We start from the raw sequence: 170,961 nt of genomic DNA, 5'->3' as shown, positions 1-170,961 counted from the left end.
ATTGGTTTACGGTGGATTATGTAGAACCATCGACAAACACTCCTAAGCAATTTAAAGCGCACTTTGCTTTGAAACGATAAGTTAAACTTTAAAAAAAAATATAAAAGTCTCGAGTAAAATCGGGACTTTTTTTATGATAGAAAAGGCAAACGTGAATTTAGCCCCGATGGGAACAACTACCCTGCCAAAGGCAGGTAGTTTGGACAGCGGGAGCAGTAGTGAGAATTGGCAGGGTCGTCCGCTCCTGAAATTAAAAATCCCGCCTTGTTTTAAAACGAGACAGGATATTGTGGAGTCGCCGAGAATCGAACTCGGGTCCAAACAAGCAACTAAAAAGGGTTCTACACGCTTATTTTCTGATTGGATTTTCGATAGTATGATAGGCCAGAAACAGCCACACACTACTTATCTTCTTAAATTTTCGTAACAGCCCCGAAGCTTTACTGTTCTTAGGTTTATTTTTACGATTCACCTAAACCGACCGCCACAAACCAAAGCTATCGAGGTGAATCCTGCTTTCCTACCTTGTAGGACGAGGCTAATCTTACTTTAATTCAGATTATGCAGCAAGAGCGTAGTTTCCTTCGCCGTTTATGTTTTTGTGAATTTGGATTTACGAGCAAAAAACACAATGCTCGACGTGCTTACAATTCAATTCGACTTGCTGTCAAAACCAGTCGACCCCAAGTGAGTTTTTGATTTAACAAAAATTATTCCGCAAAAGTAGACTATTAGATTAAAATTTACCAAGTAACCAATAAATAATTATAAAAATTATAATCATTGATAAGCAACCGCCACCCAGTTTTTTGGCAGTAAAACCGGCGATTAGTGTTTTAAAGATTCCGTTCATGATGCTAATTTTTAGAGATTAATGTAGTAACAAAATACTAAAAAGAAACAAAATTAAAGTTGTTTAATTCTAGAAATAAGCTTATATAATTAACATTTTATGTTTGACTTTCAATGAAACAAATCGTCAATTTTTTGTGCCAATTGATAATCTAGCTTCGTTATTTTATTTTTATCATGACTGTATAATGTAATATCTAATTGAAATGCTTTGTGAATTTTACAATCGGGATGATGATTAATTTCATCCGCATAATTAGCTACTTTTAAAAGAAATTGCACCAATTCAGTTTGTGATTTAAAGTTAAAATTTGCCACTAATTTTTCGTCAATTACGTTCCATTCCATACCATTAATATTTTCCGTTTAATAATTCCCCACCAATAGCGGATTTGGCTTCAATACCCAATTTTTTCATCATTTCATAGGTAGTACAAACGGCAGCTGAAGTTACTGGAATACCGCATTCCGCTTGGATTAAATCGATAGCTTCCAATGAAGGCATTTGCACACAAGCCGAAACTACTAAGACATCAACATCATTTAAATCCAATTGTTTGTATATTTCTACTAAGTTCATTGGGTTTTGAGCCGCTACTTCTAAGTTATCTGGAATTTCAAGTGCAATACTTTGTTTCACCTTTATTCCTTGATGTTCTATATAGTCAACTACCATATCGGTTAACGCACGCATGTAGGGTGTGATAATCGAAATTTGTTTGGCTCCTAGAACTTTCAATCCATTAATCAAAGCACCAGCCGAAGTAACAATAGGCGTAGGGAAATCATTGGCAACAGTTTCCTGATGCAAATTCACTTCGGATACGCAATGATAGCCGCGACCCATACTCATAATCGCTACCAAACAAGCGTAACCCATTACATCAACATGAGCATCGGATAACTCTTGTGCACACTTCAAACTCATCGCATCCATGGCTTCGAGCTCTTCTTTGGTTACTTTTTTCATGCGCATGCGACTGCTGTGAAACGTAAAGCGTTCAGGTAATATGCTCTCTCTGGCTCTAAAAATGGCTGGAATTTCCGTTTCCATTGTCACATTAGAGGAAGGGACGATTTGACCTATTCTGTATTTTTTCATATCATCAAATTTCAAAAACTTTAGCAATCGAAAGTAGAGAAAATAATTGACGAATTTAAATTATTAATTGAACTTTTAGAATTAGACTAAAGTAACGTGAGTTCGATTTAAAATAAATTACTTTTTTTATTGAAAACCTTACGATAGTTAAGGGAATTAAGTAGCATAAATCTTAACAAATCTTAATTTCTTAATGGCTTACAATTTTTTCGCATTTACTTTTTTTGTTACAACAGTAAAAAAGTAAACTATTTGATTTTAAATCGTTAACAGCAATTTTTTAAAAAGCTACTATCGAACGCACCTTAAATTAATTTGTTGGAATCGCTGAAAGTTGATTTTCTGACCAAAAATTGCTTCCTACACCCGACAAACTATATGATGTTGCGACAGAACCATATTTTTGGAGATTTGCCCACATGTAATAGCGTTTAGTAGATCCGCTAGTGTTATTGACTACAGTTTGTCCATTGGCTAAACCAAAATCAGTCGGCCCAGCTAATATGCCTGAAACTAATCCACCAGAAACAATATCAGGATTTGAAACAAATGAATTGCTTACTGATAGTGTTGTTCGTACAAAGATACTTTGACCGCTCGAAAGGGTAGTTGCTCCAGCAAGAAGATAGGTGCCAAATACAATCCACTTACCGGGGGGTAAATCGATATAAACATTACAATAATTCATGGCACTTTGTGTGCCTACTGGAGTTCCGTTGCCAAAGCTAGCACCACCACCAGCAAAGACTCCAATAACAGCAGGTTTTATTGCACTATTGTTGACCCAAGTACCCACTCCATTCGCATCTGAAGCTAAAATTCTTCCTGCTGCTTGAGTTCCATCGGTAATTTTTACTTTTCCTATAACGTCTAGTTTTTGAGCAGGATCTGTAGTTCCAATTCCCATATTACCATCATTAGTAATAACTGCCTTATCGATGTTTCCAACTCTAATGCCAATATACCCTAAACCAGTATTTTCTTTGTTTATTAGAGCAAAGTTCCCATCATTAGAATGTAAAAAACCATATCCAGTTGCGTTTGCTTGGTTTTGATGAGCAAAACCTGCCCAAATACTACCAAAACCCATTTCTCCAATTATCGTATTATTTAAAGTTGCATTTCCTCCTTGAACATCCAGTTTTGTTGAAGGATTTGTTATGCCTATTCCAACATTTCCATTATTCAAAACAGTTAGTTTTGGGGTGTTATTTGTAGTTAAGTGAATCGAGCCAAAATTTCCACTATAAGTACCAAATTCGATGTCATTTGCGTTACCAGCATAACTTCCAAAATAACCCCTATAGATTCCGTTTTCAGCAAAGGAAATAAACAAATCATCGCCACCATCAAAAATTACAGGATTGGATGAACTGGATACAATATGCAAATTTGTAAACGGATTATTGGTGCCAATGCCAACAATATCATTTACGTTAGTTGGATAAAGTTGTCCAAAGGCATTTCTGTTCCACTTTTCATCATTGGTAGAAACTAATTTTGCCCAAAAGGAACCATTCCAATAATAATAACCAACGCCATTTCCGCCAACTAAAAAGGGATTTGTATTGTATACCAAAAGACTTACTGCTGGAGATACTATGGGAGATGTTGAATTTGTGACATCACTTAAACTAACTCTTGGTATAAGAAGTCCAGAAGAATTTGAATTAATATCCAAAATTGAAGACGAATTAGGAGAAGTAGTGCCGATACCAACTTGAGAGTAGCAGTTGATGGTAAAAAAAGCTATAATTAATGAAGTGTAAATCTTTTTCAAAGCTATATTTTTTTAGGTAAACCTATAATAATTAATTAGCTATGTCAATCAACCTTTTGTATCATTTTTTAGCTTTTACCGTATAATTTATTTACAGCTTCGGTTTTGTTTTGAACTTGCAATTTTGAATAAATATGGTTTAAGTGACGTTTGACTGTACTCAGCGAAATAAAGAGTTTGTCAGCAATTTCCTTATAAAGAAATCCTTTACTTAAAAACTCTAATACTTCTAATTCTCTTTTAGAAAGTAAGCTAAGGATTGAATTGTTTGAAATGGTATTAAAAGTTGATAATACTTTTCGAGCAATTTTAGGAGACATTGGGCTACCCCCTTCATGAAGTTCAATTATTGCTTCAATAATTTTTTGTGGGTTTGTATTCTTAAGAATATAACCGCTTGCTCCAGCTTTGAGCGCATCAAATACCTGATCATTATCTTCATAAATCGTAAACATAATAAATTGAATGTTTGGACAACTAATTTTCACTTCTGCTACACAATCTATTCCTGTTTTTTTGGGTAAATTAATATCGGTAATCACCACATCTGGATTTAGGTTGGGCAAAGCGAGTATGGCTTCCTCTGCATTAAAAAAGCATGCCTGTAAATGAAATTTAGGGTCGCTTTCTATAATAGATTGTAAGCCTTTTTGAATTTCAACAATATCTTCAATTATACAAATGTTTATCATTAGCTTTAATTTATAAACAAAATAACTTTTTTTTAAAATTTATGACAATAGTCCTTTTGGTTGATTTTGGTTAAAGCAACTCCTTCAATGGTAAGCTAACTTGAATTGTTGTGCCATTTTGAGATAGAATAGACAACGTACCGTTCATCTTTTTTACTCTTTGTTCCATATTTTTCAAGCCATTATTGACAATTGTGATATTGTTTTGATGAAAACCAACACCATTATCTATGATGTGTATTTCAATCATTTCATCTCTTAGAGTAAAATGAATGTATACTTGATTTGCTTGTGCGTGTTTTACAATATTGTGAAGTGCTTCTTTAATTACCATATAAATACTTCTTCGGTTATTGCCATTGATGTTTACATTTTCGCTATTATCAGGAATACTGATTATTACAGCAATATTATTACTTTCCAGGTACTCCACCGCTTCAATTTTAACAAAAGAAATTAAATCGGCTAGGGTGTTATTATCTTCTTTCATCGCCCATATAATTTCACTCATATTAGTTACTAATTCGGATGAAGTCTGATTGATTTTTCTCAAATTTTCATCTAGATCAACTTTAGAAATCGCCATTTGACTTAAATAATTAATTTTAGTTAATCCACTACCCATATCATCATGCATGTCTAGGGCAATTCTATTGCGTTCATTTTCGAGAGCGGTTTGTTTTTCTAAAACAATTTTTTGCATGGCAATGATTTCATTTGCATCTTTTAATAAAGCTAAACTCATACTTTCGAATTGTTTTTTATTCCGATAACTCATTGCTATTGAAAAGAAAATGATATCGATAAAGCTGCCTATCATTAGCCATTCGGGTGGATAAATACTCATGTCGTTAGATAGATTTAGGTTTGATATAAAACTTATAATCCCAAACACAAAATATAGGGCACTACCGATTAATATGAAAAGTTGAAAAGTGATGTGGCGTAATCTGAAACATTGCCACAGCATTATAAACGTGAGGAAAAATATAAAAACACGAATAGCAATAAAGCAAATACCATAATTTTCGAATTTGAAAAAGAGTTTCGCGATAACAAAAATAATTGAGTATCCTATTAAAATCGTGAGAATGGCTATCCAAGAATGATATAAAAACGTATTTTTTGATTTTTTAACTTCAATTGATTGCAGAATAAAGTTAAAATAACTTGCTAAATAAATGATTTGAAATGGTTCGTTTAAATAGTCATAAATAGTTTTTTCAATTTCAGGGTTAGTCCAATAATATATAAACCTTGTCCTTTGTAAAACAAAGACACCTGTAAAAAAAAGATAAAGTAAATAATGAATTAATAGTTCATCACGATTATAAAAATACATGACAATATGATAAATAATAGCCAGAATTACTGCGCCCAGCAATACCACAGCAATTGGAGATTCTATAATTATTTCATGCACCTTTTGTATTTTTTTGAGTAAAATTTATTGCAGCGCTACTATACTTCTTTAACCGTATTTACAATCGTTCCAATACCTTCTACAGTGGCTTCAACCACATCACCATCGTGCAACCATTCTTGAGGATTTCGACCTGCACCAACACCAGCAGGCGTTCCAGTGGCAATAATGTCGCCAGGTTCTATTGTAAAAACAATACTCAAGTCTTCAATGAGTTCGTTAATATTAAATAACATGAATTTGGAATTGGCATGTTGCTTTTCAATACCATTTACTTTTAATGATAAATTCAAGTTATGAGGATTTTCGATTTCGTCTTTGGTCACCAAAATGGGTCCCATTGGCGCAAACGTGTCCTGACCTTTAGATACTATCCACTGGCCTTCACGACGACAATCACGTGCTGAAACATCATTGATGACTGTATAGCCAAAAACATAATCCATAGCATCTTCCTTAGCAACATATTTCCCTTTTTTTCCAATAACAACTGCCAATTCTACTTCCCAATCCAATTGAGAGGTTAATTTAGTGTTTTTGATTATTTCAGTGTTCGTTGCTGTAACGGTTGTGGGTGGTTTTGAAAAGATGATTGGCTTTTGTGGAAGTTTACCTGATGTGTCTAAACCTCGAGCACTTTCAGCAACATGTTCGGTGTAATTCAACCCAATGCCGATGATGTTTTTTCGTGGTTTTGGAATAGGAGCGAGGAAGGTAACTTCGTCCATTTCATAGGCAATTTCTTCAAAGAAACTTGGGTCGGTTTCGGCAATCATATCGTTTAATTCTTCGACCAATTCAAATCCCAAATCGATTAATTCCAACATGGTTTTAGGTAATGGAAAATTGGATATTTCGCCAAAATCTTCCATATCAATTACTTGATTGTTATGGATAAATCCTAAGCGTGGTTCGGTGTCGTTTGTTTTGTAAGTAAGTAGTTTCATTGTTTTTTTATAGGTTTAAACCATTAAGGCATTAAGCTTCATTAAGTTTTTTTTGAAATTGATTTTTGCAAATGTTATTGCATTTGAAACCCGTTATTTTCTTCCAATTCTCTTTCCTGATACAATCCTAGTTTTTCCATGACCGGTAAATCATTAAACGAAAACAAACAAGCGTTTTCAGTTTCAGAAACATTATGATGTTCATGCCAAGCCCAACTAGGAACACAAAAAATATCGCGTTCCTTCCAGTCAAATCGTTGGCCATTAATGATGGTATAGCCGCTTCCTTTCGCACATTGATAGATAAAAGAACCCGTATGTTTGTGTGCTTTTCCTTTAAATCCTGCTGGTAATAATTGCATAGATGCACCCATAGTTTGCATGACGTGTCCACCCGTTAACGGATTGGAATATTGCATTAGAATTCCATCAAATAAATTAATTTCATTCACTTTAAGAGCTTCTAATAAAGCAGGATAAACGGTTGCCCAAGAGTATTTAAATAAAGGTGAATACGGTTTGTCCCAAGTTTTATCTGCCGGAATTAATCCAGCACAGCCATACGTTATCGGAGAAAAATTGACTTCATTTATCAAAGGTTGCTTTCCATCAAAAACGGCATAATCATTCGCTTCTAAAGCATTGATTAACGGAATATCCAAACCATCCTGCCAAATGCAAGTTTTCCCATTGGCATCAACACCGTGTTCGTGCCAAGTAGAATTAGGTGTAATGACAAAATCATTTATTTCAAACGTAATTTTATTCCCATCTACGACAGTGTAACCGCCATCGCCTTCCATGATGAAACGTAATGCTGAAGCTTTGTGACGGTGTGCCGAAGTACTTTCGCCTGGACGCGTAACCTGAATTCCGGTGTATAACCAACCCACAGCGGCAGAAACGTCTTTACGTTTGTCGTTTACCAAATACACCACTCTTCGTCCAGCTTGTTCTGGAGTTACGAGTTCGGATGATTTTAAAACCAAGCTACGTAAATCTTCATATTTCCATAACATAGGAACTGATGAGCTTCTTGGTTCCCAAGGTTCGATGTCGTTGGCAACCGTCCATAAGGCACCAGCACCAAGTGTTTCTAGTTCTTTGTAATAGGCTTGTAATTCGGGTGAATCCTGAACTCGTGCTCTTCCTATTTGGTCGTCTGAATGATTTTCGTTCATAATTATTTTTATTATCAACTCCGACAGAGTTCATCCCGAAACTTCGGGACTGTCGGAGTTGTATTAGTTATGCTTTATTCAATTATAAAATTAATAATTTCATTAGAATTTTGTTTTTGAGAATGGTAAGTAATAAACTCATCATTGTTTCCATAAATATCGATTATCTCTTTTCTTTTTAACTTTGTTGGTTTATCTGATAAAATACTGTCATACGATGACCAAGGATATAAACTCATTTGTTTAACAAATCCATGTTGAACTGGATTATTGTGAATGTAATAGATAACATTTTGTAAATATTTATCCGAAGTTATTAATTTTCTTTCAAATGGCTTCTCAAATAATCCACCAGTTCTATTAAATTTCTTATTTATTGCTTGTGTATAAGCGTTGAACAAATATCCAAACTGTTTAGAAGGTTCAATTGATTTCGATTTTTCAATCGTTGAATATTCTAATTTTTCAAAATCAATTTCATTGTCCAACCTTGTGTAAACTAAGATATGAAAATGATTTTTTAATAAGCACCAAGCATATATATCAGCGATTGGTGAAATATATTTGTCAAAAAGTTTTAAAAAATGATAATAACTCTCGTTATCAAAAAAAATATCAATACCATTATTTCCACGATTATAAATGTGGTAATAATTTCCTTTTTCAAGAGGTATTGGTTTGTAGTTTTTCATTTCTTTTTTTACTAATTTATAACTCCGACAGAGTTCAAAACTCTGTCGGAGTTAAACTCTATCGGAGTTGTAAGACAAACTATCTCTTATTAAACTCCTCATGGTTATCAATAAAAGTGATTTTTCGAGTTGGAGCGATGTTTACTCGCAAATCGAAAATATCAAATCTATTGTAATGCCCCAAAATATCATGCATTTGTTTGGGTTGAATGCATCTCTCCAAATCGATATCAGCGTACACAATTCCTTCATCATCAATTAGCGGTGTTCCGATTACAGCACCATTTGGACCAATAAATCCAGAAAAAGCTGAATTTTTTCGGGTAAGTAATTCATCCACATTTGGAACATCGGCTCGCAAAGCGTCTTTTATTTCTTGTGAAATGGTAGAACACGAAACGATAGTAAACAATTTACCTTCGAAGGAATGCGCGGCTGCACGAATCTTTATTGCATCTGCCATATCATAATCGGGAGGAGCGACAGGTAATGAAATATAATTGGCAATGTGAATTAACTCGCCTTGTGTCAAAAGTGTAAATCGCGCTAAGGTATTGGTATTTTCGCCACAAGCTAGCGTTCCTATTGGGCCAATTTCGGTATTGTAAACCTTCAATGAAGAACCATCACCACTTGTCCAAGTGAGTTTTTCTGCCCAGGTTGGCACTAATTTTCTGTGTTTTCCAATTAAGTTTCCTTGGTTGTCGATGATGAGATTGGTATTGTAAATTTCTCCATAAGAATCACCACGTTCGTTAATTCCGATAACGATGTGAATGTTATTGTCTTTCGCAGCTTGAAATAATGGTTTCATAGCTTCATCAGTAACAGCCACTGCATTTTTATACAATTGTTCGTACCATTTGCTGCCTTGTACGGGTGTCATGATCCAATTCCAATAGGGGTAACCTGCTACGAAAACTTCTGGGAAAGCAACGAGTTGTGCGCCATTACTGCTAGCTTCTTTTACAAACGAAATGGCTTTGGCTATTGTTTTTTCTACATTGAGAAAAACAGGTGAAGTTTGTACGGTGGCGGCTTTGAATTTTTTGAAGTCCATTAGGGAGTATTAAGATTGGAGTATTAAGTATTAAGACTGAATATAATTTAAAATATTATTTTTCATTTTCTCATTGAACGCTTCGGTTTTGATGCTTTGGCGGTCTTCTTGAATGGCTACGTTTACTAGCGTTACTTCGCCTTCGAGTACGATTTTTGCTTGTTGGTTTATAAATTGAAATCCGCAGATGATGGAGGAGTTTTTAAGTTCTTTTACCCAAAGTGATTTGGTTAGAATTTCGCCTATTCTAGCTGCGTTTTTGAATTGCACTTTTAGATCAACGGTTGGAATACCATTCGTTTCGTGCATTTTGGAGAAAGGTCTTTCTAATGCTTCTTCAAACCAGTCTTCGACTAAATCGTTGAGCATTTCCAGAAAACGCGGATAAAAAACGATGCCAGCGTAATCGACGTGTTTGAAACGTATTTTTTCGTGTTTTGTAAAATAGTTGTTCATATATCTTTTTTTAGCCCCGACCTACCTGTCGGCAGGCAGGTTGCAGCGGGAAATAGCTCCTAATATTTTTATTTTTTTAACTTAAATCTTTGAATTTTTCCGGTCTCTGTTTTGGGCAAAGCTTCAGTAAAATAAATTACTCTCGGATATTTATAGGGTGCAGCTACTTGTTTGAACCATTGCTGAATATGGTTCTTCATATTGTCTGTAGCGTTACTTTTTTCTTTCAATACAATATGCGCACAAACTAGCATCCCTCTCTCTTCATCTGGCAATCCAACTACAGCACATTCTAGAATTTCTTCATGGCTTAATAAAACACTTTCCACTTCAATCGCCGCAATATTATAACCTGATGAAATAATCATATCATCACCACGAGCTACAAACCAAAAGTAACCTACTTCATCCTTGCGGAAAATATCTCCAGTAATGTTCCAGCCATGTTCTACATAATCCTTTTGCTTGTCAATTCTATTCAAATATTTACATCCTGTAATGCCTCGAACGGCTAATCTTCCTGGCTCATTAGTGGCTACTTCATTTCCATTCTGATCTATAATCTTGGCTTCGTATCCTGTAATGGCTTTACCCGTTGCGCCAGGTTTCATATTGGCTTCACTGGAAGATATAAAGATATGCAACATTTCGGTAGCGCCAATACCATCAATTATTTTTAATCCGGTTGCGGCATACCAGTCTTCCCAAACTTTCAAAGGCAAGGTTTCTCCAGCTGAGACACATTTGCGCAAGCTAGAAATATCAAAGTCATTCACCTTGGTAGTAATAATGCGCCAAGCAGTTGGTGCTGTAAAACATATAGTGATTTTAAACTCCTGAATAGCTTGCAACAAGATATCTGGCGATGGTTTTTCTAATAAAAATGAGGAAGCGCCAAAATACATTGGGAACAAAACCAATCCACCCAAACCAAAAGTAAACCCAATTGGTGGGCTTCCTATGAAAATATCATCTGTTGTGGGTTGTAAAGAATATTTTGGAAAAGCTTCACAAATATTTAAAATGTCTTTATGAAAATGCGATGTCATTTTTGGCAAACCTGTAGTGCCTGAAGTGAAACCAATTAAGGCAATACTATTAGCTTTGCTATGATAATTAGAAAATGTTTTAGGCTTGTTTTCCATTAACTTTTCTAGCTGCGAATTGCCATAATAACAAATGGATTTTAGGTGTTTTGAGGTAGCCAAATGCATTTCATCTGCTAAATCACTATCGCAAAAAGCATGACTAATCTCAGCACAATCAATTATTGTGGTTAATTCTTTGGAACGCAATAAGGGCATTGTGGCAACAACAATTCCGCCAGCTTTAAGTATTGCGAACCAACAAGCGACCATCATTGGGTTATTAGCGGAGCGAATTAAAACTCTGTTGCCAGATTGTAAACCTAAATCCTCAACTAAAACATGTGCAATTTGATTGGCTTTTTCAAATAAGTCTTGGTAAGTCCAAGTTTTTTCAAAGGTTCTGAGACAAATATTGTTTCCTTTGCCTTCTTCAATATGACTATCTAAAAGTTTTTCGACACAATTAAGCATTTCAGGTCTTTGAAACTGAGGTAAATCGATGAAGATATAGTCGGGTTGTAAATCCTGACTAGGAAGATTATTGTGAGCAAAATTGTCTTCGTAGTGCTTCATTTTGAAATTCTAATAGTTGAATTCCAAATTCCAATTTTATTTTTTTTTGGAATTTGGGATTTTATTTTTGTAATTTATAATTTATTGCTCTTCGGTTTCAACGCTTTTTTCATTCCTTCCAGTTGTTTTCTTTCAGACGCTTTCAGCGGATATAAATGAGAACTTCCGGTTTTGTATTGATTTGGAATATCATTTGTTTCAAATTGTTCGTAAGCTTGTGCAGTTCTAACAAAGTTGGCATCCGCTAATAATGGTCGACCTAGTGCCACCAAATCAGCTCTTCCGTTTAGAATAATGGTGTTGATTTGATCAATGTCTTGGATGTAACCTGCTGTAATTGTTGGAATATGAACCGTATTTCGAACCAAATCTGAGAATGGTGTTTGCCACATTCTACCTGTTTGTGGCTTTTGATTTACAACGGTGCTTCCTGTAGATATATTAATAATATCAGCACCGGCATTTTTAAAAGCAGTGGCAATAGCTAAAACGTCTTCTTCTGAAATGCCATTTTCAGCCCAATCTGATGCAGATATTCTAACTGACATTGGTTTTTCTTTTGGAAATGCACTTCGCATTTCGTTGAAAACCTGCAATGGAAATTTTAATCGGTTTTCGATACTTCCACCAAATGCATCCAATCTGATGTTGGTTAATGGTGAAAGAAATGAGGCTAATAGGAATCCGTGATGCGCTTGCAATTCTATCATATCAAAACCTGCTTTATCCGCATTTTTAGCTGCCTGAACAAATTGAGATGTTACTAAATCAATATCTGCTAAAGTCATTTCTTTTGGAACAGTAGACATTTCATTAAATGGAATTGGTGATGCCGAAAGTAATTCCCAGGAGTTTCCAGAAAAAGTATCTTCCCAAGGTTTTTTGGCACCGCCTTTTCGTCCTGAATGACCGAGTTGAATTCCTATTTTAGTGGAAGAATTTTTATGAATAAAGTCAATGATTTTTTTCCAGTTAACTACTTGTTCTTGAGTATAAATACCAGCACAACCTAAAGTAATACGGCCTGTTTTAGAAACCGCAGTCATTTCGGTAAGGATTAATCCAACGCCACCTGTGGCTCTACTTCCGTAGTGAACTAAATGCCAATCAGAAACTTTTCCATCTGTAGCTGAATATTGTCCCATGGGTGCCATGACTATTCGGTTTTGGAGTTCTAAATCTCGTAATCTAAAACTTGAAAAAGCAGCTGGCCTCTCGACTGCGCTCGATGTGAACCATTGATTTTTGTCATTGCAATTGCTATTGCTATTGAATTCTTCTATAACTTTATCAGTAAACGATTGATCACGTAGTCTTAAATTTTCATAAGTTACTTTTTTGGACCGTGTCATACAACCAAAAGCAAATTGGTAGAATGGATGTTGATTATTTCTATCCATATTTTCAAACCAATCTAGTGAAACCAAGGCAGCATGTTGAATCATTTCGACTGTGTTTCTGCGGGTTTTGTCGTATTGCTCGAATGCGGCTTGCACATTATTTGGATTTGCAATTACGGCATCGGATAAACCTATAGCAGAATCCATAGCTAACTTGGTTCCGGAACCAATAGAATAATGAGCTGTAGCTTTGGCATCACCAAGAAGAACAATATTATTGTGATACCATTTTTCATTAGTTACATGCGGAAATTGGCGCCAATGCGATTTGTTTGTTATTAGTGGATGACCGTCTAATTCTTCCTTAAAAATTTCGGATATTTTAGTAATGGTATCCGTTTCATTAGTGATTTCAAAACCTAGTTTTTGCCAAGTTTCATCAGTGCATTCAAATATCCAAGTGCTCATTCCGGGTTCGTATTGATACGTATGTGCCACAATTAATCCGTGAGCTGTATTTCTGAAAGAATACGTAAATGCATCCAAAGGTTTGGTAGAGCCGAGCCAGACAAATCGGTTATTCTTTAGAGAAATTTTGGTGCCGAAGTCTTTTGCATATAGCGTTCTAATGGCACTTCCAATTCCGTCGCAAGCCACGATGATATCGGAATCTTTGAATTGGTTTATATCGTCTACTGCATGTTCAAAATGAAGATTCACACCTTCTTCAGTACAACGTTGTTGAAGTAATTGTAGTAGCGTTTTTCGGGAACAGCCACAGAAACCATTACCGGCTATGTTTACAGTTTGTCCGTCACGAGCAATGATGATATCATCCCAATAAGCAAAATTGCTTCTAATTAGCTCATAGGATTTTAAATCTTTGGAAAGAAATTCGCCCAACGTTTCATCCGAAAACACAACACCAAAACCAAAACTATCATCCGCTTTGTTGCGCTCGTAAACGTCGATTTGGCAATTGGGCATTGCTTTTTTGGTTAGTATCGAAAAGTATAATCCACCTGGACCGCCACCAATTATTGTTATTTTCATTCCTAAACTGTTAATTCTTTAATTCCTTTTGACAGAAAATAATTCTCCAATTTTTGCATAATTGGAGCCTGCTAATCGCGAAATGGGTTTGTAATTTTCTAGGTTGATTTTATGATTGTCTGAAATCATAGCATCATCAAAATGCATCATGACGATTCGACCAATAATCACACAAGCACCGCCGTCTTTATGTCCTTCCAGAAAATAATGATGTGTCAACTCACATTCAAAAGAAATGGGACTTTCTTTCACACGCATTGGCTTTATTTTTTTGGATAGAATTGGAGTTACACCCGCTAATTCAAATTCGTCAACATCAGAATGTACTGCTTGTGCCGTAGTATTCATCTGCTCCACTAAATCTTCCGTTACCATATTTACTACAAATTGTTTGGTAGCTAAAACATTATTGAGCGTGTCTTTATTGGTATGATTGCCTATTCCTGTTGAAAACACAAGATGTGGAGGATCATCACCAACGGCATTGAAATAGGAAAAAGGCGCCAAATTATTAATTCCGTCCTCGCTGATACTTGAAACCCAACCGATTGGCCTTGGGATCACGGAACCTGTTAAAAGCTTGTAAACGGCAATAAGTTCAAGTTCGTTTGGATCAAATTGCATGATGTTGTTTGTTTATTACAAATTAAATAAAAAATACATTAGCACTATATCGTTTTAGCAAATAAAAGTTTGCTTATTTTCAAAGTATAATTCTATATAAATAGTTATAAAGTACTATTTTTATAAAAATATTCGATTTACATCATGAGTTATTATAAAATATTGAACTTGGAGCACTACTTCAAAATGTATAAAAAATCGGTTAGAGAACCTAGAAAGTTCTGGGATAAGATTGCCGAAGAGAACTTTACTTGGTATCAAAAATGGGAAAAGGTTTTCGAATTTAATTTTCAGGAAGCTAAATTCAAATGGTTTGTGGATGCTAAAGTAAACATTACCAAAAATTGCATCGATAGACATTTAGCGCGAAGAGGCGATAAAACTGCCATCATTTTTGAACCTAATAATCCTGAAGAAGAAGCACTTTATATTAGCTATAATGAACTCTATGATAAAGTAGCAAGATTAGCCAATGTACTCCGGGAACAAGGTATTCAAAAAGGAGATAGGGTTTGTATCTATTTACCGATGATACCTGAATTGGCCTATTCAGTTTTGGCATGTGCTCGAATTGGTGCAGTGCACTCGGTTGTGTTTGCCGGATTTTCGGCTTCGGCTCTTGCTGCTCGAATTAGTGATTGCGAATGTAAAATGGTCATTACTTCTGACGGAAGTTACCGAGGTGACAAAACGATTGATTTGAAAGGTATTGTTGATGAAGCTTTACAAAAAACTCCTTGTGTAGAAAAAGTTTTGGTAGTAAAAAGAACTAATACTCCGGTAACTATGAAAGAAGGGCGTGATCAATGGTTGCAGACTTTAGTGGATGCTGCAATTCCAAATAATGTTGCTGAAATCATGGATGCGGAAGATCCGTTATTTATACTATATACTTCAGGTTCTACCGGAAAACCAAAAGGAATGGTACACACTACAGCAGGCTATATGGTATACACTGCTTATACTTTTAAAAATGTTTTTGCTTATGAAGAGACTGATGTTTTTTGGTGTACTGCTGATATTGGATGGATTACGGGTCATTCATATATTCTTTATGGTCCACTATTAAACGGTGCTACAACAGTAATTTTCGAAGGTGTTCCTTCATATCCAGACTATAGTCGTTTTTGGGAAGTGATTGAAAAACATAAAATCACACAATTTTATACCGCTCCAACTGCTATTCGTGCTTTAGCCAAAGAAAGCTTGGATTATGTACAACGTTTTCCATTAAAATTACTAAAAGTCATTGGGTCTGTAGGTGAACCAATAAATGAAGAAGCTTGGCACTGGTATAACGACCACGTAGGAGGAAAGCGATGTCCGCTTGTTGATACTTGGTGGCAAACCGAAACAGGGGGAATCATGATTTCACCGGTTCCATTTGTTACTCCAACTAAACCAACCTATGCATCCTTGCCTTTGCCTGGAATTCAACCCGTATTGATGGATGAATTACGAAATGAAATAGAAGGCAATCAAGTAACCGGAAGTTTATGTATTAAATTTCCTTGGCCTTCAATAGCCCGAACTATTTGGGGTGATCATCAGCGTTATAAAGAAACTTATTTCACGGCTTTTCCAGGAAAATATTTCACTGGTGACGGAGCTTTGCGCGATGAGGTAGGCTATTATAGAATTACTGGTAGAGTAGATGATGTAATTATTGTTTCAGGTCACAATCTTGGAACAGCACCTATTGAAGATGCCATCAACGAACATCCTGCGGTTGCAGAAAGCGCTATTGTTGGTTTCCCTCATGATATCAAAGGAAATGCTTTGTATGGTTTTGTAATTTTGAAAGAAATAGGAGAAACTAGAAATCAAGACAATCTTGCTAAAGAGATTAATCAATTAATTTCGGATCAAATAGGTCCAATTGCCAAGCTGGATAAAATTCAATTTGTTTCAGGTCTGCCTAAAACACGCTCTGGAAAAATCATGCGTAGAATATTAAGAAAAATTGCTGAAGGCGACTATAGTAACTTTGGAGATACGTCAACCTTATTAAATCCAGAAATACTAGATGAAATTAAGAACGGGTAAATATAATATGAAATAGTGTTTGTCATTAACGTGAATGCGGGAATAAAAAACCCGTCACGATTATCGGACGGGTTTTTCGCAGCACTAAAAAACTAAGTTTATAGGTTTATCGCAAACGATCCACAGATTTTACGAGATCTTCGTCCTTTTTTATGGCTTTGTTGGCCAAAACCAAAAATACGATAGAAAAAATAGGTAAGAACATCCCAATACCCTTCTCAGAAACGGTAGCCGTTTCTCCAGATAAATTTAGCGTTCGATACACAAATAATCCTAATAAAATTAAATTCAATATCATGTTCAATCTGCCCATGACAAATTGTTGTTGTCTTTTTTTATGCGATAAAATGCTCAACAAAGATAGTGTTGTACTCAAACCAAACAGAGATACGTATACGATATCCATCATAAAAAAGAACGTTTTACCAGTAGTGTCTATCCACAATGGAAATATAAAAGGTAAAACACCAGTTATTACAAGGCAAAGAATCAAATAATACGTTTGTGGTCTAAACATTTCTTTTTTTGAGTATTTCGTTGCAAAAATAAAGTTTCTTTTTAAAAAAATACTATTGCATGATAAAATATTATTTGTATTATTGCAGGATAAATCCGCTCGAACTTCAGAAAACGGATTTCTCAAAGAATTGAATCTACCTTTATTTCCATTATTTCCATCAAAACAATTTACGATATAAATACTATTTATGTTTGATATTTCTGCCCTCAAAGAAATGAAGCTTGTTGAGCTTCAAGAAATTGCCAAATTAGCGAAAACCATAAAAGTTGCTGGAGCTAAAAAAGATTCGCTCATAGCTCAAATATTGGAGCATCAAAACAAAGCTTCAGAAGTTGATAAAGAGGCTTCCCCAGATAATTTATCAGATTCAAAAGTTAAGCGTGCACGTATTTCTCCAGAAACGAAAAATACAACTGAAACTTCTCAAAGCGATTTGTTTACAGAAGACGTAATAATGGAATCTAAAGGAGAAGAACCAGTTTTTCAAAATAAAAATCAAAAGTTTAAAAAGCCTTTCGAAAAAAAGAATTATAACGAGAATAAAGCCGTTCCATTAGAATCTCCCGAAGGAAATACAGTTGAAATTCCAATTATAGAAGAAAACGAAGTAAATCAGAATGGAAATCAGGAACAAAAACCTAAGCACCAAAATCATCTTGGACCAAAAGCAAATAGAACTGAGCCAAATGCCAATGCAAATAATAATAATCCCAATTTTAAAGGTAAAAAACCAAATAATTTTAGGGATTCCGATTTTGAGTTTGACGGAATTATAGAAAGTGAAGGCGTTCTAGAAATGATGCCTGATGGATATGGTTTCTTGCGTTCTTCAGATTATAATTATTTAGCATCGCCAGATGATATTTATCTATCAACATCTCAAATCAGATTGTTTGGTCTAAAAACGGGCGATACTGTTAAAGGTGTGGTTCGTCCTCCAAAAGAAGGTGAAAAATTCTTTCCATTAGTAAAAGTCTTGAAGATTAATGGTCATGATCCGCAAGTAGTGCGTGACCGAGTTTCATTTGAACATTTAACTCCAATATTTCCTCAAGTTAAATTTAATATTGCCGACAAACAGGCTAGTGTTTCTACAAGAATAATCGATTTGTTTTCTCCGATAGGAAAGGGACAACGTGGAATGATAGTAGCGCAACCCAAAACGGGTAAAACGATGTTGTTAAAAGACATTGCCAATGCTATTGCTGCTAATCATCCTGAGGTTTATTTGATTGTTTTATTGATAGACGAACGTCCCGAAGAAGTTACCGATATGCAACGAAGCGTTCGTGGTGAAGTTATTGCTTCTACGTTTGACAGAGAACCAATGGAGCATGTAAAAATTGCTAATATTGTACTTGAAAAAGCAAAACGTTTGGTAGAATGTGGACATGATGTCGTAATCCTGTTGGATTCGATAACACGTTTGGCTAGAGCTTATAATACGGTACAACCAGCATCCGGAAAAGTGCTTTCGGGTGGTGTTGATGCTAATGCGTTGCAAAAACCAAAACGTTTCTTTGGTGCCGCACGTAACGTAGAGAATGGCGGTTCGTTGAGTATCATTGCCACAGCATTAACCGAAACAGGTTCCAAGATGGATGAAGTTATTTTTGAAGAATTTAAAGGTACTGGTAATATGGAGTTACAATTAGATAGAAAAATCGCCAACCGCAGAATTTTCCCTGCCATCGATTTAACCTCTTCAAGTACTCGTCGCGACGATTTATTATTAGATCCAAATACATTGAAACGTATGTGGATACTGCGTAAATTCCTTGCTGATATGAATCCAGTAGAATCTATGGATACGATTAATGATAAGATTAAGAAAACCCGAAACAACGAGGAGTTCCTCATTTCGATGAATGATTAAAACAAATTAAAATCCCAACGTAACGGTTGGGATTTTTTTTGGCACATGCTTTGGTATGCTTTCTTAAGATTGGCTTAATTCTCTAACCATTTAATTTCTCCCTTATGAAAATTACCCGTTTGCTCCGTATTTTATCTCTATTTGGTTTTTTGTTATTGATGGCTCCGTTTTATGATTCATGTAACGGGGAAAGAATGCATCGAATTGCAGATGCCAACGCCGAAGCTACAGTTGATTCAACAGCGGTTAAAATAGATAGTACTTTAATTGATTCAACTGAGATTTGTAATACTGAAGTTGATATAATCAATAATTCAGTCGAGAATTTTGAACCATCTTTTGCAGAAAAAATGTATGATGTTATAGATGATGACAATTCTGAAAATGCTTTTGAGTTTGCTAAAATAAGTATCGATAATATTTTGGAATTTGATTACAAAGCCTTCAAAAAAGATACAAAAAAAGAAAAAGATTTGTACAAAGTGTTTTTCTTTCATCTAAAAAATTTCTGTTTTGTACTAATTTGTATAATAACGTTTTTAATATTTATTTTCTCCTTTAAAGATAGTAAGTGGCGTAATAAATTATCCAGACTAAACTTAATTTTGATTTTGATTACAGTTATCTGTTTATTCTTTGAAGGACTATTTGAAACAATTACTCAAATCAAATGGGGCTACTATGCTTTCATCATTACCAATCTGCTCATTTTCTATTACTCAAGGAAGGCACTCAACAGACAAAATTCGTAATTCGTAATTGACAATTCGTAATTATAAATGTCATCTTGTCATATTTTAAGAACCAAAACTGACAATTTCCCGCTTGGCATAGTAGTTGACTTTTGACAAGCAAGTTTTAAAAAGTAAACACACAATTAAAAATATAAATTAAACAAAATGGGAAAAATAATTGGAATTGATTTAGGGACAACCAACTCTTGCGTTTCTGTAATGGAAGGACAAGAAGCAGTAGTAATTCCTAACTCAGAAGGAAAAAGAACAACGCCATCTATCATCGCTTTTGTTGAAGGTGGGGAAATAAAAGTAGGTGATCCTGCCAAAAGACAAGCAGTTACCAACCCTACAAAAACAGTTGGTTCTATCAAACGTTTTATGGGACACACGTATGCTGAATCTACAGATGAAGCTAAAAAAGTACCTTACAGCGTTGTAAAAGGCGATAACAATACACCACGTGTAGATATTGATGGTCGTTTATACACACCACAAGAATTGTCAGCGATGACACTTCAAAAAATGAAAAAAACAGCGGAAGACTATTTGGGTCAAACCGTTACAGAAGCAGTTATCACAGTTCCTGCTTACTTTAATGATGCACAACGTCAGGCTACCAAAGAAGCTGGCGAAATTGCTGGACTTAAAGTAATGAGAATAATCAATGAGCCAACTGCCGCCGCACTAGCCTACGGATTAGACAAAAAAGGTAAAGACCAAAAAATTGCAGTGTACGATTTAGGTGGTGGTACTTTTGATATTTCTATCCTTGAACTTGGAGATGGAGTTTTTGAAGTATTATCGACAAATGGAGATACTCACTTAGGTGGAGATGACTTTGACCAAACCATCATCGATTGGTTGGCAGACGAATTCAAATCGGAAGAAGGTATTGACTTGAGATTAGACCCAATGTCATTGCAACGTATTAAAGAAGCTGCTGAAAAAGCAAAAATTGAATTGTCATCTTCTGCTGAAACAGAAATCAATTTACCTTATGTTACCGCCACTGCTTCCGGACCAAAACACTTAGTTAAAAAATTAACAAGATCTAAATTTGAACAATTGTCTGATAAATTAGTGAAGCGTTCTATGGAACCAGTTGCTAAAGCTTTGAAAGATGCAGGTTTGTCAACTTCAGATATTGACGAAGTTATCTTAGTGGGTGGTTCTACAAGAATGCCTAGAATTGCTGACGAAGTTGAAAAATTCTTTGGAAAAAAAGCATCAAAAGGGGTAAACCCTGATGAGGTTGTAGCAATTGGAGCTGCTATCCAAGGTGGCGTTTTATCTGGAGATGTAAAAGATGTGTTGTTGTTAGACGTTACACCTTTGTCTTTAGGTATTGAAACTATGGGGAATGTGATGACTAAATTAATCGAATCAAACACCACTATCCCAACTAAAAAGTCACAAGTGTTCTCTACTGCTGCGGATAACCAACCAAGTGTTGAAATCCATGTATTGCAAGGAGAAAGAACCATGTCTGCAGATAACAAAACTATTGGTCGTTTTCACTTAGACGGAATTCCACCAGCACCAAGAGGTGTTCCACAAATTGAAGTTACGTTTGATATTGATGCTAATGGTATCATCAAAGTTTCGGCTACTGATAAAGGAACAGGAAAATCGCATGACATTCGTATTGAAGCTTCATCTGGTTTAACTGCTGAAGAAATCGAAAGAATGAAAAAAGATGCTGAAGCAAATGCTGGTGCAGATAAAATTGCAAGAGAAAGAGCAGAAAAATTGAACGAAGCGGACAGTATGATTTTCCAAACCGAAAGTCAATTGAAAGAATTAGGAGAAAAATTAGCTGATGATCATAAAGTAGCTATCGAATTGGCTTTAACTGAATTGAGAATGGCACATCAAAACCAAGACTTAGAAGCAATTCAAAAAGGTCTTGACAATGTGAACGCTGCTTGGAAAACTGCTACAGAAGCTATGTATGCTCAAGGAGAAGCTGGACAAGCTCAAGAGGCACAGCCACAAGCTGAAGCTCAAGGTGACAACACTCAGGATGTAGAATTCGAAGAGGTGAAGTAAGTTATCCAACCAATTTGTATAACAAATTTTGTGAATCACTTATTCCGTCCCGAGGCTTCGGGAGACTCGGAATCCATAACCAAAACCGGGTAAGCAATTATCCGGTTTTTTTATTTTATTTCTTTCCAAACATTTTTACTATTACCACTACATGTGGAAAAGTAATTGAAGCAAGAAAAGAAAAGAATAATGCATTGAATATTTTTTGGTCTTTAAATACATAGTAAAGTAAAGCAATACCTAATAATGATATAATCCAATAAGCGAAAGCTGAACGGAAATATAATTTAAAATTATTGAAACTTACGTTTCCAAAAAGAAACCTAATCTGATCTATCATTGAAGGGATACTATGCCAAAATATAAAATATAATGCAAAGCCCCAAATGAGACTAGATACTTTAAAAATAATTGAAAATACTAATAGATAGAATAGTTCTTTAAAAAAGTAGTTTTTGAATCTTTCGATTCTGAAATAGAAAAGGATACTTAAAAGAGTAAAAAAACTCAAAAGGATTTTTAGAATAAGTAAAAATGTAAAAATTGGAACCTCTATAGTAGTGATAGCAAGAATTATTTTCTGAACTTCAACATCGTGAAATGTAAAAATCAAAAATAGAATTATTAGTCCATACAACATCTCATAAATAAACTTTAACCATTTTGCTTCTATTTTTAGTTGTTCATTCCATTGTTGTTCACCAAAATGATATCCACTAAAAATAATGAATAGAGTCAAGGCTAACCAAGGAATTAAATAAAATAGTGTGGCGCCTATGAGTACTATTATAATATAGTAGAGTAATATTTTATACAAATTTTCAACTCTATCATTAGAATTTACATTTTTTATCAGCGCTAAATCGTTTGCGCCATGTAATATTCCGAACGAAAGTATTAAGATAAAACCTACAATTAATTGAAGCTCCTGTGAAAAAAAAGAATTTAGCCATAAACCCATAAAGCTTGCTACAATTGCGAAGTTTGAATATTTTGGCATCTAATTTTAAATTTTGTTTAAAAATAACAAATAAAACTAAGCAATTTATTTTTTATTTTGTTTGATATTTTATAGTTTTACTTAAACAATTATTAATCTAAATTATTTTTTATGACAAATTTATTATTTTCTACATCGCTAATAGCGAAAATGTTGCCAACTGATTATGTTGGATTTACTTTTTTTGTTGGCTGTATGGCTATGATGGCTGCTTCAGCCTTTTTCTTTTTATCTCTAAGTCAGTTTGAGAAAAAGTGGCGTACTTCTGTATTGGTTTCAGGTTTAATCACCTTTATTGCAGCAGTTCATTATTTTTACATGAGAGATTATTGGGCTAGTTTTGGAGAGTCTCCAACATTTTTCCGATATGTAGATTGGATTTTAACTGTGCCATTAATGTGTCTTGAGTTTTATTTGATACTTAAAATTGCTGGTGCTAAACAAGGATTGTTATGGAAAATGATTTTCTATTCTGTAATTATGTTAGTTACAGGTTATTTCGGTGAAGCTGTATTTCCAGAAAGTGCTGCTCTTTGGGGATTCATCTCAGGGGTAGCTTATTTTGCAATAGTATATGAAATCTGGTTGGGTGAAGCTTCAAAATTAGCAAAAGCTGCAGGTGGAAATGTATTAGAAGCTCACAAAATTTTATGCTGGTTTGTTTTAGTTGGTTGGGCTATTTATCCATTAGGATATATGTTAGGAACTGAGGGTTGGTATACTAGTATGTTAGGAAAAGGAAATGTAGATGTAGCTTACAACATAGCAGATGCAATTAACAAAATTGGTTTTGGTTTAGTTATTTATTCTTTAGCAGTAAAATCTCAAAAAGACTAAATTTTAATATTTTTATTATCAAGACCGTCAAGTTTAATTACTTGGCGGTTTTTTTATTTAACATAAATCGAATCAATTATTTTGTACATTGCCTTTCTATTATTAACCAATCAATTTTATTGCTATGAAGAAATTATTATTGTTTTTGTTTGTTGGTTTACTAACTGTTAATGGTTATAGTCAAAAAAAGAAGTCTTCGAACAAAAAAGGCACCGAAACTTCTTCATTTCCTAAATTGGACAATCTACAAGCTGAAATTAAAGACGGAAATTTTCAGGTTGCAATTACGGAGAAAGGAAAAACCAATGACGCTATGATTGTGAAAGCAGTTGATGCTTCATTCACACCTACTAATTGCAAATTAAGTTCATTTATGGCTAGTGGAGTGAAACTGTATTTGCTTACTTGGACAGAACTTAGTGCAATTAAAAGCGATTTAAAATCAGAAATTAAAACAACAGCTTATTCGGTGATTTATGAAATAGTTTCAAAAAAACAAGTGTATTCTAATTACCAATTGACAAATCATATTACCGAGAAAGTGTCTTTGGGTGGAACCGGCGCTTCCGAAACTCAGGAAAAAATTAGGCGTGAAGGGTTTGAATTTGTATTAAATCCAGATGGTTCTATAACTCAAAAAGGAAAAAATCAGCAAATGACTTTTGTATATGATAGGGTCACAATGGAGTTTAAAAAGAAATAAAAAAACGAGCATTTACCTCGCTTTTTTTATTTATTGAGTTATTAGTTTACTCTGTTACTTTAATCTCAAAAGTTTTATCCCAGTTTTTACCTGTCACAAAAATAGTATTTGTCTTTTTGTTGTAAGCAATTCCATTTAAGACATCTGCATTTTTATTGGTTATTTTGGCCTTTAAGGCAGTTAAATCTATAACCGAGTCAACAGCTCCGGTTTTAGGATTTATAATGGCTATGGCGTCTTTTTGCCAAATGTTCCCGTAGATTTTTCCCTTAACCCATTCCAATTCATTAATGCTTTTGATTTTGCTGTCATTAGTGTATACATTTATAAAATCAACTAGCTTTTGCGTTTCAGGGTCCATAGTCCAAATCTTTTCGGTTCCGTCTGAATGATAAATATTTTTCCCGTCATTAGTCATTCCCCAACCTTCAATAGGTTTATCAAACTTAAACGATTTTATTTTCTTCATAGTATTGACATCATATATAAAACCTATTGTACTTTGCCAAGTTAATTGATAAATCTTGTTATTGATAACTGTAATACCTTCGCCAAAATATTGTTGCTCTAAATCCACTTTTTTAATTGTTTTTCCACTTATTAAATCAACTTTAGCGATATAAGATTTACCATTTTGACCCGTACTTTCTATCAAAGTATCACGAAAAAACTCAAAACCTTCCGTAAACGCATTGATGTCGTGTGGATAGGTATTAACAATGGTATATTTTAACAATTTGGGAACAATTCCCGAAGCCACTTCAATTCGGGTTTTTGTTGATACTGTATCACCTTCAAAATAAACCAGAGCTTTTAAATTTTGATAGCCAAATTTTTTTCCACTTAAATCCAAAGTGAATTTGCCATTACCTTTTACAGAAGAAAATTTTTTTTCATCAACAAAATACGCAACGCTGTCAATGGTTTTATTTTTAGTATTCAATAAGGTTAAATCAACTTTATCGGTTGCCTGATAAATAGGTTTCATGGCATTGTCATCGAAGCTAAAATAGTTTTCTTTATCGTGTTGACTATCGCCACAACTAGCAATGTTTAACGCTAATAAAATGGTAATTAATGGGTTATAAAGTTTCATTTTGTATAATTAATTTTTCACTGACAAATATATTTATATTGCTCTTAAATTCTTGCAAAAAAATAAAAAGATTGTATATTTGCAACGGCAAGTCCTACACGACCAGCTCCTGCAAAATCCTCCAGGATGGGAACATAGCAAAGGTATGTGGTTGAGCGGTGCGATGTAGGTCGCTTGCCATTTTTTTAAAATGCGTCCCGTCCCGAAGTTTCGGGAATCGGGATTTTTTATTTTTACACCATATGGTTTTATCATGGCAAATAGTACAATTTCAACTCAAGGAAACCTTTGCCATTGCCTATGGAAATTACACACATAGAGAAGCATTAATTATTACTCTTGAAAAAAACGGTTATAAAGGTTTTGGCGAATGCACTTCTATTGATTATTATCACATCAGCCTCTCGGACTTCGAAATAATTTTAAACAAGATTAAATCTGAAATTGAAGGTTATAGCATAGCGCAACCGACTGATTTTTATGATTTCCTTTTACAATTTGAATTGCCAAGTTTTCTGCGTTCGGCTCTGGATTGCGCTTATTGGGATTTGTTTGGTAAGCTTGAAAAGAAAAGTTTTTTGGAGTTGAATAAAATCGATTTGACTACTCTTCCTGATTCTTCGATAACGATTAGTATTGATACTATTAATAATCAAATTAAAAAAATTGAAGAATCAACTTGGTCTAAATTTAAAGTAAAGTGCAATCATTTTGATGAAAACGACATTACAAAATTATTGCAATTAGATAAAAGTGTGGCTCTTGATTCAAATGGAAGTTTTACAGTAGCCGATTGTCTTTGGTTAGAAAATCACGAAGCCGTTTCGAAGTTTTCTTATTTAGAACAACCTATGAATCCGGGCTCGGATAATTATCAGGTTTTGCATGCTGATAAATTTGCCAATTGGATGGCAGATGAAGATTGTCAGGATAGTTTGGCGTTAAAAGATTTGCAACAACATTATAGAAGCATCAATATCAAATTGGTAAAATGTGGTGGATTAACGCCAGCTTTGGAAATGATTGCAGTTGCCAAAAAATTAAATTATAAAATAATGATTGGTTGCATGACCGAATCGTCTATTGGAATTTCTGCTGGAGCTGTTTTAGCGGCTTTTTGTGATTTCGCAGACTTGGATGGAGCCAATTTAATTGCCAACGACATTGCCAAAGGAAGCGAAATTGTAAATGGTAAAATTCATTTGAGCGAAAATCACGGTTTGGGTATCAAAATAAACTGATTATCTTTAACCGGAAATAGAGTATAGAATATAGAGTGTAGAATATAGTGATTCAGTTTAAGAGAGAATAATCTATTCTCTATTCTCTTTTATCTTTTTAAAAAATGAGCAAAATAGTTTTAATCACCGGCGGTTCCTCAGGAATTGGGAAAGCAATAGGAGAGTTTTTATTTCACAAAGGATTTACGGTTTACGGCACTAGTCGTAATCCGGAGAAGATTACCAATTCTGTATTTCCTTTGATTACTCTTGATGTACGAAGTAGCGAAAGCATTCAGCAGGCAGTGGCTGCAGTGATTTCTATTTCTAAAAGAATAGATGTAGTCATTAATAATGCAGGAGTTGGAATTACAGGACCAATAGAAGAAACACCAACCGATGAAATGCGAAATAATTTCGAAACCAATTTCTTTGGTCCGATTGAAGTTATTAAGGCAGTTTTACCTCAGATGCGTGAGCAAAAATCGGGTTTTATTATCAATATTACCTCAATTGCAGGGTATATGGGATTGCCTTACCGAGGGATTTATTCTGCGTCAAAAGGCGCATTAGAATTAGTTTCGGAAGCAGTAAGCATTGAAGTAAAACCTTTCGGGATAAACATGGTCACTATTGCTCCGGGAGAATTTGCAACCGACATTGCGTCGCATCGTTATCACGCACCAATAGTGGAAGGTTCGGTTTATAAAACGGCTTATGAAAACACATTAGGGATGATGAACTCGCATATGCGCAGCGGTGAAGATCCGAATGATTTTGCAAAAGAAGTATATCATATCATTCAGAATAAAAATCCAAAATTGCATTATAAAATTGGGGCGTTCATGCAAAAGTTCTCTATTGTTTTAAAGCGAATTTTACCCGACAGAATTTATGAAAGCATGTTAATGAATCATTATAAACTATAACTATGGAACTAGATTGGACAGGAATATTGATGAGCTGTTTTCCTTTTTTTGTTGTGATTACAATTTGGATAATTGTTGTGAGAGGAATAAAAAAAAATAATAAAACAGTAAAAACAAATTACGAAAACAAGTATAACGAGATGTCAGGTTTACTCAAGGAAATTCGTGATGAGCTTAAAGAATTGAATAAAAACAATTCCCAAAAGCAATAATAAATTGTAATTTTACACCTTAATTTTTAAACACAACAATTATATATAAAACTATGAAATTTTTTATTGACACTGCTAACCTAAAAGAAATCAAAGAAGCTCAAGAATTAGGTGTTCTTGACGGCGTTACAACAAATCCATCATTGATGGCAAAAGAAGGAATCACAGGAAAAAATAACATTCTAAAACACTATGTAGACATTTGCAATATTGTTGATGGAGATGTAAGTGCTGAAGTTATTGCCATTGATTACGATGGAATGATTAAAGAAGGTGAAGAATTGGCGGATTTACACCCACAAATTGTGGTAAAATTACCAATAACTAAAGAAGGTGTGAAAGCATGTAAATATTTTTCTGATAAAGGTGTAAAAACAAATGTTACGCTTGTTTTTTCAGCTGGACAAGCATTGTTGGCTGCAAAAGCTGGTGCAACTTATGTTTCACCTTTCTTGGGAAGATTAGATGATATTTCTACAGACGGTTTGGCTTTAATACAAGAAATTCGTGACATCTATGATAATTATGCTTTTGAAACACAAATTCTTGCAGCCTCTATTCGACATACGATGCATGTTGTTAATTGTGCCAAAATTGGAGCTGATGTAATGACTGGACCACTATCCTCAATCACAGGATTATTAAAACATCCATTAACTGATCTTGGTTTAGCGCAGTTTTTAGCCGATTATGCAAAAGGAAATCAGTAATTAAATTAGAAAGTTAAAGTTAGAAAACAATGAATCTCGATTATAAAAAAAAGCGATTTTTTAAAAATCGCTTTTTTTATTGACTATTTCTGAAATTACTTCAAATTATCCTCAAATTGAGAATCAAATATGTTAACAAAGGCATTTTCAATTCGACCTTTCTCTCCTAGTATAATAGTACGGTGTATTTTATTAATTGCCCATTTGTTTTTTATATCTTCAAAATTAGAACAATGAAGTTCAGTAATACCATTAAATTTATAATTCGTAAGTGTATTTAACCATTCTTCTTCACTATCGTTAATATTTATAGATACAAAGTTATATTGTGGAAACTTGGATTTTAGTGCCAATACCTTTTTATGGACGGCTTCAAAATGGGACGTGGCTTTTGCAGTCCAAAAGAAAAAAATGGTATTTGGTTTAGAAACACTAGAGGATGAAATTTCCTCACCATTACTATTCAATAAGCTAACTTCTGGCAATGAATCTCCCACCTTTAGCATTTGAATAGCATTACAAATAGAAGTAATTTCATTCTTTTGACTTCTGTCTGTAGAAATTTTATTATAGCACTCTAAAAACCTATTGTTATTAGACATGTTTTGATCTTCAAGTAAATAGGTAAAAGCAATATTGTTCAAAATAGTATTTTTTACTTTTTTGTTTTTAATTAGTGTATCCGCAATAGTCATTTTATTGATATTGGTTTTGAGCGCCAAATCGGTTTGCGTAAAATGATTGTGATAGTTAATTGTACCCATATTATTTAACATATAAGACAAATACATAACATAAGGAGCATAACTTGAAAGTTCTACATTATTGAAATCGATGTTCTTTCTGTAATCATAATAATTACCAGGTAATTTTTCTATCAAGTCCTCACCAGTTCTGATTTTATGAACTATTGGATACAATTCTTTTTTAGAAAAATAATTAAAATCTAAAGATGCTTTCGCAAAAACATCAAAGTCATCATTCCACTTAATTTGTTCCTTACGGGTTGTATAAAATTTTGTTTGATTTGCATACGTAACATCTATTTGCTTCGAAAAGTCTTCAAAATTGAGATCAAAACATTCAAACATTTTGATTTTATCTTTTTCATTTTTAAGATACATTTCCATCAGAAAATTGTTTTTTTCTTCACCACGACCACAAAAAACAGTCGATTCGTCAAAATCTTTCGAATTGACTCGAACCATAATACTATCATTTTTATCAAAATAAACATATTGATATTCTGGTTCATGTTTAAAGCTATAAAGGCCTGGAGCAAGCGAATCAAATTGGATAAAAAAGCGATTGTTTTTATCTAATTTGATTGTATCAATCACTTCATTATCTTTGCAGAAAAGTACGTATGGATTGTTTGGATTTACAATCTCACCCCCAAAATAAGCGACATATTCGCACCCTTTAAATTCGTTTTTACACGAACAAAAAAGAACGATTATGGGAAGGAGAAAAACTAAAATTTTTATATTCTTAAACTTGTGCATTAATTGAAAGTAATTAACAAAATTAACTTGATACTTTTTATTTTTTGTTAATCTATCGTTAAAGTTAATTGCGTAAACAGGCTGTTTTTTCAGCGATTAGGCAATTTTTTTTTTCTGAATAATCCTTTATTTAACTACTTTTGCACCACCCAAAGCCATATAGCTGATCGGAACATTTTCAAAATTTAATAAATACAATTCATGTTAACTGTAAATAATTTATCAGTCCAGTTTGGTAAAAGAATATTATTCGACGAAGTGAACACCACTTTTACACAAGGAAACTGCTATGGTGTAATTGGTGCTAATGGTGCGGGAAAATCAACTTTTTTAAAAATTCTGGCAGGTGATATTGATCCAACATCAGGAAGAGTTTTCCTAGAACCTGGAAAAAGAATGTCGGTTTTGAACCAAAATCACAATATGTTTGATGAACATACGGTTTTAGAAACGGTAATGATGGGAAACAAAGTGTTGTTCGCCGTTAAATCAGAAATGGATGCTTTGTATGCCGATTATGATGATGCTAATGCTGATAGAATTGGGGAATTACAAGTTCAGTTTGAAGAAATGAATGGCTGGAATGCGGAGTCTGATGCTGGTGCTATGTTATCTAATCTTGGAATTCCTGCGGATATGCACTATACTTTAATGAGTGAAGTTGAAGGAAAACTGAAAGTTCGTGTCCTTTTAGCACAAGCACTTTTCGGAAATCCAGATGTATTAGTAATGGATGAGCCTACAAACGACCTTGATTTTGAAACGATTTCGTGGTTAGAAAATTTCTTAGCAAATTATGAAAATACGGTCATTGTGGTTTCGCACGACCGTCACTTTTTGGATGCGGTTTGTACCCATATTTCGGATATCGATTTTTCTAAAATCAACCATTATTCAGGTAATTATACGTTTTGGTATGAGTCAAGTCAGTTAGCGGCACGTCAAAAAGCGCAGCAAAACAAAAAAGCGGAGGAAAAGAAAGCCGAATTAGAAGAGTTTATTCGAAGATTTAGTGCCAATGTTGCTAAATCAAAGCAAGCCACTTCACGTAAAAAGATGATTGAGAAATTAAACCTAGATGAAATAAAGCCATCAAGTCGAAGGTATCCAGCGATTATTTTTGATGTTGAAAGAGAAGCTGGTGATCAAATTTTACATGTGCAAAACTTAGCTGCCTCTGCAGATGGCGAAATTTTATTTAAGAATGTCGATTTGAATATGGCAAAAGGCGATAAGGTTGTTGTCTTTTCAAAAGACTCTCGAGCTACTAGTGCTTTCTATGAAATACTTAACGGAAATCAAAAAGCCGATGACGGAACTTTTGATTGGGGAATTACTACGACACAATCCTATTTGCCTAATGATAATAGTTCCTTTTTTACGGATGGTAATTTGAACTTAGTAGATTGGTTGCGTCAGTTTGTTAAGACAGAAGAAGAACGAGACGAAGTGTATGTTCGTGGATTCTTAGGAAAAATGATTTTCTCTGGAGAAGAAGCGTTGAAAAAATGTACGGTTTTATCCGGAGGAGAAAAAGTACGTTGTATGTTATCACGCATGATGATGATTCGCGCGAATGTTTTGATGCTCGATGAACCAACGAATCACTTAGATTTGGAATCGATCACGGCTTTCAATAATTCATTGAAGAATTTTAAAGGTTCCGTATTGTTCACCACACATGACCACGAGTTTGCGCAAACGGTTGCTAACAGAGTTTTAGAAATCACGCCAAACGGCGTTATCGACCGTTATATGACGTTTGACGAATACCTTGAAGACGAAAAGATTCAGGAAATGAGAAAGAAAATTTACAATTAGAATAATACCGCTTCATACGAAGCGGTTTTTTTATATAACAAAAAATTATATCTTTACAACCCAAACAACACTATCATGAGTCAAAAAGTATTGCTCACTTCCAAAGAAGTCAATATCATTCTCCATCGTTTGGCCTGTGAGTTAATCGAAAATCACCTCGATTTTTCAAATTCTGTACTTATCGGTATACAGCCCAGAGGCGTTTTGTTAGCACAGCGATTAAAAAATATTTTAGAAACAGATTATAACAATAAAAATATACCACTCGGATTTTTAGACATTACTTTTTTCAGAGATGATTTCCGTCGGGGCGAGAAACAATTGGAAGCCAATAAAACTGAAATCGATTTTTTGGTAGAAGATAAAAAAGTGGTTTTTATTGATGATGTACTCTTTACAGGAAGAAGCATTCGAGCGGCATTAACTGCCATCCAATCTTTTGGAAGACCAGCAGAAATAGAATTATTGGTTTTGATTGACAGAAGATTCAGTCGCCATTTGCCCATACAACCTGATTATCGTGGTCGTCAAGTAGATGCAATTGCAGATGAAACTGTCAAAGTTTGCTGGAAAGAGAAGGATGGAGAAGATGCAGTTTACTTGATTTGAGTATTAAGTATTAAGTATTAAGTATTAAGTATTAAGTATTAAGTATTAAGTATTAAGTATTAAGTATTAAAAACAACAAACCATAAACAACAAACCATAAATCATAAACACCTTGGAACTGTCAGTCAACCATTTATTAGGCATAAAATATCTAAAAAAACAGGATATCGATTTGATTTTTGAAACGGCAGATTATTTCAAGGAAGTTATTAATCGTCCGATAAAGAAAGTACCTTCGCTCCGAGACATTACTATTGCAAATATCTTTTTTGAAAACAGTACACGAACCAAATTATCTTTTGAATTAGCTCAAAAAAGACTGTCGGCCGACGTAATAAGTTTTTCCACAGCACAATCATCCGTAAAAAAAGGAGAAACATTAATTGATACCGTTAATAACATCCTTTCTATGAAAGTTGATATGGTCGTGATGCGTCATGCCAATCCTGGGGCAGCTTACTTTTTGTCACAAAACGTAAACGCAAGTATTATTAATGCTGGAGATGGAGCTCATGAGCATCCAACACAAGCGCTTTTAGACAGTTACTCAATCAAGGAACGACTTGGAGTTGTAGAAGGAAAGAAAGTAGTAATCGTGGGCGATATTTTGCACTCTAGGGTAGCTTTGTCAAATATCTATGCCTTGCAAATGCAAGGTGCTGAAGTTAAAGTCTGTGGGCCAAAAACCTTAATTCCAAAACACATTGAAAGTCTTGGAGTAACAGTTGAGTCAAATCTTAGAAAAGCATTAGAATGGTGTGATGTAGCGAATATGCTTCGCGTTCAAAACGAACGAATGGATGTCAATTATTTCCCATCAACTAGAGAATATGCCCAACAATATGGTGTTGATAAACAACTCTTAGATTCACTGAATAAGGAAATAGTAATTATGCATCCCGGCCCAATTAACCGCGGAGTTGAAATTACGTCAGATGTTGCTGATTCTAAGCAATCGGTCATCTTAGATCAAGTAGAAAATGGAGTGGCTATCAGAATGGCAGTAATTTACCTTTTAGCTTCTAAAATTCAGTAATAAAAACCCCGATATTTTCGGGGTTTTCTTTTATTCGTCGGTTTTAATATTTCTAAGTTGTTTTAACTTTTCTTTCCAAGTAGCTAATTCTTCTTTTTGTTTCTCAATGGTATCCTTCACTTCTTTTACCATTGGATTATCTGATTTTGCTTTTGCAAAAAATTGAATGTTGTTCTCTAATTGGAACAAATTATTCTGAACTTCATCAATTTTACGCATGATGAATACTTTTTCATTGTCTAATTTTCGAGAATTTTCAGCACCTGAAAGATTGTCTAATCTGTTAGCATAACGCACCATTTCATTATCTTTTTTACTAGAGCTTAATTTTTCAAAAAAAACATCTAATATTTTATTGAATTTACCTTCGATGTGTCTTCGATTAAAAGGCACTTTACCAAAATTTTTCCAAGTTTCGATATGTGCTTTGATGGCATCTAAATCAGTTTTGTGTTCTCCAATAAGTTCAAAACCTTTAATGGTTTCTAGGTACGCTTTTTTATTTTCAAATGCTTCAATTTCTTCTGCATCTGCCTCTGATTTTTGCTCTTTAAGTTTTTCAAAATATTCGTTACAAGCGCTTCTAAAATCAGACCAAAGTTTATCAGAAAACTTTCTTGGTACATGCCCAATCGTTTTCCATTCTTCTTGAATTTGTTTAAATAAAGGAGTTGTAGCTGCAAAATCAGTACTTTCTTTTAACTCATTTGCTTTGGCAATTAAAGCAAGTTTTTTAGAAAGATTATCGTTTTGGTCTTTCTTAATATCTTTATAAAAAGAATTTTTTAATACATTAAAATTTCTTACGGCAGTTTTAAATTCACTCCAAGTTTGGTCCGTCACTTCAGATGGAACTTTACCAGCAGCAAAGAACAAGTTGCGTAAGGCTTCCACTTTATCAATTTGTCCTAACCAAGCGGCATGAGAGTTTACTTTTTCTTGTGCAAGAACTTCAATTTGAGCAATAATTTCTTTTTTATTTGCCAAATTTACCGTTTCTACTTCGCGAAGTTTTTCAAACAGTCCTTCACGTTTGTCGTGCATTTGTTTGGTCAGTTCACTGAATTTGTTCCAGATTTCTTCACGGTTATCTCTCGAAACCGGACCTATATCTTCCTTCCAGATGCGGTGTAAATCCTGCAATTCGCGGAACGCTTTATTGATGTCTTCTTCATTAACTAACTCTTCAACGCGCTCGATTATTTTAAGTTTTTGAACTAAATTGTGTTTGAAATCTAAATCACGAATTTCTCTATCCAAATGCAATATATCATAGAAATTCTCTAAATGGAAGTGATAGTTATTCCAAACGTGGTTGTATTTGTCTTTAGGTATTGGCCCAGCCACTTTCCATCGATCTCTGATGTCATTAAATTTCTTTAAAGTTACGGGTATGTTTTCTTGACTGTGAATTAGGTTTTTAAGTTCTTCCACAATGGCTAGTCTATTCTCTAAGTTAGTTTTTAGACTGTTTTGTAAGCTTTGAAAATGAATATTTTTCTTGTCTCTAAATTGAGAGTATAATTGATCAAATTTTACTTTTAAAGGAAAATGATAATGAAAATCTTCCGTTGTTTCAGTCCCGATGTTTCGGGATTCAGCATAGAATTCCTCTTTCTTTTCATCTATAAAATGATGGTATTTTGATAAGAATGATTTCTTTAGTTCTTCAACATGATCTTTAACCGACATCAGTTTTTCAACGACAACTAAATCCCCTAATTCGTCAATTAATTGTTCTAATGAAAGCGTATCGTAATCCAACATTGGAATATCATGACGCTCTTTTAAAGTTTCGTCTTCTCCTTCTTCGGCGTTAACTTCTTCGATGGCTTTGATAGCAGATTGGCTGTCAGACTCATTTACTTTAGCATGCTCCTCTAGTTCGCTAGTGTTTGATTCATTAGCAACTTCCTCGTCAGTCAATTCGACAGTGTTTTCAGCAACTGTAGTTTCTTCTGCGTCCAAAATAACTTTTGGTTCTTGCGAAGCTTCTACTGTCTCTTCGACAAGTGCTTCTTTTTCGGCTGCAACTTCAAGTTCATCTTCTGTTAAAGTTTCCGTTAAAACCGCAACTTCTACTTCCTCAACTTCATCAAGAGTAACTGCAGTCTCTAGTAATAGTGCAGGTTCATCAACTTTTTCAATAGGAGGTTGTTCTATTTCATTTACAACTTCACTTAGCGCTGCAAGCTCGTTATCGTTCGAGTGTGAAACATGTTCTGTTTCTTCTTGATTTTCAACAATGGTCACTTCTTGTGATTCATCGGATCCGTTTCCATCTGCATCATGCAGGTTATCATTCTTTTCTTCTAACATTTTATAAAATGTTTTAAAGGTTATACATTTTGAGGGCGAAAGATACTAAAGAAGCAGTAAAGTTCAAAGGAAATCAACGTTTTCTCGTTTAAAGTAAAGCTTAATACGTATTAAAAACAAAAAAACGCTGATGAATTTCAACAGCGTTTACAATGTATTAGATTTCTAAATCTAGTGTATCAATACTTTTTTAGTAACTGAATTAGTTGCAGATGATAATTTTATGAAATAAAGTCCTTTTGGTAAATTATTAATAGAGTAGGTATTGTTTTGAAAAACTGGCTTTCTTATTTGTTGTAAAACTTGACCGTTGATGGTAATAATATCAATTTCATCTAAAGTTATATCAGTAGAAATGGTGACAATATCTGAAGAAGGATTCGGATAGATTGCAGCCGTGTTTAATAAGTCAAATGAAGAGGTTGCTAGTGGAATTCCCCATACTCGAGCAACATAAGTGTTATTATCTATATAAGGATTTCTATTATTTTGACGTGCATAAATAGCATTATTTCTATCAATTTCTCTTTGACTTACAGGGTCTTGAATATTCCAAGTTAAAAGTATATTAAGAAAGGTTGTTGAAAAAGATTTATCACTAGTTCCGTCAAACATTACTTTTGATAATGAAGTAGAGGTTGCATAAAAATTAACAAGTTCTATTTCATAACGTGTGGCAAAATACAGTAGCATTCGTGCAATATCTCCTTTAAATTCATCTATAGGCTCGAATACTGTTCCTGTGAAACCAAAAGAATACCCGGAGTTTAAATTAGCCCCTCTTTTAGAACCATTTGAATAAGAAGTACCAAGACCATTAACTTTTCCATAAGGAAAATCACCTCGTTGAGCATTTAAATATTTATCTGACGGAATAACAAAATGCGCGTCAGAAAACATTGGTTGAATACTCGTTCCAAAATAAGATTGTGGAATGGTATGTTCTCTATTGTATCTTTCGCATTCTGCATTTCCTCCAGTTCCATCGTCTTGGCCAACGCCATAGGTAAATTCACATTCTGTACCAGTTGGGTTTTCGGTATATAAGTCTAATAGAGTTCCATTATTTTCATAATAAAAATCTTTATCCGATGTTAGATAAGTTGTATATAAACCTGCGTAACCTCTATCAATGTAATTGTTAGTAATTATATTTGATAATTGTGTTTTTAATAAATACCCATTACCCGTTGCCGTATTATAATATCCTGCTGGAATTGACATAACGGCGTTAGAATTGGCAACTTTATCTTGCGCTACTAGTAAAATTGTACTACTTAAAAATAATACCGTAAAGATTTTTTTCATTTTTATTGTTCTTTTTTTCTTTCTAACAACGCCATATAAAATCCATCAAACCCAGTTTCTTGGGCAAGGATTTTGGTTTCTTTAACAAAAGTAAAGGATTTTCCTGTTTCTGTGGTTAAAAAATGTTTTATTTGTTCTTGATTTTCTGAGGGTAATATAGAACAAGTAGCATATACTAACTTTCCACCAGGTTTAACAATTTTGGAATAGTTTTCTAAAACTTCGGCTTGTACTTTTTTAATATTTTCGATGAATTCTGGTTGAAGTTTCCACTTTGCATCAGGATTTCTTTTTAAAACCCCCAAACCACTGCATGGAGCGTCAATCAAAACCCTGTCTGCTTTTTCGTGTAGTTTTTTGATGACTTTGGTAGAATCTATAATTCGGTATTCTATGTTAAAGACGCCATTTCTTTTGGCTCTAAGTTTTAGTTGTTTTAGCTTGCTTTCGTATAAATCCATCGCAATTAATTGCCCTTTGTTTTGCATTAAAGAAGCCATGTGAAGTGTTTTTCCTCCAGCACCAGCACAGGTATCAACGACTCTCATTCCCGGTTGAACATCTAGGAAAGCCGCTACCAATTGTGATGAAGCATCTTGCACTTCAAATAAACCCTGTTTAAAAGCATCTGTTAGGAAAACATTTGCTCTTTCGGTTAAAACTAATGCATCAGGTTGGCCTTTCAAATATTCGGTTTCAATATTTAAATCCATTAAAATGGCACGAAGTTTTTCTTTGGTAGTATTTAAAGTATTGACTCTAAGAATAACTTTGGCAGGTTGATTTTGGGCTGCGATTTCTTTTGTCCAAAGGGCTTCTCCTAATTCTTTTACACCCAATTCATCCATCCAATCAGGAATTGATTCACGCATTTTTCTTATTTTGGATAACTCATCAAAACGACCCTTAATTTTGCGCTCTGGTGTTCCTTCTAATTGTCTCCAATCGGGAATGGGGTAACCACGTAATACTGCCCAAACAGCAAATATTCTCCATAAATGGTCCCGATTTAAAGGTTCTTTTACATCGGCAATTTCCAAGTAAAGCCGTTTCCATCGGACAATTTCATATATGGTTTCGGCTACAAACTTTCGATCGGAACTTCCCCAACGTTTGTCTTTTTTCAAGGCACGAGCTACAACTTTATCAGCATATTCCCCTTCATTGAAGATAGCATTTAAAGAATCGATGGTGGTGTAAACAAGGTTTCGATGTAATCGCATGGTGTAAAAAAATAACTCCGTTCAGTTCGGCCTATGGCCTCGAGTCAGCCCGCAAAGATATTGCTTTTTTATTATTCAGACTTAAATTTAACACGCTAAAAACAGAATAGATTTTTAATTATTTATATTTGGAATAATAAAAATCTTAAAAATGAAAATCATATCTTCAAAATTGACAATACTCTTTTTTTTATTTGTCATAAACATCTGTTTTTCGCAACCTTTTCAAATAGGTCACATTACAATTAATTTTATTGATCCCTCCAGAAGTAATAGAGTAGTTGCCACAGAAATTTATTATCCTTCGGATGTTACTGGAGACAATGTTGCTCTAACCACCTCAACTACTGTTACTTTTCCGGTTTTGAGTTTTGGTCATGGTTTTTTAATGACTTGGGACGCTTATCAAAACTATTGGAGTTTTTTGGTGCCCAAAGGGTATATCATGGTTTTTCCAAAAACAGAAGGTTCACTTTCGCCTTCTCATCTCGATTTTGGAAAAGATTTGTCTTTTGTATTAGAACAAATGACTGCACTGGGAAATAATTTGACTTCTATATTCTTTAATAGAATAAGTAATATGAATGCAGTCATGGGACATAGTATGGGTGGTGGAGCTTCTTTTTTGGCAGCTCAATTGAATTCAAATATTAAAACACTAGTCAATTTTGCACCAGCTGAAACGAATCCATCAGCCATTCAAGCAAGTACAAGTATTTCTATTCCTTCGTTAGTCTTTGCAGGAGTTAACGATTGTGTCACACCTCCTAGCACAAACCAAATTCCGATGTATAACGGATTGGCCAGTTCATGTAAAACTTTGATTAGTATTATTGGTGGTAGTCATTGTCAAATGGCAAATACTAATTTTTTCTGTGGAGTTGGGGAATCATCGTGTTCACCTCAACCTACAATAACGAGAACGGTTCAGCAAAATAGTATTAATTCGTATCTTTTGCCTTGGTTGGATTACCAATTAAAAGGAAATTGTAGTCAAGGGAATGTATTTGATACATCAATCATAACTGATACTGCTATTACTTTTCAAAAAAATTGTATCCAATGTGCTAATTTGAGTGTTGGTAATTCAATTATTAATAATGAAATAAAAGTTTATCCAAGTCCTGTAAAAGATTTTATAACAGTTTCAGGTGTAATGGATGTAAAATATCAAATTAAAATTTATGATATTGAAGCTAAAATTATTATAAATCAAGAGTTTACAAGCGAAACCTCTATTGAAACATCACAATTAACCAATGGAATTTATACATATAGCATTCAAAGCAATAATGAAATTATCAGTAAAGGAAAATTTATTAAATAGATCTATCACCTTTAATTCTATGCATCTCAATATTTTCTGGAGCATGCAGTACTAATGGAAACTGTTCTATTTTTACGGAGCTACTATCTAAACCAAATCCTTTTTCTTCAGACAAACTGAATTTTTTAAACAAGAAATAGGTATTCATTATTACTTTTTCAAAGAAAGTTAAATCGCTATCATTGGACAAGAATTTTTCAGAAAGAACAAATTTAAAGTCACCAATAATATGGTTTTTATTTAATGATTCATAACGACTTGTAATGTCTACTTCGCCATTTTTTACCATATCAATCAATACTTCTTTGAACATTAAGTTAATTTTTGGAGGTTCTCTAAAACCTAGATAAAAATCAACTCTATAAATATCATCTTCAATTATTTTAGTTACTTTGTACTCTTTTTTATAAGGCTCATTTAGTACGTTAACATGAATAAACCAATAAATATCGGCACGTTTTGGTCTTTTTTGTAATATAGAGTACATGACTTTTTCTTCAATTTCATCAGATCGAGTTGAATTTGTCATATAGACTAAATGTGTAGCATATTTTGGTATAGATAAATCCAGACTCAACTCAGCAAGAACTTTTTTATAATCATTAATTTTAACGATTTTTGTGTAGCTTTTACTAATTTTTTTAGCTAAAAACCACGTAGACATTATGCCTATTAATAGAATTGCTATTATTAATGTTACATAGCCACCATCCATAAACTTAGTGATATTTGCAATTAAAAAGCTTACTTCAATTGTGAAATATAAAGTTATAATGGGTGCAATGAAATACCATTTCACTCTTTTCATTACTAAATAAAAATTTAATAAAGTTGTAGTCATCATCATACCAAGAATTATTGATAATCCATAAGCATGTTCCATGTATTTAGATTCTTTAAAATATAGAATTATACCAACACATCCTATGAAGAGTAACCAGTTGATGGATGGAATATATAATTGTCCTTTTACATTAGTAGGGTAATCAATTTTAACTTTTGGCCAAAAATTCAATCTCATTGCTTCATTTATTAAAGTAAATGAACCACTAATTAATGCTTGCGAAGCGATAATAGCAGCTAAAGTAGCCACAATAATTCCAATTGGTTGAAACCAATCAGCCATTATTAAATAAAATGGATTTGGATTATAGTCATTTAATTTAGCTAAAGTGCTTCCGTTGTGTTGAAGTAAATAGGCACCTTGACCAAAATAATTTAACACTAACATTGATTTAACGAAAATCCAACTTATTCTGATATTTTTTCTTCCGCAGTGTCCCATATCTGAATATAAAGATTCAGCTCCAGTTGTACATAAGAAAACTGCTCCTAATATAAAAAATCCATGTCCAGAAGCATCAGAAGTTAATAATTTATATGCGTAATAAGGATTGATAGCTTTTAAAACTTCTAAGTTTTTAGTAATTTGTAAAATACCAAGAATACCTAGCATTGAAAACCATATCAGCATTACTGGAGAAAAGAATTTTGTTACAATTTTTGCTCCAAATTGTTGAATTGTGAATAGAAAAAATAAAATTGCAATAACAATAGGAATCGTGGGAATATCTGGTTTAAATATTAAAAGACCTTCTACTGCAGAAGAAACAGAAATAGGTGGCGTTATAATTCCTTCGGCAAGTAATAAACTACCCCCAATAATAGCTGGTACAATAAGCCATTTTATTTTTGTTTTTTTTACAAGTGAATAAAGCGAAAAAATTCCTCCTTCGCCATGATTGTCAGCATTTAATGTAATTATGACGTACTTTAATGTAGTTTGTAGAGTTAGGGTCCATAAAATACAGGATAAACCACCTAAAATTAGTTCAGAATTAATAATGTTAGCACCAATAATGGATTTCATAACATACAGAGGAGAAGTACCAATATCTCCGTAAATAATTCCTAATGTAACAAGTAATCCGCCTGTGGTAAGTTTGCTGTGGAGCTGATGATTATGAGCGTTCATAAATTGAAGTTAAAAAAGGATACAAAGGTACTGTTTTTTTAAAATGATTATTTTTTTAGGTGATTATTTTTTTGGTTTTACGCTATTTTTTAAATGTTGTATATTGGCCTAGATTTCAATAATTAATAATGAAAAATAGGATTCTACTTTTTACTTTTTTTATACTTTGTAACGGTTATAAATCGGTGGCGCAAACAAACATGGCTTCCTTTACATCAGTTCGTGTTGATACTATTTTAAATAAAAAAATAAGTATCAGAGCTATTCAAATTGATAAGGATAAATTGTGGTATGCTGGTGATAAAAGCCGTTTTGGTTATTATGATTTTAAAACAGATAGGAAAGGAGAAGTGCAAATCCAAAATGATAGTTTGAAATATGAATTTAGAAGTATTGCTCAAAATTCTAAATCTGTTTTTATTGCTAGTATTGGAAATCCTGCTGCCATTTATAAAATAAATAAATCAGATTTAAGTTTTGAAAAAGTCTATTCAGAAAATCATGAAAAAGTATTTTATGATAGTATGAATTTTTGGAACAACCAAGAAGGAATAGCGATCGGTGATCCAATAGAAAATTGTCTTTGTATACTTATTACGCGTGATGGCGGAAATACTTGGAATAAATTATCATGCGAAAGTGTCCCAAAAGCAATGGAAGGCGAAGCTGCTTTTGCAGCAAGTAATACTAATATCGTTGTGAAAGGAAATAAAACCTGGATAGTTTCTGGAGGTAAAAAAGCCAGAGTATTTTATTCTCCAGATAAAGGAAACACTTGGAACGTTTATGATACTCCAATAGTTCAAGGAAAAACAATGACTGGAATTTTTACAGCTGATTTTTATAATGATAAAGTTGGAGTTATCGCAGGAGGTAATTATGAAGTTCCTAATCAGAATTCAAAAAACAAAGCCATTACTCTTGATGGTGGAAAAACATGGAAGTTAATTTCAGATCATATAGGTTTTGGATATGCATCTTGTATACAGTTTGTACCAAAATCAAAAGGAAAGCAATTAGTTTCAGTTGGACTTTCTGGATTGTATTATTCTTCTAATAGTGGTCATTCTTGGGAAAAACTATTATCAGATGGTAGTCTTTATACGATTCGATTTCTTGATGAGAATACTGCTTTTGCTGCTGGAAAAGATAAAATCATCCGAATTGACTTCAAACAATAAAGCGAGCTTATTTGCTCTCTTTAATTATTTTCCTAATTTTCTGTCTCGATATTGTTGGAGTAGTTTTCGGTTAAATTTTTCCTCTGCTCGTTTTAGTTTCAGAATTTTTAATGGCGAAATAACTCCATTTAAACTAGCTACAAATTTCTTTTTAGCTTGATACAATTCGTCTTCACTACTTTCCATTTGAGACAACATAGTGGCGGCCTCTTTATCAGATAATTTATCCAAGGAATCGTCGTCCAATCTGTCTAAATACCCTTTTAATTTTTGCTTTTTAATATCTTGTTGTTTGTCTTCAAAAGCATTATATAAAGGCCAAAACTTGGCAGCTTCTTCAGAAGTTAAAGATAATTCACTTGTTATAAAAGCCACTTTTAATGATTTAATTTGCTCTTTCTTTTTACGTATAAATGGACCATCTTGAGCTATTGCATTCATTGAAATAAATACGATAAGTAGCGAAACTATGTTTTTCGTTTTCATGTAATTAGTTTATTAAGTATTCCTCTAAATTTGTGTTTGATTTTAAAATGTCTTCGATGTAAGCGTCATCAATATTAAGCTCAATTTTCATTTGATCTAAGTCTTCTTGTTCTAACAAATCAACTATTTCATCTTCAGTTATTGTTGAATGATAAGCAATGTAATTCTCTAAAGTAACAGAATCTATTTCGTCTTGTTTAGTTAATAAATTATTATAAATTGGAATTGACAGCATTAAACCAAGAATTCCTGCTGCAGCGAAATACCATTTCTTTTTGGTATTAAAAATCGAAATAACTTTCGATTCTTCTTTGGGTAATTGTGCTAAAACTTTCTCTGAGAAAGAGTCAAAATAACGATCAGGTATTGTAAATCCTGAGCAAATTTTCGGTTCATTATCTAATTTAAAATCTTTCATGGGCGTTTGACAAAAGTAATGTTAAATGGTTTAATTGTTTTTGACAAAATCTTCAATTTTCTTAACGGCATGATGGTACGATGCTTTCAATGCACCAACCGATGTTCCTAAAACTTCAGACATCTCTTCGTATTTTAGTTCTTCATAATATTTCATTTTGAATACCAATTGTTGTTTTTGGGGTAATAAAGCAACTGCTTTTTGTAACTTGATTTGAATTTCATTACCATCAAAATATACATCAGCTTTCAAATTATCAACCAATCTAGTTTGTAATGCCTCACTTGTGGTTCCATTTCTTTTTGCTTTTTGATTAATAAACGTAATTGCTTCATTAGTGGCAATGCGATACATCCATGAAAATAATTTACTATCACCTTTAAAATCTTTTAAATACCTAAAAACCTTAATAAAGGTATTTTGTAACACATCATCTGTATCATCGTGATTTAAAACTATATTTCGAATATGGTTGTACAAAGGACGCTGGTATTCGCGCAGGAGTTTTTGAAACGCACTATTCTGCGTCTTCGGATTTAATAATTCCTGGATGAATTCCTTTTCGTCTTGCAATTTGAAAATTTAGCGTTTGGAATAAAGATAACTGAAAAGGTTTAATCTTAAATAAATTATGGAGTTTCAGTTGGGGTAACAATGGTAGGAGGAAGCTCAACAGGTTGAGTTTTTGGTGGCGCATTTACAAGTAATGGTTTTGGAGCTTCCACTTTTGGGAAAACTGGAATATAAATCTCTGTAATCCATTTAGACGGCTGCTTGACGTCGTCTATGGTTTTAACATAAACTTCTGTATAATTGCCTGCAAAGTTTTGTTTTAAACCATTATCAACAATGTATTTCTGAGCTTTTGACCACGCCTCTTTTGTATGAGAATAATCTCCAACTAATGTAGTTTTTAAACAGGTAAATGCAATAATTTCTCCAGAAGCAACATCACTCTCAGGCGAAATGAAAATTTTCTGACGTACTGGAATACATACAGATATTGTTGCAAAATCATTTGGTATATCATACCTATTGTAAAGTACAAATGGTTTTCCAGCTAATACTATTTTATTTTTCGTAGAAAAACGCACCATTCTTGACATCAAAATTTTGATGTTTTTAGAAACGTTTTTAATATGACAAGAAACAGTTTGTTTTAAGCAAAAACCAGAAGAACGTTGAACAATTCCATTCACTTTAATAGAATAGGTTTTCATTTCATAATTTAATGTTTTGTCAAGATTACGCAGACTTTTCTCATAAGTATCTCCTAAAATGGAATTAATACCGCCTTTAAAAAAGGTAGTGATTTTAGTCAATATATCCATTTTACCTTTGCTATGAACTGTTACTTTGGTACCACCAATAGTGTCTTTAAATGTCCATGAAAGTAGTGCCGTGGTCCCATTAAAGTTTACTTTTTGAGCAATACTATCATTTTCTTTTACAAAATACGTTTTAATATCGCCTTCATTAGCACTACTTTTCCAAAATGATTTAGCACCTGCACCTATTGTTTTTGAATTATAATTAAATTTCAGTTCACTGTCTTTTTTTATCCAAGAACCAAAAGTTTCCCAATTTTTAAAATCGTTGATGTAGTCAAAAACTGTAGTTCTAGGAGTTTTAATAACACTACTTTTTGACACCTCAAAGTCGCCTTTTTGAGTAGCAACATAAACGGTAATACCGACCAAAGCCAAAAGAATAAGCAACAAAATATATTTTAAAATTCTCATAATCTTTTTTTGGTTTTACAAAATTAGATGAACAGTTATTTCATTTTTGTTTTAGTGTTTTAAAAATATTTTTATCATAAACAGTATCGCAATAAAAAGCAGGAATCCGATTAGAATCTTATAACTTCCTTTATATACTTTTTGGTGAAGTGTTTTGTCTTTGCGATAAGCAAAATAAGCAGCGATTACAAAAGTAACAAAAAACAGAGCGGCAAAAATCCATTGACCAGTTGTGAACATTTATTTCAAATTTTCAACAAATTTACTCAAATGTATCGGAAAGTTGTAATTTGCATTAACAATAAATTTCGATATAAAATGCAAAAACAACTCAATGCAGTAAAAGAATTTCATACGTCATTCGGATTAGGAGTAAGTTATGAAATGAAAGCTAATTTAGGGGAATCAAAAAATTTGCTTCGCTTTAATCTTATGAAAGAAGAAAACGAAGAATACCTCGAAGCCGTTCAGAATAATGATCTGATTGAAATAGCCGATGCATTAGGTGACATGCTCTATATTTTGTGTGGCACCATTTTAGAACACGGTTTACAACATAAAATCGAAGAAGTGTTTGACGAAATACAACGCTCCAATATGAGTAAACTTGGTGAAGACGGAAATCCTATTTATCGTGAAGATGGCAAAGTTTTAAAAGGACCAAATTATTTTAAACCCAGTTTTGAGGAAATACTGAAATAGTATTCAGTGATCAGTTTTTAGTGTTCAGTGTAATATGGCAATTTTAGTTTTTACTTGATTTATGTCAATTAAACTTAGTTTTTAAAAACCAATTATTTAAGAAAAACTCAAAGTTTCTTCGTAGTAATTATTATAAAACTGAACACTTTTTTCTGAACACTGAACACTAAACCTTTACCATCCACCCAAAAGTGTCATCCGCTAATTTGTATTGTATTTTAGTCAATTTCTCTTTCAATTGAATTGCTATAGAGTTTTCTATTTTTGGTAACTCATAATAATGTTCTTGGTATTGAAAGCCTACTATTGGACTTACCACTGCAGCAGTTCCAGCTCCAAATATTTCTTTCAAACTTCCGTCTTTGGCACCAGCTACTATTTCATCAACTAATACTGAACGCTCTTCTACTTTAATACCATCACGGTGCGCAATGTCAATCAAACTTTTACGGGTTACACCATCCAAAATACGCTCACTCGTTGGTGCAGTATAAATCGTATCATTAATTCTGAAAAACACATTCATTGTTCCAGCTTCCTCTAATTTGGTGTGTGTGGCATCATCGGTCCAAATGATTTGTTGAAATCCTTTTTCTTGAGCTAATTTCTGTGGGTAAAACTGAGCAGAGTAATTTCCAGCCGCTTTTGCTGCTCCAATTCCGCCATTAGCAGCTCGGCTATAGTGTTCTGCAATGATTACTTTTACTTCACCAGAATAATACGAACGTGCAGGAGAAAGTATAATCATAAATCGATATTGCGTTGATGGTTGTGCAATAACGCCCGAGCCAATCGCAATCATAAATGGTCTGATGTATAAAGTATTGCCTAATCCTTTTTTTACCCAGTCGCGTTCCATATCGACAATGGTTTTGATACCACCTATGAATATTTCTTCTGTAATTTCGGGCATCGCCATCCGTACAGCCGATTTGTTAAATCGATCCAAATTTTGATCGGGTCTAAAAAGCCAAACGTCATTGTTACTATCTTTATAGGCTTTCATGCCTTCAAAAATGGCTTGGCCATAATGAAATACTTTAGCCGAAGGATCAATCATAAAAGGTTCATAGGGTTTAATACTTGGTTTTCCCCATTTACCTTCTTTGAAATCACAGATCAACATATGATCTGTAAATACATTTCCGAAGGAAAGGTTTTCAAAATCGACTTCATTAATTTTAGAAAAATTTGCTCTTACTATATCGATTTCGGAAGTAGTTTTTAATATCATGAAATAAATAAATTTTACTCAGAAAAATATTTAAACTACTGTTAAACAATTGTTTGTGATTGATTTTCTGAAAATTATAGTCGCGTTGCTAGTTTTTTGTAAAACTAATAAAAATATGTATGCATTTTGCATCCGAAAATAAATTTGAAAACTTTTTTTGAATTATTTTTTTTTATGAAGTTTCATTGACTGAATTCTTAATAATTACTTAAATAAATTGAGAATATATTTCTAAGTTTTGTTTATCTCATTATATTCGCAACTCATAAAAATACTTCACATGAAAAAAATTAATTTTATAGTAGTACTGTTCTTATTGATAGGAACAACGGTAATGGCTCAGAAAAAAGCAACTTTCAATGCTAATGATTATGCCTCTTTTGGTGAGAAATTTAAAGTAGACAAGGTCTATAACAAGGCTGAAATGTTGAAAAAATATAAAAAACTAAAAAAAGGAGATACACTTGTGGTTCAATTTGAATCAAATATCAAATCGGTTTGTAAAAAGAAAGGGTGTTGGATGAAAATGGAATTAGCCGGAGATGATAATTCTTTCGTAAAGTTTAAAGACTATGGTTTTTTCGTTCCTTTAAATGCAGATAACAGCCTTGCCATCGTAAAAGGAAAAGCATTTGTAGATGTTGAATCTGTTGAAGAACTAAGACACTATGCTAAAGATGGCGGTAAATCGGCTGCAGAAATAGCAAAAATTACAAAACCAGAAGTTACTTATGCATTTACAGCTGAGGGTGTTTATATCAAAAAGTAATTTGTAATGAAAAAAAGTATTCCATTTGTATTGTTATTCTTTATCTCTTCATTATTAGTAATTTCTTGTCAAAAAAAAGAAGAAAATAAAGTAGAAGAAGAGAAATGTGCAACTGAAAAAGGAAAGAAACTTGAGATGTATCAAATGTCTGAAATGGCAACATTAATGGAACAAATGTATGTTGATAACCAACGCTTAAAAGATCGCATACAAAAAGGTGATACTATTGGACAATTTCCTCAGCACTTTTTAAAAATTCATAAAGCTGTAATGACCGATGAGTCAGACAATGATGGATTTTTTAAAGAACAAGCAGCTAAGTTTATCAAAGCACAAGAATTGATCTATAAAGATCCTCAAAATGCTAAAAAACATTTCAATGAAGGTGTGGATGCTTGTATTCAATGTCATAAACAAAAATGTGGAGGACCAATTCCAAGAATTAAAAAATTGTACATCGAATAATTTTGAAAAGAGAAATTATTCAAACCAATGATGGTTCCACAACCATTCATTTGCCAGATTGGAATGAAAGTTATCATTCTAAACATGGTGCTGTTCAAGAAGCCTATCATGTATTCATAAAAAATGGCTTTTCACTTTTTGAGGGAACCGAGTTTTTGAAAATTGACAAAACAAATCCCATTGCTATTTTAGAAATCGGTTTTGGAACGGGCTTGAATGCATTTATCACTTTCGTGGAGGCTAAAAAAACCAATCAAGTCATTGATTATGTTGGAGTAGAGGCATATCCTATTACTTTAGAAGAAGCTTTTCAAATGAATTACGTTGAAGAAATAGATGCATTAGAAAGTTCCCTTTTCAAACAAATACACGAATCTAATTGGGAAGAAAAAAATAAACTTTCAGAGATTTTCTTGTTAACGAAACGAAAGCAATTCTTTCAAGATGTTAAGGATGAGAATGCTTTTGACTTAATTTATTTTGATGCTTTCGGTTTTAGAGTTCAGCCCGAACTTTGGTCTGAAGAAATTTTTGTATCTATGTTTAAAGCTTTGAAAGCAAATGGAGTATTGGTGACATATGCTTGCCGAACAACTATTAAAAACGCTATGCGTTCAGCAGGTTTTTCCGTAGAAAAATTACCAGGTGCTCCAGGTAAAAGAGAAATGTTACGCGCTACTAAAGGACTGTCAAAAATTTAACATTTTTGTTGATAATATTTAACTTTTTATTTCATTTTACTATTTATTATATTATTATTTTTGATAAGACAACAGACGTTCTTATCTAATTTTTTAATTAAACATTTTTACTTTTTTATGTCTAAAACAATGCTAGACCACACAAAATCAGTGTTGAAGAAAGTAAGTTTTGACGCAAATTTATTTTGCAAAGAACTTGAAAAGGCCTACAAGGTTTTGTTACCTTATGAACTTGAAGAACTAACGCAGTGGCTTATGAGTTATATTATTGAAAAGCCCGAGTTGAAACACTGTGTCATCCGAATTAACAGTTAATAAAACTAAAGGAACTTAAAAGGTTCCTTTTTTATTTCACTTAATTATTTTAGTAATATTATACTTATTAATTTTATTTAAATGTGCATTTCATCGATATTAATAGTTTTTTAGCGTCTTTTTTTAACATAAAATGTTGTTATAATTATTTTTTTATTCTATTTTTACTAAACGTTCTTACAATAAGATAACCCCAAATCTTAAAAATTATGCCTAGAATGATTTACGATTACACCAAATCCGTGCTCGAAAGAGTAAGCTTCGATCCAATTCTTTTTGCAAAGGAATTGAAAAAGGCAGTGCGAAATTTATTGCCATACGAAGTAGAGCAATTAAAAAAATGGTTGCAGTTCTTTACGAATGAGCATCCGGAATTAAAACAATGTTTATCTGTAGTTAGTTAGCAGAAAGAAATAAGGAGTTTGTGCAAAAGCTCCTTATTTTTTTTGTTGTAATGGACTTATTATTTGGACATTTTGAAAAACAATAGCGCCTTTCACAACCCCAGCAATTGTGCTTCTTAAAGCATCAATAATTTGAATTTTTAATTCATTTTTAGGAAAAATCAAACTCACTTCTCGAGCTGGTTTTGGTTCTTTAAAATGACGAAGTTTAAGTTGATCTTTTTCTTTTAAATCTAAAGTATGTAAAAAAGGAAGTAAGGTAGTGCCCAATCCTTCGTCAGCCAATTTTATTAATGTTTCAAAGCTTCCACTTTCAATCTGAAAATGATTTTTATCCTCTGAATTTAGATTTTTACATAAATTCAAAATACCATCTCTAAAACAATGTCCATCTTGAAGTAATAGAATTTCATTTATATTCAAATCTGACACTTCAATTTCTTTTTTACTGAATGATTGATGATTGGATGGGATGTAAGCCACAAATGGTTCAAAATATAAAACAACTTCCTTGATTTTTTCGTCTTCCAAAGGTGTAACCGCGATAGCTGCATCTAAATGACCATTTTTTAATCTTGTAATAATCTCAGCAGTATTTAATTCTTCAATAATTAGTTTAACTTTTGGATACTTTTTGATGAAGTTATTCAAAAACATTGGTAATAAAGTAGGCATCACAGTCGGGATTATTGCTAATCGAAACTCACCACCAATAAACCCTTTTTGTTGGTCAACTATATCCTGAATTCTATCGGCTTCGCTAACTATGTTCTTCGATTGATTGACTATTTTTTGCCCAATTTCTGTAAGTTGAATTGGTTTTTTGGTTCTGTCAAAAATTTGAATACCGAGTTCTTCTTCAATTTTTTGTATTTGCATGCTTAATGTAGGTTGGGTAACAAAACATTTTTCGGCTGCAAGAGTAAAGTTTTTATGTTCGGCTACTGCTAAGACATATTTAAGTTGTGTGATGGTCATTATAATAATATTTGATGTAAATATAAAAACTATAAGATAAACTTATGAATTCTACGATTTAAACTAATGTTAAAAGATTTTTTCTGGACTTAGATAGTTTTATTTGAGGATGTTGAAATTGTCTTTCAGTTATTTTTCTTTTTGTATTACTCGAATCACTATTATTTTAAAAAAATAGTGATATTTTTACAATGTTGAAATTATTATTTTTCTGATTTTTTTCAAAATACTGCTATTATGACAAAAAATACAAGCCTTTTTGCCAATCTTAAATCTGATTTTGCTTCAGGTTTAGTCGTATTCCTAGTTGCATTACCATTGTGTCTAGGCATCGCTTTAGCTTCTGGCGCACCACTATTTGCTGGAATTATTTCTGGTGTTGTTGGTGGAATTGTGGTTGGTTATTTGAGTAATTCGCATTTAAGTGTTTCAGGTCCAGCGGCGGGTTTAACAGCTATCGTATTGACTGCTATAACCGATTTAGGCTCGTTCAATTCTTTTCTTTTGGCAGTTTTAATTGCAGGTATAATTCAGTTGGTTTTAGGTTTTATAAAAGCAGGAAGCATTTCAAATTATTTCCCAACTAATGTTATTGAGGGAATGTTGGCAGGAATTGGAGTAATTATATTTTTAAAACAAATTCCTCATGCCATTGGTTATGATAATGATTTTGAAGGTGATGAATCATTTTTACAACAAGACGGTCTCAATACATTCTCCGAGTTGTTTTCTGTTTTCAATCATATTCAATTGGGTTCGGTTGTCATTACTTTAGTTTCACTATCAATTTTGATTGCTTGGACTAAATTTGAATTTTTGAAAAAGTTAAAATTAGTTCCAGCTGCTTTAATAGCGGTTATTGTCGGAATTTTATTGAATGAATTTTTTATTCAATCCGGAAGTAGTTTGGCTATTTCAAACGAACATTTAGTGAATTTGCCAGTTCCAAAAACTTTAGCTGAGTTTAAATCAATATTTGTATCTCCTGATTTTTCCGCTTTTACTAATAGTAAAGTATGGATAGTATCAATTACTATTGCAGTCGTGGCTTCTATCGAAACCTTACTTTGTATTGAAGCTGCCGATAGAATGGATGCTCAGAAACGTTATACGGATACTAATGTAGAATTAAAAGCACAAGGAATTGGAAATATTTTAAGCGCTCTTTTAGGTGGTTTACCAATGACATCGGTTGTAGTGAGAACTTCGGCAAATAATAATGCTGGCGCAAAATCTAAAATGTCCGCTATTATTCATGGTATTTTATTATTGGTTAGTGTATTGGCAATTCCAACACTTTTGAATAAAATTCCGTTGGCAACTTTGGCAGCCGTTTTATTATTAGTGGGCTATAAATTGGCAAATCCAAATATCATAAAGCATTTTTGGGAAAAAGGTAAATATCAATTTATACCATTTATTGCAACATTTATTGGAGTTGTTTTTACTGATTTATTAAAAGGGGTAACATTGGGAATAATCATCAGTATTATTTTTGTTTTGAAAGGGAATATGCAACGTGCTTATAATTTTAGAAAAGAAGAATATTCGGAAGGTGATATCATACACATCGATTTAGCTCAAGAAGTATCTTTTTTAAATAAAGCCGCAATTAAAGCTACATTAAACAATATTCCATCCAATTCAAAAGTTGTTATCAATGCAACGGATTCTGTTTATATTGCTCATGATGTGTTGGATTTAATTAAGGAGTTCAAAAAAATAAAATCAAAAGAGTTAAATATTAGTACTAAATTGGTTGGGTTTAAAGATGCTTATAACCTAGAAAATAGTGATGGCTATAAAAATAAAGTAACTATTGAACATCGCTACAATGTTATGAAAAGAAAAATGGAAGTAATAGAAAATAAAGAAATAATATTTAAAGAAGACAAACTATGAGTGCTGAATTTTATAAAAAGATTCTTGATAATAATAAAAAATGGGTTGAAGATCAAGTTGCTATTGATAAAGATTATTTCAAAGATTTAGCCAAAGGACAACAACCGCCTTTGCTATGGATAGGATGTTCTGATAGTCGAGTACCTGCCAATGAAATTATTGGAGCAAAACCGGGTGAAGTTTTTGTTCACAGAAATATAGCGAATATGGTAGTTCATTCGGATATGAATATGCTAAGCGTTTTGGATTATGCAGTGAATGTTTTGAAAGTAAAACATGTGATTGTTTGTGGACATTATGGTTGTGGTGGGGTAAAAGCAGCTATGGGTAATCAATCTATAGGATTGATAGACAACTGGATTCGTCACATAAAAGATGTATATCGATTACATGATACGTATTTAAATGCTATTGAAGATGAAGAAGAGCGTTTTAATAAATTTGTTGAAATAAATGCGCAAGAACAAGTTTTTGACTTGGCTAAAACCTCAATTGTTCAAGGCGCATGGCGCAACGGTCAAGATTTAACACTTCATGGTTGGACTTATGGATTAAATTCAGGTTATGTTACTGATTTAGGGGTGAATATGAGTTCCAATGATGAACTTGATGAAGTGTATCGCTTGAAATTTTCTAATTAATTTTCTTTAACAACAAAGTATTATACTAAGGTATATTGGCATTCCAAAAGTGATATTGAAAGGAAAAGTAATTGCTAGTGCCATCGGTAAAAACAAACCCGGATTTGCTTTTGGAGCTACTATTTTCATTGCTGCTGGAACTGCAATATAAGAGGCACTTGCAGCTAATATGGAAAACATAAATCGGTTTCCAACATCAGCTGTAACTAGCTGACTTAAAAATGCTACGGATGCGCCATTTAGTAATGGAATTATCAATGCAAATAATACAGGAAACCAACCGCTTTTAAAAAAAACATCCAACTTTTTTCCACTTACAACTCCCATGTCTAATAAGAAAATCGCAAGAAAACCTTTGAAAATATCCGTAGTGAATGGTTTAATTCCCATAGCTTGTTGATCGCTTGCTAAAAAACCAATTAACAAACTACCTATAATTAGCAATACGCTTCCATTAGTTAACGAATGTTTTATAACTGATGAAAGGTTAGTAGTATTAGTTTCTTTTTTATTGTATAATCGCATTAATATTACAGCAACAATAATTGCTGGCGCTTCCATCAAAGCCATGATGGCAACCATGTGTCCACTAAATGTATATTTTTGAATTTCTAAAAATGAAACTGCAGTTACAAAAGTTACAGCACTTACCGAGCCATAGGCAGCAGCTATGGCACCTGCGTTTTCAAAACTAAATTTCCTTTTCAATATAAAAAAACTATAAAACGGAATCACGACGGCAATCAAAATTCCAAAGAGTGCTGACCATATAATTTCTAAATTAAAGTGACTATGGGCTAACTCTTGACCACCTTTGAAACCGATTGAAAACAATAGATATAGCGATATAAATTTTGAAGAGTTTGGCGGTATTTCTAAATCGCTCTTTAATTGAACGGCAATAATTCCCAAAAGAAAAAATAAAAGTGCTGGATTTGTTAAATTATCTAAAAGTAAATCTAAATTCATTAGGAGTTATTTGGATTATTTATTTCTTTCTGTGTTTCTTTATCGAATTCTACTTCTTGAGCTCTAGATAATCTATCGTTTAAACTGATGCCAATGCCAGTTTCAGGAAATTTTTCGGCTATGATGAAGTCAAATCCTTGAGCATCAAGTTGGTGCATAGCGGCATATAAATTTTGAGCTGCTTCATCTAAACTTTCAGTTTTTGTTAAAAGGATAAATTTTTCTGAAGTTTCAACTATTCCATTAGAAAAAATAACAAATCCTACTGCTTGATTTTTATATTTTTCAATATCAGAAATAATACTCTCTGAAACCATAAATGGTGTTTTTGGAGAATAATGCTTACTCAACATTCCCGGTGCTTCGGGTGTTGCCACAGCTTTTGTTTTACTACCAATTTGACCAATACATTTTTCAATAGCTTCTTTAGAAATAGCACCAACTCTGTATAAAACAGGTTCATCATTTTCAAAGCCAATGATGGTAGATTCAATTCCTTTTTCGCAATTTCCTCCATCAAGTATAAAGGGAATTTTTGTTCCCAATTGTTTTTGAACATGGGCTGCATTAGTAGGGCTAATATATCCAAAAGGATTGGCACTTGGAGCTGCTAAAGGAAAATCGACTTCTTCCAAAAGTGCCAAAGCAACTGGGTGTGAAGGAATACGAACACCAACTGTTTCCTTTCCTGCGGTAACAACATAGGGTATAGTTTTTTTCTTTGGCAACACTAATGTTAACGGACCAGGCCAAAAATAGTTAGCCAAAATCCAAGCTTTAGGAGGAATATTTGTTGCTACATTTTGTAAATCTTCAATCGATTTAATATGAACAATTAACGGATTAAATAATGGCCTGCCTTTTATTTCAAATATTTTTTTTACTGCCTTTTCATCAAAAATATTTGCAGCTAAACCGTAAACCGTTTCTGTTGGTATGGCCACCACATTTCCAGCTTTTAACAATTTCGAAGCTTTCTTAATTTGTTCTGTCATCTTTCAAGGATTACAACGATCACAGTACATCGGATCTTCTGTTTTTTTATCATTTGGAAATAGTTTTTCCAGTTCAAAATTACATTTTTGACATTGATAAATATGTGATTTTGTAGAATTTGTTGGCAAACCACACCATTCGCAGGGTAAACCCGATTTAGTATTTACAACACCAAACCCAGGTGTATGGCATTCTGGGCAACGATTTTTTATTTTTTCTACAAGTTTTTGGGCAGCTTTTTCAATGACCTTCATACGGGTTGGATTGTACAAGGCACGCATATCGGTTTCTGCAGCAACTTGGGAATTACTAGCCGAGAGCGTATGAAAACTCTCTTCTAATAATTCCCATGACTGAATTCCTTTTACAACAGAAGTAACTTCTTTATCAGTAATTTTTAATATAACTGCATGCTCTGGGAATCCAACGTTTTTTACTAAATTAACCAAATTTTGAAAACACTCTACAGTTGTTGCATTAAAGTTAGTATCGAGACTTAACTCTCGTACAATTATTTCTAAATTATTTTTCTTATCAATAAAAAGTAAGAACTCATCATCGGCATGTGCCATAAAGATTGTTGGATGCGGACCAAACGAACCTTCGCTGGCGATGCCTAAATCACAATTGGTTATTTCCATTGCTTGAAGACATTTTTTTCTTGCCGTTGCTATTGGTCCATCTTTTCTTTCTATTTCACCACTAAACGTTCCTAATAAATCGGTGTCAAAATCTTCCGGGACAAAACATTGTACTCCTAAATGTTCTTCTAATAAAGGAGCAATAACACTTTCCTTCTTGTGTTTTGTCGCAATGACTAATCTTCTTCCTTTGAAAATATCCAAATCTAATTCGTTATATGAACTCTATAGTAATGTCACCATTAATTTTTAATCTCTTTCCATTTCGTTCACTTTCTTCAAGAAGCTTGTTGATATCTTCAATAGATGATGATAATACTGATATTCTTCGTTTTGATATTTCACAATCTTCATTCTTTTTAACAAATTCACTAAAGGCATTAAGGTTATGAAAATTGATTTTACTATTTATTACCGACATTAAAACTGTTTTTGCATCCTGAGATGAAAAATTACCTTCTATTAACTTAAACTGATATGTATCCATTTTTTATAAAATTATTTGACTACTTAGCGAAATATACCCCGATTTTGCACCAATGAATTGCCTTGCAGCGGCTAATTCATTTTGCAAAAATTTAATTTTTTGTTCTCTCATTTTTACATCTTCCTCATTATGAGATATTTTAATTTTATCCTCGTGAAACTTAATTTTTACTTGAAATAATTGATTTATTATTTCAATCGATTCATTAGTCGAAAAAGTATCATTTAATAATTGTAGTTCCATAATAGTTTTATTTATTGTCCTTGTCCTAATGAAAATGCCATTTTACCATCGAACTGATATAGATTTTCTGTTTTAATAGTATCGATTTCATTTTGAATACACTGTTGAAGAAGTGCTATTATTTCTTCTTTATTTATCGTATTTCCTTCTGCAGTTTTAAATCTACAACGCCAATGGTCGGTGCAAAATGTTTGTGAAAAACCTTCTGGCCAAACTTTTATTCCACGATTGGTTATCATGCTTAGTTTCAAATTTGAAGTACCAATTTTATTCATCTTAGCAGCTAATTTCTCTGCATCAGTTCCGTTCCAATGAACAAAAACATCATGTCCAATAAGTTCTTTCTTAGCTTGTGGTCGTTTTTTGTATTTTGGAAGATTAAGTGGCTGCCCATTTTCGTAATTAACAGCTGGTAACGTTTTAGGTTTCTGACCTAAGTTGGCAATTACAGCTTGAGCAAATTCTTTGGTTCCCACTTTTAGAGTACTACTACCTTCTTTGAAAATGTCATAGGTATGAATTCCATCTTCTAATGTTTTTAACCAAGCATTATGAACTTTGGTAGCAATAGTGTTTTGCCCTAAATGGTTAAGCATCATAACAGCTCCTTGTAATAACCCTGATGGATTAGCCAAGTTTTGTCCTGCTCTTCTTGGTGCCGAACCATGGATGGCTTCAAACATAGAACACTCTTCGCCTATATTGGCTGAACCCGCTAAACCAACTGAACCCGCTATTTGAGCAGCAATATCAGAAATAACATCGCCATATAAATTCAAAGTCACTATAACATCAAAAGCTTCGGGAGTGTCGCTCATTTTCGCGGCACCAATATCAATAATCCAATGTTCGTTTTCTATTTGTGGGTATTCTGCTGCAATTTCATTAAACACTTGGTGGAATAAACCATCCGTTTGTTTCATGATATTGTCTTTGGTAAAACAAGTTACTTTTTTTCTTCCGTAAGCTTTTGCATATTCAAAGGCATATCGAACTATTTTTTCACAACCTGGACGGCTGATTATTTTTAAACATTGAATAACTTCATCCGTTTGTTGGTGTTCAATTCCTGCATATAAATCTTCTTCATTTTCTCTGATAATCACCATATCCATTTTGGGATGTTTCGTTTCCACAAAAGGGTGTAAACTCATACAAGGTCTAACATTTGAATACAATCCAAGAAATTTTCTGGTCGTAACATTTAAACTTTTATAGCCACCTCCTTGAGGAGTAGTAATTGGTGCTTTTAAAAATACTTTGTTTTTGATAATGGTATCCCAACTTTCTTTTGCTATTCCAGAAGTGTTTCCGGATAGGTATACTTTCTCGCCGACCTGAATTTCATCATACTCTAATTGTGCACCAGCAGCTTTGATGATTTCTAATGTGGCGTCCATTATTTCTGGACCTATTCCGTCTCCTTTCGCGATGGTTATTCTTTGCATAATTTTATTTGGTTAATTTTATTTTGCAAATCTAAAACGTTGTAAGTATATATTTTTATTTATATTTGTTATGAAATACATAATATATATTTATGCATTATACGTTACATCAATTACAGATATTTTTAAAGATTGTTGAGAATAAAAGTATTACCAAAGCTGCTGAATCATTAAATTTGACTCAACCTGCCGTATCTATTCAATTAAAGAAATTACAAGATCAATTTGATATTCCACTGACAGAAGTAATAGGAAGGCAATTATATATTACTCATTTTGGTAATGAAATTGCAATTACAGCCCAAAAAGTTTTGGATGAAGTGGCCACCATAACGTATAAATCAAAAACGTTTAAAGGGATTTTGTCAGGTAAATTAACCTTATCTGTAGTTTCTACAGGGAAGTATGTAATGCCCTATTTCTTGTCTGATTTTTTAAATCAAAATAAAGGTATTGATCTTGTTATGGATGTTACCAATAAATCGAAAGTGGTCAAGAGTTTAGTAAATAATGAAATTGACTTTGCTTTGGTTTCAATTTTACCTGATGACATTCAATTGCAATCGGAGATTTTACTCGAGAATAAATTGTATTTAATTGGTAATCATACTGCAGTTTCAAAAATTAATAACGATGATTTAGATGTAATAAATGAGTATCCTCTAATTTATAGAGAAGAAGGTTCAGCAACTCGATTAGTAATGGAAAATTATCTTTATAGAAATGGATTGCAGTCCGCAAAAAAAATGCAATTAACTTCTAACGAAGCCGTCAAGCAAGCCGTTATTGCAGGAATAGGATATTCTATAATGCCAATCATAGGGTTAAAAAATGAACTTGAAAGAGGCGATTTAAAAATTATTGAGATGAAAGGATTTCCAATTAAGTCCAATTGGTACTTGGTATGGTTGAAAAACAAATCATTGAGTCCAGTCGCGGAAGCTTATTTAAGCTATATACGAGATGAAAAAAGCAAATTGAAATCTGCTTACTTTTCATGGATTGATAATTATTAATGAATTACATTTTTAAACAAAAAAAATCTTATGAAGAAAAATTTTTATTCTCGTTCTTCGTTTTCGTTAAAAGAAGACGGCAATAATTGAGGAATAAATTTTATCAATATTGGCAATAACAAACTTCCTCCAGGCAATAAGAAAATAGTTAGCGATGGCACTGTTTTACAAATATCAAGTAATTGATTTTTAATTTTTTTCTTCTCTTCTTTGTCCAATTCTTTATGTGTTGATTTGGCCAAAAGATGCATCAACTCTTTGCTTTGAGAAACTTCTTTTACCAAACGTTTCTTATTTCTATTGATTAAAACTAATACGCTTTCCGTGGTATGATCATAGAAGTTTTTTACAGGATTGGAACTATTGAAATACGGAATTTCGTTTTTATATTTGAGGATAAAATCATTAATAAAATCGATACTTTCTATTATGAAACGTTCATTAATATTTAGTTTTTCTCCCAGTTTGAATAAGAAATACCGCTCTTCATTTTCTACTTTTTCATCACTCCATAGACTTATTCCAGCCAAATCGATTACATAAAATTTTTCTAAATCATGTTCAAGGTAACTTACATCTAAATCTTCGATAGACTTAATTTGTTTATCAGAAAACTTAGTATAGCGAACAGAAGATTCAAAGAGCTTTTGTAATAATTCATCATGAACAGAGAAACCCGTTTTTGATTTTAACGAAAGCGATATTATACTAATCACAATTTCTTCAATTCGGTTGAAATATTTATCGGGTAACGAGCCATTTTCTAAGTATTTTTTGAATGCTAAAACATCAACAAAGAGCAGGGCATTCGTAATTACATGCGAAAAACTTTTGCTAAATAAATCTTCATTGGTTTGAACTCTGTCGTGAATTATTTTTTCGAGTTTACTCGATTCAGAGCTACTTGGAAGCATTTTCTCTAATGGATTGAAGCCTTTTGGAGACAACAAATTGTAAAAGGCTACAGCTTCATTAACAAATTGATCTTTATCGGAATCTTGCTTAAATAAACAAAACATTTGATATAAAGTATTGAGCATTCCAATTTTTGAAATCTCTTTAGCAAGTCGATCTTTTATTGTTATGGGTTTAACAGAATCAAAACCAATTATATGACCAAAAATAAAACCTGTAGCTCTGGTTCGTAGATAAAAATCTTCTTCCGAAACCATAAAATTTTGATGAGTAGTTTCCTGCTCAACAAAAAATTTATCTATCCAGCCAAACGCTGATGGGTTAATCATATAATAAGGCTATTTTATTATAGCAGTACATGCAACTCGTGCTCCAGCAGCACCAGTTGGCTGCGTGATAAAATCATCTGGTTTTTCATGAACAATTAGTCCTTTGTTGACGATGTCTTTAGTCTCATCGCCACATCTGATGCACCATTCATCGGTTTTGAAGGTGATGGTGGCATTTCCTTTTTCATCGGCTAGGAAGTTGCCTATATCGCCTTTGTGGTGTTCAATATCTCCCCATTTTCCGTGTTTCTTGAATGTTGGATTCCAGTGTCCTCCTGCTGATGCAGCATCGGCGGCAGAACAATCGGCTTTTTCATGAATGTGAATGGCGTGTTCACCAGGTTTCAGTCCAGCTAGTTTGGCTACCAGTGTTACTTCGTTGTTCTTTTGAGTAAAAGCGGCTGTTCCTGTTACGCCACTGTTGCTTTTGGTTTCAAAAACAAGTTTTAAGGTGCTGCCGGTGTTGCTAGAAGAACTTTTGCATCCTAATATGATTAGTCCAAATAGGACTAGAGCCGTTATTGTTCTTTTCATGAGTACTTTAATTTAGTGATATAAAGGTACTAAAATACAACCCTATTTTTGTGATTGATTTTCATTTATTTTTAAACACATAGATTCATAGTTTTTTATAGCAGCTGTAGAGGTGTTTTACTTTATGATAGCAAAACATAGTTGTTTAAATTATGAATTATAATTACTTAGTTTTTTCGCCTACAAAATACTGGTTTTGCGATTTGAATAACACGTTAAACGTGGTGAGTGTTCCATAGATACGCGTAATGTATTGTTGTAATTCGACTTTCTCGATTTCTTCGATAGAACTGGCGTTTATTTTTTGTTCCATTACCCTTAGGCGGTCTCTGAGCATGACTATTTTGTGGAAAAACACATCTATGGGTACATCTTTTCCCTGCACTCCGACTTGTCCCGGTTCTAGTTTTAGGTTACCTCCTTTCCATTTGTCGGCTATGGCTACTGGTTCGCCCAGTCCGTTCCATTTTTTTAGGATGGAGAGCAAACTTTGTTCTACTTCGTAGAAGCTGACGGTGTCTAGTTCGTTATCTGTGGCTTCAATGACTTCGAATTCGGAGTCGATAGCGATAGTTTCAAGTCCTGAGTCTATAAAAGTTACCCAGTATTCTGTGGATGATACATTTGTTACAACACCTTTGCCATATTGGGCGTGGTTTATTCTGGAGCCAATTCCTAAGAGTTTCATAGTTACTAATATTTAAGCGACTAAAATAAGGAATTGGCTCGAATAAACAAATTAAAGATAACGTTTAGGAAACAAGGTCACTTTGATTTCTGAAAACCAATTGTCCATCAAAACTATCCAGCAATATGATGCTATCAGTAGCAATTTTTCCGGCAAGGATTTCCTTCGAAAGTTGGTTTAACACTTCTCTTTGAATGACTCTTTTTACTGGACGCGCACCAAATTGAGGATCATATCCTTTTTGAGCTAGGTAGTCAATAGCTTCTGAAGTAGCATCTAAAGTGATATTTTGTTTGGCCAACATCTTGATGACGTTTTTCAATTGCAAACCAACAATCTTTGTAATATCAGTATTACTTAGTGGAGTAAACATTACAATTTCATCAATTCGATTTATGAATTCAGGACGAACCGTTTGTTTCAATAATCCCAACACTTCTGTTTTAGCAGTTTCGGTGGCCGCTTCAATACTACCTTTAAGGTTTTCAAATTTCTCTTGAATGATGGCACTTCCCATATTGGAAGTCATGATAATAATCGTGTTTTTAAAATCGGCTAATCGTCCTTTGTTGTCTGTCAAGCGTCCTTCGTCTAAAACCTGTAACAAGATATTAAACGTATCTGGATGTGCTTTTTCAATTTCGTCTAATAAGATTACAGAATACGGTTTTCTGCGGACTGCTTCGGTTAATTGTCCGCCTTCGTCATAGCCGACATAACCAGGAGGCGCACCTACTAATCGGCTAACACTATGTCGTTCTTGATACTCACTCATGTCGATACGCGTCATGGCGTTTTCATCATCAAATAAATATTCCGCTAATGCTTTTGCCAATTCGGTTTTACCTACTCCTGTAGTTCCCAAAAACAAGAACGTTCCGATAGGTTTTTTCATGTCTTGTAAACCAGCACGACTTCGACGTACAGCATCACTGATGGCTTCAATAGCTTCTTCCTGACCAACAACGCGGTGGTGTAACTCGTCTTCAAGTTTCAAAAGTTTTTCTCTTTCACCTTGAAGCATTTTCATCACTGGAACTCCAGTCCATTTCGCCACTACTTCTGCAATATCTTCTCGGGTTACTTCTTCTTTGATTAATGAATTTCCGTCCTGTTTTTCCAATAATTCATTTTGAAATTTATCCAAACGTTCTTGCGCTTCTTTAATTTTTCCGTAACGAATTTCGGCAACTTTTCCGTAATCGCCATCGCGTTCGGCACGTTCGGCTTCATATTTAAAATCTTCTATTTCTTGTTTTACCGTTTGTATATTATCGACGATGTCTTTTTCCGATTTCCATTTGGTAAAGATTTCATTTCGTTCTTCTTTAAGATTTGCCAAGTCGAGTAATAAAACTTTCATTTTACTTTCGTCATTTTCGCGTTTAATGGCTTCAATTTCGATTTCTAACTGCATTATTTTTCGATCCAAAACATCTAATTCTTCTGGTTTTGAATTAATTTCCATACGTAATTTTGAAGCGGCTTCGTCAATTAGATCGATTGCTTTGTCGGGAAGAAAACGATTGGTAATATAACGTTGTGATAATTCGACTGCCGCAATAATAGCATCATCTTTTATTTGAACTTTATGATGGGTTTCGTATTTTTCCTTGATACCGCGAAGAATCGAAATGGCACTTTCGGTATCAGGCTCGTCAATCATAATCTTTTGAAAACGACGTTCTAGTGCTTTGTCTTTTTCAAAATATTTTTGATATTCATCTAAAGTTGTAGCGCCAATGGCGCGCAATTCACCACGAGCCAAAGCCGGTTTTAAAATATTTGCAGCGTCCATAGCGCCTTCGCCACCACCAGCGCCAACAAGCGTATGAATTTCGTCAATAAAAAGGACGATATCACCTTCGGACGAGGTTACTTCTTTCACGACCGCCTTCAGACGCTCTTCAAATTCACCTTTGTATTTGGCACCGGCGATAAGTGAACCCATATCCAATGAATAAATAACTTTATCCTTTAAATTTTCTGGTACATCGCCATCCACAATTCGATGCGCCAAACCTTCGGCAATAGCGGTTTTACCCACACCAGGTTCTCCAACCAACATGGGATTATTTTTTGTTCTTCGAGTAAGAATTTGTAGTACGCGACGAATCTCTTCATCTCTACCAATAACAGGGTCAAGTTTTCCCTGACGTGCTAATTCGTTGAGGTTTTTAGAGTATTTGTTCAGCGCATTGTATGTTTCTTCAGCAGAAGCAGAAGTCACACGTTCACCTTTTCTGATTTCATCAATGGCAGCTTCTAATCCTTTTTCGTTTGCGCCTTGATCTTTTAGGATTTGAGCTACTTTACTTTTAGATTTGAAAATTCCTAAGAGTAAATGCTCTATAGAAACATATTCATCGTTCATTTTCTTGGCAATGATACTGGCTTCATTTAACATTGTATTAGTATCACGAGAAAACAAAATATCGCTACCCGAAACTTTTGGAAAGCTTTGAATGGTGCTGTCCAATATTTTTTTAAATAATTCGACATTCACATTGAGTTTTTTCAAAATGAATGGTGTTACGTTTTCGTCAACTTCGAGAATGCCTTTTAAAATATGTTCGTTTTCTATTTGCTGTTGACCAAAACTTTGTGCAATTTGCTGTGCTTGTTGCAACGCCTCTTGCGATTTAATGGTTAATTGATTTATATTCATAAGTTGTGTTTTTAAATTATTTAGATGTATGCAAACTGTCAATATGTATTCCATTTCAGTATAACAGACAAAATGTCTTTTTTTAAACGATTTTAATGAAATTAACAAGACAAAACGTCTTAAAATAAGACACTTAGGTTTTTTTAGATTCTTATCAATATGAAAACTATGATGAAGAATATAAAATAATCTTCTGAAACTGTACTAAACAAATCCTATATTGCGTCCTACAAAAAACATTTAAATTCAACCCTATGAAACATTTGAAATTCATCATTAAAGTTTTTATGTTATTTAGCATACAAATAAATGCGCAATCACAAAGGGAAATCTATAATGCAAGCGTTGAAGCTTATGAAAACAAAGACTATAAATCCTTTTTGAAACTTACAAAGACTTTAGACAGTCTTCGCCCTTTTCACCCAACCTACACTTATAATTTAGTTTCTGCGAATGCATTAAATAGTAATTGGGAGGAAGCACAAGTAGCTTTAAGGAAATTGGTTTTAATGAATAACACTGTAGATTTTGAATCTGATTTAGATTTCAAAACAATGGAGGCGGATGAAGGGTATCGAATTATTTTGGCACTGAAAAAAGCGCAAAATAAACGTGTTGATACTTCAAAACCAATTGTTTCGCTGAGTATTAAAGACTTGCATCCTGAAGGCTTAGTCTATTTGTCAAAATCTAAACTATGGTTAGCATCAAGTGTTAGAAAAAGAAAAATAGTTTCGTTTGATAGTAAAACAGGATTATGTATTAATTGGCTAAAAGATAATACAATGTTTTCTGTATTGGCAATAAAAGCAGATACTAAAGAGCAATTCCTTTGGGTTGCCACTGCTGCTTTTCCAGAAATGGAGAACTTTGATAAAGTGCTAAAGGGTAAAGCAGCTATTCTTAAAGTGGATATCAAATCGAAACAAATTAGTAAGCGTTTTACAGTGGATGGAGATGCTGTTTTTGGCGATTTGATTGTAGCTAATAATGGTGTTGTTTATGTTTCGGATAGTGGGAAACCAATACTCTACAAAATTGAAAATGAGATATTATCCAAGTTCATTTCATTTGAGAACGAGGGTTATAATCTGCAGGGTTTGGCAATCAATAAAGACCAGAGTAAACTCTTTGTAGCCGATTATTTAAAAGGAATTGCTTTAATTGATATAAAAACAAAAACTACAAGATGGCTTGCTTTTCCTGATTTGGCATGTCCAAAAGGCATTGACGGATTGGTGTTTTATGACAATTCGTTGATTGCTATTCAAAACGGCGTAAAACCAATAAGAATAACTCAATTTCAATTGAATGAACAACAAAATGAAATCATTAATTTCAGGATATTAGACAATAACCGGCCTGAGTTTAATGAACCGACATTAGCAACAATGGTAGGAGAGGAGCTTTATTTCTTTGCCAACGCACCATGGAATTCTTATGACGAAAACGGAGTTTTAGATGTAAACAAAGTAACTAATCCTATGCTGTTTAGTTGTAAACTGAAATAATGAATCGTTTAGTATTTCATTTTTTTCCAATTAAAAACAGCTTGTTATTTTAATGGTTTTGATTCAATTTCTTTTGTTGTTATTGCGGATACTTTATTTTCAGAATTTACGGTTACACTAAGTTCTCTTTGGTAAAGTTTTTTTTGTATTCTATAGCATATCTGAAAGTGATGTCTTCGGTTTTGTTGTTTCTTATAACATCAATTAGATTGATACCTAAAAACCTTCCGTTATGTTGATTCATCTTTATACAAATGGTAGAAATTTTCTCCTTTGTAGCGTTTGGTCTTACTTTTTCTGCTGCTTCATTACTGTTGTATGCAATGAATCGGGAAGTATTGCTCGTCTCAAGTAATCTTTTACCCAAATCATAAGCTCTTTTTTTGTTACTAGCATTTATTTCAGAAGGTATTAAATTCACCATACTTTTTTCCTGAGGTACTTCTGTTGCTATAGTTTTTTTGCTTTTGCAAGAAAGAAGGGAACGTACACATAAAAGCAGCAGTATCTTTTTCATGGAAAACTGGGTTAGAATTAGTATCAGCAAGTTAGTTATTTACTTTTCTTACTACTGAGACATTAACATTTCAACAATTGATTTTATCAATACTTAAATCGAAACAATTCATTTTTTCGTATATCTATTTTAGTACTGAATTTGTATTTTTGAAGCACTAAAAAAAGCAATCCATGAAAATCGTTATATCACCAGCCAAATCATTAAATTTTGAAAAAGAAATACCAACCACTACTTTTACGGAACCACAGTTTTTAAAACAAGCTAACACAATTCAAAATACTTTAAAAAAGAAAAAACCAAAGCAACTTTCAGAGTTGATGGATATATCTGAAAAATTAGCGGAACTTAATTGGCAACGTAATCAAGAATGGCAAACACCTTTTACTAAAGAAAATGCTCGACAAGCTATTTATGCATTTGATGGCGATGTGTATACAGGATTGGATGTTTATAGTTTGCCAATTGAAAAACAAACTGTTTTACAGGATAAACTCAGAATTCTCTCGGGGTTGTATGGTTTGCTTAAACCATTGGATTTAATGCAAGCGTATCGATTGGAAATGGGAACTTCAATAGCGATTGGGAAAAACAAAAACTTATATGAGTTTTGGAAAAAAACAATTACCAATTCTTTGAATGAAGAAATACAAAAAGAGGAGTTGTTTATCAACTTGGCTAGTAATGAATATTTCAGCGCTATAGATGTAAAATTATTGAAAGTTCCCGTTATTACTCCAGAGTTTAGAGATTATAAAGACGGTAAACTTAAGATGATTAGTTTTTTTGCTAAAAAGGCTAGAGGAATGATGGTTCGTTATATTTTTGATACTAATGCAGAAACCATACAAGACTTAAAAGGTTTTAATTATGAAGGCTATGCTTTTGACGCTAATTTGAGTAAAGGAAATACATTGGTTTTTACGAGATAGTTACACGTGAAGATATTCTTGATATTCTCTACTAGTTTCGGTTGTAGCTTTCTTTTGATTACGAGCTAATTCTCGCATAGCTTCTACACCTTTTTTGGCACAACGCTTCACTTTGTATAAACGAGTGGAGAAGGAGTGAAGTTTTTCAACATCTTGAGGGGAAAGTTTTGCTTCTAATTCACCTACAAAGTCATTGAATTCTTTCAAGACAACTTTATTTTCTTCATAATCAGTTTTTAGGTCTTCAAAACGTTCATTAATTTCTTTGCTGATATCATTACTAATAGCTTCACTTTTCTTACGAAGTTCAGTAATTACCCTCTTTTTGTGTGAGTTAAAAAGTCCCATAACAATTTGATTTTAAAGTTACTATTTTGACAGAAGTAAATCAAATTTATGGAATTGTTTTTAGAAACAAGGTAAATTGTTAATAACTAATGAATTAGGTTGTTGGAATTGTTCTTTATTTTTAAAAATAGTCAGTATAAGTAAAATCTATACTATCTAACTATATACTTAAAAATCAATTATTTGTTTATCACAATTTAAACTATATTTTGGGTAAATTTATCAACGGATTGAATTCCGTTTTTTGAAATAAATTGAATAAATCTACGACCAATAATAGCGCCTTTTTGATATTTTGTTGCTTATTCCGAAGCCAGTTATTTGAGGATTTTTCAAATTTATATTAGCAACTCACTCAAAATAGTTCATTTGATTTTCATCAATACTATCTCTACTTCCTTTATACTAGTACTTAATTATTGATATAAACTAATACTACTGGTTGTGTTATTTAATATTATGAACATCAGTAATTTTAAATTAATTTATTATCCAATTTTTTAAAATTTGTTTACCAAAAGGTGTTAAAATACTTTCGGGATGGAATTGCACTCCTTTTACATCAAATGTTTTGTGACGCAACGACATGATTTGTCCGTTTTCATCTGTTGAGGTGATTTCTAGAACATCTGGAAAATTATTTTTATTAACTACCCAAGAATGATAGCGACCCACTTCAAACTCGTTTGGTAGTTTGTCAAATAAAGCTTCATCTGTAACGGATTTAGTGACTTTGCTAGCAATACCATGAAAAACCTCATCCAAGTTGATTAAAGTACCGCCAAATACTTCGGCAATGGCTTGTTGTCCTAAACAAACGCCAAGAATACTTTTGCTTTCGGCATATTTTGAAATAACCGCTTTTAATAATCCAGCTTCATCGGGAATTCCTGGTCCAGGTGAAAGTAGAATTTTGTCAAATTTTACTAATTCATCCAATTCAAATTCATTGTTTCTAAATACAGTTATTTCCGTATTTAAATCTTCTAAATAATGAACCAAGTTGAAAGTAAAGCTATCATAATTGTCAATAATTACAATTCTTTTCATGGCATAAAGTTAACTACATTAAATTAAAACAAGAAGTATTGAGCTTAGATATGATTATGTATTCATTAAAAAAAACCTCGAAAATGACTTTCCGAGGTTTGAATTCTATAATTTGTATATAATCTAATTAGAACTGTAAGTTAACAGTTAATTCAAATTCATCATAAATGGCTTTATCTCCAATGCTTTCAAAGAAACTTTTTGAACCATATTTGATGTCATATTTTGTTCTATCTACTTTGAACGTGGTTGAAGCAGTGTTTCCATTTACAGCCATATTAAAGGTTACTGGTTTGGTAATTCCTTTGATGGTTAAATCGGCAGTAACAGTGTATAATTCTTTTGATTTTGTAGCAATAGTTTTAAATTCAATTTTTGCAGTATCAAATTTTTCAGTTCCAAAAAAATCATCTGCTTTCAAGTGACCTTCTAAATCTTCTTTTCCTTCTCCTGCTTCTAAATCGGTAACAGTGATAGAAGCCATATTTACTGTGAAAATTCCACCAGCAAGTTTGTTTTTTTGGAATACTAAAACACCATCTTTGAAATTAATTGTACCCGAATGTTTTCCGGTTACTTTTTCTCCAACCCAGTTGATTTTACTTTTTTCAAGGTTGATTTTTTTGTTTTGTGCAGTAACAGCAGTTGTTCCATAAGCTACTAATAATGCCATTGCGATTGTTTTTAAATTTTTCATTGTTTTAATATTTAGTTATTGATTATATGTTTATAAATAATTCCTCGTTAGATTTTCGCACTTTAGCATAATGTTGGGTTGCATCTTCTTCATGACGATAACCAATAGTTGCTAATACACTGGCGTTTAAACCTAATTGTTTTAATCCAAGAATTTCGTTAACTTTTTCTGGTTCAAAACCTTCAATAGGCGTAACATCTATTCTTAGTTCAGCGGCTGCATTTAATAAATTTCCAAGTGCTAAATACGTTTGTTTAGAAGTCCAAGTATTTCTAACGTCTTCTGAAAGTGCACCAATTTTTGACTTCATAAAATCGCCATAACCATTTAACGCATCAGCTGGCAAACCTCTTGTTTCGGTAGTTAAGGATAAACTAGCATCAATATCTGTATCACCAAAATTTGTAATGTTAGCAAATACAATTAGTTGAGAAGCATCAACAATTTGCGATTGTCCCCATGCTGCAGGTTGCAATAGTGCTCTGATTTCTCGATTTTCAATAATTAAAACTTTATAAGGTTGTAATCCGTAAGAAGAAGCACTTAAACGGATTGCTTCTTTTAAAGTTTCTAAATCTTCTTTGGATACTTTTTTTGTAGTATCAAATTTTTTAGTCGCGTAACGCCAATTAGCGTCTTTTATAAAATTACTCATAGGTAGTATTAATTTTTTAAAGTTCTGTATTTTTCTAATAAGTTGTTTAACTGTTCTAGTTCTTCTTGTGTCAAATTATTTGCAAAAAGATTTTCATGTTCTGTAACAATTGGATCTAATTCAGTTAAGATATCCAATCCTTTTTGTGTAATTAATACCTCTATTTTTCTTCTATTATCGGGGCAAACTTCTCTAGTTACATATTTTTTAAGTAAAAGTTTGTCAATTAATCGGGTAGTGTTACTGTTTTTAGCTAACATGCGCTCCTGTATAATACACATATTGGCTGGACACCCTTTTTGACCTCTTAAAATTCGCAACACATTGTATTGTTCTCTAGAAATTTCATAGGGTTTTAATATCTCATGTAATTTATCACCAATTACATTTTGACTGTACGTAAAGTTTAATATAACTTTTTTTGCTATACCAAGAGGAACTGTTGATTTTATCACGTCTTCAATTTTCATTTTTACAACTACAAATTTTGTATGTTCAAATGTATACGATATATTTATTTGTATATACAAATGTCTGTTATTTTTTTGTTAATTTTTTAATTGGGGACAAGTTTAGCTTTTATCAATCGGATTTAAACAGGCAAAGAAGTATATTTGCTATATAAAATTATCAAAAATGGATTTATCACCAAGCGAATGGAAATCAAAATTAGAAAATGATCCTAATGCCGCTATCTTAGATGTAAGAACTGAAGAAGAGTGGAATGAAGGAATAATTCCAAATGCCATTTTAAATGATATCTATAAAGGGCAAGGTTTTTTATACCGATTAGACGAGCTAGACAAAACTAAAAACTATTATGTGTATTGCAAGGCAGGAGGAAGAAGCGCTCAAGCTTGTGCTATTATGAACCAAATGGGTTTTGAAAAAACCTATAATTTAGAAGGAGGATTTATGAACTGGAAAGGCGATGTTGCTTTTCGCGAAGAAAATTAATGCCTAATGAATATTCCATCATCTAATAATCCTAGAGTCGTTATAATAGGAGGTGGTTTTGCAGGTATAGCTGTAGCAAAAAAACTCAAAAACCAGAAACTTCAAGTGGTGCTACTTGACAAACACAACTATCATACGTTTCAACCACTTTTATATCAAGTTGCCACAGGCGGTTTGGAAGCAGGTTCTATAGCCTATCCTATTCGGAAAGTAATTCAAGAGTATAAAGATTTTTATTTTCGATTGACATCTGTTAAAGAAATTGATACTAAAAACCAGAAAATAATTTCTGAAATAGGCGATTTGCATTATGATTATTTAGTGATTGCTACGGGTTCAAAAACCAATTATTTTGGCAACAAAGAAATTGAACGTAATGCAATGTCAATGAAAACCATTCCGCAGTCGTTAAATATTAGAAGTTTGATTTTAGAAAACTTTGAACAGGCTGTTTTAACCAAAGATGAAACAGAACGCAATGCATTAATTAACTTTGTATTAGTTGGTGCCGGACCAACAGGAGTAGAGCTTGCAGGTGCATTGGCCGAAATGAAAAAAGCGATACTTCAAAAAGATTATCCCGATTTGGACATTGACATGATGCAAATCAACTTAATACAAAGTGGCGATCGGATTTTGAATACCATGAGTGAAAAATCCTCTGCCGAAGCCGAAAAATTCTTACTTGATTTGGGAGTTAAAATTTGGAAAAACATTCGAGTTACCAATTATGATGGTAGAACTATTAGCACTAATAGTGATGTAACATTTGATTCTGCTACAGTCATTTGGACAGCTGGAGTTCAAGGTGCCAAAGTTGCTGGATTGGATGCGAAATCTTTAGTAGAAAAAGTTGACCGAATTCGGGTTAACCAATTCAACCAAGTTCAAGGGCATGACAACATATTTGCTATTGGCGATATTGCGTCTATGGAAACAGAACTATATCCGCAAGGACATCCTATGATGGCGCAACCAGCGATGCAACAAGGAAAATTATTAGGAGAAAATTTGATTAGGTCAATTCATAAACATACTATGAAACCATTTGAATATACTGATAAAGGTTCTATGGCAACAATAGGAAGAAACTTAGCGGTTGTCGATTTACCTCGCTTTCATTTTAGTGGAATTTTTGCCTGGTTTGTTTGGATGTTTGTGCATTTGTTTTCGCTTATTGGTTTCAAGAATAAAGCAGTAGTTTTCCTCAATTGGGTTTACAATTATATTAAATTTGATAGAGAAGGTAGATTAATTATCAGACCTTTCAAAAAGAAAAGTTTTACTACGTTTACGAGTGATGAGATTTAATATCATGAAAAAAATAGTGCTTTTTTCTATTTTATTAGTTGCTTTTAATAGCTTTTCTCAAGAGAAGTTATTGGATTATTTTATAGATAAAAAAGGAGATACTATTTATGGTATCGTGAGAGACAATTTGAATGCAGGTATTTATGATTATATTTCTTCTCATCCAAATTCTCCTAGTATTGACAAGTATACTTTTAAATTAGTTGAAGAGAACAAGGATATAAAGAAAAAAAGACTTTATATCGAACATAATCTAAAAAAAGCTAAATGTTTCAAATACAAAGGAAAAATTTTTAAGTATGATAAAATGGTTTTTGAAGATGGCATTTATTCCGTTGAAGAAAAAAAAGACACAACATTCATAAGTATCAGATATAATGATTTTCTATATAAAACTAATAGATTAACGGACTATGTAGTGCTTAAATCTGGGGACACAATTTATCAAAATATTAGTATTCCGAATATTGGAAAACCTTTTATTAAAGTTAGAGGAAAGAAAATCAAAATAGATGAAGATGAAATAAATGGTTACAGATATAAAAATGAAATATTTGAACTCAAACGAAAACCAGCTATTGATTTAGTTGATGGTAGCGAGAATTTTTTAAGACTGTTGATAAAAGATAAAGTTACCCTTTATGATTATATATTGACTAAAAACAAGATTTTTAATAGTTACAATGATGCGACATATGAAAGTCAGTTTATGCAGTTTAAATTTTTCTTTCTAGAAAAAAACGGAGAACTTTTCTACATAAACCCAATTAAATTTTCAACAAAAGCAAAAGAGATTTTCTTTGACTGTCCACAAATAATAGAAAAACTCACCAAAGGTTATTATGTTTACGAAGACATGTATTCTATGGTAATACTCTATAATTATTATTTGAAGCATAAATGAAAAGTCTAACTAAAATAGCGTTTCCACTAAGAGTAGTTTTATCGTTTTGCTTTGCAAGTTCGCTCACACTCGTGTCATGCAAATCAAACTATCTTAATTCCAATAAATCTCCTGTTTTATTAGATATAACAAAAGAAAAAGATAGTAATGCTTTTGTAAATCTAAAAAACTACAGTAAGGATTTTGTTTTTGACATGAAATACGCCACAACGGATAATTTCCTAAAAGAAAAAGTATATCCTTGCGATGAATGTTTTCTTAGAGTTAAAACAGTGAAAGCTTTATTACAAGCCAATAAATCATTTTTAGATAAAGGTTATAAAATCAAAATTTACGATTGTTATCGCCCAAAAGCAATTCAGAAAAAGATGTGGAAGATAGTGCCCGATGCAAATTTTGTAGCGAATCCGAAGAAAGGATCAATACACAATCGTGGTGGTGCTGTTGATATTTCGTTAGTAGATTTAAATGGAAAGGAATTGGATATGGGAACTCAATTTGACTTTTTTGGTAAAGAGGCCAGTCATAATTTCTTAGAATTATCAGATGAAATAATAGCTAATAGAAAATTGTTGAAAGACATTATGCTACAACATAATTTTAAATCTTTCGACTCGGAATGGTGGCATTACAATTTGAACGGAAGCAATAAAGACGAAGTATCTAATCAAAAATGGCGTTGTACCGACTAATTTTCTACACATTTAATAAAATCCATAAAATATTTTTCGGGTTCATACATTTTTTTATCTAATTCAGATACAAATCCTGTTTTTAAGGGATAATCTATGGTTTCACTAGCATATCTTATTCTCATAAAAATTACATTTGTAGACTTTAACTCCTCATAATTATCTTTAGAAAATAAAAAACTACCTGTTAATATTCTATTGTTTCCATTCTGATCATCTCTAATAAAGGTTCCGCAATCATCATTGTCATTGTGAATAAGATTCACAATTTTTCCGTTTTGCAATTGTAAATAGATTTTTGATGAGGTATTAAAACACATTGCTTTTATAAAATCTTGACTTCTTTGTAATACTTGTACATCAATACCTATGATTCCATTCGTATTGGTTAAAGAAAAAAAGATATTAGTAGAATTGCCTGCAAAACTTCTTTCAAAAATCATATATTGTTTTGTGGACTTATAAGTTCCGATACTATCGCTAATATTAGCATCAATTTCGCAAGGTTTCTGTGCAAATACACTACAATTTATTAAAAGAAATAAAGTTATAATGATGTTCTTCATGGTTTATTTTAATTTGCTGCAAAGTAAAACTATTTTAGTGTTATTTACATCAGTAGTAAAAAAACAATATGCATTTCCTCCGTCTTTTATTTTCCATTTTTTTCGAATATTGTCAACCGTTTCGTTGAAATTTCGTGTTGTAATGTTCGCTTGATTGTTTTCTAAAAACAACTTCATGTTGTGTTTGTTATAATCAAAACTCTTTTCTATTTCAAAAACTCTTCCTGGAAAATCTATGAGCTTGTCAGAAGTATATATATGTGAATTAGGGTGTAGTTTTTCAATTTCAAAACGATTTGTGATTTCATCAAATCCACCCGATTTCATGATGGCTGCATTGGGTTCAAATAAGTATTTTTTTGGTAGGCTATAATTTGAAATAGAGGATTTTCCGTATGTAAAAACAAATTCTTCTGTTTGTTCTTTGTTTATATTACAACTTATGATTTCAATTTTACCAGCATAGTTATTTTCTAAAACCCAAAGTAATTCTTTGACTTCATTCTCTAAAGCGATGATGTGGATGGTCTTTACATTTTTCAATTCCGATAATCCGGCAGTAATATCAAGTATCGGAGCTGTTTTAATCATAATATTAGAAGAAAAAGCAAAATAGAAATCCAATAACTCAGGAACATTGGGCAAACAATCTTTAAGCATAAAAACCTTGCCAATGGCTTCATTTCTGCGAGATGGATCAATATATATCCAATCGAATTGTTGGTTTAAATTTTTTAGTATTTCTGTGCTTTCACCAGCAATACATTCACTATTTTCAATATGTAATTGCTTCAAATTGTGCGAAGCAATTTCAGATAACACTTCGTTGATTTCGCAATGAATGACTCGATTTATATTTTGAGCAAAATAATAATCATCCACTCCAAAACCACCAGTCAAGTCGATTAATGAGTTTCCGGTTACCAATTCTGCCTTATACTTTGCTGTTTTTTCAGAGGAAGTTTGTTCCACAGAAATCTTATTTGGATAAATAATATTTTTAGTGTTGAACCATGTTGGAAGTTTTGTTTTGGCTTTTTGTTTGCCGCTGATTTGCTCAAGAATATCAATCCAAATTATTTTTGGAAACGGATTTTTTTGCAACGCTATTATTGAAATATCATTTTCAATCTTAGCGTCGATAAATTTTTGAATTTCAGGATTTAATAATGTTAAATCCAAAATTAAATGTTTTTAGTTAGCAATTGAATAAACTTGTTTTTAGGAAAAAATTCTTTTCCAAATACCTTCAGAATAGTGTAAAAAGGAATGGCTATTATCATCCCAGAAATTCCAAATAAGAATCCAACAATCAAAATCACAAGAAAAATTTCAAGTGGATGAGAATTGACACTTTTAGAAAAAATAAGCGGTGAAGAAATATTATTATCAATAATTTGAACCACCCAAAAACCAATCATTACATAAATAGTCACGGGTAAAATTTCGGTTTGAAAATCACCACTGAGATTGCACAACATAGTTAAAATGGCTGCAATAACAGAGGCTATTAATGGACCAATATATGGGATGATATTTAAAACAGCACATAAAAATGCAATAACTATGGCGTTTTCAACTCCAAAAATCAGTAAAACACAAAGATATAAGATGAAAACTATCAATAATTGTAATAATAAACCAATGAAGTATCGTGATAAAAGGTGATTTATTTTATGTAGGGAATTTATAACTCTTTCTTCTTGCGCATCTGGAATTAAATATTTTGCATGTTCAATAAAATACAAGCGATCTTTTAAAAAGAAAAAGGTAATGAACATTACGGAAGCTAATCCAATTCCAAAATTACTTATCGTTCCAATAATTGAATTAAAAAAATTAGTTAGAAAACTAAAATTTAACTCCGAAGGAATATTTGCATCACTAAAAAAACTTGCGGAATCTATATTGTGACTATCCAAGAATGCTGCAAATTGATTTTTTAAAAATAAAATATCTTTTTCAATTTCGGACGTATTTAAAAGGGATAAATTTTTTCCTTGGTCCAAAATTAATGGAATAAACAACATGATTAATCCAGCAATAATTAAAAGAAAAAATAATAAAGTGGTTATTGTGGCAAATAAATGGTTGAATTTTAATCTCCGTTTTAAAAAATCTAAGATGGGATTTCCAATTAGTGTTAAAATTAATGATACGACCAAATAGATGATAACCGACTGAATTAAATACAGAAAATATAATGCTAAAGCAACCAAAACTAAAATGGCAACACCTTTAACTAAACCAAATGCAATTGTTTTTGAATTTATCATCGCTTTAATTATTAAAAATATAATTCAAAATATTAGCACCCATCTTTAATGCTTTTTCGCGAACGTCTTTCGGGTCGTTATGCACTTCGGAATCTTCCCAACCATCACCTAAATCACATTCAAAAGTGTAGAGTAAAACCAATCGGTTATCTACAAAAATTCCAAATGCTTGTGGGCGTTTATTATCATGCTCATGAATTTTTGGTAAACCACTAGCAAACACATTTGGTTTTTGAAATATAGGGTGATTCGCAGGAACTTCAATCAAATCGTTATTCGGAAAAATTCTTTTAATTTCTTTCCTAATATACTTATCCATTCCATAATTATCATCAGCATGTAAAAAACCACCCGATAACAAATAGTTTCTCAGATTACTGATTTCAGCATCGCTAAAAACCACATTTCCGTGTCCTGTCATGTGTATAAAAGGATAGGCGAAAATATCGGGACTTCCGGGTTCAACGGTTGCTGGTTTGGATTTTATATTCGTATTGATAGTTTGATTGGAATACTTTATCAAATTGGGTAATGAAGTTGGATTAGCATACCAATCACCACCACCATTGTATTTTAACAAAGCTATTTCTTGTGAATATGAAAAACTTGAAATTAAAATAAGAATGAATATTAAATTTTTCATTTATTATGTTTTTTAGCTTCCTCTAAAAGTGGGTTAAGTGCATCACTATTTAATTTCAAAACATCGGCAAAGGCTTTTCCTTTTGTGGCAAAATCTTTGGCCATTTTATAGTCATTTAGCTTTAAAGATATGTTGGTTAATAGTACATATTTATCAATAGATTCTCCAAAATCTAATACATGCTTTCCCCAATTTATAGCCAATAGTAATCCTTTTTTATCGCTTATATTATGAAAATATGTATCACAAACATCATAGAGAAAAGCAGGGTCATTCCAAGAGAACTTCTCCACATTATTCGTAGTGATTCTTTGGTATTTTTTCCAATTATTGGTTTGTATTGCTAACTGAATATCTAATCTATAAAGTAACGAATCTATTTTTCTTATTTGAAATGACTCGGCAATAAACCGTTTTTTATTATAATTTAGGGTATCCGCTTTTTCTACAAATGGTTTTAACGTTTCCGAAATGGTGTAAACAAACTTTTTTTCGACTCTTTTTGCGCTTATTATTTTTGAATAAGTTTCTTTATTTTGTATCACAAATCGAAATTCATCGGTATCAAAATTTTGAATGCCATTAGCAAAAATTCTCCAATTTTGTTCGGTTAGTTTTTGTTCTTCATTTAACGTACTCCAATATTTTTGAGCAATTGGTGTAGGATCTAAACCAGCCTTTCGAAGGTTACTGACATATTTCATACACTTATCAGAATTACTACTATCAGCCAAGAAATCATTCTTCATATTGGGCAACTGATTCACTGGAAGTAACACCTCATTTCCTTCTGATAAAAATTTATCTTTTTTTAGCTCGCCAGAAGTACAGTAGAGTAAGGTTTCATTAGCATCCAAAAAAGCAAATGTTGGAAAACTATTCACTCTGAATTTATTCTGAAACTTAGTTTTTAATTCTTTTCCATACTCTGATTCTACATCTACCGCCATACAAACAAAGTTTTTACTATAAAAATCAACTACCGTCGCATCGGTAAACACTTCTCTTTTCATTACACCACAATGAGGACACCAAGAAGCATAAAAAAACAGCACCAGTGGTTTATTTTCTGATTTTGCCAACCCAAGTGATTTAGTGTAGATTTTATCTGTAAAAAGCGATTGCTCCTGACAAATGGCAGAAGCCGTATTTAGAAGTAAAAGTAGAATTAAAACAACCTTTTTCATCTTATTCATTTTTAAAAACCACGCTATGACAAGCAACTATTGCTGCCGTTTCGGTTCGTAAACGTGTTGCTCCCAAAGATACAGGAATAAAATTATTTTCAATAGCCAGTTGAATTTCTTTAACAGAAAAATCGCCTTCTGGGCCAATTAATAGGGTAACATCTTCATTGGAATTTAATTCATTTTTTAAAGATTTTTTATCTGTTTCTTCACAATGGGCAATAAATAATTGTCCCGAATTCTTGGTTTTGATAAAGTCTTTATACGCTATCGGTTCATTTAGTTTAGGTATATAACAATGCAACGATTGCTTCACGGCACTTTCTAAAATTTTCTGAAATCGGTCGGTTTTTATTATTTTTCTTTCAGAATGCTCACAGATAATTGGGGTGATTTCTTGTATTCCAATTTCGGTTGCCTTTTCCAAAAACCATTCGAAACGTTCATTCATTTTAGTTGGAGCAACGGCTAAATGCAAATGGAATCTTGATGCTTCCTGTTTTTTAAAAGAAACAATTTTAATAGTACATTTAGAATCAGATGGGATAGTGATTTTAGTTAGAAACAAATAACCTAAACCATTTGTAACATGCAAAATATCACCTTCTTTTTTGCGCAATACTTTAATAATGTGTTTGCTTTCTTCTTTATCAAAAACAAAGGAGGTTTGCGTTTCTTTTATCGATGAATTGTAGAATAATTGCATAATATTTAAAAATCTATTCGAGCTTTGGAAACAACATAGGAATCGGAAAATTTATCCTGTAAATATTTTTGATAGCCTACAATTCCAATCATGGCTGCATTGTCGGTGGTGTATTCAAATTTTGGAATAAAGGTTTTCCATCCGTATTTATTTTCGGCTTCTTTTAACGTTTGACGTATGCCAGTATTAGCAGAAACGCCACCACCAATAGCAATTTGTTTAATACCTGTTTCCGTAACAGCCAATTTCAATTTATCCATTAAAATTTCGATAATAGTATGTTGAACCGAAGCACAGATGTCTGCTTTATTTTCTTCTATAAAATTTGAGTCTATTAATATATTTTTCTGCACAAAGTACAGAATTTGAGTTTTCAAACCAGAGAAGCTAAAGTTCAAACCAGGTATTTTTGGTTTGGTAAACGGATATTTTTTTGGATTACCTGTTGCCGCAAATTGATCAATTAATGGTCCACCCGGATAAGGAAACCCTAATATTTTTGCGGTTTTGTCAAACGCTTCGCCCACGGCATCATCGGTAGTTTCACCAATAATTTCCATATTGAAAAAGTCATTTACTTTGACAATTTGGGTATGTCCGCCCGAAATGGTCAAGGCTAAAAAAGGAAACTCAGGTTTGTCATATCCTTCTTCATCAATAAAATGCGCTAAGATATGTGCATGCATATGGTTAACAGCTATCAACGGAATATTCAATGCCATTGACAACGATTTGGCAAAAGATGTACCTACTAAAAGCGAACCCATCAGTCCAGGACCTTGAGTAAAAGCAATAGCTGACAACTGATTTTTATAGATGTTTGCTTTCTTCAACGCCACGTCTATTACTGGAACAATATTCTGCTGATGTGCTCTTGAAGCTAATTCTGGTACAACTCCGCCATATTCTTCATGAATACTTTGTCGAGCTACTACATTCGATAATACGATATCATTTCTTAAAACTGCAGCAGCAGTATCATCGCACGAACTTTCGATAGCCAGTATAAAAACTTCTTCAGTATGCATAAAAGGCGCAATTTTTGGTTTATATTTGACAGTCGATCTGAGAAAATCAAATGTAAAGATTTTTACAAAGGTAATTTTCTTTCCCAAGTCAAAAGAATAATTGGAAAAAATTAAAACAAATAACGGTTTTAAAAAATTTCGAAAAATACTTTTCCGCACTATCGTTGCGCTGTTATTGCTATTGTTATTGCTAAGTATAGCGCTATCTATGCCTGTTGTGCAAACAAAAATCGCACATTACGCTACCGAAAAACTCAACAAAAAATATGGAACCAATATTAACATTGATGAAGTTGCCATAACTTTTTTTGGAGGTGTGAAACTAAAAAAAGTCTTGATTTTAGACCATCACAAAGACACCCTTATTTATTCAGATCGGATTAAAACCAGCGTTTTAGATTTTAAGCAATTAGTAGACGGTAAATTGCTTTTTGGCGATTTACGATTGGATAGTTTTTACCTTCAGATAAAAAATTACAAAGGAGAAACGGAAACCAGTCTAGATAAGTTTATTGCAGCATTTGACGATGGAAAACCAACTAGCGGGAAGTTTTTAATGACCTCTAAAAATATCTATTTAAAAAATAGTCGGTTTATGATGATTGATGAAAATCGAGAGAATCCAAAAGACGTTGATTTTACAAAACTCGATGCTCATTTGAAAGGTTTCATGATCAATGGTCCGAACGTCACTTCCAACATTGCCTCTTTGACTTTTTTCGACCACCGTGGTGTTATGGTAGATAATTTGATTGCAGATTTTACCTATACCAAGAAAAATATTAAATTAGAAAACTTGGCAGTAAGAACTCCTGAATCTTATTTAAAAGGGAGCGTTATTCTAAAATACAATAAAGACGATCATGATTTTAGTGACTTCAATAACAAAGTCAAATTTGATGTGGCAGTTGATAGCGCTACGTTATCGACCAATGATATTCGCCATTTTTATATTGAATTGGATAAAAATCAAAAGTTTTATCTGAATTCTAAAATCAAAGGAACCCTCAACAATTTTTATGCCAAGCGAATGTATTTGAGAGACCAAAAAAATTCGATTATCAAAGGCGATGTCAATTTCAAAAACATGTTTCCACGTGCTCCAGGTTCCTTTTATATGAAAGGAGATTTTAATAAAATATCTTCAAATTATGAAGATTTGACAAAGTTGTTACCTAATATTTTAGGAAAAAAACTCCCAACATCATTACAAAAACTAGGGCAATTTAATTACGCAGGAACTGTAGAAGTTACTCAAAAATACATCAATACCAACTTTGTGATGAACACCGCATTGGGTATTATCGAATCCGATTTGCATATGTCCGATTTGAATAACATAGACAACGCAAAATACAATGGAACTATCATATTAGACAATTTTGATGTTGGTGCTATGATCAACGACAAAACCATAGGGAAGGTGAGTATGAATATAGATGTTGATGGCAAAGGATTTACGCAGAAATACATCAACACTTCATTTGCTGGCGATGTTTTTCAATTGAAATTCAACGGTTATAATTATACCAAAATAATAGTTGATGGTAGTTTTAAACAGCCCATATTTAAAGGAAAATTCTATGTAAACGATCCCAACCTTTTTATGGATTTTAGCGGAATACTAGACTTGTCCAAAAAAGAAAACATCTATGATTTTAATACCAAAATTGATTATGCCAATTTAGATAAATTAAATTTCATTAAAGATTCGATTGCTGTTTTTAAAGGCGATATTGTAGTAAAAGCCAACGGAAATTCTATCGATAATTTAAAAGGAGATTTTATACTCACCAATGCCTCATTTCAAAATAAAAAAGACGTTTATTTTATAGATTATCTTAACGTCAGTTCCAGTTTTAACGATTCTGGAGAACGATCCATAACCATCACTTCTCCTGATGCAATCGAAGGTTCCATTGTGGGTAAATACAAATTCAACCAATTACAGAAAATGGTTGAGAATTCGTTGGGAAGTTTCTATTCCAATTACAAATCCAATAAAGTGTTACCCAATCAGTATTTGAAATTCGAATTTGATTTGAATAGTAAAGTTATCGAAATTTTTAATCCAGATATTTCATTAGCTAAGAACACGAAATTTAAAGGAAATATAAGTTCAGACACCCAAAATTTTAAATTAGATTTTAGCTCACCCAAAATAGTAGCGTATGAAAACACTTTTGATAATATTCTACTTCAAGTAGACAACAGAAATCCATTGTATAGTGCTTATGTGCAATTAGATTCAATTAAAACCAAACATTATAAAATCAGAGATTTTAGTATGATTAATACTTTTTCAAAGGATACGTTAAATTTCAGGACCGAATTCAAAGGCGGAAAGAAAGGTAACGACTTTTATAATTTGAATTTTTATCATACCATCAACAAGGCAAATAAGAATGTGGTTGGATTTAATAAATCGGAGCTTCAATTCAAGGATTATCTCTGGTTTTTAAACGAAAAAGAGAATCCAGAAAGCAATAAAATTATCTTTGATAAAAAACTCAGTAACTTCTCTTTTAATAATCTAATTGTTTCTCACGGTAATGAGATTATTAATTTTGTGGGCTTATGGAATGGTAAACAAAATAAAGATTTACAACTCACTTTTGACAATGTCAATTTGAATAAAGTCACCCCCGATATAGAGAAATTTAAGTTTAATGGAAATCTAAACGGCAAAATTAATTTCAAACAAAGCAGCACTATTTTTCAGCCAACATCAACATTGCGAATTGATAGTTTAAAAGTAAATGATATTGCACTTGGAAAATTGAATTTGAATATTAAAGGGGATGAAACCTTGCGTAAATTTCATTTGAATTCTAATTTAGATAATCTAAATGTAGAATCTTTTAGAGCTGATGGAGATATCACCATTGTTGATAATAAAACGGAATTAGATATTGATTTAAATTTTGATCGATTTAATCTTGGTGTATTAGGAAAAATAGGAGGAGACGTAATTACTAACATAAGGGGTTTTGCTTCAGGAAATGCCCGAATTGATGGAGATTTTAATGAATTAGATTATAACGGAAGGCTCTTTGTAAATGAAGCAGGATTAACTATTCCGTATCTTAATACTGATTATGTTTTTGATAAAAACGCTATTATAGACGTTACCGAAAGTAAATTTATTATTCGAGAAACGGACATTACCGATACCAAATATAAAACCAAAGGAAGTTTAAGTGGTTTTATCAAACACAAGCAATTTAGCGACTGGCAATTGGATTTGGCTATAAATTCAAAACGATTATTGGCATTAGATACGGTCGATCAAGAAGATGCTGCCTACTTTGGAACGGCATTTATGAATGGTAATGCCACCATAATTGGTTCAACAAGTAATTTGATGATAAAAGTAGATGCCGAATCGGCAAAAGGAACCGATATCAAAATTCCAATAAACGATGCAGAAGCCATTTCGGATAACAAGTACATTCATTTTTTAACTCCCGAAGAGAAAAATAAAAGGCTAAAAGATAAATTATTTGAACCTAAAAACTATGGTGGATTGGAATTAGAATTCAATTTTGAAATTACCGAAATTGCCAATATCGAAGTGATTTTAGATAGAGAAAGCGGACATGGTATGAAAGGAAAAGGAAATGGAACGCTATTATTTAGAATAAATACGTTAGGAAAATTTGAAATGTTTGGCGACTTCTCTGTGATTTCTGGCTCCTATAATTTTAAATATGGTGGTCTGATTGGTAAAGATTTTAAAGTTAAAAAAGGCGGTTTTATTAATTGGTCAGGAAATCCTATGGCGGCCCAACTTAATTTAGAGGCAATTTATGAAACCACTGCTAACCCATCAGTTTTAATTGACAATCCTAATTTTAACCGAAAAGTAGATGTACAAGTTATAATTGGCGTTAAAGGAAGTTTGACTAGTCCTGAACCCGATTTTACCATTAACTTTCCAACCATAGGGAGTTCCTTAAAATCGGAATTGCTATACAAGTTAGAAGATAAAGATATTCGTCAAACACAGGCTTTATACCTACTTTCAACAGGTAGTTTTTTAAGTCAAGATGGTGTGAATCAAAACCAATTGTCGAATAATTTATTTGAGAAAGCCAGTAGTCTTTTTAGTGATATTTTTTCGGGTGATGATGACAAAATTTCAATTGCACCCGAATACATTGTGTCAGACAGAACACCAGGACAACAAACTGATGGACGATTTGGAGTGACTGTTTCCTCTAAAATAAATGACAGAATTACGATTAACGGAAAAGTAGGCGTACCGGTAGGCGGCATTACGGAAACAGCTATTGTAGGAGATCTTGAAGTGCAGTATCGGGTAAACAATGACGGAACTTTAAATCTAAGGGTATTTAACAAAGAAAATGATATTACGTATATAGGCCAGGGAATTGGCTATACTCAAGGATTAGGAATGTCGTATGAAGTAGATTTTGATACCTATAAAGAATTGGTCAATAAAATTTTTAAAAATGCTAAATTGGAAAGAGCAGCAACAAAAATAAATCAAGAACCTGATTCAAGTTTCCTTCCTGATAATATGCATCTCAACGATAAAAGTCCAGCAGATAAGGACAAAAAAAATAAAGATCTAAAACCAAATGCAGAGGCAATTCCTGAGGATGATTAACATAATTCTTCCGCTAAAATTTAATAACCCAAAAACTTATCAACGAAAACGATTGAATTTCACCTCTTTTATGAACATACCAATATTAGGGATAAAACAATGGTTCTTGTTTGCTAATTTTACATTTTAATACGTAAATAATGTCAAAAGTCATAAAAAAAATAGGGGTACTCACTTCTGGCGGCGATTCTCCCGGAATGAATGCAGCCATTCGTTCTGTCGTGAGAACGTGTGCCTATCATAATATAGAATGTATTGGAATATACAGAGGTTATCAAGGAATGATTGAAGGCGATTTTAAGGAAATGGGACCTCGAAGCGTTAACAATATCGTTAATAAAGGAGGAACCATATTAAAATCGGCGCGTTCAAAAGAGTTTATGACTGTTGAAGGTAGAATAAAAGCACATCAAAATCTAGTAAATGCGGCAATTGATGCCTTTGTTGTTATTGGTGGCGACGGTTCTTTTACAGGAGCTGAAGTTTTTAATAGCGAATTTGGCTATCCAGTGATGGGAATTCCGGGTACAATTGATAACGATATTTTTGGTACCAGTCATACCTTAGGATTCGACACAGCATTGAATACAGTTGTAGAATGTATTGATAAAATTCGGGACACCGCCAGTTCACATAACCGCCTTTTCCTTGTAGAAGTTATGGGAAGAGATGCAGGTCACATTGCTTTGAATGCCGGGATTGGGGCTGGAGCCGAAGAAATTCTTATTCCTGAACAAGATTTAGGGTTAGAGCGTCTTTTAGAATCCCTACGCAAAAGTAAAGCATCAGGTAAATCATCGAGTATTGTGGTTATTGCCGAAGGTGATAAAATCGGAAAAAGCGTATTTGAACTTAAAGATTACATCGAAGAGAATATGCCTGAATACGATATTCGAGTTTCCGTTTTAGGTCACATGCAACGTGGCGGTGCTCCATCTTGTTATGATCGGGTGTTAGCATCTCGACTTGGTGTAAAAGCAGTAGAATCTATCTTAGAAGGAAAATCAAATTTTATGGTGGGAATATTAAATGATAAAGTAGCCTTAACGCCATTAGAAAATGCTATTAAAGGGAATTCAGAAATAGATCAAGAATTATTAAGAGTATCAGACATCATGTCTACATAAAAATTAAAAAATGTTTGTGGTACATAGTTCAAACCATAAACTATAAATATAAAATATAAAAAAAATGTCAAAAGTAAAATTAGGAATTAACGGTTTCGGAAGAATTGGAAGAATAGTTTTTAGAGAAACCTTTAACAGAGACAATGTAGAAGTAGTAGCAATCAACGATTTATTAGATGTAGATCATTTGGCTTATTTATTAAAATACGATTCTGTTCACGGACGTTTCAACGGGAAAGTAGAGGTGAAAGAGGGAAAACTATACGTAAATGATAAATTTATCAGAGTTACTGCCGAAAGAGATCCAAAATTGGTTAAATGGGATGACAAAGACGTCGATGTCGATGTAGTTGCTGAATGTACAGGTTTCTTCACAACGATTGATACCGCAAAAGCACATATAGATGGTGGTGCCAAAAAAGTAATTATTTCAGCACCTTCGGCAGATGCTCCAATGTTTGTAATGGGAGTAAATCACCTTGAAGCCAAAGCTACTGACATAGTAGTTTCAAATGCCTCTTGTACGACCAACTGTTTGGCACCATTAGCGAAAGTTATTAATGACAATTTTGGAATAGTAGAAGGTTTAATGACTACAGTTCATGCAACTACATCTACACAAATGACAGCTGACGGACCATCTAGAAAAGACTGGCGGGGCGGACGTGCTGCTTCTGTTAATATAATTCCATCGTCAACTGGTGCTGCAAAAGCAGTTGGAAAAGTGATTCCAGCACTAAACGGAAAATTAACTGGAATGTCTTTCCGAGTTCCTACTGTTGACGTTTCTGTAGTTGATTTAACAGTAAAAGTTGCCAAAGAAACTTCGTATGAGGAGATTATGGCAGTTTTGAAAAAAGCGTCAGAAAATGAAATGAAAGGAATTTTAGGATATACCGAAGATGATGTGGTTTCTCAAGATTTTGTTTCTGACACTCGTACCTCAATTATCGATGCTAAAGCTGGAATTGGATTAAACTCAACCTTCTTCAAATTAGTTTCGTGGTATGATAACGAATATGGCTATTCAAGTAAATTAATTGATTTATCTGTTCACATCGCTGGATTATAATATTTTCAATAATCCCATTATCTTTGTCGATTATGGTATTTTTTTATTCCTAACCAAAACCAAAAAATATATAATAAAGAGTTACGTTTTATGATTTGAGTATAGTTCAAATTCGTAATTCCTAATTCGTAATTCCAAATTAATTATGAAATTATTAGTTGATAGTGGATCTACTAAAGCCGATTGGATTGCCATTGATGATAATGGTAAAGTTTTGTTTACCACACAATCGTTAGGACTAAATCCTGAAGTTCTCGATAAAGAAGAAATTATAGCTCGTTTAGACGACAAATTTGATATTTCTCATAACAAGAATAAAGCCTCACACCTTTACTTTTATGGTGCCGGATGCGGAACTGTTAGAATGAAAGATTTCTTAACTACTGTCTTTAAAGAATATTTTACTAAAGCTACAGTTTCGGTTCACGAAGATACGTATGCTGCAGTCTATGCTACAACGCCGAAAGATGAAAAAGCCATTGTTTGTATCTTAGGAACAGGTTCTAATTGTAGCTACTTTGATGGCAAAGTATTGCACCAAAAAGTGCAGTCTTTGGGATATATCGCTATGGACGATTGTTCGGGTAATCGTTTTGGACGTCATTTATTACGCGGTTATTATTTTAATAAAATGCCATCAGCAATGGCTAAAGAATTTGAAGAAGAATACAATTTAGATGCGGACTATATTAAAAATAATTTATATAAAGAACCAAACCCAAATGCCTATTTAGCAACATTTGCTAAGTTCTTAATTAAACACAAAGACACCCCTTTTTGTAAAGCAATAATACAAGCCGAAATGAAAGATTTCGCAGAGAATTATATTATGCAATTTGACAATTGTCACGATGTTTTGGTTCATTTTGTAGGATCTATTGCCTTTTATTTAAAGGAGGAATTAGAAACGGCATTAGAAGTATACGATATAAAAGTGGGTAACGTGCTTAGAAGACCAATTGATGGCTTAATTGCTTACCACGTATTGAATAAATAAACACAGGATTCTCTTTCCCATTATTGCTGGAATTTATTTCATTAAAACTAGGTCTGCTGTTAGATAGTGGATCTATTTTATTAGATAGCCATTTAGAATAAATTTAACTTATATCATAATATTATTTTTAATCATAACTTGATGTCGCGTTATGTTGCAATTTTCCAACAAGTATAAGTGCAATAACTTTTTTTATGTCTTCCAAAGTAATAACATCAGTTTTCCAATTTTAGGGGTAGGTAAAGTTAGAATCTTTTTTTAATTTACAAAGTAAATGTTTTAACCCACCTTGTGTTTGAATTGTCTTCTCAACTATGAAAATTTATTCAATGGTCTAAGTTGTCCTATTTAAAAGAAACACCTTATATGACATATCTAAGGCTTTAATTGGATCTTCTAATGATTTAAAAACATTAAGATATTGTTTGTTCCATTTATATTCGTCAACAGCAACCATTTTAAATTTCATGTCGTCTTCCTGAATTTCATTGTTTTTATAAGCAGTTTTCAACTGCGCAAAAACGAGATCCGCTTATGAATATTCCTTGTTAGCATTAAAAGCTTTAATAAGTTTGGGTTACCATTTATAATCCTGGGGTCTGAGCGCTGCAGCTTCTTCATAGGCTAGTGCCGATTTTTGATAATTTTGTGTAAAGGTATATTCAAGTTGTCCAATACTCTAAAGTGTAGTAACATAATAATTATTAAATTTTGGTACTTTATCTGCTGCAACACAGTAGAGTTTTAAGGCGTTTTCAAAAACTTGCTTCCCATGATAAATATAAGCAACCCAAAAAAAAGGCTCACCATAAGTGTTCGGATATCGAGTGGCTTCTTCAAAATAATCCAGTGCTTTATCTTCTAGTCCTTTCGATTTATATATCAACCCTTTCTGGTTCATATATTCCTGATTGTTTGGTTCCTTTTGCAAAGCCATATCAATTTCTTTGGAGGCTTCCTCATATTTTTTTAAGTAGGTAAGTGAGACGCTTTTATAAAAATGGGGTATGCCATTATCAAAACCCTTAGCAATTGCTTTATCATAAAATTCAATTGCTTTATCATCTTTCTCTAATCTATAAAAAGCATAGCCCACCATATACAACTCTTCACCATTAAGGGAGCTATCTTTATCTTCAAATTTACTAAGTGATTTATAGTCTTCGTTGTGGTAAAGTTCGGCAATAGAGGTTTGCCCATTAATGGTGGTACAAAGTAAAATATAGAAAAAAAATAATATTTTTTTTTTCATAATTGCTGTTTTACGATAAGCCACATAATTACTTAGTAGTTGGAGCTATAGAGTTGTACTGTAAAGTTACTATTTTTTATTATTTTATAACTATTTGATTATTAGTATTTTGTTTGTTTTTTTTTATTTAGTGTTGGTAATTAAAATTGAAAATAAATAAAAGAACTACCACTTTCTTGAGCCCATATTAACATTAGCAACAAAAAGGACCAAATAAGACTGAGCCCAATCCAAGGGAGTTTATAGGCAACATCGAGTACTTTGGTGTTTCGCATAAACCAATGAAACAAAACGATTAATGGAATAATTAGGGCTACTTTAAGTATGGCTATGGTGGTAAGTAGCGGTTTGCCATCAGTCATTCCGAACATAGATTGTAATAATCCCCAAGCTCTTCCGAAAGTATCCGAACGAAAGAAAACCCAAGTGATATTTATTAACATAAAGGTAAGAAGGGCATAGCCAAAATTAAGTACCGTATTGGCTGAAGGTTTGTGATTATTTTTTATGCCTCTTGCATCTTTATAATACTTTTCAACCCATAAGTACAAACCATGTAATCCTCCCCAAACTACAAAAGTCCAGTTGGCACCATGCCATAAACCGCCTAGAAGCATGGTCATCATTAAGGCAAAATACATTTTGGCTTTGCCGTTGCGACTTCCGCCTAAGGGTATGTATAAATAGTCTCTTAACCAACTCGATAACGTAATATGCCAGCGTCGCCAAAAATCAGAAAAGCCAATCGCCGCGTAGGGATAATTAAAATTTTGTGGCAATACGAATCCAAGACACAAGGCAACACCTATGGCACAGGTAGAATACCCTGCAAAATCTAAAAAGATTTGTCCCGAAAAGGCAAAAACACCTATCCATGCATCGAGTGCGGGCAGTATATCATGAGATGTAAAAACAGCATCAGCTGTGGTTGACAACATACTATCAGCCAAAACTACTTTCATAAAAAGACCTAAAGTTAGCAGTAATAAACCATCCATCAATTGTTTGCGCGACGCTACCCTTGGACTTTCAAATTGGGGTACTAACTGTGGCGGACGAACAATTGGTCCGGCAACTAAGTGTGGAAAGAAGGTTACAAACAAAGAGAAATCGAGTAAAGACTGTACTGGCTTGCTTTCTTTTTTATACATGTCAATCGTATAACACAAGGTAGTAAAAGTATAGAAAGATATACCGGCTGGTAGAATAATATTGGGTTTAGCCGGATTATAATCGAATCCAATGGCATGACTCAACGCCACAAAGTTCTCGAGTAAAAAAGTGCCATATTTAAAGAAACAAAGCATGCCTAGATTCCCTATTAAACTAACAATCAACAGGAGTTTCTTTTTATGTTTATTCTCTTGGGTGTACAACGCACGCCCTACATAGAAATCGATTACAGTTGACATCCATAATAATAGAATAAATGGTGGATTCCAGGCCGCATAAAAAATATAACTTGCCAATAGCAGATTTACTTTTTTAGTTTTCCAAGACAAAGGCAGGTAATGCAAGAAGAGGATTATAATGAAAAAGGCAATGAATGTATAGGAATTAAATACCATAATAGTGAACGTTTAATTAGAAGTAATCGTTTGTTTTCAAATCGGTAAACCCTTTTTGTTGACTTAAAAAATCAAAGAAATGCTTCGTAAAAATTACAGCATCAGTTCTTTTTAAATGCGAAAACTCAGGACATTCAAAGTTTGCAATAGCAGGATAATCTTTGAAATGTAAGCCCACACAATTGGTTTCTTTTAACAATCGATCCCAAAATTGGTCTCTTGGAAACTTCATACTTTCACCTTGATAGTATACACCACTTGAGGGCGTTCGCACAAAAACAACTGAACCACCACGGGCTTTGATCTTGTTGGTATTGGTGACTACTGATTTGAAAATAGCATCGTATTCGGACTGCTTTGTTGGTGGTGCCATTTTAGCTCCTTGAGCAAAAAAGTCCCAAATGGATTTTACTTGGTTGTGTTGTTGTGTATCGGCAACAAATTCATCCGTCATAAACGATTGACGTTCATAGGTTGTTCGGTCAAAATAGATAGGGAAGATGGGCATCATAAACACCCCAGGACGGCTTTTTAATTCTAATTGGTCCAAACGCGCATTGAGTGATAAATTACCTTTGTCTAAGAATGCTAAATTATTTTCGAGCACTTTACTGATTTCAAAACTAGCTTGTTGAGCAGGCGTTCTTTCGTGAAAGTATTTAATATTTTTATTGGGTGTTTCTTGATTATGTGGTGCATTACTAAAAAATAATCCTTCGGTTACATCAATCACTAACTTGCCTTTAAAGTTCGGATCGTTGGCTAAGTTTTCTAATACTGGTCTAGGGCAACTTCCTACCATTGCTAATTGTATCGGTGTAAAAGCGGTAAGTGATTTCCATGTGGGTATGTCTAAATCAAACTTTATTCGAGACGAGCCAATAAAAACTATTGTTTTGTAGGCAGGTTCAATTGCTTTAACTCTTGTATGTGCCCAAAGAGGGGAATCATCATCAAAATCGGCAGGAATACCTTGCCCACGCAGATAGATTTCATAGCTAATTATAGCCCCTAATACAATCACTACTGATAGAATTGCTGACTTGAAAAGTGTTTTTTCATTCATAAAAAAAAGATTGGTTAGAGAAATAAATATAAAAAAACAATCAAGTGGGGATTGATTGTAAAGTTTATATAGTTAAATATCTCAAATATAAATATTTATATATATGAAGTGAATGGATTGTTCTTTTCTTATTAACTATTATCTTGTTAATAAGTAATAAAGACGACATAATAGGTTCGTCATTTCAGATTCTCGATAAGCTTCACTCTAATCAGCTAAAGCTTAATTTTATCCATAATGGAGGACGTTTTAAGTAATTTATTACTAATTATTCTTAACGTGTTATGCATTACATAAATAGAATATTATTACTTTACCGCCACCATTGAAATTTCTACATTTACCCCTTTTGGTAAACCCGCCACCTGAACTGTTTCGCGCGCTGGTGCTATTTTTTCATCAAAGTAACTTCCGTAAACAGAATTGATACGAGCAAAATCGCCCATATCCATAATAAAAATAGTAGTTTTTACCACGTTTTCAAAAGCCATATCTGCAGCATTTAGAACGGCTTTCATGTTTTCCATGACTTGTTTGGTTTCGGTTTCTATATCATCAAGAACCAATTCCATTGTAACAGGATTTAGAGCAATTTGTCCAGATGTATATAAAGTAGTACCAATCAAAACGGCTTGGCTATAAGGTCCGATTGGTGCTGGGGCTTTTTCGGTAAAAATTATTTTTTTAGCATTCATAAATTATAAGTTGTAATTATCTAATTGCTCTATCGGGTTGGTTTTGTCTATCATATTTGATATCACTTAATACTCCAGCTTTTATACCGATAAAGAATCCCCAGTTGGCATTGTCTCCAAAAGGCACCCAATTAAAATCCATTCGCCAACTCAACAAATCTCTTTCAAATCGAAACTGAGTGAAGGTAACGCCATTTGAAACAAAATCATATCCAGTCGAAACACCAATTTTCCATTTGGGCGTTAAATCGGTATTCATAGAGACCATTAGCGAGTTCCCAGTTACTTTCTGCTCTCGATTGTTATTAGAATAGGTTAATGAATAGGCAAGGTTCATATCCCAGGGCAAATCATATTTAAAAAAATCGGAGAGTTTATCTTCACTGTCCTCATCGTCTTTGAATTGACTTGTTCTTCGGTCGGCCAAGTCGGTATTGGTTCCGAATAAATCATCTTCACGACCACCATTTCGTTCTCCTTGTTTGTTTTTTTTATCCTTGTTTTCACCTCTGCTGGAAAAGGAATAGTTCATTGTCATATTTGCACTAGTCATTCTAAACAAACTTCCGCCATTGTCTATATTCCATGTATTAATGCGATTCCCCGAATTATTGATGGCGTACGGATCGAGTGTTGCGGCAAAATTTACATTCATTTTTTGCTTAAACAATAGTGTGCCACCGCTTACACGCATTGGAGACCATTTTAGTGAATCGGCAGTAATATCATAACTTGTAGAAAAGTTTAAATTATTCAAGAGCATTATTTTTTTAGGCTCTGTTTTAGTAGAATCTTTGTCAGTAACTTTCGCTTCAAAGGTGTTACTCAAATTGAACCCTAAATTGTTAGACATATTTTTTCCGGGAGCCCCAAAAATTCCATTGTCAAATCGAGTATATTCTTTTGACATGGTTCCGCTTCCGTCAGGATCATAGGTGTCATAATATTTGGCAAAACTCGGAGTATAACTGTACGAAATATTAGGTCTCATAACATGGCGTATGGCTTGTATTCTTTTCTTCTCGCCAAAATTAAACGTTCCATAAATTGTGGTCCCTAATCCGGCTGTAAAAGAATAAGTTCTAAATGCATCAAACCCTTGTATTTCAGTATCAACAACTTGGTTTTCAGTTGCATTAAATTGTTTTCTTATCGTTTTTAAATACCAAACTTCATTATAATTAACCGATGTGGTGGCACTAAAATATTTAAATACTTTAAAATTGGTACTCAACGGAATGCTGTGTTGGAAACCCACTTTAGCATCTTCGAACATTTGTGGTTTGAAGAAGAGAGAGTCTGTAGTCGCAATTCTGTTTTCGGCTCTTACATTGTATTGAAGATTGATATTCTTAAAAAATCCTTTTTTAACACCATCTTTTGGAGCAAAAGGAAATATCCTATCTACACTTATTTGCATAGTTGGCAAGGTCATATTAATTTCTTCTGTATTCGTGTTTTGAGAATGTGTGGCCGCTACTGTTACGTTAACTTGTGGGATAGAATTAAAGGTTTTGGAGTATGAAATAGACGAACTTAGCGAATTATTTAATCGGCCATTCACATTTACCTGATTTATGGAATTTACAAAATATTTACTACTTCCTAAATTTACTGAGGCTGAAAATCTCGAGTTGGGATTGGATTTTCCGTCTTTAGAATGTGACCATTGTATGTTATAAATATTGGTCCTAGAATAATCAGGATATCCACGTTCACTATTGATGAGGTTTTCAAAACGAAGGTTGAAATTCCCCGAAAACTTATACTTTTTGGCATAGGAAGTTTCAAAACGTAAGCCATAACTGCCGTTCGTATAATAATCACCTAGAATAGTCAAGTCATAATGATCACTCAAGGCAAAATAGTAACCACCATTTTGTAATGAAAAACCCCGAGTATTACTGTCGTTATAAGATGGCAGAATCAAACCCGAACGACTTTCTTCTGTCATTGGAAAGAATGCAAACGGCATGGCTATTGGCGTTGGCACATCAGCGATAACCATATTGGTAAATCCAACTACAACTTTTTTTCCAGGAACAAATTTTACTTTATTGGTTTGGAAATAATATTCTGGATTGTCAATGTCTTTAGATGTTGTAAACCGAGCACCTTTCATAAAGTAGACCGAATCGTTTTCCTTTTTTGTGATTTCAGCTTTTACGTTAAATTCACCTTGATTTGTTCTTGAATTCCAAACCAATGCCTTTTTGGTTTTGAAATTAAAACGAATAGAATCAGGTTCAACTATATTAGTTCCTTGTTTGAAATAAGGTAATTGAGTATACGCTCCGGTTGAATCCTTTATTCTACCTGCATAAATTTCGCTTTTTTCATAATCGATAACGATTATACCCGATTTTAACTCAATGTCTTGATAATATACTTCAGCTTGATTGTAAAGTGTTATTAGTTTTTTCTTTTGGTCTAATTTTTCGTAGTCAACCGCTTTGCGTCGAATCTTACTTTCCAACAATGGTTTTTTTACAATCGTCTCAGGTTTTATTTTAACTTCAGTAAGTTCTGTGGTAGTTACTTCTTTTTTAGTACTTGTTTTGGGTGTATCCGTCTGATTTTTAGACTTAAATGATTTAGTTCTTTTGGGCACCTCTTGCGAATATGTTTTTCCGTTTCCCAGTGTTAGGAAAATTGTTAAAAAAACGATATAAAATAAGTTTCTTTGCAAAGGTTTAGTGCTATTTTTGTAGAAATATGGCTTGGTTTTTGAAGTGGCAAACTTAAACAATATTTCTGCTCAAAAATAACTAAATATTGACATTATAACCTTTTGGTTTTAATTAAAATTAACTTTTAACTCCATGAAATTAATTAAAAATATAAAATACAGTTTTTTATTAGTTTTACTTTTTTGTATTTTTTCAGTATTCGGACAATCTAATAATCCAAAATTTGTTTTAGTGTTGGATGCTGGTCATGGTGGAAAAGATCCAGGAAATTCATATCACGGTTTCGTAGAAAAAGAGATTGCCCTAAAAACAACACTTAAGGTTGGATCGATATTAGAAAAAGAAAAAGATTTTAAAATAGAATATACTCGCACTGATGATACTTTCATCGAATTGGTTAACCGACCAAAAGTTGCCAATAAAATTAATGCTCATTTATTTGTTTCTATCCATTGTAATTCAGTTTCAAATCAAACTCCTTCTGGTACAGAAACTTTTGTTATGGGACTTTCAAGAACCAATATGAATCTAGAAGTTGCAAAAAATGAAAATTCAGTAATTCTGTTAGAAGACAATTACAAACAAACCTACAAAGGTTTTGACCCCAGTAAACCCGAAATTCTAATAGGACGTAAAATCATTCAAGAAGAAAATCTATATGGTAGTATTAACCTTGCAACAACTATTCAGGATAATTTCACCAATAAGTTAAATCGAAAAACTAGAGGTGTTAAACAACAGCCGCTTTGGGTATTAGATGCCGCGACTATGCCAGGCGTATTAATTGAATTGGGATTTTTATCAAATAAAGAAGAAGGTCAATATTTAAATTCTGACGATGGTCAAAACGAAATGGCGGAGCAAATTGCAAATGCTATAATTCATTATAAAAAAGTGTATTTTAATGAACCATTAAATGAAGAAGACGTAAAGATTGTAGAGAAAAAATACAAACCTGAACCGAAAGAGACTTTAGATTCAACAATTGCAAAATCTAATGATGCCATAAAATCTACCAGCGTCATGACTGATGATTCTGGGCAGGTATTTTATAAAGTACAATTATTTGCAAGTTCGAAAAAGAAAGATTTATCAAAAAACGAGTTTAAAGGACTTGACACAATTTCTTATACCTTCGAAAATAACTTATACCGATATTATTTCGGAAAATCATATGATTTAAGTAGTATTAAAAGATTGCATAATGAAGCAAAAAGTCACGGATTTTTAGATGCTTTCATAGTGCAATTTGACAATGGAAAAGTATCAGCATTAAAATAAAATTATATACAATTAAAATTAATACAACAAATGAAACGATTGTTTACAATAGTGGTGACTATTTTAGGAGTCATTTCAAATACAACATACGCTCAATCGCAGAAATTTAAGGTAACTCTCGATGCAGGCCATGGTGGTCATGATTATGGTGCCGTGTATCATGGGCATATAGAAAAAAATATCGCGTTAGCTGTAGTTTTGAAAGTTGGGAAGATTTTAGAGAAAAATTCAGGTATCGAAGTAATTTACACACGGAAAACAGATGTTTTTATTGATTTGATTGAACGTGCCAATATTGCAAATCGAGCAGATGCCAATATTTTTATTTCAATTCATTGCAATGCAAATAAAAATAACGTTGCAGACGGAAGCGAAACCTACGTCATGGGTATGTCCAAAAACGCATCAAATTTAGAAGCTGCCAAACGCGAAAATGAAGTCATTACCCTTGAAAAAGATTATAAACAAAAATATGAAGGTTTTGATCCAAAATCTCCCGAAACCATGATTGGCTTGACCATGATGGGAGAAGAATATTTAAATAATAGCATTGTATTAGCAGGAAAAGTACAAGAGCAGTTTATGGAAGTTGGGAGAAAAAGCAGAGGAGTAAAACAAGCACCTTATATGGTGTTGCACAAGGCTTATATGCCTAGAGTTTTGATTGAAATGGGGTTTATTTCTAATCCAACTGAAGGCGCTCGATTGGACTCAGAAGATGGGCAACAAGAAATAGCGGAATCGATAGCCAATGCCATAGTTGCCTATAAAAAAGAAAACTTTGGTTCTAGTGATAGTGATTCAATGATTAAACCTTCTCAAAAAGTAGAACCGGTAAAAGTGGTTGATAGTGTAGTAAAAAAACAAGCACCTAAATCACCTGAAATCAAAAAAACAGAAGTAAAACTGGAAGTAGTTAGTTCGGGAGTGGCTTCATATAAAGTGCAACTTTCTGCAAGTGGAAAAAAATTAGATTTGGTTCCAAGTAATTTCAATGGCTTGAACAATATATCAGTGTCTTCTGAAGGAAACTTTTACAAATATATGTATGGCGAAACCACCAATTATGAGGAGGCGAAAAGGCTACTATCTGAAGCAAAAAGCAAAGGATATTCTTCTGCTTTTGTAATTGCTTTTAAAAATGGTAAAAAAGTTTCGGTTCAAGAAGCATTAAAACAATAATAACAAGGAGTTTTGAGATTTTATTTTAACTTTGCGACACAAGACAATAGGTCGAACTTTATGACACAGACGAAGCGAACGGAGTGCAGCTAAATATAAAACGAATTACCATTGAAAATCACAAGAGAAATTAAGACCGCAATATTAGTTATTGCTTCTATTTTATTATTTATTTGGGGTTATAGTTTCCTTAAAGGAAGGGATTTACTTTCTAATTATAAAACATTCTATGTTCAATATGATAATGTGGAAGGTTTGATGAGCTCCGCACCAGTAACAATAAACGGACTTACAGTTGGTAAAGTAAGTGGTGTAAAATTTCTTAATAATTTAGGGAAAATTCAAGTAGAGCTTCAAATTAAATCGGATTTCCCTTTTTCAAAATCAAGTGTAGCTTCTTTATACGAACCAGGATTAATTGGTGGTAAACAAATTATGATTACACCAAATTTTAATGATAAAACCATTGCCGAATCTGGGTTTACGCTGCAAGGAGATGTCAAACCAGGCTTAACATCATTAGTAGCTGAACGATTAACACCGCTACAGGAAAAAGTAGAAAAGATGGTTGTCTCAGCAGATGGTTTACTTAAAAACGTCAATTCCATCTTAGATGCCAAAACTAAAGCAGACTTAAAAAGCAGTATTGCCAACCTTGATGCCACTTTAGTAGAATTTAAATTGGCTTCCCACAACGTAAACGAAATGTTAGCGGATAACAAAGGCAAGTTTAATTCAACGATGACCAATGTTGATAAAGCATCGGCTAATTTCGTTAAAATGTCTGATTCTTTGTCGAAAGCAAATATTGGTAAAACGGTTAAGAATTTAGAAAAAACATTAGCTAGTTTTGATAAAATTATGGCTGATGTGCAATCGGGAAAAGGAACTTTAGGAAAACTAGCTAAAGATGAAACGATGTTCAATAACTTCGCAAAAACAGCTAAGGAGTTAGAGCTTTTGTTACAAGATTTACGACTAAATCCGACACGATATGTGAACGTATCTTTATTTGGGAAGAAAAACAAGCCTTATAAAGCACCTGAAAACGATTCCATCACTAAAAAGTAAGCTTACCTTATGATGTATATTGACAACATTCTTTTTGCAATTATTCTCGTTGTTGGAATTGGCTTTTTTGCTAAAAATGTAAAAAAACTAAAACGCAATATTAATTTAGGACGAGATGTCAACCGTACTGATAATTCGTCAGAACGATGGAAAAATATGGCAATGATTGCTTTAGGGCAATCTAAAATGGTGAAACGACCAATTGCCGGTTTGCTCCACATTATAGTATATGCTGGTTTTGTTATTATAAATATTGAGGTTTTAGAAATTATTATCGACGGACTTTTGGGAACACACCGCGTATTTTCATTTCTCGGAGGATTTTATGGTTTCTTAATTGCTTCTTTTGAAATTCTGGCCGTATTGGTTTTAGTAGCAGTAATCATTTTTTGGATCAGAAGAAATATAATTAAACTCAAACGCTTTGCCAGTTCCGATTTAAAAGGCGCCCCAAAGCAAGATGCTGATACCATTATTTATTTTGAAATTGTCTTGATGACGCTGTTTTTAATAATGAATGCCACTGATTTTCATTTTCAAATGAAGAACTCGGGAAACATTATTTCACAACACATTTCACCCTTATTTTATTCAATGGACTTGGTGCAAGTAGAAATTATTGAAAGAGCTGCTTGGTGGTTGCATATCATTGGTATTTTAGTTTTCCTGAATTACTTATACTTTTCCAAACATTTGCACATTCTTTTAGCGTTTCCAAATACCTATTTTGCTGATTTGAATCCAAAAGGACAATTTGATAATTTAGAAAGTGTCACCAAAGAAGTAAAACTAATGATGGATCCAAACGCCGATCCATTTGCGGCGCAACCTGCTGATGACAATGCGGTGCCGAGTAAGTTTGGTGCCTCTGACGTTCAAGATTTGAACTGGGTGCAATTGCTTAACGCTTATACGTGCACCGAATGTGGTCGTTGTACTTCTTCATGTCCAGCCAATCAAACGGGAAAAAAATTGTCACCCCGTAAAATAATGATGGATACACGTGACCGAATGGAAGAAGTAGGTAGAAATATAGATGCCAACAAGGGCATTTTTGTTCCAGATAATAAATCGTTATTGAATGACTACATCACTCCAGAAGAGCTTTGGGCGTGTACCTCCTGTAACGCTTGCGTAGAAGAATGTCCGGTAAATATTAGTCCATTGTCCATAATCATGGATATGAGACGTTATTTGGTAATGGAACAAAGTGCGGCACCACAATCATTAAACGCAATGATGACTAATATTGAGAATAATGGTGCACCATGGCAGTACAATCAGCAAGATAGATTAAACTGGAAAAACGAATAATAATTACTATTACAAATTACCATAAATGTGAGACTTGGGAATTTGTCAAATGAATGTGAAATATTAAATATTAAAAAAATGAAAACGGAAGACATTGACAAAAGCTTGCAAAGTATCACGGAAAACGGGCAGCATTTAAGTCCAATTTTACCAGAAGGTATAAAAAATTATTTAATCGATATTGACGGAACCGTTTGTGACGATATTCCAAACGAAGAACCAGAACGTATGTTAACGGCCGAAGTTTATCCTGACGCATTGATAACACTAAATAAATGGTATGATGAAGGTCATGTTATATTTTTCTTTACTTCTAGAACTGAAGCGCACAGGGCGTATACTGAAATTTGGTTGAAGAAATACGGATTTAAATATCACGGAATTTTATTTGGTAAACCACGTGGAGGAAATTATCATTGGATTGACAATCACTTAGTGAAAGCAACGCGTTATAGAGGAAAATTTACCGATTTAGTAGATAAAGAAGTTACTATTCAAGTGTTTGATGACGAACATCATGAATAGTATTATTAGATAGTAAGATATAGATTTCAGGTTTTTTTGGGATTTGGAATTTTTAATTTGAAATTTATGAGTGAAGTAGTAAACGTGCCAACCATGGCAGAAATGATGGCTCAAGGCAAGCAACCCGAAGTGTTATTTTGGGTAGGTTGTGCTGGTAGTTTTGACGACAGAGCAAAAAAAATAACCAAAGCATTCGTTCGTATTTTAAATAGAGCTAATGTCGATTTTGCTGTTTTAGGAACAGAAGAAAGTTGTACTGGCGATCCAGCAAAAAGAGCTGGTAATGAGTTCTTGTTTCAAATGCAAGCCATGATGAATATCGAGGTTTTGAATGCCTACGAAGCTAAAAAAATTGTCACTGCTTGTCCGCATTGTTTTAATACCTTAAAAAATGAATATCCTGAATTGGGAGGCAATTATGAAGTTATTCATCACACCGAGTTTTTGAAATCATTATTAGACACAGGAAGATTAACCATTGAAGGCGGGCAGTTCAAAGGAAAAAGAATTACGTTTCACGACCCATGTTATCTCGGAAGAGCAAATAATGTCTATGAAGCACCAAGAGATTTAATTCAAAAATTAGATGCTGAATTGGTTGAAATGAAACGTTCTCGAGCGAATGGTTTGTGCTGTGGTGCTGGTGGTGCACAGATGTTTAAAGATGCTGAACCGGGAAATAAAGAAGTCAATATTGAAAGAACCGAAGATGCACTAGAAACCAATCCCGAAATTATTGCAGCAGGTTGTCCATTCTGCAACACAATGATGACCGATGGAGTTAAAAATAAAGAAAAAGAAGGTGAAATAAAAGTGATGGATATTGCAGAATTAATTGCAAATGCTCAAGATTTATAATATGAAAAAAATACTGCATTTATTCTTACTATTTTCAGCATCAATCAATGCCCAAACGGATGATGTTTATGATGTAATTGCTAAGGAAACCTGTAGCTGCATAGAATCTAAAAAAATAGATATCAATGCGGAAGCTAAAGACAATAAGTTGACTATGACTTTGGGTTTGTGTATGATTGAAAGCTATTCCAAACATAAAATGGAGTTGCCCGAAAAAGATAGAACCGAATTTGGAAATGATAAAGGAATGCAAAATCTTGGCGAGAAAGTAGCCATTAAAATGGTTTCTCATTGTCCAGACTATATAATTGCATTAGGACAAATGGAAGATGAAGAAAGTACAACAGAGGTGAAGCAATTAACGATCGAAGGTAAGGTAACGGATATAGAGACCAAACAATTTGTATCGATTAAGTTAAAAGATAAAAATAACCGATCGCACAATTTACTTCTATTAAACTATTTTGAAACGGCTTCTCTTTACACCGAAGGAACTATAAAATCAGGAACAGAGCTTATTGTTGGTTATGACGAATTTGAAATGTATGATCCTGAAGCTAAAGATTTTAAGTATTTTAAAATTATAACTAGTTTACAAAAAAAATAAAAATGTTTATACCATTTGAAAATTTACCCGAAGATTCTAAAATTTGGATTTATCAATCCAACCGAAAATTTTCGGACGAAGAAATGGCTGAAATAGATGATGACTTAAAGTTATTTATCGAAAATTGGGCTGCTCACGGAACGGCTTTAGAAGCTTCTTATCTTTTGAAATACAATCGTTTTATTATTCTTGCAGTAAATCAGGAAGTGCAACAGGCAACTGGATGTTCTATAGATTCGTCGGTAGCATTCATTCAAAATTTAGAACAAAAATACAAGGTTGATTTACTAGATAAAATGAATGTAACCTTCAAAAATGGCGAGCATATTGCACATAAATCATTACTCGATTTCAAACGTATGGCCAAAGAAAAAGCCGTTACAGATCATACGATTGTTTTTAATAATCTTGTTAATACCATCGAAGAATTTAACGAAAACTGGGAAGTTCCTGCTAGCGAAAGCTGGCATAGTCGTTTCTTTTAATCATAGTACATGAAAAGGCTTTTATGCAGTATAGGTTTAGGCACGGGATTGCTATTTTTAGTTACGAATTGTTCGTCGACAAAACTTGTAAATAAATCCATACCAATTTTTCCAAAAGCTGATATTATAGCAGACGAAGAAGTTTACATTCCACATTTAAAATCCGATCGGAAAAACTTTTTTCCCAAAACTTCTTCGGAAACACGATGGGTAGATAGTATTTATAATCAAATGTCTTTTGATGAAAAAGTAGGGCAATTGTTTATGGTTGCTGCCTATTCAAACAAAGACACTATACACACTAACGCAGTTGAAAAATTAGTTCGCGATTATAAAATTGGAGGACTAATCTTTTTTCAAGGTGGACCAATGCGTCAGGCGAGATTGACAAACAAATACCAATCGATAGCAAAAGTGCCTTTATTTATAGGAATTGATGCGGAATGGGGATTGAGTATGCGAATAGATTCAACTTTCCGTTATCCTTTTAACATGACTTTGGGTGCAATCAAGGATTTAAAACTTGTTGAGGAAGTGGGCGCCAGCTTGGCTAAAGAAAGCAAAAGAATGGGAATTCATTTTAATTTTGCTCCCGTTTTAGATATCAATACGAATCCAAAAAATCCAATTATCGGTTACCGCTCTTTCGGTGAAAATAAAGTAAATGTGACCGAACACGCTATCGCACTTATGAATGGTGCGCAAAATCAGGGTGTTTTCTCTACCGGAAAACATTTTCCCGGACACGGAGATACCGCTACAGATTCACACAGTACATTACCCGTTGTAAAGGCATCACTCGAACATATTGATAAAGTAGAATTATATCCCTACAAAAGAATGTTTGATGAAGGTTTAGTTTCGGTTATGGTAGCGCATCTCAATATTCCTAGCTTAGAGCCAAGAGAAGGTTATCCTACTTCTGTATCTTATAATGTAGTATCAAATTTACTTAAAGGCGAATTGGGTTTTGATGGACTTATTTTTACCGATGCTCTAAATATGAAAGGTGCCAGCAACTTCAGAAAACCGGGTGATATCGACTTAGAAGCTTTTATGGCAGGGAATGACATTTTGCTTTTTGCAGAAAACGTGCCGCTTGCTACCGAAAAAATATGCATGGCCTATCAGGATAGCCTTATTACCGACAAAAGATTAGCCGAATCGGTAAAGAAGATTTTACGCTATAAGTTTAAGGCAGGATTAAATAACTACAAACCTATCGAAGGGATTAATTTGTATAATGATTTGAATCCAAAATCGAATGAAACATTACAATATGAATTATATGAAAATGCAGTTACGGTCGTAAAAAATGATGGAAGCATTCTCCCAATAAAAAATTTAAATCAGAAAATTGCCTACGTAAAATTAGGTGATGATTCCAACAGTTCATTCGTTACTACTTTAAAGAAATATACTGAAGTCACCGAAGTTTCAGATACCAATATCGATAGCTTAATGACTAAATTAATCGATTATGAAACTGTAATCATTGGATATCATAAATCGGACAAATCTTGGTGGAAATCGCCAGAGCTTACTGTTCCTGAATTGCAAATAATTGATTCTATTGCTTCTAAAAAGAAAGTAATTATAGATTGTTTCGCCAAACCTTATTCCTTATCAAGAATATTAAATTTTGATGAAATACCCGGCGTAATCGTTTCGTATCAAAATGGCGATATTGTTCAAGAAGTTTCTGCCGAAATAATCTTTGGAGCGATAGATGCCAAAGGATTGCTTCCTGTTTCTATCAATAGTACCTTAAAGGCCGGCGACGGAATCACAACTCAAAAGCTCAACCGATTGGGATTTTCAATTCCAGAAAGAGTAGGCATGAGTTCAGAGAAACTCAAGCAAATCGAAACCTATGCTCAAAAGGCCATCTACGGTAAAATGGCGCCAGGAATGCAAATTTTAGTAGCTAGAAAAGGAAAAGTTATATATCAAAAATCATTCGGAAAACAAACCTATGAAGGTGATGTAAAAGTAAATAATAATGATGTATACGATGTTGCATCAGTAACAAAAATGGTGGCCACTTTGCCCAACATAATGCAAGTTTATGACCAAAAGAAAGTTACACTTGAAACTACTCTAGGCGAAATGTTACCTATATTTAAAGGATCAAACAAACAACAAATAACATTTAAAGAATTATTGTCGCACTATGGTCGAATGCAAGCTTGGATTCCGTTTTACAAAGCTACTTTAGATTCATCAAAGATGCCAATGGAGAAATACTATCGAAAAGTGTATAGTGAAGGGTTTACCAAAAGAGTTTCAGACAGTTTGTATGTAAGAGATGATTATCATGATACGATTATGAAACAAATCATCAACAGTCCATTAATAGAAAAAAAAGAATACCGTTATAGTGACTTTACCTTCATTATTTTGAAACAATATCTCGAAAAAGTAATGAACAAACATCTAGACGAATTGGCAGCCGATAATTTCTATAAAACACTGGGAATGAATAATACGTTATTCAATCCGTTAACTAAATTTGAGAAAAAAAGAATTATCCCAACAGAAATTGATTCTTACTTTCGCCATGATACCATTCAAGGTTATGTTCACGATATGGAAGCCGCGATGGAAGGTGGAGTTGGTGGGCATGCCGGAATATTTTCTAATGCGATGGATATTGCCAAAATGATGCAAATGTATTTGCAAAAAGGAAATTATGGTGGAGTTCAATACTTTTCAGAAACTACGTTCAAGGATTTTAATACGTGTTGGTTTTGTGCTGAAGGCAATCGTCGTGGACTAGGATTTGATAAACCGCAACTCAGTGGTGCTGGACCAACCTGCGGTTGCGTATCGATGTCTAGTTTTGGACATACGGGTTTTACAGGAACCATAGCTTGGGCCGACCCAGCCACTGAGATTATTTATGTTTTTCTTTCCAACAGGACGTATCCCGATTCAAATTTACCCAACAAACTATCTAAAGAAAATATTAGAGAGGATATTCAAAAGGTAATTCAGGATGCAATTATTGAAAAATAGTGTTTTAGATAGCCAAAAAGTATTTTTTTTAGTTTTCACCGCTTATTTTTTTATATTCGTATCTTACAGCTGTGAAATTGTTTTGCGCATATATATGAGTTAGTGCGCATATTTATGAGTTATGGGCAAGCTTAAGCGGCAACAATAAAGACAATGAGCAAGGAAATTACTTCAAGAATAATTGGACAACTTAAACAAGAAGAAAGGTTTCCTGACTGGTGGAAAAGTGCAGGAATTGAAATTCCATTTTTTGACAACGAAAAGTTGACAATAACATTTATGGACTTTGAACCTGAATATGACAAGTATTTTGTTGAAGAAGCCGACCAAGCGTTAACAAATTTCCTTAAACATACATCTACCGATAGAAACTTAATTTCTGACCTTGCTCATAAGAACTGTAAGGACTTTTTAGATGCAGTTGGTTTTGACGAAGCAGACGAGCCTTTAAGACAAATAAATAAACAAGACGAAATTTGGAAATTTATTCACCCGACAGAAATTTATGTGACAAGGCGACACAGAAGAGATAATGATATTTATATACAAATTGCTTGTGAGTGTGATTGGGAACAAGAACACGGACTTCAACTTGTGTTTAGACAAGGAAAAAAACTGACAAGAATAAGTGACCAAGATGGGCATTTAACCGAAGCTGATGCTTACGACAAACCTGACGAGGAAGACGAATTATTATCACATTACAACAATGGAACGACAAGAAAGCCAGCCCATAACAGCACCTTGCCAAAAGCGGGGCGTTCGTGGTGGCAGAAACTTTTCGGCTCCGAATACACATTAGTGGTAGCTTGACAGATGGTGCTTCGAAAGCCCCGCCTTCGCCAAGCTGCAAACCGTCAGCAATCCGCCCCGAAATTCTAAGAAAATTTGTTTCTTAAAAAGGAAACTTATATCTTTACCCAAAATAATTTAAAAGCTTCAAATGGAATATAAATTCAAAGTTGAATTTCTTGAGCCAGTAATTGATTTTTTGGAAAGTTTAGATCAAAAGTCAAGAGAAAAAATACTTTACAATATTTGGAAATCAAGAAGTGTAAATGATAATGAATTATTCAAAAAACTTGATGGAGAAATTTGGGAATTTAGAACTTTATACAATAAGCAATATATGATTACTTGCTTTTTGGGATAAATCCAATAAACAAGATACAATCGTAGTTTCGTCAAATGGTTTTATAAAGAAAACAGACAAAACTCCAAAAACAGAAATAGAAAAAGCTGAAGCTTTAAGAATAAAATATTTTAACGAAAAAAAATAATATTATGAAAACATATAGTTTAGATGAAGTAACTGATAAATTCGTTGGAAAAAAAGGAACTCAAAATAGAGATGCTTTTGAAAATGAATTAAAGCTAGAGCTTATTGGTCAAACAATCAAGCAAATCCGTAAAGAAAGAAACTTGACGCAAGAACAGTTAGGTAAATTAGTTGGTGTAAAAAAAGCACAAATTTCGAAAATTGAAAATAGCTTAACTGATGCAAGATTTGACACAATAATGAAAGTTTTCAAAGCACTCAATGCGAAGGTTAATTTCAATGTTGAGATACTAAATCAGAAAGTTGCAATTCTGTAAATAAATTGCCGAACGCACAACAGCAGTAACCGTTACACAACCTCTCCAAAAGACTATCCCGAAGTTACGGGATGTTGCATGGTTTAAAATAAGAAAAATATGTTTTTCTTACAAGTAATTTTTATATTTGTTTGTGGATTGTGGAATTTTTTTCACAGTCTGACGTTAGCAGACATGGCCAAAAATCTGCAAATCAAGAAAATTTACTTTAAAATTTGGAATCAATGTAACTTTTAAGTTACCTTTGAAAAATGAAAGTGCGTGAAGTTATAGCATATGAAAATCACTTTGAAGAATTTCTTCTTGAACAACCTCATAAAGTTCAAGATAAAATATTCAAAATAATTGAGGCTATTGAAACTTTGGAAAGAGTTCCTGCTAATTATTTGAAATCAATTGAAGGAACAAATGGGCTTTATGAAGCTAGAATTCAACTTGGCTCAAACATTTGGCGTGTATTCTGCTTCTTTGACAATGGGAAACTCGTCATTCTACTTAACGGCTTTCAAAAGAAAACGCAGAAGACACCAAAAAATGAAATGGAAAAAGCGTTGAAATTAATGACTAAATATTACACAGAAAAAAAATCTAAATAACTATGGAAACTAAAAGCTGGAAAGAAATTAAAAATAATGTTTACGGTGAAAAAGGAACCGAAAGACGTGACGAACTTGAAAGAGAATTCCAAGGCTTTAAAATTGGTTTGCTTTTAAAAAAGGCGCGTGAAGAAAAACATCTAACTCAAACAGAACTTGGAGATTTAGTTGACAAGAAAAGAGAATATATTTCCAGAATAGAAAATAATGGAAGTAATTTGACTCTCAAAACTTTGTATGATATTGTGGAAAAAGGGTTGGGCGGAAAAGTGAAAATTCAAATCGAGTTATAGCTACGTCTGCTAACCGTTCTCGCAATTGAGAATTTTATAGTATACTCAAGTTCACGTTTCGCAAGAATTTTTATCTTTAACGGAAAATAAACGTTTACGAAGTTCGCAACAGTCGTGTAGACACGGTAACTTTAGTGGCTATTCTGTCCGAAATCGTACAAAAAGAACTATGAAAAAATCCTATTATGTATTTTTATTGTTTTCAATTTTTGGATGTTCTCAAACTTCGAAAGAAAAATTATTTGTTGGATATGAACCAATCATGTGGATTAAAGACAAAAACGGAAAGGAGACAAATGAGGATTTTGAAAATCCAAATCAAAAATGGTTTCACAAAAATCTATTGAAAATTAAAAAAGATAGTGTTTATCTCGATAGAGTTCCAATTTCTAAAATTGGAAAGAAAACTTTATATTCGTCATCTGATGGCGGATTTTATTATTATATTGGAATTGTAAAAACCGAAAATGGTCAAAAAATAATCGAACTTACTGAAATAAGTTGTGATTATTGTCCTGAATTAGTTCCAGAAAATCCAAAAGAAGTAATTAAGAAAAGAAAACTTTTTGGAAAGATTACTGAAAATGGAATTGAAATAAATAATGTAAAATTCTCTAATTTACAATATTCTGACACAAAACTAGCAAGTGAATATCTCAATAGAAAATAAGTACAGCCAATAACAGCCGTTCGAGAGATAGCGAAAAATCTTCAAAATTCACATTTTTCTTTCGCAAGAATTTTTATCTTAATGAAAAATAAATGGTAAAAAAAATATAATATTTAGTAAAGCTAAGCAAAAACATTCGCTAAGTAGCGGTAGGGCAAAGAAACTCCCTTATTTATTAGATATATTCGTTTTCTTTTGAAAACTATTTTTAGACTATTTTTTCCAACAGGAATTCAAGAAGCGATTATTGCGAAATAATCTTTAACATTGATTTAAAGTTTTTCGTTTCTATTTTTCTTAAATTCGTAGCAACAAAAAAATATCATGAAAATAGCCATTGTATGCTATCCGACTTTCGGAGGTAGTGGAGTAGTAGCAACCGAGTTAGGGCTTGAACTGGCTCATCGAGGTCATGAGATACATTTTATTACCTACCGGCAACCGGTGCGTTTGGCGCTATTGAACTCCAATGTGCATTATCATGAAGTGAATGTACCCGAATATCCTTTGTTTCACTATCAACCCTATGAACTGGCATTATCAAGCAAGTTGGTTGATATGGTCAAACTCTATAAAATAGAATTGTTGCATGTGCATTATGCCATACCACATGCCTATGCGGGATATATGGCAAAACAAATGCTCAAAGACGAAGGCATCAATCTACCCATGGTAACCACACTTCACGGAACAGACATCACTTTAGTTGGAAATCATCCGTTTTATAAAACTGCTGTCAATTTTAGCATTAATAAATCTGATATTGTAACTTCGGTTTCTCAAAGTTTAAAAGACGATACTATTAAACTGTTCAATATCAAAAAAGAAATACATGTTATCCCTAACTTTATCGAATTGGATAAAATACGTAATGAAAGTTTAATTTCCTGTCAACGTTCGGTAATGGCTAATAAGAATGAACGCATAGTAACCCATATCAGTAACTTTAGAAAAGTAAAACGCATTCCAGATATTATTAGAATATTTGATAAAATTCAACAAAAAATTCCATCCAAATTGATGATGGTTGGTAACGGTCCAGAAAAAGCTAATGCAGAACAACTTTGTGAACAATTAGGCATACAAGACAAAGTTATTTTCTTCGGAAATAGCCACGAAATAGATCAAATATTATCCTATTCTGATTTGTTTTTGCTCCCATCAGAAACAGAAAGTTTTGGTTTAGCAGCTCTCGAAGCCATGGCTTGGAGTGTCCCTGTAATATCGAGTAATTCAGGTGGTTTGCCCGAAGTTAATTTTAATGGAGTATCGGGATATTTGAGCAATGTAGGTGATATAGAAGACATGGCTGCTAATGCTATAAAAATACTTTCTGACGAGGCTACTTTGGCTCAGTTTAAGGGAAAAGCATTAGGAGTTGCACAACAATTCGATATCAAAAACATTCTCCCTTTATATGAGAATTTATACCAACGAGCAATACAAAATTCCAAATGAGAAAATTCCTTTCTTTAGTATTAATTACCATGTTTCTTGCTTGTACATCAACCAAGAATGTTGCAAACCAAACTCTATTTGAAGTATTGATTGTAAATAATGATGGAGGCGCCAATATAAAATTTTACGAAGTATTGACGGAGTCCAAAGAAATAAAAATGCTATTAGGAGACGAAAATTTAGCTAAATTGATTAAACCAAAAGATATCAACGAAAGCAGTTTCTTGATTTTAAATACCGGACCAACGAAAGAACCTTACAATAGGATGAAGATTGAAAAAGTAATAGAAACTGCAACTCAAATAGAAGTATTTCTTAAAGATTCTCAAAAGAACATAGAAGAAACCGCAATAGACGACACCACAAAATATCCCTATACGGTAGTAAAAGTCAACTCGAAGAAACCAATTGTTATTAAATAAAAAATCCCGATCTTTTATGACGGGATTTTAGTTATGTCGTTATTTATTAAAATCGGTAACGAATACCAAGAGCGATGTCCGGTCCGAAACGATCGTAATTATCAAAATCACTTCTGTTATCACCAAAGTATAATTCAGGTCTGAAGTCTAAAGACAATTGTATTGGAGCTTCTTTAAAATTATATTCGATTCCAATATCACCAGCAGCTAAAAGGAATGTTCCTCCATCTGGATCAGAATTGCCTGGTCCATTATAACTCCAGCTTCCTAAACCAGCTCCAATACCTGCATACCAATTGAAACCCCCATCAATGTTCCATACCCATTGGTATAAACCAACTATTTTTAAGGCATCGACATCATTACTGTTTCTCCAACCTAAATCCAATTCTAAACGATTGTTTTTAGACAAACCTCTTTGATAAGAAACTTCTCCTCCAAAACCATCGTTGTCTCCTAAACGAAGTCCTAATGCATTCTTCGAAATGTCCTGAGCCTGAGCGCTAAACGCTAATCCAATTAGCATAAAAGCAGATAAAATGATTTTTTTCATTTTTTGATTATTAAATTATTTTTGGCAAAGTTGACAAAAATAATGCCATTATACTTATATAATAGTACAAATTTATTATATAATTTCTGACCAAAATAATCAGTTATTACTTATTTTTCTTTTGTAAAAATTATCGATGCGATAAGTTGCTGACTGATATAATCTTCCATCTCAAATAAATCTTCTTCTTCACGCTCCGTATGGTCTTCATATCGATACAATTTCCATCGTCTGTTGTTGTATTCTAATGCGGTGAGGTTTTCAACCCAATCTCCTGAATTCAAATATAAAGTCGAACCATTTTTGTTTTCTTTCTTTATAATTTTGGGTTCATGAATATGCCCACAAATGACATAGTCATAGTCTTTTTCAATGGCCAAGTCGGTGGCCGTAGTTTCAAAATCTGATATAAATTTTACTGCCGATTTAACGCTGGCTTTTATTTTCTTGGAAAAGGAGTAAGGTTCTTTTCCGAGTTTTTTTAAACACCAATTCATAAATCGATTAGTCAGTATTAAATAGTCATATCCATAACCACCCAATTTGGCTATCCATTTTGAATGTTGTACCGATGCATCAAATACATCTCCATGAAAAATCCAAGCCTTCTTATAATCTAAATCCAGAACAAGCTTATCTAAAATAGTAATATTACCAATACTCGAATCACTAAATTTGCGTAGCATTTCGTCATGATTTCCAGTAATATAATATACTTTAGTGCCTTTAGATGCTAGGTCAATAATTTTCTTTATGACTTTTAAATGTGATTTTGGGAAATACGATTTTCTAAATTGCCAAATGTCGATGATGTCTCCGTTTAACACTAAAATCTTCGGTTTTATTGTGGATAAATAGTAGCTTAGTTCTTTAGCATGTGATCCAAAAGTACCTAAGTGAACATCAGAAATGACTACTACATCTAAGTTTCTTTTTTTCAAAATAAATCAATTATAGCGTTTTACAAATTAATAAACTATAGTTTAAATCAATTAAAAGAAAATGTTATTAAATTTCAATAATTAATAGTCTCAATGTTAACTTTTTGATATTTGGCTTTACTACTTTCAACTTAAACTCTATATTTGTTAACCTGAGTCTCGGCCTGAAGTTGAGACGAATTATACAAAGTAAAAAAAAACATATGGCTGGTAATAGCTACGGAACTCTTTTTAAACTCACTACTTTCGGTGAATCTCACGGAGAAGCATTAGGCGGAATCATAGATGGGTGTCCGGCTGGAATCTCACTTGATTTTATGGCTATTCAAACCGAAATGCAACGCCGAAAACCAGGGCAATCTTCTATAGTTACCCAACGAAAAGAAGAAGATGAAGTACAATTTTTATCCGGATTATTTGAAGGCAAAACAACCGGAACACCAATAGGTTTTATCATTCCAAACACCAACCAAAAGTCTGATGATTACTCCCATAGTAAAGATAATTATCGACCGAGTCATGCTGATTATGTATATGAGAAAAAATACGGAATTCGGGACTATCGCGGCGGTGGTAGAAGTTCAGCTCGAGAGACTGCTTGTAGAGTAGTTGCTGGAGCCATTGCTAAACAAATGTTGCCAAACATTAAAATCAATGCTTTTGTTTCATCTGTTGGTGAACTATTTATCGACAAACCATACCAAGAATTAGATTTTTCGTTAACAGAAACCAACGCCATTCGTTGCCCAGATGTAGACACTGCTGAAAAAATGGAAAACTACATCAAAGAAATTCGAAAAGAAGGCGATACTGTTGGTGGTACGATTACCTGTGTTTTGCAAAATGTTCCCATCGGATTAGGCGAACCTGTTTTTGATAAATTGCATGCCGAATTAGGAAAAGCCATGCTTTCTATTAATGCAGTAAAGGGCTTTGAATTTGGAAGCGGATTTTGTGGCGCCAAGATGAAAGGTAGCGAACACAACGATTTATACAACGAAGATGGAACAACCAAAACCAACCTTTCTGGCGGTATTCAAGGCGGAATCTCCAATGGAATGGATATTTATTTCCGAGTAGCTTTCAAACCGGTGGCTACTTTAATTCAAAAGCAAGAAGTATTAACCAATGAAAGTAAATTGTTAGAACAACAAGGCAAAGGAAGACACGATCCTTGCGTGGTGCCACGTGCGGTTCCCATTGTAGAAGCTATGGCTGCATTAGTATTGGCCGATTTTTATTTATTAAGTAAAACCTATAATCCAAATTTTTAGAAGCTATTACAGCTGTGCGTTACATGGTTGTTTGTATAATTCTTTTTTTCAATAATCTAAAACCTGCTTCCTTAGGTCGCAGTTTTTAGTCAAGAAAAAATAGAATTTTTCGTAACAATGCTTTCCACTTCTACCTGCCTGTCGGCAGACAGGTCGGAGCTAAAACAAATTCAACTTATTATGAACACAAACGAAAATCATCAAACCAAAAAAAAATCTTTCTTCAGTAACCTTACGGTGCAAATACTTATTGCAATGTTTCTTGGAGCACTTTTGGGAATTTTTATTCACAACAATTACTCCGAAACTGGTGCAAAAGAGTTTAGTGGCTATATTAAAATGTTGGCTACTATTTTCATTCGCTTAGTGCAAATGATTATTTCTCCTTTGGTTTTTACAACATTAGTAGTTGGAATTGCAAAATTAGGCGATATCAAATCCGTTGGAAGAATAGGAGGAAAGGCGATGGGTTGGTTTTTTACAGCTTCGTTTATTTCATTATTAATTGGAATGTTCTGGGTAAATACATTGCAACCCGGATTTGGTTTAGAACTAGGAAAGTTAGACGTATCAACCGCTTCCGAAGTGGTCGAAAAAACAGAAGGATTTTCGGCTCAGAATTTTGTAGAACACATCATTCCAAAAAGTATCGTAGAAGCTATGGCAACTAATGAAATTTTACAAATTGTAATTTTTTCTATCTTTTTTGGATTAGCCGCTGCATCTATAGGTGATTATGCTAAACCTGTAGTGAATGCTTTAGATAAAACGTCGCATATTGTATTAAAAATGGTAAACTATGTGATGAAGTTTGCGCCAATTGGAGTATTTGGAGCTATAGCCGGCGTATTTGCTATTCGAGATTTAAATGAATTATTACTGACCTATGCCAAGTTCTTTGGTTCTTTTTTAGTTGGCATTTCGACACTTTGGTTTGTACTATTATTAGTAGGTTATATTTTCTTAAAAAGCAGAATGACTACCTTATTAAAACATATTGTTAGTCCGCTAATTATCGCATTTGGTACTACGAGTTCAGAAGCGGTTTTTCCAAAATTAACAGAAGAATTAGAACGGTTTGGTGTTAAGGATAAAATCGTTTCGTTCATGTTGCCCTTGGGCTATTCGTTTAACCTTGACGGAAGTATGATGTACATGACTTTTGCCAGTATCTTTATTGCACAAGCCTACGGAGTGCAACTTGATTTTGGTACACAAATGACTATGCTTTTGGTGTTGATGCTTACCAGCAAAGGTATTGCAGGTGTTCCAAGGGCCAGTTTGGTTGTTGTTGCCGCCACTTGCGGGATGTTTAAAATCCCAATTGAAGGTATCGCTTTAATTCTGCCTATTGACCATTTTTGCGATATGTTTAGAAGCGCTACTAATGTTTTAGGCAATGCGCTTGCTACATCTGTAGTTGGAAAATGGGAGAAAGAGGATTAATTTATTTATTCTAAAAATTTAGCTTTCAATTCGGGTGTTGGAATCATACAGCTATCGTTTTTACCAAACCATTTGAAACGATTCTTTGCTATATAATCATAAACGATGTCTCGTAATGGTGTTGGCAAAATCTTAAACAGGAGCCCATAATTAAAAATTCCTTGTAGTGATTTTGTGATTTCAATTACAGCAGTCGATTTATAATAATATGCTATTCCAGGTAGATACAAAACAACACTATCAATATTTTTATCTGCTATTCCAATATGTTTCTGAATTTTTTGTCCCAATTCCGATTGCAGTGACACAAATCGAAACACATCTTTTTCATCATGTTTAATTACGTATTGAACAGACGCATTGCAAAGATTGCAAACCCCATCAAAGAGAATTATTTTTTTGTCTTTTGGTAAATCTGAAATTTCCATATTTATGCTGAATTTATTTCAGTATTATTTTGCTTGAACATATTCCAATTGTTCTACGTTTACTTTTGAAGTAAAAACACCATAATTCACCACAGCTTTATTCTTTTCAATCTTATCTATAGTGCCGATTGCTTTTCCGTCAATCATTCGGACCCGATCTCCAATTTTTAAAGCCACTTTTGGTTTATCGGCTTCGGCTTTTTGTGCTTTTACTTTTTTCTCTTTTTTTACTTCTCTTATTTCTTCAACCTTTACTTGAACTTCTTCAATAACTTTCTTTTTGATGATTTCTTTTGCAACGCGTTCTTTTACTGTCGCTTTTGTACGTTTAGAGTTTTCTATTTCAACTATTTTTAAGAATTCACCAATAAGCACTTTTTTATCTTTGTTATTAAAGTACTTTTCTGAAATACCATCAATCTTTTGTCCCATATATATTAAGCGCTGATTAGCATCAAACAATTCCTGATAACGCTCTAACTTTTCCTGAATTTTCACATTAATTGATTCCATTTTTTTTCCTTCTTCACGCGCTTTGGTTTCTTCTTCCTTCAGGTTTAGCGACGTTTTTTCTAGTTTAGAGCGCTCTTTCTGGAGTGTGGCAATGGTTTTGTCAAAACGCACTTTTCCACCTTCTATTTTCTTTTTGGCGCGATTAATTAATCCGAACGGAATTCCGTTTTTCTGAGCCACTTCAAAAGTAAATGAACTTCCTGCTTGTCCTAAAATCAACTTATACATGGGTTCTAATGACTTTTCGTCAAAAAGCATATTGGCATTACTAGCAAAGGGTAATTCGTTGGCTAATATTTTTAAATTAGAATAATGTGTTGTGATTATTCCGAAAGCTTCTCTATGGTAAAACTCTTCTAGAAAAATTTCAGCCAAAGCACCACCTAATTCTGGATCTGAACCTGTACCAAATTCATCAATTAGAAACAACGTTTTAGCATTACATTTTTTTAAAAAGTAATTCATGTTCTTTAACCGATAACTGTAGGTACTTAAATGATTTTCAATAGATTGATTGTCTCCAATATCGGTTAGAATTCTGTCAAATAAAAACGTTTTGCTGCGTTCATGCACTGGAATTAAAATCCCACATTGAAGCATCAATTGCAGTAAGCCAACCGTTTTTAAAGAGATTGTTTTTCCACCTGCATTGGGTCCAGAAATGACAATAATGCGGTTTTCATTTTTTAATTCAATGGTTTGCGGAAACGTTTTTTCTTTTTTTTCTAGATTATTTAAATACAAAATAGGATGGAAGGCATCTCTAAAATACATTTCTTTTTCGGTTGTAATTGATGGTAAAACCGCATTGATTTTGCGAGCATATTTCGCTTTGGCTGCCACCACATCAATATCACTAAGAAACTCTTGATACTGTTTTAATAATTCTAGAAAGGGTCGAATATCATTAGACAATTTCTTTAGAATTCGTGTTATTTCCTCTCGTTCTTCATATTCTAAATTACTCAATTCTCTTGAATAACGTAGGGTTGCTTCGGGTTCGATATAAGCGATGCTTCCTGTCTTTGAACTGCCTAAAATAGAACCTTTTACTTTTCGTCTGTACATTGCTAAAACCGCTAAAACCCTACGATTTTCAACAAAACTTTCTTTAATTTCATCTAAATAACCTAGTGAATTGTATTGACTCATGGCTTGTCCAAAGCTTTGATTGACTTTGCCACGAACCACACTCATATCCCTGCGAATGTTAATTAAATCGGGTGAAGCATTGTCTTTGATTTCACCATATTTATCTACAATTTCATCTATTTTTTGAATGATGTATTTGGTATATTCTACTTGAGTTGCTCTTTCGTTTAGCTTTGGATAATAATTAATAAATTTTTTAAAGAATAATAGCAGCACATTTACGGTTTCGGAAAGTGTGGCAATTTTTCTGAAACTTCCAACTTCTAAGAAACTATCTTCTATAGCAAGAAATTTTAAATCATTAGTCAGCGTATCGAAACCGTGATTGGGAATAGCATTGTTATTGGTAAAAGAGGACAGATATTCAGACGTTTGTAGCAAGGCATTCATTAAATTTTCCTTATGGCTAAATGGAACAATTTGTAATGCTTTTTGTTTTCCGATTTCAGTATTACATGTATCTGAAATGGTTTGCAAAACGGTGTTAAATTCTAAATCTTGTAATGTTTTAGTGGTAATCGATATCATTAAATCAGTATCTATGGTTCAAAGTTACAAAGGTTGCCTTCCATATTGCAATAGAAAATGGTATTTTTGATAAAATTTTATGAGATGTTTACCCAAATTCATTCTTCTTGGAAAAAGGTGCTTTCAAATGAGTTTGTAAAACCTTATTTTGAAAAGTTGCACTCTTTTGTTTTGAATGAATACGCAACAAATAGATGTTACCCACATGAAAACGAAATCTTTGCAGCCTTTAATCATTGCCCGTTTGATAATGTAAAAGTGGTGATCATCGGACAAGATCCGTATCATGGTTTGGGGCAAGCCAACGGATTGTGTTTTTCTGTAAATGACGGCATTGCTTTTCCACCTTCATTAATTAATATTTTTAAAGAAATTCAGAGCGATTTAGAGTTGCCCATCCCATTATCGGGTAATTTGGAACGTTGGGCTGATCAAGGCGTTTTATTGCTCAATGCTACGTTAACTGTTAGAGAAAGTCAAGCGGGTAGCCATCAAAATAAAGGTTGGGAAACGTTTACAGATTCCGTTATTCAGATAATATCAGAGGAAAATGAGGGTATAGTATTTCTTCTTTGGGGTGGATTTGCAAAAAAGAAAGGAGCAAAAATTAATAGAAACAAGCATTATATTTTAGAAACTGGACATCCATCACCATTAAGTGCTAATCGCGGTTTGTGGTTTGGAAACAAACATTTTAGTAAAACGAATGAGTACTTAAAAAGTTTCGGAAAAAAAGAAATTAACTGGTAAATTTAGTTTACAGTAAAATTATAATAGCCACTTGGGTTAAGACCTGTTATCGTTGAATTAATGTTTAAAATCAATCGTGTAGCTGGACTCAAAGAACGCAATTCAACAGAGTTTACAGAATCACTATTATAACCAAAACTCATACGATACGTTCCTGTTGATAATAATGGAAACCCAACACGGTATTCATAGAGACCTGACACCGTGTTATATTGACAGGTAGCATATACATAAGAACCATTTTGAGCATTTCCTTTTACTATGTCTAACTGACTGTCATTTACAGTTACTACTTCCCATTCTGTAGCATTTATTTGTTTCTCTATAACATAGGAAAATACAAATTCATTTGCTCCTGTTGTTTGATAGATATCTATCAGTGCACCATCATTCAAAATTCTTGGAAACTGAGATGAAACATATAACTTTTGACCAACTGAATACGTTGTAGTTGGAGATTCAATTGTTACTAAATTAGGAACTTCTATAAATACATTATTGTAGAAACCATCATCATTGGTATCGCAATTAGTTACTAAAAATGCAACTAGAATTAAAATTGTATAGTGTACTTTTTTCATCTTTATTTTTATTAAAATCGATATCCTAAATTTAAACCAACTCTTGAAATTACATCTGGACTCTTGTCACGATTGGTAAGGTTTGATCCAAATCCGACAATGAATTCTACGGCAATACTATTTTTAAAATACATTTTGTATCCTAAGCTTCCACCCAAGCCAAAATCAGTATATTTTGATTTTTTGGTAGTATAATAATCGGGTTGCGCCATGCCAGATACCCTAACAATCTCTTTAAAATCGCCTCCGTTATAGGAACCAAAAATCTCTGCAAAATAATAACGCGATTTACTTTTCGATAGTGCGTATCTCAAATAAGGATTAAATTCAAATTTAGGAACATTGTTTCGGTAACCATTATCAAAATCTTCATTAAGCTTGTTGCTATTCGAAAAGTTCACATTAAAACCCGTTGAAAAATCTTTTCCAAAAAAGCGTTCATAACTCAAACTTGCTTTGGTATAAACTAGAGCCGACAAAATATCTACACGGAACTCATTCTTCTTATTTTGAAGAACAGTATTGGTATTTTCCTGAGCGTATAGGGCTATTGGTAGCATGAGGAATAGACAATATAACTTTTTCATTACAGCTTGTTTTATTGGAAACGAATATAGAAATAAATTAGTAATTTGTAATTAGTAATAAGCAATAAGTTTTTAGTAGTTTTTCAACTTTAATCTAAAGTGAGTGCACCTAAAATCTCTTCATTCATAAAAGGACCACCCGGATATTTTGCAGTATAATCTAAGTTGAGCCAAATATTACCTCGCTCATCTATATGATAGTTGATGGGTTTGTTTTTACTTTCATTTGGGAATAACACCTTTTTTATTAAAAAATTAATATGATCAAGATTTTTTTTGGTTCCAATTAATAACTCCGGATAGATGTGCCCTTTGGTATGAATTAATCGGGTAGTGCCACCAATAGATTTTATACAGGCTGCCATAAAAATGGAATGATCGTCGCAATCACCAGAAAGATAGCGAAGCGATTCGGTTGCTTTGGCAATATAATCGTGTCCTTTTGGGTCACTCACATAATTCCATCGGCTATTAATTTCTTTAAAAATAGCAAACGATTGTATAATAGTCCAATTTTCATAATAACCTTTTACATTCTTAAAATGGTTGTTAATTGACATTAAAGCAAAATTTCTAATTTTCGGATTTTGATATTCAACGGCATCTAAAATTTTTGATTTATTTGGAAAAGGCAACAACTTGGTGATTATAATATCTTGAGGGTAGGCCTCGTCATTCATAGTGTATATCATCGAACGATAATCTTCAAAAATACTTTGAAAACCATATTTACCAGATAATGTTCCGAAACCTAAGATTATAAAATAGATAATAACCGAAATCAATGTTACTCTTCTTAAAGCTCTTAAAAGTAACAGAAAGGCAATAAGTATGACAATAAATAATACAATTCTATCTACATAATGCGCCCAATCGAGTGTGATAAAGTTTTGATGTGCAATAATGAAAACAGGAATAGTAAGTAGAATACTTAAGACAAAAATGATAATCATGTCCCATGGACTTTTTATCCTAAATTTCTCTTTAAGTTCTTGATAAGTAAGATTTCCTAATTTTATCATAGTGCCTTTGATAAAAGCTAAATAGCTTTTACTATTTCAGCAAAAGTACCTTTTTTATCTATTATTTTTAGGTCAAATAATTGATTTTGGATATTGTTTAACACTTTTTCATCCATAGGTTTTTGTGACCATTTGGTACGCGACAACCATTCTTGTATATCTTCTAATTTTTGATTGTATTTGGATGCCAAAGTGCGGTCGATACTGGGAATGTCTTTGAATTCGATAGTGGTATTATTTATCGTTTCTAAAATAAGTGCTACAGTTTGTTTACTCGATTCCAGAAACTCATTTCGAACTGCAATTACGAAACACGGCCAAGGTGTTGGGCAATCGGCAATGCGTCTAAATATTCCTTTATCAACCAAAGGTTTGGTCATGAAACGTTCCCACATAAAATAATCGGCAGCACCATTTGTTAAGGCTTCTACAGCACCATCAATGGTATTTACGATTTCAAATTGCAGATTGTCAATAGTCCATTTTTGATTTTGAGCATTAACATAGGCCATCAAATGAGAACCCGAACCATAACGTGAAATCGCCACTTTGGTGTTTTCTAAATCAGGCAATGAATGGTGTTTAGAGTTCGCTGCAACGTGAATTCCCCAAATCAGTGGACTTTCAACATAAACCTGCACAATGGAACAATCATTTCCTGCAACGATATCTTTTACGATTCCTTCAGTTAAAATAACTGCCATGTCGGTTTCACTATCCCGAAGCATTTGACACATTTTACCTGTTCCTTCCGGAATGTCGGTCCATTGCAAATCAATGCCAATCTCCTCAAACTCTCCGTTTTCGATGCACATTTGCCAGGGTAAGTTGAAATGCTCTGGAACTCCAAGTATTCGTATTGTTTTCATGTTTTTAGTTTTTGGATGATAGACTGAGTGATTAGAGATGATAGACTTTTTCTGATTTTTAATTTTGTCTAATATCTCTTTGTCTATTCTCTATTTTCTTTTTGGATTCTCCAGTTGCCACCATTTCCATATCACGCCCTCTTTATCTAAATAATCTTCCATAAAATTCATACCCACTTTTTGTAGAATATGATTGGATGCACCATTTTGAGAATGGGTATAGGCATTCATTTTTTCGATATTCATTTGGTTAAAACCATAGTCTAGCCAAGCAATAGATGCCTCGGTTGCGTAGCCTTTGCCCCAGAATTTTTGATTTAATCGATAGCCATAATCATAGAAATTGGAATTTCCGTTTTCGGTATGATCATCGACAAATTTAATCCCGGTCCAACCAATGAATTCGCCTGTTTCTTTTAGGATTGTTGCAAAACGTCCAATTTTATTTCTTTCATACTGCATTTGAACATATTCAATCGTTTTAATGATTTCGTCAACAGTTTGTGTTGGATTTTGCCATAGGTATTTATGCACTTCTGGATTGTTATCCATAGCAAACATGTCGACGGCATCAGAGAGTTCTAATGGACGGAGTAGAAGTCGGTCGGTTTCTAAAATGAAGTTCATTGTAGATCTATTTGTTTTATATGATGGTAAAAATGATTGAAATAATCTTCAATTACCCATTTTAAATTTGTAATTGTTTGGTTTGGAAGTATGATTTCATATTTCAAACTTTCCTCAGTTTGATTGTGAACCAAATAGACGATATGCTTGTTCAATTCAATTAATAAATGCAATAAATCAAGAATGTCTTTATTCTGATAATCATTGGCTTTAACCAATTCATCTTGATGATATGTCCTAATGGCAAATGGTTTTTCGGTATACTGAATTTCAGTAAACCTTTGCAAATTATTAATGGCGGAATCGATCAAATGACCTAAAATTTCTTTTTTAGACCATTTAGTTTCACTTGGTTTCAGTTCAAAATCTCTAAAAGAATTTGTTGAGGCTAAAACGTCGAGCTTGTTTAAAACCAACATAAATTCATCAATCCGTTGTTCCATTTTCAAAGTAGTTACTCAGCTAATTTCCCTAAAGTATATTGAATTAGGGCATCAACCGCTTTATACGGATCGTCACTAAAAGTTCCGTTGGCACGATTCGCGATAATGGCGTTTAAGGACAAACAGTTGTGACCTAACAATTTTCCTAAACCATAAATAGCCGAAGTCTCCATTTCGAGATTGGCCATTCGAACATCATTAAATTTAAAACTATCCATCTTGCTATTCAATTCAGGGTCTTGAATTTCTAGACGCAACACTCTTCCTTGTGGACCATAGAATCCGCCAGCAGTTCCGGTAATTCCTTTATAAATTTTGTCGCTATCGAATTTGTTTTTTAGGGTTTCTGAACACGCAATGATGTATGGAGTTCCTTTTTTCAAATCCCAATTGGTGTGTTTGATAAAGGCCGCTTCCATGGCTGCCTCGGAAATATCATCAATTAAGTAGGAGCGAAGCATATTGTCTAATCCAAGGCCGTATTCGCCCATTACAAAGCTATCTACCGGAATGTCTTCTTGCAAGGAACCCGAAGTTCCGATTCGGACAATGTTTAGTGAAGTTAACCTTTCTTTTGGCTCGCGAGTTTCTAAATCGATATTGACTAAAGCATCCAATTCGTTCATGGTAATATCAATATTGTCGGGACCAATTCCGGTAGACATTACAGTGATTTTTTTGCCTTTATAGGTTCCGGTTTGGGTTTTAAATTCACGTTTTTGGGCAGAGAATTCGATGCTATCAAAAAATTGCGTTATTTTTTCAACCCGATTCTGATCACCTACAAAAATAATGTCGTGAGCAATATGTTCGGGTTTTAGATTTAAGTGATAGACACTACCATCTGGGTTTAGTATTAATTCGGATGATTTAATCATTTGGTTATTTGTGTATTTGTTAATTTGATTTTTTACTGCTAACTGTCACTGCCAACTGAACAAGAGATTTATCCTCCAACACGTTTTGTTTTAAACCCTTTGTCTTTTAGAAGGTTCATTATTTTATCTCGGTAATCGCCTTGAATGATAATGGAACTATCTTTGAAAGTGCCGCCCACGCTAAGTTTGGTTTTTAGTTCTTTTGCTAGTAGTTTAAAATCGTCATCACTGCCTTCGTAGCCTTCTATGATGGTTATGGCTTTGCCTTTTCGTTTTTCGTATTTGCAAATCATGGGTGCTGATTGAATAAAAAGAACGTGCTCTTGTTCTTCAGCAACTTTAGGTTCGTTAGAAGGTTGATGATCGGGAAACAATTTTTTTAATTGGTCTTGTAAATCCATAAGAGAGTAAAATTACAAAAAACAAATTCCAAATTCCAAAATTATGCAAGGATAAAATTTGGAATATCTTTATCTTAAAATGTGGAGCGGATAATTTATCAATAAAAAGCTTTTCAGTGCTACTAGCCATAAATTCGTAGAAGCCTATCACAACTAGTTTTGATTGCTTCACTTATTTTGCTATGCCTATATTTTGTAACTGCAAGTTTTTATTATATTTGCTTTATAAGAAATTTAACGTTTATGAAAAATTTTATTGCCCTCACATTTTTTTGTGCATTGTTGGTTGCTTGTAATAGTAATGATGATTCCAATGGTGGTGTTATTCAAAATACATTTAAAGTAAAAACATCCTCTGTTACTAATGTAGGTCATCAGTCTGCCAAAGTTTTTGGAACTTTTGGATCTTCGTTCTTAACTTCGGTTTCTGCTTATGGTATATGTTATAGTACTTCGGCAAATCCATCAATTAGTGGTCCACATACTATTGAATCAAATTATGACATAGAAAAAGGAACTTTTTCAAGTGACTTACCACTTTCTCAAAATACAACCTATTATGTTAAAGCTTATGCAACAACTTCTGATGGAACTTTTTATGGCGATGAATTAACATTTACTTCATTGAATCAGTTGTATACAAATGGTGGTGGTGTTATAGATACTGATGGAAATTCGTATTCAAGTATTGTTATCAATGGAAAACAATGGATGAAAGAAAATCTCAATGTTAGTAAGTATAGAAACGGTGATGTTATTCCGCAGGTAACCGATATCGCACAATGGGATGCATTGACTACAGGTGCTTGGTGTTATTATGCTGACGATACTGCAAACGGAACCACGTATGGTAAATTATATAATTGGTATGCCGTTAATGACCCAAGAGGGTTAGCTCCTATAGGTTGGCATATTCCTACCGATTCAGAATGGTCTTCATTAATAACTTTTTTAGGAGGTTACAATGTTGCCGGTCCAAAATTAAAAAATCCTGTACCGTTATGGTCTAATCTAACGCAAGGAGCAACAAACCAATCAGGTTTTAGTGCGCTACCTTCGGGATATAGTTATTTAACGTTAACCTATACTCCAGCGGATCAACCTTTTAAAAGATTAGGAGAAGTTGCCTATTGGTGGAGTGCTACAGCATCAAGTAGCAGTACTGCTTATAGTTATAATATTGATCTTGGCAATTCAGCTACTCGAAGCTCTATTCGAAACAAAACAGGCATATCGGTTCGTTGCATTAAGAATTAATCAGTTGGTATTTTAGAATTTGGAGTTTAAATCTATTTGATTACGCCTAATTCTACTAATCTTTTGTTCAAGAACGCTCCGGCAGTGTTCTCTTTATTTTGTTATTGTCGGATAATGAATTGGGCGAAGAATACGAATGCTATCTTTAACGAATTGTTCACTATAAAATTTATTCATTGTCAGTTGTACATCAGTAACAATTTTAGGGATTTGAGTTTGGGCTACATGGGATAGAAATTGAAAGTATTTAAGAATCTAAACTACATCGATATAATAGTGAAATAAAACATAAACTTGACAACCTATTTTTATATTTTTGCGGGACATAAAAATGTACAGATGAATTTCGATAGAAAAGAATTATCCAATATTCAGTTATTGGATTTATATAAAAAATTACTAAAACCGAGACTTATCGAAGAAAAGATGCTCATCCTTTTGCGTCAAGGAAAAGTATCTAAATGGTTTTCAGGCATTGGTCAGGAAGCGATTTCTGTGGGAATAACAGCTGCTTTAGATAAGGACGAATATATCTTGCCGATGCATCGAAATCTTGGGGTTTTTACAGGGAGAGACATTCCGTTGCACCGGCTATTTTCGCAATGGCAGGGAAAGAAAACCGGTTTTACCAAAGGTAGAGACCGAAGTTTTCACTTTGGCACCCAAGAGTTTAATATCATCGGAATGATCTCACATTTAGGACCACAAATGGGAGTTGCTGATGGAATTGCATTAGCCAATAAACTTAAGAAGAACGGAAAAGTAACCGCAGTTTTTACGGGTGAAGGCGCTACTTCGGAAGGTGATTTTCACGAAGCCTTAAATATTGCTGCAGTATGGGATTTGCCTGTTTTATTTGTAATTGAAAACAATGGTTATGGTTTATCGACTCCAACCAACGAACAATACCGTTGTGAAAATCTGGCTGATAAAGGCGTTGGTTACGGAATGGAAAGCCACATCATTGACGGAAATAATATTTTAGAGGTATTTACAAAAATTGTGGAACTTAAAGCATCCATGATTGAAATCCCTAGACCTGTTTTATTAGAGTTTAAAACCTTTAGAATGCGAGGGCATGAAGAGGCGAGTGGGACCAAATATGTTCCGCAAGAATTGATGGATTTATGGGCAATTAAAGACCCGATTTCAAATTATAAAGAATGGCTACTTCAAGTGAGTGTACTTTCGGAAGAAGAAGATGCTAAGATAACCAAAGCCATTAAGAAAGAAATAGACGAACATTGGGCCATTACCCAAGCAGAACCTGAAGTAGTTGCTAGTTTAGAAGAAGAATTAGGTGATGTTTATAAACCGTATGATTTTGAGGAAGTTACTCCGTCAGATAGAGTAGAGAATATTAGAGTGGTTGATGCTATATCGCATGCGTTACGTCAATCGATGGAGCGACATGACAACCTTGTTATTATGGGTCAAGACATAGCCGAATATGGCGGAGCCTTTAAGATTACCGATGGTTTTGTAGCACAGTTTGGAAAAGAGCGTGTTCGCAATACGCCAATTTGTGAAAGCGCTGTGGTTTCTGCTGGAATGGGATTATCTATCAATGGCTGTAAAGCGGTTGTAGAAATGCAGTTTGCCGATTTTGTTTCTACTGGATTTAATCCGATTGTGAATTTATTAGCCAAACAGTATTATCGTTGGAACGAAAAAGCCGACGTTGTGGTGCGAATGCCTTGCGGTGGTGGCACACAAGCCGGTCCTTTTCACTCACAAACCAATGAAGCGTGGTTTACCAAAACTCCGGGATTGAAAGTGGTGTATCCCGCGTTTCCCTATGATGTCAAAGGATTGCTGAATACGGCAATTAACGACCCAAATCCAGTGATGTTTTTTGAACACAAACAATTGTATCGTTCGGTATATCAAGACGTGCCTTCCGATTATTATACCATTCCGTTTGGAAAAGCGGCATTGTTAAAAGAAGGAACGCAAGTAACCATTATTTCATTTGGCGCTGGTGTGCATTGGGCATTGGAAACATTAAGCAAACACTCCAATATTAGTGCGGATTTATTAGATTTACGAACGCTACAACCGTTAGATACCGAAGCTATTTTTGCATCCGTAAAGAAAACGAATAAAGTAATTATTCTTCAAGAAGATACGCTATTTGGTGGTGTTGCTAGCGATATTTCAGCAATGATTATGGAGCAGTGTTTTGAACATTTAGATGCACCAGTTAGAAGAGTAGGAAGTTTAGAAAGTGCTATTCCGTTTGTAAAAGCTTTAGAAGATCAGTATTTGCCGAAAGAGCGGTTTGATAAAATACTATTGGAATTATTGGAATATTAAATAAAAAAGGAGTTCAATTTGAACTCCTTTTTTATTACAACCCCCACGCTGGTGCGCGAATCCTTTCGCGTACCTTCTAAATAAAAATTAAAAAACCCAGCTCCACAAAGAGTTCCTTAGAAATGCTGCGCAAATGTCTCCTGACTTTGCGGAATTTTTTTAATATATTTAAATAAACCTGCTTTGAGTAATCCCATTACCAATATGTATAACGAACAAATGGATTATGACAAAAACGGCAACATTCAAAGTTTAAAACGCAATGGTGATTTTGATTCTAATTATCTTGGCGTTATAGTAATTGATGATTTAGCGTATACCTATGATAGTAACCTAAAAAATCAGTTGATGAGTGTTACGGATGGTACCAATAACCCAAAAGGGTTTAAAGATTTAAATGTAGGGAATGCTGATTATGAGTATGATGCTAATGGAAATATGATTCGAGACGACAACAAAAATATTAGCACTATTTTTTACAATCATTTAAACTTACCCACCCAAATAAATTTTACAACAGGAGATAAAATTGATTATCTTTATGATGCTACTGGGCAAAAGAAAAGCAAGAAAGTGACACAAGGAGGAATTGAGACTGTAACGGATTATTTAGACGGGTATCAGTATACTAATGAAAAGCTTAGTTTCTTTCCTCATGCTGAGGGTTTTGTAAATGTGAGCATTTGTAGTGAATGTTCTGAAGGGAATCAACAAAAATTTAATTATGTTTATAATTACACCGACCATTTAGGCAATATTCGTGTTAGTTATAGTTTGGATAAAATTGACAACGGTCTTAAAATATTGGAAGAAAACCATTACTATCCTTTTGGTCTGAAGCATACCAAATACAACTCAGGTAACAAAGAATACGTTGAACCCATTATAGGCGAAGCTGTAGATCCTAGTGAGTTTGGTAAAAGAATTGTACAAGTATCGTCATTAAGTAGAATTGATTATAAGTATAAGTACAATGGCAAGGAGTACCAAGACGAGCTGGGGCTTAACTGGTATGACTTCGGGGCGAGGGGACAAATGCCAGATATAGGAAGAATGAATAACATGGATGCTTTGGCAGAGAATTATTACCCTGTATCTCCATATTCATACGCTTTGAATAATCCAAATTATTTTATTGACCCTGACGGCAATTACATCGAGATATATTACGGAGAAGGCAGTAAAGAGCATCAGAGATATGAATATCAAAAAGATAGAGATTATTCTAAAATAGATTCGCCTTTTTTAGCAGATGCATTAAAAGCTTTAGATGCAGTTTATCAAGCATCAAATATAGAAGTTGATGGTGAAACTGTTAATATTATGGATGGAATAATGAATAGTGAGAAAGAGCTGTCTGTTGCTAAATCATGTGAGGATTGTGGCTCTAATTTTGGTTCTGGTAGGGCGTTCAAGGATAGAAATAATAATTCCGCAAGTGCATACAATAACATAGGGACTATTTATTTTGACAATAAGAATGGAGTTTTATTTGATGATGTAAAAGACTCAAAAAGTGATGTTCTGCAACAACAATTAGCAACGGGTAAATTTGCAAAAACAGCCAAGATAAACTCTCCTACATCATTATTTGGGCATGAAATGGGTCACGCTTTTGGCTTTTTTACCGACCCATCTTCTTATTTTAAACGTAAAGAAGATAAATCAAGTCAAAGTAAATCCCCATATTTTAAAAATCAAGAAGAGGCAAAAGCTACCACTTTATCGACGCAGATAAACATTCAATTAAAAGAAAATCCTCGTTTAAACCATAGAGGTGTTAGTGTTCCCACGCAGAACGTATTGTCAAATAAAAGATTATGATATTATGAAAAATAAAATTTTAAATAGCCTTATAATAACATGTTATTGTCTATCCTTCTACTCGTGCGATACAGGAAAAAATATTTCATTATCCAAGGATAAGAATAACGAAGTACTTGTAATAAAGTTTATGGGGTCAATAAGAACTCAACCCTATTCTGTAGATGAGAAAATATTTTGGAGCTATCAAGATGAACATGCAAAATTATCAATCAGTAGTAGTGGGTTTATTAATGATATTAAAACTATAAACGACACTACATCAACATATTTTGAAGATTATAACTATGCTTTTTTGGTAAAAAAAGGAAGTAAAATAGATACTCTTTACAGTGATAACACATTAAAGACATGGATATTAAAAAAAGGTAAAAAGAAAATTTACTTTTACGATAAGGATGGTAAGACCGCTGAAAATTTAAGACACACTTACTCCTTTTTTAAGGACTGTTGGTAAAATAGTTATTTAAAAAACCACCCTAACTGGGTGGTTTTATTTAATATATTAAATTATGGAAAAAACAATTTTAACCCGATAGCGCGGAATTGCATTCCGTGCCCACAACAATTTAAAAAACTACAAATGTCATGTTTGTAGTTTTTTTATTATATTTGAGTAAAGCATTTAGAATGTCAACAAAGTATAAAGCAACCTCAACAGAAGACGCCTATTTCATAAAAATAACAACAGTTGGTTGGGTTGACCTATTTACACGATTAAATCAAAAATACATTATTATAAACGCATTACAGCATCTGCCTGTCGGCAGACAGGTTGTCAAAAAAATAAAGGACCCCGATAGCGCGGATTTGCAATCCGTGCCCACAACAATGTAAAAACTACAAAAGTCATTTTGTAGTTTTTTTGTTAAAGAAAGAAAAACGCAATCTCTAGCCCCGTTGGAAGCAAGCTACCGTGTAGCGCGGACAGCGGGAGGTTACATAATGAGAAAGATAAGAGTGCCGCTCCTAAAAAAATATAACGGAAATATCTCTGACCCGAGCCCAAAGGGCGAACGGAGCGAAGCTAAACCTTTTGGCGTACTAGCACTGATGATGTTAAAAGAAAATACGGTTATCAGTATGACAATTTGAACCGATTAATTAATTCATTTTATCAGAAACCTGATTTAGGTAATGCTGTGACTCATATGTATAACGAACAAATGGATTATGACAAAAACGGCAACATTCAAAGTTTAAAACGCAATGGTGATTTTGATTCTAATTATCTTGGCGTTATAGTGATTGATGATTTAGCGTATACCTATGATAGTAACCTAAAAAATCAGTTGATGAGTGTTACGGATGGTACCAATAACCCAAAAGGGTTTAAAGATTTAAATGCAGGGAATGCTGATTATGAGTATGATGCTAATGGTAATATGATTCGAGACGATAACAAAAACATTAGTACTATTTTTTACAATCATTTAAACTTACCAACCCAAATAAATTTTGGAACAGGAGATAAAATAGAATATCTTTATGATGCATTAGGGCAAAAGAAAAGCAAGAAAGTGACACAAGGAGGAATTGAGACTGTAACGGATTATTTAGACGGGTATCAGTATACTAATGAAAAGCTTAACTTTTTTCCACATGCTGAGGGTTTTGTAAATGTGAGCATTTGTATTGAATGTTCTGAAGGGAATCAACAAAAATTTAATTATGTTTATAATTACACCGACCATTTAGGCAATATTCGTGTTAGTTATAGTTTGGATAAAATTGACAACGGTCTTAAAATATTGGAAGAAAACCATTACTATCCTTTTGGTCTGAAGCATACCAAATACAACTCAGGTAACAAAGAATACGTTGAACCCATTATAGGCGAAGCTGTAGATCCTAGTGAGTTTGGTAAAAGAATTGTACAAGTATCGTCATTAAGTAGAATTGATTATAAGTATAAGTACAACGGTAAAGAGTACCAAGACGAGTTGGGGCTTAACATGTACGACTATGGAGCGAGGAATTATGATCCAGCATTAGGTAGATGGATGAATGTTGACCCGCTCGCGGAAACTTCTAGACGTTTCTCTCCATATACATATTGTTTAAACAATCCTGTTTATTTTATCGACCCTGATGGGATGCAGGCAAATAATGATTGGGTTAATACAGGAGATGGACAATGGAATTGGAGAAGTGATATAACATCAAGAGAACAGGCAATAAATGCTGGTTATAGCGACTATTCAGACGGGGTAACAAATAATGTTCATACAAGTATAAATGGCAGTACTGTTACTATGAAACCAAATGGAAAATGGGTTGATAGTAGTAATGGTATAGAAAAAACAGCTCCAGACCACGCTAATCCTACCGCAATAGCAGAAGCAAAAGTTTCAGGAGAAATAGCGACATCATCTCCCTCACCAGAATATGAGTTTTCAGGAGAAATACTAATGGATATGCTTGGAAATATGGGAGACGCTATGGCTGATGGCAGTAATTATGTAAAAGGAGGAGGTATTGCAATAGCGATTGTAGGAGCATTAACAGGTAATCCTGCTGCTGTTGCATTTGGAGTAGAAGCATATAAAATTGGCGATACTATGGATGACATTGGTACTGGTATGTCAGCAGCACGAGACTTTACTTCTGGAAATGCTGCAAAAGGACTTATAAAAGCAGGTTCAATTGGTGCAGGTAAAGTCTCAGATGGAATTATAGATAAAACAATACCTGTCTCTGACGCAGCACAAAATGCAACCTTTAAAGCAGCAAATGGTTGGTATATTGACAATGTAAAAGATGATGGCTTAAAAGCAACCGACAGAAGATAATCATATATGGATAATTTTTATAATTTTTTGTTAGTTGTAATCTCTATAGGTATTGGTATATATTTTATATATAGTACTTATAAGAAGCCTGCACCCTTTTACAGCACAAATATAAAAGGATATGTGGCTGGTGCGCTTTTTATTATGATGGCGTTACTCAGTCTTTTTGGAAAATTCAGTATTTTGGAAGTATTAAAAGGACTATTTATAAAATAGTTATTCTATTGCTTCTTTCAAAACCTTCAAATCATCCAAGTCTAAATATTTATAAATATAAATATCTTGGTCGGATGATTTTTCTATTTTATTGTAAATGTATTGCGATTTATTTTCAAACTCTTTTTCATTATTAAAATCTTTTAATTTTATAATGGCAATGCTTATAGTGAGTTCACCATTTTTAGGAACAATAGCAACTCTGGGAGGGTCATTATTAGCTCCTACTTTTACTATTTTTTCAGTCTTAATAAAATTATCAATAGCTACATTTAATGATTTTATAGTAAGTTTTTTTTTAAAAATTTGTTCATCGATGACTATAGAACCATCTTGATTAATTGTAGCAAATCTTTTTTGCTCCACACCCTTTATACTTTTAGACCATCTAAAAATTGTAACCTTATATATTGGGTCTTCATTAATAGCTTGAATAGATTTAAAGGAAGTTAATATGATTATACAAGTGAAAAGAAATAGGGATTTAGTTTTCATGGTTAAATTTTATATATTTTCCCAAAGTTAGCAATATAATGGGAATGTTTCAAAGTTAGTGATGAACAAAAATCAATTATTTAACCAATTGTAAATCAATAAATAATTAAAATTTAAAGTAAAAAGGGGAGCTGTATAGTTAGTCTTTTTTTTTGATACTGTCTGCTTTGAGTAATCCCCCGCTCCCGCGCGAATCCTTTCGCGTGGTTCTAAATATAACATAAACTATTTTTTCTATTTTTGAAAAAAATCAAATATGAGTAGAAATTATAAATTCCATAATCAAGAAGGCTTGTACTTTGTAAGCTTTGCGGTTGTGGGCTGGTTGGACCTGCCTGCCGGCAGGCAGGCGTTTTTACTAGAAATGAATATAAAGATTTAGTTGTAGAGAGTTTAGAATTTTGTCAGCTTAAAAAAGGAATGGAAATTCATGCTTGGTGTATAATGACCAATCATGTTCATTTAATTTACAGAAGTATAGAAAATCAAAAACCTGAACTTTTATTAGGAGATTTTAAAAGATTTACAAGCCGAAGTATTATAAAAGCTATACAAGAAAATCAAAGAGAAAGCAGAAAAGAATTTTTGTTAGATTATTTTAAAAAAGAAGCTGCCAAAAGTTCAAACACAACTAATTTTCAATTTTGGAGACACGATAACAAACCAATTGAACTATGGAGTAATAAAGTAATTCAACAAAAAATTGATTATATTCATAATAATCCAGTTGAAGAAGGAATAGTTTTTAGACCAGAAGATTACAAATATAGTAGTGCTTCGGATTATGCAGGAGAAAAGGGATTAATAGATAAAGTCATTGTATTTCAGTATTTTAAATTATAAACCACACGAAAGGATTCGTGCGGTAGCGGGGGGATTATTATTTTAGTTCAGCTAGAAATTATGCGGGTTTAGAGAATGATTTGGAAGTAGTTTTGTTAGATTTGTTTTGAAGTTGATTGTAGGCACGAACTTGTCTTGAAGTTAATTATGGGCACGGATTATAAATCCGCGCTATCTGGGATATTAAACAATAAAAAGGAGTTCAAAATGAACTCCTTTTTATTAAAACACTATTTTCTTTATTTCAATTTCACCCGATTCTAATTCAATATGAAGGAAGAGTGCTTGATTGTTAGCGGAAATAGTACTAATATTCAAAGTTAAATTTTCAACCTTTACATTGGTGTAGAGCGATCTGCCTAAAACATCATATAGCTTAACTTTTTTTATCATTTGATTACTAGAATTTAGGTGAATTTGATTGTTGTTTACATAAGCAATTACTGAATTCTCGTTTGCTGGATTATCTCCAACAGCTAAGGCTTGAGGTTCAAAAATAATTTTAAATCGATTGCTATATTCTCCCGATTCAGAAGTGAAGTCATACGAGCTATTACTCAAATTATGAACTATTTGAAGTGAAGTGTCTTGTAAGTAAACGTTTTGATTGGTTTCAAAAATACCGTCAGTATGATCTATTGCAATGGTGTATTGCCCTGCTGTATCGGTTTTGAATTTCATAGGGAATACATCTGTTGTGTTAAATGTTAATCCTCTAAACTGAATCGAAAATTCTTGATTGTCTAACATGGAATTAAATGCAACGGGACTATCATTAAGGTATTTTGCATCAAAAATTGCATCGTATTCATTAGTAGCATTTGTGATATAACCTATAAGTGATTGGCTAAACAATCCGGATGTGTTGGTCAGGTTCAACCAAATACGGTTTCTTTCAATTTCACTAGTACGGAAGAATTGGTTGGTATTATTTCCTGATCGATGTGAATTTTGAAAGATAACTTTTGGTGTAGTTACGTTTTTTGCTTCAACAAAAAAACCTTGCCCTACTTGAATAAATCCATTTGGAGTTGGGCTAGAAGGTGAAGTTGTCGTAGATCCACCAAGAGTATACGTAGCATAAGCGGTTCCGAATGCAGCGTTTGTTTTTCTCCAAAAATAGAGCGTTCCAGTAATGTTAGATAGATTATCGGTAATAAAATCATTAGCATTAATTGTTGATGGATATGGATTTCCAATCATGTTAAAGCTTTGGCCACTTCCAATATAACTTAGGTTAACTTCGGTTGTGCCATTATTTAAGTTCCCATTAAATTGACCATTCCAAATCGTTGGAGTTGTAGGATGATTATCGGGCATGCGAATTAAATAGCCAGTTCCTATAGTAAATGTTTGATTTAATGGATCTGAAATTATATTAAATAAGTTAGTTGTGGAGTTATAATTATAAAAACGATTGTTTACGGTATTCGGTGAAAATTGTTTTAAGGTTTGACTTCCTGTTACAGGAGATGACCATATAGTATAATCTAATCTTCGCAATGGATTACTATCCCTAAATACGGTTGCATTAGCAGTATTTACTACGTTTTGTTTTTGAACTACATTAGCATTATTTTGGATGCTGAAGCTAGCCGTTGGCGCTACATTGACAATACCATCTATGATAAAATCATTCCCAGAAGAAATAACAACCTGAGAAGTACCAATAATATTTAATGAACAAGCCGCTAAATCTTCCGTCGAAGTATAATTTCCATTGATGGTCACGGCAACATTATCCGCTGGTTTTTCATTACTCCAACTGGTTCCATTCCATGTAGTACTTATTTGTCCGCAAGTGATCGGTACATTTGGTAAAGAACAAATTCGGATACTCCATGAAACAAGAGAACCACCGTCTCCAGGATCAACATCATTAATTCGTAATGTCCAAACTCCTTCAGAATTTTGACCATTTAACGCTGATAAAAGTTGTGTTGGTCTTATGGTACCATTAATAGTTGGATTTATGCCACATACTAATGCAGTTCCTGAATCGTCAAAAGTGGCATTCAGATTGTCGGAGCTTCCGCATTGTCGATTTACTAATTGAATTTCACTACCTGTTGGACTGATTAAAGTTACTATTATATCGGCTGTATAGGTATGCGTAATTTGTGCCGTAACATTAATGTCAGCAATAGTAACATTACTTGCATTAGGTATTGTAATCGTCGAATTTACAGTTGGTGTTCCTGAACCTGAAATTGCCAAAGGGACATTTGTTGACGCAACGTTATTACAAGATTGTTGCCCTGTTGTAAATCTGTAAGGTTCGCTAAAAGTACCAAAACAAGAAGTATTTCTGGATAAAACTCTCCAAAAATAATTGGTTAACTCCGATAATCCAGTTGCCAAATAACTATTTGTGGCTACAGTTGAACTTTGAAAAATTGGTGAGAAATTTTGATTTGTCGAAATTTGAACATCGTATAATGTTGCAGAAGGATCTGTAGCCCAGGTTAAATTTAAATTGGTGGTTTGCGCAAAAGAAAGGTTAACTGGTGAAGTCAAAGCAACATTTGCAAAAGTTGCGTTTAGTAAGTTAAGATAAAGATTTACAGTTCTGGTAGTAGCTCCCGAAGTTCCTGTAACTTCAAGTAAATAAAGACCTGAAGTGGCATTACTTGTGTTGTCAATGTTGAGCGTAACTGAACCACTCGTGCTCAGTGTATTTGGAGTAAAAGTGGCATTTGTTCCCAAAGGATTTCCACTAACAGAAAAAACGGTATTTGAAGAAAAACCTGCTAAGGTTGTGTAGCTTAATGTATATGAAACCCCAGTTCCTTGACAAGCTTCTTTATTTTGACTTCCAGCTAGGCCAGAAAATGCCAATGCAAAGCTTGATGGTGGACTTGTGATACTGAAGTTTGTATTTGAAACATCATAAAAGATATGATTGCTTCCCATAATCATGATCCTATTCGTAGTTCCGGGTGCATTCGGAATTGTTACCAATTCAGCCCCGTCATTTGGAACATTACTAGCTAAAAGAATTGGAAAGCTTGTTCCACCATTGGTCGAAAGAAATATATCTACATTTAAACAATTGATATTATTAGCCGTTGTTCCAGCAACATCCCATGTGATGGTTTGATTAGAACCTGCCACGTAAGATACATTTGTATTGGGACTTGTAACTAAAAAAGGACCAACGCTCGAAACTGTAATTACGTTGTCATCTCTTCCGGTTTGACCGCCATTTGGCGTTCTATTATCTCTAACGGTAAGTGCAAAATTCATGGTTCTTGCCACTGTTGGTACCACTTCCCATGTTGGAGCTAAACTTCCGGCTATCACATTAGCTAAAGGTGGCATGTATCTATCGGGTGAGGTAGAAGGAATAATTGATCTAAAATTTGGACCGTTTACCGCAGTAGCTAATGGTGGTTGTGTGGAAACTTCAATATTAGTTTGTTCCCAGCAATAGGTTAATGAGTCATTATTAGCGTCAGTTGCATTTCCTTTTAAAATAAAAGCTGTTCCACTTGGGATGGTGTAATCGATACCAGCATTTACAATGGGTGCAAAGTTTCCGTTAGGTGTTGTCACAGCACATGTTCCGCCAGTTCCAGAAATAAAACCAACCATTTGTGCTATGCTTACCGCATGAAAATGAGCATCAGAAAAGTTTTGTACGTTAGGAGTACAAATCCCAGCATAAGCCATTATGGTGCTACCACTACCAGGTTCTACAGCAGTAGAATCAGTACGATTACAACTATTGTTTTGTGTATGTGTTGCACCCCATTGATGTCCTAATTCATGAGCTACATAATCGATATCAAAAGCATCACCAACAGGTGCACCTCTTCCTGTAATTCCTCTTGCTTTAGAACCAGTACAAGGTGAATTTAGTTGTGCTAATCCACCACCACCTGTACTAAAGGTGTGTCCAATATCATAATTTGCAGCACCAATATTCGCATCAATTTCTACTTGACTCTGATCGATTAACGTGCCAGAATTTATATTGTCGAAATTATCTGCATCAATAAAAATAACCAAGTCATTATTGGCAACTAAATTCATTCGTAAGGACATATCTTTTTCGAAAACTCCATTTACCCGTGTCATCGTAACAACCATAGCTGATAAAACTGCCGCTTTTTTTTGAGCAAGAGTTCCAGCATTTAAACCAGCGGCATTCACATGAAAAGCAGAATATTCAATAGTACAAGCAATCGCTAATCGATAGGTTCTAAAATTTTGATCGCTTGCTCGTAACGTTTCATTTAATGCTTTTTCATTAATTTTATGATTGTTTTCAACTTCTTCAACTCCACATTTGAACGTTGTTGTATCGGTTATATTTTTCTTGTAATAGACACTATAATTTTGTAAGTCTTTGGTATACGGATCAATTAAATAAGTACCCGATTCATTATTGAAGCACATAAAATGCAACCCAAAAAGAGTCACACTAAAACGAATGGTTTCAGAGGGATTAGTTACATTACTTCCGGAGTAGCTTTTCAGGTCAGGGTACTTATCTGCTAATTCTTTTTCCATTACCGGAGCTTCGTAGATTCTGTATTGAACCAATTCTCCTTCAGGATTAGGAAACGCAATGATTAGATTCGATTGACTATTTTGCGAATCTTTGGGAGCATTGGCTAATAACTGTTTTAATTTAACTAAATCCAGTTTAAAAAGTTTGTTTTCTGTTGGAACTGATTCTCGCTCCATTTTGCTTAACGAACTAACTCTTAATTCTGAAGTGGGATTCCATAAGTTATTTTGTGCGTACGTATTTCCGAAAAGAAATATTAATAATACAAAGAGTAGTTTGTTTTTCATAATAGGTAGGTTGTTTTTTCAAAGATAAAAAAATATTATTTTTTTCCTAATATTCAGTATTTAAAACCATTAAGTAATAGCGATTGTATGAGATTTTATTTGCAAAACGGATTTGAGTTTTTATTTTTGTATATGTCTTTCTAATCGTTCCTGAATTACCTGTAACGGCGTAGCAATCGCATTCACATACTGAAAATTTCCATCGCGTTGGTTGTTTATAGAAAGTTGTATCGGACACGCTTCACTCTGAACGGCATTTACTTTGAATGCGTTTGTCTTTTCATCATACACCACATAAGGCGCACCGGATGAACCAAATCGGAAATATCCTTTGATTAGGTACCGCAATCCTTCAAGGATATAGTTGCCTCCAATTCGCTCCTGAAAAATGGAAAAATGCTCCGTAAAACCTTCTATTTGAGCTTTGTTTAAAAGCTTTCCAATTTCACTGGTAGGCGAACTTTGCAAGCAATAATAGTTTTCTTGATTGTCGTCTAAAAGAGTATAATCTATATGCAAACTTGGCATTGCATCAATAACTTCCTTAGGCGTGTTTATGATTTTGTATAACGCTATATCTTCATTATAAAAAGCTTCTACCAATTCGACTTCTACCAAAAAAGTATGTCGTTGTATGGCAGGTTCGGCAAAATATGTAGTTGGATTGAAATGAGTAGTCAATTCCGAATCATTATAAAACAACTCATTTTTGAACTGAACGACTACATGCGGGTTGCAGATTTTGCGATTCATCAGAGTTATCCAACGGGTATCAAAATTGATTTGCTTGAGCTGGTTACTAATACTTTGATAATCATTCGGATTGGTAATGTTGGCGTATCTTCTTTGATTACTCAATTCTAATGGATAACAACTTTCAAATAGCTGTGCTTGTTCAGCATTCAAGTACGGAAAAATATCGGTAAGATACATCCCGTTATCAATAGATTTAAAAATAGTGGCTTCTACTTTTAAATTATGCGCCACCGAAAGAATAAATCCGTTACCAATATGAAAGGCACAGATGTTGTTTTCAAAATGACGTCTGTGTGGTTCTTCTTTGTTCTGAATTGACATGATTCGGAATAAAGGTGACGTTTGCTCGTTGGTGAGTTCGAGTTGTTTTTGAAGTTTAGGGTTAACTTTCATGATGCTATTAATGTGTGTTGAATGTCAATACAATTCCAAATGTAAGTAAAGAAAGAGATATAAATGATGATTTTAGCCATTACGAGTTATTTTTTCGACAACACCTACGATTGCAATTCCGATACAATAACAGGCAATATCCATCCAGGCAAAAGAGGTTCCGATTGTGATTCGAGCAACGCTATTGTCTTGAAGTCCAAGTATTTCTATAATTCTAAAATATTGAAGCGTTTCTACTCCAAAAGCAAAAAGCAACACAAAACTTGCAGTAGGAACGACCATAGTATTGAAGAACGATTTAATAAAACAATAAATTAGAATAACTACTAAAACATCACCAATATAAGGTCTAACAATGTTATCACGAACATATAGCGCAATTATAATTTCGGTAATTAAAATGAGTAGGGTTAACCCAAAATAGGTTTTATTAAATTTTAGCATTGTTGGTTTTATTACTTGTCAATAGTATGAAAAAAAACAATTGCAACAACTCATAAAAAAGTATTAAATCCGAAATTAAATGCTATTGAAATCTATTTATTTACGCTATTTTTGTACCACTTTTTAAAAAATAGTATTCCAACCTATGGAAAAGAAAATTTACTCCATTTTATTCTCTACTCGTTTAATGGCACTTTTGTTTTTGGGTTTTGCGGTTGCTATGGCCACCGGAACATTCATCGAAAGTAAATACAATACCGATACCGCACGAATATGGGTGTACAACGCTTGGTGGTTTGAAGCAATTATGTTATTTTTTGTGATTAATTTCATTGGAAACATCAAACGATACCAGCTTTTAAAAAGAGAAAAATGGCCAACATTGTTATTGCATTTGTCATGGATATTTATCATCTCTGGTGCTTTTGTAACCCGATACATTAGTTATGAAGGCATGATGCCAATTCGAGAAGGAGCTTCTTCAAATCAGTTTTATTCGGATAAAAGTCATTTGTCTGTTTTTGTTGATGGAATGCACGATGGAAAAATGATGCGTAGGGTTTTTGAAAAACCATTAATACTTTCCCCAGTTGCGAATAATTATTTTTCTATTGATGATACCTTTGATGCTATTCCATTTGAGATTGAATACAAAGACTTCGCTTTGGATGCTAAAGAAACTATTAAAGCGGATGAAAAAGGCGATGTTTATTTAAAATTAGTTGAATCTAGTGGAGGCACTAGACATGAACACATGCTTAAAGAAGGCGAAATTCAAAATATTCATAACCTATTGTTTTCGGTTAATAAACCAACTAAAGGAGCAATTAATATTGATACTCGATCCAATACGATTACTTCACCTTTTGATGGTCAGTTTATGAGAATGGCGGATAAATTTCAAGGTAAAGTAGCCAAAGATTCTGCACAGAGTTTGATGTATCGTTCTTTATATAACCTTGGAGAAGCACAGTTTGTAATTCCGAATCAACCCAAAAAAGGATTTAAAACCTACAAATCGAGTGGTGATTTTAAAGCCAAAAAAGGAGACGATGCCATAACCTTGATAATTAAAACCGACGGAAAAGAAAAAGAAATCACCTTAGTTGGTTCCAAAGGGAAACAAGGCGAACCACAGGTTGTAAAACTTGGAAAATTAGAATTTACGTTGAGTTACGGAAGTAAAGTATATAACTTACCGTTTAGCATTAAGTTAAATGACTTTATCGCTCAAAAATATCCTGGAACAGAAAAAAGCTATTCTTCTTATGAAAGCAAGGTTACTGTTACTGATTCTTCAGACAAATTTGATGCGCGCATATATATGAATCACATTTTGGATTATAAAGGATATCGTTTTTTTCAAGCCTCATTTGATCCTGATGAAAAAGGAACGGTTCTTTCGGTGAATCATGATTTTTGGGGAACAACAATAACCTACATAGGGTACTTTATATTGTTTTTTACGATGCTCGTAATTCTTTTTGTAAAAGGATCTCGTTTTACTGATTTGAAACGAAAACTAGAAGTCGTTAAAGACAAAAAAGCAAAACTAACGACATTAATAATTCTCTTTCTTTCCTTTAACGGATTGGCTCAAAATCATGGACATAATAACGGTTTGCCTACTCAAAAACAAATCGATTCTATTATTAACAAATACAAAGTATCTGAAAAACATGCCGCTCAATTTGGTCGATTGGTTATTCAAGATGAAGGCGGAAGAATGAAGCCTATCAATACTTTTTCATCTGAATTGTTGCGAAAAGTAAGTCATAAAAATACCTATAACGGAATGAATTCGGATCAAGCTTTTGTTTCGATGACCCAATTTCCGACGGTTTGGTTTGAAACACCACTAATTTATATCAAAAGCGGTAACGACAGTATTCGAAAAATACTTGGAATTCCATCCGATGCAAAATATGCTACTTTCAGATCTTGTTTTGATGAAAAAGGGAATTATAAATTGTCGCCCTATTTAGATGAGGCATACAAAGCGGCTAATCCTAATAATTTTGAAAAAGATTTTGTTGAAACTGACAAGAAAGTGAATCTCTTGAATTCGGCTTTAAGCGGAAAAATATTGCGCATTTTCCCATTGCCAAAAGACAGTAACAATAAATGGTTGTCCTTTTTAGAAATCAATCACAGAACAGGAACCGCAATTGATACCATTAAGCTTGCATTACCTGCTTATTTAGATGCGGTGATGAAAGCGACTCAGGATAAAAATTATACTATGGCAAATACCTATTTGGTAGGTATGGAAAACTATCAAAAGAAATTTGGAAAAGCCGTTCGTCCATCGGATAAAAAAATTGATTACGAGATTTTGTATAACAAATATGATGTTTTTCAGAAGCTTCCGTATTGGTACATTGCTATTGCCGCTTTAATGATGTTGTTTACCATTATTCAAATTTTTAAAGAGAAAAAATGGCTTTCCGTCACTGTAAATGTTTTGCATGTTGTGGTTGGATTATTATTCGCGACACATACTTTAGGATTAATCGCTCGTTGGTATATTTCGGGACATGCTCCTTGGAGTAATGCTTATGAAGCAATAGTTTATGTAGCTTGGGCCACTATGTTTTTTGGATTAGCTTTTGACCGAAAATCTAAACTGACAGTGGCTTCGTCAGCATTTGTTACTGCGATGATTTTATCTGCCGCGTATGCCAATTGGATTGACCCCGAAATTGCAAACCTGCAACCTGTGTTAAATTCGTATTGGTTAATGATTCACGTAGCGGTGATTGTGGCTAGTTATGGTCCGTTTGCGTTAGGAATGATATTGGGTTTTGTTTCCTTGTTATTGATATTTTTTACCACTAAAGAAAACAAAGCCAAAATGGAATTAAATATTAAAGAAATAACCATCATCAACGAAATGGCGTTGACTATTGGTTTAGTAATGCTTACCATTGGAAACTTCCTTGGCGGACAATGGGCAAATGAAAGTTGGGGAAGGTATTGGGGTTGGGATCCAAAAGAGACTTGGGCGTTGATTAGTATTATGGTATACGCTTTTGTAATTCATGCTCGTTTTGTTCCGGCATTACGTAATACTTGGATATTTAACTTAATGGCTATGTATGCTTTTGTATCAATTTTGTTTACCTATTATGGTGTGAATTTCCACTTGGTAGGTTTGCATTCGTATGCTAGTGGTGAAGCAAAATCATTGAGTTGGATATGGATGACTTTGGGAGGAATGAGTTTAATTGGAGCATTGGCTTATCCTAAGTATCGAAAATATTATAAAAAATAAATGTTGTTTTTTATTATGTAGATTCTTAAAACAAATCTATTTTTGTTTTAAAATTTTGGGAAATGTATAACAATATCTCTTTAATTAATGTTTAATTTTGACAAAAATATTTTATTAAATCGAAGATTCACGAATACCAAAAAACAATAATAAATCATGAGTAAAAAGATATCACTTTTTATCGCAACTTTAATCTTATTCAGCTGCCAAAATCAGGCACAAGTCAAAACTACTAATATAGAAATGGAACAACAAATTGAATCCCCAGCACAAGCCGAAAAAAGAATACAAACTATTTATGATTTCAAAGTAACCGATTTATACGGTAAAGAATTTGACTTTTCTACACTTAAAGGAAAGAAAATATTAATTGTTAACACTGCTTCAGAATGTGGATTAACACCACAGTACAAAGATTTGGAAGCTATTTATGAAAAATATAAAGATCTTAATTTTGTTATTGTTGGTTTTCCGGCAAACAATTTTGGTTCTCAAGAACCAGGAAGTAATGAAGAGATTGCTAAATTTTGTGAAAAGAATTATGGTGTAACCTTTCCAATGATGAATAAAATATCGGTTAAAGGAAAAGACATTCACGAAATCTATCAGTATCTTACTGAAAAAAGTAGAAATGGTTTGCAAGACAGCCAAGTAGAATGGAACTTTCAAAAATACTTGATTAATGAAGAAGGTAAATTGGTAAAAGTGCTATCTCCTAGAGTATTACCAACTGATGCAGAAATTGTTGGCTGGATTAATGGAAAATAAAATGAAGCGCTAATACCAGATTAACATGTCTAAAAAAGTTAAAGCCTTCGTATTTAATTTTCTCAGCTTTGCGTTATTTTTTCTTCCATCATACTACTTGATTCAACAGTATGGTGGATTAACATTGACGGGCTATTTGATACCCATCACTGCTTTTGTAATCGCTACGTTGTTGGCTCCAAAGTTTCAAGCAGTTCAAACGCGCGATGGTGAAAAATTGTTTATGAAATGGCTTTTGATGAAGGAAGTAAAGGAATTGAAATAAAACATCCTTTTCAAAAAGACCAATATCTTCTTATTCCTTAATTATTTTTCTTGTGACTGTTCCTTTAGGAGTTGCTACACGAACTAAATAAATACCGGCTGACAGATCGTTAAACCGCATTGTAGTATTTGCATTTTGTACCGATGTTCTTTGCAGTAATTGTCCTTGCCAATTGAATACTTCTACTTCTGTATTAGGTTGCGAAAGATAGTCTACTAAGTCGATGTGCAATTCTACATTGCATGGATTAGGATAAACACTAATGTCTTTTTCCAAAGTGTTTTCTGCTGCTGCCAGACTCATGGTACAGAGATTATTAACCATCACAGGGGTGAGTCTTTGTATTGTAGTTCCATCACCAAGTCCACCAAAAAAATTGGCGCCTACCGATCGTACGGTAGCATCGCTTTTGAGAAAAAGGGAATGATACATACCCGCAGAAATAGCAACTACTCCGTTAATGCCTGTTAGGACCGTTGCTACATTCTTATTAACTGTAGTCCCATCACCAAGCTGTCCATAGTTGTTGTCTCCGGTTGCCCAAACAGTACCATTGTTTTTGAGAAAAAGGGAATGTATGAATCCGGCAGATATTGCTGTGATTCCGCTTAGGCCAGGTATCATAAACGGGCTAAAGAACATTGTATTGCTGTTGTTACTGCCAAGTTCCCCATTATAATTCCCGCCAAGCCCCCAAACCGTGCCATTGCTTTTAAGGAAGAGCGATTGTTTGCCTCCTGCCGCTATCGCATTAATACCACTAAGTCCGGTTATCTGTACCGGAATACTTGAACCAAACAAGGGTTGATTACCTATCTGTCCATAATCATTATATCCGGCAGCCCACACCGTGCCGTCATTTTTAAGAAAAAGTGAATGACCCAAACCGGTACTTACAGCGGTAACGTCTGTAAGTCCACTAATCTGAAAGGGAGTGCTTCTGCTGGTTGTGGTTCCGTCTCCCAACTGCCCTCCATAATTATCGCCAACGGCCCAAACAGTACCATCATTTTTAAGAAAAAGGGCATGGGAACTATACGCTGTTATGGCAGTAATTCCGGTGAGTCCTACTACTTGAATTGGGGTTGTTTTGCTAGTCGTGGTTCCATCACCAAGCTGGCCGTTGCTGTTGCTGCCAACCGCCCAAACCGTACCGTCATTTTTAAGGAATACCGAATGGGAATTACCAGTTTCCACCGCTATGATTCCGTTAACCACATTTACTGTAACTGCTGCGCTATGGTCAACCGTAGTTCCGATGCCAAGATTCCCGCTTGAATTGGTGCCTGTTCCTTTGACGGTTCCGTCTGCACAACGAAAAAGGGAAAAATTGAATCCTGCAGAAATCGATTGGGCATTGCCAATTATACTTATTCCTGTAAGGCAGGAAAGTAGTGTTATGAAACTAAGGCTCAGTAATTTATTTTTCATTTATTTTTTCTTCTTGTCTTTAGATTTTTCTTTTGTCTTTACAGTTGCCTTATACAACGGTATAAAATACGAAACCGTATAATTGAACCCTACACCAAAATCCCCATTATACGTTCTGTTAAATCCGGGAATGTAAAGATTATCAAAGTTGTTAGGACGTTTTTGTGACACTAATCGGTTTAGTCTGAAACTGAAACCTACGAAAATATTTTTGAAAACTTCCGCTTTCATTCCGGCAACAACCTCAACCCATTGCGCTGTTAGACCATCATTTTTTGTTCCGTCAATAACGATTGGTTGTTCTCCAAAATAGGGATTCGGATTGTAAATTTGATAGCTGTTTAACGTTTGGCTAAAACTACTCACACCATAACGCAGTCCGATGGAAATGATATTTTCCATATTGAGCCAATTTTCATAGGAATTGTAATCAAAACCAACTTTTATATACGTTCCTTCGGTTGTAAAATTGAGTTGATCATCATCTACAGTTTTATTTTCGTTACCGATTTCTGCAGCTAAATAATGTCTTCGCGTCAAACGAAAATCACCAACTAATTCTAAACCGCGGTAGTCAGTTTCATAAAATGAACGTGTTAATTTGAATAAATCAACACCCAAACGCAAGCCATAACGTTCCTTTTTTAACGGGATACTGTCCTTTTTTGTTTCGGATACTTCTTGCGCATTGCCAATTAATGAAAGCAATACCAAGCATATGCTACAATAAAATCTTGATATGGGTTTCATTTTCGGTGGTAATGTTTGTGGTTAAAATGGAATACTCTAGAATCCAAAAATTATCGGGTAGGGCTGCATCAGTTTTAATGACACCATCGGGTGCTGCATTTAGAGTAAAAATAGTTTTATACCCACATGCTCTCGATACAAAAATATTTTGTGGGGTATAATTAAACTGAAGAAAATCTTCGTTAGCGTTTGTTGTACTGGTGCTGTTTAAAACTAAGCTATATTTTGTTATGCTATCATTTATTTTTAAAGGTAATTGTAATTTGTTACCATTAAAAAGATACCTATTTGGATTATCAATAGGAAGCGATTCATTAAAGACAATAAAATCTGGTGCGCCTACTCCTTTTACTTTCAGATTTAAGACATTTTTTAAATTGGATGGATTCGAAATATCATAAAACTCGATTATTAATCGAGGAGTGGTTTCTTCAGCACAAATATCGTCCTTTTCGCAACTGGAGAAGCATATTGTAATTAGTAATAGAGCAAGTATTCTTTTCATAGTGTTCAGTGTTCAGTTTTTAGTGTTCAGGATTTAGTAATAAGTGTTCAGTTTATAATTCTTTCTGAGCACTAATTTCTGCAAACTGATCACTTCTTTTCTCCAAAAGTACAACATTTTCTACATGATGCGTTTGCGGAAACATATCCACAGGGCGCACGCGGATTACTTTATATTTTTCGTCCATCAATGCTAAATCTCTGGCTTGTGTTGCCGAATTACAGCTAACATATACTATCTTATCGGCGCCAATTTTTAGCAATTGTTCTACCACATCCTTATGCATTCCATCTCTTGGTGGGTCCGTGATAATCACATCGGGTTTGCCGTGTTGCGTAATGAAATCGTCATTGAATACGTTTTTCATATCGCCTACATAAAATTCACAATTGGTGATGTTATTGCGTTTGGCATTTTCTTTAGCATCAACAATAGCTTCGGGAACAGCTTCTACACCAATCACTTTTTTGGCTAGTTTAGCTACGAATTGCGCAATCGTTCCAGTACCTGTATATAAATCATAAACGACTTCATTTCCGGTTAGACCTGCAAATTCTCTGGTAATTTTGTAGAGTTCATAAGCTTGATCAGAATTGGTTTGATAAAACGATTTGGCATTAATGCTAAAATGCAATCCTTCCATTTCTTCCAAGATATACTCTCTGCCTTTATACAATTTAATATCTTGATCATACAATGTGTCATTGGCTTTGCTATTGATTACGTATTGTAGAGAAGTAATTTGTGGAAACGTTGCGTGAATATAATCCAACAACAACTCACGCTGTTTTTTATCTTCTTTAAAGAATTGTATAAGCACCATGATTTCTCCGGTAGATGCCGTTCTAATCATGAGCGTACGCAATAAGCCCTCGTGGTTTCGGGCATTGAAAAACGTCATATTATTATGAACCGCAAATTCGCGAATGGCATTGCGGATTTCATTCGATGGATCTTCCTGCAGATGGCATTTCTCAATGTCTAAAATCTTATCCCACATTCTCGGAATATGGAAACCCAAAGCAGGTTTTTTGCTCAATGATTGGTCTTCCGATTTGATTTCGGTTTCGTTTAACCAACGGGTATCCGAAAAACCAAATTCCATTTTGTTTCTATAAAAAAACTGCTTAGCGGAACCCAATATCGGTTCAAATGCTGGCAATTCAATTTTACCAATACGTTTTAAGTTATTATAGACTTCTTGATTTTTGAAAAACAACTGTTGGTCGTATTTCATATTTTGCCATTTGCAACCGCCACAAGCGCCAAAATGTTGGCACACCGGCTCAATTCGGTTTTTTGAATAGGAGTGGAATTTTATGGCTCTGCCTTCAAAATAGGACTTTCTCTTTTTTAAAGTTTGCACATCTACCACATCGCCCGGAACGACATTGGGGATGAATATGACTTGGCCTTCGGGTGCTTTGGCTACCGATACGCCTTTGGCACCAGCATCAAGAATGGTTATATTTTCAAAAATGACTTTGTTGGTTTGTTTTCTTCCCATGGGGCAAAAATAAACTATTGCTTAAAACTTGGTAATGATTTAAGAAAAAAATATAAATTAGAGGAAAAATTTAAAAGTGTATACTCATTTAGCATTATTAAGAGGCATCAACGTCTCCGGTCATAAAATGATAAACATGGTCGCTCTGAAAAAAGCACTGGAAGCCATCGGTTTTGCGAATGTGGTAACTTATATCCAATCGGGGAATGTTTTTGTCGATACCGAAGAAGAAAGTCCGGCTAAGGTTGGTTTTTTGATTAAGCAGGAAATTTTTAAACAGTTTGGACATGATGTGCCCGTGATTGTTATCGGAAAAGCAGATTTGCAAGCGTGTTTGGATCGAAACTTATTTTTAAATGAAACTGAAATCGATTTAAAGAAACTATATGTTTCGTTTATTTCTTCAGAGTTGCCCGAAAATATGATAACCCAACTCAACTTAAATTTTATCAAACCCGACGAAATCCAATTGGATGGCAAACGGATTTATTTAAAATACGACACTTCACCAGCCAAAACCAAACTCGATAACAAATGGATTGAAAAAAGCATGAATGTAGTTTCTACCACACGCAATTGGAATACGGTGAATAAGTTGTTGGAAATGTTTAAAGCCGTTTAACATTGCTTAAATTTGTTGGAAAGGAATAAAACAACTTACACCAATACCATGAGTGCAACAACCACTTTCAAAAGCAGTATTTCAGGATTAGAATTTCCAAAACGGGAAGAAATATTGGGTAAATCAATTCGTTCTTCAATTGTAGCTTTGATTAAAGATGAGCATCCTGATTTTGACAAGGAGAGTTGCATTGCCATGAGCGAACTCAATATTTATAGAGAAAAATACATTTCACATTTTTTGAAATCGGAAGCTGGAGAATTGACTGATTTGCACAAAAAAATTATCAAGTCATTGTCCGAAGATAAATCGTTTGTATCAAAAGTGGAAGATGAAATTGACAATAGAACTTTTGGCCAAAAAATTGCCGATGGAGTGGCTGATTTTGGCGGAAGTTGGAAGTTTATTATTTTGTTTTTTTTATTTATTCTCGTTTGGATTGCATCGAATGTATTTTTGCTTTTAAACAAAGGATTTGACCCCTATCCATTTATATTGTTGAATTTAATTTTGTCTTGTCTTGCCGCTTTGCAAGCGCCAGTTATTATGATGAGCCAAAATCGTCAGGAAGAAAAAGATAGAGAGCGTGCCAAGAAAGACTATATGATTAACTTGAAATCGGAGCTCGAAATCAGAATGTTAGACGAAAAATTAGATCATCTTATCATGCATCAACAGCAGGAATTAATTGAAATACAAAAAGTACAAATTGAAATGATGAATGACATATTGGAGAAAATAAAGAAATAGTTTAATGGTCTAAAGTTGTTTAAAGGTCTAACAATCTTAAATTTTTAAACTTTAAACTCTTAAACTTTTTATACTTTTACCGAGATTATGGATGATTTCTCTCCAAAAAGAAGGAATCTTGCCTGTCGACAGTCAGGTTGATAGTAAAAAATTTAAATTACAATAAAATGTCAGTTTTAGAAAAATTAACTTCTCCAGATGCTATCGCTTTAGAAGATAAATATGGTGCACACAATTATCATCCATTACCTGTTGTGTTGAATAGAGGAGAAGGAGTATATGTTTGGGATGTAGTAGGAAAAAAGTATTATGATTTTCTTTCGGCATATTCTGCAGTCAACCAAGGTCATTGTCACCCAAAGATAATTGGCGCTATGATAGAACAAGCGCAAACGTTAACCCTTACCTCGAGAGCTTTTTACAATGATAAATTAGGCGTTTACGAAGAATACATCACTAAGTATTTTGGTTTTGATAAAGTATTACCAATGAACACAGGAGCCGAAGCGGTAGAAACGGCTTTAAAACTGTGCAGAAAATGGGCTTATGAAAAGAAAGGAATTCATGAAAATGAAGCTCAAATTATTGTGTGCGATGGAAACTTCCATGGTAGAACAACCACCATTATTTCGTTTTCTAACGACGAAAACGCACGCAAAAACTTTGGTCCCTATACTGCAGGATTTACCAAAATTCCATACGACGACATTGATGCACTTGAAAAAGCGATTGCCTCATCAAAAAACATTGCCGGTTTCTTAGTAGAACCTATTCAAGGGGAAGCGGGTGTTTATGTTCCAGCAGCTGATTATTTGGCGAAAGCCAAAGCATTGTGTAAAGCTAATAATGTGTTATTTATTGCCGATGAAGTGCAAACCGGAATTGCTCGAACAGGTTCTTTATTAGCAGTTTGCGGAAATTGTACCTGTGAAAACAGTTGTGAAAAGCAAGCTACTTATGTTGCTCCAGATATTTTAATCTTAGGAAAAGCCATTTCTGGTGGTGCCTATCCTGTATCGGCAGTTTTAGCTAATGATGCTATCATGAATGTTATAAAACCAGGACAACATGGTTCCACTTTTGGTGGAAACCCTATTGCTGCTGCAGTAGCAATGGCTGCATTAGATGTTGTGAACGAGGAACATTTAATTCAAAATGCTCGTCGTTTAGGGAAAATATTCAGACAGAAAATAGGCGATTATGTTAAGACATCAAATATTGCCTCTTTGGTTCGTGGAAAAGGATTGCTGAACGCGGTTGTAATTAACGATACTGAAGAAAGTGATACCGCGTGGAATATTTGTATGAAATTAGCAGAAAATGGATTGTTAGCCAAGCCAACACATGGCAATATTATTCGTTTTGCGCCTCCATTAGTTATGGATGAGGAGCAATTGTTAGATTGTATATCCATTATTATCAGAACCTTAAAACAATTTGAAAAATAGAACATTAATTCACTAACCAACAAAACTTTATTTATTATGGAAAACCAAAACAACGGAATGCAATTAGAAGAAGTAGCCAAAGATTATTTAAGAGAAAGTGCTAAATGGTCCATGTTCTTAGCTATTTTAGGATTTATTGGCATTGGCTTTTTAGCTTTATTAGCCATTATAATGACTTCAGTTATGTCGATGGCACCTGAAATTCCTGGACCTTATGGAGCAATTAAAGGATTTATATCAATTATTTATTTAGTATTTGCTATCATTTATCTATTTCCTATTTATTATTTATACAAATATGCCGATAGCACAAAGAAAGCACTCAATTCTGGCAATACAGAATTGTTAACCAAAGCTTTTAGTAATTTGAAGTCTCATCATAAATTTTTGGGAATTGCTGCTATAATTATCATAGCTTTATATATTATTGGAGCAATAGTTATGGTCATTGGATATAGCGCAATGCATTAATGCAAAACCCAATTTATAGAATGAAAAGCATCTTCAATAGAAGGTGTTTTTTTTATTCGGTTTGCCAATAAAGTTTATTATTTTTGAAGTAAATTATATACCATGAAAAAATTAATTTTACCTTTTATTTTTGTGGCAATCATTGTTGGTTTGTTTGAGCAATCCAAAGCCAAGCCCAATATTTATATATTATCTGCTGCGGTAGCGGTCTTTATGTATGGTATGATGCAATTGACTTCCAAAGTTCCAAGTAAAAAAGAAGAAGACGAAAAGGACATAGACGATGATGAATAAAGGAGATAAAGTTTCGGTTTTAGATGATGCTATTGATGGTGTTGTAATTGAAGTAAATGGGGTAGATGTTACTATTGAGACAACAGATGGTTTTAATCTTACTTTTAAAAGAAACGAGCTAATAAAGATTGAAAAAGGTGACACCATGAATTTTAGCTTCAATAAAAATCAGCTGATTGGAGAAAAAGAAGTAACTAAACCGAATTACGTCAATAAAGAAAAGAAGAATAAAAGAGAACTTCCGGTTCCTGAGTTTGATTTGCACATCGAAAAATTGGTCAAGAACTACAAAGCGATGAATAATTACGACATTTTAACAAAACAATTGGATACCGCTAAATATCACATTGATTTTGCCATTCGAAACCGTATTCCAAAGATTGTGTTTATCCATGGTGTTGGCGAAGGTGTTTTGAAATCAGATCTTGATTTTTTATTAGGGCGTTATGATAATATAATTTTTCAAGATGCTAATTATCAAAAGTATGGGCAAGGTGCAACTGAAGTTTACTTTAAGCAGAATCCTAAGTAGTCTTTTTACTTTATTGTCATTCCCCCGAAGGCGTAATCCATTTTACTTTAGTTCTTTCCCTTTATAATAATTAATCAACAAATCCACAAACTTACTATAACTTTCAATTCCATCTTCTTGTTGGTTAGTTTTTAGAAACTGGTCATAGAAAGCGTGAAATCCTTTATCAATAATAGTGTCATATTGTTTCCAAAACAAATCACTTTCTTTATAATTGGCAATAATTCCGGGATTAATTTTCTTTTTTAGTGTTTCAAATTGCTTTTCGTTTTTCATTGCAATATTTGACATGCAATACCGTAAGGCGTTGGATAATGCCGAATATTGAAAATACAAATCTTCATTTTTAATACCAGCCAAAAATCCAATAAAATTACATTCGCTTTCACTGGCATAGCCAATTTGATGCGCCATTTCGTGACAAACCACATTGGGAAAACCATACATAGGCAACTTATCATTCACTTGAGATTCATTGGTAAACGGATTCAGATAGCCACCAAATCCCATATAAGCTAATGGTAAACTGAAAAGTGATTTTTTTCTACTTGGAATTTCGTATTGGAAAAAAGGATATATTTTGGATAAGTTATCATAACCGTTTTGTGTCATGCTGAAAATACTATCTTGTGAATAAGGATTGGTTACTTTCTCATTTTTATTTTTTGTAATGACTAGTTGCACTTCGTTAGTTTTTGAAATTAATTTTTCTGTAAAAGTTACTAAATCAGCTTCGGAGTATTCTGTTTTAATATTCATTTTTTCAAAAAGTGGCACCCGATAATAATTGAAAGCCCAAAGCAAATGAAATAGGAAGTAAAACACCGAAAGAAAATTTAATACCGACCATAATTTACGTTTCCAATGCAGTTTTCGGTTTTTATAAAACCAGTAAATACAATAAATAATTGTCATTCCGTAAATAATGTCACCAATAGAGAAAGGGATTTCCCCCGATAAAGTTCTCGAAAAATGAGAAATATACACATACAATCCATTGCTATAAAAGCGTTCTACAGTTTCAGGGAAGAATGCTAAAAATCTCAGAAAGATAATCTGAAATAATAGAAAATGAGGAAGAATGTATTTTCGTTTCAAAGTATTATTTTGCTATAAAAATACTTATAATCAAAACCAATAATTCTTTTTTTGTAAATTTGTTGTATAAAAAGATACACTTATGGAATATATTGCAGAAAGAATAACAATTGATGATAAAATGTGCAACGGGAAACCTACTATTCGAGGCACAAGACTTACTGTAAATACAATATTAGAATTTTTGAGTTCAGGTGAAACTCGAGAAGAACTTTTATATCAATATCCAACTCTAGAAAACGAAGATATTGATGCTTGTTTAAAGTTTGCAGCGGATTTAATGAAACGAAATTTTACCATTAGAAGTGTTGCATAAATGACAAAATTTCTAATAGACATAAACCTTCCTTATTATTTTGCACTTTGGAATTCAAACGATTTTATTCATCAAAAAGACTTAGATAGTAGCTGGTCTGATGAAGAAATATGGTAATATGCAAAAATAAATAATCTTACCATTATTACAAAAGATGTTGATTTTTCAAATATAATAATGTTGCATAATCCACCCCCAAAAGTTATTCATATTCGTTTTGGAAATTTGAAAATTAAACCATTTTATAAAGTTATTACTAATCTTTGGGATAATGTTCTTGATGTTAATTCTAATTACAAACTTGTAAATGTTTTTGCAGATAGGATTGAAGGAATAGAGTAATAAATAACATTATTATAATTAATTTGTGAAATTTCAGTTTAATAATAGTCCAAAATCACTTCAAAAATAATTTTTACAAAATGAGCCAAGAAATTAGAAACCTGGAACCAAAAGCACTTTGGAATAAATTTGCCGATTTAAATGCCGTTCCTCGTCCATCCAAAAAAGAGGAACGCGTGATTGAATTTATGAAAGACTTTGGAAACAGTTTAGGACTGGAAACTTTTGAAGACGAAATCCGAAACGTAATTATTCGTAAACCCGCTACTGCAGGAATGGAAAATCGTAAAACCATTGTTTTACAGGGACATTTGGACATGGTGCATCAAAAAAATAACGATACCGATTTCGATTTTCTTACGCAAGGCATTGACATGTATGTTGATGGCGATTGGGTTCGTGCTCGTGGAACTACACTTGGTGCCGATAATGGATTGGGAGTTGCTGCTATTATGGCAATTTTAGAAAGCAAAAACATTCCCCATCCAGCTATTGACGCTTTGTTTACCATTGATGAAGAAACGGGTATGACTGGTGCTTTGAACTTAAAAGGAGGCATTCTAAAAGGTGAAATTCTATTGAATTTAGATACTGAAGAAGATGATGAAATTGATATCGGTTGTGCGGGTGGAATTGATGTAACGGCGAATAGAAAATACAATGAAGAACCAACTCCTGAAGATTCTGTGGGGTACACGATTACTGTTAAAGGTTTAAACGGCGGTCATTCTGGAATGGATATTCATAAAGGTTTGGGAAATGCGAATAAAATCATGAACCGTTTGTTGTTTGACGGATTTGAGAATTTCGGGTTGCAAATCGCTGAAATCAGTGGCGGAAGTTTGCGCAATGCTATTCCTAGAGAAAGTGTTGCAAAAGTAATAGTTGCCAAAATGTATGACGAAGCTTTTGTGTTTGATATGCAAGAAATCGTTGGTGATATTAAAACCGAATTCAAAACGATGGAACCCAACCTTACAATAGAAATCGTAAAAAGTGATTTACCAAGTAAAGTTATGGATTTGGGTGTTCAAGAAGGTTTGTTACGTGCTATTTATGCAGCTCATAATGGTGTTTATAGAATGAGTGCTGATATGGAGGATTTGGTAGAAACTTCTAACAATATTGCTCGTGTGATTGCAAAGGATGGCGAAATCTCCATTCAGAACTTAACACGTTCTTCAGTAGAAACTTCCAAAATGGATTTGGCTAATAGCTTGCGTTCTGCTTATGAATTGTTTGGTTGCGAAGTAACTTTTGGTGGTAGTTATCCGGGATGGACACCCAATGTGAACTCCGAAATATTGGATGTTTTAGTTTCGATTTATGAAAAACAAAACAACGAAAAACCTAAAGTCGTTGCCTGTCACGCTGGCTTAGAGTGTGGTATACTTGGAACTAATTATCCGGGAATGGATATGATTTCTTTCGGACCAACCATTCACGGTGCGCATAGCCCAGATGAAAGAGCTTCAATCAAATCATCACAGAAATTCTGGAAGTTTTATTTGGAGATATTGGCGAGTATTCCCGTGAAGTAGTTTTCAGTCGCAGTTAACAGTTGTCACACTGAGCGCAGTCGAAGTGCTTTTATGCAAACCTCGTTTAGTGATAAGCGAGGTTTATTATTTTTTCTTCATAGGATAACTTTCAGTACTCTGTTTTCCTTGCTGTATTCCAGAAATAGTGGCCACTAATGAATTTTCATTCACTTTTTTGTACACTATTTTTTGAGGATAATCATGTTTTGGGTTTTCAAAACTAAACGTGTTTTCATTCTCGGAACTCAATTTAAAATCAACCGGTTCATCATTGTTTTGACCTTTAACGGTTGGTCTATAGATTAGCTCATTATTGAGTTGTGTTAAGTGAATTGTCTCTGAATGAACGGTATCTTTTTTATTGATAATGAAATAAGTTGTTCCCAAAAAAGTACTATCATTTTCTTTAATCCATGTCTCGGTTAAAAGTCCTTCGTCCATTTTATTTTCCCAATTCCCAATAAGCCAATTCATTTTTTCTAGTTGTTCAAAGTTTTTTTCCGATTTCTTTTGGCAGGAAATGACCATTAATAAACTAGTACTGCAAATCAAAACAATCAGCGATATAAACTCTATAGATTTTTTCATCTTCTATTTTTTTAAAACGTTACAATACTATAAAAAATCTGCCAACTGAACACAGTAAACTGAACACTTTTTTTGTACTTTTGCACTCGAAAACTAAAATACTATGTTAGAAAGATTGCAATATGTAAAACAACGTTTCGACGAGATATCCGATTTGATTATTCAGCCCGATGTTATTTCTGATCAAAAGCGTTATGTACAGTTAAATCAAGAATACAAAGGGCTTAAAGCGCTAATGGAAAAGCGTGAAGAATTAATGAACGTTACTGCAAACATCGAAGAAGCTAACGAAATTATAGCCGATGGTTCGGATGCTGAAATGGTAGAAATGGCCAAAATGCAATTGGATGAAGCCAAAGAACGTTTACCTGAATTAGAAGAAGAAATCAAATTCATGTTAATACCAAAAGATCCAGAGGACGCCAAAAACGTCATGGTCGAAATACGTGCTGGTACGGGTGGCGATGAAGCCTCTATTTTTGCTGGAGATTTATACAGAATGTACACAAAATACTGTGAAGCTAGAGGTTGGAGAACTTCTACAGTTGATATGAATGAAGGAACTTCAGGTGGATTTAAAGAGGTTATTTTTGAAGTTACCGGCGAAGATGTTTATGGAACATTGAAATTTGAAGCCGGTGTTCACCGTGTACAACGTGTTCCACAAACCGAAACCCAAGGTAGAGTGCATACCTCCGCAGCAACGGTGATGGTATTGCCTGAAGCGGAAGAATTTGATGTCCAAATTGACATGAATGATGTTCGGGTTGATTTCTTTTGTTCTTCTGGACCAGGTGGACAATCAGTGAATACCACAAAATCAGCTGTGCGTTTAACTCACATTCCAACGGGTTTGGTGGCACAATGTCAAGATCAAAAATCGCAGCATAAAAACAAAGATAAAGCATTAACCGTTTTACGCTCGAGATTATACGAACAAGAATTAGCCAAAAAAGAAGCAGAAGATGCTGTGAAACGTACTTCTCAAGTTAGTTCAGGTGACCGTTCTGCAAAAATCAGAACGTATAATTATGCACAAGGTCGAGTTACCGATCACCGAATAGGATTAGATGTTTTTGATATGGATGGCGTGATGAACGGAAAAATTCAAAAATTTGTTGACGAATTACAGTTGGTTAACAATATGGAAAAACTAAAAGAAAGCGAAGTATTTTAATTGAAAATTTGATGTTTTTTTGGAGCAAATGGCTTGGGATTTATCATTTATGGCAATTCCCGCTTTCCGCTACAACCTGCCTGCCGGCAGGCAGGTCTTTTTTTTCTTTTTGTCATCCTGAGCTTGTCGAAGGGACAAAAAGAAAAAGGATTTTCGCTATAATCGGGGCTAAAGGATAAATCATTTGAATATTTGACAACTTTTGGATTTTCTCTTGTCATTGCAGTTCAAAAACTTTAAAGTAACTTTGTCAAACAACTGCATTCTATGACAACACCACAACTTGTTCAGCAAATCAAAGCCAAAAAATCCTTTCTTTGCATTGGTCTTGATGTTGATTTAACTAAAATTCCAACCCATTTATTAGAACTTGAAGATCCTGTTTTTGAATTCAATAAATGCATAATTGATGCCACCCATGATTTATGTGTTGCTTATAAACCCAATACGGCTTTTTATGAAGCGTATGGCTTGAAAGGTTGGCAATCTTTAGAAAAAACGATTAAATACATTAACGAAAAGCATCCTGATATTTTCACCATTGCCGATGCCAAACGGGGTGATATTGGCAATACATCTTCTATGTACGCCAAAGCTTTTTTGAGAGATTTAAATTTTGATAGTGTCACTGTTGCACCTTATATGGGGAAAGATTCTGTAGAACCATTTTTAGCATTTGAAAACAAACATACTATTATGTTAGCCCTAACTTCAAATGAAGGCGCTTTTGATTTTCAGACTTTGAATGTTGGTGGACAGGAATTATACAAACAGGTTTTGGAAACTTCGAGAACTTGGAAAAATTCCAATAATCTGATGTACGTTATAGGTGCCACAAAATCAGAATATTTTACAGAAATCCGCAAAATTGTCCCTGATAGTTTTTTACTTGTTCCTGGTGTCGGCGCTCAAGGCGGAAGTTTGCAGGAAGTTTGCAAATACGGAATGAATAAAAATGTGGGCTTACTAATCAATTCATCAAGGGGAATTATTTATGCTTCTGACAAAACTAATTTTGCAGAAAAGGCTAGGGAAGAAGCATTAAAAATGCAGCAAGAAATGGAAATTATCTTGAAATCATAAAATAGGATTGAAAACGTTAATAGACCAACTGGGAACTTCCCACACTTTTGAAACAACACCAAAAAGAATAATTTCACTTGTTCCTTCACAAACAGAATTATTGTTTGATTTGGGTTTAGAAGAAAGTATTGTCGGGATTACAAAGTTTTGCGTGCATCCTTTTCATTTTAAATCCACTAAAAAGAGTATCGGCGGTACCAAAAAAGTGCATCTAGAAAAAATAAGATTGTTGCAGCCTGATATTATTATTGCCAATAAAGAAGAAAACACCAAAGAAATTGTTGAGAAACTTTCTAAAATTTGTCCAGTTTGGGTAACTGATATTATAAGTCTAGAAGATAATCTGAAAATGATTGAAGATTTTGGGCAACTTTTTAATAAAAGAACAGAAGCACAGAAGTGGATAGATAAAATTAACTTTGCGTATCATGATTTTCAGCAATTCATCAAAGATAAACCATTCCAAAAAGTAGCATATTTCATTTGGGCTAATCCTTATATGGCAGCAGGAAACAATACTTTTATTAATGAAATGTTGAAACTAAATCATTTTGATAATATCTATGCCAATAGGGAGGAGCGATATCCTGAAGTAATTATACAAAAAATGAGAATACAAGGTGACCCCGATTTGATTTTGTTGTCTTCAGAACCATTTCCGTTTGCCGATGAACATGCTTTTGAGTTGGGAAGATTTTCCCATCATGCTAAAACTGTTTTTGTAGATGGAGAACTATTTTCTTGGTATGGCAGTCGTCCGATTAAGGCATTTAATTACTTCAAAAAATTGCATAAATCTATTGCATAAAAAAAACTGTCAAATCTTCCCAGACTTGACAGCTTTTTATAACTAACCTAAACCAATTTATAATAAAAAACCAAATTTATTACAGTACAAATATAAGGTCTCTTTTTAGCTTACACTGTTAAGGTTATGTTATACTTATGTTATTGATTTCTAAAATTTTAACTTTTTATTTTAGAATGAGACTTGTCTCAATATTGTTTTTCCAAAAGGAATAAGGGTTACCGTTTCTGTTTTATTGGTTACAATGTTTTTTAAATCAGCTTTAATATTGTTGTTATTAAAAGTTGCCCTATGATTTTCAATAAATTTAAATCGCGTTTTATCTGATGGCTCATAATTTAAATCTTCAAATCCTCTAACATATTCTTTTCCTTTAATTTGGAGTGAAGAAATAGCTTTTGCATAAAATTGACTACCATACGAAAAGAAATGTTCTCTTTTACGATCAGTCAATACGATTACTTCTGTTTTAAATTCTAATTTAATATTTTCTATCTTATTGAATGTTCTTTCCATAATGATATAATCGTCTTCAACTCGATATTTTTCATTGGTTATTATAGATGTTGTCCAACTTGGTTTTCTTATTTTAAGTTGAAATGCTGTAGGTTGATCTAATTGCATCTGAAATTGAAAAGCATTCTCATTAGGGTAATTGGTTTTATTTTCAATCTTTATTTTTGACCCTTTAATTTCGGTTTCTAATACGTTAGGCATCAATAAAGTGGCTATTAGTGTGTTTTCATTTTCCTTCATCCAAGACGATTGTATAAAATAGGGCGAAATTCTTCCTGCATTTGGGTTGCAACAAACCGCCACATCTTGATGCGCGGGAGAATATTTATAACGTGTTTGCTTTCTATCGGGTTCCACTTCACCATTTTTGGTGCCTAACATTTCATAAGAATTATCAGTTTTCAAATAGGCAATACAAGAATGGTTCGGATTTCTAGATCCTTGTGCGGCATTATAAAAAATAGTTTCAATGTCGTCTCCAATGCTAGCATTTCCTGTTTTTTGAAGAAATACGGTATAACTATCTAACAATTCGTGAATAGAGCAATATTCATAACCCGTATGTGTGGCATCTGCAGTTCGTTCAGCAATCCATTCATCGCCAATAGGTCCGCCAGTGGGAGTAGTCGTATTTTTTATTCTTTCGAGGTAAATGGTTAACGCTTTTTGCAAATCCTTATTTTGATAAGCTGCCACGATTAATGGTCGTAAATGTTCGTAGGTATGAACGCCATGCGATTTGAATTTATAGTTTGGATTTAAAATATTAGACAATTGCACATCACATTCTGATTGATATGTTTTAGAAAAATCTTGATATAAAAACAAAGCATATGCGGTATATTTTTTATCTTCGGTAAGTTGATACATTTTATCTAAAACATCGGTGAAGGTCAAACCATGAGAAACACCACCATTAAATTTTTCACCAGATGAAAAAGGACTTGAATTATTAATAGGATAATTGACCATCACATTGTCAACCGCTCGAACTAATGATTTCCAAACTTTTTCATCTTTAGTTGCTTCATAGTATGCCAATAAACCGCGATGTAATGTAGCTTTTGACCACAATTCACCATTCTCTGAATTAAAATTATAACGCAGTTCTTTGTCGTAAATTCCTAAATAACCGTCCTCGTCTTGGGTTGCTAAAATCCGTTGAACATATTGATGTACTTTCTCAATTCCAGCTTTGTCATCAACTAAAAACACATTCCGAATATAACCATCCCACCAATTAGATTGCGTTTCGGAGTTCCACCATTTGTATTGATCACTTCCTTCGGCATCGCCTTCTTTCAAGTTTCCTAAATCTTTTACCTGACTGTTTTTATGCAATCTTCCCGAACCATAAATAGGATCATTAATTAAATCGGGAACCAATTTATCTAAATTTCCTAAATAACCTTCAACGTCCTTTTGCATTTGAGTTTTAAGCCAACCAGTTGGTTTGATGCTGCCAAAAGGTAATGATTGAAATTTTTCTTGTGCGTTTGCCATAAATACTGAAAATAGTAAAAATATTAATATCGATTTCTTCATAATTAATTGTTTATCATTTCAAATTTTAACGTTCCACCAGCCCTAATTTCTCTATAAGTGATGAATGGTTTTGCAATTTTTCTTTCATTCAAAAATCTATTTTCGTTGAATATAGTTTCATTCGAAAAATTGTAAGCATCTATTCTAAATTCTTTTCCATTATCTAAATGAATGACAGCTTTTTTAACTTGTGGACTTCCAAATACAAACTCGCCATTACTAGAATTAACAGGATAAAACCCTAACGTTGACAAAATATACCATGCACTCATTTGACCGCAATCGTCATTCCCAATCATACCATCGGGGGTATTGTTATGAAATTCATTGATGACTTTGTGAATGTATTTATGACCTGTTTTAGGTTCGTTGGAATAGGCATACAAATACAAAATATGATGACTAGGTTCATTGCCATGTGCATATTGCCCAATCATGGCTTCTTGCCCCAGAAACTTGTTCGGATTAGGTGTTTCAATAGTGAAGAAAGTATTTAACTGTTTGGTGAAATTGTCTTTTCCACCTAATAAATTTATCATTCCCTGAACATCATATTGCGCTGGTGTCCAAAAATACTGCCAGGCATTGGCTTCGGTATAATCGCCTGGATTGTTCATTGGTGATGTTGCGGTTAATGGATCAAAAGTCGTTCTGAAATTTCCTTTGGTGTCTTTTCCTCTGAATAATTTTGTTTCGGGGTCAAAGAGATTTTTATAATAATGGGCTCTTTTATCGAATGCTATTGCATTGGTTTTATCGTTTAGTTTTTTTGCCATTTGACTTATACAATAATCATCAAAACCACTTTCTAATGTTCGTGAAACCGCTTCGTTATCTAATTTATCAAAAGGATAATAACCATACTGATTATACAAATCCCAATTAGAATTAATATGACTTTTGGTAGATGTTTCTACCATGGCTTTCAAAGCATCCTTAGCATCAAAACCTTTAAATCCATTGTTGTAAGCAGATAGTAGCATTGGGATAGCATGGTTGCCAATCATGCAATAATTATCTTGTCCCCAAGCTGTCCAAATGGGCAAAAATCCAGCTGCTTTGTGATGTATCAGCATGGAATTGACAATTCCGTTTACTTTCTCTGGAGCTATGATTTGTAACAGCGGAAAAGCACCTCGATAAATATCCCAAATAGATAGAGTAGAGTAGTATTCCTTGTTTGGAGCTCTATTAATTTTATCATCAGCACCGCGATATTTTCCATCCACATCAGTAATATTGGAAGGTTGTAAAAACAAATGATACAGTGAAGTATAGAAGATTTCTTTTTGCTTTTGCGATGCTTCAATGTCTATTCGATTGAGATAGCTGTTCCAAGCGTTGACATTTTCATTTTTTACTTTTTCAAAATTCCAATGCGGAATTTCGGATTGTAAATTATTTATGGCGCCATCAACCGAAACTGTTGATAAGGCAATTTTGACTTTTAGAATTTTGCTTTCGTTTAAGGTAAAAGACAGATTGAACTTTGGCGCTTTGTCTTTTTTGCCCATTGGGAGTTTTTCTTCTTCGAAAAAAGGAGTATCAAACTCTATGGTAAAAAAGTATTTTCGGGTTACCCAATTTTTGGTTTTGCAATAACCCGAAATAGTATGATTGTTTTCAGTTTTCACATCGCTTTCAAGCACTAAGCTATCCGTTAAAAATCGCAAACCATGTTGTAAATCAACTAGTACATTAGCATTTTTGCTTGGATAGGTATATTGATGAAAAGCTACTCTATCCGAGCATGTGAGTTCCACTTTTACATCGTCTTTTTTGGTAACGGTGTAATAACCCAAACTGGCTTTCTCGGTTTCTTTATAATAAGAATTTTGCAGTTTTTTTTTTGTTTTCGAATAAGGCATTAGCAAAATATCGCCCATTTCACCAATGCCTGTTCCGCTAAAACGAGTTTGTGAAAATCCCAATAACAAAGTGTCTTTGTATTGATAGCCGCTGTTGTGGTTCCATCCTTCATCTCGATTGTCTGGACCAGGTTGTACCATTCCAAAAGGTTTTGATGGTCCAGGAAAAGTATGTCCCGTTCCGTCTGTGCCTATAAAGACGTTTACATATTTTGCATTATTTTGTGCGTAACTAAAATGTAAAAGAAGAATTAAAACGAAAATAAGGAAGTTCTTAATTTTGGTTTGCATAATTCTGAATTAGATATAAACTCAAAATTAGGATATTTTTAAATAATAAAAATACATTTAAGTATAAATTACTTTTTATCCTGAGCCGCAAATACTTTTTTTAACAAACTTGAACTCCTAGAATTCAAATTAGTTCTAATCTCTTTTTCCTCAACCGCAATCATTTTAAAAACACCTTCTAACGCTTTGTTGGTGGTATAATCGGTTAAATCAGGATTGACTTTGCTTACTAATGGAATGCTATTGTATTTTTTGATGATACTTGCCCAAACTTTATCGGCGCCTACTTTAGCAAAAGAACTTTGAATAACAGGATTAAATTTGGTGTACAATGCAGTACTAGTTGAAGTTTGAAGATAGTTTGTTGCTGCGCTTTCATTTCCCATGAGTATGTTTTTAGCATCGTTAAAACTGATATTCTTCACAGCATCCATAAAAATTGGTGTTGCCTCTTTTACGGCATCTTCGGCAGCGCGGTTCAGCATCAAAATCCCTTCATCAGCAAGTGAGCCAAGTCCCATTTTTCGCAATGTTTTATCCACTTTTTGCAATTCTTCGGGCAAAAGTATTTTAACTAATTCGTTTTTGTAGAAACCATCTTCGGCAGTCAATTTGGTAACTTGTTTGGTAATACCGTTATTTAAAGCTTCTTTCAATCCTTTGGAAATATCGGTAGAATTTAAAACAGAACTACTACTGGGAAGTTTTGTTGGAATAACTTTTTTGACTTGATCTGGTAGTTTTATTTGAGCAAAACCTAGGAAAGGAATTAACAGAAGCAGTGTTATTATTGTTTTCATATTTTATTTTTTTATACTAAATATCAAAAATTAAGCCAGTTGTTTTTTGCAAAACTACTATTATGTTATTATTAACCAGAGTCTTTTTTTTGATGTGTTTTATTTTTATGTTTTCTACGAAATCGTTGTAACAATTTTTATTTATTGCGTAAATTGCGCACTCAAAATTTTCATATTCGCAAAATGGAACCACAAATACCTTACATACCTAAAAATAAAGTTAGAATTGTTACTGCTGCTTCTCTTTTTGATGGACACGATGCCGCTATTAATATCATGCGTCGCATTATTCAAGCTACCGGAGTTGAAGTCATTCACTTGGGGCACGACCGTAGCGTGGAAGAAGTAGTGAATACTGCCATACAAGAAGATGCCAATGCCATTGCTATGACTTCCTATCAAGGTGGTCACAATGAGTATTTCAAGTATATGCATGACTTATTGAAAGAAAAAGGTGCTGGACACATCAAAATATTTGGTGGTGGCGGTGGTGTTATTTTGCCTTCGGAAATAAAGGAATTACAAGACTATGGTATCACTAGAATTTATTCTCCTGATGATGGTAGAGCGATGGGATTGCAAGGGATGATTAACGATTTAGTAAAACAATCCGATTATCCTGTTGGTGATATTTTGAATGGCGAAATCAATCATTTAGAAGAAAAGAATGCTACTGCTATTGCGCGCGTGATTTCGTCGGCAGAAAACTTTCCTGATATTGCCAAAGAAACCCTCGACGCTATTCACAAGAAAAATGAAACATCTACTATTCCTGTTTTGGGAATTACAGGTACTGGTGGTGCTGGAAAATCTTCTTTGGTGGATGAATTGGTGCGACGATTTCTAATTGATTTCCCTGAAAAAACTATTGGTTTGATTTCGGTTGATCCTTCAAAACGTAAAACGGGCGGTGCTTTACTGGGTGACAGAATTCGTATGAATGCCATCAACAATCCTAGAGTTTATATGCGTTCTTTGGCTACACGTCAATCGAATTTGGCATTGTCGAAATATGTGAATGAAGCCATTCAAGTCTTGAAAGCCGCTCAATATGATATTATTATTTTAGAAACTTCGGGTATTGGTCAAAGTGATACTGAAATTATTGAACATTCGGATGTTTCGTTATATGTCATGACGCCAGAGTTTGGTGCAGCAACCCAATTGGAAAAAATTGATATGTTGGATTTTGCCGATTTAGTAGCGCTAAATAAATTCGACAAACGTGGCGCTTTAGATGCTTTGCGCGATGTGAAAAAACAATACCAACGCAATCACAATCTTTGGGATGTAAATCCTGATGATATGCCCGTTTTTGGTACTATTGCTTCTCAGTTCAATGACCCAGGAATGAATACCCTTTATAAAAAGATAATGGATAAAGTGGTGGAAGTAACTGGTGCCGATTTGAAATCGACTTTTGAAATTACCCGCGAAATGAGTGAGAAGGTTTTCGTTATTCCACCACATAGAACACGGTATTTATCTGAAATTGCCGAGAACAATCGCAAGTATGATGAAACGGTTTTAACACAAGTAGAAGTAGCGCAAAAGTTATACGGTATTTATAAAACTATAGAAAGCGTTAGCAAAAAAGCAATTCAAATTGACCGTGCTGGAATTGATGCTAGTAGTTTGAATACCAGTGACGATAACAAGGACTTCTTAAACCTATTAGTGAAAGAATTCGACCGCGTAAAAATGAACCTCGACCCCTTCAATTGGGAAATTATTCTCACTTGGAATGACAAGGTCAACAAATATAAAAATCCGGTGTATAGCTTTAAGGTGCGTGACAAGGAAATTAAAATCCAAACACATACAGAAAGTTTATCGCACTCTCAAATTCCGAAAGTAGCGTTGCCAAAATACCAAGCTTGGGGTGATATCTTAAAATGGAATTTACAAGAAAATGTACCAGGAGAATTTCCTTTTGCCTCAGGATTGTATCCTTTTAAACGGGAAGGCGAGGATCCAAGCAGGATGTTTGCTGGCGAAGGCGGACCAGAGCGAACCAACAAACGTTTTCACTATGTGAGTGCCGGTTTGCCTGCTAAAAGGTTGTCTACTGCTTTTGATAGTGTTACTTTATACGGCAATGACCCTGATTTGCGTCCCGATATTTATGGAAAAATCGGAAATGCCGGCGTTTCTATCTGTTGTTTAGACGATGCCAAGAAATTGTATTCTGGTTTCGATTTAAGTCATCCACTTACTTCGGTATCGATGACGATTAATGGTCCTGCACCGATGTTATTGGGCTTTTTTATGAATGCTGCCATCGATCAAAACTGCGAAAAATACATCGTTGAAAACAATCTTAAGGTTGAAGTAGAAGAAAGAATCAACGAAATCTATAAAAAGAAAGGACTGCCAAGGCCCAAATACAATGGACAATTACCAGGTGGAAACAATGGTTTAGGGTTACTGCTTTTGGGCGTTACAGGTGATCAAGTATTGCCATTAGATGTCTATCAAGAAATTAAAACCAAAACCTTAACCCAAGTGCGTGGCACCGTTCAAGCCGATATTTTGAAAGAAGACCAAGCCCAAAATACCTGTATTTTTTCTACAGAATTTGCCTTGCGATTAATGGGCGATGTGCAGGAATATTTTATACAAAAGAATGTACGTAATTTCTATTCGGTTTCTATTTCGGGCTATCATATTGCCGAAGCTGGCGCTAATCCAATCACGCAGTTGGCATTTACCTTGTCCAATGGCTTTACTTATGTTGAATATTACTTGAGCCGTGGCATGGACATCAATGATTTTGGGCCAAACTTGTCGTTTTTCTTTTCTAATGGTATCGATCCTGAGTATGCGGTGATTGGTAGAGTAGCACGCAAGATTTGGGCGAAAGCAATGAAAAACAAATATGGAGCCAACGAAAGAGCGCAAATGCTGAAATACCACATCCAAACCTCAGGTCGCTCGTTGCACGCACAAGAAATAGATTTTAATGATATCCGTACGACTTTGCAGGCGTTATATGCCATATATGATAACTGTAATTCACTGCATACCAATGCTTATGACGAAGCGATTACTACGCCAACAGAAGAAAGTGTACGAAGAGCTATGGCTATCCAATTAATTATTAATAAAGAATTGGGCTTAGCCAAAAACGAAAACCCGATACAAGGTTCGTTTATCATAGAAGAATTAACCGATTTGGTGGAAGATGCTGTACTAAAAGAATTTGATAAAATTACAGAGCGTGGTGGTGTGTTAGGCGCTATGGAAACCATGTACCAACGCAATCAAATTCAAGAAGAGAGCATGTATTATGAAATGCTCAAACATACTGGGGAATTCCCAATTATTGGGGTGAATACGTTCTTGAGTTCCAAAGGTTCTCCTACGGTTTTACCGGCAGAAGTGATTCGTGCCACCGAAGAAGAGAAACAATTTCAAATTCAAACCCTGACCAATTTGCACCAAGCCAATGCTGGCAAAGAAGAGGAACAACTCAACACCCTGCAAGAAGCTGCCATTAACAATAAAAACATCTTTGAACATTTGATGGAAGCTACGAAGTATTGCTCGCTGGGACAAATAACGGCTGCGTTGTTTGAAGTAGGAGGGCAATATAGACGGAATATGTAATTTTTGCTACATTTGTCCTAAATTAAGTAATTATACAGATTTTTAGTGTTTTAAAATATTATTTATTATGAAAAAAATCACTTTGTTTTTATTAGCACTATTTTCAAATATTGGTTTTGCCCAAATAAGTTACCTTTCCTCAGATTACGCACTTCAAAACGAATCGTATATTGTTAGTACAGCTACTGCGCCCGGTTTAACACTTGATTTTGTGCAAACAGGCACCAACTTCAATTGGAATTACAGCACGCTAGCACCAGCTACTCAGGAAACCGTTACCTATCAAAACCCAAATAATGCTGGGTATAAAAATATTTGGTGTTTGTTCAATGGCTTTATTTTTAATTGCAATACGCAGTTTAACAACAACTTTAATTTAGCCACTAAATTAACCGATGGTTTGCAAATTCAAGGATTTGGAATTAGTAATGTAATAGACCACTTAAAATTGTCATCGACTCTTTTAGAAGACAAAATGATTGGCGCTTCTATTACAGTAAATGGAACTTCGGTGCCTTTTGTTGCATCCTATCAAACTGCTGATAAGCTCTATCAATTCCCGATAAATTTCAATGATAATTACACCAATAATTTTGCTTTAAGTGTTGATTTAACAAGTTTTGGAGTGCCAATACAATATGCTTCTGCAGGACAACGCACTAATTTAGTTGAAGGTTGGGGTTCTTTAACAACCCCTTTTGGTACTTTTTCAAATGTACTGAAAATGAAAACTACAGTTGTAAACAATATTACCATTACGGCAAATGGTACTCCAACTCAAAATACAGTGACCACAGTTTCCTATAAATGGTTTGATAAAGATTACGGAATTCCAGTGTTGCAAGTAGATGGTAATCTTGTTGCCAATCAATTTGTTCCAAATACTGTTACTTACTTTGATATTCAGCGTTGTATAACTCCCAATGCAGCATTTGGTTTTTTTCCATTGGCAAGCAATTTTAATCCAACCAATAATAATGCTTCGGTTTCTTTTATAAATGCCAGTGCTAATTATGATAGCGTAAGTTGGAATTTTGGTGATGGAAGTGCTGCAAGTACTGCTGTCAATCCAACCCATAATTATAGTTGTCCCGGAGTTAAACAAGTAACACTTACAATTACCAATGCCTTTTGTAACCCAGATCAAACGGATACAATTACAATTCCAGTAACCATAACCGATACTCAAAATGCTTTCACAACTGCAGTTACAGTAGGCAATGCATCATTATTTGCTGATAGAACTTTGGCAGGAACAACCTATCAATGGTTGGATTGTGATAATAACAATCAACCCATTCCTAATGCTACTTCGCAAATATTCACGCCACCATTAGCTAATGGAAATTATGCGGTACAATTAACAACCAATGGCTGTGTAAGTGTTTCGAGTTGTTATTCACTTACTTCATTGGCAGCAGTTGATTTAGAGGAAAATATAAAAGTGCACCTTTTTCCAAATCCAACCAAAGGCAAGTTACTATTATCAAACAATGCGATTGAGATTACTAAAGTTTCTGTATATAATATGTTAGGGATGTTAGTAGGCCATTCTCTAGATCTTACAGCTCATGCTGCGGGTATTTATAGTATTAAATTAGAAACGACAAACGGTATTTATTCTCAAAAAATTATAAAAGAATAATTGAAAAAAGAGAATACTATAGACAGATCAAGACTATTCTTTAGTTTCATTAAATTTTTTTATAATAACTTTAAGCTGTTCCTGACGAGCAACTTTTTTAGCTTTTTCTTTATCTTGTGCCTTGTGCAACTTATCGTTGTGCGCTTTGATATTTTTCGGATTGTTTCTTCCCATGATGGCTCAAAAATACAATTATTTGTTTTAATTAAAGTTTGGCATTAATATTGGTTGCAATTAAACATTATTAACCTGCCTGTCGGAAGACAGGTCATTAAATTTAAAAATCATGAAAAAAATTACTTTAGTTTTAGCTTTTATCGGGATGATAACGCTACAAGGATGCACCGTAAACGAAGACAACACCAATAACATTGACAATGATACCATTAGTGAGGTATTCGAATTGAGAAATGTTAATTTTAGTTTTAATCCAAATGACGGTTATAATATCTACAGAACTTTAAATCCGCAAATTTTTGCTTCCGATGTTGTATTGATCTATAGATTATCAGGTACAATTGATGCTAATACTCCAATTTGGCAATTGATTCCAAGAACTTTATTTTTACCTCAAGGTGAATTAGACTATGACTTCGATTTTAGTAGAGAAGATTTTACAATATATGCAGGCGGCACCTACAACTTAGCGAATACGCCAAATTTTATACAAAATCAAACTTTTAGGATAGTAATTGTTCCTGGATTTTTTTCAAATAAGAATATTAGCAAAGTTGAT

At 33.6% G+C, this 170,961-nt stretch carries 160 protein-coding genes, 2 other RNA genes and 2 pseudogenes (1 of these 164 cut by a window edge); 81 read left to right on the top strand and 83 right to left on the bottom strand.

What is annotated here, in order from left to right:
* Nucleotides 1-287: 287 nt before the first annotated feature.
* The 14 genes from ssrA to ACIQ2L_RS07090 all read right to left on the bottom strand — a co-directional run bounded on the left by ssrA (nt 288) and on the right by ACIQ2L_RS07090 (nt 14,863).
* Nucleotides 288-685, bottom strand: a transfer-messenger RNA (tmRNA) gene (gene ssrA, locus ACIQ2L_RS07155).
* A 278-nt stretch (nt 686-963) separates the two neighbouring features.
* A complete protein-coding gene (locus ACIQ2L_RS07150; RefSeq protein ID WP_396157470.1) occupies nt 964-1,200 on the bottom strand; it encodes a 4a-hydroxytetrahydrobiopterin dehydratase in 237 nt (78 codons plus the stop codon).
* A gap of 4 nt (nt 1,201-1,204) precedes the next feature.
* Nucleotides 1,205-1,954 carry an Asp/Glu racemase gene (locus ACIQ2L_RS07145; protein ID WP_396157468.1) on the bottom strand — a complete coding sequence of 250 codons (750 nt, stop codon included), beginning with the start codon at nt 1,952-1,954 and terminating at the stop codon, nt 1,205-1,207.
* A gap of 310 nt (nt 1,955-2,264) precedes the next feature.
* The gene (locus ACIQ2L_RS07140) at nt 2,265-3,734 is read right to left on the bottom strand and encodes a hypothetical protein (protein WP_396157467.1); all 1,470 of its coding nucleotides are present in this window, start codon (nt 3,732-3,734) and stop codon (nt 2,265-2,267) included.
* Between the two features lie 68 nt (nt 3,735-3,802).
* On the bottom strand, nt 3,803-4,426 hold the full coding sequence (locus ACIQ2L_RS07135) for a response regulator (RefSeq protein ID WP_396157465.1): 624 nt from the start codon (nt 4,424-4,426) through the stop codon (nt 3,803-3,805).
* Between the two features lie 70 nt (nt 4,427-4,496).
* Nucleotides 4,497-5,816 (bottom strand): 7TM diverse intracellular signaling domain-containing protein, encoded by a 1,320-nt coding sequence (locus ACIQ2L_RS07130; protein ID WP_396157479.1) that lies wholly within the window; start codon nt 5,814-5,816, stop codon nt 4,497-4,499.
* A 71-nt stretch (nt 5,817-5,887) separates the two neighbouring features.
* Nucleotides 5,888-6,796 carry a fumarylacetoacetate hydrolase family protein gene (locus ACIQ2L_RS07125; protein ID WP_396157464.1) on the bottom strand — a complete coding sequence of 303 codons (909 nt, stop codon included), beginning with the start codon at nt 6,794-6,796 and terminating at the stop codon, nt 5,888-5,890.
* A gap of 74 nt (nt 6,797-6,870) precedes the next feature.
* Nucleotides 6,871-7,977 carry a cupin domain-containing protein gene (locus tag ACIQ2L_RS07120; protein ID WP_396157463.1) on the bottom strand — a complete coding sequence of 369 codons (1,107 nt, stop codon included), beginning with the start codon at nt 7,975-7,977 and terminating at the stop codon, nt 6,871-6,873.
* Nucleotides 7,978-8,051: 74 nt separating this feature from the next.
* A complete protein-coding gene (locus ACIQ2L_RS07115; protein WP_396157462.1) occupies nt 8,052-8,669 on the bottom strand; it encodes a transposase in 618 nt (205 codons plus the stop codon).
* Between the two features lie 79 nt (nt 8,670-8,748).
* On the bottom strand, nt 8,749-9,729 hold the full coding sequence (locus tag ACIQ2L_RS07110) for a carbon-nitrogen hydrolase family protein (RefSeq protein WP_396157461.1): 981 nt from the start codon (nt 9,727-9,729) through the stop codon (nt 8,749-8,751).
* Between the two features lie 30 nt (nt 9,730-9,759).
* Nucleotides 9,760-10,185, bottom strand: a complete 426-nt coding sequence (locus ACIQ2L_RS07105) for an acyl-CoA thioesterase (protein ID WP_396157460.1) — start codon at nt 10,183-10,185, stop codon at nt 9,760-9,762.
* A gap of 68 nt (nt 10,186-10,253) precedes the next feature.
* Nucleotides 10,254-11,846 (bottom strand): AMP-binding protein, encoded by a 1,593-nt coding sequence (locus ACIQ2L_RS07100; protein WP_396157459.1) that lies wholly within the window; start codon nt 11,844-11,846, stop codon nt 10,254-10,256.
* Nucleotides 11,847-11,920: 74 nt separating this feature from the next.
* Nucleotides 11,921-14,239: a bifunctional salicylyl-CoA 5-hydroxylase/oxidoreductase gene (locus ACIQ2L_RS07095; protein WP_396157458.1), complete on the bottom strand. Its 2,319-nt coding sequence runs from the start codon at nt 14,237-14,239 to the stop codon at nt 11,921-11,923.
* A gap of 18 nt (nt 14,240-14,257) precedes the next feature.
* On the bottom strand, nt 14,258-14,863 hold the full coding sequence (locus ACIQ2L_RS07090; protein WP_396157457.1) for a flavin reductase family protein: 606 nt from the start codon (nt 14,861-14,863) through the stop codon (nt 14,258-14,260).
* Nucleotides 14,864-15,007: 144 nt separating this feature from the next.
* Here ACIQ2L_RS07090 and acs point away from each other — a divergent pair, with 144 nt between their 5' ends.
* Nucleotides 15,008-16,909 carry an acetate--CoA ligase gene (gene acs, locus ACIQ2L_RS07085; protein ID WP_396157456.1) on the top strand — a complete coding sequence of 634 codons (1,902 nt, stop codon included), beginning with the start codon at nt 15,008-15,010 and terminating at the stop codon, nt 16,907-16,909.
* 106 nt (nt 16,910-17,015) lie between these two features.
* Here the strand turns inward: acs and ACIQ2L_RS07080 are convergent, their stop codons facing one another.
* Nucleotides 17,016-17,426 carry a DUF4293 family protein gene (locus ACIQ2L_RS07080; protein WP_396157455.1) on the bottom strand — a complete coding sequence of 137 codons (411 nt, stop codon included), beginning with the start codon at nt 17,424-17,426 and terminating at the stop codon, nt 17,016-17,018.
* A 190-nt stretch (nt 17,427-17,616) separates the two neighbouring features.
* Here ACIQ2L_RS07080 and rho point away from each other — a divergent pair, with 190 nt between their 5' ends.
* From rho to dnaK, 3 genes are all read left to right on the top strand, one after another.
* Nucleotides 17,617-19,305, top strand: a complete 1,689-nt coding sequence (rho, locus tag ACIQ2L_RS07075; protein ID WP_396157454.1) for a transcription termination factor Rho — start codon at nt 17,617-17,619, stop codon at nt 19,303-19,305.
* A 104-nt stretch (nt 19,306-19,409) separates the two neighbouring features.
* The gene (locus ACIQ2L_RS07070; RefSeq protein ID WP_396157453.1) at nt 19,410-20,057 is read left to right on the top strand and encodes a hypothetical protein; all 648 of its coding nucleotides are present in this window, start codon (nt 19,410-19,412) and stop codon (nt 20,055-20,057) included.
* Between the two features lie 147 nt (nt 20,058-20,204).
* Nucleotides 20,205-22,091 (top strand): molecular chaperone DnaK, encoded by a 1,887-nt coding sequence (dnaK, locus tag ACIQ2L_RS07065; protein WP_396157452.1) that lies wholly within the window; start codon nt 20,205-20,207, stop codon nt 22,089-22,091.
* A gap of 115 nt (nt 22,092-22,206) precedes the next feature.
* Here dnaK and ACIQ2L_RS07060 read toward each other — a convergent pair whose 3' ends face one another.
* Entirely contained in the window at nt 22,207-23,091 is an 885-nt protein-coding gene (locus ACIQ2L_RS07060) for a Brp/Blh family beta-carotene 15,15'-dioxygenase (protein WP_396157451.1), read from the bottom strand.
* Between the two features lie 111 nt (nt 23,092-23,202).
* Between ACIQ2L_RS07060 and ACIQ2L_RS07055 the strand changes: the two genes are divergently transcribed.
* Complete coding sequence (locus ACIQ2L_RS07055) at nt 23,203-23,928, top strand: bacteriorhodopsin-like (RefSeq protein ID WP_396157450.1); 726 nt, start codon at nt 23,203-23,205, stop codon at nt 23,926-23,928.
* Nucleotides 23,929-24,052: 124 nt separating this feature from the next.
* A complete protein-coding gene (locus tag ACIQ2L_RS07050; RefSeq protein ID WP_396157449.1) occupies nt 24,053-24,631 on the top strand; it encodes a hypothetical protein in 579 nt (192 codons plus the stop codon).
* Between the two features lie 46 nt (nt 24,632-24,677).
* On the opposite strand, the gene ACIQ2L_RS07045 is transcribed toward ACIQ2L_RS07050, so the two are convergent.
* Nucleotides 24,678-25,727 (bottom strand): glutaminyl-peptide cyclotransferase, encoded by a 1,050-nt coding sequence (locus ACIQ2L_RS07045; RefSeq protein WP_396157448.1) that lies wholly within the window; start codon nt 25,725-25,727, stop codon nt 24,678-24,680.
* Nucleotides 25,728-25,812: 85 nt separating this feature from the next.
* Here ACIQ2L_RS07045 and ffs point away from each other — a divergent pair.
* The 5 genes from ffs to fsa all read left to right on the top strand — a co-directional run bounded on the left by ffs (nt 25,813) and on the right by fsa (nt 28,798).
* Nucleotides 25,813-25,910: signal recognition particle sRNA small type (gene ffs, locus ACIQ2L_RS07040), an RNA gene on the top strand.
* A gap of 59 nt (nt 25,911-25,969) precedes the next feature.
* Nucleotides 25,970-26,968: an enolase C-terminal domain-like protein gene (locus tag ACIQ2L_RS07035; protein WP_396157447.1), complete on the top strand. Its 999-nt coding sequence runs from the start codon at nt 25,970-25,972 to the stop codon at nt 26,966-26,968.
* Between the two features lie 104 nt (nt 26,969-27,072).
* Nucleotides 27,073-27,876 carry an SDR family oxidoreductase gene (locus ACIQ2L_RS07030; protein ID WP_396157446.1) on the top strand — a complete coding sequence of 268 codons (804 nt, stop codon included), beginning with the start codon at nt 27,073-27,075 and terminating at the stop codon, nt 27,874-27,876.
* 2 nt (nt 27,877-27,878) lie between these two features.
* On the top strand, nt 27,879-28,088 hold the full coding sequence (locus ACIQ2L_RS07025; RefSeq protein ID WP_396157445.1) for a hypothetical protein: 210 nt from the start codon (nt 27,879-27,881) through the stop codon (nt 28,086-28,088).
* A gap of 53 nt (nt 28,089-28,141) precedes the next feature.
* Nucleotides 28,142-28,798: a fructose-6-phosphate aldolase gene (fsa, locus tag ACIQ2L_RS07020; RefSeq protein ID WP_396157444.1), complete on the top strand. Its 657-nt coding sequence runs from the start codon at nt 28,142-28,144 to the stop codon at nt 28,796-28,798.
* Nucleotides 28,799-28,893: 95 nt separating this feature from the next.
* Here fsa and ACIQ2L_RS07015 read toward each other — a convergent pair whose 3' ends face one another.
* The gene (locus ACIQ2L_RS07015; protein WP_396157443.1) at nt 28,894-30,138 is read right to left on the bottom strand and encodes a TlpA family protein disulfide reductase; all 1,245 of its coding nucleotides are present in this window, start codon (nt 30,136-30,138) and stop codon (nt 28,894-28,896) included.
* A 366-nt stretch (nt 30,139-30,504) separates the two neighbouring features.
* Here ACIQ2L_RS07015 and ACIQ2L_RS07010 point away from each other — a divergent pair, with 366 nt between their 5' ends.
* From ACIQ2L_RS07010 to ACIQ2L_RS07000, 3 genes are all read left to right on the top strand, one after another.
* Complete coding sequence (locus ACIQ2L_RS07010) at nt 30,505-32,124, top strand: ABC-F family ATP-binding cassette domain-containing protein (protein ID WP_396157442.1); 1,620 nt, start codon at nt 30,505-30,507, stop codon at nt 32,122-32,124.
* Between the two features lie 75 nt (nt 32,125-32,199).
* Entirely contained in the window at nt 32,200-32,733 is a 534-nt protein-coding gene (gene pyrR, locus ACIQ2L_RS07005) for a bifunctional pyr operon transcriptional regulator/uracil phosphoribosyltransferase PyrR (protein ID WP_396157441.1), read from the top strand.
* Between the two features lie 112 nt (nt 32,734-32,845).
* Entirely contained in the window at nt 32,846-33,769 is a 924-nt protein-coding gene (locus ACIQ2L_RS07000; protein ID WP_396157440.1) for an aspartate carbamoyltransferase catalytic subunit, read from the top strand.
* A gap of 30 nt (nt 33,770-33,799) precedes the next feature.
* Here the strand turns inward: ACIQ2L_RS07000 and ACIQ2L_RS06995 are convergent, their stop codons facing one another.
* The 3 genes from ACIQ2L_RS06995 to ACIQ2L_RS06985 all read right to left on the bottom strand — a co-directional run bounded on the left by ACIQ2L_RS06995 (nt 33,800) and on the right by ACIQ2L_RS06985 (nt 38,619).
* Nucleotides 33,800-36,088, bottom strand: a complete 2,289-nt coding sequence (locus tag ACIQ2L_RS06995; RefSeq protein ID WP_396157439.1) for a DUF349 domain-containing protein — start codon at nt 36,086-36,088, stop codon at nt 33,800-33,802.
* Between the two features lie 171 nt (nt 36,089-36,259).
* On the bottom strand, nt 36,260-37,396 hold the full coding sequence (locus ACIQ2L_RS06990; protein WP_396157437.1) for an endonuclease: 1,137 nt from the start codon (nt 37,394-37,396) through the stop codon (nt 36,260-36,262).
* A 2-nt stretch (nt 37,397-37,398) separates the two neighbouring features.
* Entirely contained in the window at nt 37,399-38,619 is a 1,221-nt protein-coding gene (locus ACIQ2L_RS06985) for an RsmB/NOP family class I SAM-dependent RNA methyltransferase (RefSeq protein WP_396157436.1), read from the bottom strand.
* 151 nt (nt 38,620-38,770) lie between these two features.
* Here ACIQ2L_RS06985 and ACIQ2L_RS06980 point away from each other — a divergent pair, with 151 nt between their 5' ends.
* Nucleotides 38,771-39,946, top strand: a complete 1,176-nt coding sequence (locus ACIQ2L_RS06980) for a T9SS type A sorting domain-containing protein (protein WP_396157435.1) — start codon at nt 38,771-38,773, stop codon at nt 39,944-39,946.
* On the opposite strand, the gene ACIQ2L_RS06975 is transcribed toward ACIQ2L_RS06980, so the two are convergent.
* On the bottom strand, nt 39,939-41,921 hold the full coding sequence (locus ACIQ2L_RS06975) for a KUP/HAK/KT family potassium transporter (RefSeq protein WP_396157434.1): 1,983 nt from the start codon (nt 41,919-41,921) through the stop codon (nt 39,939-39,941). The genes ACIQ2L_RS06980 and ACIQ2L_RS06975 overlap by 8 nt on opposite strands.
* Before the next feature lie 128 nt (nt 41,922-42,049).
* On the opposite strand from ACIQ2L_RS06975, the gene ACIQ2L_RS06970 reads away from it, so the two are divergent.
* On the top strand, nt 42,050-43,102 hold the full coding sequence (locus tag ACIQ2L_RS06970) for a WD40/YVTN/BNR-like repeat-containing protein (RefSeq protein WP_396157433.1): 1,053 nt from the start codon (nt 42,050-42,052) through the stop codon (nt 43,100-43,102).
* Nucleotides 43,103-43,126: 24 nt separating this feature from the next.
* Here ACIQ2L_RS06970 and ACIQ2L_RS06965 read toward each other — a convergent pair whose 3' ends face one another.
* The 4 genes from ACIQ2L_RS06965 to ACIQ2L_RS06950 are packed head-to-tail and all read right to left on the bottom strand — an operon-like array spanning nt 43,127 to nt 45,748.
* Complete coding sequence (locus tag ACIQ2L_RS06965; protein ID WP_396157432.1) at nt 43,127-43,588, bottom strand: sensor of ECF-type sigma factor; 462 nt, start codon at nt 43,586-43,588, stop codon at nt 43,127-43,129.
* Nucleotides 43,589-43,592: 4 nt separating this feature from the next.
* Nucleotides 43,593-44,006, bottom strand: a complete 414-nt coding sequence (locus ACIQ2L_RS06960; RefSeq protein WP_396157431.1) for a hypothetical protein — start codon at nt 44,004-44,006, stop codon at nt 43,593-43,595.
* A gap of 30 nt (nt 44,007-44,036) precedes the next feature.
* Complete coding sequence (locus ACIQ2L_RS06955; protein ID WP_396157430.1) at nt 44,037-44,579, bottom strand: RNA polymerase sigma factor; 543 nt, start codon at nt 44,577-44,579, stop codon at nt 44,037-44,039.
* Nucleotides 44,580-44,635: 56 nt separating this feature from the next.
* The gene (locus ACIQ2L_RS06950; RefSeq protein ID WP_396157429.1) at nt 44,636-45,748 is read right to left on the bottom strand and encodes a GyrI-like domain-containing protein; all 1,113 of its coding nucleotides are present in this window, start codon (nt 45,746-45,748) and stop codon (nt 44,636-44,638) included.
* Nucleotides 45,749-46,066: 318 nt separating this feature from the next.
* Here ACIQ2L_RS06950 and ACIQ2L_RS06945 point away from each other — a divergent pair, with 318 nt between their 5' ends.
* The gene (locus tag ACIQ2L_RS06945) at nt 46,067-46,450 is read left to right on the top strand and encodes a hypothetical protein (protein WP_396157428.1); all 384 of its coding nucleotides are present in this window, start codon (nt 46,067-46,069) and stop codon (nt 46,448-46,450) included.
* A gap of 166 nt (nt 46,451-46,616) precedes the next feature.
* On the opposite strand, the gene ACIQ2L_RS06940 is transcribed toward ACIQ2L_RS06945, so the two are convergent.
* Nucleotides 46,617-47,684 carry a branched-chain amino acid aminotransferase gene (locus ACIQ2L_RS06940; protein ID WP_396157427.1) on the bottom strand — a complete coding sequence of 356 codons (1,068 nt, stop codon included), beginning with the start codon at nt 47,682-47,684 and terminating at the stop codon, nt 46,617-46,619.
* Nucleotides 47,685-47,964: 280 nt separating this feature from the next.
* Here ACIQ2L_RS06940 and ACIQ2L_RS06935 point away from each other — a divergent pair, with 280 nt between their 5' ends.
* From ACIQ2L_RS06935 to ACIQ2L_RS06915, 5 genes are all read left to right on the top strand, one after another.
* Nucleotides 47,965-48,453, top strand: coding sequence for a DUF4920 domain-containing protein (locus tag ACIQ2L_RS06935; protein WP_396157426.1), 489 nt, complete (start codon nt 47,965-47,967; stop codon nt 48,451-48,453).
* Between the two features lie 6 nt (nt 48,454-48,459).
* Entirely contained in the window at nt 48,460-48,918 is a 459-nt protein-coding gene (locus tag ACIQ2L_RS06930; protein ID WP_396157424.1) for a hypothetical protein, read from the top strand.
* Nucleotides 48,919-48,920: 2 nt separating this feature from the next.
* Nucleotides 48,921-49,619 carry a tRNA (5-methylaminomethyl-2-thiouridine)(34)-methyltransferase MnmD gene (gene mnmD / locus ACIQ2L_RS06925; protein WP_396157423.1) on the top strand — a complete coding sequence of 233 codons (699 nt, stop codon included), beginning with the start codon at nt 48,921-48,923 and terminating at the stop codon, nt 49,617-49,619.
* Between the two features lie 117 nt (nt 49,620-49,736).
* Nucleotides 49,737-49,934, top strand: a complete 198-nt coding sequence (locus ACIQ2L_RS06920) for a hypothetical protein (protein ID WP_396157422.1) — start codon at nt 49,737-49,739, stop codon at nt 49,932-49,934.
* Nucleotides 49,935-50,143: 209 nt separating this feature from the next.
* Nucleotides 50,144-50,338 (top strand): hypothetical protein, encoded by a 195-nt coding sequence (locus ACIQ2L_RS06915; RefSeq protein WP_396157420.1) that lies wholly within the window; start codon nt 50,144-50,146, stop codon nt 50,336-50,338.
* A gap of 33 nt (nt 50,339-50,371) precedes the next feature.
* Here the strand turns inward: ACIQ2L_RS06915 and ACIQ2L_RS06910 are convergent, their stop codons facing one another.
* Complete coding sequence (locus ACIQ2L_RS06910) at nt 50,372-51,316, bottom strand: LysR substrate-binding domain-containing protein (RefSeq protein WP_396157419.1); 945 nt, start codon at nt 51,314-51,316, stop codon at nt 50,372-50,374.
* Nucleotides 51,317-51,553: 237 nt separating this feature from the next.
* On the opposite strand from ACIQ2L_RS06910, the gene ACIQ2L_RS06905 reads away from it, so the two are divergent.
* Both ACIQ2L_RS06905 and can read left to right on the top strand, forming a co-directional pair.
* A complete protein-coding gene (locus ACIQ2L_RS06905; RefSeq protein WP_396157418.1) occupies nt 51,554-53,218 on the top strand; it encodes a SulP family inorganic anion transporter in 1,665 nt (554 codons plus the stop codon).
* Nucleotides 53,215-53,859, top strand: coding sequence for a carbonate dehydratase (can, locus tag ACIQ2L_RS06900; RefSeq protein ID WP_396157417.1), 645 nt, complete (start codon nt 53,215-53,217; stop codon nt 53,857-53,859). The genes ACIQ2L_RS06905 and can overlap by 4 nt, the downstream gene beginning before the upstream one ends.
* 6 nt (nt 53,860-53,865) lie before the next feature.
* Here the strand turns inward: can and ACIQ2L_RS06895 are convergent, their stop codons facing one another.
* From ACIQ2L_RS06895 to ACIQ2L_RS06870, 6 genes are read right to left on the bottom strand one after another with little or no spacing between them, the layout of a single operon-like run.
* The gene (locus ACIQ2L_RS06895) at nt 53,866-54,828 is read right to left on the bottom strand and encodes a sodium-dependent bicarbonate transport family permease (RefSeq protein WP_396157416.1); all 963 of its coding nucleotides are present in this window, start codon (nt 54,826-54,828) and stop codon (nt 53,866-53,868) included.
* Nucleotides 54,828-55,823: an L-threonylcarbamoyladenylate synthase gene (locus ACIQ2L_RS06890; protein ID WP_396157414.1), complete on the bottom strand. Its 996-nt coding sequence runs from the start codon at nt 55,821-55,823 to the stop codon at nt 54,828-54,830. Before ACIQ2L_RS06890 ends, ACIQ2L_RS06895 begins: the two co-directional genes overlap by 1 nt.
* Before the next feature lie 3 nt (nt 55,824-55,826).
* Nucleotides 55,827-56,669 (bottom strand): DUF6671 family protein, encoded by an 843-nt coding sequence (locus ACIQ2L_RS06885; RefSeq protein ID WP_396157413.1) that lies wholly within the window; start codon nt 56,667-56,669, stop codon nt 55,827-55,829.
* Between the two features lie 10 nt (nt 56,670-56,679).
* Entirely contained in the window at nt 56,680-56,952 is a 273-nt protein-coding gene (locus tag ACIQ2L_RS06880; RefSeq protein ID WP_396157412.1) for a hypothetical protein, read from the bottom strand.
* Nucleotides 56,953-56,955: 3 nt separating this feature from the next.
* Nucleotides 56,956-57,195, bottom strand: coding sequence for a hypothetical protein (locus ACIQ2L_RS06875; protein WP_396157411.1), 240 nt, complete (start codon nt 57,193-57,195; stop codon nt 56,956-56,958).
* A gap of 11 nt (nt 57,196-57,206) precedes the next feature.
* The gene (locus ACIQ2L_RS06870) at nt 57,207-58,643 is read right to left on the bottom strand and encodes an NADP-dependent isocitrate dehydrogenase (protein ID WP_396157410.1); all 1,437 of its coding nucleotides are present in this window, start codon (nt 58,641-58,643) and stop codon (nt 57,207-57,209) included.
* Between the two features lie 92 nt (nt 58,644-58,735).
* Here ACIQ2L_RS06870 and ACIQ2L_RS06865 point away from each other — a divergent pair, with 92 nt between their 5' ends.
* Nucleotides 58,736-59,659 carry a LysR family transcriptional regulator gene (locus ACIQ2L_RS06865; RefSeq protein ID WP_396157409.1) on the top strand — a complete coding sequence of 308 codons (924 nt, stop codon included), beginning with the start codon at nt 58,736-58,738 and terminating at the stop codon, nt 59,657-59,659.
* 44 nt (nt 59,660-59,703) lie between these two features.
* On the opposite strand, the gene ACIQ2L_RS06860 is transcribed toward ACIQ2L_RS06865, so the two are convergent.
* The 4 genes from ACIQ2L_RS06860 to clpB form a co-directional block, all read right to left on the bottom strand.
* Nucleotides 59,704-60,903: an LETM1-related biofilm-associated protein gene (locus ACIQ2L_RS06860; RefSeq protein WP_396157408.1), complete on the bottom strand. Its 1,200-nt coding sequence runs from the start codon at nt 60,901-60,903 to the stop codon at nt 59,704-59,706.
* A gap of 9 nt (nt 60,904-60,912) precedes the next feature.
* Nucleotides 60,913-61,437, bottom strand: coding sequence for a superoxide dismutase family protein (locus tag ACIQ2L_RS06855; RefSeq protein WP_396157407.1), 525 nt, complete (start codon nt 61,435-61,437; stop codon nt 60,913-60,915).
* Nucleotides 61,438-61,600: 163 nt separating this feature from the next.
* Nucleotides 61,601-62,125, bottom strand: coding sequence for a hypothetical protein (locus ACIQ2L_RS06850; RefSeq protein ID WP_396157406.1), 525 nt, complete (start codon nt 62,123-62,125; stop codon nt 61,601-61,603).
* A gap of 64 nt (nt 62,126-62,189) precedes the next feature.
* Nucleotides 62,190-64,793 (bottom strand): ATP-dependent chaperone ClpB, encoded by a 2,604-nt coding sequence (gene clpB / locus ACIQ2L_RS06845; RefSeq protein ID WP_396157405.1) that lies wholly within the window; start codon nt 64,791-64,793, stop codon nt 62,190-62,192.
* Between the two features lie 254 nt (nt 64,794-65,047).
* On the opposite strand from clpB, the gene ACIQ2L_RS06840 reads away from it, so the two are divergent.
* Nucleotides 65,048-66,304, top strand: coding sequence for a YncE family protein (locus ACIQ2L_RS06840; protein WP_396157404.1), 1,257 nt, complete (start codon nt 65,048-65,050; stop codon nt 66,302-66,304).
* A gap of 112 nt (nt 66,305-66,416) precedes the next feature.
* On the opposite strand, the gene ACIQ2L_RS06835 is transcribed toward ACIQ2L_RS06840, so the two are convergent.
* Entirely contained in the window at nt 66,417-66,728 is a 312-nt protein-coding gene (locus tag ACIQ2L_RS06835) for a hypothetical protein (RefSeq protein ID WP_396157403.1), read from the bottom strand.
* A gap of 266 nt (nt 66,729-66,994) precedes the next feature.
* On the opposite strand from ACIQ2L_RS06835, the gene yaaA reads away from it, so the two are divergent.
* Nucleotides 66,995-67,753, top strand: coding sequence for a peroxide stress protein YaaA (yaaA, locus tag ACIQ2L_RS06830; protein ID WP_396157402.1), 759 nt, complete (start codon nt 66,995-66,997; stop codon nt 67,751-67,753).
* Here yaaA and ACIQ2L_RS06825 read toward each other — a convergent pair whose 3' ends face one another.
* From ACIQ2L_RS06825 to ACIQ2L_RS06805, 5 genes are all read right to left on the bottom strand, one after another.
* Nucleotides 67,754-68,101 carry a hypothetical protein gene (locus ACIQ2L_RS06825; protein ID WP_396157401.1) on the bottom strand — a complete coding sequence of 116 codons (348 nt, stop codon included), beginning with the start codon at nt 68,099-68,101 and terminating at the stop codon, nt 67,754-67,756.
* A gap of 480 nt (nt 68,102-68,581) precedes the next feature.
* Complete coding sequence (locus ACIQ2L_RS06820) at nt 68,582-69,151, bottom strand: anthranilate synthase component II (RefSeq protein ID WP_396157400.1); 570 nt, start codon at nt 69,149-69,151, stop codon at nt 68,582-68,584.
* A gap of 127 nt (nt 69,152-69,278) precedes the next feature.
* Nucleotides 69,279-69,848 carry a YceI family protein gene (locus ACIQ2L_RS06815; RefSeq protein ID WP_396157399.1) on the bottom strand — a complete coding sequence of 190 codons (570 nt, stop codon included), beginning with the start codon at nt 69,846-69,848 and terminating at the stop codon, nt 69,279-69,281.
* Between the two features lie 22 nt (nt 69,849-69,870).
* On the bottom strand, nt 69,871-70,503 hold the full coding sequence (locus ACIQ2L_RS06810; RefSeq protein WP_396157398.1) for an NAD(P)H-dependent oxidoreductase: 633 nt from the start codon (nt 70,501-70,503) through the stop codon (nt 69,871-69,873).
* Between the two features lie 8 nt (nt 70,504-70,511).
* Nucleotides 70,512-70,973 (bottom strand): MarR family winged helix-turn-helix transcriptional regulator, encoded by a 462-nt coding sequence (locus ACIQ2L_RS06805; RefSeq protein WP_396157396.1) that lies wholly within the window; start codon nt 70,971-70,973, stop codon nt 70,512-70,514.
* Between the two features lie 166 nt (nt 70,974-71,139).
* On the opposite strand from ACIQ2L_RS06805, the gene ACIQ2L_RS06800 reads away from it, so the two are divergent.
* Genes ACIQ2L_RS06800 through ACIQ2L_RS06785 form a run of 4 tightly spaced genes read left to right on the top strand, consistent with a single transcriptional unit; the run spans nt 71,140 to nt 74,367 of the window.
* Nucleotides 71,140-71,460, top strand: a complete 321-nt coding sequence (locus tag ACIQ2L_RS06800) for a rhodanese-like domain-containing protein (protein WP_396157395.1) — start codon at nt 71,140-71,142, stop codon at nt 71,458-71,460.
* A gap of 6 nt (nt 71,461-71,466) precedes the next feature.
* Nucleotides 71,467-72,771: an NAD(P)/FAD-dependent oxidoreductase gene (locus tag ACIQ2L_RS06795; protein WP_396157394.1), complete on the top strand. Its 1,305-nt coding sequence runs from the start codon at nt 71,467-71,469 to the stop codon at nt 72,769-72,771.
* 4 nt (nt 72,772-72,775) lie between these two features.
* Nucleotides 72,776-73,675 carry a hypothetical protein gene (locus tag ACIQ2L_RS06790; RefSeq protein WP_396157393.1) on the top strand — a complete coding sequence of 300 codons (900 nt, stop codon included), beginning with the start codon at nt 72,776-72,778 and terminating at the stop codon, nt 73,673-73,675.
* The gene (locus tag ACIQ2L_RS06785) at nt 73,672-74,367 is read left to right on the top strand and encodes a M15 family metallopeptidase (RefSeq protein ID WP_396157392.1); all 696 of its coding nucleotides are present in this window, start codon (nt 73,672-73,674) and stop codon (nt 74,365-74,367) included. Before ACIQ2L_RS06790 ends, ACIQ2L_RS06785 begins: the two co-directional genes overlap by 4 nt.
* Here the strand turns inward: ACIQ2L_RS06785 and ACIQ2L_RS06780 are convergent.
* From ACIQ2L_RS06780 to tsaD, 7 genes are read right to left on the bottom strand one after another with little or no spacing between them, the layout of a single operon-like run.
* On the bottom strand, nt 74,364-74,933 hold the full coding sequence (locus ACIQ2L_RS06780) for a hypothetical protein (protein ID WP_396157391.1): 570 nt from the start codon (nt 74,931-74,933) through the stop codon (nt 74,364-74,366). The genes ACIQ2L_RS06785 and ACIQ2L_RS06780 overlap by 4 nt on opposite strands.
* Before the next feature lie 3 nt (nt 74,934-74,936).
* Nucleotides 74,937-76,115, bottom strand: coding sequence for a class I SAM-dependent methyltransferase (locus tag ACIQ2L_RS06775; protein ID WP_396157390.1), 1,179 nt, complete (start codon nt 76,113-76,115; stop codon nt 74,937-74,939).
* Between the two features lie 2 nt (nt 76,116-76,117).
* Nucleotides 76,118-77,209: an AI-2E family transporter gene (locus tag ACIQ2L_RS06770; RefSeq protein WP_396157389.1), complete on the bottom strand. Its 1,092-nt coding sequence runs from the start codon at nt 77,207-77,209 to the stop codon at nt 76,118-76,120.
* A gap of 4 nt (nt 77,210-77,213) precedes the next feature.
* Nucleotides 77,214-77,852: a DUF4159 domain-containing protein gene (locus ACIQ2L_RS06765; RefSeq protein ID WP_396157387.1), complete on the bottom strand. Its 639-nt coding sequence runs from the start codon at nt 77,850-77,852 to the stop codon at nt 77,214-77,216.
* Nucleotides 77,849-79,039: a thioredoxin family protein gene (locus ACIQ2L_RS06760; RefSeq protein ID WP_396157386.1), complete on the bottom strand. Its 1,191-nt coding sequence runs from the start codon at nt 79,037-79,039 to the stop codon at nt 77,849-77,851. Before ACIQ2L_RS06760 ends, ACIQ2L_RS06765 begins: the two co-directional genes overlap by 4 nt.
* Before the next feature lies 1 nt (nt 79,040).
* Nucleotides 79,041-79,745 (bottom strand): 16S rRNA (uracil(1498)-N(3))-methyltransferase, encoded by a 705-nt coding sequence (locus ACIQ2L_RS06755; protein WP_396157385.1) that lies wholly within the window; start codon nt 79,743-79,745, stop codon nt 79,041-79,043.
* Between the two features lie 5 nt (nt 79,746-79,750).
* The gene (tsaD, locus tag ACIQ2L_RS06750; RefSeq protein WP_396157384.1) at nt 79,751-80,773 is read right to left on the bottom strand and encodes a tRNA (adenosine(37)-N6)-threonylcarbamoyltransferase complex transferase subunit TsaD; all 1,023 of its coding nucleotides are present in this window, start codon (nt 80,771-80,773) and stop codon (nt 79,751-79,753) included.
* 208 nt (nt 80,774-80,981) lie between these two features.
* Between tsaD and ACIQ2L_RS06745 the strand changes: the two genes are divergently transcribed.
* From ACIQ2L_RS06745 to ACIQ2L_RS06730, 4 genes are all read left to right on the top strand, one after another.
* On the top strand, nt 80,982-85,406 hold the full coding sequence (locus ACIQ2L_RS06745) for a translocation/assembly module TamB domain-containing protein (protein ID WP_396157382.1): 4,425 nt from the start codon (nt 80,982-80,984) through the stop codon (nt 85,404-85,406).
* 140 nt (nt 85,407-85,546) lie between these two features.
* Nucleotides 85,547-86,533 (top strand): 6-phosphofructokinase, encoded by a 987-nt coding sequence (pfkA, locus tag ACIQ2L_RS06740; protein WP_396157381.1) that lies wholly within the window; start codon nt 85,547-85,549, stop codon nt 86,531-86,533.
* Nucleotides 86,534-86,597: 64 nt separating this feature from the next.
* On the top strand, nt 86,598-87,605 hold the full coding sequence (gap, locus tag ACIQ2L_RS06735; protein ID WP_396157380.1) for a type I glyceraldehyde-3-phosphate dehydrogenase: 1,008 nt from the start codon (nt 86,598-86,600) through the stop codon (nt 87,603-87,605).
* Nucleotides 87,606-87,750: 145 nt separating this feature from the next.
* On the top strand, nt 87,751-88,602 hold the full coding sequence (locus ACIQ2L_RS06730; RefSeq protein ID WP_396157379.1) for an N-acetylglucosamine kinase: 852 nt from the start codon (nt 87,751-87,753) through the stop codon (nt 88,600-88,602).
* A 679-nt stretch (nt 88,603-89,281) separates the two neighbouring features.
* On the opposite strand, the gene ACIQ2L_RS06725 is transcribed toward ACIQ2L_RS06730, so the two are convergent.
* From ACIQ2L_RS06725 to ACIQ2L_RS06705, 5 genes and pseudogenes are all read right to left on the bottom strand, one after another.
* Nucleotides 89,282-89,854, bottom strand: a complete 573-nt coding sequence (locus ACIQ2L_RS06725; protein ID WP_396157378.1) for a tetratricopeptide repeat protein — start codon at nt 89,852-89,854, stop codon at nt 89,282-89,284.
* A gap of 140 nt (nt 89,855-89,994) precedes the next feature.
* Entirely contained in the window at nt 89,995-91,422 is a 1,428-nt protein-coding gene (locus ACIQ2L_RS06720; protein WP_396157377.1) for an MBOAT family O-acyltransferase, read from the bottom strand.
* A gap of 16 nt (nt 91,423-91,438) precedes the next feature.
* The gene (locus tag ACIQ2L_RS06715) at nt 91,439-92,488 is read right to left on the bottom strand and encodes a hypothetical protein (protein WP_396157376.1); all 1,050 of its coding nucleotides are present in this window, start codon (nt 92,486-92,488) and stop codon (nt 91,439-91,441) included.
* Between the two features lie 308 nt (nt 92,489-92,796).
* Nucleotides 92,797-93,183, bottom strand: coding sequence for a RidA family protein (locus ACIQ2L_RS06710; RefSeq protein ID WP_396157375.1), 387 nt, complete (start codon nt 93,181-93,183; stop codon nt 92,797-92,799).
* 16 nt (nt 93,184-93,199) lie between these two features.
* Nucleotides 93,200-95,922 (bottom strand): annotated as a pseudogene (locus ACIQ2L_RS06705) (putative LPS assembly protein LptD).
* Nucleotides 95,923-96,005: 83 nt separating this feature from the next.
* Here ACIQ2L_RS06705 and ACIQ2L_RS06700 point away from each other — a divergent pair.
* The 18 genes from ACIQ2L_RS06700 to ACIQ2L_RS06615 all read left to right on the top strand — a co-directional run bounded on the left by ACIQ2L_RS06700 (nt 96,006) and on the right by ACIQ2L_RS06615 (nt 111,249).
* Nucleotides 96,006-97,154 (top strand): N-acetylmuramoyl-L-alanine amidase, encoded by a 1,149-nt coding sequence (locus ACIQ2L_RS06700; protein WP_396157374.1) that lies wholly within the window; start codon nt 96,006-96,008, stop codon nt 97,152-97,154.
* 30 nt (nt 97,155-97,184) lie between these two features.
* Nucleotides 97,185-98,336 (top strand): N-acetylmuramoyl-L-alanine amidase, encoded by a 1,152-nt coding sequence (locus tag ACIQ2L_RS06695; protein WP_396157373.1) that lies wholly within the window; start codon nt 97,185-97,187, stop codon nt 98,334-98,336.
* 111 nt (nt 98,337-98,447) lie between these two features.
* Entirely contained in the window at nt 98,448-99,407 is a 960-nt protein-coding gene (locus tag ACIQ2L_RS06690; RefSeq protein ID WP_396157372.1) for an MlaD family protein, read from the top strand.
* 9 nt (nt 99,408-99,416) lie between these two features.
* Entirely contained in the window at nt 99,417-100,721 is a 1,305-nt protein-coding gene (locus ACIQ2L_RS06685; protein ID WP_396157371.1) for a 4Fe-4S dicluster domain-containing protein, read from the top strand.
* Between the two features lie 78 nt (nt 100,722-100,799).
* Complete coding sequence (locus ACIQ2L_RS06680) at nt 100,800-101,246, top strand: phosphoheptose isomerase (RefSeq protein ID WP_396157370.1); 447 nt, start codon at nt 100,800-100,802, stop codon at nt 101,244-101,246.
* A 66-nt stretch (nt 101,247-101,312) separates the two neighbouring features.
* A complete protein-coding gene (locus tag ACIQ2L_RS06675; protein ID WP_396157369.1) occupies nt 101,313-102,104 on the top strand; it encodes a (Fe-S)-binding protein in 792 nt (263 codons plus the stop codon).
* Nucleotide 102,105: 1 nt separating this feature from the next.
* Nucleotides 102,106-102,711, top strand: a complete 606-nt coding sequence (locus ACIQ2L_RS06670; RefSeq protein WP_396157368.1) for a hypothetical protein — start codon at nt 102,106-102,108, stop codon at nt 102,709-102,711.
* A 2-nt stretch (nt 102,712-102,713) separates the two neighbouring features.
* Entirely contained in the window at nt 102,714-103,196 is a 483-nt protein-coding gene (locus ACIQ2L_RS06665; protein WP_396157367.1) for an ABC transporter ATPase, read from the top strand.
* Nucleotides 103,197-103,205: 9 nt separating this feature from the next.
* On the top strand, nt 103,206-106,214 hold the full coding sequence (locus ACIQ2L_RS06660; RefSeq protein ID WP_396157366.1) for a glycoside hydrolase family 3 N-terminal domain-containing protein: 3,009 nt from the start codon (nt 103,206-103,208) through the stop codon (nt 106,212-106,214).
* Between the two features lie 153 nt (nt 106,215-106,367).
* Nucleotides 106,368-107,027, top strand: coding sequence for a DUF6985 domain-containing protein (locus ACIQ2L_RS06655; protein ID WP_396157365.1), 660 nt, complete (start codon nt 106,368-106,370; stop codon nt 107,025-107,027).
* A gap of 130 nt (nt 107,028-107,157) precedes the next feature.
* A complete protein-coding gene (locus tag ACIQ2L_RS06650) occupies nt 107,158-107,367 on the top strand; it encodes a hypothetical protein (RefSeq protein ID WP_396157364.1) in 210 nt (69 codons plus the stop codon).
* A gap of 19 nt (nt 107,368-107,386) precedes the next feature.
* The gene (locus ACIQ2L_RS06645) at nt 107,387-107,494 is read left to right on the top strand and encodes a hypothetical protein (protein ID WP_396157478.1); all 108 of its coding nucleotides are present in this window, start codon (nt 107,387-107,389) and stop codon (nt 107,492-107,494) included.
* A 4-nt stretch (nt 107,495-107,498) separates the two neighbouring features.
* Complete coding sequence (locus ACIQ2L_RS06640; protein ID WP_396157363.1) at nt 107,499-107,810, top strand: helix-turn-helix domain-containing protein; 312 nt, start codon at nt 107,499-107,501, stop codon at nt 107,808-107,810.
* A gap of 251 nt (nt 107,811-108,061) precedes the next feature.
* Nucleotides 108,062-108,406, top strand: a complete 345-nt coding sequence (locus ACIQ2L_RS06635) for a type II toxin-antitoxin system RelE/ParE family toxin (protein ID WP_396157362.1) — start codon at nt 108,062-108,064, stop codon at nt 108,404-108,406.
* Nucleotides 108,407-108,408: 2 nt separating this feature from the next.
* Nucleotides 108,409-108,699 carry a helix-turn-helix domain-containing protein gene (locus tag ACIQ2L_RS06630; RefSeq protein ID WP_396157361.1) on the top strand — a complete coding sequence of 97 codons (291 nt, stop codon included), beginning with the start codon at nt 108,409-108,411 and terminating at the stop codon, nt 108,697-108,699.
* Between the two features lie 169 nt (nt 108,700-108,868).
* Nucleotides 108,869-109,369: a hypothetical protein gene (locus tag ACIQ2L_RS06625; RefSeq protein ID WP_396157360.1), complete on the top strand. Its 501-nt coding sequence runs from the start codon at nt 108,869-108,871 to the stop codon at nt 109,367-109,369.
* Nucleotides 109,370-109,693: 324 nt separating this feature from the next.
* A complete protein-coding gene (gene bshA, locus ACIQ2L_RS06620; protein ID WP_396157359.1) occupies nt 109,694-110,827 on the top strand; it encodes an N-acetyl-alpha-D-glucosaminyl L-malate synthase BshA in 1,134 nt (377 codons plus the stop codon).
* On the top strand, nt 110,824-111,249 hold the full coding sequence (locus ACIQ2L_RS06615) for a hypothetical protein (protein ID WP_396157358.1): 426 nt from the start codon (nt 110,824-110,826) through the stop codon (nt 111,247-111,249). Before bshA ends, ACIQ2L_RS06615 begins: the two co-directional genes overlap by 4 nt.
* 46 nt (nt 111,250-111,295) lie before the next feature.
* On the opposite strand, the gene ACIQ2L_RS06610 is transcribed toward ACIQ2L_RS06615, so the two are convergent.
* Together ACIQ2L_RS06610 and ACIQ2L_RS06605 are read right to left on the bottom strand one after the other, a co-directional pair.
* Nucleotides 111,296-111,802: an outer membrane protein gene (locus ACIQ2L_RS06610; RefSeq protein WP_396157357.1), complete on the bottom strand. Its 507-nt coding sequence runs from the start codon at nt 111,800-111,802 to the stop codon at nt 111,296-111,298.
* Between the two features lie 110 nt (nt 111,803-111,912).
* On the bottom strand, nt 111,913-112,743 hold the full coding sequence (locus ACIQ2L_RS06605; protein ID WP_396157356.1) for a UDP-2,3-diacylglucosamine diphosphatase: 831 nt from the start codon (nt 112,741-112,743) through the stop codon (nt 111,913-111,915).
* 203 nt (nt 112,744-112,946) lie between these two features.
* Between ACIQ2L_RS06605 and aroC the strand changes: the two genes are divergently transcribed.
* Nucleotides 112,947-114,017, top strand: a complete 1,071-nt coding sequence (gene aroC, locus ACIQ2L_RS06600) for a chorismate synthase (protein WP_396157355.1) — start codon at nt 112,947-112,949, stop codon at nt 114,015-114,017.
* A gap of 180 nt (nt 114,018-114,197) precedes the next feature.
* Nucleotides 114,198-115,463 carry a dicarboxylate/amino acid:cation symporter gene (locus ACIQ2L_RS06595; protein WP_396157354.1) on the top strand — a complete coding sequence of 422 codons (1,266 nt, stop codon included), beginning with the start codon at nt 114,198-114,200 and terminating at the stop codon, nt 115,461-115,463.
* A gap of 5 nt (nt 115,464-115,468) precedes the next feature.
* Here ACIQ2L_RS06595 and ACIQ2L_RS06590 read toward each other — a convergent pair whose 3' ends face one another.
* Both ACIQ2L_RS06590 and ACIQ2L_RS06585 read right to left on the bottom strand, forming a co-directional pair.
* Complete coding sequence (locus tag ACIQ2L_RS06590; protein WP_396157353.1) at nt 115,469-115,891, bottom strand: thiol-disulfide oxidoreductase DCC family protein; 423 nt, start codon at nt 115,889-115,891, stop codon at nt 115,469-115,471.
* Between the two features lie 24 nt (nt 115,892-115,915).
* Nucleotides 115,916-118,084: a DNA mismatch repair protein MutS gene (locus ACIQ2L_RS06585; protein ID WP_396157352.1), complete on the bottom strand. Its 2,169-nt coding sequence runs from the start codon at nt 118,082-118,084 to the stop codon at nt 115,916-115,918.
* A gap of 84 nt (nt 118,085-118,168) precedes the next feature.
* Here ACIQ2L_RS06585 and ACIQ2L_RS06580 point away from each other — a divergent pair, with 84 nt between their 5' ends.
* Nucleotides 118,169-118,834, top strand: coding sequence for a uracil-DNA glycosylase (locus tag ACIQ2L_RS06580; protein WP_396157351.1), 666 nt, complete (start codon nt 118,169-118,171; stop codon nt 118,832-118,834).
* A 2-nt stretch (nt 118,835-118,836) separates the two neighbouring features.
* Here the strand turns inward: ACIQ2L_RS06580 and ACIQ2L_RS06575 are convergent, their stop codons facing one another.
* The 8 genes from ACIQ2L_RS06575 to ACIQ2L_RS06540 all read right to left on the bottom strand — a co-directional run bounded on the left by ACIQ2L_RS06575 (nt 118,837) and on the right by ACIQ2L_RS06540 (nt 124,242).
* Nucleotides 118,837-119,415, bottom strand: coding sequence for a hypothetical protein (locus ACIQ2L_RS06575; RefSeq protein WP_396157350.1), 579 nt, complete (start codon nt 119,413-119,415; stop codon nt 118,837-118,839).
* An 11-nt stretch (nt 119,416-119,426) separates the two neighbouring features.
* Nucleotides 119,427-120,002, bottom strand: coding sequence for a hypothetical protein (locus ACIQ2L_RS06570; RefSeq protein ID WP_396157349.1), 576 nt, complete (start codon nt 120,000-120,002; stop codon nt 119,427-119,429).
* Between the two features lie 89 nt (nt 120,003-120,091).
* Nucleotides 120,092-121,024: a transglutaminase gene (locus ACIQ2L_RS06565; protein WP_396157348.1), complete on the bottom strand. Its 933-nt coding sequence runs from the start codon at nt 121,022-121,024 to the stop codon at nt 120,092-120,094.
* A gap of 17 nt (nt 121,025-121,041) precedes the next feature.
* Nucleotides 121,042-121,893: a substrate-binding domain-containing protein gene (locus tag ACIQ2L_RS06560; protein ID WP_396157347.1), complete on the bottom strand. Its 852-nt coding sequence runs from the start codon at nt 121,891-121,893 to the stop codon at nt 121,042-121,044.
* 90 nt (nt 121,894-121,983) lie between these two features.
* Entirely contained in the window at nt 121,984-122,520 is a 537-nt protein-coding gene (locus ACIQ2L_RS06555) for a GNAT family N-acetyltransferase (protein ID WP_396157346.1), read from the bottom strand.
* The gene (locus tag ACIQ2L_RS06550) at nt 122,517-122,963 is read right to left on the bottom strand and encodes a DinB family protein (RefSeq protein WP_396157345.1); all 447 of its coding nucleotides are present in this window, start codon (nt 122,961-122,963) and stop codon (nt 122,517-122,519) included. Before ACIQ2L_RS06550 ends, ACIQ2L_RS06555 begins: the two co-directional genes overlap by 4 nt.
* 11 nt (nt 122,964-122,974) lie before the next feature.
* Nucleotides 122,975-123,841, bottom strand: a complete 867-nt coding sequence (locus tag ACIQ2L_RS06545) for a nucleoside phosphorylase (RefSeq protein WP_396157344.1) — start codon at nt 123,839-123,841, stop codon at nt 122,975-122,977.
* A gap of 68 nt (nt 123,842-123,909) precedes the next feature.
* A complete protein-coding gene (locus ACIQ2L_RS06540; protein WP_396157343.1) occupies nt 123,910-124,242 on the bottom strand; it encodes a translation initiation factor in 333 nt (110 codons plus the stop codon).
* 243 nt (nt 124,243-124,485) lie between these two features.
* Here ACIQ2L_RS06540 and ACIQ2L_RS06535 point away from each other — a divergent pair, with 243 nt between their 5' ends.
* The 6 genes and pseudogenes from ACIQ2L_RS06535 to ACIQ2L_RS06510 all read left to right on the top strand — a co-directional run bounded on the left by ACIQ2L_RS06535 (nt 124,486) and on the right by ACIQ2L_RS06510 (nt 132,431).
* The gene (locus ACIQ2L_RS06535) at nt 124,486-125,499 is read left to right on the top strand and encodes a fibrobacter succinogenes major paralogous domain-containing protein (RefSeq protein WP_396157342.1); all 1,014 of its coding nucleotides are present in this window, start codon (nt 124,486-124,488) and stop codon (nt 125,497-125,499) included.
* Between the two features lie 339 nt (nt 125,500-125,838).
* Complete coding sequence (locus tag ACIQ2L_RS06530) at nt 125,839-127,815, top strand: thiamine pyrophosphate-dependent enzyme (RefSeq protein ID WP_396157341.1); 1,977 nt, start codon at nt 125,839-125,841, stop codon at nt 127,813-127,815.
* 183 nt (nt 127,816-127,998) lie between these two features.
* Entirely contained in the window at nt 127,999-129,639 is a 1,641-nt protein-coding gene (locus ACIQ2L_RS06525) for an RHS repeat domain-containing protein (RefSeq protein WP_396157340.1), read from the top strand.
* 4 nt (nt 129,640-129,643) lie between these two features.
* Entirely contained in the window at nt 129,644-130,096 is a 453-nt protein-coding gene (locus ACIQ2L_RS06520) for a hypothetical protein (RefSeq protein WP_396157339.1), read from the top strand.
* 173 nt (nt 130,097-130,269) lie between these two features.
* Nucleotides 130,270-130,395: pseudogene (locus ACIQ2L_RS06515) on the top strand (transposase); the annotation flags it as partial.
* Between the two features lie 335 nt (nt 130,396-130,730).
* A complete protein-coding gene (locus tag ACIQ2L_RS06510) occupies nt 130,731-132,431 on the top strand; it encodes an RHS repeat domain-containing protein (protein ID WP_396157338.1) in 1,701 nt (566 codons plus the stop codon).
* Nucleotides 132,432-132,647: 216 nt separating this feature from the next.
* On the opposite strand, the gene ACIQ2L_RS06505 is transcribed toward ACIQ2L_RS06510, so the two are convergent.
* Nucleotides 132,648-133,142 carry a hypothetical protein gene (locus ACIQ2L_RS06505; protein WP_396157337.1) on the bottom strand — a complete coding sequence of 165 codons (495 nt, stop codon included), beginning with the start codon at nt 133,140-133,142 and terminating at the stop codon, nt 132,648-132,650.
* 321 nt (nt 133,143-133,463) lie between these two features.
* Here ACIQ2L_RS06505 and ACIQ2L_RS06500 point away from each other — a divergent pair, with 321 nt between their 5' ends.
* Nucleotides 133,464-133,985: a transposase gene (locus ACIQ2L_RS06500; protein ID WP_396157477.1), complete on the top strand. Its 522-nt coding sequence runs from the start codon at nt 133,464-133,466 to the stop codon at nt 133,983-133,985.
* Between the two features lie 222 nt (nt 133,986-134,207).
* Here ACIQ2L_RS06500 and ACIQ2L_RS06495 read toward each other — a convergent pair whose 3' ends face one another.
* From ACIQ2L_RS06495 to ACIQ2L_RS06485, 3 genes are all read right to left on the bottom strand, one after another.
* Nucleotides 134,208-138,788, bottom strand: coding sequence for a reprolysin-like metallopeptidase (locus ACIQ2L_RS06495; RefSeq protein WP_396157336.1), 4,581 nt, complete (start codon nt 138,786-138,788; stop codon nt 134,208-134,210).
* A 120-nt stretch (nt 138,789-138,908) separates the two neighbouring features.
* Nucleotides 138,909-139,937 (bottom strand): hypothetical protein, encoded by a 1,029-nt coding sequence (locus ACIQ2L_RS06490; RefSeq protein ID WP_396157335.1) that lies wholly within the window; start codon nt 139,935-139,937, stop codon nt 138,909-138,911.
* Between the two features lie 72 nt (nt 139,938-140,009).
* On the bottom strand, nt 140,010-140,381 hold the full coding sequence (locus tag ACIQ2L_RS06485; protein WP_396157334.1) for a DUF2809 domain-containing protein: 372 nt from the start codon (nt 140,379-140,381) through the stop codon (nt 140,010-140,012).
* Between the two features lie 145 nt (nt 140,382-140,526).
* Between ACIQ2L_RS06485 and ccsA the strand changes: the two genes are divergently transcribed.
* The 3 genes from ccsA (at nt 140,527) to ACIQ2L_RS06470 (ending at nt 144,688) form a co-directional block, all read left to right on the top strand.
* On the top strand, nt 140,527-143,655 hold the full coding sequence (gene ccsA / locus ACIQ2L_RS06480) for a cytochrome c biogenesis protein CcsA (RefSeq protein WP_396157332.1): 3,129 nt from the start codon (nt 140,527-140,529) through the stop codon (nt 143,653-143,655).
* Nucleotides 143,656-143,811: 156 nt separating this feature from the next.
* Complete coding sequence (locus ACIQ2L_RS06475; protein WP_396157331.1) at nt 143,812-144,423, top strand: glutathione peroxidase; 612 nt, start codon at nt 143,812-143,814, stop codon at nt 144,421-144,423.
* Nucleotides 144,424-144,448: 25 nt separating this feature from the next.
* The gene (locus ACIQ2L_RS06470; protein WP_396157330.1) at nt 144,449-144,688 is read left to right on the top strand and encodes a hypothetical protein; all 240 of its coding nucleotides are present in this window, start codon (nt 144,449-144,451) and stop codon (nt 144,686-144,688) included.
* Between the two features lie 30 nt (nt 144,689-144,718).
* Here the strand turns inward: ACIQ2L_RS06470 and ACIQ2L_RS06465 are convergent, their stop codons facing one another.
* Genes ACIQ2L_RS06465 through rlmD form a run of 4 tightly spaced genes read right to left on the bottom strand, consistent with a single transcriptional unit; the run spans nt 144,719 to nt 148,881 of the window.
* A complete protein-coding gene (locus tag ACIQ2L_RS06465) occupies nt 144,719-146,119 on the bottom strand; it encodes a T9SS type A sorting domain-containing protein (RefSeq protein ID WP_396157329.1) in 1,401 nt (466 codons plus the stop codon).
* Nucleotides 146,120-146,869: a DUF6048 family protein gene (locus ACIQ2L_RS06460; RefSeq protein ID WP_396157328.1), complete on the bottom strand. Its 750-nt coding sequence runs from the start codon at nt 146,867-146,869 to the stop codon at nt 146,120-146,122.
* Nucleotides 146,841-147,374 carry a DUF6452 family protein gene (locus tag ACIQ2L_RS06455; RefSeq protein ID WP_396157327.1) on the bottom strand — a complete coding sequence of 178 codons (534 nt, stop codon included), beginning with the start codon at nt 147,372-147,374 and terminating at the stop codon, nt 146,841-146,843. Before ACIQ2L_RS06455 ends, ACIQ2L_RS06460 begins: the two co-directional genes overlap by 29 nt.
* Nucleotides 147,375-147,426: 52 nt before the next feature.
* Entirely contained in the window at nt 147,427-148,881 is a 1,455-nt protein-coding gene (gene rlmD / locus ACIQ2L_RS06450; RefSeq protein WP_396157326.1) for a 23S rRNA (uracil(1939)-C(5))-methyltransferase RlmD, read from the bottom strand.
* Between the two features lie 76 nt (nt 148,882-148,957).
* Here rlmD and ACIQ2L_RS06445 point away from each other — a divergent pair, with 76 nt between their 5' ends.
* The 6 genes from ACIQ2L_RS06445 to ACIQ2L_RS06420 all read left to right on the top strand — a co-directional run bounded on the left by ACIQ2L_RS06445 (nt 148,958) and on the right by ACIQ2L_RS06420 (nt 152,998).
* Entirely contained in the window at nt 148,958-149,503 is a 546-nt protein-coding gene (locus ACIQ2L_RS06445; RefSeq protein WP_396157324.1) for a DUF1697 domain-containing protein, read from the top strand.
* Between the two features lie 48 nt (nt 149,504-149,551).
* Complete coding sequence (locus tag ACIQ2L_RS06440) at nt 149,552-150,253, top strand: DUF1003 domain-containing protein (RefSeq protein ID WP_396157323.1); 702 nt, start codon at nt 149,552-149,554, stop codon at nt 150,251-150,253.
* 167 nt (nt 150,254-150,420) lie between these two features.
* On the top strand, nt 150,421-151,701 hold the full coding sequence (gene rocD / locus ACIQ2L_RS06435) for an ornithine--oxo-acid transaminase (RefSeq protein WP_396157322.1): 1,281 nt from the start codon (nt 150,421-150,423) through the stop codon (nt 151,699-151,701).
* Between the two features lie 36 nt (nt 151,702-151,737).
* A complete protein-coding gene (locus tag ACIQ2L_RS06430; RefSeq protein ID WP_396157321.1) occupies nt 151,738-152,172 on the top strand; it encodes a DUF5362 family protein in 435 nt (144 codons plus the stop codon).
* 102 nt (nt 152,173-152,274) lie between these two features.
* On the top strand, nt 152,275-152,466 hold the full coding sequence (locus ACIQ2L_RS06425; RefSeq protein WP_396157320.1) for a hypothetical protein: 192 nt from the start codon (nt 152,275-152,277) through the stop codon (nt 152,464-152,466).
* Nucleotides 152,456-152,998 (top strand): Smr/MutS family protein, encoded by a 543-nt coding sequence (locus ACIQ2L_RS06420; RefSeq protein WP_396157319.1) that lies wholly within the window; start codon nt 152,456-152,458, stop codon nt 152,996-152,998. The genes ACIQ2L_RS06425 and ACIQ2L_RS06420 overlap by 11 nt, the downstream gene beginning before the upstream one ends.
* 42 nt (nt 152,999-153,040) lie before the next feature.
* On the opposite strand, the gene ACIQ2L_RS06415 is transcribed toward ACIQ2L_RS06420, so the two are convergent.
* Entirely contained in the window at nt 153,041-153,985 is a 945-nt protein-coding gene (locus ACIQ2L_RS06415) for a DUF3810 domain-containing protein (protein WP_396157475.1), read from the bottom strand.
* 193 nt (nt 153,986-154,178) lie between these two features.
* Here ACIQ2L_RS06415 and ACIQ2L_RS06410 point away from each other — a divergent pair, with 193 nt between their 5' ends.
* The 3 genes from ACIQ2L_RS06410 to ACIQ2L_RS06400 all read left to right on the top strand — a co-directional run bounded on the left by ACIQ2L_RS06410 (nt 154,179) and on the right by ACIQ2L_RS06400 (nt 156,295).
* Nucleotides 154,179-154,412 carry a DUF433 domain-containing protein gene (locus ACIQ2L_RS06410; protein WP_396157317.1) on the top strand — a complete coding sequence of 78 codons (234 nt, stop codon included), beginning with the start codon at nt 154,179-154,181 and terminating at the stop codon, nt 154,410-154,412.
* Nucleotides 154,413-154,538: 126 nt separating this feature from the next.
* Nucleotides 154,539-154,754: a DUF5615 family PIN-like protein gene (locus tag ACIQ2L_RS06405; RefSeq protein ID WP_396157474.1), complete on the top strand. Its 216-nt coding sequence runs from the start codon at nt 154,539-154,541 to the stop codon at nt 154,752-154,754.
* Nucleotides 154,755-154,834: 80 nt separating this feature from the next.
* A complete protein-coding gene (locus tag ACIQ2L_RS06400; protein WP_396157316.1) occupies nt 154,835-156,295 on the top strand; it encodes an aminoacyl-histidine dipeptidase in 1,461 nt (486 codons plus the stop codon).
* Nucleotides 156,296-156,379: 84 nt separating this feature from the next.
* Here ACIQ2L_RS06400 and ACIQ2L_RS06395 read toward each other — a convergent pair whose 3' ends face one another.
* Complete coding sequence (locus tag ACIQ2L_RS06395; RefSeq protein WP_396157314.1) at nt 156,380-156,883, bottom strand: DUF6265 family protein; 504 nt, start codon at nt 156,881-156,883, stop codon at nt 156,380-156,382.
* A gap of 103 nt (nt 156,884-156,986) precedes the next feature.
* Between ACIQ2L_RS06395 and prfA the strand changes: the two genes are divergently transcribed.
* On the top strand, nt 156,987-158,060 hold the full coding sequence (gene prfA, locus ACIQ2L_RS06390) for a peptide chain release factor 1 (RefSeq protein WP_396157312.1): 1,074 nt from the start codon (nt 156,987-156,989) through the stop codon (nt 158,058-158,060).
* Between the two features lie 47 nt (nt 158,061-158,107).
* On the opposite strand, the gene ACIQ2L_RS06385 is transcribed toward prfA, so the two are convergent.
* On the bottom strand, nt 158,108-158,281 hold the full coding sequence (locus tag ACIQ2L_RS06385; RefSeq protein WP_396157311.1) for a hypothetical protein: 174 nt from the start codon (nt 158,279-158,281) through the stop codon (nt 158,108-158,110).
* 46 nt (nt 158,282-158,327) lie between these two features.
* Between ACIQ2L_RS06385 and pyrF the strand changes: the two genes are divergently transcribed.
* On the top strand, nt 158,328-159,143 hold the full coding sequence (gene pyrF / locus ACIQ2L_RS06380) for an orotidine-5'-phosphate decarboxylase (RefSeq protein ID WP_396157310.1): 816 nt from the start codon (nt 158,328-158,330) through the stop codon (nt 159,141-159,143).
* Nucleotides 159,144-159,150: 7 nt separating this feature from the next.
* Entirely contained in the window at nt 159,151-159,951 is an 801-nt protein-coding gene (locus ACIQ2L_RS06375; protein WP_396157309.1) for an ABC transporter substrate-binding protein, read from the top strand.
* 171 nt (nt 159,952-160,122) lie between these two features.
* Here the strand turns inward: ACIQ2L_RS06375 and ACIQ2L_RS06370 are convergent, their stop codons facing one another.
* The 3 genes from ACIQ2L_RS06370 to ACIQ2L_RS06360 all read right to left on the bottom strand — a co-directional run bounded on the left by ACIQ2L_RS06370 (nt 160,123) and on the right by ACIQ2L_RS06360 (nt 164,971).
* Nucleotides 160,123-162,012 carry a beta-L-arabinofuranosidase domain-containing protein gene (locus ACIQ2L_RS06370; protein ID WP_396157308.1) on the bottom strand — a complete coding sequence of 630 codons (1,890 nt, stop codon included), beginning with the start codon at nt 162,010-162,012 and terminating at the stop codon, nt 160,123-160,125.
* A 2-nt stretch (nt 162,013-162,014) separates the two neighbouring features.
* The gene (locus ACIQ2L_RS06365) at nt 162,015-164,171 is read right to left on the bottom strand and encodes a GH92 family glycosyl hydrolase (RefSeq protein WP_396157307.1); all 2,157 of its coding nucleotides are present in this window, start codon (nt 164,169-164,171) and stop codon (nt 162,015-162,017) included.
* A 68-nt stretch (nt 164,172-164,239) separates the two neighbouring features.
* Nucleotides 164,240-164,971, bottom strand: a complete 732-nt coding sequence (locus ACIQ2L_RS06360) for a DUF4197 domain-containing protein (RefSeq protein ID WP_396157305.1) — start codon at nt 164,969-164,971, stop codon at nt 164,240-164,242.
* Between the two features lie 183 nt (nt 164,972-165,154).
* Here ACIQ2L_RS06360 and ACIQ2L_RS06355 point away from each other — a divergent pair, with 183 nt between their 5' ends.
* Both ACIQ2L_RS06355 and ACIQ2L_RS06350 read left to right on the top strand, forming a co-directional pair.
* Nucleotides 165,155-168,580 carry a methylmalonyl-CoA mutase family protein gene (locus ACIQ2L_RS06355; protein ID WP_396157304.1) on the top strand — a complete coding sequence of 1,142 codons (3,426 nt, stop codon included), beginning with the start codon at nt 165,155-165,157 and terminating at the stop codon, nt 168,578-168,580.
* Between the two features lie 67 nt (nt 168,581-168,647).
* Nucleotides 168,648-170,225: a PKD domain-containing protein gene (locus ACIQ2L_RS06350; protein ID WP_396157303.1), complete on the top strand. Its 1,578-nt coding sequence runs from the start codon at nt 168,648-168,650 to the stop codon at nt 170,223-170,225.
* Nucleotides 170,226-170,258: 33 nt separating this feature from the next.
* Here ACIQ2L_RS06350 and ACIQ2L_RS06345 read toward each other — a convergent pair whose 3' ends face one another.
* The gene (locus tag ACIQ2L_RS06345) at nt 170,259-170,399 is read right to left on the bottom strand and encodes a hypothetical protein (protein ID WP_396157302.1); all 141 of its coding nucleotides are present in this window, start codon (nt 170,397-170,399) and stop codon (nt 170,259-170,261) included.
* Nucleotides 170,400-170,511: 112 nt separating this feature from the next.
* Here ACIQ2L_RS06345 and ACIQ2L_RS06340 point away from each other — a divergent pair, with 112 nt between their 5' ends.
* A protein-coding gene (locus ACIQ2L_RS06340; RefSeq protein WP_396157301.1) for a hypothetical protein crosses the window boundary here: on the top strand, nt 170,512-170,961 show its 5' portion. 66 nt of this gene lie beyond the right edge of the window; only the first 450 of its 516 coding nucleotides appear in the window; its start codon is at nt 170,512-170,514; its stop codon lies beyond the right edge, outside the window.

It is taken from the genome of Flavobacterium sp., from assembly GCF_044369455.1.
In the GTDB taxonomy this organism is placed as follows: Bacteria; Bacteroidota; Bacteroidia; order Flavobacteriales; family Flavobacteriaceae; genus Flavobacterium.
Note: the sequence above shows the minus strand (reverse complement) of the source record. Positions and strands in the feature narration are given on the sequence as shown.

Excerpts from the sequence above, each read along its gene's own strand:
- ACIQ2L_RS06805 (WP_396157396.1), bottom strand. The coding sequence starts at position 70,973 with ATGAAAATTGAAGACGTGATAAAATCAACAGTTCCTCTTGGTATAGCA.
- ACIQ2L_RS06755 (WP_396157385.1), bottom strand. The coding sequence starts at position 79,745 with ATGCAATTATTCTACAATTCATCGATAAAAGAAACGCAAACCTCCTTT.
- ACIQ2L_RS06470 (WP_396157330.1), top strand. The coding sequence starts at position 144,449 with ATGTCTAAAAAAGTTAAAGCCTTCGTATTTAATTTTCTCAGCTTTGCG.
- ACIQ2L_RS07110 (WP_396157461.1), bottom strand. The coding sequence starts at position 9,729 with ATGGACTTCAAAAAATTCAAAGCCGCCACCGTACAAACTTCACCTGTT.
- bshA (WP_396157359.1), top strand. The coding sequence starts at position 109,694 with ATGAAAATAGCCATTGTATGCTATCCGACTTTCGGAGGTAGTGGAGTA.
- ACIQ2L_RS06910 (WP_396157419.1), bottom strand. The coding sequence starts at position 51,316 with ATGACCATCACACAACTTAAATATGTCTTAGCAGTAGCCGAACATAAA.
- ACIQ2L_RS06960 (WP_396157431.1), bottom strand. The coding sequence starts at position 44,006 with ATGAAAGATTTTAAATTAGATAATGAACCGAAAATTTGCTCAGGATTT.
- ACIQ2L_RS06990 (WP_396157437.1), bottom strand. The coding sequence starts at position 37,396 with ATGAAAAAAATCTTTACGGTATTATTTTTAAGTAGTACAATTTTACTA.
- tsaD (WP_396157384.1), bottom strand. The coding sequence starts at position 80,773 with ATGCATACTGAAGAAGTTTTTATACTGGCTATCGAAAGTTCGTGCGAT.
- ccsA (WP_396157332.1), top strand. The coding sequence starts at position 140,527 with ATGGAAAAGAAAATTTACTCCATTTTATTCTCTACTCGTTTAATGGCA.
- yaaA (WP_396157402.1), top strand. The coding sequence starts at position 66,995 with ATGAAAATCGTTATATCACCAGCCAAATCATTAAATTTTGAAAAAGAA.
- clpB (WP_396157405.1), bottom strand. The coding sequence starts at position 64,793 with ATGAATATAAATCAATTAACCATTAAATCGCAAGAGGCGTTGCAACAA.
- ACIQ2L_RS07010 (WP_396157442.1), top strand. The coding sequence starts at position 30,505 with ATGTTAACTGTAAATAATTTATCAGTCCAGTTTGGTAAAAGAATATTA.
- acs (WP_396157456.1), top strand. The coding sequence starts at position 15,008 with ATGAGTTATTATAAAATATTGAACTTGGAGCACTACTTCAAAATGTAT.
- ACIQ2L_RS06625 (WP_396157360.1), top strand. The coding sequence starts at position 108,869 with ATGAAAAAATCCTATTATGTATTTTTATTGTTTTCAATTTTTGGATGT.
- ACIQ2L_RS06860 (WP_396157408.1), bottom strand. The coding sequence starts at position 60,903 with ATGATTAACCCATCAGCGTTTGGCTGGATAGATAAATTTTTTGTTGAG.
- ACIQ2L_RS06630 (WP_396157361.1), top strand. The coding sequence starts at position 108,409 with ATGGAAACTAAAAGCTGGAAAGAAATTAAAAATAATGTTTACGGTGAA.
- ACIQ2L_RS06975 (WP_396157434.1), bottom strand. The coding sequence starts at position 41,921 with ATGAACGCTCATAATCATCAGCTCCACAGCAAACTTACCACAGGCGGA.
- ACIQ2L_RS06675 (WP_396157369.1), top strand. The coding sequence starts at position 101,313 with ATGAGTGAAGTAGTAAACGTGCCAACCATGGCAGAAATGATGGCTCAA.
- ACIQ2L_RS06970 (WP_396157433.1), top strand. The coding sequence starts at position 42,050 with ATGAAAAATAGGATTCTACTTTTTACTTTTTTTATACTTTGTAACGGT.
- ACIQ2L_RS06410 (WP_396157317.1), top strand. The coding sequence starts at position 154,179 with ATGGAATATATTGCAGAAAGAATAACAATTGATGATAAAATGTGCAAC.
- ACIQ2L_RS06995 (WP_396157439.1), bottom strand. The coding sequence starts at position 36,088 with ATGTTAGAAGAAAAGAATGATAACCTGCATGATGCAGATGGAAACGGA.
- prfA (WP_396157312.1), top strand. The coding sequence starts at position 156,987 with ATGTTAGAAAGATTGCAATATGTAAAACAACGTTTCGACGAGATATCC.
- ACIQ2L_RS07050 (WP_396157449.1), top strand. The coding sequence starts at position 24,053 with ATGAAGAAATTATTATTGTTTTTGTTTGTTGGTTTACTAACTGTTAAT.
- ACIQ2L_RS06355 (WP_396157304.1), top strand. The coding sequence starts at position 165,155 with ATGGAACCACAAATACCTTACATACCTAAAAATAAAGTTAGAATTGTT.
- ACIQ2L_RS06730 (WP_396157379.1), top strand. The coding sequence starts at position 87,751 with ATGAAATTATTAGTTGATAGTGGATCTACTAAAGCCGATTGGATTGCC.
- ACIQ2L_RS06835 (WP_396157403.1), bottom strand. The coding sequence starts at position 66,728 with ATGGTGAATTTAATACCTTCTGAAATAAATGCTAGTAACAAAAAAAGA.
- ACIQ2L_RS06855 (WP_396157407.1), bottom strand. The coding sequence starts at position 61,437 with ATGAAAAGAACAATAACGGCTCTAGTCCTATTTGGACTAATCATATTA.
- ACIQ2L_RS06660 (WP_396157366.1), top strand. The coding sequence starts at position 103,206 with ATGAAAAGGCTTTTATGCAGTATAGGTTTAGGCACGGGATTGCTATTT.
- ACIQ2L_RS06780 (WP_396157391.1), bottom strand. The coding sequence starts at position 74,933 with ATGAAGAACATCATTATAACTTTATTTCTTTTAATAAATTGTAGTGTA.
- ACIQ2L_RS06820 (WP_396157400.1), bottom strand. The coding sequence starts at position 69,151 with ATGAAAAGAATTGTAATTATTGACAATTATGATAGCTTTACTTTCAAC.
- ACIQ2L_RS06350 (WP_396157303.1), top strand. The coding sequence starts at position 168,648 with ATGAAAAAAATCACTTTGTTTTTATTAGCACTATTTTCAAATATTGGT.
- ACIQ2L_RS06680 (WP_396157370.1), top strand. The coding sequence starts at position 100,800 with ATGAAAACGGAAGACATTGACAAAAGCTTGCAAAGTATCACGGAAAAC.
- dnaK (WP_396157452.1), top strand. The coding sequence starts at position 20,205 with ATGGGAAAAATAATTGGAATTGATTTAGGGACAACCAACTCTTGCGTT.
- ACIQ2L_RS06790 (WP_396157393.1), top strand. The coding sequence starts at position 72,776 with ATGAAAAAAATAGTGCTTTTTTCTATTTTATTAGTTGCTTTTAATAGC.
- ACIQ2L_RS06585 (WP_396157352.1), bottom strand. The coding sequence starts at position 118,084 with ATGATATCGATTACCACTAAAACATTACAAGATTTAGAATTTAACACC.
- ACIQ2L_RS06545 (WP_396157344.1), bottom strand. The coding sequence starts at position 123,841 with ATGATTAAATCATCCGAATTAATACTAAACCCAGATGGTAGTGTCTAT.
- ACIQ2L_RS06940 (WP_396157427.1), bottom strand. The coding sequence starts at position 47,684 with ATGATATTAAAAACTACTTCCGAAATCGATATAGTAAGAGCAAATTTT.
- can (WP_396157417.1), top strand. The coding sequence starts at position 53,215 with ATGAGTGCTGAATTTTATAAAAAGATTCTTGATAATAATAAAAAATGG.
- ACIQ2L_RS06935 (WP_396157426.1), top strand. The coding sequence starts at position 47,965 with ATGAAAAAAATTAATTTTATAGTAGTACTGTTCTTATTGATAGGAACA.
- pyrF (WP_396157310.1), top strand. The coding sequence starts at position 158,328 with ATGACAACACCACAACTTGTTCAGCAAATCAAAGCCAAAAAATCCTTT.
- ACIQ2L_RS07135 (WP_396157465.1), bottom strand. The coding sequence starts at position 4,426 with ATGATAAACATTTGTATAATTGAAGATATTGTTGAAATTCAAAAAGGC.
- ACIQ2L_RS06920 (WP_396157422.1), top strand. The coding sequence starts at position 49,737 with ATGTCTAAAACAATGCTAGACCACACAAAATCAGTGTTGAAGAAAGTA.
- ACIQ2L_RS06595 (WP_396157354.1), top strand. The coding sequence starts at position 114,198 with ATGAACACAAACGAAAATCATCAAACCAAAAAAAAATCTTTCTTCAGT.
- ACIQ2L_RS06865 (WP_396157409.1), top strand. The coding sequence starts at position 58,736 with ATGCATTATACGTTACATCAATTACAGATATTTTTAAAGATTGTTGAG.
- ACIQ2L_RS06430 (WP_396157321.1), top strand. The coding sequence starts at position 151,738 with ATGGAAAACCAAAACAACGGAATGCAATTAGAAGAAGTAGCCAAAGAT.
- ACIQ2L_RS06985 (WP_396157436.1), bottom strand. The coding sequence starts at position 38,619 with ATGCGATTACATCGAAACCTTGTTTACACCACCATCGATTCTTTAAAT.
- ACIQ2L_RS07100 (WP_396157459.1), bottom strand. The coding sequence starts at position 11,846 with ATGAAGCACTACGAAGACAATTTTGCTCACAATAATCTTCCTAGTCAG.
- ACIQ2L_RS06695 (WP_396157373.1), top strand. The coding sequence starts at position 97,185 with ATGAAACGATTGTTTACAATAGTGGTGACTATTTTAGGAGTCATTTCA.
- ACIQ2L_RS06635 (WP_396157362.1), top strand. The coding sequence starts at position 108,062 with ATGAAAGTGCGTGAAGTTATAGCATATGAAAATCACTTTGAAGAATTT.
- ACIQ2L_RS06840 (WP_396157404.1), top strand. The coding sequence starts at position 65,048 with ATGAAACATTTGAAATTCATCATTAAAGTTTTTATGTTATTTAGCATA.
- ACIQ2L_RS06485 (WP_396157334.1), bottom strand. The coding sequence starts at position 140,381 with ATGCTAAAATTTAATAAAACCTATTTTGGGTTAACCCTACTCATTTTA.
- ACIQ2L_RS06880 (WP_396157412.1), bottom strand. The coding sequence starts at position 56,952 with ATGGATACATATCAGTTTAAGTTAATAGAAGGTAATTTTTCATCTCAG.
- ACIQ2L_RS07055 (WP_396157450.1), top strand. The coding sequence starts at position 23,203 with ATGACAAATTTATTATTTTCTACATCGCTAATAGCGAAAATGTTGCCA.
- ACIQ2L_RS07060 (WP_396157451.1), bottom strand. The coding sequence starts at position 23,091 with ATGCCAAAATATTCAAACTTCGCAATTGTAGCAAGCTTTATGGGTTTA.
- ACIQ2L_RS06915 (WP_396157420.1), top strand. The coding sequence starts at position 50,144 with ATGCCTAGAATGATTTACGATTACACCAAATCCGTGCTCGAAAGAGTA.
- rho (WP_396157454.1), top strand. The coding sequence starts at position 17,617 with ATGTTTGATATTTCTGCCCTCAAAGAAATGAAGCTTGTTGAGCTTCAA.
- ACIQ2L_RS06670 (WP_396157368.1), top strand. The coding sequence starts at position 102,106 with ATGAAAAAAATACTGCATTTATTCTTACTATTTTCAGCATCAATCAAT.
- ACIQ2L_RS06715 (WP_396157376.1), bottom strand. The coding sequence starts at position 92,488 with ATGAATGAAAAAACACTTTTCAAGTCAGCAATTCTATCAGTAGTGATT.
- ACIQ2L_RS07090 (WP_396157457.1), bottom strand. The coding sequence starts at position 14,863 with ATGCAATTTGATCCAAACGAACTTGAACTTATTGCCGTTTACAAGCTT.
- ACIQ2L_RS06505 (WP_396157337.1), bottom strand. The coding sequence starts at position 133,142 with ATGAAAACTAAATCCCTATTTCTTTTCACTTGTATAATCATATTAACT.
- ACIQ2L_RS07025 (WP_396157445.1), top strand. The coding sequence starts at position 27,879 with ATGGAACTAGATTGGACAGGAATATTGATGAGCTGTTTTCCTTTTTTT.
- ACIQ2L_RS07045 (WP_396157448.1), bottom strand. The coding sequence starts at position 25,727 with ATGAAACTTTATAACCCATTAATTACCATTTTATTAGCGTTAAACATT.
- ACIQ2L_RS06425 (WP_396157320.1), top strand. The coding sequence starts at position 152,275 with ATGAAAAAATTAATTTTACCTTTTATTTTTGTGGCAATCATTGTTGGT.
- ACIQ2L_RS06370 (WP_396157308.1), bottom strand. The coding sequence starts at position 162,012 with ATGAAGAAATCGATATTAATATTTTTACTATTTTCAGTATTTATGGCA.
- ACIQ2L_RS06745 (WP_396157382.1), top strand. The coding sequence starts at position 80,982 with ATGCCTGTTGTGCAAACAAAAATCGCACATTACGCTACCGAAAAACTC.
- ACIQ2L_RS06440 (WP_396157323.1), top strand. The coding sequence starts at position 149,552 with ATGAGTGCAACAACCACTTTCAAAAGCAGTATTTCAGGATTAGAATTT.
- ACIQ2L_RS06965 (WP_396157432.1), bottom strand. The coding sequence starts at position 43,588 with ATGAAAACGAAAAACATAGTTTCGCTACTTATCGTATTTATTTCAATG.
- pfkA (WP_396157381.1), top strand. The coding sequence starts at position 85,547 with ATGTCAAAAGTCATAAAAAAAATAGGGGTACTCACTTCTGGCGGCGAT.
- rlmD (WP_396157326.1), bottom strand. The coding sequence starts at position 148,881 with ATGGGAAGAAAACAAACCAACAAAGTCATTTTTGAAAATATAACCATT.
- ACIQ2L_RS06945 (WP_396157428.1), top strand. The coding sequence starts at position 46,067 with ATGCAAAAACAACTCAATGCAGTAAAAGAATTTCATACGTCATTCGGA.
- ACIQ2L_RS06490 (WP_396157335.1), bottom strand. The coding sequence starts at position 139,937 with ATGAAAGTTAACCCTAAACTTCAAAAACAACTCGAACTCACCAACGAG.
- ACIQ2L_RS06640 (WP_396157363.1), top strand. The coding sequence starts at position 107,499 with ATGAAAACATATAGTTTAGATGAAGTAACTGATAAATTCGTTGGAAAA.
- ACIQ2L_RS07070 (WP_396157453.1), top strand. The coding sequence starts at position 19,410 with ATGAAAATTACCCGTTTGCTCCGTATTTTATCTCTATTTGGTTTTTTG.
- ACIQ2L_RS07030 (WP_396157446.1), top strand. The coding sequence starts at position 27,073 with ATGAGCAAAATAGTTTTAATCACCGGCGGTTCCTCAGGAATTGGGAAA.
- ACIQ2L_RS06420 (WP_396157319.1), top strand. The coding sequence starts at position 152,456 with ATGATGAATAAAGGAGATAAAGTTTCGGTTTTAGATGATGCTATTGAT.
- ACIQ2L_RS06815 (WP_396157399.1), bottom strand. The coding sequence starts at position 69,848 with ATGAAAAATTTAAAAACAATCGCAATGGCATTATTAGTAGCTTATGGA.
- ACIQ2L_RS06535 (WP_396157342.1), top strand. The coding sequence starts at position 124,486 with ATGAAAAATTTTATTGCCCTCACATTTTTTTGTGCATTGTTGGTTGCT.
- ACIQ2L_RS06575 (WP_396157350.1), bottom strand. The coding sequence starts at position 119,415 with ATGAAAAAAGTACACTATACAATTTTAATTCTAGTTGCATTTTTAGTA.
- ACIQ2L_RS06795 (WP_396157394.1), top strand. The coding sequence starts at position 71,467 with ATGAATATTCCATCATCTAATAATCCTAGAGTCGTTATAATAGGAGGT.
- ACIQ2L_RS06760 (WP_396157386.1), bottom strand. The coding sequence starts at position 79,039 with ATGAAAAAGGTTGTTTTAATTCTACTTTTACTTCTAAATACGGCTTCT.
- ACIQ2L_RS06345 (WP_396157302.1), bottom strand. The coding sequence starts at position 170,399 with ATGGGAAGAAACAATCCGAAAAATATCAAAGCGCACAACGATAAGTTG.
- ACIQ2L_RS06550 (WP_396157345.1), bottom strand. The coding sequence starts at position 122,963 with ATGGAACAACGGATTGATGAATTTATGTTGGTTTTAAACAAGCTCGAC.
- ACIQ2L_RS06895 (WP_396157416.1), bottom strand. The coding sequence starts at position 54,828 with ATGAATTTAGATTTACTTTTAGATAATTTAACAAATCCAGCACTTTTA.
- ACIQ2L_RS06720 (WP_396157377.1), bottom strand. The coding sequence starts at position 91,422 with ATGGTATTTAATTCCTATACATTCATTGCCTTTTTCATTATAATCCTC.
- ACIQ2L_RS06685 (WP_396157371.1), top strand. The coding sequence starts at position 99,417 with ATGATGTATATTGACAACATTCTTTTTGCAATTATTCTCGTTGTTGGA.
- ACIQ2L_RS06825 (WP_396157401.1), bottom strand. The coding sequence starts at position 68,101 with ATGGGACTTTTTAACTCACACAAAAAGAGGGTAATTACTGAACTTCGT.
- ACIQ2L_RS06650 (WP_396157364.1), top strand. The coding sequence starts at position 107,158 with ATGGAATATAAATTCAAAGTTGAATTTCTTGAGCCAGTAATTGATTTT.
- ACIQ2L_RS06710 (WP_396157375.1), bottom strand. The coding sequence starts at position 93,183 with ATGAATGCTAAAAAAATAATTTTTACCGAAAAAGCCCCAGCACCAATC.
- ACIQ2L_RS06560 (WP_396157347.1), bottom strand. The coding sequence starts at position 121,893 with ATGAAAACAATACGAATACTTGGAGTTCCAGAGCATTTCAACTTACCC.
- ACIQ2L_RS06930 (WP_396157424.1), top strand. The coding sequence starts at position 48,460 with ATGAAAAAAAGTATTCCATTTGTATTGTTATTCTTTATCTCTTCATTA.
- ACIQ2L_RS06460 (WP_396157328.1), bottom strand. The coding sequence starts at position 146,869 with ATGAAACCCATATCAAGATTTTATTGTAGCATATGCTTGGTATTGCTT.
- ACIQ2L_RS06905 (WP_396157418.1), top strand. The coding sequence starts at position 51,554 with ATGACAAAAAATACAAGCCTTTTTGCCAATCTTAAATCTGATTTTGCT.
- ACIQ2L_RS06655 (WP_396157365.1), top strand. The coding sequence starts at position 106,368 with ATGAGCAAGGAAATTACTTCAAGAATAATTGGACAACTTAAACAAGAA.
- ACIQ2L_RS06395 (WP_396157314.1), bottom strand. The coding sequence starts at position 156,883 with ATGAAAAAATCTATAGAGTTTATATCGCTGATTGTTTTGATTTGCAGT.
- ACIQ2L_RS06580 (WP_396157351.1), top strand. The coding sequence starts at position 118,169 with ATGTTTACCCAAATTCATTCTTCTTGGAAAAAGGTGCTTTCAAATGAG.
- ACIQ2L_RS06770 (WP_396157389.1), bottom strand. The coding sequence starts at position 77,209 with ATGATAAATTCAAAAACAATTGCATTTGGTTTAGTTAAAGGTGTTGCC.
- ACIQ2L_RS06610 (WP_396157357.1), bottom strand. The coding sequence starts at position 111,802 with ATGAAAAAAATCATTTTATCTGCTTTTATGCTAATTGGATTAGCGTTT.
- ACIQ2L_RS06800 (WP_396157395.1), top strand. The coding sequence starts at position 71,140 with ATGGATTTATCACCAAGCGAATGGAAATCAAAATTAGAAAATGATCCT.
- ACIQ2L_RS06615 (WP_396157358.1), top strand. The coding sequence starts at position 110,824 with ATGAGAAAATTCCTTTCTTTAGTATTAATTACCATGTTTCTTGCTTGT.
- ACIQ2L_RS06980 (WP_396157435.1), top strand. The coding sequence starts at position 38,771 with ATGAAAATCATATCTTCAAAATTGACAATACTCTTTTTTTTATTTGTC.
- ACIQ2L_RS06665 (WP_396157367.1), top strand. The coding sequence starts at position 102,714 with ATGTTTATACCATTTGAAAATTTACCCGAAGATTCTAAAATTTGGATT.
- gap (WP_396157380.1), top strand. The coding sequence starts at position 86,598 with ATGTCAAAAGTAAAATTAGGAATTAACGGTTTCGGAAGAATTGGAAGA.
- ACIQ2L_RS06890 (WP_396157414.1), bottom strand. The coding sequence starts at position 55,823 with ATGACAGAACAAATTAAGAAAGCTTCGAAATTGTTAAAAGCTGGAAAT.
- ACIQ2L_RS06870 (WP_396157410.1), bottom strand. The coding sequence starts at position 58,643 with ATGCAAAGAATAACCATCGCGAAAGGAGACGGAATAGGTCCAGAAATA.
- ACIQ2L_RS07120 (WP_396157463.1), bottom strand. The coding sequence starts at position 7,977 with ATGAACGAAAATCATTCAGACGACCAAATAGGAAGAGCACGAGTTCAG.
- ACIQ2L_RS07150 (WP_396157470.1), bottom strand. The coding sequence starts at position 1,200 with ATGGAATGGAACGTAATTGACGAAAAATTAGTGGCAAATTTTAACTTT.
- pyrR (WP_396157441.1), top strand. The coding sequence starts at position 32,200 with ATGAGTCAAAAAGTATTGCTCACTTCCAAAGAAGTCAATATCATTCTC.
- ACIQ2L_RS06565 (WP_396157348.1), bottom strand. The coding sequence starts at position 121,024 with ATGATAAAATTAGGAAATCTTACTTATCAAGAACTTAAAGAGAAATTT.
- ACIQ2L_RS06785 (WP_396157392.1), top strand. The coding sequence starts at position 73,672 with ATGAAAAGTCTAACTAAAATAGCGTTTCCACTAAGAGTAGTTTTATCG.
- ACIQ2L_RS06465 (WP_396157329.1), bottom strand. The coding sequence starts at position 146,119 with ATGAAAAATAAATTACTGAGCCTTAGTTTCATAACACTACTTTCCTGC.
- ACIQ2L_RS06495 (WP_396157336.1), bottom strand. The coding sequence starts at position 138,788 with ATGAAAAACAAACTACTCTTTGTATTATTAATATTTCTTTTCGGAAAT.
- ACIQ2L_RS07125 (WP_396157464.1), bottom strand. The coding sequence starts at position 6,796 with ATGAAACTACTTACTTACAAAACAAACGACACCGAACCACGCTTAGGA.
- ACIQ2L_RS07080 (WP_396157455.1), bottom strand. The coding sequence starts at position 17,426 with ATGTTTAGACCACAAACGTATTATTTGATTCTTTGCCTTGTAATAACT.
- ACIQ2L_RS06455 (WP_396157327.1), bottom strand. The coding sequence starts at position 147,374 with ATGAAAAGAATACTTGCTCTATTACTAATTACAATATGCTTCTCCAGT.
- ACIQ2L_RS07105 (WP_396157460.1), bottom strand. The coding sequence starts at position 10,185 with ATGAACAACTATTTTACAAAACACGAAAAAATACGTTTCAAACACGTC.
- ACIQ2L_RS06360 (WP_396157305.1), bottom strand. The coding sequence starts at position 164,971 with ATGAAAACAATAATAACACTGCTTCTGTTAATTCCTTTCCTAGGTTTT.
- ACIQ2L_RS06590 (WP_396157353.1), bottom strand. The coding sequence starts at position 115,891 with ATGGAAATTTCAGATTTACCAAAAGACAAAAAAATAATTCTCTTTGAT.
- ACIQ2L_RS06700 (WP_396157374.1), top strand. The coding sequence starts at position 96,006 with ATGAAATTAATTAAAAATATAAAATACAGTTTTTTATTAGTTTTACTT.
- ACIQ2L_RS07145 (WP_396157468.1), bottom strand. The coding sequence starts at position 1,954 with ATGAAAAAATACAGAATAGGTCAAATCGTCCCTTCCTCTAATGTGACA.
- ACIQ2L_RS06875 (WP_396157411.1), bottom strand. The coding sequence starts at position 57,195 with ATGGAACTACAATTATTAAATGATACTTTTTCGACTAATGAATCGATT.
- rocD (WP_396157322.1), top strand. The coding sequence starts at position 150,421 with ATGTCAGTTTTAGAAAAATTAACTTCTCCAGATGCTATCGCTTTAGAA.
- ACIQ2L_RS07035 (WP_396157447.1), top strand. The coding sequence starts at position 25,970 with ATGGTTTTATCATGGCAAATAGTACAATTTCAACTCAAGGAAACCTTT.
- ACIQ2L_RS06520 (WP_396157339.1), top strand. The coding sequence starts at position 129,644 with ATGAAAAATAAAATTTTAAATAGCCTTATAATAACATGTTATTGTCTA.
- ACIQ2L_RS06850 (WP_396157406.1), bottom strand. The coding sequence starts at position 62,125 with ATGAAACTCTTAGGAATTGGCTCCAGAATAAACCACGCCCAATATGGC.
- ACIQ2L_RS06540 (WP_396157343.1), bottom strand. The coding sequence starts at position 124,242 with ATGGATTTACAAGACCAATTAAAAAAATTGTTTCCCGATCATCAACCT.
- aroC (WP_396157355.1), top strand. The coding sequence starts at position 112,947 with ATGGCTGGTAATAGCTACGGAACTCTTTTTAAACTCACTACTTTCGGT.
- ACIQ2L_RS06530 (WP_396157341.1), top strand. The coding sequence starts at position 125,839 with ATGAATTTCGATAGAAAAGAATTATCCAATATTCAGTTATTGGATTTA.
- ACIQ2L_RS06765 (WP_396157387.1), bottom strand. The coding sequence starts at position 77,852 with ATGAAAAATTTAATATTCATTCTTATTTTAATTTCAAGTTTTTCATAT.
- ACIQ2L_RS06570 (WP_396157349.1), bottom strand. The coding sequence starts at position 120,002 with ATGAAAAAGTTATATTGTCTATTCCTCATGCTACCAATAGCCCTATAC.
- ACIQ2L_RS06950 (WP_396157429.1), bottom strand. The coding sequence starts at position 45,748 with ATGAGAATTTTAAAATATATTTTGTTGCTTATTCTTTTGGCTTTGGTC.
- ACIQ2L_RS06555 (WP_396157346.1), bottom strand. The coding sequence starts at position 122,520 with ATGAACTTCATTTTAGAAACCGACCGACTTCTACTCCGTCCATTAGAA.
- ACIQ2L_RS07115 (WP_396157462.1), bottom strand. The coding sequence starts at position 8,669 with ATGAAAAACTACAAACCAATACCTCTTGAAAAAGGAAATTATTACCAC.
- ACIQ2L_RS06475 (WP_396157331.1), top strand. The coding sequence starts at position 143,812 with ATGAGTAAAAAGATATCACTTTTTATCGCAACTTTAATCTTATTCAGC.
- ACIQ2L_RS06725 (WP_396157378.1), bottom strand. The coding sequence starts at position 89,854 with ATGAAAAAAAAAATATTATTTTTTTTCTATATTTTACTTTGTACCACC.
- ACIQ2L_RS06385 (WP_396157311.1), bottom strand. The coding sequence starts at position 158,281 with ATGACAAGAGAAAATCCAAAAGTTGTCAAATATTCAAATGATTTATCC.
- ACIQ2L_RS06365 (WP_396157307.1), bottom strand. The coding sequence starts at position 164,171 with ATGCAAACCAAAATTAAGAACTTCCTTATTTTCGTTTTAATTCTTCTT.
- ACIQ2L_RS06810 (WP_396157398.1), bottom strand. The coding sequence starts at position 70,503 with ATGAGTAATTTTATAAAAGACGCTAATTGGCGTTACGCGACTAAAAAA.
- fsa (WP_396157444.1), top strand. The coding sequence starts at position 28,142 with ATGAAATTTTTTATTGACACTGCTAACCTAAAAGAAATCAAAGAAGCT.
- ACIQ2L_RS06400 (WP_396157316.1), top strand. The coding sequence starts at position 154,835 with ATGAGCCAAGAAATTAGAAACCTGGAACCAAAAGCACTTTGGAATAAA.
- ACIQ2L_RS07095 (WP_396157458.1), bottom strand. The coding sequence starts at position 14,239 with ATGAAAATAACAATAATTGGTGGCGGTCCAGGTGGATTATACTTTTCG.